The sequence below is a fragment of the Halalkaliarchaeum sp. AArc-GB genome (assembly GCF_031432225.1).
Taxonomy (GTDB): domain Archaea; phylum Halobacteriota; class Halobacteria; order Halobacteriales; family Haloferacaceae; genus Halalkaliarchaeum.
The window spans coordinates 502252-712213 of record NZ_JAVKGM010000001.1 but is presented as its reverse complement, the minus strand read 5'-3'; the positions used below and the strand labels follow the sequence as shown (position 1 = coordinate 712213).

Here is a 209962-nt window from a genome sequence, read left to right as displayed (position 1 = left end):
CAAGCCGACTCCAAAAATTGACGCGGTTTCCGTGGCACTCGGGTACTCTACAGACCTATTACCGCTGCGAGGGCACGGAACCAGCCTGTCGCACTGTGATTTAGATAAGTCTAATATTATTCTTTGATACAAAAAACTAAAATAGTGTGTCCTCCTAACGACGGATAATGAGAGAGCAACATTCTGAACCGAACAGTTCGCATCCTGTCTCGCGACGACAGTTTGCCGGCCTGGCAGCGGGGGGGCTCGCTTCCGGCATAGCGGGTTGTCTGGGGGCCGGATCGCCGGACGGTGGGAACCAGTCTGCCGACGCCGACGACGGGTCCGACGGAGACCAGTACGTGGCAGTCGCGTCGTTTTTCACGTTCTACGATTTCGGGCGGAAGATCGCGGACGGAACGCCGGTTCGGGTCGACAACCTCGTTCCGACGGGCCTCCACGGTCACGGCTGGGATCCGGATCCCTCGATAACGCGGGACATCATCGACGCAGACGTGTTCGTAAACGTCGGACCGGACTTCCAGCCGTGGGCGGATCGGGCGATACAGACCGTCCGGGACGACGGTGCGGACACGCAGATGATCAACGCCCGTGAGGGGATCGACCTGATCGATCTCGCGGATACGGTCGAGGACGACGAGCAGGTCGACAGCGGGAAGGATCCACACTTCTGGCTGGATCCCCTGCGGGCGAAAGAGTCCGTCGACAATATCGCCGCCGGCTTCGCCGAGATCGTCCCGGAGCACGAAGACGCGTTTCTCGAGAACGCAGCCGCAATCACCGACGAACTCGACACACTCCACGCCGAATGGGAGGAGATCTTCGAGCGAGCCGAACGCGACGTGGTTTTCCTCGCGGCTCACAACGCGTTCGAATACGTCGGACGGCGCTACGGGGCGACGATCCAGCCGCTCGTTTCGAACCTGGCGGCGGAAGACGACGTCCGACCGGCCGACATGCAGCGCGCAGAGGACACGATCGCCGAACACGACATTCGTCACATCGGTGCGGCGATCTTCGAGTCCCGGCGTCCCGCCCGACAGCTCCGCGAGGAAACCGGCGTCGAGGCGTACTACCCCGTCACGCCGTACGCCGGAACCACCGAGGAGTGGGTCGATCGCGGCTGGGGCTACTTCGAGATCGCCCGGGAGATCAACATGAAGACGTTCGAGATCGTCCTCGACGCTGGCGATCCGGCTCCCGAATTCGACAACGAGTGGCGGAACTTCGAGTAGCGCCCATACCAACTGACAGCTTCACCCCACTCATGTCACTCATCGACGTCGAAGACGTCTCCTTCGGGTACACTGCAAGCCCTGTTGTCGCGGATATCTCGTTTGCTGTCGATCCCGGCGAGTACGTCGGGATCATCGGTCCAAACGGGTCCGGAAAGAGCACGCTGCTTCAGTTGATTCTCGGACTACACAACCCCGACGAGGGGAGCGTTCGGCTGTTCGGTCACCCCGCCCGGGAGTTCGTCGAACGGGAGCGCGTCGGTTACGTCGCCCAGGACGTCACCGAAAACACGAAACAGATGCCGATCACCGTCGCCGAGGTGGTCCTCATGGGGCGGTTCCCTCACACTGGCTTCGGACGCGTAGGTGCAAAAGACAGGGAACTCACACGGAGGGCGCTTCGGACGGTCGGGATCGAGCACCTCGCCGACAGGCGCATCACGAAACTGTCGGGCGGCCAGCGCCAGCGTGCGTACATCGCCCGAGCGCTTGCCGGCGAGGCCGACCTCCTCGTGCTCGACGAGCCGACGGTCGGCGTCGACGCCGAGTCGGTCGACGCGTTCTTCGATCTCCTGAGCGACCTCAACGACGAGGGCATGACGATCCTGCTGGTCGAACACGACATCGGAGCCGTTCTCGAACACACCGAACGGGTCCTGTGTCTGAACCGCGAGCTGTACTTCGACGGACCGCCGGTCGAGTTCGCCGAAAGCGACGCGCTGGATAGAGCCTTCGGAACTAACGTTCGCCGAGATGACGGGGTGACCGTCGCGTGAATTCCGGTTCCCTCCTCGTGTCGAGGGCACTCGCGGCGCCGTACGACGCGATGCTGTGGGTGCTCGACCGGTGGAGCGACCTCATGCTGTTTCTCGCCGACCACTTCGGGATCGCGATGCTCGAGTACGGGTTCATGCACCGGGCGTTCCTGGTGGGGATCCTGATCGCGGTGATGGCCCCCCTGATCGGAACGTTTCTCGTCCACAGACAGCTCGCGCTCATCGGCGACGCGCTCGCACACACCGCGTTCGCGGGCGTGGCGGTCGGGCTGTTCGTCAACGCGGTCCTCGGAACCGGCGTCTCGCCGTATCTCACAGCCGTGGTCGTCGCCATGGTCGCCGCACTGGCGATCGAACTCATCTCGGAGGTGACCGACGCCTACAACGACGTGTCGATGGCGATCGTGCTTTCGACGGGGTTCGCCCTGGGGGCGGTCCTGATAAGTATCAACGCCGGCGGCCTCGCAGTCGGCGTCAACCAGTATCTGTTCGGGAACCTCTCGACGGTGACGAACCAGAACGCGATCCTCCTCGTCGGACTGTTCTCGATAATCGCTCTCGTGGTCGGTGTCACGTACAAGCAGTTGTTGTACGTCACGTTCGACGAGACGGCAGCCAGGGTCGCCGGGATCAACGTCCGCTGGTACAACCGGATCATGGTGATGCTCACCGCGATGGTCGTCGTCGGCGCGATGCAGATCATGGGGGTGATCCTCGTCGCGGCGATGCTCGTCGTCCCCGTTGCGGGTGCCGCCCAGCTCGCGCGGAGTTTCCAGGAGGCGCTGCTCGCGTCGGTGATCCTCGCCGAACTGGCCGTCCTCGTGGGAATCACGCTGTCGTTTCACTACGAGGCGACCGCTGGCGGGACGATCGTCCTCGTTGCCGTCGCCATCTACGTCGGCGCCGTCCTGTTCGGCAAGGTCCAGTCGAACTTCGCGGACGTCGAGGAATCTCACTCGATCGGGGACGAGCAAACGGCCGATTGAGATACGGCCCGTTGTTTCACCGATTCGCCCCACGTGGGCCGGATTCGTTGCGTCGTATCTCCCGGTAGCTCTCCGGTCCGAATTATTAACGAACTACTCAGATTAGCTATATTTATTAAGATAGACCGGTTCTATAGTAACACTTTTGAGTAACAATTTCCTTCACCTGGTATGGAGCGATCACGGAGAACGTTCGTAAAGTCCAGCCTCGGTGTCGTCGCCGCGGGTACGCTCGCCGGCTGTGCCGGGGAGGAGCCAGGAGAAGTCGAAGGAACACCCGAACCGGAAGAAACACCCGAACCGACGCCGGAAGCGGAGAGTCACTCGGTTACGCTTCTCGTCGAGGGGGTCGGAGGCGGTGGGCATGACGACGACCACGACGACCACGACGACCACGACGACGAAGGTCTCGACGAACACGCTATCGAACACGCGTGTGGCCACATGCAGTTCGACGATCCCGGAACGATCTCAGGCGGTACGTCAGGGGGCGACGCTCCAGTAATTCATACCACCCATCAGCCGTTCGAGGTCACGTTCGAAGACGACGGTGGATACGTCGTGTTCGAAGTTGATGACGATCACGACGACGATCACGACGACGATCACGACGACGACCACGACGACGATCACGACGACGATCACGACGACGACCACGAGGACGACCACGACGACGACCACGAGGACGACCACGACGACGATCACGACGACGATCACGACGACGACCACGAGGACGACCACGACGACAGCCATCGCTTCGGATTCTTCACCGAGGGCGGAACCGTCGAGATCGTGGACGGACAGTTCCATCACGAGGAACACGGCGTCGAGGGATGCGATGACATCGACGCGTACGTCGTCGCCGAACCGCACGATGGAAAAGTTGTGCTCCGCATCTCCGCTGACTAGGTCCCGAATTTCGACCCCGATTATTAAAATAGTTCTCTAAAGTAATAACACTTTTACCGATCCACACGTACCTACCGGTATGAACTACACGCGCCGCTCCGTCCTCAAATCGGGGCTCGGCGCCGCCGCGATCGGAACATCGGCGGGCTGTCTCGGCGACGCGACCACCGGGAACGCGAGGGGCTACGCGTCGTTTTTTGCGCTGTGGGACTGGGCCCAGCAGGTCGGCGGCGATCGGTTCCCCTTCGAGAACCCGGTCGACACCGGCCGGATGGGTCACGGCTGGAGTCCCGATGGGGATCTCGTGCGGGACATCGCCGGCACCGAGTGTTTCCTCTATCTCGATACGCCCGAGTTCAGTTGGGCGCAGGACGTCGCAGCCGAACTCGAGCGTGATTACGACGACGTCCGCGTGATCGACGCGATGGAAGGGCTGGAGCCGTATCTGATCCCCTTCGATGCGGATCCGATGCCGGAACCCGACTACGGTCCGGAGTACGCCCCGGAAGACCTGCTGTTCGAGGAGTTCGACATCTACGATCGCCGGTCGAACGAGCAGCTCGGCTACTGGCACGTCGAACATTGGCACGGCGGCGTGCCTGACGTGGCCGTCGATGCGGCCGTCCCGATCGGGATCGTCCTCGAAGACGAACAGGGGCGGGTCGTCCCGCTCGGCGACGACGAGCCGTATCGGGTCGACGCTCGACTGGCCGACGGCGCAGACGACGGCGTCGTCGAGATCGAATCCCGGGGCGACCGGGTCGTGTTTCACGGCCGATCCGTTGGACGCACTGAGGTCGTCTTCGAGATCTATCACGAGGGGGCGGTCGTCTACGACACCGACGAGGAACCCGCAGGCGTCGACGTGGTGGAGTCGACGGCCGGTGAATCCGATGGGGCCAGAGAGTTTCACGATCCGCACGTCTGGACCGATCCGGTGCTCGCGATCCGGACGGTCGAACGGATCGCCGCGGAACTCGGCGAGATCGATCCCGAGCACGCCGACGAGTACGCTGACAACGCCGCGGCGTACGTCGAGCGTTTGCGGGAGATCGACGGCCAGTTCGAGGCGCTGATGGACGACGCCACCCGGGAGGTCGCTGTCTTCGCCGGACACGACTCATTTCAGTATCTCGAACAGCGGTACGGCTTCGAACTCCAGACGCCGGTCGGCGTGACTGCCGACGCGGCGGAGTCGTTCGACGACGTCTCCCGGCTCATCGACACCATCGAGGAGCACAGCATCGACACTGTTCTGTACGACCCGTTCGAAGCGCACGATCCCGACGAGGATCTTCCACAGATGGTCGAGGTCATCTTCGAGCACACCGACGTCGAGGAGGCGCTGCCGCTCACTCCAGCCGAGGGGACGACGAGCGACTGGCAGGACAACGGCTGGGGGTGGGTCGAACAGATGGAGGAGATCAATTTGCCGTCACTCCGGGCGGCGCTGGGAGCGTAATCGACCGTGAGCACCGTAATCGACGTGGAGAACGTCACGTTCGCCTACGGCAACACCGTCGCCGTCGAGGACGTGTCGTTGTCGGTCGAGGAAGGCACGTTCCTCGGGTTGATCGGGCCGAACGGCTCCGGGAAGACGACACTGCTGCACCTCATGATCGGACTGAAGCGTCCCGACCGCGGCTCGGTCGAACTGTTCGGCGAACCGGCACACGCGTTCGAGGACGGCAAGCGCATCGGCTACGTCGCCCAGCGATCGGGCGATCGCGGCGAGGCGATGCCGGTAACGGTGCGCGAGACGGTCCTGATGGGCCGGTTCGCACACGCCGGACACGGCCGCCTGCAGGAGGGGGACTACGAGATCGCCGCACAGGCCCTCGAGACCGTCGGCATCGACCACCTCGCCGAGCGCCGGATCAGCCAGCTGTCGGGCGGGCAACGCCAGCGGGCGTTCATCGCCCGGGCGCTGGCGTCGGAGGCGGACCTGCTCGCGCTCGACGAGCCGACGGTCGGCGTCGACGCCGACTCCCAGGACCAGTTTTACGAGCTCCTTGACGACCTGAACCGCCAGGGGATGACGATCATCCTCATCGAACACGAGGTCGACGTGCTCACCCAGCACGTGGACACGGTCGCGTGCATCAACCGCCAGCTGCATCACCACGGCGACACCGTGTCGTTCCTCGAGAGCGACGCCATCGCCGAGACGTACGGCATGGGGGCCGGCATCCTCGAACACGACCATCCATGACGGGGGGAGACGACGAACGCGAGGGCGACGGATCGACGGTCGAGGGCGACGGATCGACGGTCGAGGGCGACGGATCGACGGTTGACGGCGGGGAGTCGGCGGTCGACGGCGGGACCGTTGCATCCCAGCAGCCGGTGGGCGCCTCCGACACCACAGTCGACACGGTGATCGGCGGCTGGACTACCCGGGAACTGATCGAACTCGTCGGGATCGGACTGACCGCCGTGCTCGCGACGGCGATGCTCGCGTTCATCGGCATCGACTGGCTCCGCGAGTTGCCGGGCGCACTGGGAGTGTTCGGCGCGCTCGCGTTCGACCGCTACCTCTCGGTCGGTGCCAGCCTCGACGGGCTACTCGGAACGAACGTCTTCCGGCACCCGTTCATGTGGCGGGCGATCGCGACGGGTGTGCTGGTTGCGATCGTCGGCCCGCTGGTCGGCACCTACCTGGTCCACCGCCAGATGGCGTTGATCGGGGAGACGCTCGCCCACACTGCATTTGCCGGCGTCGCGGTCGGCTTCCTGTTCATCGCGGTGACCGGCTGGACGGGATCGCTCCTGTTCGTCGCGCTGGTGGTGAGCGTGCTGGGGGCGCTCGGGCTCCAGTGGCTCGCGGAACACACCGACGCCTACGGCGACGTACCGGTAGCGATCGTGCTCACGGGCAGCTTCGCGGTCGGCACCCTGCTCATCAGCTGGGGGCGGGACTTCGTCGCGATCTCGATCGACATCGAGCATTTCCTTTTTGGAAGCCTCGCAATCGTCACCGCCGAGGGGGCCCAGCTGGTGGCCGCCATGACGGTCGGGGTCGTCGCGCTCGTGGCGTACAACTACAAGCAGTTTCTGTTCATCACGTTCGACGAACAGGCCGCACGGGTGGCCCGGCTGAACGTCCGATGGTACAACGCCTTGTTGATCGTAATGACCGCCGTCGTCGTCGTGGGCGCGATGCAGATCCTCGGCGTGATCCTCGTCGCCGGACTGCTGGTGATTCCGGTCGCAGCCGCCTCGCACGTAGCCCACAGCTTCCGGGAGACGCTGTTCCTCTCGGTTCTGTTCGGGCAGTTTTCGGTACTCGGTGGGCTGGCGTTCGCGATCGCGGCGAGCCTCCCGCCGGGCGGGTCGATCATCGTCGTCGCGATCGGGATCTACCTGCTCGCGATCGCCGTCTCGGACCGGTCGATGGCGTCGATCTCGATGCACTGATACTGATTATTGTAGCGATTTCCCGGTCGATCGGCCACCCGGCCCGCCGACCGTCCGGTTACAGCCGAGAATAATCAGTATGAGCGACCGGTATCCTGACTGGTCAGGCGCTCGGGATATGTTTTTCAAAACCCTCTATATGTTGTGGTAATATACCATGACACAAATTAACAGACGAAACGTACTGCGGACGGTGGCGGGACTGGGAATTGCACTGACCGGCGGCGTCGGGACGGCAGCAGCGAGGGGTCGATCCGGTGCGCGGGGGGATGATACGATCGTCGATGTCGCAGTCGCGGCCGACGACTTCAATATACTTGTAGCGGCGGTCCAGGAGGCCGGTCTCGTGGGCGCGTTGAGCGGGAACAGGCAGTTGACCGTCTTTGCGCCAACGGATGAGGCCTTCGAAGAACTGGCCGATGCACTGGAAGTCGAAGTGGAAGAGCTATTAGAACTCGAAAACCTCGCGGACATCCTCCTGTACCACGTCACTTCGGGCCGGCGGTACTCGGAGTCCGTCGTCAACGCACCACGCGTCGGAATGCTAAACGGTGAGGACGTAACCGTCGATGGCCTCGAACTGAACGACAGCCAGGCCGAGATCGTCGCCCCCGACATCGAGGCCTCCAACGGCGTCATCCACGTCATCGACGGCGTGCTGCTCCCCGAGTAGTAACCGGTCGAAAATAGTCAGTGAAATTTACTTTTTCCCGTCGAACAGATCAGTCGAGAGGTAGCGCTCGCCGGTGTCCGGCAGGACAACGACCGTCAGTTCCTCCGGATGCTCGCGGGCGTACTCCCGGGCGGCCGCAAGCGCCGCACCCGAGGAGATGCCGACCAGGACCCCTTCGCGTGCGCCGAGTTCGCGGGCGGCCTGTTTCGCTTCCTCGCCCTCGACGCCGCGGACCTCGTCGACCAGTTCAGTCCGGAGGATATCTGGAAGGAAGCCCGGTCCGATCCCCTGGATGTCGTGGCCGTCCGATCGCTGCTCGGACACCGTCGGCGACGATGCCGGTTCGACGGCGACTGCGGTGAACGACGCTTTGCCCTGCTCTTCCTTTATAAACTCGGCGACGCCGGTGATCGTCCCGCCGGTGCCCACTCCGGCGACGACGGCGTCGACTTCACCTGCAGTGTCCTCCCAGATTTCGGGACCGGTGGTCTTGCGGTGGGCGGTCGGGTTCGCCTCGTTCGCGAACTGACGGGCGACGATCGCGTTCTCTCGTTCCTCGGCAATCTCTTCTGCACGCTCGTTCGCCCCGCCCATGCCGTCCTCGGCGGGGGTGAGCTCCAGCGTCGCCCCGAGCGCAGAAAGCATGCTTCGTCGCTCCGCCGACATCGACTCGGGCATCGTTAACACGCACTCGTACCCACGGGCGGCACACACCGACGCCAGGCCGATCCCAGTGTTCCCGCTGGTACCTTCGACGACCGTCCCGCCCGGCTGCAGGGCGCCCTCCCGCTCTGCGGTGTCGATTATCTCGCGGGCGATCCGATCTTTCACCGAGTACGGATTCGCGGACTCGAGTTTGGCAAAGAGGTTGTCCGCAACCGAGTCGAGTCGCACCAGCGGCGTCTCGCCGATCAGTTCGTCGACCGATTCGACGGCGTTCAGATCCGGTTTGGAGGACTGGCTCGCTGTCATCGCCCACCGTAATCGCTCGGTGCGCCTCTACGTTTGGATGTATAATTTAGGCTTTTTACCTCGTCAAGACGGGCTTTGTGAAGTCGGTCGAGAGCGTTTCGCTTCCTCGTGCCGACGAGACCTCGAAACGTCTCGGACCAGTTGATTCCGACGCACGTTGCCTATATAGGCATCTGAAGAGTACGTAGCTCTCACCATCGATACCGATTTCTCTACGTATCTCCACCCCACTCTGCCTCCAGATATATCAATATTATAATAGTATTTGTATCCGCTACAGCTACGATTCGGTGATGGCACCACGCCAGGAACCTGTTGCGGGACGGATTACACGACGGAAAGCACTCGGAACGATCGCCGGGGCCGGAACGGTTGCGATCGCTGGTTGTGCCGGGGCAGACGGGGGGGAAGGTCTCTCCGGAACCATCGACGCTTCCGGAAGCAACACCGTCGCCCCGATCACTTCTTGGGCGGGCGAGAACTTCTCCAATGAGTTCCCCGACGTGCTCGTCGACGTCGACCCACAGGGGACGGGAGCCGGCTTCCAGGAGTTCTGTCGGCAAAACTCCGACGTTCAAAGCGCCAGTCGATTGATAACCGACGGGGAGATCGAACTGTGCGGGAACAACGACATCGACTACGACCACATTGAGGTCGGCCTCGACGGCCTCGCTGTGGTGAAGAACTCGGAGAACGACTGGGTCGAGGAGATCACCCTCGAGGAACTCCGCCGCGTCTGGGAGTTCGAATCCGATGTCGAGACATGGAGTGACATCCGCGACGAGTGGCCCGACCGAGAGATTGCACTCCACGCTCGGGACAGCGCTTCGGGGACGTTCGACTACTTCACCCGGGAAATCAACGGCGAGATGGGGGACATCCGGGACGACTACTCGGCGACGAGCCAGACCAACGAAATCATGGGAGCCGTCGCGAACAACGTCGACGGCTTCGGCTGGGGAGGCGTGGGCTACCTCCGGGCAATCGAGGAGGATGAACCGATCGAGGCGGTCCCTGTCGAGAGCGATACCCAGGATGGGTTTTACCTCCCACAGGAAGAGAACATCGAGTCCGGCGCGTACTCGCCACTGGCCCGTCCGCTGTTCGTGTACTTCAACTTGGCAAGCCTCGAAGAGCGGACCGATCTCCTCGGATCGTTTGCCCGTTTTTACGTGAACGGGCAACACGAGTTCGCGCGGGATGAAGGCTTTTTCGCCACTACCGACGAGGCGCAGTCTTCCAACCACGACAAGATCGACGGTTGGCTGGAAGTAGTCGGCGCAGCCACCGAGGATCTCTCAGTCCAACGCGAGTAACTGGTGATGAGTACTGGACAGGATCTCGGACCGGAGATACGAAAGGGCAGTGGCACACAGGCCGACCAGATCGAAAACCGTCGGATTCGTCGTCTGCTGTTCGGCTGTGCCGCGATCACCGTTCTTACGACGCTCGCCATTTTCTTCGTTCTGCTGGATAACGCCACCAGTTATTTCTGGAGTGCACGGTTCTCCGAGGCGCTTTTCCTGGGGGAACCGTTCGAACGGGAAGTCACGTTCACCGAGTTCTTCACCGGTACCCGGTGGGCACCCGACCACGCCACTCCATCACATGGTATCTTGCCGATCGTCTTCGGCACCGTGGCTATCACCGTCGGGGCAGCGTTCGTCTCCATTCCGATCGGCACTGCGACGGCTATCTACACCTCGGAATACGCCTCACCCCGCGTCCGACGAAAACTCAAACCGACCCTCGAAATCCTCGCGGGAATTCCGACGATCGTCTACGGCTACTTCGCGATCGCGTTCATCAATCCGGTGCTCCTCGCTCCCGTCGCCGAGTGGGGCTTCGGAATCAACATCGGCCGGTACAGTATGCTCGCAGGGATGCTGGTGGTCGGTATCATGACGATTCCGATGGTTTCATCGATCAGCGAGGACGCGATGCAGGCTGTTCCCGACGAGTTGCGCAACGGTGCGTACGCACTCGGGGCGACAAAGTACGACGTTTCGACGAACGTCGTTCTGCCGGCGTCGATTTCGGGTGTGTTCGCCTCCTATATCCTCGCCGTCTCCCGAGCGATCGGCGAGACGATGGCAGTGACGTTAGCTGCCGGTTTCAACGCCAACATCACTGCCAACCCGTTCGACGAAATCATGACGATGACCGCGTACATGGTCTCGATGGCGCGGGGAACCTCTGCAGTCGGTACTGTCGAGTACCAGTCGCTGTTTGCGGTCGGACTGTTGTTGTTCGTGATGACGCTGTCGATGAATCTGCTCAACGACCACCTCAAGCGACGGTTCCAGGAGGAGTATTGATGAGTACTGACGTCCGGTCGGAACTGTTCGACGATATAGACCTGCGGTGGGAACACCTGAAAAACCGGCTGTTTCTCGGGAGTATCTTCGTGGCATCGATGTTCGGGGTCGTGGCGCTCGCGCTGCTTTTGTTCGATGTCGCGACCGATTTCTACGTCGGAATCACCGAGTTCGACATCGGCCTCGTTGATTTCCTCACGCGGGACGGCTCTCGTCGGCCGGAATTGGCCGGATTCAAGGGTGCTATCGTCGCATCGGTGTTCCTCATGCTTCTGACGGCGTTCCTCTCGTTTTTCATCGGCGTCGGCTCGGCGATTTACCTCGAGGAGTACGCCCCAGACACTCGACTCACCAGGCTCATCGAAGCGAACCTGGCGAATCTGGCCGGCGTTCCGTCGATCGTGTACGGACTGCTGGCGCTTGCAGCCCTCCGGAACGGTGTCGGACTCGGCCCGATCCTGCTTGTCGGTGCGATCGCACTCGCGTTGCTTGTGATGCCGATCATCATCGTCTCCTCCCAGGAAGCGATCCGGGCGGTCCCCGATGGAGTCCGTGACGGCTCCTACGCGACGGGCGCGACGAAGTGGCAGACGATCCGGCGCGTCGTGTTGCCCGCGGCCCTCCCGGGAATCTTCACCGGGACGATCCTTGCGCTGGCGCGAGCGATCGGTGAAACTGCCCCGCTTTTGATGGTCGGCGCGCTGTTCGTCAATCGAACACCTGGAGCACCCGGACTCGGCGTCGTCGGCGCTCCGCTCTCGCGGTTCAGTGGTATGCCAACCCAGATCTATGCGTGGGCGGCCGAACCGAGCCAGCACTTCATCCACCTCGCAGCTGTCGGGATCGTGGTGTTGTTGGCGATCATGCTGTCGATGAACGCTGTTGCGGTGTCTCTGCGGAATCGGTACGAAACGGAGGTTTGACCATGGCAACACAGGACACAGTTTCCGACGACGCACTCATCACGACCGACGTACAGACACCGGTGACAGACCGAAACAACCGACCCGACGAGACGGTCATCGCCGCTCGGAACCTCGATGTTTACTACGGGAACGAGAGGGCCCTCGATGACGTCTCGATCGACATTCCGAAAAACAAGGTCACCGCGATCATCGGCCCGTCCGGCTGCGGGAAATCCACGTTCCTTCGGTGTATCAACCGCATGAACGATCGGATCGACAGCTGCCGTGTCGAGGGAGAACTCTCCTTTTGGGGGACGAACGTGTACGATGAAGAGGTCGATCCGGTAGCGCTCCGCCGGAAGATCGGCCAGGTGTTCCAGAAGCCGAATCCGTTCCCCAAGTCGATCTACGACAACGTGGCATACGGCCTCCGAATCCAGGGACTGGCTTCGGACGTCGATCTCGATGCCGAGGTGGAGCGCGCACTCTGCGGTGCAGCGCTGTGGGAGGAGATACACGGCCAACTCGATTCCTCGGGGCTCGATCTCTCCGGCGGACAGCAACAGCGGCTCTGTATCGCTCGAGCGATCGCCCCTGACCCCGAGGTGATCCTGATGGACGAGCCGACATCGGCGCTCGATCCGGTCGCCGCATCGAAGATCGAAGATCTCATCGACGATCTCGTCGACGACTACACAGTCGTCATCGTCACGCACAACATGCAACAAGCCGCCAGGGTTTCCGACAAGACGGCGGTGTTCCTCACGGGCGGTCGGCTCGTCGAGTTCGATGATACCGGGAAAATATTCTCGAACCCCGAGGACGACCGCGTCGAGGAGTACATCACTGGGAAGTTCGGATAACCATGCCACGACAGGAATACCAAAAACAGCTGGCTGAGCTTCGAACCGACGTTATCGGAATGGCCGATCTCGTCCTGGATCGATACGAACTGGCGCTCCAGGCCTACGAGAAGGAAGACCCAGTCCTCGCGGAGGCGGTGATTGACGGGGACGACGACGTCAACGACCTGTATCTCGATCTGGAGAGGGATTGCATCGAGTTGCTCGCCTTACAGCAGCCGGTAGCCGGCGACCTGCGGTTCGTCGCTGCGTCGTTCAAAATAATCACCGATCTCGAACGAGTGGCCGATCTGGCGACGAACCTCGCACGCTATTCTTGTACTGCGGAGGGACAGCTTCACCAGGAAGTAACGCTCCGGCAACTCGCAGATGACGCCGGCGAGATGGTCCATGACGCGGTCGAGGCCTACGAGGCCGAGGACGTAGCGGCCTGCCTCGAAATCGCTCGCCGGGACGACAGCCTCGACGCGGCCTGCGAGGCGGCGACCGAACGGGTACTCTCACGACTCGTCCAGTCCGACCAGGTCCGTGGTGACGACGACGGAGCGTTGAAAACGACGATCGAAGGAGTCTCGACAGCCCTGTTGACGATCCGGGATCTCGAACGCGTGGGCGATCACGCGGTCAACATCGCCGCACGGTCACTGTACATGATACAAAACGACGACGAACTCCTGTATTGAGATGAAAAACGGTGTCGACCCGATCGAACGGAAGATACAGCGTACCGGCGGTTCGACCTACACTGTCTCGCTGCCCAAAGAATGGGCGATGAGCCAGGAAATCGAGAGCGGTTCGATTGTACGCTGTTTCGCCTACGCGGACCGACTGGTTATCACCCGAAAGCAGGATCGCGGTGATCGAGGGACGGTCCGCCTCGATGCCGGGGAGGTCGAACAGTACGATCTCGAGTCGACAATCGCCGCCGCGTACGTCTCCGGCTGTGACGCGGTTCGGATCGACGGCGTGGTTTCTGCGGGAGTCCGACGGGAGATCCGCGATGCAGTCGACCGGCTGATCGGCTTCGAGATCGACGAGGAGGGGGACGGGACGGTCATCGCCAGGGCGATGCTTGCGTCGGGAAATCTCCCGCCCGAACGTGCACTCATGCGAATGGAGATGACTGCCCTGTCGATGCACGAGGACGCGATCGAGGCCGTCCTGAACTCTAACGGCGACACGGCTGTCGACGTCCGGGCGGCCGACCACGACGTCGACAGGCTGTTCGCCCTGCTCGCACGGCGGTTCCAGCGGTCTGAGGCCCGCGTGGCGGAACGTAGTCGCGACGGCGACAGTCGGTTGACTCCGTTCGACTACTACACCGCCGCCCGGCAGATCGAACGGATCGCGGACCACGCAGAGAAGATCGCCGGAACGATCGAACGCATCGACGGTCCCGTCGAGGGATCGACCGCAGACCGCATCCGGATTCTCGGAAAACGCTCCCGGGACGTCACCAGGACGGCGCTGTCCGGCCTCTTCGAGGGGGATCACGCCGAGCTTCGGTCGGCGGCTGCGGCGGCGGACGCAATCGCCGACGATGCCGAGCAGCTCGACCGGGAGCTGTACGAACTTGACCCCGAACAGGGATATCACCTCGGTATCGTTCTGGATAGCGTGATCCGCACGGCGAGGTACGGCGCAAACGTCGCCGAGGCCGGCTTGCAGGCGGCGATGCGACACAGACAGAAGTGACACGACAATCGGACTCCGAATACTCCTATGACACAGCCCGACGACACAACGAACGCTGCATCCAGCGAGCCTGCACCGACGACCGACTCGACACCGACGAGCCAGCCGGAATCGATCGCGACCGATCCGGTCACCCTCGCGTTCGTTTGCGTACAGAACGCGGGACGGAGCCAGATGGCGGCTGCCTTCGCCCGTCGGGAGCGGGACCGACGCGGGTTACGCGGACGCGTCCGGATCTGTACCGGCGGCACCCATCCCGCCGAGGACGTTCACGAGGTCGTCGTCGATGCGATGCTCGAACGCGGAGTCGATATCTCCGATCGGACACCCAGCGAAATCACGCCCGGCGAACTAGCATCGGTCGACGTCGTCATCACGATGGGCTGTTCCGCCTCGGGCATCTGTCCGGCGACCTGGAACGGGGAGAGCCGGGACTGGGATCTGGACGATCCCCACGGACGAGCGCTCGAGGACGTCGTGCGGATCCGCGACGAAATCGAACGACTCGTGGAGGAGCTGTTCGACGATATCGAAACGGGGACGGTCGGAGAAAGAGAGGACAGTACCGAATGACGGTTCTCTGTGCCCCTATTCGGTGATAACTTCTCGCTCTTCGGTGAACTCCTCCCCCTCGTCGTACGTCGCCAGCGCGACCCCGATCATCACCGGGATCACGACGGGCCACACGAGGATCGGGAAGTAATCGGGGAACAGATAGAGGTTCCCGATGGTTCCCAAGAGCCCGAACACGATCGTCGCGAACACGGCTTCGGCGGTCATCTTCTTCCACAGGACGAGCGCGGCAAGCGGCATGCCGAGCGAGACGCCGAGCCCGACGAACGCGAACTCGATGATGTCGAAGATCGTCCCCGGGCGGACGTACGCCAGCGCCACGCCGATCACGGCGGCGGTCACGACGACCCCGCGGCCGAACAGGATCAGCTCCCGCTCGGTCGCCGCCGGGTTGATCCGCTCCTCGTAGAAACGGGTGACGTCGGCGGATGTGACGATCATCATCGAGTCGGACGTCGAGAGGATCGCGCCGATGATCCCTGCGAGCAACAGCCCCGCGAGCCACGCCGGGAACAGGTCGACGATAGCGTGCATCGCGACGTTCTCGTGGTGGATGTCGGCACCCTCGTAGAGCACCCGTCCGGCGGCGCCCATGATGAGCGGCACCGTCAGGCGCAGCGACTGGAAGGCGACGGCGATCACCGACGCCGCGCTGATGATCCGCTCGGACCGGATCGCCTGGAACCGCATCAGCCCGTGTGGCTGGCCGATCGCCCCGAAGGCGAAGGTGATCCACGCCAGAATGGCGATCGTCAGGGCCATCCCGGAGCTTCCGGCAGTCATGCTGAGCAGGTTCGCGTCGACGGCGCCGGCTTCGGCGACGAACGCCGACCAGCCGCCGATCTCGAGCACCATGCCGATCGGCACCAGGATCGCGGCGACGATCACCAGCGAACCCATCAGCAGGTGTGCGGTCACGGAGGCGTTGAATCCGCCGAGCGTGGTGTAAAAGCCAACTGCGATCCCGCCGATCAGGATCGCCGTCGTGTACGGAATGCCGAGGCCGACGTCCATCGCCTCGCCGATGGCGATAATCTGGGCGCCGATGTACGACATCAAGAACACGACGATCGTGAACGTCGCGACCAGTCGGATCGCCGGCCCCAGGCGGTGTTCGGCGAACGTGGAGGCCAGGTGGTCGACGACCGTCTGGCTCCCGAGCTCTTCGGAGGTCCGGCGGAACGTCGGGGCGACGAACCGGTAGAGGAACAGCACGATGAGAACCATCGTGATCGAGAACCACAGGCCGCTGAGCCCGACCGTAAAGCCGACCCCGACCCACGCGAAGAACGTCCATCCGCTCGCGACGGCAGTCACTTCAGAGATCGCGATCGGTACGGTTCCGACGTCCCGATCCGCCAGCATGTACTCGGAGAGCCGCTTCATCTCCGTCGTAAAGAAGAAGTACAGCCCGATCGCGAGCAACGTGGCGATGAACAGCCCGAACGTCAGCTGAAACTGAAGTTCGCTCATCGGTCACCGTTTCCCGACGACGGTTACCCGTCCGTCTCCCCTGCTTTTGTCGATGCGGTACAGTAGGTACGTCGCGATCGGAACGACGATCATTATCGCCAGCGCGATCGTCGTCCCAATTGGGACTCCTGACATGTGTTGCAAACGTCGAAACGAGAGACATGCACAAATAATTATCCCTAACCTGTCATTCTAATAAACGTAATAATTGTACGCTTTGTACATTACGTCTACCGAATTTTTGTAAAGAATTACTTAAAAACCCGTAATCAGGTCATATATGTGACGTTACTTGATCTGATTTTCGAAACAGCAAAACATCATATTAATTATGATGAATCCTGCGTGGTCGAATTTGGGTCCGATTTTGCGAGGTCCGTACTTTTTATCGGTGACGTGGTTTCCGTTGTCGAGGCATTCGGTACTGAACCAATTTTCCGATCATGTTATACCGGAATCTCCCCGACTACAGATAATACAACGAACTTTTACATTCGCCATATTATAAAACTTTTTATGTATTGTTGCGATCGCAGACACGCGGTTTGGTCCGTGCTTGTAACTGCTGTAAATATTTATGTTCCTGTTTAATTCGGTAAATAGTCTTATTCTCGCAGATAATCTCTTTATTACTTTTATTATTTGTGAATTTTTAGTGTGGACCGAGACCAACAGCTACAACAAAAACACGAACAGTTTATATTAATTAATATTATAATATATTACTCTACTAGGAGAAGACAATACCATCCAACTATCGACAGGTTACTCGTACATGTCCGCCTGGTAGGGGATCGGGAGCTGTCCTCGCCTGTCGACGGCGCCGTCGGTCTGCAACGCGGTCCTGTCGACGATGTCGGTCTCTCCGTCGGCGACCAGGTCCGCGACGATCTGTCCGGTTGCGGGCGCGTGCATGAACGCCCGACCGGAATGGGCGATGTCGTTTACGAGGCCGGGGACGCTCTCCTCGATGATGGGGTGGTTGCTCGGAGAAATCGCGTACACGCCGGACCACCCCTCCGCGACGCGGGTTTCGGGACCGAAGTAGTCGGCCATCTCGACGAGGGCGTCCATCGCGTCGGTCGCCCACTCGAGATCGACGCTGTCGCTGAACGAGCTCGGCTCGTCGGGATCGACGTCCGGGTCGTCGGGGTGGAAATGACCGCCGCCGGTGACGAACTGCTCGTCCTCCGGTCGGAAGTACGCACCCGACTCCAGATCCATCACCAGAGGAAGGTCCTCGGGGACCGTCCGTTCCGGTTCGAAGAACGCGGCCCGGCGCTTCTTCGGCGAGATCGGGATCTCGACGCCGGCCATCGCGGCGATGCGGTGGCCCCACGAGCCGGCGGCGTTGATCACGTAGTCCGCCTCCAGTTCCGTCCCGCCCTCGTCTTTCCCGCCGTTTACTTCGACGCCCGTAACGCGGCCGTTCGCGCCCTGTAACAGGTCGGTTACCCGCGATTCGACCCGAATGTCGACCCCGTTCTCTCGGGCGAGGGTTCCGTACGCCTGCAGCGCCGAGTGGGCGTCCATCATCGCGTCCTTCGGACTCCAGGCGGCTGCCACGTAGGTGTCCGTCTCCAGTCCGGGGACGATCTCGGTCGCCTCTTCGGGAGTCAGGAACTCCGTGCCCGCTCCGAGCCTGTTTTGCATGATCACGTCCTTCCGGAGGGATTCGTACTGGGTCCGGCTCCTGACACCGAAGAGGTAGCCGTTCTCGCGGTAGTCGATCTCGAACCCGAGTTCGGATTCGAACTCCCGCCAGACCGGCCTCGATGCGAGCGACAGCTCCACGTGCACCGGGGTCGAGTACATCGATCGCACTCCGCCGACGGCCCGCGGCGTGCTCCCGTTTCCGAGGTTCTCGCCCTGTTCGAGCAGCGTTACGTCTCCGATTTCCTCCCGTTTTGAGAGGTAGTAGGCCGCTGCTGCGCCCGAAATCCCGCCACCGATCACGACGACGTCCGTACTCATGTGTATTGCTACCACCTGATCGCGTTATCATCCACGGGATCGCACTATAAAACCTTGGGATGGATGCGAACGAGGACCGAATCCGAACTGCGGGGACGAGATCGTCCTACTGGAGCGCTTTCTCGGATCCTTTCTCGACGTACCGTTCCAGTTCCGCCGCCAGGTCCTCGTCGAGGGGGGGCTGTTCGTACTCCTCGAGGCGAGCGTCGACTTTCTCCCGGGCGAGTTCGAACGACGTCTTTTCACCCTGGTTCTCCCAGTCGTCGGTCGACTGTCGGTCGTAGATCTCCGACATGTAGTGGTCGGTCTTGCAGTGGTTTAGCGTGTGCCGCTTGTCGAGGAAGTGTCCGCCGGGTTCGACTTCCCTGAGTAGGTCGAGCGCGAACGCGTCCTCGTCGAGGTCGTACCCCTCCTGGAATCGCTTCACGTACCGGATCCGTTCGGCGTCGAGGACGTATTTCTCCGGGGAAACAGTCGAATAGGAATCCAGGATCCCCGCCGCGTGCAGGACGAAGTCGATGCCGCTGTACATCGTCGTCATCAGCTGCATCATCGACTCCGCGCCGCTTTGATCGTCGACGGTCTTCGCGTCGGTCAGACACCCCCCTGCGCGCGAAGGAATGTCGTAGTATCGGCCGATCTGGGCGGCGTAGGAGACGAACAGCGCTCCCTCGGGACTCCCGATCGAGAACGTCCCGTGTCTGACGTCGACGTTCGAGGAGGGTAGACCGTACACGACCGGGGTTCCGGGGTTCGTGAGCTGGGCGATCGTGATCCCGGTGAGTATCTCGGCGTTCGCGAGCGCCATCGATCCCGCCAGCGGCGACGGTCCCGAGGCGTTGGCCATCACGGCGGCGGAAACGAGCGTCGGCTGGCCGTGTTTCGCATACTCGATCAGGCCGCCAGTCATCTTCTTGTCCCACCGGCGGGGGGAGATCGTGTTTATAACCCCCGCTGCGTACGGCTTCGACAGCTCCCGGTCGTCGTTCGCGATGCCGGCCATCTCGAGGCTCGCTTTCGCCCGGTCTGGGCCGTAAGTCGATCCCAGAATCGGCTTGTCGGTGAGCGTGAGCGACCGCTGGATCATCTCGTAGTGTTTCACCTCCTGGGGGACGTCGTTGGGCTCACAGAGGTTATAGCCCGTGACGTCGATCACGTCCTCTGACTGTGCCAGCTTGGCGAGGGTCTCGTAGTCGTCGATCGTCGACGAGCGCGTCCCGTCCTCGAACGTCCGCACGTTCGGCGCGCCGTACCCCGACGCCAGCGCCGGCCCGTCGCCGTCGCCGACGCCGACGGATCGATCGGGATTGCGCGCGTGCAAGGTAAACGACGACGGTGCCTCGGCGACCGCGTCCTCGATGAGGGATCGCGGGATCGTTACCAGTTCCGCGTCCTCGCTGTCGTCTTCTACGGACGCGCCGTGTTCCTCCAGGAGTTCGACTGCGCCCTCGTGGCTTATCCGAATCCCGATGTCTTCGAGGATCTCTATCGTCGTCTCGTGAATCGCCTCGACGCCCGCTTCGGACAGGGTTTCGAGGGTAGGGACGTCTATCGTCTCTAGATCGTACTCCATGTTTTGACCTTCCGACCGACTCATAAATTTGTTTTGGCGATCGGCGTCCGGGATCTCGAGTTCCGAGTGAACAATCACCAAACATTTATAACCCTCCATCGGAACGTCTTGTAGTAACCGTCACTGTCGTGGAGATGTGACGGAGTGCGATTCACCAGCCGGCGTCGTCCGGGCTAGCCCGATGTCCGTCGAGACGAACCGATCCTCGGGGCGGTCGACATCCTCGGGGCGGTCGACATCCTCGGACAGGCCGGACCAACCGGCTGTCGACGCACGAGAACGCGGTCAGAGGTGAGGTGACATCATGAGTCAAGAACGATCTCGAGGGATGGTCGAACAGTTTACGAACGAGGTCGACGGGCTGACGTTCGGCATCGGCGTCGTCGTCGCGTCGCTTGCGGTCGCGGCGTTTATCTTCCGTGAGGGGGCGGCGACGGAGATCATGTGGAGCATCAACGATCTCCTCTGGGAACAGCTCAGCTGGTTTTACCTGATGATCATGTTCGTGTTCGTGGTCTTCGTGATCTTCCTGATCTTGAGTCCGTGGGGGAAGATCAAACTCGGCAAGGACGGTCAGGAACCCGAGTTCACGTTCCTGTCGTACTTCGTGATGCTGTACTCGGCGGCGATCGCCGCGGGGATTGTCTTCTGGGGGCCCGCGGAGGCGATCTTCCACTACGAGACGCCGTCGCCGCTGGTCGGCGCCGACGGAATGACCTCCGAGGCCGCAGTCGGGGCGCTCCAGTACACCTTCTTCCATTGGGGGATCTCCGCATGGACGGTGTACATCATCATGGCGCTCCCGATCGCCTTCTACGCCTACCGTCACGACGCGCCGTTGCGCATCTCGACGGTGATCGCACCGTGGGTCGGACTGGACAACTTGGACGGCTTCTGGGCAAAGGTGATTGACGTCGTCGCCGTGCTCACGACGATCGGCGGGGTGGCGACGACGCTCGGACTCGTCGGCTCCCAGTTCCTCGTGGGGTTGAACTACGTCGCGGGCGTCCAGGTCGGCGACCTCGGCACCGTACTGGTCATCACCGGATTGACCGTTGGCTTTACCCTCTCGGTCGCCGCTGGGGTCCGCCGGGGGATCCGTCGGGTCTCTCACTTCAACATGGTGCTGTTCTTCGTGTTGATGATCGCGGCGTTTCTCCTGGGGCCGACGTCGTACATCATGACCGCCGGGACCGAGGCCCTCGGCGGCTACATCAACGAGTTCATCACGATGAGCCTGTACACGAACGCCGAGGGGGCCGAACCCGCGTGGTTCGTGGGTAGCTGGACGGTGTTCTACTGGGCGTGGTGGTTCTCGTGGGCACCGTTCGTCGGGCTGTTCATCGCCCGCATTTCGAAGGGTCGGACCGTCCGTCAGGTCGCGTTTACCGGCGTGTTCGCCTCGACGGGGATCACGATCCCGTGGTTCGCCACGATGGGCGGCACGTCGATCTTCATGCAGGAAACCGGACAGGCCGACGTTCTCGCTGTCATCGGCGAGTACGGCGGCGACGAGGCCGCAGCCGGCTACCCGATGTTCGAGGCGCTTCCGCTCGGAGAACTGCTCACGGTGATGTTCCTCGTGTTGATCACGACGTTCCTCATCACCTCGGCGGACTCCTCGACGCTGGCGCTGGGGATGCTCACCACCGGCGGCGCCGAGAGTCCCTCGACGATCAACCGGGTCATCTGGGCCGCCCTCATCGGGATGTTGGCGTCGATGTTGATGGTCGTCGGCGGCGTCGACGCGGTGCAGGCGGCGGCGATCATCCTCGGGACGCCGTTCGGGATCGTCCTGTTCCTCGGGATGTTGAACATGATCGTTACGTTCGGGGGCGAACGGCCAATATTCCTTCAGTCCGAAGAGGAGATCCCTGTCGTCTCCGCCCGGGACGAGTTTACGGCGGCGGACGACGACTGAGTGGCGGCCTCCGGCGGGAACTTCCCGATCTGATTTTGGCTGTCTTCTCCTGTTCCATACTGGCGGCGAGCGGTACTTACTTGAAACGAGGCGTCGACGTAGGGATATGCTCCACCTCGAGGGGCCACTGCTTTCAGTGGACGTGAGCGATTGCAGTACAGCCACCGTCGACATCGACGGGATCTTGAAACGGTTTATCGGGGGCCGAGGGGCCGCCGTTCGGCTGGCCCACGAACGGATCCCGTTCGACGCGGATCCGTTCGGGCCGGAGAACAGCCTGTTTTTCACCACCGGACCGCTCCAGGCGGCGCCGATGGCGTTCACCGGCCGGACGAACGCCACGGCGCTGTCGCCGCTCACCGACGGCCTCCACTCCTCGAACGCGGGCGGGTATCTCTCCAGGGCGCTGCACGCGACGGGATACGGCGCAATCGAGATAACGGGTGCGTCCGACGAACTGCTTGCGGTGCACGTTTCCGACGAGGGGGTCGAGTTCGAGCCGGTTCCCGAACTCGAGGCTGCTACGGTGAGTGAAACGACAGACGCGATGGACAACCGGGGTTACGGCGACGAGCAGGTCGCAGCGATCGGCCCGGCCGGGGAGAACCTGGTCCGGTTTGCGAGCGTGATGACGTCCGAACACCGGGCGTTCGGTCGGGGCGGGCTCGGTGCGGTGCTCGGATCGAAAAACGTCAAATGCCTCACCTTCGCGGGGGACACGGACCGGGAGATCGAACTCCCCGACGCAGCCGGCGAGATCACCCGCGAGGCGGCCACCGACGACCACATCATGAAAACCCAGGGCACCGCCTTCGAGACGGAGTGGGTCAACGACGAGTTCTCGCTTCCGACCAGATACTTCGAGCGCACCGAGTTCGACGAGGGCGTCGAGGGGATCTCGGGCGACCGCGTCGAGGAGAAGAAGTACGACACCGCTACCTGTTCGGCGTGTACGTTCGCCTGCAAACTGCCGACACGCGACGAGGACACTGGACTCGAGACGGAGGGCCCGGAGTTCGAGACGGTGTTTTCGTTCGGCTCCAATCTCCTGGTCGACGAGGTCGTCGACGTCATGCAGTCGAACGACCTGTGTGACGAACTCGGTCTCGACACAATCAGTGCGGGTGTCACGATCGGCGCGTATCTCGACGCCGAAGGCGGGTTTGGGGACGCCGATCTCGTCCACGAGTTGATCCGGAAGACCGCCTATCGCGAGGGAGACGGGGATCTCCTCGCACAAGGAGTCGACCGGTGTGCACCAGAGCTGGGGGTTGAAAACTGGACGGTCAAGGGACTCGAGTTCCCGGCCCACGACGGTCGGGTCTGTCACGGGCTCGCGTTGAGCTACGCCGTTTCCAACCACGGGGCCGACCACATGTACTCGGCGATGAACATCTACGACTACTTCCAGGCCGACGAACCCGAGACCGTCGAGGGGAAAGCCGAGATCCTCCCCGAGGTCGAAAACCAGAAGGCGGTAAACGACAGCGCGATCCTCTGTCGGTTCTCCCGGAACTACGTGCTCGAAACCTGGGACGGGGAGGACCACCGCGACCGGTACACGACGCTTCTGGAGGCCGACTACGAGGAACTCATGTCGGTCGGAACCCGGGTCGTCGAACTCGAGCGCCACTTCAACAACCAGCGCGGACGCGACCGAGCTGACGACGGGGTTCCCTACGAGATCCCGGGGATCGAGGGCGCGATCGAGGAGTACTACGAACGTCGCGGATGGAACACCGACGGTACCGTTCCGGACGAACGGATCCAGTCGAACGGCTGAGGGCACTCCGTGGTGGGAAAACGGAGGAACGATCGTCCAATCGATCCCCCGCTCAATCGTTCGCTGTCGGTTTCGTCTGCTCCTCGAACCGTTCCAGCGAGAACTCCTCGAGGTCCGCCAGCTCCGAGTCTCCCTCCGTCAGGAGATCTGCGAGTATCGACCCGACTGCCGGCGCGGTTTTGAACCCGTGTCCGGAGAACCCGCAGGCGAAGTAACAGCCGTCGGGGCCCGCCTGATCGATGACGAACCCGCGGTCGGGCGTATCCGAGTACACCCCGCAGTAGCCCCCGCGGAGCTTCGAGTCGGCGAGCCCCGGAGCGAACTCTTCGAGTTCCTCGATGAACTTCAGGATTGTCTCCTCGTCGGGGTCGCGCTTGTAGGTGTCCGGATCGACCGTTTCCCCGACGTGGTGAGTCGCGATCAACACGCCCTCCCCGAAGTCCGGCCGCAGGTACCAGTCCGCGTCCGGTTTTCCCGTCGTCGGCAGGTTCTCGAGTTTGGCTGCATCGAACTCCTCGGGAGGTTCCAGCAGCAGGATCTGCTCTCGGGTGAGCCGCATCGGGATGTCGACGCCGACCCAGCCGGCGATCCGACCGCTCCAGGGTCCGGCGGCGACGATCACGTCGTCGGTCTGGATCGGTCCGGCGTCCGTTTCGATGCCGACAATTCCGCCGTCTTCGGTCAGCAGGTCCTCTGCCTCGACGTCGGTAACGACGGTCGCCCCCTCCCGCTGGGCCGCCCGGGCGAACCCCCCCGCGACGTCGGAGGCGTCCGAGTACGCCGCGGTGTCGTCGCTCACCGCGAAGTCGACGTCCTCGACCGACAACATCGGGTATCGGCGTTCGAGTTCCTCCCGGCCGTATCGGCTCACGGGAATCCCGAGTTCCGAGAGCGTCTCGTACCCCGCCTGCGCGTACTCCCCGGACGGTTCGCCGTTCTTTCCGAGCCTGACAAGAGGGTTGTCCGTGTACGCGATCGGTTCGCCAGTCCGCTCTTCGAAGTTCCGGAAGAACTCGTGGCTCCAGTCGGCCAGTCGCGAGTAGGTTTCTCGGTCGCCGTAGTGGTGTCTGATGATCGCCGAGGAGTCACCGGTCGATCCGCTGGCGATCCCGTCGCGTTCGATCAACAGGGTCTTGCGGTCGGTTTCGGTGGCGAGAAAGTACGCCGCGCTGGTCCCGACGATGCCGCCGCCGACGATGATGACGTCGACTGCACTAGGGAGTCTCTCTGCTGTCTCCATATCTCGCTATGACTGTGGTGGCGTCTAAAAAAGTACCGCCGACGGCGTTACTGGTCGAAACCCGTCCCTGGTGGCGTGTGTCCCCCGCCGACGACTTGCGTCGCGACAGCGATCCGATCCCCATCGTCGACGGGGACCGAAAGCGCGTCGAGCGTCGTCCGGTTCTTTCGGACGATCACGCGGTTCCGAACCGTTCCGTCGTCGTCGAACAGCTGTTCGGCGACCCCCGGATACTCCTTCCCGAGGGACTCGAGGAGTGTCGAGACGGTCGTTCCCTCCGGGGGGGTTCTCGTGACGGACTTGACGCCGGCCGCGTCGCGCAGCCGGCCGTACAGGCGTATCTCGACTGGCACGCGATCACCTTGCCACCGTCCCTACAAGTCAGTTTCCCGTTCCCCTCGACTCGTCGAGTTTCGTTTGTCATATGTGAACGCTACTGTGCTTCCACCGTCGACACTTTGTCCACGATCCGGCCGACTACCCGTAGCGTCGAAGCGTACGGGTCGTTTCCGCCGGAATTCCCTCGCGAGTTCCGAAACGACGGGAAGAGAGTTATGCAGAACTCCACGTTGGTGTTTGTAGTATGAAAACGATTAAGGCGCATTCGAAGAACATCGGATCATGGACGACCACAACGGGCGGGAGGTACAGACCGTAAACAGGAGCTTCCAGATCGTACGGGCGCTCGCGGATCGGGAGGGGGCCGGGGTCACCGAACTCGCCGATGCGCTGGAACTCTCGAAAGGTGCGGTCCACACGCATCTGAACACGCTCGAGTCGAACGGCGTCGTCACACAGCAGGGCGACGAGTACCGACTCGGCCTGCGGTTCATCACGTTCGGAGAGTACGTAAAGCGGCAACGCCCGCTTTACGGGGCTGGCCGGGACGAAACCGACGCCCTCGCGGAGGCGACAGGCGAGTACGCCCACCTCATGGCGGAAGAGCGGGGGCGCGGCTTCCACATTTACAAGTCTCGCGGCGACAACGCGGTCGGTCAGCCGTACCACGACATGAACCTCCAGAAGGAGGACCACCTCCACTACTCCGCGGCGGGAAAATCGATCCTCTCGTGTCTTTCCGAGTCCCGGGTCGACGACATCGTCGACGCGTACGGTCTCCCCGAGCGGACCGGAAACACGATCACCTCCCGCGGAGAGCTGTTCGATCGCCTCGAACAGATTCGGGAGCGGGGGTACGCGCTGAACGACGAAGAGGAGATCGATGGGCTCCGTGCCGTCGGAGCCCCAATCGACACCGCCGGGGTAGTGGGCGCCATCAGCGTTTCCGGCCCGGTGAGCCGGCTGAAAGGGGACCGCTTCCGCGAGGAACTGCCCGAACGGGTGATGCAGGCCGCGAACGTGATCGAACTGAGCGTCCAGACGGCCTCGTTTTGAGTTATCGAGTTGTTCCAGGGACCCATCCACGCTCACGGTTGCTATTTGTCATATCCGAACAACCGATAAAAACGGGGTACACCGGGGAGACGTTGTTTCACTTTCGTTGGAATACTTTTGCAATGCACGAACGATCCGTATTCGCCGAGGTTTCCGTCTCCGGGCCGGTTCGGTTGTGACTGGAACGCCCGGCGGCGACGCGACGTGTCCCGTTACAGTCATATGTGTGTCCTCGTTACACCGTTACCTTTGTAACGTAGTGGTGAGAGGCGTACCGTATGGGAACGGAATCGACAGACCGGCCCGACAGCAAGGTTGCCCGCGTGATCGAGGAGCACGAACTCGATGGATGGGGCGACCGACTGGAGGCCGAGTGGCTCGGCGTCGACGGGGAGCGGACCAGTCTCCGGGATCTCGCGGACCAGTTCAACCGCGCCGTTCTGGAGGCGACGCTCCGGGACGCCGACGTGGTCGCGATCGAGTACGACGTAGAGAGCACCTATCGCGTCCTCACGGACGACGACGTCCCCCGTGCAGACGTCCTACGGAAGGAGCGAGAACTCGAACGGGAGGGAGTCGACGTCGAGGAGCTCCGGAGTAACTTCGTCACACATCAGGCCGTCCATTCGTATCTTCGAGACTATCGGGAAGCGGAGCTCGAGGACCGATCGGTCGATCCAGAACGGAAAGTAGAGACCCTCCAGCGCCTCGAGGGGCGTACCGCTGCAGTCGCCCAGTCGACTCTCGACGGGCTCGTCCGATCCGGGGAGGTGACCGACCGGGAGTACGAACTGTTCGTGGAGGTTCGGGCGGTTTGCGAGGAGTGTGGTCGCGACTATGCGCTCGTCGATCTGGTTCGGGACGGTGGCTGCGACTGCGGCGGAGAGTAAATATTTAAGTACGTGTTCCTGTAATTAGGTTGTACAACAACATGTCTTCACAAAAGTCAGTGGACGAGACACTGACGGTTACCGCGGAAAACGTCGGCGGGATCGACCGGACGGAGGTAACACTTCCGTCCGGAGTCGCCGTCCTGACCGGCCGGAACGCGACGAACCGAACTTCGTTTCTCCAGGCGTTGATGGCGGCGTTCGGCAGCGAGAAGCCCTCCCTGAAGGCCGACGCCGACGAGGGTCGAGTGGAACTGCAGCTGGAGGGGGAAACGTACAGCCGTACGCTGACCCGACGGAACGGAACCGTCGCGTTCGACGGCGATCCTTACCTCCAGGATCCCGAGCTCGCGGACCTGTTTGCGTTCCTGCTCGAGGACAACGAGGCCCGACGGGCGATCCAGCGGGGCGACGACCTCCGTGAGGTGATCATGCGGCCGGTCGACACCGCCGAGATCGAACGGGAGATCGACGAACTCGAGTCCGAGAAACGCGAGATCGACCAGGAGATCTCCCGGCTCGAACAGTTCGAGGAGGACCTGCCCGAACTGGAGTCGAAGAAACGGAGCCTGGAGACGGAACTGGAGGAAACGCGCGAGGAGCTGGCAGAGGTCGAGTCCGAACTCGACGGGCTCGACGCCGACATCGAGGAGAGCCGGACCCGAAAAGAGGAGCTCGAGGAGCTGTTCTCCGAACTGCGGGACGCCCAGTCCCGGCTCGAGGACGTCGAGTTCGAGCTCGAAACCGAACGGGCGACGATCCAGGAGCTCACTGCCGAACGCGAGGAGCTGCAGACCGACGAGGGGGACGAACTCGACGACGATCGGAGCGTCGATCAACTCGAGGGGCGGATCGAGGAGCTCCGCGACAGAAAGCGGGCGCTCGACGGGACGATCGGCAAACTGCAAAGCGTCATCAGCTTCAACGAGGAGCTGCTCGAAGAGGACGACGCGACAGTCGAACGCGTTTTCCAGGCTTCAGACGCCGACGGCCGGGCCGACGGCGACGGGGCGGTCACCGACGAACTGCTGTCGGCCGACACGACCGTCTGCTGGACCTGCGGTTCCGATGTCGAAGTCGACCGGATCGAGGGAACGCTCGATCGTCTCCGGGAGCTCAGGAAGGATCAGCTCTCACAGCGAAACGAACTCGAATCGCGGATCGACGACCTCACCGACGAGCGGCAACAGCTCCGGCAACGAAAGCGACAGCGGGAACGCAACGAACGGCGTCTCGAGCGGATCGAGACGGAACTGGACTCCTCCCGGGAACGGATCGAAACGCTCGAGGAAAAGCGTGAGGCGCTCGAATCCGAGATCGAGGGGCTCGAAGAGCAAACCGAATCCTTCGAGGAGACCAACTACAGCGAGGTGCTCGACCGCCACAGGGAGGCGAACCGGCTGGAACTTGAGGTCGGGCGACTCCAAAACGAACTCGAAAGCGTCGAAGACGATATCGAAGAGCGCGAAAACGCCACCGACGCCCGCGAGGAGCTTTCGACCCGCCGCGAGCAGATCACCGACGAGCTCGCCGACCTCCGGACTCGAGTCGATCGACTGGAGGCCGAAGCGGTCGAGTCGTTCAACGAGCACATCGACGCCATCCTGGAGATCCTGGAGTACGAAAACATCGACCGGATCTGGATCGAGCGCCGCGAGGAGACCGTCAGAGAGGGTCGCCGGTCCGTCGATCGGACGGCGTTCGACCTCCACGTCGTCCGGTCGGCCGACGGCACGGCCTACCGGGACACCGTCGATCACCTCTCGGAGAGCGAACGCGAGGTGACCGGGCTCGTGTTCGCGCTCGCGGGGTATCTCGTCCACGACGTTCACGAGATTCTCCCGGTGATGCTTCTGGACTCACTGGAGGCGATTGACTCCGAGCGCATCGCCGCCGTCGTCGACTACTTCGAGGAGTACGTCGATCACCTCGTCATCGCGCTGCTCCCCGAGGACGCCCAGGCGCTCTCCGAGGAGTACGCCTACGTGACCGAGATCTGAACCGTCCGGTGCCTGTGTAGTTTCTGTTCTCGAAATAATGTCGTCACAGTTTATTTCTTCGGATACGGCACGTGTTCTCTTCAACGTCCACCTTCTCTGGGTCATCGCACTGTGATCGCTACCGGGAATCGACGGAATCTATTTTCGCATACGTGAATAATTGGACCGATTTCGCTTACGTGAATCACGTGAATCTTTAATACCGAGCGCCCGCTCGTTCGGACAACGATGCTCGCTGATCCCCCGGGAAGCACGCTCGACACGACCGAACGGTCCCTCGCTTTGCTCGAGGCGATCAAACGACGGGAGGGCGCGACGATGACCGAACTCGCCGAGGAGCTCTCTCTCGCGGTGAGTACAGTGTTCAAACATCTCGCGACGCTGGAATCGAACGGCTACCTCATCAAGGAGGAAGACACGTATCACGTGGGATTTCGATTCCTGAACCTGGGGGAGCACGCCCGGTCGCGGCTCCCCGGGAACCAGGCGATCGACGAAGCGGTCCACCGGCTGGCCGAGGAGACGACCGAGGAGGTGGACTTCATCGTCGAGGATCACGGCCGGATCATCACGGTCTCGGAGTCGTACCACAAGTGGGTCAAGTACGCCGAGGGTGGATCCAACGGCTACCGCGCTCGGATGGGGACGTACTATCCCATCCATTCGACCGCCTCGGGCAAGGCGATCCTGGCGACGTATTCCCGGGAACGCGTGGACTCGATTGTCGATCGATGGGGGCTGGAGGCGGTAACAGAGAACACGATTACCGACAGGGAGCAGCTGTACGAGGAACTGAATCGCACGGAGGAACGGGGATTTGCGCTCGGCGACGAGGAGTACACCGAGGGGCTTCGAAGCGTCGGGATGGCCGTTCGGGACGGGGACGGAAACACCGTCGGATCGATGAGCGTTTCGGGGCCGAGCTACCGTCTCACTGGCGACGTATTCCGGGAGCGCATCCCGGCGTCACTCCGAACTGTCGTCGAGAAACTGGAAGCGGAGATCGCCGCGGCGACCGCAGGCGACTGACCTGGGTCATCCGGTCGTTGCCGTTTCAACCTACAGCGACGGTTCAGAGAGGTTGACGTAGACGGATTTCGTCTGCCGGTAGTGATCGAGCGCCTCCAGCCCGAGGTCCTTGCCGACGCCGGACTCCTTGAAGCCGCCGTAGGGCGCCTCCGGCAGGATCGGCCCGTACTCGTTGACGTAGATCAGGCCGGCCTCGATGTCGTTTGCGGCGTTGTGCACGAGCGATGTCGACTCCGTGCCGACGCCGGCGGCCAGCCCGTACCGGGTGTCGTTCGCGAGTTCGATCGCCTCCTCGTAGCTCGAAAACGGGATGATCGTCTGGACCGGCCCGAAGATCTCCTCGCGGGCGATCGTGTCGTCGTTTTTCACGTCTCCGAAAACTGTCGGCTCCACGTACCATCCGTCCGAAAGCGACGGATCCTCCGGACGGCCGCCGCCACACAGCAGGTCCGCCTCCCGTTTGCCGGTCTCGATGTAGTCCGTCACCGTCTCGAACTGACTTTCGGAGGTGAGCGGTCCCATCGTGGTTTCCTCGTCGAGCGGGTCACCCAGGGAGTACGACTCGGCTTTCTCTACGAACCGCTCGGTGAATTCCTCGATGACGTCCTCGTGAACCAGCGCCCGGGAGAACGCGTCGCAGATCTCGCCCGTGCTGTAGAAGATCCCGTCGGCGACCGCATCCACGACCCGATCGAGGTCGGCATCCGGGAAGACGACGAACGGGGACTTGCCGCCCAACTCGAGCGTGACCGGTGCAACGCGGTCTGCGGCCGCGTGCATCACGCCCGAGCCGACCGCCGTACTCCCCGTGAAGGAGACTTTCCGTATCTCGTCGTGTTCGGCGATCGCGCTTCCGGTCTCGCTTCCGTTTCCGGTCACGACGTTGAGCACGCCGTCCGGGAGAATTCCCTCCGAGAGCTGCGCGATCCGGATCGTCGTCAGCGGGCTGTCCGTCGAGGGTTTGAGCACTGTGGCGTTGCCGGCCGCGAGTGCGGGGCCGAGCTTCCAGGCTGCGGCCCACATCGGGAAGTTCCACGGGACGATCTGGCCGACGACGCCGTACGGCTCGTGTTTTGTGTACAGGTGGAGGTCGTCACCGGCTGGAACGTGATCGGCCCGCTGGGCGCGACACACCGACGCGTAGTACTCCAGGGTGTCGATCGCGCCCTCGACCTCGCCGCGCGCCTGCGTGATCGGTTTGCCGGTGTCGAGACACTCCAGCTTCGCGAGTTCGTCGACGTGCTCTGTGAGGACGTCGATCCACTCGAACAGCAGGTTCGACCGCTCTCGGGGCGTTGTGGACGCCCACTCGCGGTCGAAGGCGTCCCAGGCGGCCTCGACGGCGGCGTCGACGTCGCCGGATCCACATCGCGGAACCTCCAGGATCGGCTCGTCGATCGCCGGATCCCGGGTTTCCAGCCCCTCGTCGGTCCGGTAGTGGTCCCCGCCGATCCAGGCGTGAAACTCGGTTCCGTCGGTCGCTTCCTCGTGTGCCGATAGATGTCGCTCGACTATGGCTGTCTCTCCTTGTGGCTCTGCCATGGGTTGCGTATCGATGCAGGCGTTCTTAAATTTGTGCTCCTGTCACTCGGCGTACGGATACTTTTATGAACTGCGAGGGAAACCTCCAAACGAGATGCGAAGGCAAGCCCGACGTATTCGGAGAGGAGAGTCCGTCGACCGTCGATCGAACGCCCCGAGCGTGACGTTCGCTACGCCGGAGGGCCGAAAATGAGCTTCGGCGAGTACACGCTGTCGTTCCCGATCTGGGTGGAGTTCGGCAACGGCAAAAGCGAGCGGGTCGGCCCGCTCGTCGACTCTCAACAGTGGGAGTCGGTACTGGTCGTCACCGACGAGGGAATCCGGGAGGTCGGCCTCCTCGAGGGGATCGAACAGTCCCTCGATGATGCGGGTATCGAGTACATCGTCTACGACGGCGTCGAGCCGAATCCGACGACGTCGATGGTCGAGGAGGCGACAGGACTGCTCGATACGGAAGGCTGTGACGCGGTCGTGGCCGTCGGCGGCGGCAGCGTAATGGACGTCGGCAAGGGAGCGACGCTGATGGCGACGAACTCGGGAGAGGTCGCAGACTACGAGGTGAAGTCCGCCGAGGACGTGATGGAAGCACCGATCGAGACGGAACCGCTACCGCTGGTGACCGTTCCCACGACCGCCGGCACCGGCAGCGAGGTGGACTACTGGGCGGTCATCACCGACGAAGAGCGCGACTTCAAAATGGCGATGGGACAGCCGCCGCTGTACCCGGACGGCCCGTATCTGGGTGCCGAAATCGCGCTGGTGGACCCCGAACTCACCGCGTCGCTGCCGCCGCGCCAGACGGCCGCGACCGGTTTCGACGCGTTTTCACACGCGCTGGAGAACCACGTCTCCTCGGCGCGACCGCCGGTCGTCGAACCGCTGACGTACAACGTGATGGAACTGGTGTCGGCCAACCTGGTGGAGGCCTACGAGGAGGGGACGATGGCTTCCCGCGAGCGGATGATGTTCGCCTCCAACGTGGCGGGAATCTGTGAGAACTTCGCAGGCTTCGGGGCGATTCACTCGCTGGCGGAGGTGACCGGCGGAATGTATCCCGAGATCCCTCACGGCGAGGCGATCGCCGCCTTCACGCCCGCCGTGATGCGGTACAACCTCGAGGAAGTGCCCGACCGGTACGCCGAAGTCGCACAGGCGATGGGTGTCGACGTTTCCGGGCTCTCCGAGGAGGAGGCCGCCCGCGAGGCGGTCGCCGCCGTCGAAGAACTGATCGCGGCGGTCGACCTGCCCGAGAGCCTCGCCGATCTCGACGTCGACGAAGGGGACCTCCCGGAAATTGCCGAAAACGCGCTGTACACGATCGAGATCCACGACAACCCGCGGGACGCCGACGCCGAGGACCTGCTGGAAATCGCTCGTGACGCGTACTGAACGCGAACGCTGACTGAGCCGCAAAACGCCCGCACGCCCCAGATGCGGGAGGTGTACTCACGGTTGGTTTCGACAGGCAGGAGTTCCGAACCGCTAAAGTAATGTTTTACTAACATTATTCTATCGCCCGACTGCGAGGGATAATAAATAAAAGGTTTTATTATCCATCAGTTTAGATCGTGCCTGTGGCAGTGAAAACCACTCATGAGTTATTCGCAGAACCATGGACCAGCCTGACGATCGACCGATAGTCTTCCGAGTTCCGGTTCGGAAACGGCAAGGGCGGCGTAGCGTTCGAGAGTCACAACTCGAAACAACACTGGACGTTTGTACAGTACGTGAGACGCCGGTGATCGCTCGTGGGCGGTGCCCACTCGCGGACGCCGGCCGACACCGACACGCAGACGACGAACACCGCGTTACACGACGACAATTATGAACCTCTGGAAACTGTTCGGGTTAGAGAACGCAGAGAGAAACGAGAAACTCCTGTTTTTCCTCACGGGAGCAGGACTAATCGCGCTCGGGACAGTCGGTATCGCCAGTCCACAGTGGTTCAACGACGCGATGCTCGGCGCCTACGACTGGGTGTTGCACAACTTCGGGTGGTGGTTCATGGTCCTCGGGTTCGCGTTGCTCGCGTTCTCGGCGTTCATGGCGTTTTCCAGATACGGGCAGATCCGTATCGGCGGCGAGGACGCCACTCCGGAGTTCGGGCTGTTCGGCTGGATCGCGATGGTGTTTACCGTCGGCTACAGCGGCTCGATCATCATCTGGGGCGTAGGAGAACCCGCCTCGATCGTCGCGGCTCCCCCACCGGAGCCGTGGCCGGTGCAGGCGCCGATCGAATCGCTCTCGCTTTCGTTCATGTACATCCACGAGGTGTTCCCCGGCCTCGCGATGTGGTATCCACCGTTCGCGCTCGCGTTCGCGTTGACCATCTACAACAAGGACGTAAGCAGGTACAAGATCAGTTCGATGCTCCGGCCCCTTTTGGGCAAGGACGATTACGGCAAGCTCTACTGGTTCGTCGACCTCGCGTCGCTGATCGCCATCGTGGGTGGGATCGCCGCTACCATGGGGTTCTCTGCGCAGGTGTTTACTGCGCTACTGGATGACGTGTTCCATCTCCCCGGCTCCCAGCTCACGTACGTTCTCTTCGGCTTCATCGGGGTGGTGTTCCTTGCCGACGTCTGGTTGGGTCTCCACAAGGGACTGCAAAACGCCGCGAAGATCACGGTGATACTTGCGATGGTCTCTGCGGCGGCGCTGCTCGTCGTCGGTCCGACGCTGTCGATGATCAACATCGGGCTGGACGCGACCGGCGTCTGGCTGAACAACATGTTCCGACTCTCCTTTTACACTGACCCCACCGCAGCGGGCAACTGGGGCCACTACTGGACCAGTTTCTGGTGGGCGTGGTGGGCCGCCTGGGGCATATTCGTCGGCAGCTTCGTCGCCCGCGTCTCCAAGGGGCGGACGATCCGGGAGACGTTCGTGGTTCTCGTGGGGGTTCCGGGCGTTCTGCTGTGGATACAACACGGGATCATCGGCGGTTGGGTGCTCTCGCCCGGGTTCGTAGAGCCCGTCTCGGATGCTGTCGCCGCCGACGGCATCCCCGCAGGAATTGTAGAGGCGTTGACACTCACCCAGTTCGGGGTGCTCATCGCCGTCCTGTTCCTTTTGGTCATCACCGGATACGTCATCACCTCGCTCGACTCCACCGTGTTCATCCTCTCGTCGATCACTCTCGGAACCGAGAACCCGAACGCACGGAATCGGGCGTGGTGGGGCGTGCTGCTCGCCTTCGTCGGCGTCATGACGATCGAACTTCCGCTATTCGAGGCCATGCAGGCGTTCCCGGTGGTGCTTGCGTTCCCGTTTACGGTGTTTATCGTGGCGATCGCGGCAGCCAGCTACATCGCCGCCCGCGACTACTACCGCGAGACGCTGGACGGCTCCCGGGAAGATTCGCTCGTAACGCAGCGACGTTCGCAGGAGTCGTTCGAGGACGACTGAACCCCTTTCACCGCCGTTTCGGTTCGATCCGCGTTTTCAAAACACGTCCCACCGATCGGCGATGATCCCGTCGACGGCCCGCTCGCGCAGCCGACGGACGTCGGCTTCGGTTTCGGCAGTCCAGACGTTTACAGCAAGCCCGCGATCGTGACATCTTTCGACGATGTCCGTTTCGAGTGCCAGCTCCATCGACGGGTGAAAGGCGACGGCCTTGAGCTCCTCGGCGAGTGCGAGCCGGTCGTCGACGCCCTCGTGACACAGAACTCCGACCGGTGCCGCTTCGTCGGCGTCCCGGAGTTCGCGCAGCGCACGGACGAAAAACGACGAGTACAGCACTTCGACGTCGGCGTCGCCACAGATCTCGAGCACCTCCTTTTCGATCCCCGTCGCCTTCAGCTCGACGTTGACCGGAAGCCAGTCGGGCACCGCCGAAAGCAGCTCCCCGAGGGTCGGAACGGTCTCGCCGGAATCGAGCACCTCCAGTTCCCGGAGCTCTCCGAGCGTGGTCTCGTCGACGCGGCCGGTTCCGTCGGTCACCCGGTCGAGCGTCTCGTCGTGGAAGACGACGAGCTCGCCGGAGCCACACGGGCGTACGTCGATCTCGAAGCCGTCCACGTACGGCGCCGACTGCTCGATCGCTTCGACCGTGTTCTCCGGATGCTGATCCGCACAGCCGCGGTGGCCGATCCGCAACGCCGGCTCCCCGTCGTCACGACGCCGGCCGATCGGAGGTCGACTTCGTCCCATCGATCACTCGTCGACCGGCTGTTCGAGCTGCTCCTCGGATCCGGGGGCGCTTTCCGAGTGGTAGATGGCGTCGCCGGTTTCCGGATCGAACAGGTGGAGCCGTGCTGGATCGTAGGTCAACTCGACCTCGTCACCCGGCTGGAGCGTGCTCCGGGGTTCCGCCTGCACCTTGAACTCGGTGTCGGCGATCCGGCAGTACAAAAGGAGGCTGTCCCCGAGCGGTTCGGTGACCGTAACAGTCGCCGGGAACGTCGTTTCTCCCATGTCGGGATACTCGCTGGCCAGATAGAAGTCCTCGGGACGGATGCCGAGGATCGCCGACCGCTGCCCAGCGGTTACCTCCCCGCTCCCGACCGTGTTCTCTCCGGCGGGAAGCGGGATCGAGAACGCCTCGTGGACGGCGTTGCCGTCACGGACGGTGACGTCGATCATGTTCATCGCCGGGTCGCCGATGAACTCCGCGACAAACCGGTTTTCCGGGAAGTCGTACAGCCGCTGTGGGGAGTCGACCTGCTGGATCTGTCCGGCGTCGATGACTGCGACACGGTCACCAAGCGTCATCGCCTCCGTCTGGTCGTGGGTGACGTAGACGGTGGTCGTCTGCAGTTCGTCGTGGAGCTTCGCCAGTTCGGCACGCATCTGGACCCGTAGCTTCGCGTCGAGGTTCGACAGCGGCTCGTCCATCAAAAACACCTCGGGGTCCCGGGAAATCGCCCGCCCGAGCGCGACCCGCTGGCGCTCCCCGCCGGACAGTGCCCCCGGCTTTCGATCGAGCAGGTCCGTGATGTCGAGGATCTCCGCCGCCTCGGTCACGCGCTGTTCGATCTCCTCGTCGGTGAAGTCGCCGGCGGACTTCATGCCGAACGTCATGTTCCGCTTTGCGGTCATGTGCGGGTACAGCGCGTAGTTTTGAAACACCATGGAGATGTCCCGCTCGTTCGGTTCGAGTCCGGTGACGTCGCGGCCACCGATCTCGATGACGCCGCTTGTGACGTCTTCCAATCCCGAGATGAGTCGGAGCGTCGTGCTCTTTCCACAGCCCGACGGGCCGACGATGACGATGAACTCGCCGTCACGAACCGTCAGGTCGATGCCGTCTACCGCGACGACGTCGTCGAAGCGCTTCACCACGTCGTTGAGTTGAATCGTTGCCATCGTTCTATTTCTGCTGGAGACCGAACGTTTCGAGCAGCGGCTTGTGCAGCACGATCAGCACCACGAGCGGGGGCACGAGCGCGATCATTGCGCCCGCCATGATGAGCCCCCACTCGATCTGTCCCGCCGCTGCGGTTCCTTCGAGGCTCTTGAGCCCGACCTGTACGACCTGCTGATCCTGGCTGCTGATGACCGCCAGCGGCCAGAGGTACTGGTTCCACGCGTAGATGTAGGTGATCACCGAAATGCCCGCGATCATCCCTTTCGACATCGGGATCAACACGAAGATCAGGAACCTGAGCCCGCCAACGTCGTCGAGCTTTGCCGCCTCGACGATCGACGCCGGAATCGACATGAAGTGCTGCCGGAACAGGAAGACGGCGGTCGCGCTTGCCAGATACGGCATCGTGATCGCGAGCATCGTGTTCGTCCAGTCGAGGTTCACCATCAGCTCGAACAGCGGGACGATCCGGACCGGCACCGGGAGCATCAGCGTGAACAGCACGAACATGAACGTCGCGTTCTTGTACGGGAAGTCGTAGTAGACCAGCGCGAGCGCCGCCAGAAGCGACAGGCCCACCTTCCCGACGACGATGGCAAGCGCCATGATCGTCGAGTTGATGAGGTAGGTCCACATGTTGAAGTCGGTCATCACCCGGTAGTAGTTCCCGTAGGCGTCGCTCCCCGGTGCGAGATTCGTCACGTCGTAGATCTCGGCGACCGACTGGGTGCTCATGAGCGCCGCGAGTATCAGCGGGAGCGCCATGAGCGAAATGGAGACGATCAGTCCAACGTGCATCAACCACTGGTCGGGGAGGACGTCCCCCAGGGATTGTCGGTTCCGTCGGGTCCCTGTCGTGGTGTCTTCGCCCCGTGTCGTCGTTTCTGAGACTGTTGATTCTGCCATCGATGATCACCCGTAGTGTGCGTACCGGTCCGAGACTTTGAGCTGTCCGTACATCAACAATCCCACGATCAGGAACAACACCAGCGACTGTGCGGACGCATACCCGAGGTTGAAATTCTCGAAGGCGTCGATGTAGAGGTTGTAGATCAGAATGTTCGTCGCACCGCCCGGACCGCCGCTGGTCATCAGGTCGATCAGCGGGAACGTCGCGAAGAACGCGTAGATCGTGTTCATCACGATCAGGAACACGAGCGTCGGCGACATCAGCGGCACGTAGATGCGGAACAGTCGGTTGAGGCGACCGATCCCGTCGAGTTCGGCCGCTTCGTCGATCGTGTCCGGGATGTTGTTCAGTGCCGCGATCATGAAGATGATGTTGTAGCCGAGCTGTTTCCAGATCGCCGCGACCGAAACGACCGCGAACGCAAGCGGGCCGTCCTGTCGCCAGTTGAACGCGATGTCCATGCCGAAGACCGACCCGATCGCCCTGATGTAGTAGGTGAAGATTCCGAGATCGGGCTGGAACAGGAACAACAACACTAGCCCCGCCACGGCCGGCGGCAGCGCGTACGGCCAGATCGCGGTGATGAGATACACCGAGGTGAAGTGGTTCACCTCGTACATCATAAATGCGATAAATAGCGCAACCAGCATCGTACCGAACACGACGACACCCCCGAACGCGAACGTCACGAAAATGCTGTTTCGATACCGCTCGGAAGTGAACATCCGCTCGTAGTTGTAGAGGCCGGCGAACGTCTCGTCGACCAGCGTCGTCTGGAACAGGCTCAACCGGAACGTGTCGATAGCCGGATAGTACAGGAACGCCAGACAGACTGCGATCGTCGGAAGCAAAAGCAGCGCCGCGAGCTTCCGGTTTTTGAACACCGCTCTCTGCGATTCAGCCATCGATTCTGTACCCCCTGTTTCGCATGGTTTCTGGCATATTGAAAAATGCGGGCTATATATCTGTCGCACCTGTTCTCGTCCGACTCCGTCCGGTCAGTTGGCCGACTCGACGTCGATTCGATCGCCGCCCCGATCCGCCGAGCCGGGTGCCGGACACGGGGATTACGACTGTCGCTCGATGTAGTCTTCGAGCGCCTCTTCGATGTCCTCGGCGGCGTCGTCGAGCACTTCGCCGACCGGATCTCCGTCCATGACTGCGACTGCGGATTCGGCGATCGTCGTCCGGGTGTCGAGGAACGGCCCGATGAGCCCGCCCCGAGTCGCCGGCGTGTCCTGGCCTTCCTGGAGCTGGTCGAGCGCGACGCGGAAGTCCGGGTTCTCGTCGTAGAACCCTTCCGCCTCGAGGTTCTCGATCGACTCCTCGCGCACGGGGAAGTAGCCGGTGCCGCGGTGCCATCGCTCCTGCTGTTCGGGCTGGGTGAGCCACAGGAGGAACTCCGCGGCAGCCTGCTGTTCGGCCTGGTCCTGTCCGTCGGGGATCCACACCGAGCCGCCCCCAATCGTGACGCCGGCACGCTGTCCTTCCGGTGCGGGGATCCGCGCGGCGGCCGCCTCGAAGTCGTTGTCCTGGGCGCCCTGCAGCATCGGGTTGATGCTGGACGTTGAATACAGCACCATCGGTGCCTCCTGGGTGAAAAAGCCCTGCTGGGCCTCGCCCCACGCTTCGATCCCGGTCGAGAGGTACGCGCCCATCTCGTCGAGCTCCTGCCACCACTCGAAGACGTTCATCCCGGCGTCGCTGTTGATGTACGTTTCCGTCGGGTCTCCGGCGCGGCCGTTTTCGTTGTTGACTAGCTCCTGGTCCTGGAGCGCGAACCACTGCTCGACGAACCACGAGTGGTTCGGCCAGGTAATGCCGTAGTTGTAGCCGGCGTCCATCAGCTCCTCGGAGTAGTCGATGACCTCCTGGAAGGTCTCCGGCGGCGATTCGGGGTCGAGCCCGGCCTCCTCGAAGGCAGTCTTGTTGTACATCATCAGCGCGTTCGAGGAGTTGAACGGCATCGAGTTGAGCTGCCCGTCGATCCGATAGTAGTTGAGCACCGGATCCAGGAAGTTCTCGAGTTCGAGCTGCTCCTCCGGGATGACCTCCTCGATGGGGACGAACGCTCCGCTGTCGTACGCCTGCTTGGTTCCGACCTCGAAGATCTGTGCCAGGCCCGGCGGGTTACCCGCGCGAACGGCGTTGATCGTCTGGTTCATCGTTTCCCGATACGTCCCCTGCTCGATCGCAGTCACTGTGATGGTGTCGGACTGCTCGCTGAAGTCGTCCGCGAGGTCCGAAACCATCTGTCCGAGGTCGCCGCCGAGCCCGTGCCAGAACTCGATTTCGACCTCGTCGACGCCCTCGACTTCACCTTCGCCGCCGACATCGGCGGGCTCGTCGTCGCCGTCACCCGTACATCCGGCCACGGCCGCCAATCCACCGACGGACGCGGCTGCTCCGACGTTCTTGAGCACGCGACGTCGCGACGCCGCTTCGCTGATCAACCGCCTACCATTATCTGACATGGTCTATCACACCTATAAGGGTCTTCTCTATAAAGGTAATGGTTTTTATCTCTCTTCCGGCTGGTGGATGGTTCAATACCATCGCGTAACTGTATTCGGTCGCCGCTCAAATAATGTTGTAATACGTATATATTCGGGTCCGAAGGGGTACGAACGTGTACCGACAGCCTTCCGACGATCTGTATTGGTATATATTAGTATAGAACACTATATATTTTTTGGCCAGCGAACGCTATGACCGTCTGTTGACGGACGGCTCCGACCCTTCGAGCGCGGTAGTGCGGTAGTGCGGTAGAAAATATAATTAATCTGTTTATTCGGGTTTAATATATATTTTATGGTAATAACCGTCGGTCCTTCCTTATCTCGACACAACTGGTGGTAACTTTGGTTTATCTCGTATCGAATAGGACGAGAACGCCGGCTTTTCGATCCCTGTTGTCGAGGGATTTCGTCGTCGTTCGACAGGTTTGTTTACAGTTCGGCAGGTTTTGTTTGCACGTGTTTATTACACTATTACTCGCACTGTTATCTGCTCTAATTCGTCGGCTTCGACTTTTTCCTGTTCTCGGCAGTGTTTGACACGTTCGAATCGGATTGCTCGGATTCGACAATCATATAAAATATATTTATTATATTCTGATTCTATATGTTCGTCGACTCTCTCCGTCGTCCACAGTCATTCCGTCGCGACGACCGCCTGTCCGTACGCGATCCCGGCGTCGCCAGGCGGAACCTGCTCGTGGCCGAGGAACGCCAACCCCACAGATTCGGTGGTTTCCCGGATCCGTCGGGAAATGGCCTCGTTGTACGCCACGCCGCCGGTGAATCCGATCGCGTCGACGTCCCGATCGACGGCCACGTCGACTGCGATCTCGGCGAGCCCCCGCGCCAGCGCGTCCTGGGCTGTCGCGGCGACGACGGCTGCCGGTTCCCTCTCGAGTAGTGTTTCGAGAGTCTCTGTCAGGCGATTCACGTCGACCACTCGATCGCCGTCGCGCCGTCGGTACGGGATCTCGATGTCGACCGGATCGTGTCCGGAAGCGGCTGCCTCGAGCCTGATCGCAGGTTCGCCCTGGTACCGTCGCTCGGTCCCGACCCCGACGAGCGCGGCGATCGCGTCGAGGAACCGGCCGGCGCTCGTCGTTTCCGGCGCGTTCACTCCCGCCTCCAGGCTCTGTCGCACGGTCGATGCATCGGCGGGTGAAAGCGCTGCCCGCTCGATCAGCAATTCGTCGATCCGATCTGGATCCGAAAGCAGGCTCGCGAGAATCCGCGCCGGCCGTTCGATCGCCGCCTCTCCGCCCGGCAGGCGGAACGTTCCGAGCCCTCCGATCCGCTCGAAGGAGCCTCTCGTCGCGTCGAGCACCTCGCCCCCCCAGATCGTCCCGTTGGGGCCGTAGCCGGTGCCGTCGGCGGCGATTACGATCGCCCGGTCGCGGTCGTGCTCGCCCAGAAGCGAGGCCGCGTGGGCGTGATGATGTTGCACTCGGATCGGTTCCTCGGTGGCGTACTCCGCGGCCAGTTTGCTCGTGAGGAAGTTCGGATGAGCGTCGCAGGCGACGACGCTCGGATCGACCCCCAGCAGTTCGGCGAGGTGATCGACCGTTTCCCGGAGGAACCTCTCGGTTGCCGGATCGTCGACGTCGCCGAGATGTTGAGAGGGAAACACCTCGTCGTCGCGAGCCAGCGCAACGGTGCTGTCGAACTCCGCTCCGAGCGCCAGCGTCGGTGATCCCTCGGACTGGCGAGGCAACGGTTGAGGGATCCACCCCCTGGATCGCCGGAGAAACCGTCGGTCGCCGTCGACGACGCGCACGACACTGTCGTCACACCGGGCGACGATCTCTCGATCGTGAACCAGCGCGGCATCGATCACGCCGGACAGGCTCCCGAAGATCTCGTCGACTGACGTACACATTGGATCTCCGGGCATGTTTCCACTCGTCATTACGAGCGGACCCTCGATCCTGGAGGCCACGTGTTTCCCTTCGGTTACGGCTTCTTCGAACAGGAGGTGGTGAAGTCCCGCGTACGGGAGCATCACCCCGACAGTGTGGAGTCCGGGTGCGACGGCGCCGAGCAAGTCCTCGTCGTCCCGTTCGAGGACGACGATCGGTCGACGGACGTCCTCGAGTTGCTCCCGTTCTGTCTCCGAGACTCGGGCGAACGACCGGATCCGGTCGACCGACGGTGTCATCACCGCGAACGGCTTCCCCGGGCGGTTCGTTCGCTCGCGCAACCGCTGTACGACCGTGGGATCGGTTGCGTCACACGCCAGATGCGTGCCGCCGATACCCCTGATCGCGACGATCTCTCCGCGGGCGAGCCGTCGCGCCGTCTCGTCGATCGCCTCCGGACCGGTCGCGCGTTCCCGGCGCTGTGCGCCCGGACTGGCCCCCCCGTCGACCGGTTCCAGAAGCGACAGCGTTGGCCCGCAGTCGGGACAGGCGATCGTCTGGGCGTGATAGCGTCGATCGGCAGGGTTCTCGTACTCCGTTCGGCAGGCGTCACACATCGGAAACGCGTCCATCGAGGTGCGCGGTCGGTCGTACGGCAACTCTCGGATGACCGTGTATCGGGGGCCACAATCCACACAGGAGGTCGCCCAGTAGCGGTGGTATCGCGACTCCGGATCCCGGACGTCCTCGAGACACCGATCACAGATTCCGGTGTCGGGCGGGATCGTTCCCGAACCACCGTCGTCGTCGGTCGACTGGAGGATTCGGAACTCCTCGCTTCCTCCGATCGTGGAGTCCCCGCTTTCGTCTCTTCGATCGACCTCGACCGACTCGACCCGGGAGAGCGGCGGCGGTCGCTCTCGGAGATCCGCAAGGAACGCCTCCACGCTCCCGGCGTCCCCTTCAAGTTCGATTTCGACCCCGGCGTCACCAGTGTTTCGAACCGTGCCGGACAGGTCGTGGTCGGTTGCCCGCCGGTAGACGAACGGGCGGAACCCGACTCCCTGGACGACGCCTTGCACGGTGAGGTCGACACGGACTCGTGAGCCTGTCATTAGCTACTCGCCGGGATGGTGAACTCGGTCGTGTTCGTGATCGTGCCCGTGGTGACCGTGCTCTCCGCGTTTCGACTCCAGGAAATCTCCGAGTTCGTCGACGCCCGCCCCGGAGCTCGCGTCGGTTTCGAACACCGGAACGTCGGGGGCAACCCGCGCGAGGTCGGCCCGAACCCGATCCAGGTCGGTTCCCACCGCCTCGGCGAGGTCGACCTTGTTTACGACCGCCGCGTCGCACTTCTGCACCAGGAGGGGATGTTTGGCGACCACGTCGTCGCCCTCGGTGGTGCTGACCACGAGCACCCGGACGGTCGCGCCCAGCGGGAAGTCCGCCGGACACACCATGTTACCGACGTTCTCGACGTACAGCGTGTCCAGTTCCTCGAGATCGAACGCGGAGAGCGCCGTCTCGATCCCGCCCGGATCGAGGTGACACTCCTTGCCGGTGTTGACGTTCTCGACGGGGATCCCGTACTCGCGGAGCCGGGTCGCGTCGTCCTCGCCGGCGACGTCGCCCACGATCGCGCCGATCTGTTCGTCCGTCGGGGCGCGTTCGAGCAGTTCCTCGATGAGTTTCGTCTTTCCGCCGCCGGTGGAGCCCACGAACTCCACGGCGAACACGCCGTGGTCGTGGGCGAGCGTCTCGTGGATCTCGCCGGCGCGCTCCCGGATCGCCGCCAGCACGTCGGCCTCGGCGTCGGTTGCGCTCTCGCCGTGATCGTGGTCCCCGTGGCCGAACCGGTGGGCCCGGGCCGCCCCCAGGCGATCTGCGAGTTCCTCGAGCCACCGAACCGGCGGGAGAGTGGCTCGGTTCGTTCGGTACAGTCGGATCGGTCGGATCGTCCTCTCGTAGTGCATGTGTCCTCTCAACGCTCCTGGGTAGCTGTCTGCTCGGTCCTGTCACCAGCCTCCGGTACTTCGATGCTCGCGAGCCGGCACTCTCGTCCCCGGACGAGTTCAGTCCGCTCACCACACTCCGGACAGCGGACGTCCGGCGCGAACCCGCCGACCAGTCCCAGATCGTCGGGTTCGTCGCGCCAGCCGCAGTCGCATACCGCAACCGGATCCACGGTCTCGGTTCGGACGGTCGCGCCCTCGCCCGCCGTTCCATCCGCGATCGTCTCGAGGCAGAACACGAGCTGCTCGGGATTGACGTGGGTCGCCCGGCCGATCTCGATCGTGATCGCGTCGATCCGGTCGGCGCCGTGTTCCTCCGCCGCCGTGATCGCGCGGTCGAGGATGCCGGAGGCGACGCTTATCTCGTGCATCAGCAGATCCGGGGGAGGGTTTCCCCCTCTGGTTCGCTCATGTATCGACGGCCGAAGCCGGTGTCGACGACGACGCGCCCGGGATGTTCCTCGGTTGCGTGCCCGACGATCGCGGCCTCCTGGCCGCCGGGACGGTCTTTGATCGCTTCGAGGACTGCATCCGCGTCGCCGGGATCCACCCCGAACACGACCTTCCCCTCGTTGGCGACCGAGAAGGGGTCGATCCCCAGCACCTCGCCCGCGGAGGCGATCGCGCCCGAGACCGGGATCTCGCTTTCGACCACGTCGATGCCGACGTCCGCCTTGTCGGCCATCTCGTTGAGTGCGTTCGCCAGTCCGCCGCGAGTGGGATCCTTCATCGCCGTCACCTCGCCGGCCGCCATCGCCGCCCGGACGAGGTCGTTCACCGGGGCGACGTCGCTTTTCAAATCACCCGTGAAGTCGAACCCCTCGCGTTCGGCGAGCAGCGCGATCCCGTGATCGCCCATCGTCCCGCTGACGATGACTGTATCGCCCGGCCGGAGCCCGGCGTCGGTCACTGCGTCGCCGGCATCCACGTGCGCGATCCCGGCGGTGTTTATCACGATCCCGTCGACTTCGCCGTTGCCCATCACCTTCGTGTCGCCCGTCGAGATCGTCGCGCCGGCCTCCCGGGCGGTCTCCCGCATCGATTCGACGACGCGCTCGACGTCTGCGATCGGGGTCCCTTCCTCGAGCACGAACGAACAGGTGAGGGTGAGCGGTTCCGTCGCCCCCATCACAGCGAGGTCGTTTACGGTTCCCGCCACGGCCAGCCGGCCGATGTCGCCGCCCTGGAAGAACCTGGGCGTCACGACGTGGCTGTCGGTGGTCACGACGATCGCTTGTGAGCCGTCGCCGATCGGGTGGACCGCCCCGTCGTCCAGCGCCGCCAGTCCGACACCACCCTCGCCGACTCCGGCCGTCCGATCGCCGTCCGTGAACCGGGGCACGACGAGTTCGTCGACCAGCGACCGCATCGCCTCTCCGCCGGCTCCGTGGGCGAGGGTGACGACCTCGCCGGAGTCGTCACCGGAGCCGTCGGGGGAGCCGCCGCCCGATTCGTTACCCGAGCCGCCGCCCGATTCGTCCCTGTCCGTCTCCGGTGTGCTGTCACTGGCCATCGTTAGAGGTCCGGGTGTCCCCCGTACTCGTGCCAGATCTTGCAGGTTCCCTCGCTGCTCACCATGCAGGCGCCCACCGGATTGCCGGGCGTACACTCCTCGCCGAACAGGTCACACTCGTCGGGGTCGGCCTTGCCGGCCATGATGTCGCCGCAGACGCACTGTTCGGTCAGCGGGTCGGGGCCCCCGGTTTCCGGTTCGACGTCGAATCGTTCCCGGGCGTCGTAGTCGGCGTACTCCTCCCTGAGGGTGAGGTTCGCCCCCGGAATTTCGGCGATCCCGCGCCATTCGCCGGACGTCTTCTCGAAGACCGACCACATCGTCTCGAGTGCGGCCCGGTTCCCCTCCCGGGTCACACACCGGGGATAGGCGTTCTCCAGTCCGGCAGTGTCCTCGCGGATGTACTCGAGCAACCGCTCGATTCCGAGCATGACGTCGACCGGCTCGAAGCCCCCCACGACGACTGGTATCTCGTACTCCTCGACGAACGGCTCGAAGAGCCCGTAGCCGGTGATGGTCGCCGCGTGGCCTGCCGCCAGGAAGCCGTCGATGTCGGTGTCGGGCATCTCTGCGACGACCTCCATCGCCGGCGGGACGTACTTGTGGGCCGAAAGCACCCAGAAGTTCTCCGGGGGATCGTCGACCAGGATCGCCGCAGTGGGGGCGGCGGTCGTCTCGAACCCCGTCGCGAAGAAGACGACCTCCTCGTCGGGGTTCTCCTCTGCGAGGTCGACCGCCTCGCTTGCCGAGTAGACGATCTCGACGCGAGCGCCGTCCGCCCGGGCGTCAGCGAGGCTCTGTGTCGTCCCCGGGACCCGGAACATGTCGCCGTAGGTGGCGACGATCGCCCCCTGTTTCGCGACTGCGACGGCCTCGTCGACCTCCGGCATGTTCGTCACGCAGACGGGACACCCCGGCCCCATCCGGAGCGAGAGCCCGTCGGGGAGCATGCTCCGGAGCCCGAACTTCGCGATCGCCTGCTCGTGGGAGCCACAGACGTGCATCAGGTTCACCGATCCGTCGATCTCGGCCATCAGCGCCTCGAGCCGGTCGGCAAGCTGCTCGGCCTGCTCGGGGTCGCGAAACTGGAGTGTCTCCTCACTCATCCGCGTCACGCTCCGACTTCTCCGTCGAGTCCTCCGAGGCTGTCCGCGAACCGGCCTCGGGGCGCTGGGCGATCCCGTCGATCGTCGTCGTGGCCGCTGGCGAGTCGACGGCGGCGGGCCGGTCACCGAACTCGAGGGTGGCGTCGGTCGCGCCGATCTCCTCGAGCGCCTCGTCCTCGTCGCCCGCGAGCAGCGACTCGTACAGTTCGATCGTCTCCTCGACGTCGTCGTCGGGGATCTTCCGGATCGCGAACCCGGCGTGATTCAGGACGTAGTCGCCTACCTCGACCTCGTCGCCGACGATGTCGAGTCTGACCTCCTTTTCGACGTTCCAGAACTCCGCCCGCGCCGTGAGGCCGTCGATCTCGAGGATCTCCCCTGGGATACCGAGACACATCACTCATCACCCCCCTCGTCTCTGCGCACACTCGGGGCGGAGTCGATCTCCCCGTCGGCCTCGATCTGCATGTTCCAGGGATCGTTGCCGAGCAGTCTGTCGGGCCGAAGTGTCCCTTTCACGGTGTGGTCGTCGGCCTCGTGTTCCTCGATTTCCTCGGTGTCGATGTACGTTTCACAGTCCGTACAGTACCACTGTGAGCTCATGGTTCATCTCCTCCATCGATACGTGTAGATTTGGTCGCGAGTTCCTCGAGTACGAGATCCACCAGTTCGGGGACCCCGCGTTCGATTCGGTCGCTCAGCTCCAGGGTCGCCTCGATCCGGGCGGGCTCGATGCCGAACACCAGCAGTTCGTCCGGGATGTCGTACGCGTCTCGTCCCGCCCGCAGCGCCTCTGCAAACGAGAAGTCGTGCATCGTCATCTCCGGGACTTCGCCGGCGAAGGCGCCGTCGACGTACCTGTACCTGTGGACTGTCCCCGGTTCCGCTCCGGTCTCGATCGCGTCGACGACGATCGCCTTCCGGCAGCCACTCATCGCCTCCAGCGCGAAGAACGCGGTCGTTCCGGCGTGCGTGAGCACGACGCCGTTCGTCCGCTCGTCGGACGACGTCTCCAGCTCGTCGATCACGCGCTTCCCGACGCCGTCGTCGCCCATGATCGGATTCCCGACGCCGACCACCGCAATCTCGGCACAATCGATTTCGTCGCGTCGTTTTGCCGCCGCCGACCGGGCGTTCAGGGACGATCCCGTCATCGTCACTTCGAATCCGCCTCTTCGGCTTTTTCGTCGGCCTCGGAGCCGAGCTGTTCCTGGACGTCCGTGCTGGTGCCGAGACGCTTCGAGATCGCGTCGAACCGCTTTGTGAGCCTGTCTTTCGATCGCGTTTCTCCCCGACGTTCGGGTCGGCTCTCCTCGTCGACTCTCCATCCGTACAGTTTCCCGTGGATAATCGAGAACAGCAGGTCGTGGTTGCTCGGACACAGCGGGAAGTACGCGTGAACCCCTACCGAGACGAGGAAGAAGATCGTCGCCAGGAAGTGGATCCGGAGCATGGTCTCGTAGGCGACGGTCCCTGCCAGGAAGCCGATTCCGGCGATCCACCACGCCGGATCCGTCGCGAGTTCCGCCCAGAGTGCGAATCCCGAAAGCGTCAGGAGGATCGCGAAGAACCAGGTCGCATACCAGAACGCCGTCTGCATCGGGTGGTAGCCGGCCCACTCGCCGGTCGTCTCGTCGTACGTCCGTCGGGCCTTCTTGTATCCGGGGATGTAACTGGCCAGTCCGAGGAACGAAAGCGTGATGACGATCTGATCTTTGACCTGTTCGCGGCTGATCAGCGGCGACTCTCCGTCGACGACAAGATCGTAGTACGGGAACAGTAGCAAAGCAAACACTGCAAGCAGGACTCCCGCCCAGATGTGGATCACGAACGCGACGTGGTAGCCGTCCCAGATGCCGATGTTCAACGGCCCGTACCAGCCGGTCCAGATCGCGAGACCGGTCGCCGCCGCGAGCAGCGTGACGAGTACCATCGACCAGTGGGAGACGATAGATCCCCACCCGTGCCAGTCCAGTATCTCCTTGTCCTCCTCCTCGAGGTACTGGTACCGCTCGTAGCGCTCGGCGACGTCGAGCCAGAGCCTCGTGAGCCACCCGTCGGCGGAGTTGTCGGCCGTCTGGCGGTTCACCTCCCGGGGGTCGGCGCTTTTCTCAGACATCACATCCCCCCTCCGAGATGCCTGGCCGGGCCGGTTCGATCTCAGTCTCGAACTCTCCGTCCGGACTCTGGACGTGGACCGCACAGGCGAGACAGGGGTCCATCGATCGGATCGTCCGGAGGATGTTCAGCGGGTTGTCGACGTTGTCGACTTCGTCTCCGACGATCGCCTCCTCCAAGATGCTGGGCTGTCCCTCGCCGTCGCGTGGTCCGATGTTCCACAGCGTCGGCGTGATGATCTGGTAGCGCTCGATCTGTCCGTTCTCGACGTCCATGTAGTGGGAGAGTGCACCACGGGACGGTTCGAACAGACCGACGCCGGATCCGGTGAAGTCGTCGGTCCAGTCGTCGGCCATGAACGGCTCGGCGGGGTCGATCGCGTCGAGCCACTCGAGCACCTGGTCGCGGACCAGAAGCGCCTCCTGGGCGCGGGCGATCAGCCGATTGAGCGTGTTGCTCTCGTCGGCGCCCCCGCCCAGCGTCTCCCGGAGGTCGAACGGGTCCGCGTCCTTGATGACGAGACGGGCGAGCGGGCCGACCTCCATCGACTCCCCGTCGAACCGCGGGGCCTTGCCCCACGAATAGGCCTCGTCCTTGTCGAGGTCCGGCTCCGGCGGCTTTGCTTCGGTCGGAGCCCCTCCCGAGTCGTCCGTGTACCAGGAGTATTCGGTGTCCTCTGTGATGCCCTCGACGACCTCCTCTTTGGTCATCAGTTCGATCGAGCCGTCGCGATAGACCCCGCGCGGCAGGAAGAGCTCGCCGGTCTCGGGGTCCTCGAAGATGCCGTTGCTGTAGTACCGGTTCGGCCCCTCGCCGATGTCGGCGGCGCCCAACTCGGCTGCAGCCACGAGGATCGAGACGATGTCGTGTAACCCCTCGCCGAGTTCGGGATCCAGTTCACCAGCCTGGACGTTCTCGATCACGTCCGGGACGGCCTCGGTGGGTCCGAGCCAGTTGCTGACCTCCATTACGCGGGACTTCACCGACGCGATCGTCGAGGCGTCGGGATGGATCGCGAGACCGCCCGGGACGTAGCCGACCGGGTGGGGCGCGCGGCCGCCGAACTCTGCGAGCGCCTTCATGAGCTTGCGCTGGTTCTCGATTGCACCCATGTAGCCGTCGCCCTCGAGCGGATCCAGTCGGTCGAAACCGGTTCCCGCCACTGCATCGCTGTAGTCGGGTCCGACCAGGGCGAACAGGTGGACGGCGTGGTTCCACAGGTAGAAGATACCTTCCGCCGCGTCCCGAAGCAGCACCGCGTTCCGCGGCGGGCCATCGAAGACGCCGGCGTTCATTGCGGCGTCTTCGGCCGCCTTCGAGGAGCACAGTCGGTGACAGAGAAAACAGACGCCACACACCATCCCGGTGATCTGGGCGGCGTCCGTTGGCGGACGACCGAGCGTGATTATCTCTGCACCCCGGAACATCTTCATCTCGCTTTTCGCCTCCTGGACGACCCCGTCCTCTACCTGCAGGGTGGTTCCATGGTGGCCTTCGATTCGCGTCGTCGGATCGATCGTGATTTCTGGCATGTGTGTCGTGTGTTCGTGTGGTCAGTTTCAGTTCGATCCGTCAGTCGGCGTTCGACTCCGGTTTCTCGGGCGGGTCCTGGGTATCGGAGGGTCCCTGGTTTCCGGGCGGTCCCTCGTTCTCGGGCGGTTCTCCCCCGTCGTCGAACTTCCCGTAGCCCATCGCCTTCCGGGCGACGTGAGCGCCGATGCCGGCTGCGGCCGCGACGACGCCTGCCGCCCCCGCGTGGGTAGCGCTGACGTTCCCGAGAATGGCGGCGCTCTCGATGTCTTCGCGGAACGGCGAGAACCGATCCCAGAATCCGGGCTCCATGCAGCCGATACAGGGGGAGCCCACGTTCAGACAGACGCTCGTCCCGTCGTTCCACAGCCGGCTCATGTCGTCGCAGTGGGTGTACGGACCGGCACAGCCTTGCTTTATCAGACAGCCCTCCCCGCCAGGTTTGTCTGCGAACTCGCCACGGTCGAAGTACCCCCGCAGCGGACAGTTGTCGTGCACGAGCGGCTCGTAGAAGGGCTTCGGACGGTGGTATCGATCGAGTTCGGGAATGTGACCGTTGAGGACGGTCGCCAGCGTCAACAGCACGTAATCCGGGTTGGGCGGACAGCCGCCCAGGTTGACGACCGGGAGGTCGGCGCCGGAGGTGAAGTCGGGCCCCAACACGCCCCCTGCGCTGCGCTTCTCGAACTGGAGCCCTTTCGCGCCAGTGACGTTGTCGCCCAGACCGTAGAGTCTTTTCTTGTTCTGGGCAGCCGGCCAGCCCCCGAACGAGGCACAGTTACCGACCGCGACGACGAGTTCCGCCTCCGGAGCCAGTTCCATCACCCAGTCGACGACCGCCTTTGCCGAACCGTCGGGGTTTCGACCGACCGTCGCCGCCTCGGGAATGTCGACGGGGACAGATCCCTCGACGATGAGGATGTCCGGCTCGTCGCTCATCGCATCTATCGCCGCTGGACCGGCCTCCGGCATGATCGTCGGGTGGAAGGTCACGTCGAGTCGGAACTGCTGGAGCGCCTCCTCGAGCGTCGGATACTGGGCCTGTAGCGTCGAGATTGTACAGCCCGTACACGCCTGTCCCTGGAGCCAGACGACGTCCATGTTCCCCTCGGACGCCCGCTCGAAGGCGGAGGCGATCTCCGTCGAGTGGTTGGCGATGACGGATCCTGCGGCTGTCGCCCCCGCCAGCCGAAGGAAGTTCCGTCGAGACGTATTGGAAAGTGTTGACATGCAGTTCATTATTAACGTTTATATTAATTGAAATGGACAACAAATTCTCATCTATTGGGAATCCGCTCCTCGATTTCAGTTGATTATCGCTATGTTTTAATAGCCGAAGTAGGTTCGACGCCGTCGCTATTGTCGTTTAGCTGGAATAGCCGCTTCAGTTATGGGTTCGTCCGGCCTCATTTCGGGCGTGAGGGATTCCTCGTGACTAACGATACTATCAACTCTTCCGGCGGCGGCCTCTCGCCACTGCGGACGGTTCGAAAAGCGGGCAAAGCTGTTGCTGCACGCGCTTCACCGTTCCGTTCTACGCCCGATCTCGTCTTCTTTCACCCGCCCAGTGTCTACGACTTCCGGAACCGTACGGAGGTTTTCGGTCCGATCAGCGACGTCATCCCGTCGTCACCGGTGTTCGAAATGTATCCCGTCGGGCTAACGAGTATAGCGGATTACCTCGAGGAGAACGGCCACGACGTCCAGATTGTCAATCTCGCGAACCAGATGCTTTCGGACGCCGACTACGACGCAGAGGCCGAGATCGAGCGGTCGCAGGCGAAGTACTTCGGGATCGATCTTCACTGGCTGCCCCACTCCCACGGATCCATCGAAATTGCTCGTCTCGTCAAGAAGTATCACCCGGATTCCCCCGTGATTTTCGGGGGATTGAGTTCCTCGTACTACCACGAGGAGTTGATCGAGTACGACTGTGTCGATTACGTCGTCCGCGGCGATTCGACCGAGGAGCCGATGTTGCAGTTGGTCGACCGCCTGGAGAACGGCGGCAGCCTCCACGAGGTGGATAACCTCACCTGGAAGGAGGATGGCGAGACCGTGGTCAATCCACTCGAGTTCGTCCCATCTCACCTCGATTACGTCTCGATTCCTTCCTACGAATACGTTCTCAGGTCGGTCGTGAAGTACGGCAGCATCAAGAAGACGATCCCGTATCGCAACTGGCTCGACGATCCGGTGACGCTGCTTTTGACCTCCCGGGGATGTGCTCGGGACTGCACCTTCTGTGGCGGCGCGTGCAGCGCCTATCGGGAAGTGGTCAACCGCTCCTCACCGGCGTTTCGATCGCCGGAGCAGCTGGTCCGTGACATCAGAGACATCACTGCGTTCTCGAAAGGGCCGATCTTCGTCATCCACGACATCCGCATGGGGGGCCCTGACTTCGCGAGGGAGTTTCTCCGGCTCTTAGAGGGGGTCGACGTGGAAAACGAGTTCATTTTCGAACTGTTCGGCCCGGCAGACGAGGAACTGTTCGAACTGTTCGATCGCGCGACCGAGAACTACAGTCTCCAGCTCAGCATCGAGTCGCACGACGAAACCGTCAGACAGAACGTCGGGAAGTTCGCGACGTCGAACGAGGAGCTGGAACGAACCCTGGAGCTGGCGCTGGACCACGGCTGTAACAAGATCGACCTGTTTTTCATGGTCGGATTACCCCAGCAGACGTACGACGACGCGGTCGGCGACGTGACGTACGCCCGCCACCTCTTCGAGACGATCGACGACGAGCGGATCGCACCGTTCACCGCACCGCTCGCGCCGTTTCTCGATCCGGGAAGTCCGGGGTTCGAAAACCCCGAAGAGTACGGATATCGACGGTTCTGTGAGACGCTCGAGGACCACCGAGAACAGCTTCTCCAGCCCAGCTGGAAACACATGCTGAGTTACGAAACCGAGTGGATGACCCGCGACGAGATCGTCGAGGCGACCTACGACGCCGCGTTCGGGATGAACGAACTCAAACACGAGTTCGGCGTGATCGACGCGGAGACGTACCACGACGTCAAAACCCGGCTCGAGAAGTCTCAGGAGGTGATCGCTACCGTCGACGAGATCGTCCAGCTCCCCGAATCGGAACAGCAAGACCGGCTCGCTCAGCTCCACGACGAACTCGGCGAGTTCGGGGAGTACAGTATCTGTGGGAACGACGAACTTACGTGGACGAACGAAGGGCTCCGGAGCGTCCTTTCGCTCGGAACGCTCGGTGCGAGAATGTTGATCCGATCGATACGGGCTCCCTCGGACACCGTCGCTGCGAGCACCTCGAGAGATCCCGGCCGTCGGTGACGGGACGGCGACACTCGGACGGCACCGACGCGGTCGGACGTCACTCCAGCGATTCGGACGCGTCGAACAGCGTGTCTGCGACCGTTTCGATCGCTTCCAGCCCTTTTACCTCCCGGGGGAGTTGCGGCACGGTTGCCAGCCCGTACTCGTCGGCGTATCGATCCTGGAGGACGTCCATGTACTCCGCGTGCATTTCTGCGCGCTCGCGATGGTGTGTACAGTCTTCCTCGGTGACGTCCGAAAGCACCATGTTCGCAACGACCCGTCGGACCTCGAGATCGTGGTCCTCGAGGTCGTCGATGATTCGGTCGGTCTCGTTGACGCCGAGCCCTTCCGGGATCGTCACGACCACGAACGCCGTTCCGTCCCCCTGGACCATCTCCAGACAGTCGGCGGCGAGTTCGCGCCACTCGTCGAACAGCTCGCCGGGTCGCTTTTTTATTTCTCCCCGGGCGAGTGACCGGAGATCGGCGTATATCTTCGGTGCGGTTCCGAGGTGCTCGTAGAACTCCTCTTGCAGCTCCAGAAGCGAGATCGTGCTCCCGGCCGGTGCCGTGTCCCAGACGATCCGGTTGTAGACGTCACCCTCGAACCGATCGAGAATGTAGCTCATGACGAACTCCTCGACGACCCCCGGCGCCTTCGCGGCGTAATCGATGACCTCCCTGCCGACGCCAAGAAACGACGAGAAGACGTGATAGATGTCCTCGCCGTAGGTCTGCTTCCAGTCTTCTCGTAGCCGTTCGTAGTCCATCTCCACAGCGTCCAGACGGTCGACCCCGTCGACAGACGTTGTCTCGCCGAACACGTCTCTTTCGAGGATATCGGACAGCGACGGCGACCGGTCGGTCGACAGCAACAGCGTGCGCTGTCCGGCGCGGGCGAACTGCACCGCGGCCGCAGCCGAACACGTCGTCTTTCCGACCCCTCCTTTCCCCGTCACTGCGACCATCCGGGGGCCGTCTTCGAGATCACTCAGCGAGGTCATGTTCGGGCGTTCCCCCGGTCGGCATATGGGCGCTTCGACAGTTCCCATCGCGCGGGCTTGACTCGATTCGAACGGGTACTGACTTAAGAAACCGGGGGACTGCTACTGCTGTTCGTTTGCCCGTTCGATCCACGTACTCGCCCGTCCTTCGCCGACCTTCGCCCCCTCGGCGACTGCTCCGGGGTCGGCCGCAGCGAGCTGTGGGACCGTGTGGATGCCGATCTCTCCGAGACGGTCCGCGTACGCCGGGCCGATCCCCTTTATCTTCTGCACCGGCTCCCCGTCGTCGGATTCTTCGGCGAGTTCCTCGCCGGCGGTCTCGTCCGCGTCGCCGTCGTCTTCGTGGTCTTCCGTTCGATCCTCTTTTGCGTCTTCGTCGGCCTCACCGGTCGGTTCCTCGCCGTCGGCTTCTCCGGTCGGTTCTTCGCGTCCTTCGGGAGTCTCGTCGGTCGATTCGTCGTCAGCCCCCTCGCCTTCGTCTGCTTCTCCCGGTGGCCCGGATTCGGGCTCGGGCCCGGATTCGGGATCGGGATCCCGCTCTACGGTCACTTCGGTGTCGCCACGTTCCGTCCTGTCGTCGCCTCCGCCGATACCCAGAAGCTCTTTCAGTTTCTGCAGGAGCGCCATTACGAGATGCGTACGGCAGGGGACTATTTAAACGTCCGCCGACGTCGTCGCGTGCTGCCGGTTTCCAGTTTCGGCCGACGCGGTCCTCACAGGTGAGCTCGAAGCGCCTCGTTCATCCGGGAGACTGGGGCTCGTTCGCCGGTCCAGATCTCGAAGGCCTCGACGCCTTGATAAAGCAGCATCCACGCCCCGTCGATCGTCGTCGCCCCGACTGCCTCCGCGTCCCGGAGCAGCCGGGTTTCCAGCGGTGTGTACACTGCATCCAGCACTGCGAGCCCCCCGTGCAGGAGGGCCGCGTCGACGGGGGTCTCGTCGGACTCCATGCCGACGCTCGTGGCGTTGACGAGCACGTCGGCGTCGGGAACGGTTTCCGAAAGGCTGTCGAGCCCACCGGCGGTGACCGTCCGGTCTGTCGTTCCCTCGACGGCGTCCGCGAGCGTCTCCGCCCGTTCCGCGGTCCGGTTTGTAATGTGTACCGCCGCGCCGGCGTCCCCGAGCGCGAAGGCCGCCGCACGGCCGGCGCCGCCGGCGCCCACGACGACCGCCTCGGCCCCGCGGAGCCCGACGTCGTGGTGGGCGAACGCCCGTCTGACGCCGTCGGTGTCGGTGTTGTACCCCTTCGGTCCCGCTTCGGTGAAATCGATCGTGTTGACCGCGCCGACGCGGGCGGCGAGATCGTCGGCGTCGACTGCCGCGAGCGCGTCCTCCTTGAACGGGATCGTGACGTTGAGCCCATCGATGCCCAGTGTTTCGGCCCCGTCGATTGCCGCCGCGATCGCGTCGGCGTGGGGTTCGAACGTGACGTAGCGGGCGTCCAGCCCGCACGCGTCGTATGCGGCCTCGTGCATCGGGGGCGAGAGTGAATGCCCGACCGGATTTCCGACCAGTCCGTACACCTGCATGGCCGTGGCGTCGTCGCCCAGCCATATGAGTTGTCCGGGGCGAGCTTCCGGGGGCGGAGAACGTTCTCGGAAGGGGGAACGCTCACCTTTTACGGGACCGGTCGAACCGCTTCTTTTGATCGGACTCGTCGTAGCCCTGGGGAACGCTCACCTTTTACGGGACCGGTCCAAGACCCTGTATGAGCCAGCCGCGCGTTCCGGGGGAGTCGGACGATAGACTCGAACTTCCCTGTGGCGAAGCTATCGCTGTCACTGACCTCGATCTTGGGATGCGGGAGTTAGCCTGCGATTGTGGCGCCACACACGCCGTCGTGATGGATGTCCATCCCGCGACGCGGTTCCTGCCGGAGTTTCTGGTGGAGATCCTCCGGGAGGTGACGGAGACGACGAGCGAGGAGCTGTCCGAGTTCGACATGCCGCATGTAATGGGTATGGTAATCGAGGAGTTCCCGGGATCGGTCGTGTCACACGACGCGACCGACGAGCCCGACGTCGGCTGTGGCCTCCTCTGGGTCTCGGAGTTCGACTCCCGCCGGCTCCACGAGATCATCGTCGAACTGATCGTCGAACTGATGGAACATGCGGTCAGTCACGGGGACGAGGATGAGCTTTCGGAGTTCGAACGACAGATGCTGGAGTTCGACGTCGAAGAGTTCGTCGAGGAGTACCGCGCAGATCGCAACTTCGAGGCGGAGTCGCCGTACGACGACCGATAACGAGCCGGCTGTCGAGAGGGGACTGTGACCGTGGGTGGATGTCGATCCCGTATTCCGCCGAAACCGGTGTCTGACACGTGTATGACCCCTGTCTCACTGAATTATATGTGAATACGGAACGTGTGTAAGACATATGCACACCCGACAGCGAGAGTTCGAACGGATACGGGGTGTGCTGGCCGACGCCGAAGAGCCGCTGACAGCGCGGGAGATCCTCGCGCTGCTCGACGACGAGGAAATCGACAGCACACACCGTGTCGCAACCGTCCTCGGCCGCTGGGCTCGCCGCGGCGAGGTCGAGGTTATCACCGACAACCCGTATCGGTATCGCCTCAACACCTGAGGGCAGCGTCGCTGCCGGCTCGTCGAACGAACTGTTTTCCGGAGACTACCGAGGCACCGTCACAACCACGTCGTCCCGACGGGGGGAACAATCATGCCAATCGAGTTTGTAGGGGGGCGTATGGAAACCTCCGAAGAGGACGGTCGTCTCGTCCGGCTTTACCGCGAATACGTCGGTGACCCGGAGGAGGCGGTCGACATATATGCGGGGTTTGCACTGTTCTTCGGCGGGATCGCCATCGGGTTCGCGGGCGTCGTCCTCTTTCTCGTGAGCGACGGGATCACCGCCGACGAAATGGGGCTGTACGCCGTCAGACAGGTCGCGGCCGTCGCGGGGGCGGTGGGATTACCGGCGCTGCTCTCGGGTGTCGTCGTTCTGCTTCCAGTCGACAGGCGGGCGCTGTATCTCACCGGTGCCGGCAGCGTCGTCTGTCTGGCAGCGATCGGGCTGTTCGTCTGGGCGTATCCGTACCACTGGAACGTCTCGGGGGCTCCCGACTACAGCGCGACCGGCGCGGGAATCTACAGTCTCGGACTCGCAGGCGTCGTCGCTGCCACCGGCGCAGCGCTCGTCGCCCACAGCGTCCAGCGGGCTGCTCCCGATGTCGCGCCGGAAGCTGCAGCTGCTGGGAGTTCGGCGGCTGACGTCCCCGACGACGGCGAGGCGGTCACGGACGAACAGGTGCGTGCAGACATCGAGCGCGAACTCGGCGATGCAGAACTTTCCTGGGGCGGTATCGAACGGTCGGAGACGCGCCGGCTCGAGTTGAACACGGGGACAGAGGAGATCGACGGACGCGGGTTCGAGGTCGACTCGGCCAAGACGGCCCGGTCGAGCGGCGACGCAGTCGACGACGCGGTGTCCGGGCTGAGACGTCTGCAGGGCGGGGAGAAACAGACCGCGAGCGGTACCGGAACCGACGACCAGGCCTCAGCACTCCGGGAGCTCAAAAAGCAGCGTCAGCAACGCGAAGTCGAACGCGAACCTGACAGCTTGTTCGACCGGATCAAAGACCGGTTATAGTCCAGTTTCTGGCTCCCCCTAATCTCATTTAATGGGGGATTAGTTCTGGTCGGGTTCCTCCGCGCGAGAGCGGACTGCATGACTTTTGGGGAGAACCAATATTTATGACCCACGCCTCTGATTCTACGAGCATGGCAAAGGGACTCGACGTCGGTACGATGAACATTCTCTCGGCGCGGCAGGACGCTACCGAGACGGTGTTCGTACAGCAGCGCAACTCCTTCGTGGAGATCGAGTACAGTGACATGGCCGAGCAGATGCTTTCGCGCAGCGAAGTCCTTCACATCCGGAAGGACGACAAGGTGTACGTCGTCGGCGACGACGCCTTGAACTTCGCGAACATCTTCAACAAGGAGACCCGCCGTCCCATGCAGCACGGGATCCTCTCCAGTGAGGAGTCGTCAGCGATTCCCATGATCAAGCTCATCACGGAGCAGGTCGTCGGCGAACCCTCCTTCGAGGACGAGCGGCTGTTCTACTCCAGCCCGGCGGACCCAATCGACTCGGACCTCTCGACGCTGTACCACCAGAAGACGCTCGAGTCGATGCTGGGCGACATGGGCTACGATCCCGAGCCGATCAACGAGGGGATGGCCGTGATCTACTCGGAGCTCGCGGACAACAACTTCACCGGCCTGGGCGTCAGCTTCGGCGCGGGCATGACCAACGTCTGTCTCGCCTACTACGCGGTGCCGGTGATGAAGTTCTCGATCGCCCGCGGTGGCGACTGGATCGACGAACAGAGCGCCCAGGCGACCGGCACGCCGGTCGACAAGGTGACCACGATCAAGGAAGACGACTTCAAGCTCGACTTCCGGACGGACGTCGGCGGCGTCGAGGGGGCGCTGGCGATCTACTACGAGAACCTGCTGGATTACGTCATCGAGCACATCTCCCGGGAGGTCGACGAGGAGGACGTCGAGGAGGGGCTCGACGTTCCCGTCGTCGTCACTGGCGGTACCTCGAGCCCCGCCGGATTCGAGGAACTGTTCGCCGACCACCTCGAGGACGCCTCGATCCCCTTCTCGATCAGCGACGTCCGGCAAGCGGACGAACCGCTCTACAGCGTCGCCAGCGGGGCGCTGGTGGCGGCCCGCTCGGAGGAAGAGGAACAGCCCGCCCAGGAAGAGCCGACGGAAGTGGAAGCGGAGGACTGACGCGACGGCGGTGGACTGGCGCGACGGCGGTGGACTGGCGCGACGCGTTTCGGTTCCGGGCGCTACCCCACCGGTTCCTCGTAGATCATCTCGATTTTGTCCGAGAACCGATCGAGGATGTTCCGACGCTTCTTTTTCATCGTCGGCGTCAACAGATCGTTCTCCTCGGTGAACTCCTCGGGAACGAGTCGGAACTGCTTGATCCGCTCGTGCTCCTCGAATCGTTCGTTTACCTCGTCTACTTCCCGGTCGATTCGGTCGTGGATGCGTTCGTCCCGACACAGTTCCCCCCGATCGTCCGGGACGTCGTGTCCCTGATCGTCGGCCCACTCAATGACGCGCTCGAAGTTGGGGACAATCAACGCGGAGACGAACTTCTGACCGTCGCCGATCACGACGCACTGTTCGACGAACTCGTTTGCGGCGAAGGCGTCCTCGATCGGTCCCGGCGCGACGTTTTTTCCGGTCGAGAGCACGAGCAACTGCTTTGCACGCTCCCGGAAGACGATGTACTCGTCGTCCCGCTGTTCGACGATGTCTCCGGTCCGGAACCACTCCCGGCCCTCCTCGTCGGTGTCGAACGCCGCTTCGGTCTCGTCTGGTTTGTTCCAGTAGCCGCCACACACCTGCGGGCCCCGGACCAGCAGCTCGCCCACCTGTCCGTCTGCGTCTTTCGCGACGTCCTCCCCGACGAGGCTCTCGTCGAGTTTTACTTCGGTGTCGACGACCGGCGGTCCGATCGTTCCGACCTGTGGGTTCTCCGGTGGGTTCACCGCGATCACCGGCGAGGTCTCGGTGAGCCCGTATCCCTCGTAGATCGGGAGCCCCATCCCGTGATACAGCGCACACAGGTCCGCCGAGAGCGACCCACCGCCCGAGATGAAGAACTCGATGCGATCGCCCAGCGCCTCGTGCACCTTCGAGAAGACGAGCGTGTCTGCCAGCGAGCGTTTCAGGTTCAACACTGGTCCCGGGTTCTCCGAAGCGTGATACTCCCGGCCCACGTCGGTCGCCCACTCGAAGATCCGCTGTTTGACCGGTGACTCGCTGGCTTGCTCCCTGATAGCGGCGTACAGCTTCTCGTACACCCGAGGAACGCTCGTCATCACGTTCGGTCGAACGACACTCAGATCCTCCCTGAGCGTGTCGGGATTCTCAGCGTACGCGACGGTTGCGCCGGCGGCGAACATCAGATAATGACCCGCCAGCCGCTCGAAGACGTGCGCGAGCGGCAGGAACGAAAGTGCCGTGGCGTCGGCGTCGATGACCGGCACGTCGGGATCGCGGTCCGGACGCGGACCGAACCGCCGATAACACTGGTTTACGTTCTCCCGGAAGTTCCGGTGGGTGAGCTGGACGCCTTTCGGCTGACCCGTCGTTCCCGACGTGTAGATCAGACTCGCGGTGTCGTCGACGCTCCGTTCGTCCAGCCAGGAGTCGTAGTCGGCCTCCTCGAACGCCGATGCGCCCCGATCGTGTAACTTTCCGAGGGTGATCACCTCCTCGTGGTCGTCGTACCCGTCGACCTCGTCGATCACGACGACGTGCTCTACGTCGACGTGCTCCTCCTCCATCACCGCGAGGGTCCGTTCGAGCAAGCGCTCGTTCTCCGCGACGACGACCTCCGATCCTGCGTCCCCCAGCAGATACGCCAACTGGCTCCGCGACGAGGTTGGATAGACGGTGGTGACGATCCCGCCGGCGGCAAGCGCCCCGAAGTCCGTCTGTGCCCACTCCATGCGCGTGTGAGCGAAGATCGACACTCGGGTGCCCGCCTCGACGCCGAGCTCGCGGAATCCGGCGGCCAGCCGACGGACGATTTCGCGCATCTCTTCGTAGGTGAGGTCGCTGTACCCGCCTGACTCCGCCGCCGGAATCACCCCTGCCGCCACCAGTGATCGGTCGTACACCCCGCCCTTGTATCGTTGAGCGACCCGTTCGGCGTTCCGTGAAACGCTCTCCTCGAACGTTCGAGGGATCGTTTCCGTCCCGAGTACGGGACTCTCGTACGTCTCTTCGGCTCCTTTCCAGTCCATGCTCGGAAACTCTCGCTCATCTATAATAAACAATTGGGCTGTTTTCTGTTTATCTTCCGTCGCTACTCCTCCTCGGGAGCAGTCAGGCGTCCTCGCCGACGTACTCCAGATACGCGATTGCGCCCCGCGTGTTCAGCCTGACTTCCGCGCGGCTCTTCTCTTCACCCCAGGCGTCGACGATGCTGGCGTACTTTACGAAGTGGTCGATCACGGCATCGTCGTCGCCGAGTTCGCGGCGTTTCTGTTTGACTGCTTCGACCCACTCCACGAGCGATCGCTTGTACTCGTCGAGCAGCCCTTCGTCGTACTCTCGGGGTCCGAAGTGGCCGAAACAGAGCAGTTCGGGCTCGAGGGTCTGGATCAGCTTGACGTCGTCGATACACTGTTTGGCGTGGAACTGTGGGGGCGGGGAGGTAACCCTGATCTCGTCGGTGTCGCGAACGTAGATCCCGGCGGCGTCGCCGGTGAACACCGCGTCGGCCGTCCGGTCGTGAAAGACGACCTGGTGGGGGGCGTGGCCGGGCGCTTCGTGGACGTCGATCGTCCGATCGCCGAGATCGACGGCGTCGCCGTCTTCGAGTCCCTCGATCCGATCCTCCGGGACCGGGGCGGGTTCGACGTAGTAGTTCCACTGGTCGCCGACGGCGGCCTTCGTTCCCTCGACGAGGCGCTCGGGGTCGATCAGGTGTGGGACCGCCCGTTCGTGGGCGAGCACGGTCGCGTCCGGATATCGTCGGGCGAGATAGCCGGCACCGCCAGCGTGGTCCAGGTGGGCGTGTGTCGGCAGGACGTACGCCGGGTCGCGCCCGGAGAGCGCCTCCTCGATCGCGTCGAACAGTCCCTCGCGGTTCGTTCCGATGCCGGTGTCGATCACGGCCGGCTCCTCGGCGTCGACGACGTACACCGATCCGTACTCGTCGGCGTCGTACATGCCCGTATCGTAGTAAAATATTCCTTCCGTTTCGGGAACGGTTTCCAGCTCGCCTCGTGCCATGTATCGGATGCTCGCTGGGGCGAGCTTAAAACGTTCCCTCCGGATTCCGGCAGTACGACGCCACGACGCCGTCCGAACGGGGCGTTCGGCGTCACCTTTTTTACCTATCGCATTCATGTTTCGAGTTGTCACGTCGCGGTCCGATGAGCTGGTCGTTTCTGTCGCGGTTGGCAACGCTTAAATGAGTGGCCCTGTTAATCGACTGTAGTATCTCGTGACCGCTTCTCCCCACAGCGAGCCAGACCCATGGTAGACGTAAGCCAACACGAACTCGTCCCGGAGCACGTTCTCCTCGATGATCCCTCGACGGTCGAGGAAGTCCTCGAGGAGTACAACGTCCGGAAGACGAATTTGCCCAAGATCAAGCGTACAGATCCCGCGTTGCCCGAGGGTGCAGAGCCCGGCGACGTGGTGAAAGTGATTCGGGACTCCCGAACGACGGACCGAGCAGTCGTGTATCGACTGGTGGTTGAATGAACAGACAGGACAGACGCGTCATCTCGCGGGAGTATTTCTCGGAGGAACGGCTCGCCGAACACCACTTCCGGTCGTTCAACAACTTCCTCGACCGGGGGATGCAGCAGGTCGTCGACGAGAAAGAGACGATCGACACGGACATCGGCGACAAGGAGGGACAAGAGCCCGTTTACGTCGAACTCGGCGACGTCCGGGTTGCGACCCCCCGCGTGCGCGAGGCGGACGGCAGCGAGGAACTGCTGTACCCCCAGGAGGCACGTCTTCGGAACATCACCTACGCCGCGCCGGTGTTCATGGAGATGTCGATCGTCCGCGGCGGCGAGGAGGAGCCGGAGACCGTCGTCGACTCCACGGAGACGAAGGTCGGCCGGATGCCGATCATGGTCGGATCGAAGAAGTGCAACATGGCGGGCTTTTCCGAAACCGAACGGATCGACATCGGCGAGGACCCCGTCGATCCCGGCGGCTACTTCATCGTCAACGGCTCCGAGCGCGTGTTGATGACCAGCGAGGACCTCGCGCCGAACAAGATCCTCGCGGAGTACGACACCAAGTACGGCGACGAGATCCAGGTCGCGAAGACGTTCTCACAGCGCCGCGGGTACCGCGCGCTCGTGTTGTGTGAACGGACCCGAGACGGCATCCTCGAGGTGTCGTTCCCCTCCGTGTCCGGCTCGATCAACTTTGTGACGCTCGTTCGCGCCCTCGGGCTCGAGTCCGACGAGGAGATCGTTCACCGGGTCTCCGACGACCCGGAAATCGTGAAGTTCATGCTGGAGAACCTGGAGGAGGCGGAAGTCCAGACCGAGGAGGAGGCCATCGAAACGCTCGGCAAGCGCGTCGCATCCGGCCAGGGCAAAAACTACCAGCTCAAGCGGGCCAACTACGTAATCGACCGGTATCTGCTGCCGCATCTCCACGAGGAGGGCGTCGACGAGGAGGACGTCCGGATCAACAAGGCGTACTACCTCTGCCGGATGGCGGAGGCCTGCTTCGAGCTTGCGCTCGGCCGTCGGGAGGCCGACGACAAGGACCACTACGCGAACAAGCGGCTGAAGGTTTCCGGAGACCTGATGACCGACCTGTTCCGGACGGCGCTGAACAAGCTCGCTCGCGACGTGAAATACCAGCTCGAACGGGCGAACATGCGCAACCGGAACCTCACGGTCAGCACGGTCGTCCGTTCCGACGTCCTGACCGAGCGGCTCGAACACCCGATCGCGACGGGTAACTGGGTGGGGGGCCGGTCGGGCGTCTCCCAGCTCGTCGACCGGACCGATTACATGGGCGTTCTCTCGCATCTCCGTCGGCTTCGCTCCCCGCTGTCCCGTTCACAGCCCCACTTCGAGGCACGGGACCTGCACGCCACACAGTGGGGACGGATCTGTCCCTCCGAAACGCCCGAGGGCCCCAACTGTGGGCTGGTGAAGAACTTCGCGCAGGCGATGGAGCTGTCGGAGAACGTCGAGGACGAACAGCGGCTCAAACGGGAACTGGCGTCCATGGGGGTCCAGGAGATCCCGGGAATCGAGGGCGTCGAACGAACGACGGCGGACGACTAACTACAACAACATGGCTCAGGCACGCGACGCGAAAGTTTTCGTCAACGGCAGTCTGGTCGGAACACATCCCGACCCCGAACAGCTCGCAGAACGAATCAGGGAGGCGCGCCGCCGCGGCGACATCTCCCGGATGGTGAACGTCTCGGTCAATCCCCGAACCAAGGAGGTCATCGTCAACGCCGACGCCGGTCGGGCGAGACGGCCACTCATCGTCGTCGAGGACGGCGAACCCCTCCTCGAGGAGGAACACGTCGAGGCGCTCGAACGCGGCGACATCGACTTCGAGGACCTCGTCGAACGCGGCTACGTCGAGTTCATCGACGCCGAGGAGGAGGAGGACATCTACGTCGCCGTCGACGAGGACGAGCTAACGCCGAAACACACTCACCTCGAGGTCGACCCGCAGCTCATCTTCGGGATCGGCGCCGGAATGATCCCCTACCCAGAGCACAACGCATCGCCCCGTATTACGATGGGGGCAGGGATGATGAAACAGTCGCTGGGCCTGCCGGCGGCGAACTACCGGATCCGTCCGGACACCCGCCAGCACCTCCTGCATTACCCGCAGCTCGCGATGGTGAACACCCAGACGAGCGATCAGATCGGCTTCGACAAGCGGCCCGCAGCCCAGAACTTCGTTGTGGCCGTGATGTCCTACGAGGGGTTCAACATCGAGGACGCGCTGGTGATGAACAAGGGATCTGTCGACCGCGCGCTCGCCCGGTCGCACTTCTTCCGGACCTACGAGGGCGAGGAACGCCGCTACCCCGGCGGGCAGGAGGACCGCTTCGAGATCCCCAGTCAGGACGTCCGTGGCGCACGCGGAGAGGACGCATACACCCATCTCGACGAGGACGGCCTCGTCAACCCCGAGACGCCGGTCGACGAGAACTCGGTGTTGCTCGGGAAGACGTCGCCGCCGCGGTTCCTCGAGGAGCCCGACGACATGGGCGGGCTCTCCCCGCAGAAACGGCGCGAAACCAGTGTGACCATGCGATCGGGCGAGGACGGCGTGGTCGACACCGTCACCCTGATGGAGGGCGAGGACGGCTCGAAACTCTCGAAGGTGTCGGTACGCGACGAGCGGATCCCCGAACTCGGGGACAAGTTCGCCTCGCGACACGGACAGAAGGGAGTCGTGGGTCACCTCGCCCCACAGGAGGACATGCCGTTCACCGAGGAGGGCGTGGTGCCGGACCTCGTTTTGAACCCCCACGCGCTTCCGTCTCGGATGACGGTCGGCCACGTGCTGGAGATGCTCGGGGGCAAGGTCGGATCCCTCGAGGGCCGCCGCGTCGACGGGACGCCGTTCCAGGGCGAGGACGAAGAGGAACTCCGCGAGGCGCTCGAGGAGCACGGCTTCGACTCCAGCGGAAAGGAGGTCATGTACTCCGGAGTCACCGGAGAGAAGATCGAGGCGGAGATCTTTGTCGGGACCATCTTCTATCACAAGCTGTACCACATGGTCTCGAACAAGCTGCACGCCCGTTCCCGCGGGCCGGTGCAGGTGCTCACCCGCCAGCCGACGGAGGGGCGCGCCCGGGAGGGTGGCCTGCGCGTCGGCGAGATGGAACGTGAGGTGCTCATCGGGCACGGCGCCGCGATGGCGCTGAAGGAACGGCTGCTCGACTCCTCTGACAGAGAGGACGTGTACGTCTCCGCGGACACGGGGATGGTCGCCGTCGAGGACGTCGAGCAACGCCGCGTGTACGATCCGATCACCGGCAACGACGACAACATCCACGAGATCGAGGTGAGCTACGCGTTCAAGCTCCTGCTCGACGAGATGAAGGCGCTCGGCATCCGGCCGAAGCTCGAACTGGAGGACGCAGTCTAACATGGCAATGCAATCACCCAAAACGATCGGCGGAATCAGCTTCGGACTGATGGATCCGGAGACGTATCGGGACATGTCCGCGACGAAGGTCATCACGGCGGACACGTACGACGACGACGGCTACCCGATCGACATGGGGCTCATGGACCCCCGTCTCGGCGTCATCGATCCGGGTCTGGAGTGTCGCACCTGCGGCAAACACTCCGGCTCCTGTAACGGCCACTTCGGACACATCGAACTCGCCGCGCCGGTGATCCACGTCGGATTCGCGAAGCTGATCCGCCGGCTCCTGCGGTCGACCTGCAGGGAGTGTGGACGGCTCGCGTTGATGCCCGACGAGATGGAGGAGTTCCGCGAGAAACTCGAACGGACTCGGGAGCTGGGGAACGACCCCAACGACGTGTTGAAAGCGGCGGTGCGGCAGGCTCGCAAGGCAAGTCGCTGTCCCCACTGTGGGTCGCCGCAGGCGGACATCAAACACGAAAAGCCCACGACCTACTACGAGGTCCAGGACGTCCTGGCCGGGAACTACTCCGAGCGCATCGCCGACGCGATGCAGCCCGATCCCGACGACGAGGACGACCGCGGGATCTCGCCCCAGGAGCTCGCCGAAGAAACGGACATCGCCCTCGAACGGGTCAATCAGATCCTCTCTGGCGAGTTCCGCCCCCGGAAGGAGGACCGTCGGAGCCTGGAGAAAGAACTCGACGTGGACCTCACCGAGGAGGACATGAACAAGCTGATGCCCTCCGACATCCGCGACTGGTTCGAGGACATCCCGGACGAGGACCTCGAGGTGCTCGGGATCAACGCCGAGACCTCCCGGCCGGAGTGGATGATCCTCACCGTGTTGCCGGTACCGCCGGTGACCGCAAGGCCGTCGATCACGCTAGACAACGGCCAGCGCTCGGAGGACGATCTCACCCACAAGCTGGTCGACATCATCCGGATCAACCAGCGGTTCATGGAGAACCGCGAGGCCGGCGCGCCACAGCTCATCATCGAGGACCTCTGGGAACTGCTCCAGTACCACGTCACGACGTTCATCGACAACGAAATCTCCGGCACGCCGCCGGCACGTCACCGGTCGGGTCGCCCCCTCAAGACGCTCTCTCAGCGACTGAAGGGCAAGGAGGGGCGCTTCCGGGGCTCGCTGTCCGGCAAGCGCGTGAACTTCTCCGCCCGGACGGTCATCTCGCCGGACCCGACCCTCTCGCTGAACGAGGTCGGCGTTCCGGACCGGGTCGCAAAGGAGATGACCCAGACGATGAACGTGACCGAACGGAACCTCGACCGGGCCAGACAGTACGTCAGGAACGGTCCCGAAGACCACCCCGGTGCGAACTACGTCCGACGGCCGGACGGTCGTCGGCTGAAGGTCACCGAGAAGAACTGCGAGGAACTCGCCGATAAGGTCGAAGTCGACTGGGAGGTCAACCGTCACCTGGTCGACGGCGACATCGTGATCTTCAACCGGCAGCCGTCGCTGCACCGGATGTCGATCATGGCTCACGAGGTCGTGGTGATGCCGTACAAGACGTTCCGGCTCAACACGACTGTGTGCGTGGCCGGGGATACGCGGGTCGACTGTGGCGGTTACGAACGTCGGATCGAGAACCTCGAGAACGACTGGAACGAGGAGGTCGTCTCTACGTACGATCCCGGGGACGGCGAACTCAGGGGGACTGGCCTGCAGGACTTCTGGTCGCTTCGACCGAGCGATTACGGGGCTAGCGTCAATCGGATCGAGACGGCGTCGGGCGGCGAGATCGTCGCCACGTCGGACCATCCGCTCCAGACGCCCGACGGCCTCGTTCGAGTCGAAGAACTGTCGGAAGGCGACCGCCTGGTTCGGCGTCCGATCGACCTCCCCGAGTTCGAGCCCGACGCACGGGAACAGACCGCCATAACCGAGGGGGACATCCGGGCCGCTGCCCCCCCGGAAACGTATCTCGAGTACACTCTCGAGAACCTCGAGGGACTGCTCCCGTTCGACGTTCACTCACGGAATGGGGTCGCCGCCGCCCGTTTGATCGGCCATCTGTTCGGTGACGGGACGCTGGAACTCGACGGACACCGTGCCCGACTGATCTTCCGGGCCCCTCGAGAGGAGTTGGGGGAGATCCGGATGGATCTCGAACGCCTCGGCTTCGAACCCGAGGACCCCCGGTACAAGGAAAACGAAGCACAGATCGTCGCGGCCGACGGTTCGACGGTCGACGTGTCCGGGGGCGGCTACGCGATGGAACTTCGCAGCAAGCCCCTGGCCACGTTCATGGCCGCGCTGGGTGTGCCGGCCGGGGACAAGACGACCGCAGAGTTCACCGTTCCCGACTGGGTTATGACCGGCCCGAAAGCCGTCAAGCGGAACTTCCTCAGTGCGTACTTCGGCGCCGAACTCTCGACACCGGCACCGCGAGGATCGAAGCTGTTCAAACAGCCCGTCTTCAAAGTCGCCAAGACCGACGATGTGTTCGATTCCGGACGCCGGTTCATCGGGGACGTGAACGAACTCCTTGAGGAGTTCGGAACCCGCATCTCGAACGTCCGCGAGGACGACGGAAACCGGCGCGTTGACGGGTCCATCTCGACGACGCTATCGGCCGAACTCGACGCCGGACAGGAGGCGCTTCGGAACCTCTTTGGCCGCATCGGCTATACGTACAACCGGGCAGCCGACGCGGAGGCACGCTTCGCGTACGCGTATCTATCGGAGAAGATCGACGAACTCGACCGGCTCGCGAGGATCGCGACGGCTGCACGCACCGCGAACGGGGAATACGGGGAGCTAACCGAACTCGCCGAAGAGCACGACGTGGATCCGAAGCGAGTGAGGCGCTGGCGACAGCGTGACATCGTTCAGCCGCGAGCGAACGACTTCCCGGGGTATGACGTCTGGAAGAGCGACCGCGTCGTCGACGAGAGCGAAGGTCTAATCCGGGAACCGATCTCAGCGATCGAGGAGGTCCCCGAAGAACGCGTGTACGACGTCACCACGGTTGACGACGCGCACCGGTTTATTACGAACGAATTTGTCGGAAGCAATTGCCCACCCTATAACGCCGACTTCGACGGCGACGAGATGAACATGCACGCGCTGCAAAACGAGGAGGCCCGCGCGGAGGCGCGGGTACTGATGCGGGTTCAAGAGCAGATCCTCAGCCCCCGGTTCGGCGAGAACATTATCGGGGCGATCCAGGACCACATCTCCGGGATGTATCTGCTCACCCACGAGGATCCGGAGTTCACGGAGACGCAGGCGCTGGACCTGCTGCGTGCGACCCGGATCGACGACCTCCCCGAGCCGGACGGCGAAAACGAGCAGGGGTCCTACTGGACCGGCCGGAGCATCTTCTCGCTGCTGCTCCCCGACGACCTGACGATGGAGTTCACGAGCGAGGCCGGCGACACAGTCGTCATCGAGAACGGCGAGCTGCTCGAGGGGACGATCGACTCGGAGGGGGTCGGCGAGTTCGGCGGCGAGATCGTCGACACCATCACCAAGGTGTACGGGGAGACCCGCGCCCGCGTGTTCGTGAACGAGGTCGCCGCGTTGGCGATGCGGGCGATCATGCACTTCGGCTTCTCGATCGGGATCGACGACGAGTCGATCCCACAGCAGGCCGAAGAGCAGGTCAACGAGGCGATTCAAAGCGCTTACGACCGGGTCGAGGAGCTCATCGAAACGTACCAGGTCGGGGAACTCGAGAGCCTTCCCGGCCGGACGGTCGACGAGACGCTGGAGATGAAGATCATGCAGACGCTGGGCAAGGCACGCGACTCCGCCGGCGACATCGCCGAACAGCACTTTACGGAGGACAACCCGGCGGTCGTGATGGCCCAGTCCGGCGCCCGCGGTTCGATGCTCAACCTCACCCAGATGGCCGGCTGTGTCGGCCAGCAGGCAGTGCGCGGCGAGCGGATCAATCGCGGCTACGAGGACCGGACGCTGTCGCACTTCGAGCCGAACGACCTCTCGGCGGACGCTCACGGCTTCGTCGAGAACTCCTATCGGGGCGGGCTCACGCCCAAGGAGTTCTTCTTCCACGCGATGGGCGGCCGCGAGGGGCTGGTCGACACGGCGGTTCGGACCTCGAAGTCCGGCTACTTGCAGCGCCGGCTGATCAACGCACTCTCGGAACTGGAGGCGCAGTACGACGGCACCGTCCGGGACACCTCGGACACGATCGTCCAGTTCGAGTTCGGCGAGGACGGCACCTCCCCGGTGCGGGTCTCCTCCAGCGAGGACAACGACATCGACGTCGACCAGATCGCAGACAGGGTGCTCGAAGCGGAGTTCGACTCCGAGGAGGAGCGCGAGGAGTTCCTGGGTCGCCGGGAGCCGCCGACGAACCTCTCGGAGTACGCCGGTCCGGGCCTGGACAAAGCACAGGGCCTCGATACGGAGGTGGAATCCGATGACTGAAGCCGACTACCCCAACGTCACCGAGGACATGGAGGCGATCGTCGAGGACACCGAACTCCCGCGTCGCCTCAAAGACGAGGTGTACGCGACCATCGACCGGAAGGCCGGCGAGTACGGCTCGGTCAGCATCGAACAGGCGAGCGATATCGCGGAAGCGGTCGAGAACCGCTACCGCCAGACGCGGGTCGATCCGCTCGATCCAGTGGGAACCGTCAGCGCCCAGTCGATCGGGGAGCCGGGAACGCAGATGAGCGTCCCGGCCGATGAACGGATAATCGTCCGACAGGACGGTGAGACCGACATCGTCGATATCGGAACGCTCGTCGACGACGTCATGGAGTCCGGAGAGACGCGAACGTTTGACGGACACGAAGTTGCGCTGGCCCCCGATGGCATGGAAGCACTGAGCCTCGGTGAAGACGAACAGGTGCGGTGGAAAGCTGTCGAGGAAGTCAGTCGACACGAGACTCCCGACGAGTTGCTGGAGTTCGAACTCGAATCCGGCCGAACGATTCGGGCGACGAAGGCCCACTCGTTCGTGATTAAAGAGAACGATGAGATCGTGCCGGTAGCCGGCGACTCCCTTGAGGAAGGCGAGGAGCTCCCTGTCGTCGGCGAGTTCGATCCGGAAATCGCACGTGCCGATTTCACAGATTTCGAATCCGAACAGACGTTGACTGACGGCGGTGTGGCTGCGTCGCCGACCGCAAATGTCGACCAGTATGCCGAAACTGTCGCCTGGGATCGGATCGAGTCGATCGAGCCGGTCACCAGCGGGCACGAGTACGTGTACGACCTCTCCGTCGAGGGCCTGGAGACGTTCACCACCGCGGAAGGCGTCGTGACGCACAACACGATGAACACCTTCCACTACGCCGGCGTCGCCGAGATCGACGTCACCCAGGGCCTGCCACGCCTCATCGAGCTGGTGGACGCCCGGAAGACCCCCGACACGCCGATGATGACCGTCTATCTCGAGGGCGAGTACGCGGACAACCGCGACAAAGCCCACGAGGTGGTGTGGTCGATCGAAGCGACGAAGATCCTCGCGCTTGGGGACGTCTCGACGAACGTCGCCGACATGCTCGTCCAGATCGACCTCAACGAGGAGACGCTGCTGGAGCGCTGGCCGACCTACGACGACCCGAACGTCGTGGCAGAAGAGATCGCCGAGACGATCGAAGACGCGCTGGGAGTCGACACCCGCCAGCAGGGGACGCTGGTCGAGTTCGGCCCGCCGAGCCCCTCCTATCGACAGCTGCTCCAGCTGGTCGAACAGCTGCGCGACGTCGTCTTCAAGGGGATCGAGGAGGTCGACCGCGTCGTCATCCGGAAGGAGGAGACCGACGACGGCGAGGAGTTCGTCCTCTACACCGAGGGGTCGGCGTTCGGCGACGTCCTCGAAATCGAGGGCGTCGATCCGACCCGGACGACGTGTAACAACATCCACGAGATCTACCGGACGCTGGGCGTCGAGGCGGCCCGCGAGGCGATCATCAACGAGACGAACACCACCCTCGAAGAGCAGGGGCTGGGCGACGTCAACGTCAGGCACCTGATGCTGGTGGCAGACATCATGACGAACCGGGGTACGATCGAGTCGATCGGTCGCCACGGCATCTCCGGCTCGAAGGACTCCGTGCTCGCCCGGGCGGCGTTCGAGGTGACGGTGAACCACCTGCTCGACGCTGCGATCCACGGCGAGCGCGACGAACTCGACGGCGTCATCGAGAACGTCATCGTCGGCAAGCCGATCTCGCTTGGCACCGGCGACGTCGATCTCCGGATGGGGACGACTGGCGGCTCCGCCCCCAGGTCGGACGACTGATCGGCGATGCGGGTGACCCTCTCGGATGCGGCACGCAGGTACATCGGTCGCTTCGACGAGTTGACGGGGGTTGCGCCGCGCGACTGCCTGGTCGAGGAGGACCGTCTGGTGTTTGTCGTCCCGCCCGGTGAGATGCGCGAGGCGATCGGACCGGGCGGCCGGACAGTCGATCGCGTGCAAGCGGAGCTGGGGCGGCAGGTCCAGCTGGTCGAGTACGCCGAGACGCCGGAGGCGTTCGTGGCGAACGCGCTCGCACCGGCAGCGGTGAGGGGCGTGACGATCTCCGAGCAGAACGATCGGGTGGCGTACGTCGAAGTCGAGCCGGCCGACCGCGGGGTCGCGATCGGCACCGACGGGCGGAACATCGAGGCGGCACGCCGGCTCGCGGGGCGGCATCACGACGTCGACGACGTCCAGCTCACGTAGCTGGAGCCCGACCCGCCGTTTTTCCGGGGAGCGGTTTCTACAGAGATAACAGGGAGCGTGCCTCGGGGGGTGACCCCGGAGCAGTTGACTGGCAGCTGTGATCGCTGCGATTTTGTACCGGGGGCCCCGCAGACGAGCCATGCGACGAACGATTGCAATTCTCGCGGTCGCAGTTCTGCTGGTCACCGCGGGCTGTACCGCGCTCGCGCCGGGCGACGACCCGGACGCGACGCCGACTGAACCGACCGACACGCCGGCGACCGAGCCGGGCGAGACGGACGACGAGTCTGCGGCCGAAGAGCAGCCGTGGATCGAAGACGGCGAACTCGACGCCGACGCGCTCGAGGGGGCGCACATAGAGGCAGTGATGGACGCGGGAAGCTTCACCGTCGCCTCCGAGATCGCCACGTCCCACGACGGCGAGGATCACCCGATCCCGTGGTTCGAAAACCAGACGCTCGACACAGCCTGGAACCTCGAGCACGAACGGCAGCTCTTCGACAACGAGTTCCGCGACACGCCCGAGCAGCTGACTCTCTACACCGAGGGCGACACCATGTACGTGCGCGAAATCGCCGGCGATGATACCCAGTACTCCGTCGACTCGATCGACCGGTCGACCGACGAGTTCACAGCGGAGATGCGCTCCGACGCACGTACCGGAACGGGGGCGATTTCCGAGTGGAGCTTCACGTTCGAGGAGACACAGCAGTGCGGGGAGCTGACCTGTTATCAGTTCACCGGAACCGACTTCGAGGGCGACCGGGACGTTCCCGGGACGGTGACAGACGGCGAAGCGACGCTCGTCGTCGACGAACGAGGTATCATTCGTGAACTCACCCAGGAGTTCGATGGCGAAACGGACGGACAGGACGTACACGTCGTCGAAACTAGCGAGTACCTCGAAGTCGGCGAGACGACGCTGCCAGAACCGGCGTGGGTCGAAGACGCCCGCGAAGAAGACGGCGATAGCGACTGATCGGGAACCGTCTCAGCGGTCGGAGGAAACGCCACTCGTACTGAGTATTCTCGGCCGGTATATCACTACAATACCCATTATCAGGCGATGTCGCGACTGGTGTCGATTTCGACCTCGTCGGTGAGTTTGAGCTTGAGAGGATCGTCGAGAGCGCTGCCGCCGCGGAACTTCGACACCTCGAGGTAGTTGTCGATCCCGGTGTTCTGCATGGATTTGTGCAGCTCCCACACCAGATCTGACCGGCGCAGCGTGATCGTCCGACCCGGCGGGGACTGCTCGTCTTTGATCTGATAGAACAGGCCGATGCTCGCGGTGTCCCACAGCGCCTCCTTGACTGCGTTCAGGAACTCGGCGTACCTGTGTTCGGCCTCGTTTTCGAGCTCGTTTGCGGCGTTGACGATCAGAAGCGACCGGTTTTCGAGATCGTCGATGTACGTCCGCGCGGTCTCGATCCTCGCGTCCGTGGGAAGCTGTTTGATCCGGGCGTCCCGTGCGTCGCCCGAGTCGTGATTTCGCTGGATGTGATCCCTGAGCTCCTCTTCGATCTCCCAGCGCGGACGGATCGTCGACAGGTACAGCGTGTTTCGTTCGGTGGCCAACTCCTTTATCAGGAGCTCGCTTTGGGCGTCGGGTGGCGCGACGAACGTGACGAGTCGGCCGGGCGGAATCCCGCCGTCGAGCTGTCGGTCGAGCGGTTCGATACCCGTCGAGAGCCGGTTGCCAGCAGGCTGTTCCGGCGGCTGTTCTCTCTCGATTCGGGCGTCGTCCTCGAGTGTCGACAGGTCGCCATCGAACTCCTCTCCCGGGGAACTGGTCGGTCCGGATTCGGGTACGGGGCCGAGCGTTTCCTCGCCGAGTTCGACGTCCCCGTCCAGATCCAGCTCACCGTCGGCTCCACCATGGACCGGGGGGTCGGCGGTGGAACTCCGGTCGGCGGCGTCACCTTGCGTCTCGCTGGTGCTGTCGGTATCCTGTTTGGAACCCTCGTCCGCCTCGGAATCGTCGGCGTCGGCGTCGGCGTCGGGTTCCGGATCTTCGGGGTCCTCCTCGAACGGAAACAGTCGGCCGATCTCGTCTTCATCCTCGTGGTCCGTCTCCCCTCGCGCGTCGGTGTCTGTCATGCCGTCGTACCCCGGGACGTCGGTTGTCCCGTTTCGTCGGTATTTGCGGGAACATTTATAGATGATTGTCAAGTTACCGCGCCTGATAACGTCTCCCGAAGGGAAAGTAACGTCTCCCGAAGGGAAAGACGGCAACAGCCCCGATTCGGGAACGACAGCCTCTGTGGCGCGTTCGGAACCTCGGCGGCCGTTAGCTGGCGTCGTTTCTACCTTGTCGAGTCCGCGAAACCGACTCAGATCGCTTTATAGCCACCGCTACTAGCCGCTCGATCCGTTTCGTCGCCCCCGAATGACGGTGCTTAAGTAGTTCCACGGAGAATTCGGGTGTACAATGGCGAACGGCAAATACGCCGCCCGCAAGCTCAAGAAGGACCGGCAGAAGCGACGCTGGTCCGACTCCGAGTACGCTCGGCGCGAGCGCGGGCTCAAGAAGAAGTCCGATCCGCTCGAGGGCGCCCCGCAGGGACGCGGGATCGTCCTCGAGAAGGTCGGCATCGAGGCAAAGCAGCCGAACTCCGCGATCCGAAAGTGTGTTCGCGTCCAGCTGATCAAGAACGGCAAGCAGGTCACCGCCTTCTGTCCGGGCGACGGCGCGATCTCCTTTATCGACGAGCACGACGAGGTCACGATCGCCGGGATCGGCGGCGCGAAGGGTCGCGCGATGGGCGACCTCTCGGGCGTGAACTACAAGGTCGAGAAGGTCAACGGCGTATCGATGATCGAACTCGTTCGCGGTAACGCGGAGAAACCGGTGCGATAATGAGCGAGTCAGAGTCAGAACCCGAGGCGGAAGTCGACGCCGAAGAGGAGGAGACCGAGGAGTCGGGTGGATCGTCGAACGCGCTGCTGTTCGGCGTCTGGGACGTAAGCGACATCGAGTACTCGGATCCGAGCACGCAGCGGTACATCAACGTCACGCCGGTGGCGCACACGATGGGCCGTCACTCGTCGAAGCAGTTCGAGAAAAGCGAGATCTCGATCGTCGAGCGCCTCATCAACCGGTTGATGCAGACCGAGGAGAACACGGGCAAGAAACAGCAGACGCTCAACATCGTTCGCGACGCCCTCGAGATCGTCCACGAGCGCACCGAGGAGAACCCGGTACAGGTGCTCGTGCGCGCCGTCGAGAACGCCGCCCCTCGGGAGGAGACTGTCCGGCTGAAATACGGCGGGATCTCCGTTCCGAAGGCGGTCGACGTCGCGCCCCAGCGCCGGGTCGACCAGGCGCTGAAGTTCATCGCCGAAGGCGTCAAGAACGCCACGTTCAAGTCGCCGACACCGGCGGCGGAGGCGCTGGCGACGCAGCTCATCGGCGCAGCCGACTACGACGTCCAGGCGTACCCGATCTCCCAGAAGGAAGAACGGGAGCGGGTCGCCGCCGCAGCCAGGTAATTCCCCACTTCGAGTTCGGGCAGCGATCTCTTCTCTAATTTTCCATTTCCCTGTCGAGTTTTTTGATCCAATCGGTCGGTCTTCCTGTCTCCACAGAGTAACACGTTAGTGGCCGGGCGTCCGTGTGCTCCCATGGAACGATTGACGCGTCGTCGAGCCCTCTCGGCTCTGGGTGTCGGTTCGATGGTCGTTGGGGCGGGTTGTCTGGACGTAGACGATCCCGGCAGTGACGAGGATCCTGAAGCCAACGAACCACAGGAGGCAACCGACCCCGATCCGGTCGAGGCGGAGTACGACCTCTCGGTCGACCACGACATCGATTCCTGGGACGGCTACGATCCGGAGTGGGAGCCGCCGGCGGAGCCGCCCGAAAGCGAGTACGACGTCGAGACGCTCGTCGAGGGGCTCGAGATCCCGTGGGACCTCGCGTTCGCGCCCGACGGCGAGCTGTTCGTCTCGGAACGCCCCGGCCGGATCCTCCGGTACGACGCGGGGACGGTCGAGGCTATCGCCGAACCCGACGACGTCGTCGACGCGGAGGCGATCGACGTCGGGGACGAGGGCGGCTGGTGGGCCGGCGGCGGTGAGGGTGGCCTGATGGGAATCGCGGTTCACCCGAACTATCCCGACGTCCCGTTGTTGTACGTCTACTACACCTACGACGGCCACGGCGGCGAGCGCAACCGCCTGGCCTACTACGACGTGAGTGTCGACGATCCGGCCGAAACCCACACGACGGTGTTCGAGGGCGTTCCCGGTGATCGGATCCACAACGGCGGCCGGATCGCGTTCGGTCCCGAAAACTACCTGTGGATCGCGACCGGCGACGCCGGGTCGCCGGAACAACACTCACAAAACCCCGGCTCGCTCGCGGGGAAGATACTCCGGATCGAACCCGACGGCTCCGCCCCGGAGGACAACCCGGACCTCGGTGAGGGTGCCGACCCCCGGGTGTTCACCTACGGCCACCGGAACGCCCAGGGGATTTCATTCCTGCCGGACGGAACGCCGGTCATCTCCGAACACGGTCCGCACGCTCGCGATGAGATCATCGTGTTGTCGCCGGGGGAGAACCACGGGTTTCCCGAGGCTCGCGACGGCGACGAGTATCCGGACACTGACTTCGATCGTCCCGTCATCAACAGCGGTCCGTCCGACACCTGGGCGCCGGCGGGGGCAGTATTTTATACGGGGGAGGCAGTGTCGTCGCTGCGCAATCGACTGCTGGTCGGCGGGCTCGGCTCCGAACAGCTGTTCGTCGTGACGCTGTCGCCGGCCGACGGACCCGAACCGGACGCCGAAGGAGGTACCCGGTACGACGAGGACTGGCTCGACCCGGACTGGCAGGCGGTCGCCCACTCGGTGTTCGACGGTGAACTCGGACGCATCCGACACGTCGAACAGGGGCCCGACGGGACGCTGTATGCGGTCACGTCGAACCGGGACGGGCGGGCGAGCGACGCCTTCCCGCAGGAGGGCGACGATCGGCTGGTGAGGATCACACCGTCGTGAAGAGTCGTCGAACCGCCAGGATCAGGCGCCGCTTTCCGTGGCGTACGCCCGGGTCGCGTCCACGAGCGCCTTGCGGTAGCCGCTCTCGGTTGGATCCGGTCCCAGCGTTCGGAACCGCCGTTTGAACGCGGCCACGTCGATCGAGGGGGCGTCGCTTTCGGCGATGCGGGCGAGATCGTACAGCCGGTGCTCGCTGGAGGCGAGGTCGTGACGCTCGACGAGCGCCAGCGCGAACGCCGCGTTCACCGCGGTGATCTCCGGATCCGATCCCACCGTCGCGAGTCGAGATCCCGGTCGGGGCGACGGGGTCGGCCGATCCGCGACCGCAGCCGCCAGCCGTGACTCCAGAAACGACACCAGTTTGTCCGCCGGCGCGAGGCTGAGCGTGATGTCGTCGGCGTAGATGTCCTTCATGTGGTTTGCGATCTGGTAACAGTGGGAGAGCTTCCGGCGCTCGACGGATTCGCCAGCGAGCGCGAGAAACAGCGCCTCCTCGGTCGACTGCAGGTGTGAGGCGTGCCCCTGTTCGTACCGGGCCATGTGGGAGAACTCGTGGAGCGCGAGTTCGCGGGCCATCGCGCTCGTGGCCGCCGTCGCGGAGATGTTGAGTGTGTGATGGGTGGGATAATGTGCTGCCCAGGTCCGCTCGTCGGGGTCCCCGCGTACGTGAACCTCCACCGGCTTCTCGAGGTCGTACTCGGTCTCGAACACGTCGGCCGCGCTCAAGAACGGACTCGTGGGGGCATTCCCCTGCACGCGCACGTCCATGTGTACCGGTTTCAGGGGTCGTGGACGTATGACTCTTTCTCGGGGGGCGACTGCCCAGTTCCGGCCTCTTCCCCTCGCCGTGGCCTCTTCGGGAAGTTCCCTCACGAGACCATCTCACACACCCGAGCACGGGGATTCTCGCTGCGACGAAACACTACCCTTTTGACCCTGCTTTCGGTATAACGCTGTATAATGGGCCGACGGAAGAAAATCGTACAAGAGTGTGAGCGGCTGATGGACAAACCGGAGAACATCCGGAACATCGCCATCGCCGCACACATCGACCACGGCAAGACGACGCTTACAGACAACCTCCTCGCCGGCGCGGGGATGATCTCCGAGGATCTGGCCGGTCAGCAGCTCGCGATGGACACCGAGGAGGACGAACAGGAGCGTGGCATCACGATCGACGCGGCGAACGTGTCGATGACCCACGAGTACCAGGACACGAACCACCTCATCAACCTGATCGACACGCCAGGCCACGTCGACTTCGGCGGCGACGTCACGCGGGCGATGCGTGCCGTCGACGGTGCGCTCGTGGTGGTCGACGCCGTCGAGGGGACGATGCCCCAGACGGAGACCGTCCTCCGGCAGGCGCTGCGGGAGAACGTAAAGCCCGCGCTGTTCATCAACAAGGTCGACCGACTCATCAACGAGCTCCAGGAGGGGCCCGAGGAGATGCAACAGCGCCTCCAGGACGTCATCGCCGACGTCAACGAGCTCATCCGCGGGATGTCCGAGGAGAAGTACGAGGAGGAAGGCTGGAAGGTGTCCGTCGAGGACGGCACCGTCGCGTTCGGCTCCGCGCTGTACAACTGGGCAGTGTCGCTGCCGTCGATGCAGGAGACCGGCATCTCCTTCGGGGACATCATCGAGATGGAGCGCAACGACAAACGCGACGAGCTCCGCAAGCGGTCGCCGCTTTCGGACGTCGTGCTCGATATGGTCGCCGAGCACTTCCCGAACCCGCTGAAGGCACAGCCCGAACGGATCCCGACGATCTGGCGGGGCGACGACACCCTCGAGCTCGCAGAACAGATGCAGCTCGTCGACGACGAGGGGGAGGTCGTCTTCATGGTGACCGACATCTCGATGGACCCTCACGCCGGCGAGATCGCAACCGGGCGGCTGTTCTCCGGAACGATCGAGAAGGGTCAGGAGCTGTACGTCTCCGGCACTGCGGGTAAAAACCGGATCCAGTCGGTCGGGATCTTCATGGGCGGGGAGCGCGAGGAGGTCGACCGCGTCCCGGCGGGGAACATCGCATCCGTGACGGGTCTGCGCGACGCGATCGCCGGTTCGACCGTCTCCTCGGTGGAGATGACGCCGTTCGAGTCGATCGAACACATCTCCGAGCCGGTGATCACAAAATCCGTCGAGGCCGAGAAGATGGACGACCTGCCGAAGCTCATCGAGGTGCTCCAGCAAGTGTCGAAGGAGGACCCGACGATCAAGATCGAGATCAACGAGGACACCGGCGAGCACCTGATCTCCGGGCAGGGCGAGCTCCACCTCGAGGTGATCACCCAGAGAATCGAGCGGAACAACGACATCCCGGTGATCACCGGCGAACCGATCGTCGTCTACCGGGAGCAGCCCCAGCAGGCAAGCGACGAGGTCGAGGGGATCTCCCCGAACCGCCACAACAGGTTCTACATCACGGTCGAACCCCTGGCCGACGACATCGTCGAGGGGATCAAACTGGGGAACATCTCGATGGACATGCCCGAACTGGAGCGCCGCGAGCAGCTCCAGGAGTGTGGCATGGACAAGGACACCTCCCAGAACGTCGAGGACATCCACAACACGAACGTCTTCGTCGACGACACGAAGGGGATCCAGCACCTCAACGAGACGATGGAGCTGGTGATCGAGGGGATCGTCGAGGCGCTCGACGACGGTCCGCTGGCCGCAGAGCCCGTCCAGGGTGCACTGTTGCGCCTGCACGACGCCCGGCTGCACGAGGACGCGATCCATCGCGGCCCCGCACAGGTGATCCCGGCGGTCCGGCAGGCGGTCCACCGGTCGCTGATCGACGGCGAGATCCGCCTGCTCGAGCCGATCCAGCAGGTCCGGATCGACGTCCCCAACGAGCACATGGGCGCCGCCTCCGGCGAGATCCAGGGCCGTCGCGGCCGCGTCGACGACATGTACCAGGAGGGTGACCTCATGGTCGTAGAGGGGATCGCCCCGGTCGACGAGATGATCGGCTTCGCGAGCGACATCCGGTCGGCCACCGAGGGCCGCGCCTCCTGGAACACCGAAAACGCCGGCTTCCGGGTGATGGCGGACAACCTGCAGCGCGAGAAGATCATGGAGATCCGCGAGCGAAAGGGGATGAAGCTGGAACTCCCCTCCTCGATCGACTACTTCTAGCCGACTCGTCCGTTTTCTCTGCAGTTTCCGTTCGGGTACTCGCCGCCGGCCCGGAACCCTTTTGATCGATCACGGGCGAAAAAGGGGTAATGAGCGACCTCGACGACGAGTACCGTCTCGACTACTTCGAGGAGGAAGAGTTCCAGCGGACGGAGTGTTCCTCCTGCGGTGCTCACTTCTGGACGCGGGACCCCGACCGAGAACTGTGTGGCGAGCCGCCGTGTGAGGACTACTCGTTCATCGACAACCCCGGATTCGACCGGGAGTACACCCTCGAGGAGATGCGGGAGGCGTTCCTCTCGTTTTTCGAGGAGCACGGCCACGAACGAATCGATCCGTACCCCGTGGCGGCGAACCGGTGGCGGGACGACGTCCTGTTGACTCAGGCGTCGATCTACGACTTCCAGCCGCTGGTCACCTCGGGCACGACGCCGCCGCCGGCGAATCCGCTGTGCATCTCTCAGCCGTGCATCCGGATGCAGGACATCGACAACGTGGGCAAGACGGGCCGGCACACGATGGCATTCGAGATGATGGCCCACCACGCGTTCAACGCCCGGGAGGACATCGAGGATCCCGACGAGTACGCCTACGAAGGCGAGGTGTACTGGAAGGACGAGACCGTCCGGTACTGCGACCAGTTCTTCGAGTCGATGGGTGCGAACCTCGAGGAGATCACCTACATCGAGGACCCCTGGGTCGGCGGGGGGAACGCCGGCCCCGCGATCGAGGTGATCTACCGGGGCGCGGAGCTGGCGACGCTCGTGTTCATGTCGATGGAGCAGGACCCAGACGGGGAGTACGAGCTGAAGGACGGCAACCGGTACTCGAAGATGGACACCTACATCGTCGACACCGGCTACGGGCTCGAACGGTGGACCTGGATGAGCCAGGGGACGCCGACGGTGTACGAGGCGATCTACCCCGACGCGATCGCGTTCCTGAAGGACAACGCCGACGTCGAACACACGTCCGAGGAGGAGGAACTCGTCCACCGTGCGGCCAAACTCGCCGGCCGGATGGACATCGACGACGTCGACGACCTCGAGTCAGCCCGCGAAGACGTCGCCGAGAAACTCGACGTCGACGTGGGTCGACTCCGGGAGCTGATGGAACCGCTGGAGGACATCTACGCGATTGCTGACCACTGCCGGACGCTGGCGTACATGTTCGGCGACGAGATCGTCCCCTCGAACGTCGGGACGGGGTATCTCGCGCGGATGGTGCTGCGCCGGACGAAGCGGCTGGTCGACCGGGTCGGCGTCGACGCACCGCTCGACGAGCTGGTCGACATGCAGGCCGAGCGGCTCGGCTACCGGAACCGCGACACGATCCGCGAGATGGTCCGTACCGAAGAGCGGAAGTACCGCCGGACGCTCGAGCGGGGCACCCGGAAGGTCAAGCAACTCGCCGACGAGTACGCCGGCACCGGGGAGCCGATCCCGCTTTCGGAGCTGATCGAGCTGTACGACAGCCACGGCATACAGCCGGAGATGGTCGAGGAGATCGCGGCCGATCGGGGGGCGACAGTCGACGTCCCGGACGACTTCTACTCGCTGGTCGCCAAGCGCCACGACGAAGAGGAGGCGGGCGATCGGGACACCGCGACGGACGACCGGATCGAGGACCTCCCGGAGACCGAACGGCTCTACTACGAAGACCAGGAGCGGACGGAGTTCGAGGCCGTCGTGCTGGACGTGTTCGAGCGCGTCGACGGCGAGTTCGACGTCGTGCTCGACGGGACGATGTTCTACCCCGAAGGCGGGGGGCAACCTGCCGACCACGGGACGCTTTCGACCGCCGACGCCACCGTGGAGATCACGGACGTCCAGATTCACGACGGCGTGATCCTCCACAGGGCGGACGGCGATCCCGGGAAAGGCGAGATCGTCCGCGGACAGATCGACGTCGACCGCCGCCGCCGGCTGATGCGCCACCACACCGCCACTCACATCGTCGGGTTCGCCGCCAGGCAGGTGCTCGGCGAACACGTCCGGCAGGCCGGGGCCCAGAAGGGGATCGACTCCTCCCGTCTCGACGTCCGTCACTACGAGCGGATCTCCCGAGAGGAGAAAACGGAGATCGAACGGGTCGCAAACGAGATCGTGATGGACAACGTCGGGGTGAAAGTCGAGTGGCCCGACCGTCACGAGGCAGAAAAAGAGCACGGCTTCGACCTGTACCAGGGTGGGATCCCGCCGGGACGCAACGTCCGACTGATCCACATCGACGAGGACGTTCAGGCGTGTGGTGGCACCCACGTCGCCCGGACCGGCGAGGTCGGGACGATAAAGCTGCTCAAGACCGAACCCGTACAGGACGGGGTCGAGCGGCTGGTGTTTGCCGCCGGGACGGCCGCGATCGAGGCGACCCAGCGCACCGAGGACGCCCTGCTGGACGCAGCCGAGGTGCTCGACGTCGATCCGATGGACGTCCCCGAGACGGCCGAACGGTTCTTCGAGGAGTGGAAGCAGCGGGGCAAAACTATCGACGAACTCAAAAGCGAACTCGCGGAGCTGCGGGCAAGCGCCGACGCCGAGGAGGTCGACGTGGGCGGGACGCCGGCAGTCATCCAGCGGCTCGACGGCGACCCGGACGAGCTTCGCGCCACCGCGAACGCCCTGGTCGAGGAGGGAAAGATCGCCGTACTCGGCTCGGGCGCCGGCGGATCCGCACAGTTCGTCGTCGGCGTCCCCGAGGGGACCGGGGTGAACGCCGGCGAAGTCGTCTCCGAACTCGCCGGACGCGTCGGCGGTGGCGGCGGCGGACCGCCGGACTTCGCGCAGGGCGGTGGCCCGGAGGTCGACCGGCTCGACGAGGCCCTGGAGTCGGCTCCGGACGTGCTCAAAAACCTGCTCGCGGCCGACTGACCCCACCGTGCCGTACGCCACCTGCGAGGGACGGTCGCTGTACTACGAGGTGGACGGCAATCCGGACGCACCGACCGTCGTGTTCGTCGGAGAGATCGGTTTCGGCGCCTGGCAGTGGGGGTGGCAACACGCCGCGGTTGCCGGCCCGTACGAGAGTCTCGTGTACGACATGAGAGGAATCGGCAGCTCCGAGGCTCCGCCCGGGCCGTACCGGCTCGCGGAACTCGTTGCCGATCTCGAGGCAATTCTCTCCGACGCCGGCGTCAGGAAGGCCCACCTGGTCGGCTGCGGGCTCGGCGGGATGGTCTCGCTGTCGGCGGCAGAGCGCTCTACGCGCGTCGAAAGCGTCGTGGTCCTGGGAACGCCCCCGTCGGGAGAGGAGTTCGATCCGGAGCCGCTGTGGGCGCCGCCGGACGACCGGGAGGCGCTTCGTTCGTCGGTTCTGGCTGCGCTTTCGCCGGGGTTCCCCGAACGTCAGCCCGAGGTCGTCGACTCGATCGTGGAGTGGCGGGCCCGGGAGGACGCAGACAGACGGGTCTGGGAGGCCCAGCGTTCCGCAATCGATGAGTTCGACGCTGCTGATCGGCTCTACGAGCTGACGCAGTCGACCCTCGTGATCCACGGCGAACTCGACGACCAGTGTCCGCCCTCCAGTGGTCGTGCGCTCGCGGAGGGATTGCCACGGGGCGTCTACGAGCCAGTCCCCGAGGCAGGCCACCTCGCACACGTCGAGGCCTCGCGGCTGGTCAACGATCGGCTGGTCGAGTGGCTGGACGATCGACGGACGTGAGGGGGACACACCGCGACTCCGACATCGAGAAACGTACACTCCACCACTCCGGCGTCACGGGATTCGGCAAATCCCCGCCGCGGGCGCAACCTCTTTTTGGGTCGGTCGGCTACGGGCTGTCGATGACCGACACTCGCCTCGCACTGTTGAACGCCGCACACGACGGTGCGAGCACCCGACGCAACTTCCGACGGGAGCTCAACGCCGACCTCGTGGAGTACGACGCCGCCGGCGGGGAGCTTCCCGGCGGCTACCCCGACGGTGCCGTCTTCGACTTCGACGGGGTCGTCGTCACGGGATCGCGGTCGTCGGTGTACTGGGACGAATCCTGGATTCCGCCGCTGTTGGAGTACGTCGCCGACGCTTACGATCGGGGGCTCCCGATCCTCGGGGTCTGTTACGGCCATCAGGTGATCGCGGAGGCGCTGGGCGGTCGGGTCGCCGGGATGGACGGCTTCGAGATCGGCTACAACGAGATCCGGCGCTGCGTCGACGACGATCCGGTCCTCACGGGGATCGGCCGCCGGTTCACGGCGTTTACCACCCACGGTGACGTCGTCGTCGACCCGCCCCCGGGATCGCGCGTGCTCGCTGAGAACGAGTACGGGATCCACGCGTTCCGGAAGGGCCACGCCTGGGGCGTCCAGTTTCACCCCGAGTACGACATCGACACCGCACGGGAAGTGACCGAGGGGAAACGCGACCGACTCGGCGACGAGACGGTCGACGCCGTGCTCGCCGAAATCACGCCCGAAAACCACGCCGCCGCCTGCGAGGTGAAGCAACTGTTCGACAACTTCCATTCGTTCGTCGAACAGTCGCGCCGGGTCACAGCGTGACCGGATCGCCACAACCCCCCGCCGGGTCCGGGAGCTATTAGGGCGGTGGGCGTTTCGCTTCGGGTATGCCAACGGACGCCCAGCGGGCCTGCTTCGAGGCCGGCATCAAGTTCGGAACTCTCTATCACCAGTTCGCCGGCACACCCGTCAGTCCCGACAGCACCCGGTCGCTGGAGACGGCAATGGCGGAGGCGATCGAAAACCAGCCGTACTGCGAGTCGGTCACTGTTCGAATCGACGACGACCGGGTTCGCGAGGCGATCGATCACGAGAACGGCTACACGGAGCTTACGGGTTCGCTCATGGACGTCGAGATGCGAATCGAGTACGACGGAATCGTCGCCGAGACTCGCATGGAGCTTTCCGACGGCTATCCATTGATGAAACTCGAAAGCGTCGATCTCGGGGGATAGCCGCCACGTTTCCGCCCATTTCACTTTCGCTTTCGGGCACGGATTTACATTTGTCGGCGTCGAACCGCCGGCCATGAGCAGTCAGACCACGTTCGGCGACGACGAACTGTTCGGCGAAGCGGCCGACGAGATGCGCGAGGACGTCGAGTCACACCTCGAGACGGCCCGCGCGGAGCTGCCGTCCCCGGAAGACGTCTGGGAGACGGACGCGGACAACGTGCTCGGTGCGCTCAACGGACTGAAGTCGGCGCTCGACGTCGGCGACGCCGCCGAGGAGCTGCGGCAGGCGAAGAAGTGGTACACCATGGGCGAACGCGCCGACGCGTTCGAGGACGCAGACGACCTGGAGGCCGATCTCGAGGAGCTGTCGGCGCTGCTGGAGACGATCGAGGCCGCCCGTGAGGACGTCACCGCGCTCACGAGCACGGTGCCGGAGCTACGGGGTGCACTTCAGGAGGCGGCTGACGAGGACGACGACGCGACCGACGACTGATCGGTCACCGGAACAGCCGGTAGGAGCCCTGGCCGACCACAACCTCGCGGATGTCACCGTCGGGCGTCGAGCTCTCGACGCGGAGGTCGCTGACGCCGATCGTCCCGCCGTGACGGATCACCTCCCCGACGGCCCGGAGGTCGCCGGTCGCCCGCCGGAGGTAGTTCACGTTGAGGTTCACCGTTGCGGCGCTCGAGGAGAGCGGATCCTCGAGACAGGTCTGCTGGGCGATCCCGCCGGCGGTGTCGATCAGGGTCGCCGCGACGCCGCCGTGGACCGTCTCGCCGTCGGAGTTGGTGAGCTTTTCGTCGTACGGGACCGTGAGAACGATCTTTCCCCGTTCGACCGCCGTCACCTCGGTTCCGAGCCAGGAGAGGTAGCCGTGCTCCTTTTCGATTGCGTGCTCGAGGACCGCTGTGGCCTCCTCGGGCAACGGGGGACGCTCGTCGATTTCCTCGTCCATACCGGTCCGTCTCCCTGGGATCCCTTGTAGGTCGCGGAACCGCCGACAACCGGCCGTGGGTTGTTCTTTCGAGACGGAGCGGCGACTCGACAGCAGGGACGTTCAGCAGTCGGCGACGCCGACGGGCCCCTCGAGAGGCGGTTCGTCCTCGGTGTGGATCGGGTCGACCCCCGGTGCGTCGGCGAACATCGGTAGCCGGAGTTCGTAGCTGTACACCAGCGAGAACGCGTCGAAGGGGTTCCGAAGGAACCGGTCTGCGTCCTCCAGGCCGGAAAACTGCACGCCAGCGACCAGGTGAACCAGGTCGTACTGGCCTGTCGAACCCGCGAGTTCGACGCCAAAGGAGCCGGGCTCGCCGAGGTCCGTCAACACCGACAGATGGAGTCGCATCGCGATCCGTGGTCCCTGGGTTCCGATCGAGAACGCTCGCCCCTCACCCGCGAAACAGCCCGAGTCGAGGACTTCAGTGTCAGTGACCGACTCACTCGTTTCGACGGCACTCCCGTCGTCGACGTCGGGGGCTGGTTGGGAGGTGGTTTCTGTGGCCGCTGCGGTTCCGATGGCGACTCCCGCCACCAGAAGCAACGAAGCGACTACGAGTGTGGCTCCGACGAACAGGACCGCGCTCTTTTGACTCGTCAGGAGGCCTGGAACGAGGGCCGGCTCCCGCGTGGATGGGTCGGCCATCATCGGACCAACGACCGGCCTTCAAATAAGTGCTCTCAGTGACCGTTCCCGGCGATCGTCTCGAACAGCCGGGACTGGGCGGCAGCCAGGTGCTCGGCGAACGTCGAGCGGGATATCCCGAGCTTCTCAGCGACGTCACCGGCGCTGGAACGCCGCGGATACTCGAAGTATCCCTCGGCGTACGCCACTTCGAGGACTTCCCGTTGCCGGTCGGTGAGTTCGCCGCGGTCGACGATCACCGGGTCGCTCGTGTCCTCTTTTGCGTCGCGAACGAGGTACTGGACCTCGACGCTGTCGCTGACCTCCGACAGTGTGGCCACGACCTCCCGGAGGGCGTCCGCATCCGGGAGGTTGAGCGTGAGCGCGAGCCGCCCGTCCCGAACGTCGACTTTCGCGAGGGGATGTCCTGCGCCCTCGACGAGTTCACACGCACACGGGTCCGCGTCGCGCTCGATGTGGTACGTCTGTTTGTGGCCCTCTGAAAACACCGGAACCGAGTCCTCGTCGTCGAGTTCGATGTCGGTGGAGAACTCCTCGGTGACGGGGTCCCCGTTCGAGTGGGTCCAGTTTACGTTCTCGAGCGTTCCGGAGACGTCCCGCGACAGCGACGCGAGCGGGCAGTTCCCCGGGTCGGAGACGGCCAACTCCGCACGAAGTCCAGTCATACGCACAGTTATGCAAGGGACACTCAAAACGGCGCGGACGATTCTCATATTGTAAAAAAGCCCGCCATACAACGGTGTTTTCGAGGTGTCAGCCGTCGTTCAACAGGCCGTCGACCAGCAACTCTGCGGAGGCCAGGTTCGTCGAAAGTGGCACGTCGTGGACGTCACAGATCCGCAACAGCGCGGAGATGTCGGGCTCGTGTGGCTGCGCCGTGAGTGGGTCCCGGAGGAACACGACGCCGTCACACCGCCCGTCCGCGATGGCGGCACCGATCTGGAGGTCGCCGCCCAGCGGCCCGGAGGCCTTCCGTTCGACCGTCAGGTCGGCTTCCTCCCGCAGCCGTTTCCCCGTCGTTCCCGTGGCGAACAGTTCACAGTCGGACAGCGCGGCGTGGTTTTCGCGCGCGAACTGGATCATCTCGGGTTTTTTCTCGTCGTGTGCAATGAGTGCAAGCCGCATTGTTCGAGGTCTATGCCGGGCTCACAAGCGATTGTCGGTCGACGTCGCGTTCGCCTCGTCGTTGCGTGGGTCGGTCGACCGTCGAACATTTATGTGATTTCACAGCGGGATCGAATACCCTGCGGGTGCTTCACACGGGGGTTTCAGCCCGTGTGGCAAGCGTTTTCACGCACGAGGGCACCGAAGTATTTTTATGTGGGTGTACTGTAATGGGAACTACCAGAAGCCTCCGGCACTGGTGGCATCGCGCGAAAAATGATCGGGAGTTCTTACCCACGGTCGGATGCACGCCACGCAGCCGCTGGTGTGTCCGGAGCGGTGATGGTATCGAGGTCATACTACGCATGGTAACGAAACAGGACGTACTCGACGAGTACGACGTATCGCAGCTACAAGAATCGAACAACGTCGACGTTTCCGAAGAGGAACTGGAAAACGACTCGAAGGGGCAGCTCATCAAGAAGGCTGGCCAGCTTCGGGACCGACGAAACGAGCTCAACCAGATGGCGTCCGAACGGGCGTCGAAACGCGACGATCTCAACGCGAAAACGCGGGAGAAGGTCGACGAGGCTCAGGAGCACCGCGAGAAGCGCGACGAGCTCAACGAACAGGTCCAAGAGCACAAAGAAAAGCGCAACGAGCTCAACGCCGACGCCAACGAGCTGTTCGACGAGGTCGAACAGCGCAAACAGGACCTGGAGCTGTCGGACGGAAAGTCGATCGAGGAGCTCGAAGAGGAGATCGAGCAGCTCGAGTTCCGACAGCAGACGGAGGTGCTCTCGGCGGAGGACGAGCGCGAACTCATCGAGAAGATCGAGGAGAAGCGCGAGAAGCTCGCGGAGAAAAAAGAGAAGCTCGACGAAGGCGGTGACCTGGAAGGGCTCATCGAGGAGGCCGAGGAGGTCCGGTCGGAGGCCTCGAAACACCACCAGAAGGTGACCGAGCTCGCGGACAAGGCCCAGGAACACCACAACAAGATGATCGAGGCCTATCGCGAGGCCGACGACGTCCGCGACGAGGCCGACGCAATGCACGAGCTGTTCGTCGAGGCCCAGGAGGCCGCCGACAAACACCACGAAGACTTCGTTCGCGTCCAAAAGCGGCTCCGCGAACTCGACAAGGAAGAGGAAAAGGAGCGCAAGGACGAGCGCGAAAAGGAGATGGAAGAAGAGAAGAAGGAAGCCGAGGAGATCTACCAGAAGTTCAAGGAAGGCGAGACCCTCGATACCGAGGACCTGATGAAGCTCCAGAAGACGGGACTGCTGTAGGGAGACCGTCGTCGCCGGAGCGCTCGTCGCCGGAGCGCTCGTCGCCGGAGCGCTCGTCGCCGGAGCGCTCGTCGCCGGAGCGCCGTCCGTCCGTCGGACGAGCGCGCTTGCGGTTCCGCCCGGTCGATTCGCCCGTGGGTTTTCGATCGTCCCCAACGTGACTCTTTTAACTGAGCCGCCGGCCACTTGCGAGTATGGTTCGAACGACTCCCAGGACCCGGTCGATCGTCGGCCTCCTCGCGTTCGTGGTGGTCGCCGCCGCCGCAGTCGCGATCGGGTACACTGTCTTCGTCTGGTTCGTGGAATCGCTGGTCGATCTCGGCGGTGTCGTGCTCACGATCGTGCTCGCGTTGATCCTGCTCCGGATCGCGGCGATGGTCGTCCGGTCGACGATCGCCGATTACAACGTCGCGGAGGTGAGCGTCGACGGCCCGATCACCCGCGACGGCGGCAACCCGAACCCTGTCGCCCGGGGGATGGGGACGCCCGCCGACGACATCGTCGAACAGATCGAACTCGCCGACGCCGACGACGCCGTCGACGCGTTGATGCTGGAGCTGAACACTCCCGGAGGCGAGGTCCTGCCCAGCGACGACATCCGCCGGGCGGCGATGGAGTTCGAGGGGCCGACCGTCGCGTACGCTACCGACGTCTGCGCTTCGGGGGGTTACTGGATCGCGTCGGGCTGTGACGAACTGTGGGCCAGGGACGCCAGCCTCGTCGGCTCGATCGGGGTCATAAGCTCTCGGGTGAACGCGGCCGAACTGGCGGAGAAGGTCGGGCTCTCCTACGAGCGGTTCGCCGCCGGGAAGTTCAAGGACGCCGGCACGTTGCTCAAGGAAATGGACGACGACGAGCGGGAGTATCTCCAGGGACTCACCGACGACTTCTACGACAGCTTCGTAGAGCGAGTCGCCGAGGGACGTGATCTTGATCCGGAGTTCGTTCGGGAGACCGAAGCGCGGGTGTATCTGGGCGAGGAGGCCCACGAACTCGGACTCGTCGACGAACTGGGGACCCGCGAGGACGTCCGCGATCACGTCGAGGAACTGATCGACGTCCCGGAGGCGCGCGTCCAGCCGTTCGAACCGCAGCGGTCGCTCCCCGAACGGATCGGCATCGGCGCCCGAAGTGTCGCCTACGCGCTGGGTGCAGGTATCGCCGACCGGATCGTCGGGGAGGAGTCGCCGGAACTCCGACTATAACGGGGGTTCAGTCTCGGACGAACTCGACGCCCCTCATCTCGAACCGGGCGCCGGTGTCGCCCATATCGCTTTCCGCGATCGAGAGGCTCCATCCGTGCCCCTCGACGATTTCCTCGACGATCGCGAGCCCGAACCCGGTCCCGTCCGACGTCGTCGTGTACCCCGGTTCGGTGACACGATCGCGGACGGGTTCGGGGATCCCGGGACCGTCGTCTTCGAAAAACAGTCCAGTGTCGTCGATCCGCCCTACTCGGACGGTGACCCCGTCGCCACCGTGGTTGATTGCGTTCCGGATCAGGTTCTCGAACAGCTGTTTGAGCGACTCCGGATCCCCGCGGACGGAGCCGTCCACTTCTTGCCGTAAGGTGGCAGCTTCCGTGTCGACCATCTGCCAGCAGCGGTCGATCAGTGCCGGGAGCGCGACGGGTTCGGGATCAGCGGCAGTCCGGCCCTGACGAGCGAGCGCGAGTGTGTCGTCGATCAGGTGTTCCATTCGGTCGAGTGCTCGCTGGACGTGTTCGAGGTGTTCGCTGTCACACTCCTCCATCGCCAGCGCCAGTCGACCTTCGGCCACGTTCAGCGGATTGCGGAGGTCGTGGGACACGATCCCGGAGAACTTCTCGAGGCGCCGCTCCTTGCGCTTTCGTTCGGTGACGTCGCGAGTGCTTACAACGACGTGCGTTGACTCCGGCTCCGGACGGGGTGCGCCGATCGACTCGACCCACACCCAGGCACCGTCTGCGTGTCGCATCCGGAACTCGACGCGCTCGTGGTCGTCTTCCGGCCGTTCTTTGATTTCCTGGAACAGTTCGGCGACCAGGTCCCTGTCCTCGGGGTGGATGTACTCGAAGATGGTCTCGCCGACCAGCGTTTCGTGCTCGTAGCCGAGCAGGTGCGCTACCGACGGGGTCTCGTAGAGCACAGTTCCGTCCTCGTCGAGGACGGAGACGACGTCTAGCGTGTGATTCAGGAGCTCCCGGGCGTCGACCATCGTTTTGATGTCAACGCAGTCCAACTTAGCTCCCCCGGATCGAACAGGTGGGCTCGCTGTCGACCGATCGACCGACAGCTCGTCGGTCCGGCTCCCGAATTCACTCGAGCGTCGTTTCTCCAGTCGGATTGTCCTCGAGCCACTGGGTCAGTTCCTCGCGGTGGTCTCGCCACTCCTTGAGCAGTCGGTCGTACTCCGTCCTGGCGGCATCTGCCCCGCGGTAGGCGGCAATCGACTGCAACCGGTTTTTCAGGGCCATCTGACAGGCACGGGTTTCGTCGTACCAGTCGTGGCCACACTGGATCATCGCGTAATGGATCACCGCCCAGAGTCCGAATCCGACGGGGTTGTCCTCGTTTCGGTCGCCGACGACCGGCAAGGGTTCATCGAACGCCCGAAGATAGGAGAGTGAGAACTCCGACACGAGCGGTTTCAGTCGATAATCCCACTCCCCCCCGACGTCGCCCTTCGCGTCACGCTGCTGTTCGAGGAGACTGTCGTATCCCTCCTCGTCGTATCTCGTGAGTTCCCAGCCGACGAGCCCCTCGAACCCGGTCCACCGACCGGCCTCCGCGTCGACGAGCTCGTCGGGAGACCCTTCGAACACCAGTCGCACGAGACCGCCATCCGGGCCCGAGTCGTATGGAGCGAACTGTCCGTACGCCCAGTACCAGCCGGTCTCCCAGCTCTCGCTCGTCTGGAACCGCGGCCACGCCGGGGCGAGATACTCCCGGAGAAACAGCCGTTCGTCCGCAGGGGACTCGAACCGGAATTCGATCGTTGCACCGGACATCGACCGGGTGATTTGATTGTATATTGATATAACTTCCGGGTGTCTAGAGGAAGTGTTTTCGATAGTACAGTTCCCAACCCCCCAAGCGGTTTACCCCTCGAGTTCCGCCACTGCGTCGGTGAACAGCCCATCGAGGATTTCAGGTGTCGTCGGGTGGTACGCCCGGTCGGGGATTTCGTGGACGTCCAGTTGTAGCTCGATGATCACCTGCATCGTCTTCGCCATCACGTCAGCATCAGGATGCAGCCCCTGGTACCCGAGGACGGTGCCATCCTCGTCCACGACGAGTGTCGCCATTCCCTCGGTGTAGTTCCGGCTCCGGAAGACACCGAGCCCCGCGACGTCCTGACGGACCACGATCGGGTCGTGGCCGGCTTCGCGCGCGGAGTCGGCGGTGTGTCCGAGGCGGGCGTACGGCAGGTCGCCGAGGCCGGTGAAGATGACCTGATGGGTGACGTTCTCGTATGATTCGAGTGGTTCCCCATCGTGGTGACGCAGGACGTTTTCAGCGGCGACCAGCGCCTCCTCCTTGGCGACGTGCAGGATCGGCTCCCGACCGTTGGCGTCGCCGACCACGAACACGCGATCGTCGTCGCGGGCCTGCATCGTGTCGTCGATCCACCCCGGCTCGGGGGTGAGCGCCGTCGCCTCGAGGCCGAGGTTGTCCAGTGCCGGCTTCCGGCCGGTGAAGACGAACAGTTCGTCGGCTTCGAGAGCAGTCTCCTCCCCGTTGTCGATTACAGCCCGAACGCCGCCGCCGGTTTCCTCCAGTTGCTTCGTTTCGGTACCGAGGTGGATGTCAATGTCGAACTGCTCGCTGTACTGCTCGACGAGTTCCGCGCCGAACTCCGGATCCGCGTCAGGAAGGATCTGCGGGAGCTGTTCGACGACGGTCAGGTCCATGCCCGCCGCTTCCGAGAGGTACGGAACGAGCTCCAGGCCGATTACGCCCAATCCGATCACCAGTCCCGACTCGCCGAACTCGGTTGCATCGAGGACGTCGGCACTTGTCCGGAAGGGAATATCCTCGATCCCAGGGACCGGCGGGACGTTTGGTGCCGATCCGGTGGCGACCACGACGTAGTCGGGTTCGAGGACGTCGTCGCCGACGGCCAGCCGTCGTTCATCGAGAAACTTCGCCGTCTCCCGTCGGAGAGTGACGCCGTCCCGTTCGGCCAGTCCCTGGATGTGCGACCGTCGCCGGTTCGCGTACGCCGAGATGTTCTCGTTTTTCTTTCCGATCACCTGTTCGATATTCAGTTCGGGGGCGTCCCCCCGGAGACGATCGTCGGTTCGGGCGGCAAACCGGCGCTCGGTCGCCGAGAGTAGTTCTTTCGAGGGCATACACCCGGCAAGAATGCACAGTCCGCCACCGGGATCCCCGTCGTCGATCAAGGTGAGCCTGACGTTCGGTTCCGAAGCGAGCCTGTCTGCGACGGCAGCCCCGGCGCTCCCATACGCGCCGATGACTGCGACGTGTACTGCCATGACTGCCGGTATGGTGTGTCCCAAGATAATTGTTTTGTATTGGGTATACTATACACAACCAATTCTCGGTCGAAATGAGAGCCGCGAGTATGATATCTCGAAGTGGAGGTTGAATCATCTTTTCTCACGAGAGTCTCATGGATAGACTGTTGAGGACTGTCTCTTATCCATACCTCAGCGCTTCAAAGCAAACCAACTTCGCTGCGCTTCCGGGCTGCGACTCCCCGGATTCAAATCCGTCCAGAGAACCATTCACGGCGGCGCGGCTCCTCGCTCCGCTCACGGCTTCGCCGTTCGCGTTTTCGAGGCGTTCGCTCCGCTCACGCCTCGCTCCGCTCGTCGCGTTGCGCCGCCGAGAAATGGGTTGGGGCGGATTTGAACCGCCGGCCTCCTCCATGTCAAGGAGGTGTCATAACCAGACTAGACCACCAACCCGGTCTGTCTGCGTTTCTTCGGCGCATCTTCTGGTTACCCGGGTACGTAATTGAAGCTTTCGACTCGGGGCGCAGGAGCCGTCGGCCTCGCGGATCATCACGCTTCGGCCGGGCGATATTCGGATAGCTAAAACGCGCGTTTGTGTCTAAGGTAGTTATATACTGATTCCATCGCTACGTGAAACTGCGACACCCGCTTCGGCCCTCTCAGTCCCCGTTCGACGGGTGTCGTCATCCCCCCTGCCCCCCACGGCGTCACCCACAGACGCTGCCCCTCCACGAGTCCGTCACGCCCGCCCCCCGCTGTCACGGTTGTGGTTTCTGCCTGCGTGACGGACTTGCCTTTTCGACCGAGAGATCCCCCTCGATCGGCCTCAAAGCATCGACAGCGTCACGACGCCGTTCGCCGTTTCGGCGGTCAACTGGCGGCTTCCCTCCCCGAGTGAGCCGGTCGCCGTTCTCGGGACACGGCTCGCGTTCTCCAGCGGGACGCCGTCGGCATCGACGCGCCCGCTCGTCGCCTCCGCCCGTATTTCGGCGTCGAGTCCGGGGCCGAGTCTGACGTCGACGTCTCCGTTCGTCGTCTCGATCCGGCTGTCGCTCCGGATCGCTCTGACGTCGGCGTCGACGTCCCCGTTCGACACCGAGAGGTCGTCGATCCCGGTCGTCCGAGTGGCCGACAGATCACCGTTCTTCGCCTCGATCGTCACGTACCCACGAACGCCGTCGACGTCGACGTCGCCGTTGACGGTTCCCGTCCACAGGTCGCCCCTGGTTCCGTCGACGCTCACGTCGCCGTTTACCGTCCACACTCGCTCGACCGGATAGGTGCGTGGCACCGTGACGAGGAGTTCGACTGTCGGCGGCTCGGCTCCGGGACCGTCGACGTGTTCGGCCCGGACGGCGAACCCGTCGCCGTCGTGTTCGGCGCGAACGCGGCTCCGGTCGAGCGCGTCCCCGTCCGTCGATCGCTTCTCGACTGACAGCTCGATCGTTCCTCTGTCCGCTCCACGCACCGTGACCGGCCCGTCGATGTTCTCGACGGTCACCTGTCCCCCGCCAGGTGGATCGTACTGTTCGGTCCACGCGGTTGTCTGCTCTTCCCCCCACGGTCGCCCGACACAGCCCGATACCGCCAGGCTTCCCCAGGCTGTGGTCGCCGCTAGGAACGGTCGCCGCCCGACGGTCCTGCCGTCGGCAATGTCACCGCACTCTTGACCGTCCATACCGTCGAGGTGTTCCCCTACCACAAAACCGTTGTCGAACACTCTCGCGTTCTCTTCTCGACTCAGCCGTCACACGGCCGCGATTGCGAGTGCCAAAAGTACCGCAAGCGCGACGCCGACGGCCGCAACCAGCTTCGGGTTCTCGAGCGGTTTCCGATAGAACGGCATCGCCGCGTACTCCTCGCTGAACGCCTCCAGGTTCTCCTCGTCGTAGAAGTGTTTCGTTGCGAAGAAGAACGTCCCGGTCACCGAACAGCCCGTACACACCGGCTCGTCGACGAGCCGTTCCGTCCGGACGTGATCGTCGCAGTTGATGCTCCCGCAGTTCTCACAGTAGGTGAGCGCACCGTCCCCGAACGTCCGTTCGTCGTTCGCGTCCCCGCAGTGGACGCAGCGGTCGTACTCGTTTACGAGGACGACGGCGTCGTCGTCGGACGCAAACGTCGCGTGGTCGTAGGCGTACTCTCCGAGTTCTGCGGTCGCTTTCACGTGTGGCACGTACACGGGTTCGACGTCCGTGACGATCACGTCCGAGCGGTTCGGCGTGCACGTCCGTTCGTAGGTGACGTTGTTGTCGCCCGTGTACTGGACGGTCGTCTCGTAGCGATCGCACTGTCGTTCGACTGCCCAGTCTTTGTATTCCGTTTCGGTGAGCCAGAACCGGCCGACTGACTCCACCGGCGGTGCGTCCCCACCCCGGGCACGCTCCTGGAGCTCCTCGATCGGAACGGTACCGGCGAAACCGGCGATCACGAACTGTTCGACTCGATCGGTCAGAATCCCCGGCCCGTCCCGGTCGGCCCGCACGAGAAATCGGTCCCGGTCGTCGATGGCGTGAATGACTCCGACCGACGTCTCGAAGACTGCTGTTACTTCCGTATCGATCACCAGTGTCGGAAACAGCTCCATCCCTGTTTCCGGGCGGATCGTCGAGTCCGGCTCCAGATTCGACACGCGCCCGGCGGACTCCCTGACTCGACGGATCGCCTCGCCTTCCGCCGGCGGCGCGAGCGACTCCTCACACAGCACCTCGATCCGGCCGTTCTTCAGGTCCATCCCGATCTCCTCGCCGATCTCCCGCAGCTTTCGACCACCGAGCAGGTCGATGTCGACGTCGCCGGGCGCGTCGGACACGCGCTGGGCGTACTCCTGGGCCGGGCCGGTGAACCGTCCGGTCGTCGCCACCATCCCCCGTTTCGGCCCGTCGAAGTCGTACGTCTTCACCGCCGAATGGAGCTTCTGGACGACGGGGCGCCCGACGGTGTCGGTGTGCTTGCACTCGACGACGACGCCGGTCGGCGGACCGGCCTCGGACCGATCGATCATCGTGACGTCCCGGCCTTCGTCGGCCGTCCGCACCGCCTGCCGGACGTCGTCGTACCCCTGATGTCGGAAGACGTCGACCATCAGTTCCTCGAACTCGAACCCCGATAGCTCGTCGAGCAGCGTCATCGTCGCCGACGGCCTCGGGTGGTCCTCGCCCTAAATCCACTCGTTCGCGTCACGGCGGAGTCGTTCGATCCCCGGAGTATAAAACGTGGTGTCGCCACCCGAACGCGTTCGTCTCCACGGCAAGTTTCCGGTTCCGATGAACAACGCTTTTCGGTCGCAGTACCGAACGGGGAGCCATGGCAGACGATCCAGCCGACGACGCCGACGAGACGCGAGAAGACGTCGAGGAGACAGAGACTGCCGATCCGGCCGGGGCGGACGAGGGCGGAAACGGCGACGGCGACGAGGAGGAGAAGTCGTTCCGCGAACGGGTCGAGGAGATCCGCGAGCGCCGGCAACAGGAACGCGAAGAGGGCGGTGACCCCGAACGCCCGTCCCCCGAGGAGATGATGGGTGGGGGTCCCGGCGGCGGTATGGGCGGTGGCAACCCCTTCGCACAGATGATGAGTGGCATGATGGGCGGCGGCCCGGGTGGCGGCATGGGCGGCCCGCCGGGTGCCCCCGGAGAGCGTGGCGAGCGCGGGTCGGAGGGTGCCGGCAACGAGGAGGTCGTCCGTGAGATCCGGCAGCTCCGCGACGAGGTGCGCGACGTCACTCGACAGCTCCAGCGGATCGCGCAGGCGCTGGAAGACGACGACTGAACTGGGTCGCGCGGGCGTGCGACCGGCCGCCGTAGGAGTGCGACATACTCGTTCAAACCAGGCGTTCGTACACGTCACGCAGCGTGTCGAGGGACCGTTCGACGCAGATCTCATCCCGTCGGTCGAGGCACCGCCGGGACAGCGTCGCGTTCTCCGAGAGAGTCCGTTCGATCGCGTCCCCGAACTCTTCGGTGTCGCCCTCGGGGTACCGATAGCCGGTAACTCCTTCCTCGATCGTCTCGGTGAGCGCGCCGGCGTCGACGCCGACGACTGGCGTGCCGCAGGCGTTCGCCTCCAGCGCGACGAGCCCCTGGGTCTCGACGGGACTCGGGAACAGGAACGCCGACAGCGCGGAGTAGAACGTCGGTAGCTCTCCCCGATCGAGGAATCCAAGGAACCTGGCGTCGATGTCGTGGTGCCGGACGGCCCGTTCGAACTCCTCGCGGGCGGGCCCGTCGCCGGCGACCACGAGCGTGACGTCGAGGTCGGCGATCGCCGGCGGGATCTCCGTGAGTCGCTTCTCGTAGCCGTGCCGGCCGGTGTAGCCCACGAGCGGTCCGGAGTCCAGGTCGTGTCGTCGTCGGAACGCCCTGACATCGACGTCGTCGGCCGGCGCGAACCGGTCGGTGTCGACGCCGTTCGGGACGACGAACAGCTCCTCGATGCCCGTCCGCTCGCGCACCTCGGCCGCGGTGGGTTCACTCGGGACCACGACGGCGTCTGCCGCCCCGAGCACCCACCGTTCGTACGCCGCTGCGGTACGCCTGATCCAGGATTCGACCCGGGAGTCCCCGGAGAGATACGGGGCGTACTCCGGGGTCGGCGTGTGGTACGAGACAACCAGCGGAACCGACGCGCCGCCGGCGAGCCGGCGCGCGGCAAGCCCGAGCGCGAACGGGGTGTGTGCGTGCACCAGATCCGGCGTGGCGACGTCGGCGGGGATCGACGGCACGCCGACCCGGAACCCCTCATAAAAGGGGAACGGGAGGCTTTCGACGGGATACTCACCCACGTCGGGATCCCGATCCGGCGCGTCGGGGTACACCACGTCCATCCGGCCGCCACGCGCGCGCCAGTGGCGCGCCCACGTCCGAACCGTGTACGTTACCCCGTTGACCGTGGGGAGATACGTGTCCGTGAACGCGGCGACACGGTACATGGGTTCGGATCCGGCTTCACGAGCGGCAGGTTAATCGCTTGTGTTTCGCTCCAGCAGCCCCCGATAACTCCCGGTCAGTCGCTTCCCGAGCCGGTCGAGTCCGTGTTCGCGTGCGGTTTCGCGGGCGTTGGCGCCGAGCCGTTCCCGAAGCTCCGGATCGCCGGCGAGGCGCTCGATCGCCTCGCGCATTTCCGTTCGATCGGCACACAGCAAACAGTCGTGGCCGTGTTCGTAGTACTCTTCGAACACCGGCAGGTCCCGCATCACGACCGGCTTGCCACACGCCATCGCCTCGAGGGCGGCGATCCCCTGGTTCTCCTCGTGTGTCGGGAACAGGTAGACGTCGCCGGCGCCGAACGCGCCGCGTTTGTCGTCGATCCAGCCGGTGAACGTGACGTTCGACGGATGCGACCGGAGCCACCGCCGGACGGTCGAGGACGCCGTAAGGCCGGTATCGTACGGGCCGAACCAGGCGAACTCGTAGCCGTCCCCGTCGCCCGGTGCGACCGCGGGCGTCGGCTGGTCCCGAAGTTCCCCGGCGAGCCGACAGAAGTCGCCGATCCCCTTCCGGGCGAAGACGTTGCCGACCGTGAACACGACCGTTCCCGAGAGATCGAACCGGCGGCGGTACTCTCCTCGGAGCCGGTCGTGGCCTTCGAGCGACGCGAGATCTACACCGTTCGTTATCGGCTCGACGGGTGCGTCGATCGGATACTCCTCGAGCCGGCGTTTCGTGTACTCGCTCGGACACAACACCAGATCGGCCACAGAGTACGCCCGACGGAGATACCGCCGCAACGCGGGCGCGACAGCGGTCGATCCACGGAACGAGCCGGCGAAGTCCTCGCTCGTCACGTGGGCGTGAAACACCACCGGAACGCCACGCCGGCGGGCCAGCCGGGCGAGCGCGAGCGAAGCGGGACCCGGGAGGTGACAGTGGACGACGTCGACGTTCCGGATCGGGTTTCGTCCCCGCAGCGCGGCGGTCCCGGCCCCGCGGATGGAGCCGCCGGTCCAGAGGCTGGCGACCGGTTCCACGCCCGTAACGTGCTCTGAAAGGGCCCGACGCTGGTGGGACGCCGCCGTGCCGATGCCCGATCGGTCGAGCCGGTCGCCGAGTTCGAGGTGGACGAGCGGGCGCACGGCCGGCAGTACCCCCGACGCCCATTTTTCACTGTCGACTTCGAATCGCCAACAACTGTTAATAGCGTCCACCGGCTGTGTACGCCCGACCCATGTCAGACGACGACACGGTTCTGGAAGCGAGACTTCCCGACAGTGAGACGTTCGACCCTCCGGAGGCGTTCCTCGAGGGGGCGAACGTCACCGATCCCGGGATCTACGAGGAGTTCGAGGAGAACTGGCCGGAGTGCTGGGAGGCGGCCGCCGAACTGGTCGACTGGGAGCGGAAGTACGATCAGGTGCTCGACGCGAGCGATCCGCCGTTTTACGAGTGGTTCACGGGAGGTGGGCTGAACGCGTCGGCGAACTGTCTCGACCGACATCTCGACGAACGGGGGGAGGAACCCGCCATCGAGTGGATCGGCGAACCGACCGACGAGGAAAACCGGACCTACACGTACGAACAGCTCCACCGGGAGGTAAACGAGTTCGCCGCAGCGCTCCGGGAACTCGGCGTAGAGGAAGACGACGTCGTCACCGTCTACATGCCGATGGTTCCGGAGCTGCCGATCGCGATGTTGGCATGTGCCCGGATCGGTGCTCCCCACAGTGTCGTCTTCGCCGGCTTCTCCGCGGAGGCACTCGCGACCCGGATGAACGCTGCCGACTCCTCGTATCTGATCACCTGCGACGGCTACTACCGGCGGGGGGATCCACTCGATCACCTCGAGAAGGCAAACGAGGGGCTCGCCGGCGTCGATCACGACGCCGAGGCGACTGTCGTCGTCGACCGGCTCGGCGCAAACGGCGACGGGTTCGGACACGACCTCCATGACAACCAGCACGATTACGCGACCCTGATTGCCGACCACGAAGGCGACACGATCGACCCGGTTTCCCGCGACGCGGAGGACATGCTGTTTTTGATGTACACCTCCGGCACGACCGGGAAGCCGAAGGGGGTGAAACACACGACCGGCGGCTACCTCTCGTGGGCCACCTGGACATCGCAGGCGGTGCTGGACGTGAAATCCGAGGACACCTACTTCTGTGCGGCCGACATCGGCTGGATCACCGGCCACTCGTACATCGTCTACGGCCCACTTTCGCTCGGTACGACCACGATGATGTACGAAGGAACGTCGGATTACCCCGACTACGACCGGCTGTGGGAGATCATCGAAGAGTACGAGGCCACGCAGCTGTACACCGCTCCGACCGCCATTCGGGCGTTCATGAAGTGGGGCGAGGAGTATCCCGACCGGCACGACCTCTCGTCGCTTCGCCTGCTGGGAACCGTCGGCGAGCCGATCAACCCCCGGGCCTGGAAGTGGTACTACACCAATATCGGCAACGAGGAGTGTCCGGTCGTCGATACCTGGTGGCAAACCGAAACCGGCGGGATGATGGTGACGACGCTGCCGGGGATCTGTGAGATGAAACCCGGATCCGCGGGACCCCCGCTTCCCGGTGTCGACGCCCGCGTGGTCGACGCTGCCGGCGAGGAGGTCGAGGACGGCCGGGCAGGCTACCTGACGATTCAAAAACCCTGGCCAGGAATGTTGCGGACGCTGTATCGCAACGACGAGCGATTCATCCGGGAGTACTGGGCGGAGTACTCCGATCTCGACTCCGAGGACATGGACGACTGGGTGTATTCGCCCGAGGACGGCGCGAAGATCGACGCGGACGGCTACATCACGGTTCTGGGCCGCGTCGACGACGTGCTCAACGTCTCGGGGCACCGGCTCGGAACGATGGAACTGGAGTCGGCGATCGTCGGCGTCGAGGGCGTCGCGGAGGCGGCCGTCGTGGGCGGCGAGCACGAACTCAAAGGCGAGGCAGTGTACGCGTACGTCATCACCGAGGACGGCTACGAGGGCGACGAGACGCTCCGGCAGCGGATCGTCGACGGAGTCGAGTCGGCGATCGGGCCGATCGCCCGCCCCGAACGGGTAATCTTCACGCCCGACCTCCCGAAGACGCGATCCGGAAAGATCATGCGTCGCCTGCTCGAAAACATCGCCAACGGCGAGGAACTCGGCAACACCAGCACGCTCCAGAACCCCGGCATCGTCGAAGAGATCCAGGAGAAGGTCCGGGACGCCTGAGTCGTCGCCCCCGAGCGATCCGTAGACTATGTACGAGGCCATTCTCGTTCCCACCGACGGAAGCAAAGTCGCAGAGCACGCTGTCGACCACGCGCTGGACCTGGCGGAGACGTACGGCGCGACGATCCACACGCTGTACGTCGTCGACACCGACGCCATGGAGATGTCGCTGTCGCCCGAACAGGTCGACCGAATCGACGACGGCGAGTTCGGACAGCTGGACGAAATCGAGGAGTTCGCCGAACGGGCGACCCGGGTCGTCGCACAACGGGCGAACGAGCGAGGGATCGACGTGATCGAACGCGTCGTGAGCGGCAAGCCACACCAGTCGATCGCCGACTACGCCGACGAACACGGGATCGAAATGATCGTGATGGGGTCACACGGTCGATCGGGGATCCGCCGAGCGCTGCTCGGTAGCGTCACCGAGCGGGTACTGCGCACGACGTCGATCCCCGTGCTCGTCGTTGACGCCGGCGACGAGGACTGAACGACGACGTCTGCTCGGTGCGAATTAGCCGTCGTTGACGGCTGTTCCGACGTCCCCGGACGACCGCCGATCCTGCGTTTCGGTTCCGGGACTCGAACTCCCGTTCTTTCTGGTAGCCTGATCGCTCGGCTTCTCCTCGAACAGCGTTCGTGCGACCTCGCGGTACGCCCGCGCCGCCGCCGATTCTGGGGCGACGGTTACCACCGGCCGGCCGCTGTCCTGTGCGTCGGGGACTGCAGGATCCTCGGGAACGTGGCCCAAAAGCGGAAGTTCCAGATAGGAGGCGATCTGTTCTGGCGGGGGGGAGCGCCCGGTTCCTGACTTGCTAAACAGTACGCCGGCGACCTGGCCGCCGAGTCGTTCGGCGAGTTCGGCGGTCTTGTTCGCGTCACGAACGCTCGCAACCCGGGGCGAGGAGACGATGACGGTCCGATCTGCCAGCCCCAGCGGGAGCAGCGACTCGTGGCTCACGCCCGCACCAGTGTCGAAGATGATGACGTCGTATCGGTCTTCGACGGCCTCGAGAACCGCCGGAATCTCCGTGACGTCTGCGTCGACGAAGCCCTCGACGGTCGTTCCGCTCGGGAGCACCTCGAAGCCGCCGGGAACGGAGTAAATCGCCTCCTTGGGCGCGGCGTCGCCTGCCAGTACCTCGTGGAGTGTTTCCTCCGGCGAGAATCGCAGAAAGTCGACGACGTTCGCCATCGCGAGATCCGTCTCTACGACGAGGACGTCCAGTCCCGCATCTGCCAGCGCAGCGCTGAGGTTGATGCTCGTCGTCGTCTTTCCGACGCCCCCCTTCGCGCCGGCGACTGCGAGCGTTCGCGCGGGCATGACAGTCAATTGCTATCCTATCAGTTTAACTGTGTTGGGCGAGTTATCAATTCTGACTATCAGGTTTTAATCGGTGGTTTCGTTGGCGGGACGCTGCCGCAGTCCGTGACAGGGAGTGTCGCTGTCGCCGACCGTCACAGGTACGCCGCGTCCCATCGGGCCGGCTTGCGCCGGTTTCCACACTCGACACACTCGTACCGGTCCATGGTGTCGATCGCGACGTCGAACGAATCGCAGTTCCCGCACATCCATCCGTAAAGGTCGGTTCGTTCCCGATCTGCGTACACCGGATAGAACGCGCCCTGGGAGGCACGAACCGCCTCGTCGAAGGCGACGTACCGGAGGGTGCCGTCCGGACCCGACCGAGCCTCGGTGAGCACTTGCTCGCCGTCGCCGGTGACGAACTTCACGTAGAGTCGCTCCCGGAACGTCTCCCCGCCGATGTCGACGTCTCGATCGCCCGCCTCCGAGTAGCCTTCCCGCTCGTAAAACGCGGTTCCGGTCTCGTTTGCCAGCAGGACGCGGCCCTCGATCCGGGTGGCCCCCCGGTCGCGGAGTTCGGCTTCGACCCGTTCCAGCAGGCGAGATCCGATCCCCCTCCCCCGGTATTCCGGAGAGACGTGAATCCAGTCGATTTCTCCGACTGTTTCCCGGCGGCTGGCGAGATAGCTCTGTGCGAACGCAACGACGTCGCCGTCCGCGGTCGCGACGAAGAACGGTCGCGCGTCGTCCGGGAGTTCCCCTCGGAGCGTCTCCGTCGAGTACCACGACTCGATCCCGCGTTCGATCCGGTCCGCCCCGAGCGCCTCCTCGTAGGACGCTTCGAAGGACTCGCGGGCGACCCGGCGGATTCCCTCGATGTCATCTATCGTCGCTTCACGGACGTTCATATCCACCTATTCAGTCGGCGATCACAAAACCGTTTCCGGCGATTCGTTCCGGATCCGTTCGAAACCGTATTTCTCCGGCGCTCACACGTGGTTTTCGAGGAACTCCACGATCGCGGAGTACGCCTCGATCCGGTTTTCCAGTTTGGAGAAGCCGTGCCCCTCGTCCTCGAAGAGTAGCTTCCGGACGGGAACGCCCGCCTCCCTGGCCTTCTCTGCCACCTGTTCGGCTTCGCCGACCGGGACGCGGGGGTCGTTCTCGCCGTGCAGGACGAACAGCGGAGCCTCGATTCGATCGACGTTGTTGATCGGCGAGATCTCTTCGAGGAACTCCCGGTCTTCCTCGAGGCTCCCGTACTCGGCCTCCCGGAGCTCCCGCCGCCAGTCCCCGGTGTTCTCGAGGAACGTCACGAAGTTCGCGATCCCGACGATGTCGATGCCGGCGGCCCACAGCTCCGGATACTCCGAGAGCGACGACAGCACCATGAACCCGCCGTAGGAGCCGCCCAGGGCGACGATCCGCTCCCCGTCGACTTCGGGGTGGTCGTGGAGCCACTCGACGGCCGCCTCGATGTCGGCGACCGAGTCCATCCGCTTTTCGACGTCGTCCAGCGAGCTGTATTCGGTCCCGTAGCCCGAGGAGCCGCGAACGTTCGGCTCCATTACGGCGTACCCCTCCGCGAGGAAGAACTGCGTCACTGCGCTGAAGGAGGGACGCCGCTGTGATTCGGGACCGCCGTGGATGTCGACGATAACCGGGTAGCCGCCCTCGGGCGCCGGGGAGGCGGGCGTCGAGAAAAACGCCGGAATCTTCCGGCCGTCGAACGTTGGATACCGGAGAAGTTCGCGCTCGATGAACGTCTCCGGTGGGATCCCCGCCGTCGACGCCCGGGTCCACCGCGTCGCCTCGCCGGTCGTCGTCTCTACGACGTAGACGTTGGGGTTGTGGGTGCTACCGGTCACGGTGATCGCGTACCGATCACCGTCTGGAGCGAAGGCGACGCCGCCGGCCACCCCGTCGGGGAGATCGGGGGTGGGCAGCTCGTCAATTCGGTCGGGTGCGACGAGTTCCCCGGCCGTGACGTCGGTGTACCCGTCGACGTTTCGGGTGTAGACGACGCGGCGAGAGGGCTCGTGGACCGCAACGCCGTCGACGTTCCACTCGCCGCCTTCCTCGACGACGTCGAACGTCTGTGAGGCGATATCGAGCCGTTCCAGTTGCAGGCTGTCGGAGTTCCGGTCGGTGACGAGGTAGATCCCCTCGCCGTCGGGCCCCCACTCGGGACTGAGATGGCGGACGTCGCCCTCGTGAGGCGTCAGATGCGAAAACGAGCCGTCGTCGAGACCGAGCACGTAGAGATCCTGATCGAAGCTCGAGTGGGATTCGACGACCAAAAGGCGGCTGTCGTCCGGGCTCCATCCCGCGACGGTGAGCCAGCCGTCACCCTCCTGTACCAGTGTAGCCTCCTCCCCGACCTCCTCGCGTCCCTGCACGTACACGTCGAAGACAGCGTCCGCCCTGCGGTTCGACGCGAACGCGAACCGCTCGCCGTCGTTCGACCAGCCGCCCCAGCGGTGTTTCGCGGACGGCCGTCGAGTAAGCTCGGTGATCTCCCCGGCCGCCGGTTCGAGCCGGTACAGCTGCGCCCGCTCGTTTCCTCCCTCGTCCATCCCGAAGATCAGCTCGGGTCGCTCGGGGGAAACGGAGGCGAACGTCACCCGCTCGTCGAAGAACGTGTGCTGTTCGGGCCACCCTTCCGGCTCCTCGAGGGACCACACCTGGAACGTCCCGGTGGCGTCGAGCCGAAACGAGAGTCGGTCGCCGTCGGGACCGAAATCCGCCCCGGCCGCGCTTCGCACGTTGAGATATCGGCTAACGTCCGGCATGCCCGGACTCTCGTGACCGGGCGGCAAACCTCTTCGGGTGCCGGAACCGGTTGGCGTTTCTTCGTGCCGCGAGGCCGAGCCGACGGCGTCGGCCGTGTCCCGTCGCCGAAAGGCTATAGTCGACGGGCTTCGCGGGAGATGACATGGTCGCTGGTTCGGCGGTTGCGCTTCCGGCGCAGGTTGCAGCCGCCGTCGACACGGTCGCCGTCTCTGCCCCGCCGCGATCGGCGCTTGTCGTGTTCGGCATCATCTTCCTCGCACTGGTGCTTTTCGTCTCCGAACTGATTCCAAACGACGTCACCGCCATCGGCGTCATCGTCTCGCTGGTCGTACTGGAGCCGTACACCGGCGTGGACGCGATCGCCGGGATCCAGGGGTTCGCGAACCCGGCGACGGTGACGATCATCGCGATGTACATCCTCAGTGAGGGGGTCAACCGAACCGGGATCGTCGAACGCCTCGGCGCGGCGATCACCCGCATCACACGGGGCGAGGAACGACGACTCGCGGCCGCGACGGTCGGCACCACTGGCCTTTCGGCCGGCTTCGTCAACAACACGCCGATCGTCGCGGTGTTCATCCCGATGGTGGTCGGGCTGGCCGAGCGGTCCGGAATCTCCCCGTCGAAGCTGCTGTTGCCGCTGTCGTACGCCGCCATGCTCGGAGGGACGCTCACGCTGATCGGCACCTCGACGAACATCCTCGCCGGCGGGCTCTCGCGGGAACTGCTGGACCGGCCGATCGGGATGTTCGAGTTCACCTCCCTCGGGTTCGTCGTGTTGTTCGTCGGCGCGGCGTATCTCCTGACCGTCGGTCGGCGGCTTACCCCCGAACGGATCCCGGCGAAAGCCGACGCGGTCGATCGGTTCGACGTCCAGCCGTACCTTTCGCGCCTCGTCGTTCGCGACGATTCCCCGCTGGTTGGCGTTCCGATCCGGAAGGCGTTCGCCGCCGAGTTCGACGCGATCGAAGCCGGCAGTCCCGTCGATGACAACGGCGTCGCGCTGTTACTCGTGGAGCGCGCCGACGAGACGATCCACGGAGCGAGATCGGATCGGCCGATCGAGCCCGGCGACGAACTCGTCGTCCGCGCCCCCCGGGCGCGGCTCCGGGAACTCGCATCGGAGTACGGGCTCCGGCGAGCTCGACGCGCGACAGTCACCGACGACACGCTGCGGTCTGCAGCTGTCGAGAGCCGGCTCGTCGAGGCGCTTGTCTCCCCTGAGTCGTCCGCGATCGGGGACAGCCTCGGCGAACTCTCCCTCCGGGATCGGTTCGACGCCACCGTTCTCGCGGTCCGCCGGGACGAGAACCTGCACCACGAGAGACTCTCGGAGTTCGTTCTGGAACCGGGGGACACGCTGCTGCTCCAGACCACCGACGACGGGGGGCGACTCCTCGCAGCCGACGACGAGTTCCTGCTCACGGGCGGCTTCGCAGCCGAACTCCAGGCGCTCGACGAGGCGAAACCAGAGCCGCTCTCCGCGACCGCGCCGATCGCGCTACCGACGATGGCCGGTGTCATAGTCGTCGCCGGGCTCGGGCTCGTTCCGATCGTGATCGCGGCGCTGGGTGGCGCGTTCGTCATGCTCGCGACCGGCTGTTTGACGACGAGTGACGCCTACGAGGCGGTGAACTGGAACGTAATTTTCCTTCTGGCCGGCGTGATCCCGCTGGGGCTTGCCATGCAGGCGACGGGCGGCACGCTCTGGCTCGCCGGACTGCTGGAGGCGCTTTCGGGCGCGATCTCGCTCGTCGGGCTCCTGTTGATCTTTTATGTACTCACGGGGCTGTTGTCGAACGTGATCACGCCCGTCGCGAGCGTGATCCTCATGATTCCAGTGGCCGTCGACACCGCGATCGCCGCCGGCGGTGATCCCTTTTCGTTTCTCCTCGCGGTGATGTTCGCCAGCAGCGCCGCGTTCATGACGCCGGTCGGCTACCAGACCAACCTCATGGTGTACGGTCCCGGCGGCTACCGGTTCGTCGACTACCTCCGGGTCGGTGGCCCCCTGCAGTTCCTGATCGCGGTCGTGGTCACCGTCGGGATCTGGGCCATCTGGGGCGTCGCGGCGTGACGGACCGCGAGCCTTTTTAAATGCCCGCGTTCACCATCCGATGAAATGCGCGTCGCGTTCGTGTCGATGGAGACGACCCACCACGGCGAAACCCCGGCGAGGCGCCGGACGCGGCGCACGGCCCGCCTGCTCGCCGATCGTGGTCACGACGTCACGGTGCTGTCGGCGAAGTGGTGGGAGGGCGGCTTCCGCGAGTTCGACGACGAGGGGATCACCTACCGAGGGATCGTCGATCGACCGTCGCGGCGGGCCTTCGCCTCGAAGCTGCCGTTTGCGCTCCAGCGTCTCGACCCGGAGGTGGTGCAGGCCGTCGTGACGCCGCCGCTCGGAGCGGCCGCCGCGGCCGTCGCCTGTCGGGTGAAGCGTCGGCCGCTGTTGCTCGACTGGTGGGACGTCGATCCGGGCGCTGGAGGGCCCTACAAACGTGCGATTCGGGGGGCGAATCGGGTACTCACCCCGTCACGAACGGTCAAAACGCAGGTGAGGCAACGGGGGGCGAACGGCTCCGACGTTCGGGTCGTTCCCGAAAGTGTCGACTACTCGCTCGTCCGATCGGCGGGCGTCGACGACCGGTTCGACGTCGTGTACTCCCGTCCGCTGGACGCGGACGCCAACGTGGAGACGCTGCTTTTGGCGCTTGCGGAGCTTCGTCGACGCGACTGGCGGGTCGCGGTCGTCGGCGACGGTCCTGCTCGCGTCGACGCCGAGGAGGCCGCCGCCGACTTGCGGATCGACGATCGGGTCGAGTTCCTCGGCTCCCTTCCGATCGAAAAGCGGGTAGAGATATTCAAAGGGACCCACGTCTTCGCTCAGACCGCCCGCTACGAGCCGTTCGCCCACGACCTGTTGTGGGCGCTGGCGTGTGGCTGCGTCGGCCTCGTCGAGTACCAGGCCGACTCGAGTGCACACGAACTCGTCGAGGGGCGCGAGCGATCGACGCTCGTGACCAGTCCCCAGGAGCTGGCCGACGAGATCGTCGCGGCGGGCCGCCTGGAGCGACGGTCCGTCGACGACCGGTTCGAGGAGTACGACCGGCGGGCCGTGTTAGAGCAGTATCTCGACTGCTACCGGGACGAGATCGAGGCGTACGGGCTGTTTTGAGGGTTCGCAATCACTCGCAGTCCTCGATGAACTCCTCGGCGTACGGATGGTCCGGCGACAGCTCGAGCACCCGGCCCATGTGGTCTTCGACCCCCTCACAGTCGCTTCGCCAGTACGCCTCCAGGCCGTCGCGGAACGCCTCGTCCAGTTCGCCAGGCTCGGCTGCGACTCCGAGTTCGCCCAAAAAGCCCGTCGCGATTTCGATCGGGAGCCCGAACTGGATCTCCTGGAGCTCCACGTCTTCGGGACCGAACGTTGCGACGCCGACGACTTCCCCCTCGCCGTTGTATATCGGACCCCCGCTGTTGCCGCGGTTGATCCCGGCGTCGGTCTGGATCGTGTTGACCCCCGAGTTGAGTCGTCGACGCGCGCTGACGACGCCCGACGTGAGGGTCGGCTCCAGCGTCGTTGTTCGCTCCTCGAACAGTTCCTGGATGCCGATGTCGGGATAGCCGATGACGAACAGTTTGTCGCCGGTTCCCAGGTCTCCCGAACTGCCCAGCGGCACCGTCTGGAGCGGTTCTTCGTCCACCTTGATGATTGCGACGTCCCGCCCCCAGGACGGTTCCCCTTCGACTGTCTCCAATACGGTCCCGGACGTCCGGACCTCCGCTGGCCAGCTTTGCACCTCGAACTCCTGGTCGGGCGGCGTTCGGCCGTGGAGAACGCCGATGTCCGCCGACACGTTTCTCGTTTCGGAGTTGTCGGCGTAGTACGACATGAACATCTCGAACAGCTCGTTTTCGACCTCCAGTCGCTCGCTGTCCGACAGCTCGAAATCGTCCGTGAGTTCCTCCTGGATTGCCTGTCGCTGGCGCACTGCCAGCCGGCCGAACAGCTGTTCTTCGGGATCCCGATGCGTCCCGACCACGTGAGCGTTGGTGACGATGTGACCGTCCGAGCTGACGACGAATCCCGAGCCCGCGCTGCCGGTTTCCAGCTCCTCGCCCTCCTCCGTGGGGTCGTCCTCCTCGTAAAGTATCAAGTCGTCGAATATCTGGACGACGTCGCGAGTGTCTTCCCAGGGTTCGACCAGTTCGAAGCGGTCGGTCACGTTTCCGTCGACGAAAAACAGCAGTTCAGTCGGCGATTCGTCGGTCCGGAGCTCGTACCCGAACGTGTCGCTCGTGTCGTCCGGCCAGACGAACGTGATCTCCTCGCCAACGGTGTAGTAGCCCCCTTCCACAGTTCCGTCGGGGAACTCGAAGACGTAACTCCCGTCGGCTGCCATCCCCAGATACGCTTCCTCTCCCTCCCAGACCCCGAGGATCGCGGGATCGACGAGGTTGTCGACTTCGTAGGAGGGCCACACGATCTCGCCGCTCACCGTGCGACGGATGTGAACGATCCCAGCCCGATCTCGGAGGACGACCTGGCGTTCGATGCTCGGTCGATCGGGCGTGGGCGTCGGCGTGGGTGTTGGCGTCTCCGTCGGGGTCGCAGTGGGTTCGGGCGTCTCGGGCGGCTCCTCCTCGCCGGCACAGCCCGCTACCCCTACTCCGACTGCGATCGAGGCTGCCTGCAGAACGCTTCGACGTGTGAGCCGGGAATCGGTGTCTGTCATCTTCTATATATGACCCACCGAGAGTTTTCTGTAAGTAACTTTGGGCGAAATTCCGGCCGTTGATAACGGGCGCGTGACGACGCGATCGACCCCCGCAAACGAACGGCGCCCCGGTGCTTACTGCTCTTCGTAGTCGCCGCCGTATTTCAGGAAGAAGAATGCGAGCCCCAGCGTCGCGACCATCGCCATGAAGGTGGCAACCGCCAGTGCGCGTGCGGTGTCGGGCACCTGGGGAACCGTCGCTCCGTTCCCGTTGCCGGCGCCGACCGTCGGCACGTCGTCGCCCACGGCGACGGCGCCCCACATCCCGACGGCTCTGTGTGGTTCACAGACGTACCCGGTGCGACCGCCCTCCTCGAAGGTGTGTGTGAAGGTGTGTCCCTCATCAGCGACAGCGTCGCCGCTGTCGAACTGGTGGGCGTTGTCGAACTCGTCGTTTTCCTGATTCGTCACGACGTTGTGATCTCCACCCCTGCCAGTCCACTCCCAGGTGACAGTCGTCCCCTCGTCGATCCAGATGCCGGCCGGGGAGAACTCGAGCCCGCTGTCGCCCGTTCCGACCATCACAGTGACTTCCTCTTCTCCACGGAGGTCCTCGAACCCGCCGCCGATCCCGTCGAGATACCCTTCGAAGTCGGGTTGCTCCTGTGCGCTCGCGGTGCCGGCCCCCGCTGCGGTCGCGCCGGCAGCCGCCGTTGCACCGGCGGCCGTCCTGACGAACGCGCGTCGGGAGACGTCGTTTCCGGTCATGGACTCCCGTTAGGGATCCCCCGTAGTGAATACTGCGGTTCCGGAGGTGGAGCTACATGGGGTTCCCCGACCGTCACAGCGTGTAATCGTGATCGCCGGTCTCGGTTTCGAGGAACGCGACCAGCAGGTCGATCGCCCCGTCGACGTCGTCGGCGTGGGCGCTTTCGGTGACCGTATGGAGGTATCTCGTCGGGATCGAGATCGCTCCCACCGGCTTTGCGCCGTGGGTGTTCTGGAAGCCGGCAGTGTCAGTCCCCCCGGCGGGGAGCACTTCGAGCTGGTGATCGATTCCCCGGCGCTCGGCGACGTCCCGCAGCCGGTGGTTCACTTTCGGGTTCGTGATGACACTGGAGTCCTTCAGCTTGACGGCCGCCCCGTCGCCGACTTCGGTCACCTGCTTGGACTCGTCGCCGATCTGTGGGACGTCGTTCGCGACGGTGACGTCCAGCGCGATCGCCAGATCGGGATCGACGTCGACTCCCAGCGCCTGGGCCCCTCGGAGGCCGACCTCCTCCTGGACGGTCGCCGCGAAGTGGATCGTGACGTCGGGATCCTCGATTCGGTTGGCGGCCTCGAGCAGCTGAAACACGCAGACTCGATCGTCGAGCGCCTTCCCGGTGATCAGGTTCCCCATCTCGACGGTCGTCTGGTCCAGCGTCACCAGGTCGCCGACGGTCACCTGCTCGCTCGCCGCGTCGCCGTCGAGACCGACGTCGATGTAGACGTCTTCGACCTCGTCTTTCTTCTCGCGCTGTTCCTCGGTGAGCGTGTGTGGCGGCACCGAACCGATCACGCCAGTCAGGTCCCCGCCGTCGGTGTGGACCGTCACCCGCTGGGCGCGCAACACGCGAGGGTCGAACCCGCCCAGCGCGTCTACCTGGAGGAACCCCTCGTCGGTCACGTGTTTCACCATGAACCCGATCTCGTCCATGTGTGCTGCGACGGCGACGCTGTACCCCTCGTCCTCGCCGGTTCCTTCGATTGTCCCGACGACGTTCCCCATCGCGTCCGTCCGTACCCGGTCGACCGAGTCGTCGAATTCCCGTCGAACGATCTCCCGGATCCGGTCCTCGTATCCCGGGACGCCGCGTGCTTCGGTGAGCTCTCGGAGGAGTTCGAAGTCGTGCTCCATACCCCCATCTCACGAGCAGGACGCAAAAACACCGAGATACCGGCACGTGCGTCCGGTTGCGGACGCTCTCGGAAGTTAACAACTCCCGAGTTGTTGTTTCGGGTTTCGGAACGCTTTTGCGGGTCTTCCGAGCATGTTGACGCATGGCAGACGTAGAATCACAGCTACGCGAACAGTTCATCGAGGCGTTCGAGGGAGCCGACTACCCGGTCAACAACCAGATGGATCTCGTCCCGGCGCTGCCGGACGGTCCCGGCACGAAGTTCGAGGCCGGCGACGTCACGCTCTCGGCGATGGAGCTGGCCTCGAAGCTGGGCGACCACCAGGAGTTCCCGTACGACGACGTCGAGGGGCTCGTCGACGACATCATAGCAGGACTCAAATCCGAGGACGTGATCTAGGCTCGACAGCACGGTTTCGCTATCCGTCGGCGCCGGCGACCTCGTAGGAGACGCCGGCGTCCCGCAGCGCATCGGTCACCCGTCCCAGGGCGTCGGCGCTCGCGACGACGGCCACGTCTTGGCCGCGCATCGCGGCCTCGGCTGCGACCTCGCCGGCGGCGGCGGTCACCGCCGGCTCGGCGTCGATTCTTCCGAGTGCCACTACCCCCTCCACGCCAGCGGCCATCACCAGATCGGCCGCCGAGACGGCCGACGAAAGCGCCGCCTCGTCGACGGTGTCGCTTCCCCCGGATCGGGCCGGTGGAACGCGGAAAACGGTGACCGTTCCCGGTTCGATGTCGATGACGCCCTCGAACCCGGTGACGCTTACGTCCTGGCCGGGTTCGGCGTCGGTCGTCGCGATTCCGGTGGCGGGACCCTCCTCGCCGGGACGGGCGTACAGTAGACCGTCCGTCACGACGAGCGTGACAGTCTCCCCGCTTTCGATCGATTCGGCGGCGATCGCGGCGTCCTCCTGGACGCTGTCGAGGACGTCTTCGGTGACGTGATCGGCGACCCGTCTGAGCTCCCGGGCCTCCTGGAAGAGCCAGTCGACCCCCTCCTTGGTCACCCGGTAGCGCGACCGTCCGTCCTTGGTCACGAGCCCGTCCTCGACGAGCTCCCGGATGTACTCGCTCACTGCCTGACTGGTTACCCCTACTTCGGTCGCGATCTCCCCTTGACTGACCGCAGGCTGTCGGTCGGCGATCTCCGAGAGGATCCGAAATCGGGTCGCCGTGCGCTTGTCCCGCAGGGCGTCGCTCATACCGTCGAACACGTGGGGAATCGGTAAAAACCCCCCTCAACTGACCCGAAGTGACGACAGGGATCGCCCCGCCGTCTCGGTCGACGGCAGGGATATATATCGCATCGCCGTACTGACGGGTATGCGGGATCTGACGGTCCGGGACCGCGCCGCGTTCCTTTCGGCCCCCGACGCGCTCGTCGTCGCAGACGTTCATGTCGGCCGCGACGAATCCTCCAGCGTCCAGTTTCCCCTCGGTGAACGCGACGATCTCGTGGACCGTCTCGACGCGCTACTCGCCCATTACGATCCCGACACTGTCGTTTTCGCCGGTGACCTTTTCCACCGGTTTGACCGGGTGAGTGACCTCTCACGCCGCGGATTGTGCGAACTCGTGACGGCCTGTCGACGAAGGGACACCCGGCCGGTGCTCGTCGGCGGCAACCACGACACGAGGCTCGCGGCGGCGACTGACAACGACGTCCACGATGCGTACGCGCTTGCCGACGGGACTGTCGTCTGTCACGGCCACGAGGAGCCGTCAGTCGAGGGGCATCGGTACGTGATCGGTCATCTTCACCCGACGATCTCGATCGAGGGGAACACCTATCCCTGTTTCCTGTGGGGACGGGAGGCGTACGACGGCGCCGACGTGCTGGTGTTGCCGGCGTTCAACCGGCTCGCCCCGGGCGTCGACGTGAACGGGGTGGGAACCGCCGACGTTTCGACCCCGTTGGCTCCCGAAATAGACGCGTTCCGCCCGATCGTCTACGATCCGGACAGCCAGGAGACGCTCCGGTTTCCGCCGCTGTCGGAGTTCCATCGTCTACTGTGAACTACCGAGTCCGTCCGCGAGGACTGCCTTTGTCACAACCCGACCGCTCTCCATGGCGCCCTGGATCGACGACCAGTGGGTGTACTCGCCGGCCAGATACACCGACCCATCCGGATCGCGTACGTCCGGAAGGGTCTCGTGGATCCCCGGCGGCTGACGGAACTGCCCGAACTGGATCCGCTCGGTCCAGACGTGTTCGAGGCCGCCGAACGTCCGCTCGGGGTACCACGATTCGAGGGTTCGCTGGGCGCGTTCGAACAGTTCCTCGTCGCTGACCTCGACCGGTCGCTCGCCGAGGAACGTCGCACACAGCAGTTCCCGGTCCCCCGGGGCGTACTCCGGGGCGACCTCGGTGAGCGGGACCATCGCGTTCGGCGTGTCGACGCCCGGGATCTCCTCGCCCGAGGCGGTGTCGGCCTCGCTGGCGACGCCTCCTTTCGCGTTCAGCAGGATCCGTCGATCGGTCCCCGGCCCCGCACCGGCGGGAAGGCTGTAGTACTGGGTGACGCTTGCCCGCCCGTCGGTCGGGATCGAGTCGATTCCGGTCAACTCGGCGGCCGCCCGGGGATCGGTCGCGACGATCGCCGCCTCCGCGCGGCGGCGCCCCTCCGCCGTCCCGATGTCGACGGTTCCGTCGTCGGCCGGTTCTACCCCGGTGACCCGCGTGTCGGTCTCGATCGTCGCGCCGGCGGCGGCCGCCCGGTCGGCGAGCTGTGCGGTGATCGCGCCCATCCCGTCGGCGGGGACGGCAGTGTGTCCTTTCGAGAGCACGGCGAAGGTGTACTCGAACACTCGTTTGGAGGTCGACAGCGACCGATCGAGCGTGATCCCGCCATAAAAGGGCGCGACGAAGTTGTTCACGTACGCTTCTGAAAATCCCCATTCCCGGAGGTACGTCCGGATGTCCGTGTCGCGACCGTCGAAAATCGACGCGAGATCCCGGCTCCGGAGTTCGCGGCGCAACAGCAGCGTCCTGAGCTTGTCGCTCAGCGGGATCTCGTGGTTGAAAAACGATTCGACGGCCGCGGTCGGGTCGCGAAGGGGGTCCGAAAGCACCGACCGTTCGCTCGGGCGGGCGATGATCGCTCCCGGTTTGAACCGGCGCAGGTCCAGCGCGTCGAGATCGAGCTCGCGTTTCACCGCGGGGTAGCCGGTAAAAAGCACCTGGAACCCGCGATCCAGGGTGAACCCGTCCCGCGTTCTGCTTTGTACCCGTCCGCCGACGGTTTCGCGCCGTTCTAGAACCGTCACGTCGGCGCCACGCTCCGCCAGACGTCGGGCCGCCACGAGGCCGGCAAGTCCGCCGCCGACCACGATCACGTCGTCTGTCATACGTTCCGGTTGGTCCGCCGACTACAAAGGCACTGCGAGCACCGGAGTGCCGCGTGGCGTCCGTGCCTAGATCACGCCCGTAACCCGTCCGGCCTCCCGTGCAGCGGCCTCGCTGATGCCGTTTCCGAGGATCGTGTACCGGTCGCGGATCGTGTGGGCGGTCGTGAGCGCTTCGAGGAACTCCTCGTCGGTGACCTCCAACCCGTCGGCGGTCGTCGGGGCGTCGATGCTCGCGAGCGCGTCCCGGATCGCCCGCCACTGGCCGTCCTCGCCGGAGTGGAGGTACTCGGTAACGATCGACGCGACGCCGACCTGGTGGCCGTGCAGCGCCCGACCGGGCGCGATCCGGTCGAGCTGGTGGGAGACGAGATGCTCCGCACCGGAGGCGGGCCGGGAGGAGCCCGCGATCGACATTGCCACGCCCGAGGAGACGAGCGCTTTGACGACGATCCAGGCCGACTCCTCGAGGTCCTTCTTGATCGAGTCGGCGTTGTCCACGAGCATCTCGGCGGTCATCTCCGAGAGCGCGCCGGCGTACTCGCTGTACTCGACGTTTTTGAGGCGCTGGGCGAGCCGCCAGTCCTTGACGGCGGTGTAGTTGGAGATGATGTCCGCACAGCCGGCGGTCGTCAGTTCCCAGGGGGCCTCGGCGATCAGCTCCGTATCGGCGACGACCGCCAGCGGCGGATCGGCCGCCACCGAGTGGCGGGTGTCCCCCTCCGGAATCGACGACCGGCCGGAGACGATTCCGTCGTGGCTCGCGGCTGTCGGAACCGAAACGAACCCGACGCCGAGCCGGTCGCTTGCGGTCTTTGCGACGTCGATTGGCTTGCCGCCGCCGAGGCCGACCAGGAACCCGGCGTCGGTCGCGCGGGCCACCTCGACCACCTCCTCGATCGTGTCGAAGCGTGCCTCCTCGATCGAGACGGTCTCGGGGTCGTCGAACTGCGCACGGACCCTGTCGCCTGCAAGCCGATCGGGGGTCGGGCTGGTCACGATCAGTGCGGGTCCCGAAAGCGACAGTTCGCCGACCGCCTCGCCCAACTCGCCCAGGACGTCGTGTCCGACCACCACGTTCCGGGGGAGTTTGATCCACGTCCGCTTGTCGAACATGGCCGGTAGTTTCGACAGCAGCCTAAAAAAGCTGGAGTAAACCGGTCGGCGGCGACGAATCGCCCTGCAGCGGTGGACTGGTCTCCGCCGCCGGACCGTCACAGCCTCGACACCGTAGCCTATAATTCATCTACCGCTCCAACTGTGGGACATGAACGAGAACCGCCGTCGGTCGGTGATAACCGTGTTGCTCGCTGTCGGCGGGGCGGTGTTCGGCGTCGCCGGGGTCGGACACGCCTACCTCCGCGAGTGGAAACGTGCGCTGCTGTGGTTCCTTCTGGCGCTGTTCGGGGGTGCCGCGCTCGTCGTCTCGGCCGCCGGCGACACCGTCCCCTCGTCGGTGTTCGACCTCCCGCCGACGGTGGTCGCCGGCATCTTCTTCATCCTCTTTATAAGTGTCGTCGACGCCTATCTCGTCTCGATCCGGAAGGCGAACGCGACCCCCTCGGTTTCGGTTCCCGCCGACCTCGCGGACGGGGAGACGCCGGCTGCAGCGGCGGACGGCGAGCAATCGGCGACCGTCACCTGTCCGCACTGCGGCCGGGAGACGGATCCGGAGCTGGATTTCTGTACGTGGTGCACCGGGAAGTTCGCCGATGCGGAAGAAGAGCCAGAAACGTAGTGTCGATCCGAGGGGTAGTGTCGATCCGAGCTGTGGCGCCGCTCACTTCTCGATGATGCTCTCCTCGACGGACGCCCCGAAGTGGCGCGCGACGTCCTCGTAGTAGACGAGCAGTTCGTCGCCTTCTTCGAGATCGGTGACGGCGGTCCGCCCCTCGGCTGTCGCCACCTTGATCGTCTCGGCGTTTTGCAGCAGCGTCTCGATCCGATCCACGCCGTCTTCGGTTTCCACCTCGGCCTGGACCCTGAACATCGGGCGCTTTTCGATCTTCACCCGACCCACGATCCCCTCGCGTGTCCGGCCGTCCGTGTCGACGATCTGGACCTCGTCGCCGCTTTGCAGTTCCGCGAGGTACTTCGTTTCCCCCTCCGGAACGCGGACGTACGCGTGGACCGCGCCGGCGTTGACCCGGAACGGGCGGGAGGCGACGTACGGCGATTCGGCGGTCTCGGCGTGCACGAAGAACAGCCCCCGTGACATCGAGCCGACGAGCATCCCCTCGTCGTCTTCCATCAGGTTGCCGGTGTCGATGCAGACGCGGTCGGCCATCCCGGTGCGTTCGACGGCGGTGACCTCCGCGAGGGTGAGATCGAGCTGTTCGCGTTCGGTCGCGTCGCGCACCTCGACGGTCCGGCGGATCTCGTCGGGGTCGTCGGTGTCGAGCAACACGCCGTCCGCACCGATCTCGAGCGTCTCGAAGGCGGTTTCCGCCTCCGCGGCGGACGTCACGCCGGCCACCAGGTGGGTGTCCTCCCCCACCCTCGAGATGAGGTTCTCCAGGGGGATGATCGTCCAGTCGGAGCCGATCACCAGGGTGTACTCGCCGTCTCTGGCGGCCTCCTCGGCGAACGCCTCGTATCCTTCATCGAGAATGTGGACGTACGTTCCCTGCGCGCGGTTGTTCCCGCGAAGCGTGGTGAGGTCGGCGCTGCCGGAGAAGTCCGAGGGTAGGCCGATCGTCCCATCACCCTCGCCGTCCTTGCCGACGAGATACGCGTCGGCCTCGGTCTCTTCCGCCTCGTCGACGGCGTCGGCGTCGACGACATCGGCGTCCGGTAGGAACGCTGCGACGTTTACGTCGCCCAGCTCTCGCACCCGGGCGACGTCCGGTTCGTCGACCAGCACCCAGTCGACTCCAGCCTCGATTCCCGCCGTGATGCGTCGCTTTCGCGCCTGCCAGTCGCCGACGTCGTCGTCGGCTTTCACCCAGACCGTCCGTGTCATTACTGGGACCACGAAGGCGTGGGGCTTGAAAACTACGGATGGCGCGAGACGACGATCTCGCCGGCCTTCAGAACCGTTTCGACGACGCTGACCCCGAAGTTGTACGGGAGATGTCGGTGTGACGATCCGTCGATCACGACGAGATCGCCCGGTGCGCCGACGGTCAAAGTACCGGCGCCACCGGATGCTCGATCCCGGTCGATCGCGGCGGCGCCCCGTTCGGTGATCCCGACCACCGCCTCCGCTGGAGTCATTCCCATCCCAACACAGGCGAGCGTCGCCGCGAACCCGGGGCTCGGGGCGTGGCAGTTCGGGTTGAAGTCGGTCGCGATCGCGGGAACGGCCCCCCGCTTCCGGTACGGTTCGAGGTCCGGATAGCCCTCGCCCAGCCCGAACGCGGTCCCCGGGAGCAACACCGGCGTGACGTCTGCCGAAAGCAGTGCCCTGACGTCCCAGTCGGTCGACTGGAGCAGGTGGTCGGCGCTGGCGGCGCCGAGTTCGGCCGCCAGCCTGGTCCCGCCCAGCCGTTCGAACTCGTCTGCGTGGATCTTCGGCGTCAAGCCCTGCGTTGCGCCAGCCTCCAGTACCCGACGGGACTGCTCCAGGGTAAAAACCCCCTCCTCGCAGAAGACGTCACAGAACTCTGCAATCCCCTGATCGGCGACCGCCGGCAGCTGGTCTTCGACCACGCTGTCGACGTAGTCGTCCGCGTCGGCTCCCTCCGGTATCGCGTGTGCACCCATGAACGTCGGCACCACGTCGACGGGGTGTTCGTCGTCGGCCCCGTCGATTGCCGACAGCATCTTCAGCTCCGTTTCCGTGTTCAGTCCGTAGCCGGACTTCACTTCGACCGTTGTCGTCCCGTGGGCGAGCAGCACGTCGAGATGTTCGAGCAGCCGATCCCGGAGTTCCTGTTCGCTCGCCTCCCGGACGCGACGGACCGTCCGGAGGATCCCGCCCCCCTCGGCGAGGATCTCCTGGTAGGTCTGTCCGCGGAGCTTTGCCTCGAACTCGTCGGACCGGTCACCGACGAACAGCGCGTGGGTGTGGGCGTCGACGAACCCCGGGAGGACACACTGTCCCGTTGCGTCGACGGCTGCGGCTGCGTTCTCGATCGGGTACTGCCGGACGAGTTCGTCGCTCGAACCGATCTCGGTGACGATGCCGTCTTCGAGGACGACTGCCGCGTCGGATCGGGTGTCGAGAACGTCCCCTGCCTCGAGTGTGACGCTGTCGGTGTCGACTCCCCCGCTGAGGTCGTCCGCCGGTCCGACGACCAGTTCCGCCGCGTCGTGGACGATCGTGTAACTCATTGGTTGTGGTCGTTGTCGGTATCGTCTCCTCCGTTTCTCCGAACGAGCGCACCGTACAGTGCATGTGCGACAGTCCTCGCAGCTGCGTCGACTGTCCGGCCATCGACGTCCAGGGGCGGCGCACACTCGACGATCTCGAATCCCGCGAGCCTGTCGTCACAGACCAGATCTCCGACGGCCGCAAACAGCTCCCTGGCGGTGAGACCGCCGGGTGTCGGCGCGCTGACGCCGGGTGCGACAGCCGCATCGAGGACGTCGCAGTCGACGCTAATGTAGAGCAGTTCGACGTCGGCGACTGCCTCGCGGACCGCCTCGACGGCTGCGTCGACGCCGTCGTCGAACGCGTCCGCCGGGACGATCGTTCCGCCCCGGTCGCGGACGTACTCGACGTACGGCCCTGACGTCTCGAAGTGGCGGACTCCCACGGCGACGTAGGTGTCGAGGCCGTCCTCGATCAGCTGCCGGTAGGGAGTGCCACTCGTCGGACCGTCGTGGAGTGCCCTGCAGTCGAGGTGGGCGTCGAAGTTCACGACGCCGACCTGCCCCCGATCCAGGAGGGGCGCCACGTTGGCGTACGAAAGCGAGTTGTCACCGCCGAGAAAAACCGGAAGCGAATCGAGCGCGTGGACCTCCCCGGCGACCTCGCGAACCTGCGTCTGGACTGCGGCGACGTCGCCTCCCGTCGGGTCGTCCGCGACGTCACTCCCCGTCTGGTCGTCCGCGACGTCAGCCCCCGTCTGGTCGTCCGCGACGTCACCAGAACGCGCGACGTCGCCGATGTCGACGATCCGAGTCGCCGACAGGGGACTGGTTGCTCCTGCAGTACAGTGGGCGGTCTTCGTTCCCGCGAGCGAGCGGCGGATCGCGAGAGGGCCTTCCCGTGCGCCCCGGCGGCCGATCACCGCTCCGTCGTAGGGTTCGCCGAGGAGGACCGCATCCGGGTCGTCCGCGACGTCTCCTTTCTCTGCACCCTCGATCACGTCGCCGAACTGCCGATCGTTCGGATCGTCGGACGGACCCTCCCATCCCCGCCAGTCGGGGGCAACGATCCCGTCGATCATTGCTCGTCCATGGGGATCTCGACCCCCGACTCGCGGGCCTCGGCGATTGCTTCCTCGTAGCCGGCGTCGGCGTGGCGGATCACGCCGGTTCCCGGATCGGTCGTGAACACCGCCTCCGCCTTTTTGGCGGCGAGCTCCGTCCCGTCGAGCACGACGTGGTTGTTGGCGTGGATCGCGTTGCCGATCCCGACGCCGCCGCCGTCGTGGACGCTGACGATGTCTGCCCCCGCCGCGCAGTTGAGCAACGCGTTGAGGATCGGCCAGTCGGCGACGGCGTCGGTCCCGTCCTTCATCGCCTCCGTCTCCCGGTACGGGCTGGCGACGCTGCCGGCGTCGAGGTGGTCCCGGGTGACCACGATCGGGGCCGCGATCTCGCCGTCGGCCACGAGGTCGTTGATGCGGAGCGCGAAGCGGGCCCGCTCCGTGAGTCCCTCGGCTCCCTCGCCGTCGGTGTTGTATCCGAGCCAGCACACCCGGCTCGGCAGCCCCTGGAACTGGATCCGGTCTTGCGCCAGTTCGATCCATCGCCTGAGATGGTCCTTCTCGGGGAACAACTCGAGGATCGCCTCGTCCGTTCGATAGATGTCCTCGGGATTGCCCGACAGCGCGAGCCACCGGAACGGTCCCTTTCCCCGGCAGAACTGCGGACGGATGTACGCCGGGACGAATCCCGGGAACTCGAAGGCGTCATCGCGGCCGCGGTGTTCTGCGATCTGGCCCCTGATGTTGTTGCCGTACTCGAACGCGACTGCGCCCCGATCCTGGAGTTCGAGGATCGCGTCGACGTGTCGCTCCATCGTGTCGAGGCTCTCCCGCCGATACGCGTCGGGATCCTCCTCCCTGAGCCTATCGGCCGCCTCCACCGTGTATCCCGACGGGTAGTACCCCTCGAGAACGTCGTGGGCGCTCGTCTGATCCGTGATCACGTCGGGGACGAAGTCCCGCTCGACCAGCCCCTCGAGCATGTCCGCCGCGTTCACGTGAACCCCGACGCTGTACGGCTCTTCGGCTCGTGCCGCCTTCCTGGCGCGTTCGAGCGCCTCCTCGAGATCGTCGGTTTTCTCCATGCAGTAGCCCGTCTCGATCCGGCGGTCGATCCGTCGCTCGTCGACCTCGGCGGCGACGCAGACGCCCCTGTTCATCGTCACCGCCAGCGGCTGGGCGCCGCCCATGCCGCCGAGGCCTCCGGTGACGACGATCTTCCCCGCGAGATCGCCAGCGTAGTGCTGCCGGGCCAGTTCTGCAAGCGTTTCGTAGGTCCCCTGGATGATTCCCTGCGTCCCGATGTACGCCCACGAGCCGGCTGTCATCTGGCCGTACATGATTTTCCCCTCGGCCTCCAGTTCGTGGAAGTGCTCCCAGTTGTCCCACTTGCCGACGAGGTTGGAATTCGCAATCAACACCCGCGGGGCGCGTTCGTGGGTCTCGAACCGACCGACTGGTTCCCCCGACTGGATCAACAGCGTCTCGTCGTCGTCGAGCTCCCGGAGCTGTTGGAGGATCGCGTCGTAGGCGTCCCACGACCGGGCCGCCCGTCCGGTGCCGCCGTAGACGATCAGCTCCTCGGGCTTTTCGGCCACCTCCGGATCCAGGTTGTTGTTGAGCAGCCGCAGCGCCGCCTCCTGTCGCCACCCCTCACACTCCAGGTCGGTCCCGGTCGGCGCCCCCTGATACTCGCGCCACTGTTCGCTGGGTGGCGACCGCGAGTCGGCGGTGGATCGGTTGGTGTCCATGTCAACAGTGGACGTACGACCGGCCCTACTGAAAAGGCACCGCCGGGTTTCGAAACTGATCACCGTCGGTCAATAGAATCACCGTCGGTCAATAGAATCGCCGTCGGTCAATACGGGCCGCCGCCGTTTTCGTCGTCGTCACCGTCGTCGTCGGGATCAGCACACCCCGCAAGTAAAAGGAGCAGTCCCGTGACTCCGACCGCGAGCAGTCGTCTCCGAGTTCGACGCGTCTCCGCCGTGGATGGCGGTCGCGATTCGTTCATGACTGTCGTATGCAGCCCTCCACCAAGAATCCTGTTAATTGATACCTTATAACACAACTCGTGCGTCGACTGAGTGTTCGCGGCGGCACAAAGGATTACCCCCATCGGGGAGAAGAGCGAGCCATGCCGGATACATCGCTGGACGTCTTCACGGGACCCGATCGGCGCGACTGGGACACCACACCCGACGGGATCGTTCGGATGGCCGTCGTCGGGCTCGGGAATTACGCCCGAACGGTCTCGCTGCCGGCGATCGCCGAGAGCGAGTACTGCGTCCCGACGGTCGTCGTCAGCGGGACCGAGACCAGTCGGATCGAGACCGCCCGAGAGTACGACGCCGTCGGCCTCACCTACGAGCAGTACGCCGACGGGGAGGCCGAAGACGAGTACGACGCCGTTTACGTCGCCACGCCGAACCGGCTTCACCTGCCCCACGTCGAAACGGCGGCCGAACACGGAAAGAGCGTGATCTGTGAGAAGCCGCTGGAGGCAACCGCAAACAGGGCCCGCAAGGCGGTCGCGGTCTGTGAGGAGGCCGAGGTGACCCTGATGACGGCCTACCGGATGCAGGCTGATCCGGTCGTCCGTCGGCTGCGAGAGTTCGTCCGGCAGGGCGGGCTCGGCGATCCGGTCCGGTTGTTCGGCAACTTCAGCTTCGACGTGCTCGGCGGTTCGAACGGCCCAGACCAGTGGCGACTCGACGACCACCTCGCCGGCGGGGGCGCCTTGATGGACGTCGGCGTCTATCCGCTCAACACCTCGCGGTTCCTGCTCGAGGCGGATCCGGTCGCAGTGTGGGGAACGACCCGGACGAGCGGACCGTTCGGCGACGTCGACGAACACGTCGACTTCGGCGTCGAGTTCCCCGAGGCGATCGGGAACTTTTCGGCGAGTTTCAGCGGTCACTCGAACGCCGAACTCTCGATCCACGGAACCGAGGGTCGGGTGACGCTGCGGAACGCCTTCGGCGTGAACGCCGACCGACAACTGACGGTCGAGACCACCGAGGGCACGCTCGACCTGGAGGGATTCGGCCGTGACGAGACTGTCGAGGAGTTCGACTACTTCGCCCACTGTCTGTTGACGGGCGAAGAGCCGGAACCGGATGGTCACGACGGGCTCGTCGACGTCGAGACTGCGATGGCTGTCTATCGGGCAGCTACAGAGGGGCGCCGGGTGGAACTCGACTAGCGACACCGCGGCTCGCGCGTGGAGCGATCAGACCGCCGTATTGTATAAGCACCTTGATAGTAATCGAGGAAATACAGGGTGAGTATTAATGCGACGGGGCGAGGACTACCAGGTATGACGTCGTACCTGAACACTGATCCGGATCTGGACGAATACGAATCGATCCTGCGGGAGTATCCCGCAGACGTCTTCCTCGTCGAGCGGGACCACCCGGAAGAGGGGCGGTCGTTCCGGTTTCACGCGCCGGTTCGAGAGGCTGTCACCTTCGCTGACGAAGACCGGGCGCGGCTGTTTGCCGACCTCTACACTGCCGTGGACGGGTTCCGAATCGGCGGCGTCGGCGAGGGCGGCATCCCCGTGAACGTCGCGGTCGCGGGGACCGCCGAGATCGCCGCCTACATGTACGCGGCGTGGGGCCAGACCCCGACCCAGATCGCCCAGACGTTAGACAGCAACCGACAGAACGTTCTCGAGTACTTCGAGCGTGTCAACGACCGCGCCGAAAAAGTGATCGCAGAGGGGTGACGCGTCGGCGTCGGTTCGGGTCCCGCGGAGCTGCGAACCGTCACTTTTTATCTCCCTACCACAGTACCCACGACATGGATCGACTGGAACAGTCGTTGCTCGACGCCCCGATCATCGAGAAGGGCGATTACCAGTACTTCGTTCACCCGATCAGCGACGGCGTCCCGATGCTCGAGCCGGAACTGCTCCGGGAGATCGTGATCAAGATCATTCGGAAGGCCGAACTCGAGGACGTCGACAAGATCGTCACCCCCGCGGCGATGGGGATACACATCTCGACGGCTGTCTCCCTGATGACCGACATCCCGCTGGTAGTCATCCGAAAACGGGAGTACGGCCTCGACGGCGAGGTCTCGCTTGCAAAACGGACCGGCTACTCCGAGTCGGAGATGTTCATCAACGACGTCGAGGCGGGCGACCGCGTGCTCGTGCTCGACGACGTGCTCTCGACGGGCGGAACGATGAAGGGAATCCTCGATGCGCTGTCGGACATCGGCGCGGAGATAATCGACGTCGTCGCCGTCATCAAAAAGACCGGCCCGAACGAGCTGGACGACACTGACTACCGGGTCAAGACGCTCATCAACGTCACTGTCGAGGACGGCGAGGTCGTCATCGTCGATTCCCGCGGCGACGGATAGCTGCCGTCGGCTCCCCTCCGGTCCCCGCGAGTGTCGTTTACTCTCCGTGGATCGTGAAGACTGGCTCGGCTACGTCCTCGCTTCGACACTCGGGACACCGCGACGGCTGGTTCGCCCGGTCGTCGAACCCGTCGAATCCGCAGCGGCGGCACGTCGGCGGCGCGACGAGTAGCTCCTCGTCGGTCGCCGAAAGCGACTGCGCGACGTGGCTGACGTGATCGTAGACGACCGGAACCGGCACGTCGACCCGGGCGGCGAGTTCGCTCGCGGTCGCCTCGGACTCGCGGAGGGCGTCGGCGATCCGCTGTCGGGTGGTCCTGGACGTGGTTTCCTCCGTCGGTTCGTCACTCATCGGTTGGTAGATGATTGCCGAGGAAAAGAGACTTACCGACTGGCAGTAATCCTGTAGTCATGAAGGCGATCGTGCTCGCGGGCGGATACGCGACGCGGCTGTGGCCGATAACGAAAAACCGGCCGAAGATGTTTCTCCCCGTCGGCGAGAACACGGTGATCGACGAGACGTTCGCGGATCTGGAAGTCGACGATCGGATCGACGAAGTGTACGTGAGCACGAACGAGCGCTTCGAGGAGGACTTCCGGACGTATCTCGCGGACGCTCCCTACGAGAAGCCGATCCTCTCGGTCGAGGACACCGAAAACGAGTCCGAGAAGTTCGGCGTGATCGGCGCGCTCGCACAGCTCATCCGACGGGAGGGGATCGACGACGACCTGCTGGTTGTGGCGGGTGACAACCTCATCAGCTTCGACCTCGCGGAGTTCCTCGACTTCTACCAGCGCCGGGAGACGCCCGCTCTCGCCGCCTACGACGTCGGCTCCCGGGAGCGGGCGAAGTCGTACGGGCTGGTCGAACTCGACGGCGAGCGGGTCGTCGACTTCCAGGAGAAGCCCGACGACCCCCACTCGACGCTGGTGTCGATCGCCTGTTACGCGTTCCCCGCGACGTCGCTGTCGCTGTTCGAGACGTATCTCGAGGGCGGAAACAATCCGGACGAACCGGGGTGGTTCATCCAGTGGCTCCAGGAGCGAAAGCAGGTCCACGCGTTCACGTTCGACGGTGCCTGGTTCGACATCGGAACCCCCGAAAGCTATCTCGACGCCGTCCGGTGGAAACTCGACGGCGACTGCCTGGTTCATCCCGACGCGACTGTCGAACACTCCCAGTTAGACGAGAACGTCCACGTGATGGCTGACTCTTCGGTCGTCAACTCGTCGCTGTCGGAGGCGATCGTCTTTCCGGACGTGACGATTCGTGACGCGGAGATCAAGCGGTCGATCATCGACGAGGACACCCACATCGAGGGGCTCGACTTCGCCGGCGCACTCATCGGGGCCCACAGCCGGATCGGAAACGGGCAGTGACGTCGCGAGCCGGTTTCCCGAGACCACTGGCACTCATAATCAGTATCAGTCCAGTCCTTCGAGGCCCTCCTCGACGTGGCTGTGTTCCTCGGCCGGGAACGCGCCGGATTCGACCTCCCGTTTGAACTCCTCGACGGCCCGTTTCATCTCGCCTCTGAGGTCGGCGTACTGTTTGGAAAACGACGGCGACTCCGCCTCGATCCCCAGGACGTCGGTGATCACGAGCACCTGTCCGTCGCAGTCGCCACCAGCGCCGATCCCGATCGTCGGGATCGAAAGCTCCTCGGTCACCCTGGCGGCGACGTTCGCGGGGACGTGTTCCAGCACGATCGAGAACGCCCCCGCCTGCTGGTGGGCAATCGCGAGTTCGAGCAGATCCCTGGCGGCGTCCTCGGTGGTCCCTTGTCTGGCGTAGCCGCCGAGTTGATTGACCTGCTGTGGGGTGAGCCCGACGTGTGCCATCACCGGGATCCCGACTCGAGTGAGTCGTTCCGTCAGTTCGACCGTGTGTCGGCCGCTCTCGATTTTGACCGCGTCGGCGTTCGATTCCTTCAGGAGCCGGCCGGCGTTTTCCACGCTTTCGGCGTCGTCGATGCCGAACGAGAGAAACGGCATGTCGGCTACGACGAGCGCCTCCTCGGTCGCCCGGGCGACCGCCGCCGTCCGGCTGTGCATCTCCTCGAGGGTCACCGGCAGCGTCGTGTCGTATCCAAGAACCGCGTTTCCCATGCTGTCGCCCACCAGGATCACGTCTACGCCCACCTGATCGACGATCTCTGCGGTCGGCGCGTCGTACGCCGTCAGCATGGTGATCGGCTCCTCGCCGGCGCGCTCGCGGAGGTCGCGTGTCGTCACCATACGCCCACGTTCAGGCAGGCGGAGAATAAAGCGTCCGGTGACCGGCCGATCGGATGCGACGACGCGTCGAAAGCAGCAGGGGAACGAACAAACCGGTAGCTCTTACTCGCGTCCCACCGATCGCCCGGACGTGCCACGAGTCGTCGAGGAGACCGACCCGGAAGGGGTCGACTACGGCTGGGTGATGCAGGTGACGTTCGTCGTTACTATCCTCGTGGGTGCCCCCGCCGTCGCGCTGCTGGCTTCGGGAACCGGCGTCGAGCTCGCGACGTGGGGCGAACGCGCCGCGTTCGCGATACGGGTCGGCGCGCCGATCTGGTTCGTCACGGCGATCGCGGTGTTCGCCTACGCGAAGCGATACCGGGTGAATCGCGCCGACTGATCGGGTGAATCGCGCCGACTAGGGGGACGTTCCGTCGCGATCCGAGTCGAGATCCGAGACGTACGCGAAGCCGGTGCCGGCGCGGTCTGCAGTTCGTTCGTCCCTGGGTGAATCGCCGACGAACAGCGTCCGGCCGGGATCGACCGAAAGCGCCCGACACGTCGACAGCAACGGCTCCGGATCCGGCTTGCGCGTCGCGACGGTGTCACGCCCTACGATCGCTCCCTGTCGGACTGACTCGGCGAGTTCGTGTTCCGCGAGCGCGATCCGGACGGCGTCCTCGCAGTTGAGCGAGCAGACGCCGACCGGGACACCGGCGGCAGCACGATCCCGGAGTTCGTCGGCGAGAAACAGTCGGTCCGACCGACGTGCGCCTTCGCGTTCCCGCTCGCAGACGAGCGCCGCGATCTCTTCGCCGACACCGTGCTCTTCGGCGGCATCTAAAAGGGTCCAGAGGTCCCCGATCGGCGGATCGACTCCCGCCTCGCGGTACACCGTCGCCGCCTCCCGGGTGACTGCGTCCCAGTCGACGTCGAGCCTGACGAGGGTGCCGTCGAGATCGTACACCACGGCGTCGTATCCGTCCATGCTCCCTCCAGGACTCGGACAAACAAAGGAGCCACGAAAGGGCACACGAAAAAAGCGGAGGAAAACGGCGGAGGAAAACGGACCCCGAAACGCCGTGACGACGCGGCTTGAGCACCCTTAAGTCGCGCGGTCCCGAGGCTTCCGACATGCAACCACGGGACCTCTCTTCACATTCGCCGTACGTCCCCGGAAGCGGCATCGAGGAGGTCGCCCGGGAACTCGGCGTCGATCCCGACGAGCTCGTCGCACTCTCCTCGAACGAGAACCCACACGGGCCCAGCCCGGCCGCGGTCGAGGCGATCCGGGAAAACGCCGACCGCATTCACCAGTATCCGAAGGCCGCCCACGCCGACCTGACCGACCGGATCGCCGCGGAGTGGGGGGTCGACTCCCGGCAGGTGTGGCTCTCTCCGGGGGCCGACGGCGCGCTTGATTACCTCGCCCGGGCGATGCTGTCAGCGGGGGATCGAGTGCTCGTCCCCGACCCCGGGTTCGCGTACTACCCGATGAGCGCGCGGTACCACCACGGGACGGTGGCGACGTACGACCTCTCGTCCGGGAACGATTTCGCCGGGACCGCAGACGCCGTGCTGTCTGCCTACGACGGCGAGCGGATCGTCTACGTCACCACGCCCCACAACCCTGCTGGATCCGAGTTCCCGCGGCACGAGCTTCTGGAACTGCTCTCGTCGGTCGAGGACCGGACGCTCGTGATCGTCGACGAGGCGTACGGCGAGTACAGCGAGTCTCCCTCGAGTATCGAGCTGCTGGACTCCCACCGAAACCTTGCGGTGACCCGGACGTTCTCGAAGGCGTACGGACTCGCCGGCCTTCGGGTCGGCTACGCGGTCGTCCCCGGGGAATGGGGCGACGCGTACGCCCGGGTGAACACCCCGTTTGCGGTGAACGAACTCGCCTGCCGGGCGGCGATGGCGGCGCTGGGGGACGACGACCACCTCCGGACGTCCGTCGAGACCGCCAGGTGGAGCCGTGAGTATCTCCGCTCCGAACTCGACGCGCGCACCGTCGAGAGTGCGGCCAACTTCGTGCTCGTCCACGTCGGCGACGCGAAAACAGTCGCCGAACGCAGCAAACGGGCGGGCGTGGTGATCCGGGACTGCACGAGCTTCGGGCTCCCCGAGTACGTCCGCATCTCCTGTGGGACCCGCGAGGAGACGACACTCGCGGTCGAGACGCTCAACGAGGTGCTCACGGACGCCGACGTCGCCGGGGTGAGGACGCGTGACTGAGAGGGCCGAAGAGGCCGACGATCTGTCGTCCCCCGGGAGCCGTGCCCGCCGGGTCGTCGTGACCGGGACTCCCGGAACCGGAAAGACCTCCGCGACCGAGCAACTGGCCGACGCCACCGACCTCGAGGTCGACGTCGTTCACCTCAACGACCTCGTGAAATCCGACGGGCTGTGGACCGACCGCGACGCGGAGCGCGACACCCTCGTCGTCGATCTCGATGCGGTGCGCGACCGGCTGGGCGACTGGAGCGGGATCGTCGAGTCGCACGTCGCCCACCACCTCGAGGCGGACCGGGTGATCGTGTTGCGGTGCCGGCCGGACGTGCTGGAAGAACGGCTGTTGAACCGCGGGGAGTCACCCGCGAACGCCGTGGAGAACCGCGAGAGCGAGGCGCTCGACGTGATCCTCTCGGAGGCGGTCGAACGTCACGGCCGGGAGTCGGTGTTCGAGATCGACACGACCGACCGGCCGAGTTCGACGGTGGCCGAGGAGATCGCGGCAGTGGTTCGCGGGGAGCGGGCGCCCAGCGCCGGCCAGGTCGACTATCTCGAGTTTCTCCCGGGGGGGACAGACGGGTGACGCTGGATCGGCTCCGCCCGATCGCCGACAGGGCCTTGAGGCCGTTCGTCGACGCCGCCGACGCGGTCGGCCTCTCCCCCGACGGGGTGAGCGTGCTGGCGTTCGGCAGCGCGCTTGCGGCCGGCGGCGCGTTCGCGATCGCGGAGCCAGTCTGGTTCGTCGTCGGCGCGGTGCTGGTGTTCGCGAACGGTTGGCTCGATCTGGTCGACGGCGCGCTCGCTCGCCGTCAAAACCAGGCGTCGGCGGCGGGCGACCTGCTGGATCACGTGCTGGACCGCTACGCCGACATCGCGATCATCGCCGGACTCGCGGCGGGAACGGGTGCGTATCTGCTGGGCTTTCTGGCTGTCACCGGGGTGTTGATGACCTCGTATCTCGGCACCCAGATCCAGGCGGTCGGCCTCGGTCGGGAGTACGGCGGCGCCCTCGGACGGGCGGACCGCCTCGCGCTCGTGGGCGTCGTCGGCGTCGTTGCGGCGGTGGTCCCCGGCGAACTGGCCGCGGGCTTTACTGTCGTCGAACTGCTACTCGTCGCGTTCGCGGTGGTCGGCCACCTGACCGCGCTCCAGCGGTTCTACGGCGCGTGGTCCGATCTGTGACGCGCCGGGGTCCGTTCTCGGCGCTCGACACTGGGGCGTGTGGTTTTTACTCTCGGCGGCGGTACGGACGTGTATGCCCCAGTGTGAGATGTGTGGTGCGGAGAAGCCGTCCCTCACCACGACCAAGGTCGAAGGCGCCGAGCTGGAGCTTTGTGACTCCTGTTCGGAGTTCGGCACGGAGGTCCGCACCGAGTCTACCGGTTCCTCGGGGAGCAAGTACTCCACGACCTCGAGTTCGGGCACCGCATCGGGCGACTCCGGCGGCGGGGGCGCCGGAAGCACGGGGTCGGGCGGATCCTCCCGGTCGCGCCGGCGGGACATGTTCGACGAGATGGACGAGCTCGCGGCCGACTACGACGACCGGATCCGGAACGCCCGCGAGTCGACCGGCATGAGCCAGGAGGAGCTCGCGAAGAAGCTCAACGAGAAGGCGAGCCTGATTCGGAAGCTCGAACGCGGCGACATTCTCCCCAGCGACGACGTTCAAAAGAAACTCGAGCGGGAACTCGAGATCTCGCTCCTCGAGGGCGAGGACGTCGAAGACTCCGAGTGGTCCAGCGACTCGACGGGGACGATGACGCTTGGCGACGTAGTCAAGCGGAAAGACTAGCAACGACCTTTTTCTGCCTCGGGTTCGCTTTCGGAGGACCGCTCGGTGAAAACGCTCGAGGGACAAAGCCGATAACTCGGGCCTTCGGCCCTCGCTCCCGGTACAACGACGAGGAGGAGAGTTGGATGCTGTACGCACTGCATCTCGAGGGGTCTGTTCGAACGGTCCCCTGTTTCACTTACGTGTTCCTCGAGCACTGCCCAGGGTGTTTTTAAGTATTGGACTGCGAGAACCGGGAACGCAACCAGTTACCTACGGAGGAATCTTCGCCGCCGGGCCGAGCGGAAGTCACGGCGTCACGCCGTCGCGGTCGTCGGGTTCGGCGAAGCCGTACGTGGCGGTCAGGTGGTCGATCATGTAGTCGACCGTGGAGGGATCGTAGCTCCAGAACCCGTAGTAGTCGCCGTCCTCGCGCTCCTCGGCCAGCAGCGCGCACTTGTTGTCGTCGACGCCGGCACCGTCGTAGGCGACAAACCACGTCTTCCGTATCTCGGTGTTCCGTTCGACGTGGAGGGTGACGTGTTTCAGGTTCGGGGGTGTCCCCTCGGGCACGGCGTACGCGTGCACCGACAACCCCTGTTTGCTTCCGAGCCGTTCGTAGGTAGCAGCTTCCTTCGAAAACACCTCGAGGGTTTGAAATCCGGCGTGGAGCTTGCCCGCACCGATCCGCCAGGCGCGGTCCTCGATCTCGCGGGAGGCAGCGAGCATCTCCCTCGAAGAGTAGGAGGTGAACATCGTTTCGTCGAGGTGATCGAGGATCGGACGGTACGTGCCGGCAACGAACTCCGGATCCCGCTGTGTTTCCGGTTCTGCCAGTTCATCGAGATCGATCGCCGTCAGGAACGTCCCCGTCTGTCCCAGCACGCCGAACGACTCGGGACCTCCATCCATCGTCGCGGTCTCGATCCGGAGGTTCCGATCCGCAAAGCGCTCGCGGAGATCCGCGACGACGTCGTCGTCCGCGTTGATCACCGAAAGCGTCTTCTCGTAGGATTCGACGCCGGCGATAAGCTCGGTGAGGGACATCTCGGTTTCGTTCGGGGTTTCGAGAAGCAGGTATTTGACAATTACTCCCACTTGTTCGGTTCGCGTGCCGGCTCGACCGACCGAAGTGTGTCCGGATCGTGAAGCTATTTGGCCACGCGGGCCACCACTCACGGTATGTTCGTTCTGGTGAACCTGAAGGCGTACCCGTGTGAGGGACCTGCCGTCGCCGCGGCGGTCCGGGAAGTGAGCGAGGAGTCCGGCGTCCGCATGGCAGTCGCCCCGCAGGCGGCCGAACTGCGCGCGATCCACGACACCGGCGCGGAGACGTGGGCCCAGCACGTCTCCCCGGTCGAACACGGGAGCCACACCGGCTCGACGCTCGCGGAGGCGGTCGCCGACGCCGGTGCCGCAGGGACCCTCATAAACCACTCCGAGCGACGGCTCCGTCTGGCCGACGTCGACGGCGCGCTGTCGGCGGCCGAACGGGCGGGTCTCGAGACGGTCGTCTGTGCGAACAATCCCGCGCAGGTCGGTGCTGCTGCCGCGCTCAGTCCCGACGCCGTCGCGGTCGAACCGCCGGAGCTGATCGGCGGCGACGTCTCGGTGTCGACCGCGGATCCGGGAATCGTCGAGGACGCCGTCGACGCCGCCGCCGCCGTCGACGAGGACGTGGCGGTGTTCTGTGGTGCCGGCGTCTCGACGGGCTCTGACGTCGCCGCCGCACAGGAACTGGGTGCCGAGGGCGTGCTGCTCGCGTCGGGGGTCGCCAAGGCCGACGATCCCGAGGCGGTGCTGTGGGATCTGGTCAGCGAGATCTGAGAGGCGTCAGTTTTCGTCCTCGGGAGTCTCGTCGTCGAGCGCTTCCTCGATCGCCTCGACCATTTCTTCGACCTCGTCGTCGCCGAGGCGATCCGCGTACGCGTCCCGGACCAGTTCCGGAATCGCGTAGGTGTACTCCCCCTGGCCGGTGTGGCGGATCAGTCCGGCGGTCCTGACTGGTCGGTTGCGTCCGTACGCCAGCTGTCTGTCGCCGTCGCCGCCGGCGTCGATGTGGGCGGCGACCGGTTCGCTCGTCCCCTCCCGGCGGTAGTGATCGAGCATCCGCCTGGAAAGCTCCGGTAGCGACTCGATCCGGTCGCGAAGCTCGCGGATGACTGCCTCTCTCGTGCCGAGCCGGACGTCGGCCGCGAACTCCATTGCCGCCTCCGCGACGTCGGCGGCGTCGATCGGTGCAACCGGGCCGCCGTTCGCGGCACGGCTGTCCGGCACATCGGCTGCGCCCGAACCCTCTGTTTCGTTTGCAGAACGGGCTTCACCTGGAGACTCGGCTTCGCCTGGAGCCTCCGTTTCCCTTCGACCCGTCGTTTCACCTCGAGTATCGGGGTTCCGATCTTCGGGGCCATCGGCTCCGTCCGATTCGTACTCCGGAAGTACCGACTGGTCGGACACCTCCTCGCGGTGCAGGTTTCGGCCCTGCCCCCCCCGGTAAGGTGCCTCCGCTCGGCCCAGGAGCGCCTGGGCGAACTGGTCGGCCATCTGCGAGAGGTCCCGCGCCTCCTCGAGCTCTTGTTCGAGCTGCTGGATCCGCGCATGCTTGCGGTCGAGTTCCTGTTTGAGGTCGGCAATCTTCGATTCCTGGCGCTCCTTTTCGTCGCTGATCTCTTCGAGTTCGGAGACGAGGTTCCCGGAGACGCTTTTGAGTTCCGGGCGCTCGAAGTCCTCGAGCCCCGGCGTCGCACCGGCGTCGAACGTCTGCTTGCGGTGAAACTGCACCCGATCGATCGAGTCCGCCCAGTCGCGCATCAGGAAGGCCTCACCGTCGTCCAGATCTTCGATCGCGTCGGCGTAATCGGATCCGAGGATCCGACCGACGACTTTCGTGTCGTTGTCCCAGGTGAGTCGGTGCCAGACCAGCCAGTCACACTGGGTTATAAAGTCCTTCTTGACGTTGGCGGGGCGCTGGCTGATGCCGACGATGCCGAGCCCGTGTTTCCGCCCCCGTTTCCCGACCTTGATGAGCATCTTCCCGGTCTCGGTCATTCCGCCGCTTTCGGGGATGTACTCGTGACACTCCTCGACGACGAGCAAAAACGGCTTTTTGAGCTTCTTTTCCTTCGCAAAGAGGTGTTTCGTCGTCTCCAAAAGGAGTTCGTTCGCGACGTCCTCTTCCAGGTAGCCCGAGACGTCGAGGATGATCGGTACGTTCTGTTCGAGCGCGAGGTTCGCCAGTTTCTCGGCGTGTTCCGGCGAGACGACGATGTCACACTCCTCGTCGGCGCCGACGTGGAGGATCTCGTACTCCTCTTTGAGGCCGTAGTATTCGCCGTCGGTGTCGACGATCAGGACGTTGAGGTTCTCCGCCAGCAGGTTCTCGACGAAGACGGAGGCGGTGTTGGAGTTGTGGACGAACACGCCGTTCGCGAGGAACGTGTCCGTGCCGGCGACGTCGAGATCGTACACCTCGTATTCGCCGGGGTACGGTTCTATCGAGGCGACCTGCTGCCAGCGGACGTCGTCGCTCGAGGGGGAACACGCGGTCGCGGTCGGCGTCGCGGCAATCCCACCGTCGGCACGGGTTCGGGACGCCTGGGGCGACGAGGCGCGACCCTCCACGTGTGTCGGCGAGGTCGGCATCGGGTCACCCGCCTCGAGTTCGTCGCCGCGAACCGGAACGATCTCCCCCCGGTCGCCGTCCTCGCGAGTGAGGAAGCTGTGGTCGCCGGTGCCGACAATCTCGGTCCCGTCTTCGAGTTCGATCCGGAGGAGGTCGTCGTCGGTGTGCCGGATGCTCGCCCTGACGGGCCGGAAGGCGGGCTCGCCGGTGTCGGTGTCGATAGAGAGCACCCGTTCGCCCTCGGTGACGTGTTCGATGGGTTTCGGACCCTCGAGCGTCTCGACAGGGGTTCCCTCGAGGATGCTCTTTCCCGACCCCGACTTTCCGGTGACGAACCCCCGTCCGGTGAGCAGTTCGACCGCGGGGATCTCGATCGGCGACCCGGGTTCGACGTCCGGGGACGCGCCCGGTCCGGCGCTCGCTTCCGCGACGTGAATGGTTTCTTCGTCCTTCGCGTCGTCGCTCATTGGCGTAGGTTCCACGTGGCGATGGCAAAGGTGTTGCCCGTTGTCGGACGCACGTCAGACGCCTCGTTCACGTTCCGTCATGGATTATCGCCGCTCGTTACGGCCCTCACGTCTCGTCGATCGTCTCCACCAGCGAGGCGAGCGCCGGCGAATCGACCGCCGAGAGGGACGACGAGAGCGGCGAGACGCTCACGGCGCCGTCGATGAGCGCCCGTCGGTCGCTGGCTTCGGGATACCGATCCCGGTAGCGGGCCGCTCCCTCGAGCGGGTTCTCGTAGCCTTCGACGTGCGGCCACGTCTTGTCGATCAACTCGACGTCGGTTCCGTCCGGATCGCCCCGGCTCGCGTCCCGGTCGGGAATCGACTCGTGGTAGCCGTCCGTCACCGAGCCGTCGGCGGGGTCGTACTCGACGCGCTGGGAGTAATCGACGACGAGGCTGGTGAGCCGAAGCGGCGCCGCCGCGAGATCGACCGGGGCGTTCACGTTCAGCACGTCGATGTCCGTCGCCGCGTTCGTCGAGGAGAGCCGAGTCAGAAGCCGCCGCGCGACGACAGCCGGCCGATCGAACTCGTAGCGCTCGGCCGGGTAGCAGTGGTAGTCCCGGGAGTGGTAGGCGGACACGGCGATACCGGGCGTGTCGAGGAGGGAGGCCTCGATGCAGGCCCCGACCGTTCCCGACCGGCCGACGACGTAGTTTCCGACGTTCGGGCCGTCGTTGACGCCCGCCACGACGAAATCGAACTCGGCGCTCACGCCGCCGCCGAGGCCGAACGCCACGCAGTCGGCTGGGGTCCCCGTCACCCGGTAGCCGCGAGGGCTCTCGGAAACCGTCACGGTGCCGTTGCGGGTGCGTCCGACGCCGCTTTGATTCTCCGCGGGGGCGATCACGGTGACGTCGGCGATCGCCGTCAGCTCCTCGTACAGCGACGCGAGCCCCGGGGCGTCGATGCCGTCGTCGTTGGTGAGAAGGATCCTCGGCCGGGTCACTGGTTTCGGGAGATGGGTCGCTCTCGTACAAGAACGTACCGGACGTCGGTCCTTTCGTCCCGGGTTCCCCGTACGGCGTCGACGCCTCACCCGTCTTCCGTCCACTCGTCGAGCGCGGCCTGGCCGGAGCCCCGACGGAAGCGCGACGGCCTCGAGCTGGTGTGCCCGTCGTCCTCGTCTCCGTCGTCCTCGTCTCCGTCGTCTCGGATCCCGGCGTCCGCCCCCTCGAATCCGCCGAGCGTCGCCTGATCCCCCGCCTCGAACGAGAGGTTCGAGACGCGCACGCCGAGCTTGCGTACCCGCCGGTCGTGGAACTCCTCGAGTAGGTCCAGGGCAATTTCCTCGACCAGCGAGGGATCGTCGACGGGGCCCGAGAGCGACTCCGCGCGGGTGTTCACCTCGAACGGCGGTTCGACGACCTTGATCCCGATCGTCCGGTACAGCGCCTCCCGGCTCCGGGCGCGGTCGGCGACGTCCGCGGCGAGCGCCCGGACTGTCTCGCGTTTCGGCTCTCCCTCGCGTACCGGTTCGGCGAATGCCGACTCCCGCGAGAGGCTCTTCGGCCGACCGGTCGGCGTCACCTCGCGGTCGTCGTCGCCGCGGGCCCGGGCGTACAGCTCCCGACCGCGCTGGCCGAACAGCGCTTCGAGTTCCGTCGGGTCCGCCGCCGCTAGATCGCCGGCGGTTTCGATCCCCTGCTCCGAGAGTTCACGGGCTGTCACCGGACCGACGCCGTGGAGTTCGGCGGTCGAAAGCGGCGAAAGGAACTCCCTGACGTGGCCCGGTGGAACCACCGTCAGACCGTTAGGTTTGTCGAAGTCGGAGGCGATCTTCGCGGTCGACATGTTGGGTGCGACGCCGACGCTGGCGGGCACGCCGGCCTCGCGGTCGATCCGCTCGATCACGTGTCTGGCGTACCCCTCGGCCAGCCGGCGGGTCTCGGCCGGCCCCGCCGCCCCACTCGGATCGCCGCCGGGAACCGGATCCCACCCGGTGCGGTCGGTGACGTCCAGGTACGCCTCGTCGATGCTCACCTCCCGGACGACGTCGGCGCAGTCGTGTAACACCGACTTCACGTCCGCTGCGACGGTTCGATAGAACTCCAGGTCGACCGGCCGGTAGTGTCCCCGGTGATCGGTGTCCGTCCCGTCTGCCGTCTCGCCGTCGATCCGCGGCAGTTGCTCCAGCGCCCGGGAGATCGGCTGGGCGCTCTCGACGCCGTGCTCGCGCGCCTCGTAGCTCGCGGTCGCGACCGCACCGTTCGTCTCGCCGGCCTCGTACCCCATGCCGACGACCACCGGCTCCCCCTCGAGTTCGGGCTCGCGCAGCCGCTCGCAGGAGGCGTAAAAGCAGTCCATATCGACGTGCAGGACGATCCGCTGGTCGTCCTCGTCGGCGGTACCGGGCAGTCGGGCTGCCTCCATCGACGGGAAATGGGTGTCGGACGACCGTTAACCTTCGCTGTCCGTGGTGAAACTGGAAAATTCTCCGTCCGTGGTGAAACCGGAAAAGTGGGAGTAGCGGGAGGTAGATTTGAACTACCGATCTCCGGGTTATGAGCCCGGCGGAATCTCCTGGCTATCCCATCCCGCTACCAGAAAAAAATCGGGTATGACGGTTAAGGGTTGTGATTCGTTCGCCGTATGCCAGTTCTCCGCACCGCTCGTTCCGGCTGTCTGTAACGCTCTCGAGGAGCAGGTCGACCCACAGCGTTTTGGCCGTCCGGTCGAACTGGAGGCCGTGGACGCCAGACAGGACACGCCCTCGAACCCGTTCGGCATGGACGAGACCTGCGAGAACTGCCGTCGCTGTGAGACGCGATCGAACGTGGTTCACGGCTACGGCGACGTCGCGGCCGACTTCCTGTTCGTCGCCGAAGCACCGTCACCGGAAGCCGACGAAGCCGGAGATCCGATCCTCGAGGGCACCGACCTCGGTCGGATCCTGGAGGCGGTTGGGTTGGTCGACGAGGACCCCGACATCGCCGCCGATGAAGGCTCCGACGGAATTGGGGAACTGCCTCTCGACAACGCGTATGTGACCCATCTCACTCGGTGTCACGGTCCCGAGAACCCATCCGACGACGAGATCGGCGCCTGCGACCCGTTTTTGACCGCCGAAATCCGGATGATCAACCCACACGTCATCGTCCCGGTCGGCGGCCGGACCCTGGCGGCACTCGCCGTCGAGTACACCACCAGCCCGCCGGAGGCGTTCGACATCGAGGCGGCGCACGCGACGACGATCCGGGGCCGGGGGTTCGAACTGGTGCCGATGCTCGCGCCCGAACGCGCGACCGACGAGCAACAGGAGGCGTGGGTGAAACAGTTCATCGAGGGAGTGCTCGGCCGGGATTACCGGCAGACGAAGGGCCGCCAGGAACGGTGAGTTCAAGGAAACCCGGCACGAACCGCGGGTATGACGATCGTCGCCGTTCTCGCTGAGCCGCCCGAAGAAGGTCACGTACTCCAGGAACTGGTGGAGACGAGCCCGCTTTCGGCCGCCGACGCCGCCGAACTGTACGAGGCGCTGTTTCGTGACACGGTACGCGCCGTCGAGCGATCCGCCGGGTCACTGCTCGTGAACTACGCCCCGGCGGCGGATTTCCCGGACGGTGTCGGCGACGACATTCCCCCGGAGGCGCAGCTTCGAACACTCGTCGTCGACGAGGTCGACGATCCGGAGTTCCGGGATTCGGTTCGGTTCGAACCCCAGGTCGGTTCCTCGTTTTCCGCGCGGGCGGGCAACACCGCGACGCATCTGCTCCGCGAGGAGGAAGCCAGCTCCGTCGCGATCGTACGGCCGACCGTCCCGTTCCTCTTCCGGACGGTTCTGGATTCGGCGTCGATGAAACTCCGACAGTCAGGCGCGGTGCTCGGCCCGGCGCCCGGCGGACGGGTGTACTACGCCGGCTTCCGCGAACCGATCGACTTTACGGACGCCTGGGAGCCGCCGGCGCTGTCGACGCTCGCGGATCGGGCCGTGGACGCCGACCTCGAGGTGGACTTCGTCGAAATGCAGCCGACCATCGAAACCGGACGGGATCTGGCGGCGATGCTGGTCCAGTTGCGGGCACGGGTCGACTCCGAACGGATCGTTCCAGTCAACACGGCCACTGTCCTTTCGGATCTCGACGTCGACGTCGAAATCGAGAACGGCGAGCCGACGCTGGTGTCCGACTGACCGGCAGCGGGATCCGGTCGACACCGACACGCATTTGCGGGGTCGCACACAACTGCGAAACGTGGTGGGATGGCGGAGTGGACTATCGCGCCTGCCTTGAGAGCAGGTGGCCGTCAGGCCTCCTGGGTTCGAATCCCAGTCCCACCGCGTCTCGGTTTTCCGCCGTTTTCGACGAAACCGACGCCCGACGCTCGGAGCGCAAGTTCTATCGGGTGGGTGTGAGTACGGGCCCGTATGGACTGGCCACACGATCCCGACGGTGAGGAGGGTAGCGAAGGAATGCGGAAGTACGGCCACGCAGTGATCGCAAAGAAGGTCGACGAGGAGGAGGATTTTCCCCTCTCCAAGGAGGCGTTCCTCGAGGAGTACGGCGACGACCCGATCCGGATCAACCACGAGCGGGTGGTCGCGTTGCGGGACATCTTCGAACACGTCGAACAGGAGGAGTTTGCGGACTTCGTCGAACTCCACAGGGCAGTCGGGAAGGCGATGCGAGCGGGCGGCTTCTGGGACTACGAGGGCGCCGAAGCGTTCGTCGGCGGGGACGCCTGAAACCACTACTCAGCTCCGAGTGAGCGCTTTTTCGGCGGTTTGGCCTCCGGAACTTTGATATGGCGTGTCGTGAATCCTCCCGATACAGGAATGGCAGTAATTTGGCTGGACGACGTTCGAGCCGACGACGTGGAAACCGTTGGCGGCAAGGCCGCTTCGCTCGGCGAACTCACCGACGCGGGGCTGCCCGTGCCGCCGGGCTTCGTCGTCACCGCCGGAACGTATCGGCGCTTCATCGAGGGGGCCGGCATCGAGGAAGAACTGTTCTCCGCCGTGGATGTCGACCCCGAGGACTCCGCCGCGCTCAGAGAGGCCGCCGAGACCGCCGAGGAGCTGATCACGGGGACGGAGATCCCCGAAGACGTCGCTACGGAGATCCTCGAGGCGTACCGGAGCTTCGGCGGCGAGGAGGAGGAGGCGTTCGTCGCAGTCCGGTCGTCGGCAACGGCAGAAGACATGCCGGACGCCTCGTTTGCCGGCCAGCAGGAGACGTTTCTCAACGTCCGCGAGGACGCCCTCCTCGAACGGATCAGGGACTGCTGGGCGTCGCTTTTCACCCAGCGGGCGATCTACTACCGCAACCGCCAGGGGTACGACAACGAGTCAGTCGACATCGCGGTCGTCGTTCAGCGGATGGTCGACGCCGAGAAGTCCGGCGTCATGTTCACGAGTCACCCCTCCACCGGCGAGCCGGAGGCGGTCATCGAGTCCGCCTGGGGGCTCGGTGAGGCGGTCGTCTCGGGGTCGGTGTCGCCGGACAACTACGTGTACGACCGTCGGACAGACGAGATCCTTGATGTAACCGTCGCCGACAAGAAGACGAAGATGTGCAAGGATCCTGACACCGGGGAGACGGTCGAAGTCGAAGTCGAGGAGGACCGCCGGACCGAGCGCGTCCTCTCGGACGCGGAGATCGAACGGCTCGTCGAGATCGGAGAGCGGGTAGAATCTCACTACGGTGGACCCCAGGACGTCGAATGGGCGATCGTCGGCGACGATGTGTTCATGCTGCAGTCCCGACCGGTCACGACGATCGCGGAGTCGGAAGGCGGTTCACGAGCCGATTCACACCGCGACGTGGAGGATCGGGATCAGGGATCGCTCGATCCGATCGAGGGGAGGTCGAACGGTGGAAACGGGAGACACGACGAGGGCAACGAGGGCCCGAACGGCGACGGCGACGTCCTGTTGAGCGGTCTCGGTTCCTCGCCGGGGATCGTCAGCGGGACCGTCCGGATCGTCACGAAGCTCGATCATCTCGATTCCGTGGCGGAAGGTGACATCATCGTCACCGAAATGACAATGCCGGACATGGTGCCGGCGATGAAACGCGCCGCCGGGATCGTCACCGACGAGGGCGGCATGACCAGCCACGCCGCGATCGTCTCCCGCGAGCTCGGTGTCCCGGCGGTCGTGGGCACCGGCTCGGCCACCCGGACGCTCTCGAACGGCCAGCAGGTCACCATCGACGGCGACAAGGGGACTGTCCGGGAGGGTACAGACGAGGAGGCCCAGCTAGCAGCGGAGTTCGAGCCCACCGAGGAGGTCCGGCCACAGACCCCTGTCAAACCGATGACCGCCACCGAGGTGAAGGTGAACGTCTCGATCCCCGAGGCGGCCGAGCGCGCGGCAGCCACCGGGGCGGACGGCGTCGGACTCCTCAGGATCGAGCACATGGTGCTGTCGCTGGGGCAGACGCCCGAACGTTACATCCAGCGAAACGGACGACGCGCGTACGTCGACGAGATCGTCGACGGCATTCGCGAGGTCGCCGAGGAGTTCTATCCCCGGCCAGTTCGCGCGCGGACGCTCGATGCACCCACCGACGAGTTCAAGGAACTCGAGGGGGGCGAGGACGAGCCCAACGAGCACAACCCGATGCTCGGCTGGCGGGGGATCCGCCGGAGTCTGGACAAACCGGACGTGTTCCGGGCGGAGCTGGCGGCGTTCCGGCGCCTTTACGACATGGGCTATGACAACGTCGAGCTGATGTTGCCGCTCGTGAACGACGCCGCCGACGTCGAACGCGCGAAGCAACTCATGCGCGAAGAGGGGATCGACCCGAACGCACACACCTGGGGCGTGATGATCGAGACGCCCGCCAGCGCGCTCCGGATCGAGGAGCTGGTCGAGACTGGCATCGACTTTGCCTCCTTCGGGACGAACGACCTCACCCAGTATACGCTCGCAGTCGACCGCAACAACGAGAAGGTCGCCGACCGGTTCGACGAGCTCCACCCTGCAGTGCTGGATCTCATCGGATCCACCATCCGAACGTGTCGGGAACACGACGTCGCGACGAGCATCTGTGGACAGGCCGGCTCGAAACCGGAGATGGTTCGGTTCCTCGTCGAGGAAGGGGTCTCTTCGATCTCGGCGAACATCGACGCCGTGCGTGACGTTCAGCACGAGGCAAAGCGGGTCGAACAGCAGTTGCTCCTGGATTCGGTGCGGTAGGTCTCCACTTCCTGACTTTCTTTCGGTATCTTCGACAGCCTGACTGGGTAGGTGTCGAGACTATGTGTTTCGGTACCAAACCGGGTGTATGAGCAGTAGTCAATCCACCGACCGCAGCCGCGAACTCGCCGACCTGTTCGTCGCCGTCACTGGTGACGAACGCGTCACGGAGCCACAACAAGAGAACTACGACCGCGAAATTAGGGGCGAAAACCGGATCGACGAGGCCGTCCGGGACGGCCTCGAGGACGCCATCGCGGGTGCGGAACCGAATCCTGGTGACCCCGGTAATCCCGACGACGCAGGCGACTGAGTCCGCGGCCGATCCTTCCGTACCTGCATCGACCCGTGTCTCCGCGTCGAACGTGCACACAGCGACAGCCTTATGAACATAAACGTACATTGATGGACATAGATGGTAAAAACAGAGGAAGGGCTCGCATCCGAAGTCCGGTCGATTCTCGCGTCGGCCCGCACCCGGGAACCGTCCGACTCCGGGCCTTCCGGGGGCGACCGGATCGCGGTCGACGCGCGACCCGTGGCCGACGCGTTCGCCGCGGCAGCGGCCGACGGTCGGGTGCCGATCGTCGCGGAGGTAAAGCCGACGAGTCCGACGACGGAGGGGGAACGAACGGACGACCCCGTTGAACTCGCGCGGGCGATGGTCGAAGGTGGCGCCGCCGCGATCTCGGTGCTCACGGAACCCGACCACTTCGGCGGGAGTCCCGAGGCACTTGCGCGGGTCCGGGAGGCGGTCGACGTGCCGGTGCTCCGGAAGGACTTCCTTTTGTCGCCCGCACAGCTCGACGCCGTCGAGGCCGACCTCGCGCTGTTGATCGCGCGGTTCCTGGGCGATGATCTGCCCGAAATGATCGAGGCGACCCGCGACCGCGGGTTCCAACCGCTCGTGGAGGTCCACGACACAGACGAACTCGAGGACGCGCTCGAGGCGGGCGCGGAGATCGTCGGCGTGAACAACCGAGACCTCGGACGGCTCGAGGTGGACCTGGGGACGTTCGAGCGCGTGGCACCGGCGGTTCCCGACGACGTGACGCTGATCGCCGAATCCGGCGTGTCGACACCCGCGGACGTCAGGCGGATGCGGGCTGCGGGCGCGGACGCACTGTTGGTCGGCTCGGCGATCATGGACGGCGATCCCGCGGAGAACACCCGGCGGCTCGCTGCCGCCACCGAGGAGCAGACATGACCGACGCAACCCACAGCGACGACGAGAACGCAGCGGACGACGGCAGTTTCGGCCGGTACGGCGGCCAGTACGTTCCCGAGGCGCTGATGCCGGCGCTCGAGGAGCTCGAGGACGCCTACCGCCGGTACGTGCTCGAAAACGAGGACGACTTTCTGGAGGAGTTCCACCGCCGGCTCGACGACTTCGGCGGCCGGCCGACGCCGCTCCAGCGTGCGGACCGCCTCTCCGGGCGGTACGACACCGAGGTGTATCTCAAGCGCGAGGACCTGCTCCACGGCGGGGCACACAAGTTGAACAACGCCCTCGGACAGGTGCTTCTGGCGAAGTACATGGGTAAAGACCGGATCATCGCCGAAACCGGCGCCGGCCAGCACGGCACCGCGACCGCGATGGCTGCGGCGCATCTGGACATGCCCTGTACGATCTACATGGGCGAGACTGACATCAACCGCCAGCGCCCGAACGTCTTCCGGATGAAGATAAACGGGGCCGAGGTACAGCCCGTGACCACCGGCCGCGGGACACTCAAGGAGGCGATCTCCGAGACCATGCGCGACTGGGCGGCGACCGTCGAGGACACCCACTACGTGATCGGTTCCGTGGTGGGTCCCCACCCGTTCCCGTCGATGGTCCGGGAGTTCCAGGCGGTCATCAGCCGGGAGGCACGGTCGCAGGTACAGGAGAAAACGGGACGGCTCCCCGACGCCGTGCTCGCGTGTGCCGGCGGCGGGTCGAACACCATGGGCTCCTTCGAGGCGTTTCTCGGCGACGAGGACGTGGATCTGTACGCAGTCGAGGCGGGCGGCTCCTCGCTGTCAGTCGACGAGGAGGCGGGCGTCGCGCCCAACTCGGCGACGCTGTCGACCGGTGGAGAGGGTGTGCTTCACGGCGCGCGGACGAAACTCCTCCAGGATCGTCACGGTCAGATCATGGAGTCTCACTCCGTGTCGGCGGGACTCGATTACGCCGGCGTCGGCCCCGAACTGGCAGCGCTCGCAGACGAGGGGCGGGTGACCGCCACGAACGTCGACGACGACGCCGCCCTCGAGGCGTTTCACCGACTCTCGACCGACGAGGGGATCATCCCGGCGCTGGAGACTGCCCACGCGTTCGGTTACCTCGAACAACAGCGGGACGACCTCGGCGACCTCGTCGTCGTCACCGTCTCGGGGCGGGGTGACAAGGACCTCGAGACGGTGATCGAGGAAACCGAGAAACGCGACATCGGGAACGCCCCGGACATGTCGCTGTTCTCGGGAGGACTGCGATGAGTCGAGCGGATGGATCCGGGGCTATCGGGACGGTCGCCAACGACGCGGCGCTCGCGGCTGCCTTCGGGGGCGAACCGGCGTTCGTGCCGTACCTTGCGGTCGGTGATCCGGACTACGAGTCGTCGCTCGCGTACGTCGAGGCGCTGGCGCGCGGCGGTGCCGACGTGATCGAGCTCGGACTGCCCTTTTCGGAACCGATCGCCGAGGGACCGACGATCCAGGGGGCGATCGTCCGGGCACTCGAGGGGGGGATGACCCCCGAGCGCTTCTTCGCGTTCGTCGAGGAGCTCGACGTCGACGTCCCGCTGGTCTGTATGACCTACTACAACCTGATCTACCAGTTCGGCCGCCACCCGGCGTCGGAGCGCGAGGACGGGGGCGGTCCGAGGGCGTTCGTCGAGCGCGCCGCCGAGGCCGGGCTCTCGGGGTTCGTCGTCCCGGATCTCCCCGCCGAGGAGGCCGGCCCGTTGCGGGAGGCGTGCGACGAGTTCGGGCTGGACCTGATCTTCATCGTGGCCCCCACGACCCGGGGGGAGCGACTCGACCGGATGCGCGAGCTCGTGTCAGGCTACGTCTACGTCCAGGCCAGGCTGGGAACCACTGGCGCCCGGGCTGACGTCTCCGACCAGACCGAAGAAAGCCTCGCGCGGGTCGCCGACTGGGAGGTGCCCAAGGCGGTCGGCTTCGGGATCGCCGACGGCGAGCAGGCCGAACGGATCGTCGCAGCCGGCGCCGACGGGATCATCGTCGGCTCCGCGCTGGTGGACATCGTCGCCGAAGGGGTCGAGAACGGTGACGCCGCCGACGACGTCGCCGATCGCATCGAAGCGAAGGCCCGCGAACTGAAGGCCGGTGCAACGCGGGGGCAAAAATGACGCAACCCCCGCCGGGACCGCAACGGCCTTACGCGAGCGTGCTTCGCAAGCTACATACCGACGATTGATACACTCTAACATACGAACGATGAACCCGGGAATCGACGCGCGGCTCACACGGATTTCGACGGACGGACGGTACCTGATCGTCCCGATGGACCACGGCATCACCATGGGGGCGGTAAAAGGGCTGAAAGACATCGAATCGACGATCGACGCGGTGACGGCGGGTGGCGCAGACGCCGTGCTCACCCAGAAGGGGATCGCCCCTCGCGTCCATCCGAACAAAAACGACGCGGGCTACGTCGTCCACGTGAACGCCTCGACGACGATCGGCCCCGACGAAAACGACAAGCGAATGACCGGCACGGTCAGGGACGCCGTCCGTGCGGGAGCCGACGCGGTGTCGATGCATCTCAACGTCGGCTCGACGTACGAGCCGAAACAGATCGAGGATCTCGCGGAACTCACGACGGAGGCGGCAGACCTGGGGATTCCGGTGCTCGCCATGGCGTACGCCAGGGGTCCCGGCGTCGACGAGTCGGATCCCGAGGCGCTGGGACACGCGGTGCGGCTGGCGGAGGAATTGGGGGCCGACGTCGTGAAGACGGGCTACTCCGGCGACGGCGGCTCGTTTATCCACGTCACGGAGTCGACTCGACTGCCGGTCGTGATCGCCGGCGGCTCGAAGGGGACCGATCGGGAGACCGTCGAGATGGTGCGGGGAGCGATGGACGGCGGCGCCGCTGGCGTCTCGATGGGACGGTCGATCTTCCAGCACGACGACCCGGGGGCGATCGCACGGGCGGTCTCCGCGGTCGTCCACGACGACGTCGGGGTCGAGGAGGCCCTGCGGCAGGGTGGCTTCGCTGGCGGCGAGTGAGACGGAACTCGAGTCGTCCCGTCGCTACCGTTCGCTACTCCTCGCGGGTCTTGATGTCCGCCGAGAGACCCTGCGCCATCTCGATTTCCCTGGAGTTGTTCAGCGTCCAGGCGGTGCGTTCGGTGACGGCTTCGATCACCTCGCGGGCGCTGGGGTAGCCGTTCCCAGACTTCTTCACCCCGCCGAATGGGAGCTGGACCTCCGCGCCGATACACGGCAGGTTTCCGTACGCGAGACCGACCTCCGCGTGATCGCGGTAGTGGTTGATCTGGCGGTAGTCCTCGGAGATGACCGCGCCCGCCAGCCCGTAGTCGGTGTCGTTGTGGATCTCCATCGCGCGCTCGATGTCACCCTCGTATTCGAGCAGCGCCACGTGGGGACCGAATACCTCCTCGTGGGTGCACCGGAGGTTCTCGTCGGGGTCTGCTTCGTAGACGAACGGCCCGACCCAGTGACCGGCTTCGTGGCCCTCGGGAATCTCCTCGGGCTCCAGTTCGGTTCGGTCGACGAGCACGTTCACGCCCTCGTTCCTGGCGAGTTCGTTGTACTTGGTCACCTTCTCGACGTGGGCTTCCTCGATCAGCGGGCCCATGAACGTGTCCTCGTCCAGCGGATCACCGACGGCGACGTCCTCCGCGACGTCGACGAACCGCTCTTTGAACTCGTCGTACACGTCGGTGTGGACGATCAGGCGCTCGGAGGAGACACAGCGTTGGCCCGTGGTCTTGAACGAGCTCATCACTGCCGAGTGGACGGCGACGTCGAGATCGGCGTTTTCGGTGATCACGATCCCGTTTTTCCCGCCCATCTCGCAGGCGGCCTGCTTCTGGGGATCGGCGGCGACCTTCTGGGCGACCTCGTGGCCGACCTCCGCCGAGCCGGTGAAAAGCACCGTGTCGACGGCGTCGTGGTCGACGATCGCCGCGCCGGCGTCGCCGAAGCCCTGCACCATGTTGAACACGCCCTCGGGGATGCCGCTGTCCTCGAACATCTCGGCGATGACCTGGCCACACCACGGCGTCTGTTCGGCGGGCTTCCAGACGACGGTGTTGCCCTCGACCAGCGCGACGGCCATGTGCCAGAACGGGATCGCCACCGGGAAGTTCCACGGCGTGATGCAGCCGACCACGCCCCGCGGCTTGCGCCGCATGTAGGCGTCCTTTTCGGGGATCTCCGATGGCACGACGTCGCCTTTCGGGTGTCGGGCGTCCCCGGCGGCCCACTCGACCATGTGGGCGGCCTCGACGACATCGGCTCTCCCTTCGCTGATCTCTTTTCCGTTCTCCTTGGTGAGGATCTCGCCGAGTTCGTCGGTCCGTTCCCGGAGTTCGTGATAGATGTCCCAGAGATACTCCGCACGGTCGATGTGGGACATCTCTCGCCACTCCTCGAACGCCTCCCCGGCGGCCCGCGAGGCTTGGTCGACGTCGGCGGGCGTTCCGCGCCGGAACTTCCCGAGCGTCTCCCCTGTCGCGGGGTTTACGCTTTCGAACGTCTCCTCGCCGGCGCCGTCGGTCCACTCGCCGTCGATGTAATGTGTGTACGGGTCGGACATGTATCCGTACGGAACGGCCGCCGAGACAAAAAGGCATCTCCCCCTGGCCCAGTGTCCCCGTGCTGAAACCGAAAGCAGTTACCTCTTCCGGGGGTTCTTTCCAGTATGGAACCGGTCACGTACGAGCCGATCGGCGTCGTCGAATCGACGTTTTCGAAGCCGGAGGAGGTCCCGCGTCCGTCCGAGGAGTTCGTCGACGCCTCCGGAACGGTCCACATCGAGCCCCAGTACGAGCCCGGGCTGAAGGGGCTCGAAGAGTTTTCACACGTTGTGCTCGTCTCGCATTTGCACCGGGTCGAGGAGACGCGACTCCGGGTCACCCCGATCGCTTCACGCGGGGAGGTGGGGATCTTCGCCACCTCGGGTCCCGTCCGACCGAACCCGATCGGCACGTCGATCGTGGAACTGGGGGGAATCTCCGGGACGGAGCTTTCGGTTTCGAACCTCGATCTCGTCGACGGGACGCCGATCCTCGACATCAAGCCGTACGCCCCGAAGATGACGGATCTGGACGAACTGGAGATCGGGTGGATGGGTTAGTCGCGCCGTTCGGCACCGCCGTCGGTGCGAGGCGACGGGATGGCGCCGCTTTCCGATCCGGTGGTGTCGCTTCCCAGGTGCCGGTGAACCGACTCGACTCCGTCCCCGAGAACTTCCCCGATTCCGTCCATGTACGCGATCCGTTCCAGGAGTTCGAGAAGTGTGTTCCCGTCGCTCCAGTCGTATGCCTCGAGGGAGTCGATCGTGACGGTGACGGCAGCCTCCACCCGCCCGGCGTCGAGGCCGTACTGTCGACAACGACGGCGCATCTCGGCTGCCGTTTCGGGGGTGGCCTCCGGGAAGGACCACACGGTACCGTGGCCGGACTGGTTGTCGCTGACCGGGACGCCGCCGTCGACGACGATCGCTTTCAGGCGCTTTGCGCCCATAACTGCGCCGAGCCCGTCCCCTTCCGTGGGGCAGTCGCCGTCGTGAACGATCTCTGCGATCTTCACGAAGTTCTCTCCGGCCGGACCGACGCACGCACACACGCCACCGTCGGCGGTCAATACTCGTTCGCATTCGTCGACTTTGGCACCCCAGAGGTGAGTCGTTTTGGCGAGCCGGGCGGTTCCGTCCTCGACGACGAGCGTCGTCAACGCGTCTGCCCGTCCGCGGACGACGATCCCGGCGTAACCGGCTCGCGTTAACGACGTTCCGAACCGTCCCTCGACCCACGATCCTCCAGGATCACCGGTCCGGGGTGAGACGCCCCCGACCCAGTGACGGGCGTCGTCAGAACTGTTCGTTTCGGCAGACGTGTCCACGGCGAACACCAACACGCTGTTCTCGTCGAACGGGAAGCATTCGGACGGCTGTTCCTCCTGCAGAAGACGCAACCCGAGCTCCCGCCCACCCAGAACCTGTCCAGCCCTGGTTTTTGGAACCTCGTACGGCGACAATTCTTCGTTCGTGAGGTCGACCTCGAGAACGTGTCCGTCCGGGAAACGCGAGTCAGTCATGCGGTCACCCGCTTTTTCAGGCCAACATCCCGAACGAGCTCTTCGAACAGCTCTTCGAGTTCCGGAAACGAGAGGTTCCGGGTCGACATGATCAGGTGTTTGGCGTCGTACTCGTTCCAGTCGTCCGCGGCGACTTCGAGGTCGCTTTCGGCGGTCATCTCGGCGTACGCTGTCCCCGGATACGGGGTCGTAAATGCGATCGAGATGTCGGCGCCGAGTTCGCGGATCTCCTTCATGAACTCCGCCTGCTGTCGGATCGACGACTCGGTGTCATCGGGATGGGGGAACATAAAGGAGGCGAGCACGTCCATCCCGAACGCTGCGGCCCCACTGACCGCCTCCCTGGCCTGATCCAGCGTAATGTTCTTTCCCGTGGCGTCCAGAATCTCCTGAGAGCCCGCCTCGACGCCGAACTGGATACCCGAACAGCCGGCGTCAGCCAGCCGTTCGAGCAGTTCCCGATCGACAAGGTCGACCCGGGTCGAGCACGTCCAGTCCCACGGGAACGGCGCCTCGATTGCTTCCAGTCGGTCGGTCAGCTCCAGGACGGCGTCTCTCCGGAGTGTGAACGTGTCGTCGGCAAAGTTGATCTGTCGGAGCCCGTGATCGACCAGCAGATGCTCGACTTCCTGTGCGACTGCCTCCGGGTCGCGGAACCGCCGCGCCCGGTCCACCCAGATGCTGTTTACCGCACAGAAGTGGCAGCTGAACGGACAGCCCCCTCTCGAAAAGAGGACGTTTCCGGGTTTTTCGTACAGCTCCAGCGGGAAGAGGTCCCTGGCGGGCCACGGCAACTCGTCCGGGTTTTCGATCATCGGCCGCTCAGGGGTCGCCACGACGTTACCGTCTGCGGACACATACGCGAGTCCGGGAACCTCCTCGATCTCGGCGACCAGTTCGTCCTGGTCATTATCGTCGCGTCCGACCAGCACGCTTGCCAGATCGCGCATCGCGTACTCACCCTCCCCACGGACGACGTAGTCAACGGCCGGTTCTACCGCCGTTTGCTCGTAGGTAACCGACGCGTGGGGACCGCCCATGACGACGGCGGCCGTCGGCGCTTCCGCCTCCGTGAGATCCGCGATCTCTAGCCCGTTCGGGTACGTCTCGGTGTGAGCCGAGATTCCCACCATCGCCGGTGACTCTCGCGAGACGACGCGCCGGATCAGCTGCGGGTTCAACCCGGTCACGTTCAGATCTCGCGCCGACACGGAGTAGCCTGCGTCTCGAAGGACAGCTGCGATATAGCCGAGCCCCAGTGGCGGGTGCAGGCCGGCGTGGGCACTCCCGCGGGGTTGCTCCACCGGCGCGTTGAACAGCAGGACGTCGGTCATGTGTTTGTGGGTGGATCGGCGCTCACGGGTTCGGCGGTTCCTCGGATTCCGTCCCGCCGTCGGTTCGCCGCTGAACGTTCCAGCGCGGGAGCTTTTCGCGGACGTAGTCGGCTGGCATCCATCCTGTCACTTGCGAGCGCAACATCGCCCAGTGGGACGGCATCAGCGTGATCGCCACGTGTGCCAGCAAAAACAGGATGGTAAACAGCGCGAACAGTTCGTGCAGGAACGTCGAGGCTGCCCGTACGCTCCCCGAGACTGCGGCGACGTAATCCAGCGCCATCAGGACACCCGTAATCGCCATGATCCCCACGAGCGCGCCCCACGCGAGGTAACTCACCTTCTGAATCGGTTTGTACTTGTCAGCCTCGGGCGCGTCGGTCATCCCGAGATAGTGTCCGACGTCCCGAACCGCCTTGCGGAAGTCGCTGGCTTCCGGGACGATCTCTCGGTGCGCGCCCATAAACAGCGCCGAAACGTGATAGGAGACGGCAAACACGAGCAGTCCGGTGCCGACCCAGTGGACGTTGAGCGCGAGTCCGACGGTTTCGGTCGTACCCGCCAGCCGGGGGACGAACAGGAAGCCCAGCCAAATTCCCGACAACACCAGCAGGATCATTCCGACAGTCGCCACCCAGTGTTCCAGGAACGCCCCGAAAGCGGCGTGCCGCTGGATGAACCCGTCACGTTCGGGGGGATCCTCGGACAGTTGTTTGGACTTCTCCGAGGTGCCGTAGACGGCGCCGAAGATCAGTCCGAGCGCGATCGCCGCCGGTATCATCCACGCCTGGCTCTCGAAGAGAATCTCGTAGAAGTACGTCCCAGCCTGGTAGGGCTGCCAGAGGTACAGCTGGGCGGCTGCCTCCGCGAGCAGGAATCCGAGGACTGCCACCACGAGCAGCCCCCCGACGATTAGCGGACGTCTCCAGTTCATCATGTCACCTCCGTCGCCTGCTTGAGCCGTTTTTCTAGAAACGGCTGGACGGCTTGCGCCTTGTCTTTGAAGTTGTCGTGTTTTGCGATCTCGCGTCGAATTGCGTCGGCGAGTTCCTGATCGTCGTGGACTGATTCCAGCCACTCGGCGAGCTCTTCGAAGTCGACGTAGCGGATCGACGCACTCGAGCCGTGTATCTGGAGTGACTCTTTGTCGTCGACGCCGACGAACGTCGAAATCGACTCCAGGGAATAGAGTCGCTCTTTCGTGTTCCCCTTGTGTCCGTGCATGTCGATGCCGACGAACCGGTCTTCGAAGTCGACCTTCCGCATCAACCGCTCTGCGAGCTCCTCACCTGGTGGGGGTAGTTCGGACATTGCTGATCACCCGGGGAGCTTCCCTTCGGCTTCGAGCTCGTCGGCCACGTGGCCGAGATTCAGTTCTTCGAGGGTTTCTCGAGTAGGACGTCCGGTTTCAGTGTCCCAGCCCTCCTCCTGGTAGTATAACGTCTTGAACTCCTCGACCTTCCCGCGATCGAGCTTCCGCCCACCTGTGTCGATGTACTCCCACTCGCCGTCGACCTTCGCAGGGAGGTAGTAGGGACCAGGTGCCGGCTCCTCGTAGTTGTAAGCTGCGAACTCCTCGTCGTCGCGGTGGCGGCCCTGAAGCGTCCAGATCGACCGTTCGAGGTTCCAAATACGGCGGCCGATTTCCATCCCTTCCTCGAAGGTAATGTCCATACCAGTGACTGCGTTGAAGAACCGCTCTTCGCCTTCGGGTGTGATTCCGGACTTGTCGTCGGTGTATGGGCTAGTGAAGTCTGCAAACGCCCAGTCACAGAACAGTGCACTCTGCTTGTAGAACCGACTGTAGTGCCGGTGCCAGGAGTTGCGCTCTGCGGCCACCTCGGAGTAGATCGCCTCGTCGCCGTAGTCGGGAACGACATTGTGGGGAGGCGTGCTCTCTTCGATGATGTTCGCGAGTTCTTCCGCCGAGACTGGCGGTTCCTCGCCGGTCAGGATCGATATGTGGGGCTGCCAGTAGACGTGCCAGTTGAAGTCGTGTTCGTTGACGTCCCTGGCGCCGAGTATCGTCGCATACCCCCATTCGACTTCGGTTCGAGCGTCGTAGTGCTGTGGGTATCCCCATGCAAAGAGTGTGAGCAGTCCCGATTCGAGATCTTGCTCCAGCCGGCCCCACTCTTCGGCTGCCCTGGCGTTGCCTTCCGCGAGGGCTTCGCCGATCCCTTCACGGTCGATGATCTTCTGTACGAGTTCCTCGACGAAACTCGCCTCCCCGAGCGAGTCCCAGGGGAGGTCGGCCTCGATTTCTCCGTCTTCGCCGAGAACGCCCTGCTCGTGAAGCGCCTCGAGCCACGGGAGTCCCGCGTTCAGGGTGTACGCGTTGAACCCCATCTGCTGGACGACGTCCGCTGCTTTGGCCGTTTCAGCGGTCGTCTCTCCGTGTTTTGCGGAATCAAAGCCGGAGTAGTACACCGCCTCCACGCAGGAACTTTCGTTCCCGTGAGAGCTCGCGGTTCGTTTGCGACACGTGTTGTGACACCCGACACAGCCCTGGGGCCGTGCCTTCGTTTCGACGACCCCTCCGAGATCCCCTTCGCCAGGAGATCGACTGAACGAGTAGAAGTCCCGTACTTGTGGGATATCCTCGTCGTGATCGTACGAATACTCGCGTTGGGCCCACAGACGTGCTTCAAGCAGCTCTGCAGGGTCGGCGATTTCGATGCTGCCCGTTCCGAGAACACTGATCGCCTTGAAGTTCTTCGAGCCGAGGACGCCACCGAAACCGGCGTTACCAGCGCCGTTGCCGGCGTCGTGTTGGACGGTCGCCATTCGTATCTCGGCCTCGCCCGCAGGACCGATACAGGCGACGGCAGGCTTTTGGGTGGTCCGTCCGGAATCGCGGGTCTCGTCGACCTGGTTCCAGCCGCGCTGGCCGACTTCGCTCCAGATCTCGGTCTGTGCTTCCCAGGTACCGAGACCCCAGAGGTCGCTGGCGTCGCGAATTTCGAACTGATCGTCGACGACGTTCACCCAGACGGGTTCGTCGGCGGCGCCCTGGATGATGACGCCGTCGTAGCCGGCGTATTTCAGCATCGAGGCGAACCGCCCACCGAAGTTGCTCCGGTTGAACCACTCGGTGGGATACGGCTGCGGGCTGATTCCCTGAATCTCCGTCCTGGCGGACGCTGCGGGAACGCCGGTACCCGCAAGCGGGGAGGTCATCATCGTGATGACGTTGTCGGGATCGAAGGCGTCGATCGTCTTGTCCTCGACCCGATCGTAGAAGATGGCGGTTCCCATCCCGTGACCGCCGACCCACTCTTCGTACTCGCTGGTGTCGATAGTGCTTATCTCGCGGTTCGTTAGATCGATGTCGAGGATTTTTCCGGCGTGTCCTTTCATAGGGCATCACCTGCGTAGAGACCGAGTTCTGCCCACTGTTCGTCCCGGAGGTTGATCTCGTAGGCACCGGGTCCGACCTGTGCGGGAATCTGTTCGGTAAACTTGATGGCGTCGACGGGGCAGGTTTCCACACAGGCCTGCGAGCCGTCGGGGCCGCCCTCTTCGTTCCAGTGGGGGGTGTCAGCACAGAGATCGCACTTTTTGGCCGTCTGGCTGTTCACGTCCCAGGTGACACGGGAGGGGTCGTACGGACAGGCCTCGATACAGCGCTCACAGCCGATGCATTTGTCCTCGTCGACGAACCTCACGTTCCCTGTCTCTTCGTCGGCGTGGAGCGCGTCCGTCGGGCACGCTTCCGCACAGGCGGGATACGTGCACTGCCGACAGTGATTCACGTCGATGTCGTCCGGGAATCCTTTAAATGGACTTTCGACGATCTGAATCCGCGACTGTGAGAGGCTCGCTTCGCCGTCGTGACCGACCGAACACGACAGCATGCAGCTTTGACAGCCCGCGCATTTCTCCGGATCGATCAACAGGTATCCCTCGGAAGCCGGCATCGCCGCCGCGACGTCGCCGGTGTCTTCGTTTCGCAACGCGAGAAAGCCGGCGGACCCACCGGCCGCTGCCGCACCCACTCCGACGGCGGCTCCTTTCAGGAAACTTCTCCTGGACGTATCATCTCCTGGAACTGTTCCTTCGTCCGGTTCTGGGGGTTGATTTCCCATACCAAGTGGTAGGATATCGACGGGCGAAACGGTGACTCTTCTAGAGATAAGTACTTTATATGAAGAAGTATATAAACAATCTACTGTTTTAATACTGCTGTTTAAATTATCCAAAAGGATTGCACATCTACGTATCCGTCTTCGTTTGATGGTCTACACGAGGATCTGGCAAACACGTTCGCTATCTGCTGTACAGGACAGTTACGTTCCGATTTCTTCTTCCACTCGGTCTTCCCGTCCGTTGTCAGTTGCGAACAACTGCTGGAACAGTTTGTTCTCACCGGCCCGCAACCGCTGAGAGAGTGCCGACTGGGTGATATCGAGCTCCGAGGCCACCTCCGAGAGTGTGGTCTCGCGCGGCTGCTCGTAGTAACCTGCATCGGAGACGCGCTGGATCGCTTCCTTCTGTTTTTCGGTCAGCTCTGAGAGGTCGATGGTACGTGACTGGTAGTCGACGACATCGCTCGGGTTTTTGATCCCGTTGTCGCTGATGCGCCGTACGGCCAGGTTTTCGGTGTGGTCAGACAGCTCTTCGAGGAGATCTGTCGCCTGCTCTCGGGAGGAGAGAAACGTCGTCACCAGGCAGCTGTCCCTGTCGACTCCGGTCACCGTCGGCACGCAGCCGTGTTCCGCGAAGACATTTGCGGGACAGTTACAGCCCGCTTTTTTGAACGTGTGAAACGTCTTCTCGTCCCCTTCGTCGGTTCGATAGACGATTTCACAGTAGAATCCACCGTGCGTCGGATGTTGGTTGACACTCACGATCTCTCCGTCGAGTTTGTGTATCTCGCACGATTTTGGTGGGGTCACCCTCAACTCGAGCTTTAGGTCCCGTTCTGGGTGGAGTGCGGATGACATAATTTGAATGGGCGGGTTATTCTTTACGTGTATTTATTACCACCCCTGTACATACGCGTCTCCCTTAATCCGTTCCGGTTTTAAATAACATAACAAATAATGGGATATTCGGGTACAGTCTCTCCTCTCGGGACACTCGCCCTGTCGCACAAAACCGCACAGTGAACCGAACCTCGGCCGTCAAAACAGCTGTAACAGGAAGATCACCGTCAGCACGACCGCGATGAGGGCGAACCCGTACGACTCGATACCGTGTTCTTTCGGATGTTTCTCGTGGGTTTCGGGCTTTAGTCGCCTGTAGAAGCCGAACCAAAGGAAGAACACGCCGCCGCCCAGATACATCACGTCCGGGAACCCGAACTGGAGCGGGTAGAAGACGGCGTACTCGACGAGCCACAGTATCCCCAGGTAGACGAACACGTAACTCACGAACCGGCCCGGTTCCATACCGCCTGCTACTTGGTGGCCACTAATAAACGTACGCGAGTTGCGGCTGGCCATCCCGCCGGAGGTTTCCGGTTGCTACAGGCTTTTCCCTGAACCCACCAACGCTACACTGATGACACAGCCAATCGAGGAGATCGATCTCGACTTCGTCCCGCTCGGCCGAACCGGCATCCACACGAGCGAACTGCAGTTCGGTACCTGGCGATTCGGCAGGGAGACCGAAGAGGGGAACGTGGAGATCGGAAAAGAGCGCGCCACGGAACTGCTGGACGCCTACGAGGCCGCAGGCGGCCGGTATATCGACACCGCCGACGTCTATGGCGGCGGCGACAGCGAGCGGTGGATCGGCGAGTGGCTCGACGGGCGCGACCGCGAGCGGTTCACGATCGCCTCCAAGATCTACTGGCAGATCCGCGAGGGCGACCCCAACAGCCGTGGAACCAACCGGAAGAACGTCCGCCACCGGATCGACGCCCTGCTGGACCGGCTCGACACCGACTACGTCGACGTGCTGTACATCCACCGGTGGGACGACGCGACGACCACTCGCGAACTGATGAAGACCCTGAACGGCCTCGTGGAGTCGGGCAAGGTCCACTATCTGGGCGCCTCGACGATGCGGCCGAACGCCTGGAAGGTGGCCCGGGCGAACGCGATCGCCGACAGCGAGGGATGGGAGCCGTTCACCGTGCTCCAGCCCCGGTACAACCTCGTCGACCGGGAGATCGAAGGCGACTACCTGGAGATGGCCCGACAGCGCGGCCTCGCAGTCTGCCCGTGGAGCCCGCTCGGCCAGGGATTTTTGACCGGCAAGTACAGTCGCGAAGACGGTCTCGACGGCGAGTCCCGGGTGGCGGAGTCGAGCCGGTTCCGGGAGGCGTATCTCACCGAGGAGAACTTCGATCTCCACGAGGAACTCGACGCCGTCGCCGCGGAGATCGACGCGACGCCGGCCCAGACCGCCCTCGCGTGGCTGATCCACCGCGAGGGCGTCACCGCACCGATCGTGGGCGCCCGGACGGTCGATCAGCTGACCGAGAACCTCGCGGCGGCGACGATCGACCTCACCGCTCAGCAGATCGACCGACTCACCGAAGCCAAAGCCGGACCGTACGACGCCCTATAAAAGCGAGGGCCGCGCCAGATGAGGGCCTGTAGTCGCTCTCACCGTCCGTCAGGCTACCGTGGCGTCCCGTCCGCTCGTTTTTCGAGTTCCCCCTTCAGGGCCGTCGTGTCGAACTCGTGGTCCGGTCGGATGGCGACGAAGTCCAGGAACCGCCGCGCCGCGAGCAGCTCGTCCGTCGAGTAGGCCGACAGCGCGGCGTCGATCGTCGCCCGGGAGCCGACGACCGGCTCCAGCGCCGCGAGCGCGCTCGCGAGATCGTACGCCCGGGCGTCCTCTCGGGCGTCGTCGCTGACGCTCGTGGCGTCGATGAAGTACAGTTCTCCGTCGAGCACGAGCACGTTTTCGGCTCTGAGATCCCCGTGGGCCAGTCCTGCGTCGTGAAGCGTCCGCAGCGAGCCGAACAGCTGTACTGCGGCGTCCCGCGCCTCCTCGCCGTCGAGTCGATCCAGCGGCCGGAACTCCGGGAGGTACTCGAGCACCACCACGCCGAGCCCGTCGACCTCGACGGCCTCGATCGGCTCGGGTGCATTGATCCCCAGCTCGCGCATCCGCCGGGTCGCTTCGAGTTCGTGTTCCGCCATCTCGTAGGGGGTTTTGAACCGCTCGAAAAAGCCCTCCGTCCCGGCCGAGAAGGCCCCCAGGTTCCGTCCGGTCGTAAACAGGGTGTGAACGAGGGTGTTCTGTCGCGAGATCACCTTCACGAACAGGTCCTCGTCGAGCACCATCGGCGTCGAGAGCCAGTTGTCCGCCTCCAGGAACCTGACGTGCACGCAGTCGCGGTCGTACCGCTCTGCCAGCTCCACCGCGACCGCCTCCAGCCGTGGCCAGTCGAGGCGGCCACGAACCAGGCGGCGAAGTTCCATCACGTCGGTACGACGTGCTCGGAAGGTATAAATCGCACCGAACGCGGGAGGGCCGCGTCGATCGGCGGGCTATTACGATCGTTCGGCGTCGACCGGCGGTCTATCACGGTCGTTCGGGGTATTTATGCGCCCGGACGCGAACGTGAACGTATGGACTTCGAGCTGCCGGCGGAACACCGGATGATCCGCGACACCGTCAGGGAGTTTTGCGAAGCTGAGATCGAGCCGATCGCGGACGAAATCGAGGACGACCACCGGTTTCCAGCGGAGATCTTCGAGCAGCTGGGCGAACTCGACGTACTGGGGGTTCCAATCGGCGAGGAGTACGGCGGACTAGGCGGCGACCAGCTCATGTACGCGCTCGTGACCGAGGAACTGGGCCGGGTTTCGGGCGGGATCGGGCTGTCGTATGCGGCCCACGTCTCGCTCGGGAGCAAGCCGATCGAGCTGTTCGGCACCGACGAGCAGAAACGGGAGTGGCTCGAGCCACTCACGTCCGGCGAGAAGCTGGGGGCGTGGGCGCTCACCGAACCGGAATCCGGCTCCGACGCCTCCGACATGGACACGACCGCCCGGAAGGAGGGCGACGAGTGGGTGCTGAACGGGACAAAGCAGTTCATCACCAACGCCACCGTCGCAAACAGCGTGCTCGTGAAGGCGGTCACGGACCCCGAGGCGGGCTACGACGGGATCTCCACGTTCATCGTGTCGCCCGAGGACGACGGCTTCGAGGTAACGACTGTCTGGGAGAAGATGGGGCTCAACTCCTCGCCCACCTGCGAGATCTCCCTCGACGGCGTCCGACTGTCAGCAGATCGACTGCTCGGCGAGGAAGGCGAGGGCTGGAAACAGACGATGAAGACGCTGGACGGCGGTCGGATCTCGATCGCGGCGCTGTCGACCGGGCTCGCACAGGGTGCCTTCGAGGCGGCGAAAGAGTACGCCACACAGCGGGAGCAGTTCGGCCAGCCCATAAGCGAGTTCGACGCGATCCGCGACAAGCTGGTCGACATGCACCGGAAGACCGAACGTGCGCGACTGCTCACCCACCGGGCAGCCGCGAAATACGACAGCGGCGAGCGGGTCACCCGCGAGTCGGCGCTCGCGAAGCTCGACGCCAGCGAGGCCGCAAGGGAGGTCGCCGAGGACGCGGTGCAGGTGCTGGGCGGCTACGGCTACACCGAAGAGTTCGCCCCCCAGCGGTTCTACCGGGACGCGAAGCTAATGGAGATCGGCGAGGGGACAAGCGAGATCCAGCACCTCGTCATCGGCCGGGAACTCGGGCTATAGACGTCCGGGCGCGGTCGAGGCGAGGTCGGGGAAGCGACGTTACAGGAAGCCGCCGTCAGCGAGCCGGTCGACCGCCTCGCGCAGTCGCTGTTCGCTTGCGGCATACGAGATCCGCGCGTAGCCGGGCGCGTTGAACGCCCCGCCGGGCACCGTCGCCACGTGGGCGTCCTCGAGAGCGTCCATGCACCACGACTGATCGTCGTCGTCGACGGGTATCATCATATAAAAGGCCCCGTCCGGGACGGCGACGTCGACACCGTGATCGTCGAACAGGTCCACGAGCAGGTCGCGCCGCGCTCTGAAGGCGTCGCGCATCTCCGCGACCGCGTCGTCGGTGTCCTCGAGCGCCTCGATCCCGGCGTGCTGGACGAAGTTCACCGCACACGACACCGAGTGAGAGTGGAGCTTGCCCGCCTGCGAGATCAACTCTTCGGGGGCACACAGGTAGCCGAGACGCCACCCGGTCATCGAGTACGCCTTCGAGAAGCCGTTGATCGTCACCGTTCGGTCCGCCATCCCGTCGATCGTCGCAAGCGGCGTCGGATCCGCGTCGTAGGTGATCTGCTCGTAGATCTCGTCGGAGATCACCGTCACGTCGTGTTCGACCGCGAGGTCGCGAACCCCTTCGAGGGCGGCGTCGGAGTACACTGCGCCCGTCGGATTCGATGGGGAGTTGACCACGAGCAGCTCGGTGTCGTCCGAGACTGCAGCCCCGAGTTCCTCGAGTGCAGGTTCCAGCTGGAAGTCGTGCGGCGCGAGGTCGACCCGCTCGAGGTCGGCGCCGGCCATCTTCGCCATCGCCTCGTAGGAGACCCACGCCGGATCGAGCAGGACGACCTCGTCGCCGTCGTCGACGACCGTCTGGAACGTCTCGTACAGCGCCTGCTTCGCGCCGGGCGTGACGATGAGGTTCTCCGAGCCGCAGTCGATGCCCTGGCCGGTCAGCTTGTCGACGATCGCCGACTTCAGCCCGGGGATGCCACTCGATGGCGTGTAGCCGGTGTGGCCGGCGTCCATGGCGGCCTTGCCCGCCTCCACGATGTTTTCGGGGGTGTCGAAGTCCGGTTCGCCCACCGAGAGGTCGACGACGTCGGCGCCGTCGGCCTCCAGTTCCGACGCGAGATTCGACACGGCGAGTGTCGCGCTGGGTTCGACCCGCTCGACGCGGGCGGCGAACTCGTCGCTCATGCTTTCACCCCAGCCATGTCGACGGCGGCGTCGACGGCTTCTGCGCCCTTGTCGATCCGTTCTCTCGCTTCGGCACCCGACATCCCCGGGCCGCTGACGCCGAAGGTAACCGGCGTGTCCCGGTCGAGACTCACCTCCGTGAGTCCCTGGGCGGTCGCGTCGGCGATCACCCGGTCGTGGTCGGTGTCGCCGGTGACGATCGCACCGACGACAGCGACCGCGTCGACCGCGTCCCGGCGCGCGAGCCGGTCTGCAGCCAGCGGCGAGTCGTACACGCCGGGAACATACACCGTCTCCGCGACGGTCGCGCCGCGCTCCTGTGCGGCCGAATTCGCCGCCGTCTCCATCTGTTCGGTCACTTCTGCGTTGAACTGTGCCACCACGAGTCCGAGCGTTACCATGTCCGAACGACGCAGTGCAGCGATCATAGAACTACCGTTCCCGTCAGGTTCTCCCACTCGCTGGGAGCACCCTCCTCGTCACCGGTTGGTCCCCGTCCGTCGCCGCCGCGGAACACAAACGTTGTATTCCCCCGGGCGGATTTCCGGACATGCGCCCCGAGCGGCTACGCGACGTCGACCGGAGGCTCCTGTCGCTGTCACTCGTCGTCGTCGCAGCGCTGTTCGTCCGGTTCGTCGGCCTCGGGACCCGCGTGTTCCACTGGGACGAGGGTCGCGTGGGCTACTGGACCCTCCGGTACGCGGACTCGGGGATCTTCGAATACAACCCGATCATTCACGGGCCGTTCCTCCCGCTCGTAAACTCGACGGTGTTCGATCTACTGGCGCCGACGGACGCCGTCGCTCGGCTGGTCGTCGCCCTCGTCGGCGGCCTGCTTCCGCTTGCGGCGTGGCTGTTTCGGGATCATCTCGACGACCTCGAGGTTGTCGCGCTGGGACTCCTGCTCGCGTTCAATCCCGTTCTCGTCTACTACGGGCGGTTCATGCGCAACGACGTCCTCGTGGCGGCGTTTTCCGTGTTCGCACTCGGGTTCGCGATCCGTGCGATTTCGACCCGGGACGTGCGTCGGCTGTATCCGGCCGTCGCGCTCGTCGCGCTCGCGTTCACGACGAAGGGCAACGCGCTGCTGTATCTGCTGTGTTACGCCGGCGCGACGGCACTGGTGGTGGATCACCTGCTGGTTCGGGCCAGAAAGGAGGACCGATCGATCCGGGACACCGTCCGCGGGTGGCTCGCCGATATCTGGCGGACGCTCCGTCATTCAGCAGGTGGTGAGGACGGGTCCACGCAGCCACAACTGGCGACGCACCGTCGAACCGTCGCCTGGACCGCCGGTCACGCGGTCGGTCTCGCGATCACCTTCCTCGCGATCGTCGTCTGGTTTTTCGCCCCGCGGCCGGCACTGTGGGCGGCGCTTTCGGACCCGTCGCTTCTGCCGGGCGTGTTTCAGGAGGCGACGGCCGGGAGCGCCCGCGAGCTCGTCGACCTCTGGATGACCGGCGACATGCAGGAACACGACTACCTGGAGTACGCCTTCGGGCTGGCGTCGACGATGGCCAACGCCGCGGCTGTCGTCTCGGTGTTCGCCGTGGTGGGAATGGCTGTCGACACTCTCGGGGGTCGAAACCGGCTGTTCGTCGCCTTCTGTTTCTACTGGGGGATCGCGAGTTTCGTCGGCTACCCCGCGGCGACGGACATCGAGGCCGGCTGGACTGCGACCCACGTCGTCGTCCCGTTGACGGTGCCCGCCGCCGTCGGGCTCGCGTTCGTCGCCCGGGAGTTCCTCGCGGGGATCGACGTGGCGGCGCTCCGGGATCGGCTCCGGGGTGGATCCGGTCGGATCGTCTCAGAGGACACCGTGGCGGTTTCGCTCGCGGGGATTTTGCTTTTGGGCGCTCTCGCAGGGGTGCTCGTGCCGACGGCGACGTACTGGAACTCGACGAACCCGGACCACACCGAGCTCGTCCAGTACGCCCAGCCGCAAAACGATCTCCGGGAGTCCCTCGACGACGTCGAGGCGATCGTCGCCACTCACGAGGACGGCCCGGACGTGCTGTTCGTCGGTGCCGACCACTCCACACGCGGGTCGACGTTTTACGTCGCAAACGAGTCGGACAACGACCAGAAACCCGCCGGTTCCGGGTGGTACGACCGGCTCCCGCTCCCGTGGTATCTCGAACGCGCAGGCGCCGAGGTGGAAAGCAGCGCTCCCGACACCGATCCCGCCGAAGTCGCCGACGGCGCGCCTCCGGTCGTGATCGCTGTCGCCGAGGACCGCGAGGCGCTTTCCCCACATTTCGACGGCTACGTCGTCCGCGAACACGAGGCCCGGCTGTGGGGCTTCCGGATCGCGATCTTCCTCGATGAAGACGCGCTCGCGTCCGCGGCTCGACCCGTTCCGTCTTGACTCTCACAGCCCGACGAACATATCAGAAAGACATTTATTACTGATAGTACTATATCTATTTACACATAAATATCGACATCGACTTCTCGTGATGGCCGAGGTGGACAGACGATCTTCCGAACAATTTCTGCTCTTAGTTCATAACTTACGGGTAAAGTTATAACCGTAGATTCGATACTACCACAACCTGCGGGCTAGCTCGGCTGAATTACGGTAGTGGGTCACGTCCGATTTCCGGATTTGAATTAAATAGTAATAATAATATTATGATATGAAAAGTTACTATTCGTCCGTTTTCGTCGGATCCACGGCGAGAGCTCGCTCGTCCGTTCGATCGTCGTTCGCCGATTACCCACGGAGGAATCTTCGCCGCCGGGCGGAGAGGAAGTCAATCCGCGTCCGTCGAGACGTCGTCAGATCGATCGTCCGCCGGCGCGAGTTCGGTTACCACGGTACCGCCAGAGCGGTCGACCTCGATCTCGCCGGCCGCTTCCAGTTCCTCGATCAGGCCGGAGAACTCCTCGGAGTTGAGTATCCGGTACTCCTCTTCGAGACCCTGTTTCAGCGACACCGCCATGAACAGCAACACGAGGGCGAAGGGGAGTCCGGCCGTGATCGAGGCGGTCTGAAGCGCAGTCAGCCCCCCGCCCAGCAGCAGCACGGACGCGATCGCGCCTTCGGCGATCGCCCAGGAGACGCGCTGGTTCCGGGGAGAATCGTGTTTGCCGCCGGAGCTGAGGTGACCGAGCACCATCGATCCGGAGTCGGCGGAGGTGACGAAGAAGGTGGTCACCAGCACCACGGCGAGCCCGGACAACACGAGCGTGAGCGGCAGCATCGTGAACAGCTCGAACATGGCGACTTCCTCGCCCTCTGTGGTAACCGTCTCTACGATCGTCGATTCTGTGAACAGCTCGAAGTGAAGCGCCGTCCCCCCGAGCGTCGCCATCCAACTGAAGGAGAACAGCGCCGGAACGAACAGCACGCCGAAGACGAACTCCCGGACGGTCCGCCCCCGCGAGATGCGCGCGATGAACATCCCGACGAACGGGGACCACGCGATCCACCAGCCCCAGTAGAAGATGGTCCAGGAGCCCTGCCAGCCCTCGTAGGGAACGTTTCCAAAGGAGTTGGTAAACGTCGACAGCTCGAAGAACTGGCCCAGATACGACCCCAGCGCCTGCGGGAACAGTGAGAAGACGAACAACGCCGGCCCGATGAGCAGCACGAGCCCCATCATCACGAGGATTAATGCGATGTTCAGGTTGCTGAGCCGACGCATCCCCTTCTCTAGCCCGACCAGCACCGATATCACGGTGATCGTGGTGATGACGGTGATGATAATCAGCTGGATCGGTGTCGCTACCGGAATCTGGGTACCCAGCACCTCAGCGCCCAGGAATGACAGCCCGGCGTTGATCTGTTGGGCGCCCAGCCCGAGGGAGGTCGTGATGCCAAAAAGCGTCGCGAAGACGGTCAACACGTCGATGAGGTGGCCGGGCCAGCCGTAGATCCGCTCGCCCAACACCGGCCAGAACACCGACCGGAACGTAAGCGGCAACCCCTTGTTGTACATGAAAAACGCCAGACTGAGCCCGACCAGACCGTATATCGCCCACGGGTGAAAGCCCCAGTGGAAGTACGTGACGACCATCGCCATCTCGGCTGCCGCCTCCGACTGGCTCTCGACGCCGAACAGCGGATCGTCGAAGTGCCACAGCGGTTCCGCGACGCTGAAGAACATCAGGCCGATCCCCATGCCGGCACTGAACAGCATCGCCAGCCAGGAGACGTCGCTGAACTCTTTTTCGGCGTCGACGCCGCCGATCCGGATGTCGCCAAAGCGGCTCAACGCGAAGTACACCACCGCCGCGACGATGAGGTTCGCGGCGATCACGTAAAACCAGTTGAAGTACTGATTGATCGACTCGAACGCCCAGTCGTACGCCGCGCCCGCCTGCTCGGTGAACAGCACGGATAGCAGAACGAACGCCACGATAACGAACCCGGAGACGAAGAAGACGTACGGGTGGACGTCGAACCCGAGCGTTCTGACGTTGTTCTCCCCCGGCTCGTGGTCGGTGTCGGCGGTAAAGAGGTGTCTGATCCCCTCGATCTCCCCGTCGTCGTCGGTCATTTCCTTCCCTCCGCCGGGTGATCGATCTCTCGGTCGAACGTGTCGGTAGTACTCCGTTTCATGGACTGTTTCCTCCTGTCGATCGACGGACACACCGCTCTCGCGGCACTCTCGGCGTCGATGGACCGGGGCCAAGCAGCGAGTCTCCGCACTCGCGACCCGGCTCTCTCCGGATGTTTCCGCCCCCGATTTTTGAATCCTTCTATCCGCGCGCGGGGTGTTCACCGCCGGATATCACCGGAAAATACACACGACAGTGCAACTATCCCTTCATAAGTGAGAATCCTTATGCAGGATCGTCTACAACCACTGGCCGTGACAGTGACACTACCGGGACCGACGCTCGGGGTCGTCGGCGGCGGACAGCTCGGTCGGATGCTAGCGGAGGCGGCCGCCCCGCTCGGCGTCGAGGTGATCGTTCTGGATCCGACGCCGGACTGTCCCGCCGCGCCGGTGGCGCGCGACCAGATCGTCGCCGACTTCGACGATCCCGACGGGGTACGGCAGCTCGCGGATCGGGCGGACGTTTTGACCTTCGAAATCGAGCTCGCGGATCCGGATCTTCTCGACGCAGTCAGCGAGGAAACCGGTGTCCCGATTCAGCCGGACCCGTCGACCCTGCGGACGATACAGGACAAGCTGGTTCAAAAGGAGACACTCGCGACGGCCGGAATCCCCGTGCCCGAATTCGAGGCGGTCGAGGACGCCGGAGACGTGCGACGGACCGTCGAACGACACGACGGCGTCATGCTGAAAGCCCGGGAGGGCGGCTACGACGGCCGGGGGAACCTCCCGGTCGCGACGGTCGATGCTGCCGAACCGGCGCTCGACTCGGTCGGCGGCGACGCCATGGCCGAGGAGTTTCTCGATTTCGAGCGAGAACTCGCGGTGATCGGCGTGAAAGGCGACGGGGCGGTCCGAACGTATCCGACGACCGAGACGATCCACCGCGAGGAGATCCTCCGGGAGACGGTGACGCCGGCGCGGGCGAGCGAGGCTGTACGCGAGCGCGCACAGGCGGTTGCACGCGACGTTCTTGCGGAACTCGACGGACGAGGGGTCTACGGGATCGAGCTGTTCGAGACCCGCGAGGGGGAGGTGCTCGTAAACGAGATCGCCCCTCGCCCCCACAACTCCGGCCACTGGACGATCGAGGGAGCGACCTGCTCGCAGTTCGAAAACCACGTCAGGGCGACGCTGGGTTGGCCGCTCGGAGAGACGACCCGCCGATGTCCGACGGCGATCGCGAACCTGCTGGGGGACGTCGAGGAGTCGACGGTGGCGACGCTTTCGGGCGTCGATCCCGTCCTCTCGGCGCCGAACGCACACCTCCACTGGTACGGGAAACGCGAGGTTCGTCCGCTCCGGAAGATGGGCCATCTCACCGTGACGGGGCGTTCCCCCGACGAGGAGGGCGGTGCCGACGTCCTCGAACGCGCACGGCGGCTCCGCGACGGGCTCACTTTTAAGCAGGGGACGGTCGAGGATCGATCCGTGGAGGAACAATGAGCGAGCGCGTCCAGCAACTGATCGACCGGCTCGAATCGGAAGCCGACCAGCGTCGGGAGCCCGAGACCACCCCGGACGTCGGGATCATCATGGGATCGGACTCGGACCTGCCGACGATGGAGGGGGCCTACGAGGCGCTGTTCGAACTCGGATTCGCCGAACAGACCGACTTCGCCGACCCGCCGGAGGCCCGGTTCACCTTCGAGAGCTACGTCGTCTCGGCCCACCGGACTCCCGACTTCATGTACGCCTACGGGGAGACGGCCCGCGATCGCGGGATCGAGGTGATCGTCGCCGGCGCGGGCGGCAAGTCGGCGGATCTGCCGAACATGACTGCCTCGATCGCGTATCCGTTGCCGGTGATCGGCGTTCCCGTCCAGGAGAAATCCGTCGACTCGGTGATCGGGATGCCCACCGGCGCGCCGATCACCGCCGTCGACGCCGGCAAGTCGTTCAACGCGGCGCTGTCGGCGGCCCAGATCCTCGCCCGGAAACATCCCGAGATCGAAGGGCGGCTGGTCGAGTACCACGAGGAGCTCGTCGACGGCGTCGGCGAGGTCTCCACAGCGTTGCACGATCGTGGGATCGACGGGTTCCGGCAGTGGGGCGCCGACCGGTCGGAGTAGTTTAAGTACGACGCGCCGGACAGTACTTCCATGGACGACGACGGCGGGGGGAAAGGTCGGTTCCGGCGAGCCTCCCTCGTCAACGTTCTCGGTAACGCGGCGAAGATCATCGTCGAGGGGGCGGCGGGGCTGGCGTTCGGCTCCGCAGCGTTGGTCGCCGACGCCGCTCACTCCATCGCGGACCTGGTGGCGTCGATCGTCGTGTTCGTCTGGGGGAGCCGCCGGTTCGACGAGCCCGACACCACACACCCGCACGGCCACCAGCGTATCGAGCCCCTCACGGCGCTGTTCGTCGGTGCGGTGATCGTCCTTCTCGGGGGGACCTTGCTGTACGAATCGGCACGCGGGCTGGTGTTCGGGACTGACGTCCAGTTCAGCTGGCTGCTCGTCGGGGCGCTCGCGTTCGCGATCGTCGATATGTATCTGGTCTACCGGTACACCGATCTGGTGAACGCCGACCTCGGTTCGACTGCGCTGGCGGCCCTGGCGATCGACTGCCGGAACGACATCTACACCTCGATCGCGGCGCTCGTGGGCGTGTTGGGGGTGCTTTTGGAGGTCCCTCGGCTCGACCCGCTCGCGGGGGCGTTCGTCAGCGCGCTCGTCATCTACCAGGGGGTCGAGATCGGCCGCGAGAACGTTCGATACCTCGTCGGTGCGGCTCCGGATGTCGACCGGCGAGCCGAGATCGAGAAACAGCTCAGGTCCCATCCAGCGGTCAACGGCATCCACGACCTCGCGGTGTACTACGACGGGACCGCCCTCGAGGTGGAGGTTCACGTCGAGGTCGACGGCGACCTGACGCTGCGGGAGGCACACGACGTCGAAACCGCGCTGGTGGAGAGGGTCAGCGAGATCGCGGACGTCGGCGACGTCCACGTCCACCTCGACCCGGGCGGGATCGGAGAGTGGAAAGAGAGCCGGTGACCGGCCGGAAGACAGCCGGTTTTCGTCCGTATCAGCTCCGGGTGACGTCGGTGACGGGGTAGCCGGCGGATTCGATCGCCTCCACGATCGCGCTCGCGTGTTCGACGCCGCTGGTTTCGACCTCGAAGACGAGGTACGCTTCGCCGATCTCCAGATCCTGGACCGATCGGTCGTGGCGGACGTTGTGAATGTTTGCACCCTGTGTGGCGAGAATGTCGGACAGCTCCTCCATCACGCCGACCTGATCGTCGATCTTCACCCGGAGATCGAGCAACTGCCTGCGCTCGGTCATCGCGTGAACGAGCACCGTCCGGAGCATCGTCATGTCGAGATTGCCGCCGCACAGCAGTGGCATCACCGTTTCGCCCTCGACGTCGAGTTGATCGCCCAGAAGCGCTGCGACCGACGCCGCTCCGGCGCCCTCGACGACCTGTTTCGCCCGCTCCAACAGAAGCAGGATCGCCTTCGCGATCTCCCCGTCGGTCACGGTAACGATCTCGTCGACGTGCTCGCGAATGAGCCCCAGCGTGAGATCCGAGACGCCGCCGGTCGCGATCCCGTCGGCAATAGTGTTTACGTTCTCGAGGGTAACCGGCATCCCTTTGTCGAGACTCTCGTGGACCGTCTCCGCTCCGGTTGCCTGCACACCGACGACCCGAGTCTCCGGCGAGAGGTGATCGAACGCCACGGCGATCCCGCTTATCAGTCCGGCACCGCCGATCGGAACGACGACGGTGTCGACGGCCGGGAGGTCCCCGTACATCTCCACGCCGAGTGTTCCCTGACCGGCGACGATGTCCGGGTCGTCGTAGGCGTGGACGAACTCCGCGTCACCCTCCCGTGCGAGCGATTTCGCGTGGGCCATCGCCTCCTGGAAGTCCTGGCCGACCAGTTCGACTGTCGCACCGTACTCCCGGGTGGCGTCGATCTTCGCCTGTGGGGCGTTACGGGGCATTACGATCGTCGAGTTCGCCCCACACTTGGCCGCCGCGAGCGCGACGCCCTGTGCGTGATTGCCGGCGCTTGCGGCGACGAACTCCGTGGCACCCTCCTCGACGGCCCGGGAGATCTTGTTGTATGCGCCCCTGGTTTTGAACGATCCCGTCCACTGGAGATGTTCCATCTTGAGATGGACGGCAGCGCCGACCATCTTTCCGAGCGAGGTGCTCTGCTCTACCGGCGTTCGCTTTACCACTGATGGATCGTCCAGCCGTTCGTTCGCCCGTTCGATGTCCTCGTATCGTACTCGCGTGTTTCCTTCTGTCATCGTTCGCGTGATCGGTTGTCGTGTGTCGAGACGCCCACAGCCGTCGTCGTCACGGTGCGCGCTGTGACTACCGCTGTGTGACGACGCTGTGGGTAGCGCCCCTTCGAACGGACGCTACTCGTGGCGACCGTGGTATAAGTGCACCGGTGACGGCATCGGCGGGAGCTCACTCTTCGTGACGCACGAATTCTTCCGGGAGAAATCTGATATTCACCGAGTTTTCTCGGGAAGATGCCTAATAGGCTCAACTCTTCACACAAACAATTTTATAACCACCGTTAGTCATTACAGTTGTCACGGAGGCAACTGACACATGTACGATCAGATACTGATTCCGACGGACGGTAGCGACGAAGCCGAAGCGGCGGCACAACACGGTCTCGACCTCGCGGAGGACCTCGGTGCGGACGTCTGCGTCCTGTACGTCATCGAGTCCCAGGTGAGCGGGCTCCCCTCGAAGTCGCTCAAACAGGCCGAGACGATGGACGAGATGGAGGAGTACGGGGAGAAGCTCACCGGTCGGGTCGCCGAGATGGCCGAGGAGCGGGGCCTGACGTCGGAGACGGCGATCCGGAAGGGCAAGCCCTACGAGGAGATCATCGAATTCGCAGACGAGAACGACATCGACGCGATCGTGATGGGGACGCGTGGCCGCAGTGGGATCGAGGATTATCTCCTCGGCAACGTCACGGAGAAGGTCGTCCGCACCTCCAACGTGCCGGTCGTGACGATCCGTCGGCCGAAGCTCGAGTGACACAACGCGGGTAGTTTCGTTTTTCTTGTCGTCGTTGCGGGGGAGCCGCCGCTATCGCCGGATAAAAAAACGGAAAAACGGTTGCGTCGTCAGTCGTCGTCCTGTACGAAGTCGACCGACGTGCCGGGCAGCGACTCTTCCTCCTGCAGGAAGATCGCACGGCGCTTCCCGAACAGGACAGCCATCGACACCACGGCGAGCAACAGGATGAGCGCGAACGGACCGCCGGTGATGATCGCCGCGGCCTGTAGCGCGTCGACTCCGCCGACGACCATCAGGATCGAGGCCAACAGCCCGATGAGGGCTCCCCAGATGACGCGGTTGATCGTCGACGGGCTCTCCGCACCGCCGGTGGTGAGCATTCCAAGCGCCAGCGTCGACGAGTCGGCGGAGGTGATGAAGAACGTCGTGATCAACACGAGGAACAGGAACATGAACACCCCGCCGAGCGGCAGGGCCTCGAACATCGGGAAGCCGACGACGGCCTCGTCGAAGCCGAACTCCTCGTACACCTGCAGGATCGGTGCGACGTTGTTCGCCTCCATCCAGATCGCCGTACCGCCCATCGTGGCGAACCACGGGATCGTCACGCCGGTCGCGGCGAAGACGCCGGTGAAGGCGACCTGTCGGACAGTCCGCCCCCGGGAAATCCGGGCGATGAACAGGCCGACGAACGGCGCCCACGAGAACCACCACGCCCAGTAGAAGACGGTCCAGCCACCGACGAAGCCGGTCGGCTCGGCCATCGACGCCTCCGTGTAGAGGCTCATGTTGATGAAGTCGTTGATGTAGTTACCGACCGCTTCGGTCCCGGTCGTCATGATGAACCGGGTCGGGCCGATGAAGAAGATGACGACCATCAACAGCGCGAACAGCGCCATGTTGAAGTAGGAGATCCGACGGATCCCCTTGCGAATACCGGCCGCGACGGAAATCGTAAACGCGATCGTCAGTCCGGTGATCGTGATGACGGTCCCCATGTCGCCCAGTTCGATCCCGTAGGCGTATTCCAGTCCCACCAGGAACTGGGAGCCGACGAGTCCGAGCGTCGTCGCGACGCCGCCGATGGTGGCGAACACCGCGACGATGTCGATGATCTTCGCCCAGACGCTGTCGAGGTTATCCAGCCCGACCCACGGGGCGATCACCGTCGAGATGCGAAGCGGCGCGTCGTACCGGTACGCGAGGTAGGCGATCGGAAGCGCCATCACCACGTATCCGGTCCACGCCGAGATCCCCCAGTGGAAGAACGTGTACTGCATCGCGGCGACTGCGGCCTCACCCTCTCCCGGATAACCGAGGTATCCGATCCCCTGCTCGAAGGGATCGCCGAAGAAGACGACGCCTTCCGTGGGACCCCAGAACACGATCCCTGCGGCGATCGCCGCCGAGTACAGCATCACGAAGTACGACAGGAACGTGAATTCGGGTTCTTCGTCCTCGTCACCGAGCCTGATGTTCCCCCACGGCCCGAGTATGAGGAAGAAGACGAACACGACCAGGGTGAACATGATGAGCAGGTACGCCCACCCCAGGTTCGTCCACAGGAAGTCGTTTACGTCCCACATCGCCGCGGACGCCGCCTCTTCCCGGAGAATGAACGCCGCGACTGCGAGTGCTGCCACCACTACGCCGATGCCGAACACGACGTAGTCCAGTTCGCTCGTGAACTTGTCCAGTTTTCCTTGCGATTGTTGTTGGCTCATATTTAATCGTTATTTACGTTCTCGTAAACCCATATGTGGGTCGTTTCCAAACGACTCATTGATCTATTATAAAACTGCCGTCGGTCGACCTGGTTTCGTCTGTCCGGTTCGTCGATTCGCTTCAGCTGTCCGTGACATAGTCGATCTTGTCAAACGACCCGTAACATTTGCGTGGGTCATCCTGATCCAACTCGGGGATCTGTTATAAAACTGCCGTCGTTTGTTGAAGGTTGAGGTGGTTTATTTACGGAGAGACCTTCCGCATTTCGCACGGAGTGAAAGTTACGCCTTCGCGGCCCGCTGTTCTTCGACCAGTTGCTTTGCGACTTCGACGGCGGCGTCGGCGTTGTCGCCGTAGCCGTCGGCGCCGATCTCCTCACACCACTCCTGTGAGGTGGGGGCACCGCCGACCATGATCTTCAGATCGTCGCGGAGACCCTCCTCCTCGAGAAGTTCGATGACTTCCTGCTGGTGGTCCATCGTCATCGTCATCAGCGCGGACATGCCGAGAATGTCCGGGTCGTGTTCCTTGACGGCCTCGACGAACTCCTCGTTTTCGATCTCGACGCCGAGGTCGACGACCTCGAAGCCGTTGGCCTTCAACATCGTGATGAGGATGTTTTTCCCGATGTTGTGGATGTCCTCGTCGACGGTGCCGATGAGGAACTTCCCGCCGGTGTCGTCTTCGTCCAGTTCCAGGTCCGCAAGCAGCGGATCGACGTGTTGGACGCCGGCACGCATGCAGTCTGCCGACATCGCCAGCTCGGGCAGGAAAACCTCCCCGCGTCCGAACTTGTCACCGACAGTCTTGACGCCCTTCGTCAGGCCCTTCTGCAGGATGTCGAGCGGATCGTACCCCTCGTCTATCGCCTGTTTGGTCAGTTCCTCGGTCCGTTCCTCGTCGAGATTGATGATCGATTCCTGGATCTCGAGTAACAGTTCGTCTTCGACTTCTTCTTCGCCAGCGCTGTCGTCCCCATTGGTATCGGTCATGTGTCCAGTGGGTGGAGAATAACCATGATTATCCATAAAGCTTGTTTTTCTTATCAGACACGACGGCGGTTTTCACTTCTCTCCCGTTGTGGAAATCGGCAACGTGGCGGCTCTCCGGGCGGTTTGTAGGATGATTTATCTTTTTACGGATTGGTTCGATTGCAGTACAATTATAGATTCATAAGTCCTATTGTAGTTGCACATGGGTCGAAGGGGTCGCCGTTGTCGCCGGTAGCCGGCGGAGGTCGGGCCGCGCTTATAAATGCCCGAAACACCGAGCAATAACTTAATTAGCGCCTCGGGAAAACTGTCGAACGGAAGGCGACGAGTCGAGCGGCAGCTGATTCGACTCGTGCGCGCGAAGATCCATAACTATGACAGAGATAATCGACGGAAACGAGGTCGGCGATCGCATCAAATCCGAGCTGGAATCGAGCATCGACACTCTCGAGGAGGAGGGGGTTACTCCGGGGCTGGCGACCGTCTTGATGAGCGACGACGGCGCCAGCGAGACGTACGTCTCGATGAAGCAGAAAGCCTGCGAGCAGATCGGCATCGAAAGTTTCCACCACGAGATCGATCCCGACGAGCCCGCGGAAGTGCTGTTCGACAAGATCGACGAACTCAACGAGGACCCGGCCGTTCACGGTATCCTCGTTCAGATGCCCGTGCCGGATCACGTCGACGAGCGTGCGGTTCTCGAGTACATCGATCCGATGAAGGACGTCGACGGCTTCCACCCGGAAAACGTCGGCAAACTCGTCGCCGGCAACGCCCGATTCAAACCCTGTACGCCGTTCGGCGTCCAGAAGCTGCTGGAGGCGGCAGACGTCGACACGGAAGGCAAGGACGCGGTCATCGTCGGTCGGTCGAACATCGTCGGCAAGCCGATGGCGAACCTGCTGATCCAGAAGACGAAACTCGGCAACGCCACGGTCACCGTCTGTCACTCCCGGACGAAAAACACCGCAGAGAAGACGAGAAACGCCGACATCGTCATCGCCGCGGTCGGCGTCCCCGAGTTCGTCGACGGCTCGATGCTCAGCGAGGACACGGTCGTCATCGACGTGGGGGTCAACCGCGTCGGCGCCGACAACGAGAAAGGCTACGAGCTCGTCGGCGACGTCGAGTTCGAATCCGCAAAGGAGAAAGCCTCCGCGATCACGCCCGTGCCCGGCGGCGTCGGTCCCATGACGATCACGATGCTTCTGTACAACACGGTGAAGGCAGCGAGCCTCCAGAACGACGTCGACGTCGAGCTTCCCTGACCGCTGCCGATTCGAGACTGCCAGTCGTCTTTTCTCAGCTGTCGCGTCCACCAGGAAATGTTTATGGGGGAGTCACTGGTACTCACAACCAGCCGTGAAAGAATACGATACGGAAACGCAGCCGGTGCCATCCTTCGACCGACTCACGGAGGAAGGCGAGGAAGCGATCCACGAGGCAGCGATCCACATCATCGAGGAGATCGGGATCCAGCTGAACCACGAGGAGGCGATCGAGGTCTTCGAGGAACACGGCGCGGAGGTCCACGAGGACAACATTGTGACGATCCCCCGCGACGTGATCGAGGACGCCGTCGAGGAAGCTCCCTCGTCGTTCACCCTACACGCGCGCAATCCGGATAACAACGTCACGATCGGCGGCGAGTCCGGGGAGCCGCTGCGTGCGCCGGGCTACGGCGCGCCGAACTTCCGGACGTTCGACGAGGGGCGTCGGAAGTCGACGATCGAGGACTACGAGACGATGATGAAGCTCGTCCAGACCGAGGACGTGCTCAACTCCGCCGGGTACAACGTCTGTGAGCCCAACGACGTCGACCAGGAAGTGAAACACCTCGAGATGGTAAAGCGGTCGCTCACGCTCACCGACAAGGTGCCGATGGTGTCGGCCTACGGCGAGGACCGGACGGAGGCCGGTCTGGAGATGGTCGGTATCGCCAACGGGGATCCGGAGCTGTCGAAGCCGTACGCGGCGGCGCTGATAAACACGGTCCCGCCCCGGAGTCTCGACAAGAAAATGCTGGGTGGGCTGCTCACGATGGCGAAGAACGGCCAGCCCGCGGTGGTCTCCTCGTTCACGATGGCCGGCGCGTCGGGTCCGGCGACGCTTTCGGGCGCGATGGCGCAGGCGAACGCGGAGAACCTCACCGGGATCGCTCTGGCCCAGCTCGTCAACCCGGGAACGCCCGTCGTGTACGGCGTTCCCTCCTCGAACATCGACGTCCGGTACGGCTCGCTGTCGATCGGCAGCCCCGAATCGGCGCTGTTCATCTCGTTTGCCGGACAGATGGGGCGGTACTACGGAGTCCCCTCCCGGGGCGGCGGCGGCCTCTCGGACTCCAAGTCGGTCGACTACCAGGCCGGCTTCGAGTCGATGATGACGCTCACCGCCGCGGAGTTTTCGGGGATCAACTTCGTACTCCACTCGTGTGGCATCCTGGAGTCGTACTCGGCGATCTCCCCGGAGAAGTTCGTGCTGGACTGTGAGCTGATCCGGAACCTCGAGCGGATCGACGAGGGGTTCCAGATCGACGAGGAGAGCTTCGCGTTCGATCTCATGGAGGAGGTCGAACCCGCGGGCCACTTCCTCAGCAAGCGGCACACTCTCACCCACTCGCGGGACGAGCTGTTCCGCACCGAGGTGTTCGACAAACGCTCCCACGGCGACTGGGAGGAGGACGGCGAAAAGACCGGATTCGAGATGGGACACGACCGCGTGCAAAACCGGCTCGACGAGTACGAGCGCCCGCCGATCGACGAAGAGATCGAAGAGGACATCGAGGCGTACGTCGCGGAAGCCACCGAAACCGCCTACTGACTCCTCGAGCGACTGAGTTCTCCGTTTTCTTCTTCGGGCGTCTTCCCGTCGACCCGTTCGGACTCGACCGGATCCAATCTACCGTTTTCGAGTAAAACCCCATGCTTGTCAACCTTATTCACGGTTATTCACCAATCAAACGAACAATTTCTCGAGGGTACTTAAACGAGTGTAGGACTAAACAGCATCTTTCTTAATGGTGGACTTTGTTATCCCACGTAGCCATGTCTTCAGACGAGGATAGCGGATTCCCGACGGATTACGAGATCGCACAGGACGCGGACCTGGAACACATCACCGACGTGGTCGAGCCGTTCGGCCTTTCCGAGGACGACCTTGAGCTGTACGGCGACCACAAGGCGAAACTGTCGATGGACGCCGTCGAGCGGCTCAAAGACCAGCGCTCCGAGGACTCAAATCTCGTCCTGGTAACCGGGATGACCCCGACGCCGATGGGCGAGGGCAAGACGGTCACGACCGTCGGCCTCGGTCAGGCGTTCAACCACACGGGTCGTCAGGCCATGATCGCCATCCGCGAGCCCTCGCTGGGCCCGGTCTTCGGCATCAAGGGCGGCGCCGCCGGCGGCGGCTACTCGCAGGTGCTCCCCATGGAGGACATCAACCTCCACTTCACCGGCGACATTCACGCGCTGACGGCCGCGCACAACCTCATCTCGGCGATGCTGGACGCCCACCTCTCGAAGGGCAACGAACTCGACATCGACCCGAACAACATCTCCTGGAAGCGCGCCATCGACATGAACGACCGCGCGCTGCGCAACATGGTCGTCGGCCTGGGCGGCGAATCCGGCGGTCACACCCGCGAGGCCAGCTTCCTGCTTACGGCCGCCTCCGAGCTGATGGCCGTGCTGGCGCTTGCTGACTCGCTTGCGGACCTCAAGGAACGCGTCGGGCGCATCATCATCGCGTACGACACCGACGGCGAGCCGATCACCGTCGACGACATCGAGGCGACCGGCGCCGCGACGATCCTGCTGCGGGACGCGCTGAAGCCGAACGTGGTCCAGACGCTCGAGGGCACGCCGGCGCTGGTGCACGCGGGTCCGTTCGCGAACATCGCCCACGGCACCAACTCGCTGATCGCCGACCAGGCTGCCTTCGGGATGGCCGACTGGGTGCTCACCGAGGCCGGCTTCGGCTCGGACCTGGGCGCAGAGAAGTTCCTCAACGTCGTGAGCCGCTTCGGCGACGTCGAACCCTCGGCGATCGTGCTGGTTTCGTCCGTGCGGGCACTCAAATACCACGGCAAGGACATGTGGCCCGCCGACATGGACGAACTCGAAGAACCGGACGTCGAGGCGGTCGAGGCCGGCCTGGAGAACCTCGACAAGCACGCCGCGAACCTCCAGCAGTTCGGCGTGCCGGTCGTCGTCTCCATCAACCGGTTCCCCCAGGACACCGACGAGGAGATTCAGGCCGTCATCGACCACTGTGAATCCCAGGGGATCCGCGCGGGCGTCTCGAACGTCTTCTCGGAAGGCGGGGAAGGCGGCGTGGAACTGGTCGAGAAGATCACCGACGCCGTCGAGAACAACGAGGCCGACTTCGAGTTCCTCTACGACACCGAAGAGTCGATCAAATCGAAGATCGAGACGGTGGCGACGGAGATCTACGGCGCCGACGGCGTCAACTACGTCGACGGCGCGGAAGACGACATCGAGCGGATGGAGGAACTGGACCTCGACGACATGCCGATCGTGATGTCGAAGACGTTCCACTCCTTCAGCGACGACCCCAGCAAGAAGGGCGTCCCGGAGGGCTGGACGCTGGACGTGCGTGAAGTGTACCCGTCTGCGGGCGCCGGCTTCCTGGTGGTTCTGACCGGCGACGTGATGGACCTGCCCGGCCTGCCGGGCCGTCCCGCCGCCGCCGACATGGACATCGACGCCGACGGCACTATCTCCGGCCTCTTCTAGGCCGCCGATCGCCGCTCTCAGCTCCGATCACTTTCGAGTACTGTTTTTTGCCCCGGCGACGTGTCGTCCGAAAGGCGCCACAGCGCCCGGTACAGCGTCCACAGGTCACAGCCAACGCGATCGGTAACGCGGCGGCACGCTCCGAGATATCGTTCGTAGTCGGCAGCCGAGAGCTCGTCGGGGTACGGTTCATCCAGTTCGCCCGCCTCCCGGAGTGTGTGCCACTCGCGGGCCCCGACTGCGACGTAGCGGGACGGGTCTATGAAAAACAGAAACGCCGAGGCGACGCCGACGTCGACGGCGGGAAGTTCCGTGAGGGAGTCGACCGCCTCCGTCGACGATTCGGCGGTTCTCGCTTCCTCGATGCGTTCGGTTACTGTGTCGAACTCGTTGTCGCGGAACCGGGATTCCGACTCGCGCCGCTTTTCGTCGGGGAACGCGCCGAGATGCCGGCGGTAGTACCACCGGATCGGCCACTGGACGTCCCGGCGACCGTACTCCCCCGATTCGAACGTCTTCGGGAGGATCTCGAGGTGGTCGGACTCGACTGCGTACAGCGCCTCTTCGGTTCGATACGCCGTGGCAGTTTCTTCGATCAGCGAGGGCGTAAGTTCCATGCAGTCGGCTAGGGATCCACTCGGATCAACGTTTTCCCGATCGGGCGAGCGGTTCGACGCTCCTCCGAGAAAGATTCATGCAGCTGGAGCCGCAGTTTGAGACGTATGACTCTGATTACGACACCGACCGGGAATCCGTCGCCGATGGCGCGGAAGCACTCGAAAATAGCTACGTTCTCGGGTGATCGAAATGTCCAGTGACGACGAGCCAGTGAAGACGATCTGTCCGTACTGTGGCGTCGGCTGTGGTATCTCGGTTCGACCCGGAGAGGAACCCGGCGACATGCGGTTCATGCCGTGGGGCGAGGCACCGGTAAACGAGGGGCGCGTCTGTATCAAGGGCGGCGCCGCAACCGAGGTCGTCGACCACGAGGACCGACTCACCGAACCGCTGATTCGGGAGGACGGGGAGTTCCGCGAGGCCACCTGGGAAGAGGCGTACGACCTCGTCGTCTCGGAGATGGGGCGGATCCGCGAGGAACACGACCCCGACGCGATGGGCTTTTTCGGCTCCTCGAAGGTGATGAACGAGGAGAACTACCTCCTCCAGAAGCTCGCCAGGCGCTACGGCACCAACAACGTCGACAACTGCACCCGGATGTGCCACGCCTCGACCGTGTGGGCGCTGCGGACGAGTCTGGGTGCGGGCGCGATGACCAACAGCATGGCCGACCTCCGCGACGAGGCGGACGTGCTGTGGATCCAGGGGGCGAACCCGGGCGAACAGCACCCGATCGCCAACAGTCAGTACTTCCGGCAGGCGGTTCTCGAGGGAGCGACGGTGATCCAGGTCGATCCCCACGCCAACAAGACGACCCGGTCGTTCAAGATCGACGAGACCGACCGGCACATGCACCTCCAGCTGAAGCCGGGAACCGACATCCCTCTCCTGAACGTCGTGTTGAAAACGATCCTGGAGAACGGCTGGATCGACGAGGAGTTCATCGACCAGCGCACCGAGGGGTTCGAGCACCTGAAAGAGACACTCGAAAACTTCGACAAGGAAGCCGCCGCCGAGGAGTGTGGCGTCCCGCTTTCGGACATCGAGGCGGCCGCAGAGAAGTACGCCACCGCAGACAACGCCGCCATCTTCACCGGCATGGGGATGAGCCAGCACACCTGCGGCGTCGACAACGTCCAAAACGAGATCAACCTCGCGTTGATCACCGGCAACCTCGGCAGACCGGGCACGGGCGTCAACCCGCTTCGCGGCCAGAACAACGTCCAGGGGACCTGTGACGTCGGTGCGATGCCGAACGTCCTGCCGGGTTACCAGCTGGTCGACGACGACGAGGCCCGCCGGAGCGTCGAGGAGGTGTGGGGCTTCGAGGTGCCGCCCGAGCCCGGCCTGACGAACGTCGAGATCTCTCACGAGGCCGGCAATTCGGTCCACGGGCTGTACGTGATGGGTGAGAACCCGATCATGAGCGAGCCCGACGGCAACCGCGTCGAAGAGCGGCTCGAGGAGCTCGAGTTCATGGTCGTCCAGGACATCTTCATGACCGAGACGGCCAAGCTGGCCGACGTCATCCTGCCGGCGACGACCTGGGCGGAACGCGGGGGCACCGTCACCAACACCGATCGCCGGGTCCAGCGGATGCGCGGGGTCGAGAAAGTCCACGAGGACACGAAACACGACCTCGACATCCTGATGGAGGTCGGCTCCCGGCTGTTCGGCGAGAAGGAGTTCCGATTCGACGACGTCGAGGACGTCTTCGAGGAACTTCGTCAGGTGTGTCCGATCTACTACGGCATGGACTACGACCGGCTCGGCGAGGAGGGGGTCCAGTGGCCCTGCTACGAGCCCGGCGACGAGGGGGACATGTACCTTTACGAGGAGGAGTTCGATACCGAAAACGGCCTCGGGAAGATCGAGGGCGTCACTCACCAGCCACCCAAGGAGGTCCCTGACGACGAGTACCCGCTCGTGTTGACGACCGCCCGACTCGAAGAGCATTACAACACCGGGACGATGAGTCGGCGCTCGCCGACGCTCAATCGGCAGCACCCCGAGAACTTCGTCGACGTCCACCCGAACGACGCAGAGCGCTACGGGATCGAGGACGGCGACTACGTGAAGCTGAAGTCCCGCCGCGGCGAGATCACCCTGCTCGCACAAGTCACAGAGGACATCAAAGAGGGTGTCGTCTGGACGACGCCACACTTTGCGGCCGCCTCTGCGAACCGGCTGACCAACGACGTGCTCGACGAGCGCGCGAAGATCCCCGAGTACAAAGCCGCGGCCGCGGAGGTCGAGGTCGGGATCGAACCCGCGGAGGCCCCCGACGACGCGCCCGCGGACGACTGAAAAGGCGAAACTGCGTACCGAACCGTTTTCCCGATCGCGTGTTCCGAACTGTTCTTCGAAGCGTCAGTTCCCGCCCTTGCGGAAGATCTTGTACAGCGGGTGATCCTGGGCGGGGCGACGGCCGTAGGCCATCTGGGCGGCGTAGCCGACGTAGGCGTCCGCCTGCGAGACCACCGAGTACATCTCCGGGGCGCTGTGGATCGTCCCGTAGAGGTTGAAGTCTGCCCCGAGGTGGACGATGACGGAGTTGGCGACCGCCTGGCGGAGCTTCTTTGTGTCCTCGCTCAGCGGGTCGTCCATCTCCCACCGGATCACTTCGTTGTGCGGGGAGCAGCCGGCCGGGATGCCGTACCGGTCTTTGATCTCGTGGATCGCCTTCGCCGCGAACCCGGAGTCGGGGATGTCGATGACGGCCGGATCGACGATCGTCTTCGAGATGCCCGCCTCCTCGGCGACTTCGAGGTTCTCATCGAGGGCGTCGAACCGTCCCTGGAGGGTGAGGTTCTTGGTGTCGATGCTGAGCAGGACGGCGGCGTCGATGCCGGCGTTTTGAATCGCCTCGATCTCGATGTCGACCTCCTTGGTGCTGGACTCGATCGAGTTGTAGATGATCTGGTCCTGGATGCCGACCTCGCCGACGTGTTTGGCGGCCTCCGACCGGATCTTCGGGGTGGGGCCGTCCATGAAGATCGGGATGTCGGTCTCCTCGGCGACGAAGTCGACGTGTTTGATCAGCGCTTCCGGGGAGTCGCCGATCACGTCGAGCATCGCGGGGTTGCCGGTTTCCTCGGAGACTTCCTCGACCATCCGGATCGCCTCGCGGGCGCCTTCCTCGTCGAACTCGCCGGTCTTCGGGTCCTCGAGCAGTGAGTCGCCCTTGTAGAAGATACTGCCGACCATCACGGTGGGATGCTCGCCGGGTTGCCCACCGATCTTGACGCCGTTGATGTCGTACACCTCTTGCTCCGATTCGAACGTGAACATCGCGTACAATTACTGTGGGAGCACCCTTATTTCTTTGTAACTTATCGTCGGGTCTTTTTGAGCCGCTACAGCACTTTCTGCCGCCATTCCTCGGTGTCGGCGGCCTGGTTGAACGTGTACAGGTGAACGCCTTCGATCGGGGACTCCGGATCCGCCCCGTAGGGTGCGAGTTCCTCGACGAGCTTGTCCGGTGTGTAGTTCCCCCGCGATCCGACGAGTTGCTTGACGAAGCCGGTGATCCCGGTCGTCTTGCGCAGGAAACCGATCGAATCGCCGACGCCGACCTTTCGGGAGATCTGCAGCAACCGCTTGTACTTCACCACGCCGGGAATCCCGACGTGGACCGGGAGTTCGATCCCTCGATCGTGGACTCCCTCGCTCCACTCGATGATCGCGTCGGGATCGAAACACAGCTGGGTAACGACGTACGTCGCGTACGGGGATTTCTTTTCGAGCGCCTCCGCGAGGGTCGCGTCGTCGATCTTCTGATGTCCCTCGGGGTAGCCGCCGATCCCGACCTCCTCGAAGTCGTAGCCGTGTTCCGAAAGCGCTACAAGCGCGTCGTGGGCCGACTCGAACTCGCCGACCGGCTCCTCGTTGTCGCCGCCGACGACGAACAGGTCGGAGACGCCGGCCTCCTCGTACTGGTCGGCGATCTCCTGGAGGTGATCGACGTCTCTGACGCCCCGGGCGGCGATGTGAGGCGTCACCCTGAACCCGCGCTCGACGGCGTCCAGCGACACCTCGATGGTTCTGTCGATCCCGAGATCCGGTGACGCCGTAACGGCGATCTTCGATCTCTCCGGAAGCTGGTCGGCCTGATCGTAGAAGCTGTCGAACGGTAGCAACTCGAAGCGCGGATCCGTGAGCAGAGCCCTGATGTCGTCGGCTGTCATCTGTCGGTTTCTCCTACGTCTTGTATGGTCGAAGCCGGGATATATGTTTGGAAGAGTGAAATTATACTTTGCTCTCCCGAGAAGAAACACTGTGTTCTGGAAACAGCGTTTTGCATTCCGTCGTTGGGCGGTTCCGTCTGCGAGGACGCAGACCAGCGAGAGCTACAGGGGGGTTCCGGGTGGATGCCGTTCGAGGTGTTCGGTGTCTTCATCCGGATCGACGAGCGATTCCAGCACGGACGTGTCGCCGTCGACGATCGAGAGCGTCACGTCGTGTCCGTCGCCGTGTTCGGCGGACAGTTCTGCCACGAACGTCCGGAACGACTCGGCGTACTCCCGGTGAAACTCCAGACACGTGCCGGTGTCGGTCAGAACCACACGGTCGTAGAACCCGACGACGTCGTGAAAGAAGCGTCCGATCGCCTCCCGGGACATTCCCTGTCCGCGTTCGACGGCCCGTTCGAACCCGCCGGTGTCCGGCCAGCTGATCCGGAGCTCGTCGGGCTCGGCGTTCGCCCGATCGAACTGTTCGATCAGCTGCTCCCCCTCACCGAGGAATCCCCGGTACAGTTTGTGGGCGTCGAGGCCGCGGTCGATCCACCCGCGCGTGAGATAGTACGTCCCGCTTGCCTTCCGCTCGCCGAACTCGAGGGGCTCGATACCGTGGAGGAACACCGAGACGCAGTCGCCGGCCCGACTTCGGAACAGCGGTACCTGACGGGTCTGGATCCCGGACAGCGCCTCGTCGTCGGCGTCGTACAGGAGGAGGATCCGATCCACGCCGGCGTCTTCGAGTTCCCGCACGTACCGGTCGATCAACTCGGTGATCTCCGCGTTCCGTGGGACATTTACGGGAAATTCGTGATACTCCTGTGGGACGTACCGAACCGTCGCGTCGGGCGCGATCTGTTCGAGCTCCGCATACAGCGTCTCACAGGCGACGATTCCGAGCGAGTTCTGTTCGGTGTGCTCGCTCATCGTTCGGCCCGCTGTCCGTCCCGCACGACGACACCCCGCTCCTCGTCGAACTCGCCGATCCGTTCCAGGACGCTGGGGTACAGTTCGATCCGCTGGTGGGGGACGTACATCGACTCCATGAAGTTGTTCCGGAACACTTCGGTCCCGGCGATCTCGAAGTACTCGACATGATCGACGATCTCCATGGCCTGGGCCCGCTTCTCCCGGTTCAACAGCGCGAGCTGTGCGCCGATCCCGGCGGCGTTGCCGAGGGACTCGACTGCGTCGAAGTCGACGTCGGGATACAGGCCGACCGTCATCGCGGACTCCGGATCGATGTAGTTGCCGAACGCCCCCGCGAGGACGACCCTATCGACGGCGTCGATCTCGAGTTCGTCCATCAACACGCGGGTGCCAGCTTGGATCGCGGCCTTCGCCTGCTGGATCTCCCGGAGGTCGTTCTGGGTGACGACGACGTCGCCGTCGATCCCGGACTCCTCGTCGAAGACGAGCACGTACTCGATGACGTTGTCGGCGTTTCGCCTGAGCCGCGGATGATCCAGAAGCTCCTCCTGGAACTGCCCCCGCTGGTCGATCACGCCCGCCTCGAACAGTTCCGCGAGCACGTCGATGATCCCCGACCCACAGATCCCGATGGGCGGTTCCTCGCCGATGACCTCGAGGTCGGGTGAAAGCGTCTCCGCGTCGATGGTGACGAACTCGACGGCGCCGTCCTGGGCGCGTACGCCGTGTGTGATCTCTGCACCTTCGAGGGCGGGACCGGCCGGCGCGGAGGTCGACCACATCCGTTCGCTGTTTCCGACCGAGATCTCGCCGTTGGTCCCGATGTCGACACAGACGGTGAGCTCCTCGTTTTCGTGGTGTTGTGACACCAGGAGCACCGACACCTTGTCGGGTCCGACCCAGCCGCCGCTTATCGGGAGCCAGTAGAGGTAGCCGGCGGGGTTGATGTCGATGTCCAGTTCTCTGGCCTTGACAGTGACGGGGGCGTGGTTGGCCGCCACGTACGGGGAGCCGGCGACATAGTGGGGATCGATCCCCAAAAAGAGGTGATGCATCGCGGTGTTCCCGACGAACACCGCCTCGTAGACGTCCTCGGCGTCGATCCCTGCCTCCTCGATTACTTCCTCGACGAGCTCGTTTACCCCGCCGACGATCGCGTCCTGGAGCTCCTCGCGACCGTTCTCGCTTCGCCGGGTGTGTCGCATCCGGCTCATGATGTCGCCGCCGAACTTGCTCTGTGGATTCATCCGCGAACTCACCGCAGCGCGATCGCCGGTCTGGAGGTCGACGAGGTAGACGGCGATGGTCGTCGTGCCGATGTCGATCGCCAGCCCGTACATGGTCTCGTCCCATCCCGGCGTGACGTCGATGATCTCCTCGTCGTCGTACACCGTCACCGTTGCGTGGAGCTTTTCGTCGGCCTCCGCCCCGCGAATCAGGTTCGGAAGCTCCTGATGGACAGTTCGATCGATCTCCTCGATCGTGACCCCGTAGTTATCCTCGAGCGCCTCGCCCACGCGCTCGAGATCGGCCGTGTTGTCCGAAAGCGACGGCGGCGACAGCTCGAGGTGGTAGTTTGTGACCACTGGATCGAGGTCGACCTCCAGTTCGCGACCCTCGGTGAGGACGACGCCGCCAGTGTTCTGTGAGACGTTCGGAACCGTGACGTCTACCGGGCTGCATTCGACGTTCGCACGACAGGAGAGACGATAGCCCGCTTCGAGCTGCTCTTCGGACAACAGTAGTTCGTCGGCGTCCGTTACGGGGGACAGACAGTCTTCACCGTCGTCGACGATGACCTTGCAGGTTCCACAGAGACCCTCCCCACCGCAGAGACTCTCGATCGAAAGTCCCGCTCGGTCGGCTGCCTCGAGAAGGGTTGTTCCCTCCTCGACGTCGACGCTGGTTTCCCAGGGGGAGAATCGCACAGTCGAATCGTCACTCATGTAGGTTTCTGTTGGAAAACAGGAACCCCCAGTCAAAAGCGTGTCGCCGTTGTTTGGTACCTCGGCACGAACCGCGCATGATATAATTAGTTGACAAAAAGTATATTCACAACGACTCGGATTGTCCGAACGATGTCCCACGAGTACACCGTCGTCGATCCCGACGAGATCGAACCAGATCAGTTCCCCGAGTCCGGGCTCAACCACCGAAAGCTAACGGAGGCTCTCGGCGCAACGGAGATGCGGGTAAACTTCATCCGGCTGTCCCCGGGGGACGTCACCGGGTACCACAAACACGAGCGCCAGGAGGAGGTGTTCGTGCTGTTGTCCGGTCCCGGAAGAGCTCGGATCGGAGGCGATCTCGTCGACGTGCCGAAGTGGGGCGTCGTCCGCGTTCCCTCGGAGACACCGCGACAACTTTTGAACGACGCCGACGAAGGTGAGGCAGTGTGGCTCATGCTCGGAGCACCGACTGTCGGCACCGTCGAGGACTTCGGGGAGTACGTGGTGGTCGACGAGGAGTGAACGCCGGACCGTTCACTACGATAACATTCCTACTGTTGTAATGGAGCACTTAAAGGAGCGAACTATTTAACGGCAAGAGTTAGGGATATATAGTTAAATATAATTAAAGTCATTGCGAACAACGAGAGTTTGCAACGTTCGGTTTTCGCCGATCCTGTCGGGCGTGAGGCGTCGGATCCGGCGTTCCTCGTCGGGGATAATAAAGACATGAAATCTTGATGGGATAGTGTTTTTTAGGATTGGCTGATAATGTAGTTCACGTATGAGCAGTAAAGAGCTGCCGTCGAAGGCAGGCACCGTCATTATCGGCGCAGGGATCGTCGGAACGAGCCTCGCGTATCACCTCGCGGACCAGGGCCGCGAGGACATCGTTCTCATCGACAAGGGGCCGTTCCCGGACCCGGGTGGATCCACCGGCCACGCGTCCAACTTTATCTTCCCCATCGAGCACAACAAGGAGATGGCCTTGTTGACGAAGGACGCGATGGAACAGTACAAAGAGGAAGACCTCTTCACCAACAGCGGCGGTATCGAGGTCGCCCGAACCGAGGAGCGAATGGAGGAGTTCCGCCGCCAGATCGCCTCCTCGAAGTCGTGGGGTCAGGACGCGGAGATCATCTCCACCGAGGAAGTCAAAGAGATGGTCCCGTACATCAACGAGGACATCATCGAGGGTGGTTTCTGGGAGCCCAACGCCGGCGTCTGTGACCCCCTCCGGTTCGGCGAGATCAAGCGAAAGGAAGCCGAGGAGTGGGGTGTGCTGCAGTCGTTTGCAAACACCGAAGTAACCGACATTCACGTCGAAGACGGCGCGATCTCGGCTGTCGAGACCGACCGCGGAACGGTTTCCGCCGACGAGGTCGTCATCGCCGCCGGCCTCTGGGCCCCGAAGCTCGCGGAGATGGCCGGCACCGAGATCCCGCTCACACCGGCCGTCCACCAGATGATCAGCGTCGGTCCGATCGACGTACTCGAGGAGACCGGCGAGGAGGTCGGCTTCCCGATCGTCCGTGACGTCGACACCCAGATGTACGAGCGGCCGAGCGGTAACGACATGGAGGTCGGCTCCTACGAGCACCGGCCGATCCTGTGGGACGTCGAGGACGTCCCGTCCAACGAGGAGGCGCCGCTGTCGCCGACGCAGCCGCCGCTGACCCAGGACGCGTTCGATCCGTCGATGGAGCACGCCCTGGAGATCATGCCCGAAATCCTCGAGGACGCCGAGATCCGTCACGCGATCGACGGCCTGCTTTCGGTCACGCCGGACGGCATGCCGCTGGTCGGCCCGATGGACGACGTCGACGGCCTCTGGTCGTGTGCGGCGATCTGGATCAAGGAAGCGCCGGCGTTCGCGAAGTACACCGCCCAGTGGATGACCCAGGGCTATCCCGAGGTCGACCTCCACCAGTCCGACGTCAACCGCTTCGAGGGCTACGGAACCTCCAAGAAGTTCGTCAAAGAGCGTGCCCACGAAGGATTCCAGAAGATCTACGACATCGTCCACCCGCGCGAGCAGTGGCAGTCCTCGCGTCCCCTCCGCCAGAGCGCCTTCTACGGCCGGCAGGAGGAACTCGGCGCGGAGTTCTTCGAATCCGCCGGCTGGGAGCGCCCGCAGTGGTTCGAGTCCAACGAGGACCTCCTTGAGAAGTACGAGGACGAACTCGACGGCCTCCAGCGTCCCAACGAGTGGGACAGTCGCTGGTGGTCCGAGATCATCCTGGGCGAGCATCTCCACATGCGCGACAACGTCGGCATGATCGGCGACATGGGCTTCGGTATCCTCGATCTCGTCGGCGATGACGTCGAGGAGTTCACCCAGAAGGTCATGGTCGCGGATACGTCCATCGACGTCGGCGAATCGGTGTACACTCCCGTGCTCGCGAAGAACGGCGGCTTCGTCTCCGATCTGACGATGGCTCGCCTCGCGGAGGACCACTTCCGTGTGATGACCGGCGGCGGAGAGACCGGTCCCGACAAGCGGTGGTTCCGCAACAACATCGGCGATCTGGACGTCCGCATCGTCGACAAGACGTCGTCGCTTGCGACCCTGGGCGTCTGGGGCCCCAACGCCCGGGACGTCATCCAGGATCTCGCCGAGGAAGACGTTTCCCACGAGGAGTTCCCGCCGTACACCGCACAGGAACTCACGCTCGGCGAGGTCGACGTCTGGGCGTTCCGCATCTCCTACGTCGGCGAACTCGGCTGGGAGCTGTACGCCCCGATGGAGCAGGGCGGCCGCCTGTGGGACCTCATCTACGAGGCAGGTCAAGCGTACGACATCCGTCCGGTCGGCATGGGCGTCTACGGCACCACCGGTCGCATGGAGAAGGGTTACCGGCTGTACGGCCACGAGCTCGAACTGGAGTACAACCCCGCCGAGGCAGGCCTCACCTTCCACGGCGTCAAGGACGAGGACTTCATCGGCAAGGAGGCGTACGCAGAGGCGATCGAGGAGGAGAACGTCGCCACGCTGTGTACCCTCACCGTCGACGACCACGCCCCCGAAGGCGGCGAGCCGCGGTTCATGACGGGCAACGAGCCGGTCCTCGATCAGGACGGCAACGTGCTCGTCGACGAAGAGGGCCGTCGCTCGTACGTAACCAGTGCCGGCACCGGTCCGTCCCTGGGCAAGCACCTGCTGATGGCGTACATCCCACAGGAGTACGCAGAGGAAGGCGAGAGCCTGCAGGTCGAATACATGGGTGACCACTACCCGGTCACCGTCGAGCGAGTCGGCAGCAAGCCGCTGTTCGATCCGAGCAACGACCGCGTCCTGCAGTAAGCCCTGTAGGAACGCTGAAACCCCCGGTTTCTTTAGCGTTCCAGTAATCACTTCAACACACAACCATGGAAACCATAGCCTGTATCAAGCGCGTGCCCGACACGGGCGCAAAGATCGTACTGACCGACGACAAACAGGACGTCGACGCCAGCAGCATCGGCTACACAATCAGCCCGCACGAGGAGTGCGCCGTCGAGGAGGCAGTCAGCCTCGTCGAGGAGAACGGCGGCACCTCGACGGTGCTGACGCTCGGCGACGAGGACGCCACCGAACAGCTCCGCACGGGCGTCGCAATGGGCGCAGACGAGGCGAAGCTGCTCGAGGCCGGAGATCACGAGTGGGGTCCGATCACCACCGCCCGCGAGATCGCCGAGGCCGTGAGCGATGAGGACGGCGAGTCGAAGTACGACCTGCTGTTCTTCGGAAACGAGTCCGCCGACGCACAGAACTACCAGGTCGGTATCCGCGTGGCGAACCAGCTCGACCTGCCGGTCGTCACCGGAATCAAGGATGTCGAAGTCGACGGCGACACCGTGATCGCAAAGCGCGAAGTGGCCGGCGGCAACGACGTCTTCGAGGTTCCGATGCCCGCCGTCGTCACCGTGAAGGAGGGCGTAAACACCCCGCGGTACCCGTCGATGCGGAGCCGAATGCAGGCCCGCCAGACGGACGTCGACCGTAGCGGTGCCGAACCCGAGGACGTCACGGACGTCCGGAAGGTCGAACTCGAGGTGCCGGAACAGGACGACAGCCCCGCGGAAGTGCTCGGGGACAGCCCCGAGGCGGCCGTGGACGTCGTCGAAGTGCTCGAAGATCTGGAGGTGGTCTAAATGGTACTTACGCTCGTCGAACACGACGCCGGCGCGGTTGACGACGTCTCCCTGGAGACGGTCACCTTCGCGCGGGACGTCGCGACACAGGAGGACGAACAGCTCGTCGCCGCCGCGTTCGGTGACGGCGCAGGAGACGTCGCCGAGGATCTCTCGGCGTACGGCGTCGACCAGGTGTGTGCGATCGAGCACGACCTGCTGGACGCCTACGCACCGGAAGGGTACGCAAAGAGCCTGGCCCAGCTCGTCGAAGAGCTGTCGGCCGGGACGGTCGTCGCCCCCGGAAGCGACTGCGGTCACGAGGTGCTCGCGCACCTGGCGACGCAGCTCGACGTGCCGCTGGCCACGAGCTGTACCGAAGTCGAGGCCGGCGACGTGTACGGGGTCACCCGCCAGCGCTGGGGCGGCAGCCTCATCGAGCACGCCGAGCTCGAGGCGGACGTCAAGCTGCTTACGGTCGTCCCCCACGAGGTGTCCGCCGAGCCCGCCGACGCGGCGGCCGATACCGCCGTGGAGCCGTTCGCGCCCGACCTCGACGACGAGGACGTCGCCGTCCGCGTCGTCCGGCAGGAGGAGTCCGACATGGAGGGTATCCCCCTGTCGGAGGCCCGGGTCGTCATCGGTGGCGGCCGCGGCGTCGGCAGCGCGGAGGACTTCGATCAGCTCGAGGAGCTCGCGGATCTGCTCACCGGGACGGTCGGCGCCACCCGCGCGGCGGTCAACGAGGGGTGGCGACCCCACGACGACCAGATCGGCCAGACGGGTGCGAAGATCGCCCCCGAGGTGTACATCACCGCTGGCATCAGCGGGGCCGTCCAGCACTGGGTCGGCTGCAAGGGAAGCGAGAACGTGATCGCGATCAACACCGACCCCGAGGCCGCGATCATGCAGAAGGCCGACTACGCGGTCGTCGCCGACCTCCACGAGGTCGTCCCGCGGCTCATCGAAGAGCTCGAGGAGTAGACGACCGCCGCCGGTCGTGAATATTGTAGTACGATAATTTATATTATCGCACTCTAGTAGGGAATATGTCATAACCGCGTTTCGAGAGAAGTTCGGACAAGAGTGTGGAATACATCGTTATTTTCGTTTAGTACTTTGGAAAATGAGGTTTTGAGTATATTTCAATAAGTTGCATGTCCAATTTACCGGTGAGGAATCACTCGGGTTTACTATCTGCGGTTCAGTATATCTGTACAACAGTCACATTATGATTATGTGAATTTTTACTGATACATTCGCCGATCGTGCCGGTAAGCCAAACGATTATTCCGGTCGACCCTTACCACGGGACAATGACGCGCGAACGATTCCGTCCCCCAGACCACGAAACGGAGAGCTTCCTTTTGACGACAGTCGTCGGCAGTTATCCCCGGCCGGCGTGGCTTGCCGAGATCGAGGACGCGCACGCCGACGGCTCGGTCTCCGAAGAGACGGTCGAGGAAGCGCTGGACGACGCCAGCCGGGCCGTCGTGAACGTCTTCGACCGGATGGGACTGGACGTCGTTACCGACGGGGAGGTGCGGCGGGAGGGAATGATCGAATACTTCGCGCGGTTTATCGACAACATGGAGCAGGACGGCGGGGGGGACGGAACCGGCTGGAACACGGGGATGCCGACGATCGTCGACGAGGTCTCCTCGAGCCAGCCGTGGCTGGTCGACGACTACCGGTTCGCCACGACAGTCACCGACTGTCCGATCAAGGTCACGGTGACGGGGCCGTTCACGCTCGCGTCGTTCAGCCAGCCGCAGGCGTACGATGACGTCGGGGAGCTCACCGCGGATCTCGCGGAACTGGTCGCTGCGGAGGTCGCGCGGCTCGTCGACGCCGGCGTCGAGTGGATCCAGATCGACGAGCCAGGGCTCGGGATCTCCCCACATTCGGAGCTGGCCCACGAGAGCCTCTCGCGGATCGCCGAGGAGGTCCCCGACGACGTCCGTCTGGGCGTTCACGTCTGTTCTGGCAACTACGACAACCTCGCCCCGGAGATGTTCTCGTTCCCGGTCGACGAAGTGGATCTGGAGTTCGCCAGCGACGACGCCGACGACCCGGCCGACGTGCTCGCAGAGTACGACGGCACCGTCGACATCGGGTTCGGCGTCGTCGATCCGCAGGACCGGGACGTCGACTCGGTCGAGGAGATCCGGGCCCGGATCGAGGAGGCGGTGTCGATCGTCCCCCCCGAACAGCTGACGATCACGCCGGACTGTGGGCTCAAGCCGGTGGAGCGACCGATCGCCCGCGAGAAACTCGAGAACATGGTCGAAGCAGTCGAGGCCGTCGAGAAAGCCATGGACGCCGGCGACATCGACACCGCGTAGTCGGCCGGCGGTAACCGATAGACGGCAATCGCTTCGGGACGGACTGCAGCTTCTGGGGCGCCAGCCCAACACTGAACAATTATAGGTTCGCTCGCTCAAGGGACCTCCAATGAGCACCATCACGAAGATCCATTACTCTCATCCGGACATGGCTCTCGCCCACACTATCCGGTCGCTTCCCCGGGGCGACGTTCGGGTGCTTCCGGAGGTCGCCACCGATCCGCAGCACAACATGTACTACATCGTCTTCGAGGGGGAGTTCGACCAGCCGATCGACGACATTCTCGCTGAAGATCACACTGTCGAGGAGGCGAAGTTGATGTCCGATTACGGGGACCAGCTGGTGTACGGCATCATCTTCACCGACGAGACGAAACTGATTGCGCCGAAGGTGACCGAGGTCGGCGGGATGTCACTCGACGCCAGATCCTTCTCGAACGGGTGGATCGAACGTTGGCAGCTTCCCAGCCGCGAGGTACTGGCGGAGATCTGGGAGTACGCCCGGGACAATTCCTTTACGTTCGACGTACTGGAACTCCACCAGATCAGCGAACGGGAACACGACGACGGCTACGGTCTCACGGCAGAACAACACGAGGCGCTCGTGACGGCGTTCGAACGCGGTTATTTCGAGGAGCCGCGCGGGATCTCCCTGGTGGAGCTCGCTGACGAACTCGGCATCTCGCCCGCCGCCGCGAGCGGCCGGCTCCGACGCGGTCTCACCCGACTCATCGGCATGACGATCGTCGATCCCGACACGGAACGGGTGGAGTAAACGACACGCGGGATCCCTATTCTGTTCGCTCCAGACGACCGGCTGGAGTGTCATTCGATGTGGCTCCGCGAGATAACGTAATTCAGTCACAGTATCTCCGAGATAGCGGAGTATTTAGTTACATGCCCAAGCCTCATTATTGTGGGTCTTTTTATTATGGCCACGATGCGACCACCAAAACGACGCGACGTCGTGAAAGCGGCGGCAGGAGGCCTCGTTCTCGGAACGATTCCAGGATCGGCTGCCGGACGATCCGAGCGGTCGGACACCGCCCCCGGGAACGGTCCGGGATACGAGATCTGGGCGGCGGATCAGGGGACGAACACGCTGTACGTCTATCGTCCCCACAGGCGCGGGCGTGGCGAACCCGAGTTCCGTCTTCAGGACGTCGTCGATCTGGGTGCTCGGGGAATCGAAACGCCTCACATGATTTCCTACTCCTCCGACTATCAGTACGCCCTGACCGCAAACACCGGATCCGGTGACGTAGCCGTCATTCACACGCCGAGCAAGCGAGTCGTCGACGTGATCGACACGGGCCCGGGGAGCCACTTTGCGGGCTTTACACCGGACGACAGACACATCCAGGTCGACGTGATCGGCGAAGGGACGATCAAACGCGTCGATGCGGATCTCCGACACGAGGAGTTCGAAATCGTCGACGAAATCAACGTCGCAAGCGAAATCGAGGAGCTGGTCGGGGACCGATACGGTGAGTTCGATGAAGACGACGGGGAGCTGCGACCGATCTGCCACGACTACACCGCCGACGGCTACTCTTATCACACACTCGGGCCGAGCTACCACAACGCCGGGTTGGCGATCCTCGACGCCGAGACGTTCGAACTCGAGGCGGCGTTCCCGCCCACGGACGTTCCGACGAACTGCGGGACGATCGCCCATCCGGAACGGGATCGATTCTACCTCACTGCGGGGCTCCCGTCGGATCCGGACGACGACCTCGAGGGCGTCGGCGAGTGGTACGTCTTCGATACGGAGGTTCACCGACCGATCGACACCGAGGGGAATACTGTCGGCGAGAGCCAGACAATCGAGCCCGAAGCTATCGCCCGAGACTCGGGCGGGGTCGACGCGCACGGCTTCTGGTTCGCAGAAACCGACGAACTCGAACTGTGGCTCCTCAACAGGGAGACGAACGACGGAATAGTCGTCGATCCGTCCGACGACGATGCAACGGAGCCGGACGACGACACCGTCGAGAGGATCGAAAAGTTCGGGCCCAACACCGAGGTGCCGCCCGACGGCGACTCCCCCGACATCATGTGGAGTTCCCCCGACGACGAATACATGTTCGTCACGCTCCGGGGACCGAACCCACTTTCGGGCGATCCGCACGCCGCGACGGGTGTCAACCCCGGGTTCTCGGTGCTCGACATCGAAACGCGGGAGATCGTCGAGGTCGTTCGGCCGGCTCCGGGCGACGAAAACAGCGATTTCCACGGCATCGGCGTCCGCCCAGTCGACGGCGCGTCGAACCGCGGACGGTAGAAAAATCGAACCCCCGGCGAACCGGTCGCCTCATCGACTACTGGAACGTCCGGCCCAGTTCGGCGTCGTCGCGTTCGACGTCGCTCTTTTTGAACTGCCGTTCGATCTCCTCGTAGCGCTCCCGGGTTTCGGGGGTGACGCTCGGGTTCACCTCGTCGAGCGCCTGCTCGAAGTGGTCGGCGGTGATCCGAACGTTGCCGACCGACTCGCCGACCTCCTCGGGGGAGACGCTGTGGACGAACTCCCGGGAGGCGGCCATTGCGGCCTCGCGACACACCGCCTCGAGATCGGCGCCGACGTACCCCTCCGTCCGCCGGGCCAGCGAGTCGAGGTCGACGTCGTCCGCCAGTGGCTTCTCTCGGGTGTGAACCTCGATGATCGCCCGGCGGGCCTCCTCGTCGGGAACGGGCACGTGGACGTGACGGTCGAGCCGGCCGGGGCGCAACAGCGCCGAGTCGATCAGGTCAGGCCGGTTGGTCGTCGCGATCACCACGACGTCTTCCAGCGCCTCCAGCCCGTCCAGTTCCGTCAGCAACTGGGAGACGACGCGCTCGGAGACGCCCGAATCGCCGGTGTGGCTGCCGCGCTCGCTCGCGATCGAATCGATCTCGTCGAAGAAGACGATCGTCGGGGCGTTCTCGCGGGCCTTCGAGAACACCTCGCGGACGCCCTTCTCCGACTCGCCGACGAACTTGTTGAGCAGTTCCGGCCCCTTGATCGAGATGAAGTTCGACTCCGCCTCGTTGGCTACCGCCTTCGCGAGCAGCGTCTTGCCGGTTCCGGGCGGTCCGTACATCAGGACGCCCTTGGCCGACTGGATGTCCAGCTCGTCGAACACCTCGGGGTACTCGAGGGGCCACTGGATCGTCTCGCGGAGGCGTTCTTTGGTGTCTTCCAGGCCGCCGACGTCCTCCCAGGTGACGTCGGGCACCTCGACGAACACCTCCCGGAGCGCCGAGGGTTCGATCCCCTTCAGCGACTCCTTGAAGTCGCTTTTCCGGATCTGGATCGATTCGAGCACCTCGGCGTCGATCTCGTCGCTTTCGAGGTCCAGCTGCGGGCGGATCCGTCGCAGCGCGGTCATCGCCGCCTCCTTTGCGAGGCTCTCGAGGTCGGCCCCGACGAAGCCGTGGGTGTTCTCGGCGTACTCGTCGAGATCGACGTCATCGGTGAGGGGCATGTTCCGGGTGTGGACCTGGAGGATCTCCTTGCGGCCGTCCCGGTCGGGGACGCCGATCTCGATCTCGCGGTCGAACCGGCCGCCCCGGCGCAGGGCGGGGTCGATCGCGTCGACCCGGTTGGTCGCGCCGATGACGACGACCTGGCCACGCTCCTCGAGGCCGTCCATGAGCGAGAGTAGCTGGGCGACGACCCGGCGTTCGACGTCGCCGCTTGCTTCCTCGCGCTTTGCGGCGATCGAGTCGAGCTCGTCCATGAAGATGATCGCAGGCGCCTCCTCTGTGGCCTCCTCGAACACCTCCCGGAGCTGCTCTTCGCTCTCGCCGTAGTACTTCGACATGATCTCCGGACCGGAGACTGTGTGGAAGGAGGCGTCGATCTCGTTTGCGACCGCCTTCGCGATCAGCGTCTTTCCGGTCCCGGGCGGCCCGTGCAGGAGGACGCCCTTTGGCGGCTCGATGCCGAGCCGCTTGAACAGTTCCGGATGCCGCATCGGCAGCTCGATCATCTCGCGGACCTGCTCGAGCTCCTGGTCGAGCCCGCCGATGTCCTCGTAGGCGACGTCGGGGGATTCAGCGGGGTCTTCCGGTCCGGCGTCGCGGATCTCCTCTGCGGGCCGCTGGCTGATCTCGACTTCGGTCGAGTCGGTGACCACGACCGTCCCCGAGGGGGTCGTCGAGGCGATCTTCAGAGGGATCGCCTGCGACTGGCCACCCATAAAGCCGAACCCGAGCGGTAGCTGGACGCTCTGTCCCGTCGTCACCGGCCGGCCGCCGAGCTCGCGCCGAATGAGCGACTCGAGGTTCCCGCGGATACCGAGCCGCTGGGGAAGCGCGATCGTGACGCGTTCGGCCGGTTCGACGTCGGCCTTCTCGACGGTTACGCGGTCGTCGATGCCGACGCTGGCCTCCTGTCGGAGCTGGCCGTCGATCCGGACGATGCCGGTGCCGTCGTCCTCCGGGTAGCCGGGCCACACGCGCGCGACGGCGGTGCCGTCGCGGCTCTCGATGCGGATGAAATCTCCGCCCGAAAGATCCATCTCGTCGGCGGCGACCCGATCGATCGCCGCGAGTCGACGCCCGGCGTCTTTCTGTTTGAGTGGTTTGACTGTGAGCTTCATGCGTTCTCGTCCAGTTCGGCCGAATCGTCGCCTGAGCCGATAGCGTCTTCGGTCCGATCCGTTTCGATCTCGATCGTAAGCACGCCGTTGTTGACCGTGGCGCTGGTCTCGCCGTGCGGGAGATCGAGTTCGGACTCGCCGATCCGCCCGTCGTGTTCGATCACGACGATGGCGGTGTCGCCGACGACGTCGACGTCGACTGCCTCGTCTGCGACGGGCAGGTCGGCGGCGATGACGACCCGATCGCCGTAGTTGTACCGGCGCAGGAATCCGCCGTCACGATCGATCTGTAGCTGTTGGTTCATAAGTATCCTAACTACAGGTTAGGTGCAAGACTATTTAAATATATCGAATACTATAACCGCAGGACACAAGCCGGATATCCCGATGATTCGGCGATTTCGATGGCTCAACGGTAGAATTGCGGTTCACACCACTGACGTCCGTCGAACCGCAGGAAATGCGGTGGTGGCGACCGTTCGAGGCGGCGAATGGGGAGCAGGTGGGGTTTTTATCTTCGGGCGTCGGATTTCGAGGTATGCAACGAGTGCGCCACCACGGGCGGGAGATCGCCTATCGGGTGTCCGACCGGGGCGGGACGGGGCCGTCGCTTCTGTGTGTCCACGGCAGCGGGGGAAGCCACGGCGTCTGGAAGAGCCAGTCCCGGCTGGCGGATCGCTACCCAATCGTCTCGCTGGACCTTTCGGGACACGGCGAGAGCGACGACGTCGACGCCAACGCCGGGGTCGAGTCGCTTTCGGCGTACGCGGCGGACGTCGAGGCGGTCGCCGAGGAGACGGGCGCGGACGTGCTCGTCGGCAACTCGCTCGGGGGGGCGGTCGCCATGTGGGTCACACTCGAGCGCGAATTCGATCCTGCCGGGCTCGTACTGGTCGGGACGGGCGCGAAGCTCTCGGTGCTCGAGGACCTGCTCGTGTGGCTCTCGGAGGACTTCGATCGGGCCGTCGACTTCCTCCACGCCCGGAACCGACTGTTTCACGATCCCGACGAGCGGTTGCTCGAACTCTCGCGGGAGTCGATGGAAGCTGCCGGACGGGCAGTCACCGAACGGGACTTCCGGACCTGCCACGCGTTCGACGTTCGAGACCGCCTCGATGGAATCGACGTACCTTCGCTTGCAGTCGTCGGGGAACACGACAAGCTCACTCCGCCGTGGTATCACGAGTTCCTGGCCGAGGAGATCCCCGACTGCGGACTAGCCCACGTCGAGGACGCCGCCCACCTCGCGATGCTCGAACAGCCGACCGCGTTCAACGCCGCACTCGAGGAGTTCCTCTCGCGACTGTAGCCTCCCCTCGGTCGAACGGGACGGCCCCACCGAACGCTTTCTTCCCGCGGGGTGAGAACCACCCCCGAACTACTTGGAACTGGCAGACAAACGTCCATTCGGGAACGCAAAAACGCGGGATCCCGATTGTGAGCATCGGAACGGAGATATCCCGAGCGGACCTACCCACAGAACAATGGATATTGCCGACATCGTATCGACGGAGTACGTAGAGTTTACGCCCGACGCACGGGTCTCGAAGCTGGTCGGGACCTTCGAGGATCCGTCGGTCAAAGGGGTCGTCGTTCGCGAGGAAGGCGGGGACGTCGAGGGGGTGGTAACGAGACGGCAGCTCGCGAGCTCCTATCACCCTCCCGATGAGAAGCTCGGGTCGCTCGTGTGGCACGTTCCACAGCTCGCGCCCGACGAGGACGTCCGCAAGGTCGCTCGGCTGATGACTGGAAGCGATTCCCAGTTCCTCCCCGTAATCGACGGCGGTGAACTGGTCGGCGTCGTCACTGCCGACGGCGTTCTCGGTGCGGTCGAACCGTTCCTCGATTCGGCCACCGTCGCCGACGTCTACAGCGAGGATCTCGTTTCGGTGGCCCCCGACTCGACGTTCGGAGAGGCGTTGCACGTGCTCCGCGACAACCGGATCGCCCACCTTCCGGTGGTCGACGACGGGGACGCGGTCGGTATCCTCAGCCTGTACGACGTCATGGGGGTCGTCGTCAGATCCGAGGGGAAAAGCCAGGGCGGGGACGCCGCCGGCACCGATCCCTTCGGCGGGGAGATCGCCCACAGCGCCGGCCGAACCAGGCGCGGCGGCTACGGCGCACGGGAAGGGGAGCTCGCCCGGATGCTCGAACTCCCGGTCCGGGACGTCATGGTCTCGCCCGTGCGGACGATCGCGCCCGACCGGACGCTACAGGAGGCCGTCGGGGAGATGTTCGACGTCGGCGGCTCGGCGCTCGTCGTCGTCGACGACGGAGGGGCGAACGGGATCGTCACGAAGACCGACGTGTTGGAGGCGCTCACCTGGGAGGCCGAAGGGACGCGGGCGGTCCAGCTGTACGGCAGCGACCTGCTGGACGACATGAGCTACCCGGAGGTCGTGGAGATGGTCGATTCGTTCGACCAGCGGGACGGGAACATGACGGTGCTCGACGCGAGGATCCACCTCCACGAGCACGATGAGACGCTGCGAGGGACGCCGCTTTTGCTCGCGCGAATCCGTCTGCACACGGACCGCGGGCTGTACATGGCATCCGGGGAGGGGTACGGCGCGAGCCACGCCATCGGCGAGGCGCGCGAGGTGCTCCAGCGGCGGATCCAGGACCGGAAGACCTACGGCAAGAGCAAGAAGCCGCGGGACGAGGAGTTCTGGGAGAAACGGTTCGGCTGGTGGCTCGAAGGCTGATCGCTCCCCCCACACCCGTTCTCAGTTATTGGCAACGACCAGTCTACTCTTTGAGTTCGTAGGCTTGCTTTTACGTTATGAGCGGAATACGGGCGGCCTTCGTCGTTCGCAACGCGACGGGATGTCCCCTCGCTCGTGCTTCCAGTGAGATCGACGGGCCGATCGATGGCGTGACGCGGTCCTCTCGCGTCGAGTCGGGCGCCGTCATCGAGGAGTTCGAATTGACCACGCCGGAGGGTACCGAGTCGCTTTCCGATGAGGAGATCCGCAAGGTGTTCTCCGCCGACGGGATCGACGTCTATCGGTTCAGGCGAGAGACGGCCGACGACTGCGTCTGTGAGGTGGTCGAACGCTCGGGGACGCCCATCTCGGCGATCCGCGCGGAGAACGGCGCGCTTTTCCTGTGGCTGTACGCGTCCGACGTGGAAGCGGTCAGATCCGTGGTGTCAGACCTCCAGGCGGCCTTCGACGACGTTCGACTGCGCCACCTCGTGCGGGAGAACGACGGCGCAGGTGACGATTACGTGCTCGTCAACCGAAGCCGGCTCACCGAGCGCCAGCGCGAGGTGGTCCGGACCGCCTTCGCGATGGGCTATTTCGATTACGACAGTGGGACGAACGCGGGCGATGTCGCGGAGGCGCTGGGGATCAGCCACTCGACGTTCGCAGAACACCTCGCGGCCGCCCAGACGAAACTCCTCGAGCCGATCCTCTCAGACTGATCTCGAGCCGATCCTCTCAGACTGATCTCGAGCCGATCCTCTCAGACTGATTCGGCCGGCGCGATCTCGGCGGCTTTCGCCCGGGCCTTCGAGACGACTGCCGGTCTGGCCTCGAACTCCAGGGTGACGTACTCCTCGGAGTAGGTCTCCTCTTTTACGTGCGCGTTGTCGTGGATCCAGGAGACGACGCCCATCGTCGCCTCCGAGAGAGGCAACAACAGCCGTTCCCGGTGCCAGTCGGGTAGTTCCTCCTCGACGCGCTCGCGCAGGCGGTCGATCCCGGCGCCGGTTTTCGCCGACACGGCCACCGGGTTCGGGGCGATGTCCGACATCGCAGCGCGTTTCTCCGCGAGTTCCTCGTCGCTAATCCGATCGATCTTGTTGAACACGGTGACGATCGGTGCCTCGTTGCGTTCATAGAGGGTGTCGTGGGAGGTAACGAGCTTCTCGCGCATCGTCTGGGTCGGCTCCCCCGCGTCGACGACGAGCAACACCAGGTCGGCCCGGTAGACGGAGTCCAGCGTCGACTGGAACGACTCGACGAGCCAGTGTGGCAGATCCGAAATGAAGCCCACGGTGTCCGTCAGCAACACGTCCCGCCGCTGCATCTTCGCCCGGCGTGTCGTCGTCCCGAGCGTCGTAAACAGCCTGTCTTCGGATTCGGCCGTCGTCGCCAGGTCGGGGTGACGGTCCACGTTTTCGTCGACGTCCAACTCCGCTGCGAGCTGGCGCAACAGCGTCGACTTCCCCGCGTTGGTGTAGCCGGCCAGCGCGACCAGATCGAACCCGGAGTCGCGACGCTGCTCGCGACGGGACCGCTCTTTGTCCGCGATCGATTCGAGCTCCTCGCGGATCTCGGAAATCTGGCGCTTGATGTCCCGTTCCCGGGACTCGTCGTACTCCCCCAGCCCCATAAATCCGGGCCGCTCGTCGCGTTTTGCCAGGCTCGCTTTCGCCTCCGCACGCGGCAGTTCGTATCGCAGCTGTGCCAGCTCTACCTGTAACTGCGCCGTTCGGGTGTTGGCCCGCTGCCCGAAGATGTCGAGGATCAGCGTGAACCGGTCGACTACTTCGACGCCTTCCGGAAGCTTCTGTCCGAGGTTGAACGTCTGATACGGACCGACTTCGTTGTCGATGATGACGGCATCGGCGTCCGTCCGGTCGACCAGCTCGGCGAGTTCGTCGACCTTCCCCTCGCCGAAGTGGTACGCCGCGTCCTCCGTCCGGGTCTGGGTGAGTCGACCCACCACGTCGTATCCCGCGGAAACCGCGAGATCCTCGATCTCCGTCAGATCGGCCGTGCCGCTGTCGACGCGCTTTGCGAGCACTGCCTTCATGCGTCGGTGTCCTGGCGTGTCGGGACGCTCGGGTGTCTACGGGTGTACAGCACTGTTCGCCCCAAATTTGGTACCGGATCACCTTAAACCCGTCCGAGCGCGAGTGCGTCTCCGGGTCGGTCGAACGCTGTCTGGCCACGGGTGTTTTTAACCTTCGACGAATAACTCGGCCACCGTGGACGAAATTCGCGTCTCCGCAGTCGTGTACGTGCCCCGGGAGGAGGCGTTCGAGTTTTTGCTTGACTTCCCCGGATACGCGGAATATTCACAGTACCTCGAAACAGTCGAAACGTACGAGGGTGACGGCGGTCCGGGAACCCGCTACGGTCTCACGTTCTCGTGGTGGCAGCTGTCCTACACCGCCCACTCGAAGGTAACCGACGTCGATCCGCCGGACCGGATCGACTGGCGACTCACGAAGGACATCGACGCGTACGGCTACTGGCACGTCGATCCCCTTGAGCTGGATCCCGGGGAGACGTTGAAAACCGACGCGGCGGCCGTCTCCGGCAACCCGGAAGGGGAAGCCTGCGAGGTGACGTTCCAGGTGTTTTTCGACCCGGACTCCGCCCGTGCGGGCGTGTTCGACCTCCCGGAACTGGTCTCCTTCGACTGGGTGCTCTCGAAGGTGCTCCCCCGGATCCAACGGGAGGCCGAACGGATCGTCTCCCGTGCGGTCGCCGATCTCGAAGGAAAACCTCGCGCGGTCGAACTCGACGTACACGTCGACTCACAGCGGCTGTAGGCGACCTGGTGCGCCACCGACTTCGACGGGCTCAGTTCTCGATCTTCGCGTCGAACTTCTCGCGCACTTTCTCTACTTTGGGCTGCGCGTGGAACGTACAGTAGGCGTCGTTGGGGTTCTTCGCGAAGTAGTTTTGATGTTTCTCCTCTGCACGATAGAACGTCTCGAGCGGCTCGAGTTCGGTCACCACGTCGTCGTCGTACACCTGATCGAGCGCGTCGATGAACTCCTCGGCGATTCGGCGCTGGGTGTCGTCGTGATACAGCACGATCGACCGGTACTGAGTCCCGACGTCGGGGCCCTGGCGGTTCAACTGTGTCGGATCGTGGACGGTGAAGAACACCTCGATCAGTTTCTGGTAGTTGATCTCGTCGGGATCGTACTCCACCTGGACTACCTCGGCGTGGCCGGTTTCGCCCGTACAGACCCCCTCGTAGGTGGGCTCCTCGGTGTGTCCCCCGGCGTAGCCGGAGGTGACCTGCCTGACGCCCGCAAGCTCCTCGAATGCGGCCTCGATACACCAGAAACAGCCGCCGCCGAACGTCGCGGTTTCGAGTTGATTCCTCATCGGCTCCCCTTGGGACTCGAGGGACATGAATGGCGCGCGCCGCGAAGCGACACCAGACCGCAACGGCTTACCGCACGGACGGTGAGCCCCAGATATGGAACTGGGCGTCATCGGACTCGGACGCATGGGACGGATCGTCGTCGATCGGGTGCTGGATGCGGGACACGAAGTGATCGCGTACGACGTTTCGCCGGAGGCGACCGCCGCAGCCGCGGAGCTGGGTGCGACGCCGGCCGACTCGGTTGCGGACCTGTGTGACCGACTCCCGGAGCCGAAGCGGATCTGGCTGATGGTGCCCGCGGGCGACCCGGTCGACGAGACGCTCGCGGAGCTGGAGCCACACCTGACCGACAGGGACGTCGTCGTCGACGGCGGCAACTCCCACTTCGAGGCGTCGGTTCGTCGCGCGGAGTCGACGGATGCGGCGTATCTCGACTGTGGTACCTCCGGCGGCCCGGCCGGGGCCGAACTCGGGTTTTCACTGATGGTCGGCGGTCCCGAATCCGCTTACGAGGAGCTGTCTCCCGCGTTCGACGCGGTCGCGACCGGCCCGGAGGGTCACGACCGCATGGGCGAGTCGGGATCGGGCCACTACGTGAAGATGATTCACAACGGGGTGGAGTATGCACTGATGCAGGCGTACGGCGAGGGATTCGAACTACTCCACGAGGGGCGGTACGACCTCGATCTGGAGGCGGTCGCCCGAACCTGGAACAACGGTGCCGTCATCCGGTCGTGGCTGCTCGAGCTGTGCGAGGAGGCGTTCCGCGAGGAGGGATCCGATCTCGGAGACGTCGCTGACCACGTCGCCGGCGGCTCGACGGGCACCTGGACGGTCCAGGAGTCGCTGGAACAGGAGGTGCCGCTGCCGCTGATCTACACGGCGCTTTCCGAGCGGTTCGGTTCCCGGGCAGACGCCCGGTTCTCCCGCAGGCTTGCGAACCGGTTGCGGTACGGCTTCGGCCGGCACGAGGTCGCAAGGCGGGACAGCTAGCGGTCGCCGTCGGCCTCGTCCGCCGCCTCCAGCGTGTTCTGGGAGATGGTGTTCGGCAGCAGTTCACCCAGCGTGTACGTACTTCCCGGTTCCCTGTCGCCCTCGTCGCACAGCACCGGAAACGACTCGTCGCAAAACTCCGCGAGCGTCTGGCGACACATTCCACAGGGGGTGACGCCGTCCCGGGCGCCGGAGGTCACCGCGATCCTGTCGAAGTCGGTGTGGCCGTCGCTTACCGCCGCCGCGAGCGCGACCTCCTCGGCATGGAGGCTGTTGGAGTAGTTCGCGTTCTCGATGTTGCAGCCGGTGTACACCGTACCGTCTGCCGTTTCCAGCGCCGCGCCGACCCGGTACTCCGAGTAGGGGACGTGTGCGTTCGCGAGCGCCTCCCGGGCGCGTTCGATCAACGGTTCGGCGCCGGAGCCAGTTTCGTCCATGGCTCCCGTTCCGGCGAGGGGACTTATAAGTCTCCGCGTCCGTGTTCGGGGCATGCGTCCGATCCCACCGGGCTGGCTCGTTGCGCTTTTCCTCGTGGTGTTCGTTCTCGGCGGGGCCGGGGTCGCCGCAGGGATCGGATCGGTCGATATGGGGGTGGACACCCACGCGGTCGCCAACGGGGATACCCACGAAATCGTCGACGAGAACGGCTTCGACGCCGTCGTCGACACCGCCCCGGACGACGGTGCTGCTGTCCTCGAGGGGGAGGAGGGGATCAAAGCCCCAGTCCGATCAACGGGCGATGATCTCGAGATGTGGACCGAACTCCGGCGGGTCGAACCCGCCGGTGAGTACGGTGCAACCACCCGCATCACGGTCCCGGACCGCGTGACCCGCCTGGAGGTGACGCTTCCCGAGAAGGCGAAATCGGTGGAGACGACCGGCTTCGACGCCGCTGGGGACCGCACCTACGAGTGGGACGGCTCGACCGACGAGCCACACCTGCGATACCGGATGGACGCCAATCAGACGAGCGAGCCGGGACCGCTCGCCGGTGACGGGGATTACGTCTTCGTCGACACCGGCGACTGGGGGCTGGTTCGCGTGCCGAACATTCGCGTCGGATGGGGGTGGCGGGGCGAAGACGTCCGACTTCACCGGGAACACACTGTCGACGGGGAGGGCTCCACGGGCGACGTCGTGGCGTATCTGGGCCCGTACGACGAGCACGTCCGAGAGGCTCACGGCCAGCGGTTCCGGCTCGTCGTTCCCGACGCCGCACAGCTGGAGGAGCCTCCCGAGGAGATCCTCGAGGTGTTCGCCGACAGCTCCGACGCTCTTCGGGTGGGTAGCCGCGACCCGTCGGTGTTCGTCGTCGCCGCGCCGACCGACGACGTCGCGTGGGCGGTGCGGGGGCTCCAGACCGGCCCGGCCGACATGTGGGTCCGGGACTTCGAACGCCTCGACGATCCGCAGAACGTCTGGGTCCACGAGTACGTCCACTCCAGGCAGGGGTACCGGACCGACGGGAGCACACGGTGGTTCACCGAAGCCTCGGCCACCTACTACGCCGCCCTGCTCACGCTCCAACGGGGTGACGTCGACTTCGACGACTTCCGGCGGGTCCTGGCCCGCGGCGAGCGCTCCCCCCAGGCGGAGTCCGTACTTTCAGAGCCCGCCACCTGGCGGAACAACGCCGACTACACCAAGGGTGCGCTGGTCGCGGGAGAGATCGATCGACAGATTCGGCTGTCGACCGACGGGGAGGCGACACTCGCAACTGTGTTCCGCGAGTTGAACGCGCGAGACGAGCCCGTCGACGGGGGAACGTTTCTGAGCCTCGTAAACGACGCAGGCGGCAGCACTGTCGCCGAAGAGGCCGGCCGGTACACGACGACGGAGGCAGTGCCAGCCGCCTGGGACCGGGAAGCCCACGACGGGGCGTTCGGACAGCTGCCTGCCAGAATCAGCTACTCGATCGCGGGCGAGGAGGCCGTCCGCGTCGCGGGCCCCTACCGCGACCGGCCGGTGGCCGGAGAACCCGTGGAACTCGTGACCGACGAGACGCTCGAGATCGCCGTCGAGATCGAAAACACCGGCGGCACCGCCGGCGAGTACGATCTCACGATGGTCGTCGACGGCAGGGTGGTCGACAGCCGCGACGGCAGGATCGGCGCCGGCGAGACCACGATCGAGCGGTTCGAACGGGAGTTCGGTGGCCCTGGAGAACACCAGATCAACGTCGGCGGGGAGCGACTCTCCGTGGTCGTTGGGGAACCGGCCGAGCCGACGGTCGTCGACGTCGGCGTTTCGCCGGCGGAACTCACACTCGGCGAGACGACGACCGTCACCGCGACCGTCCGCAACGACGGCAGAGTGCCCGCCCGAGGGACGTTCCCGGTCGCCGTCGACGGCGACGAGCGCGACCCCATGGAGGTGATCCTCGACGTCGACGGGAAGGAGACCCTCGAATGGACGATCCAGCCCGAACGCGACGGCGAGGTGACGGTTCAGGTCGGCGATCGCTCGCAAACGATCGTGGTTTCACCGTCGGCAACCCCGACGCAGACGCCGACCGAGCCTGCGACCCCGACTGACGCCGACGAAACCTCTGTCCGGACGCCCGGGTTCGGTCCGGCGACCGCGGTGGTTGCTCTCGTCGTGGCGCTGGTCGCTCTCCTCGCGCGACGTCGATGATCCGGGCGCTCCAGATCGGAGCCGAACGCTGATCGACGACGTCCAGGAAGACAGCATAGCTAAGGTCTTTCGTCGAGACGTTCCAGTATGGTTACTGAACCGACACGAGGGGCGCGGTTCCCGTGGCGCATTGCGGCGATCGTGGTCGGATTCGTCTTCGCGGTACTCCTCGTGGCCTTCGCCGTCGGGGCGATCGGTGCCGGAGTTACTCCTGTCGATTCGGGGGCGATCGACGGGGCTGTGGCCCAGACGGACTCGTCTCCCGGTAGCGACTGGCCGTCCGTGCGCGCCGATCCCGCGCTGACAGGCGCGAATCCGGGAGCGCCCGGCCCGGCAGCCGACGTCGGGCCGGCCTGGATCGTTCGGACCGGGGCGACAGGCGGCGGCCCCGCCGTTTCCGACGGCACGCTCTACACCGGCAATCGGCACGGTGACCTGATCGCGCTGGACGCCGAGTCGGGGAGCGTCCAGTGGCAGACCGAACTGGAGGGTGGCGTCTGGACGACGCCCGCGGTGACCGAAACCCACGTGCTCGCAGTTCACGGCGGGTGGGAGATGAAAGACACGCTGGTGGCCGTCGACAGGGAGACGGGGGCGATCGAGTGGGAGTACGAACTCGGCTTCGACGTGACGGAGTCGCCGACCGTAGCCGACGACGGCACCGTCGCAATCGCCGGGACCGACAACGGGGAACGGGTGATACTCGGCGTCGATCCGACGCCGGCGGATGGCGACTGGCCAGACCTGTGGCGGGTCACCCACGAGGGGCAGGCCGGTCTCCCGGTGGTGACCGACGACGCAGTCTACTCGCTGGGCGGGGAACAGCGGACCCACGAGGATCCGACGGTTTTACACGCGTTCGATCGTGAGACGGAGGAACTCCGCTGGACGCAGTCGGTCGATCGGTACACGCGTCACCTCCTTTTGGCCGACGCTACCCTGTACACGCACACGAGCGAGCACCTCTATGCAATCGACCCCGACTCCGGGGAGATCCGCGCGGAGTACGACGTCGACGTCCACTACGACACGCCGATGGCGTACGCCGACGGAACCCTGTACTACCCGACGAGCACGGGCTACGAGGAGCCGGCCGGCGTGGCGGCATTCGACACCGACGCCGGCGAGGTCGTCTGGACCGAGTGGAGCGTCGACGATCCGCGATCCCCGCCGACGGTCGGCAGCGAGCACGTGTACATCTCCGACAGCGACGCGATCTACGCGATCGATCGCGAGTCGGGTACCCTCGCGTGGCAGCACCGCCCCGGCGATCCGTACGGTGGCACCGACAACGAACTCGCTGTC

The 209962-nt window shown here is 64.3% G+C and carries 186 protein-coding genes, 3 tRNA genes and 6 pseudogenes (1 of these 195 cut by a window edge); 103 read left to right on the top strand and 92 right to left on the bottom strand.

All coding sequences use genetic code 11. From position 1 onward, the window contains the following. Nucleotides 1–167: 167 nt before the first annotated feature. The 8 genes from RH858_RS03520 (at nucleotide 168) to RH858_RS03485 (ending at nucleotide 7996) form a co-directional block, all read left to right on the top strand. Nucleotides 168–1235: a metal ABC transporter substrate-binding protein gene (locus tag RH858_RS03520; RefSeq protein WP_310561126.1), complete on the top strand. Its 1068-nt coding sequence runs from the start codon at nucleotides 168–170 to the stop codon at nucleotides 1233–1235. 32 nt (nucleotides 1236–1267) lie between these two features. Continuing rightward, entirely contained in the window at nucleotides 1268–2011 is a 744-nt protein-coding gene (locus RH858_RS03515) for a metal ABC transporter ATP-binding protein (protein ID WP_310561125.1), read from the top strand. Between the two features lie 50 nt (nucleotides 2012–2061). Further along, on the top strand, nucleotides 2062–2997 hold the full coding sequence (locus RH858_RS03510; RefSeq protein ID WP_310561134.1) for a metal ABC transporter permease: 936 nt from the start codon (nucleotides 2062–2064) through the stop codon (nucleotides 2995–2997). A gap of 171 nt (nucleotides 2998–3168) precedes the next feature. Further along, nucleotides 3169–3906 carry a twin-arginine translocation signal domain-containing protein gene (locus RH858_RS03505; protein ID WP_310561124.1) on the top strand — a complete coding sequence of 246 codons (738 nt, stop codon included), beginning with the start codon at nucleotides 3169–3171 and terminating at the stop codon, nucleotides 3904–3906. Nucleotides 3907–3985: 79 nt separating this feature from the next. Further along, the gene (locus RH858_RS03500) at nucleotides 3986–5368 is read left to right on the top strand and encodes a metal ABC transporter substrate-binding protein (protein WP_310561123.1); all 1383 of its coding nucleotides are present in this window, start codon (nucleotides 3986–3988) and stop codon (nucleotides 5366–5368) included. A 6-nt stretch (nucleotides 5369–5374) separates the two neighbouring features. Beyond that, nucleotides 5375–6118 carry a metal ABC transporter ATP-binding protein gene (locus RH858_RS03495; RefSeq protein WP_259533882.1) on the top strand — a complete coding sequence of 248 codons (744 nt, stop codon included), beginning with the start codon at nucleotides 5375–5377 and terminating at the stop codon, nucleotides 6116–6118. Next, complete coding sequence (locus tag RH858_RS03490; RefSeq protein ID WP_310561122.1) at nucleotides 6115–7323, top strand: metal ABC transporter permease; 1209 nt, start codon at nucleotides 6115–6117, stop codon at nucleotides 7321–7323. The genes RH858_RS03495 and RH858_RS03490 overlap by 4 nt, the downstream gene beginning before the upstream one ends. A gap of 157 nt (nucleotides 7324–7480) precedes the next feature. Then, a complete protein-coding gene (locus RH858_RS03485) occupies nucleotides 7481–7996 on the top strand; it encodes a fasciclin domain-containing protein (protein WP_259533880.1) in 516 nt (171 codons plus the stop codon). Between the two features lie 27 nt (nucleotides 7997–8023). Here the strand turns inward: RH858_RS03485 and cysK are convergent, their stop codons facing one another. After that, complete coding sequence (gene cysK / locus RH858_RS03480) at nucleotides 8024–8968, bottom strand: cysteine synthase A (RefSeq protein ID WP_303650962.1); 945 nt, start codon at nucleotides 8966–8968, stop codon at nucleotides 8024–8026. 293 nt (nucleotides 8969–9261) lie between these two features. Between cysK and RH858_RS03475 the strand changes: the two genes are divergently transcribed. From RH858_RS03475 to RH858_RS03445, 7 genes are read left to right on the top strand one after another with little or no spacing between them, the layout of a single operon-like run. Next, on the top strand, nucleotides 9262–10284 hold the full coding sequence (locus RH858_RS03475) for a PstS family phosphate ABC transporter substrate-binding protein (protein WP_259533879.1): 1023 nt from the start codon (nucleotides 9262–9264) through the stop codon (nucleotides 10282–10284). A gap of 6 nt (nucleotides 10285–10290) precedes the next feature. Beyond that, nucleotides 10291–11286: a phosphate ABC transporter permease subunit PstC gene (gene pstC, locus RH858_RS03470; protein ID WP_259533878.1), complete on the top strand. Its 996-nt coding sequence runs from the start codon at nucleotides 10291–10293 to the stop codon at nucleotides 11284–11286. Then, on the top strand, nucleotides 11286–12209 hold the full coding sequence (gene pstA / locus RH858_RS03465) for a phosphate ABC transporter permease PstA (protein ID WP_259533877.1): 924 nt from the start codon (nucleotides 11286–11288) through the stop codon (nucleotides 12207–12209). Before pstC ends, pstA begins: the two co-directional genes overlap by 1 nt. Before the next feature lie 2 nt (nucleotides 12210–12211). Continuing rightward, nucleotides 12212–13054 carry a phosphate ABC transporter ATP-binding protein PstB gene (gene pstB, locus RH858_RS03460; RefSeq protein WP_259533876.1) on the top strand — a complete coding sequence of 281 codons (843 nt, stop codon included), beginning with the start codon at nucleotides 12212–12214 and terminating at the stop codon, nucleotides 13052–13054. 2 nt (nucleotides 13055–13056) lie between these two features. Next, complete coding sequence (phoU, locus tag RH858_RS03455; protein WP_310561121.1) at nucleotides 13057–13737, top strand: phosphate signaling complex protein PhoU; 681 nt, start codon at nucleotides 13057–13059, stop codon at nucleotides 13735–13737. Between the two features lies 1 nt (nucleotide 13738). Then, nucleotides 13739–14749: a phosphate uptake regulator PhoU gene (locus RH858_RS03450; RefSeq protein ID WP_259533874.1), complete on the top strand. Its 1011-nt coding sequence runs from the start codon at nucleotides 13739–13741 to the stop codon at nucleotides 14747–14749. Nucleotides 14750–14776: 27 nt separating this feature from the next. Beyond that, on the top strand, nucleotides 14777–15322 hold the full coding sequence (locus RH858_RS03445; RefSeq protein WP_310561120.1) for a low molecular weight phosphatase family protein: 546 nt from the start codon (nucleotides 14777–14779) through the stop codon (nucleotides 15320–15322). 15 nt (nucleotides 15323–15337) lie between these two features. Here RH858_RS03445 and RH858_RS03440 read toward each other — a convergent pair whose 3' ends face one another. From RH858_RS03440 to RH858_RS03425, 4 genes are all read right to left on the bottom strand, one after another. Further along, on the bottom strand, nucleotides 15338–16795 hold the full coding sequence (locus RH858_RS03440; protein ID WP_259533872.1) for a sodium/proline symporter: 1458 nt from the start codon (nucleotides 16793–16795) through the stop codon (nucleotides 15338–15340). Between the two features lie 3 nt (nucleotides 16796–16798). Beyond that, nucleotides 16799–16930, bottom strand: a complete 132-nt coding sequence (locus tag RH858_RS03435) for a hypothetical protein (protein ID WP_259533871.1) — start codon at nucleotides 16928–16930, stop codon at nucleotides 16799–16801. Nucleotides 16931–17560: 630 nt separating this feature from the next. Next, nucleotides 17561–18769 carry an FAD-dependent oxidoreductase gene (locus RH858_RS03430; protein ID WP_259533870.1) on the bottom strand — a complete coding sequence of 403 codons (1209 nt, stop codon included), beginning with the start codon at nucleotides 18767–18769 and terminating at the stop codon, nucleotides 17561–17563. Nucleotides 18770–18875: 106 nt separating this feature from the next. Continuing rightward, complete coding sequence (locus RH858_RS03425) at nucleotides 18876–20366, bottom strand: trimethylamine methyltransferase family protein (protein WP_259533869.1); 1491 nt, start codon at nucleotides 20364–20366, stop codon at nucleotides 18876–18878. Between the two features lie 280 nt (nucleotides 20367–20646). Here RH858_RS03425 and RH858_RS03420 point away from each other — a divergent pair, with 280 nt between their 5' ends. Together RH858_RS03420 and RH858_RS03415 are read left to right on the top strand one after the other, a co-directional pair. After that, on the top strand, nucleotides 20647–22263 hold the full coding sequence (locus RH858_RS03420) for a BCCT family transporter (RefSeq protein WP_259533868.1): 1617 nt from the start codon (nucleotides 20647–20649) through the stop codon (nucleotides 22261–22263). Between the two features lie 106 nt (nucleotides 22264–22369). Further along, the gene (locus RH858_RS03415) at nucleotides 22370–24046 is read left to right on the top strand and encodes an aldehyde ferredoxin oxidoreductase C-terminal domain-containing protein (protein WP_310561119.1); all 1677 of its coding nucleotides are present in this window, start codon (nucleotides 22370–22372) and stop codon (nucleotides 24044–24046) included. 52 nt (nucleotides 24047–24098) lie between these two features. Here the strand turns inward: RH858_RS03415 and RH858_RS03410 are convergent, their stop codons facing one another. Further along, nucleotides 24099–25286, bottom strand: a complete 1188-nt coding sequence (locus tag RH858_RS03410; RefSeq protein ID WP_310561118.1) for an FAD-binding oxidoreductase — start codon at nucleotides 25284–25286, stop codon at nucleotides 24099–24101. 47 nt (nucleotides 25287–25333) lie between these two features. Beyond that, a complete protein-coding gene (locus tag RH858_RS03405; RefSeq protein WP_310561117.1) occupies nucleotides 25334–25639 on the bottom strand; it encodes a MoaD family protein in 306 nt (101 codons plus the stop codon). A gap of 268 nt (nucleotides 25640–25907) precedes the next feature. Here RH858_RS03405 and RH858_RS03400 point away from each other — a divergent pair, with 268 nt between their 5' ends. The 4 genes from RH858_RS03400 (at nucleotide 25908) to RH858_RS03385 (ending at nucleotide 30600) form a co-directional block, all read left to right on the top strand. Further along, a complete protein-coding gene (locus RH858_RS03400) occupies nucleotides 25908–26681 on the top strand; it encodes an IclR family transcriptional regulator (protein WP_259533864.1) in 774 nt (257 codons plus the stop codon). Nucleotides 26682–26959: 278 nt separating this feature from the next. Continuing rightward, nucleotides 26960–27571 (top strand): rod-determining factor RdfA, encoded by a 612-nt coding sequence (rdfA, locus tag RH858_RS03395; RefSeq protein ID WP_259533863.1) that lies wholly within the window; start codon nucleotides 26960–26962, stop codon nucleotides 27569–27571. A 41-nt stretch (nucleotides 27572–27612) separates the two neighbouring features. Further along, on the top strand, nucleotides 27613–29571 hold the full coding sequence (locus tag RH858_RS03390; RefSeq protein WP_259533862.1) for an archaea-specific SMC-related protein: 1959 nt from the start codon (nucleotides 27613–27615) through the stop codon (nucleotides 29569–29571). 228 nt (nucleotides 29572–29799) lie between these two features. Further along, nucleotides 29800–30600 carry an IclR family transcriptional regulator gene (locus tag RH858_RS03385; protein WP_259533861.1) on the top strand — a complete coding sequence of 267 codons (801 nt, stop codon included), beginning with the start codon at nucleotides 29800–29802 and terminating at the stop codon, nucleotides 30598–30600. Nucleotides 30601–30630: 30 nt separating this feature from the next. Here the strand turns inward: RH858_RS03385 and RH858_RS03380 are convergent, their stop codons facing one another. After that, on the bottom strand, nucleotides 30631–32142 hold the full coding sequence (locus RH858_RS03380) for an aldehyde dehydrogenase family protein (RefSeq protein ID WP_310561116.1): 1512 nt from the start codon (nucleotides 32140–32142) through the stop codon (nucleotides 30631–30633). 189 nt (nucleotides 32143–32331) lie between these two features. On the opposite strand from RH858_RS03380, the gene RH858_RS03375 reads away from it, so the two are divergent. Further along, on the top strand, nucleotides 32332–33531 hold the full coding sequence (locus RH858_RS03375) for an iron-containing alcohol dehydrogenase (protein WP_259533859.1): 1200 nt from the start codon (nucleotides 32332–32334) through the stop codon (nucleotides 33529–33531). Nucleotides 33532–33966: 435 nt separating this feature from the next. Next, nucleotides 33967–35550 (top strand): BCCT family transporter, encoded by a 1584-nt coding sequence (locus tag RH858_RS03370; protein ID WP_259533858.1) that lies wholly within the window; start codon nucleotides 33967–33969, stop codon nucleotides 35548–35550. A 36-nt stretch (nucleotides 35551–35586) separates the two neighbouring features. On the opposite strand, the gene RH858_RS03365 is transcribed toward RH858_RS03370, so the two are convergent. The 16 genes from RH858_RS03365 to RH858_RS03290 all read right to left on the bottom strand — a co-directional run bounded on the left by RH858_RS03365 (nucleotide 35587) and on the right by RH858_RS03290 (nucleotide 52247). After that, on the bottom strand, nucleotides 35587–36297 hold the full coding sequence (locus RH858_RS03365; protein WP_259533857.1) for a glycerophosphodiester phosphodiesterase family protein: 711 nt from the start codon (nucleotides 36295–36297) through the stop codon (nucleotides 35587–35589). Between the two features lie 3 nt (nucleotides 36298–36300). Then, a complete protein-coding gene (locus RH858_RS03360) occupies nucleotides 36301–37452 on the bottom strand; it encodes an ABC transporter ATP-binding protein (RefSeq protein ID WP_310561115.1) in 1152 nt (383 codons plus the stop codon). 4 nt (nucleotides 37453–37456) lie between these two features. Continuing rightward, on the bottom strand, nucleotides 37457–38251 hold the full coding sequence (locus RH858_RS03355) for an ABC transporter permease subunit (RefSeq protein ID WP_310561133.1): 795 nt from the start codon (nucleotides 38249–38251) through the stop codon (nucleotides 37457–37459). 114 nt (nucleotides 38252–38365) lie between these two features. Beyond that, nucleotides 38366–39268 (bottom strand): sugar ABC transporter permease, encoded by a 903-nt coding sequence (locus RH858_RS03350; protein ID WP_310561114.1) that lies wholly within the window; start codon nucleotides 39266–39268, stop codon nucleotides 38366–38368. A gap of 162 nt (nucleotides 39269–39430) precedes the next feature. After that, entirely contained in the window at nucleotides 39431–40837 is a 1407-nt protein-coding gene (locus RH858_RS03345) for an ABC transporter substrate-binding protein (RefSeq protein WP_259533854.1), read from the bottom strand. A 679-nt stretch (nucleotides 40838–41516) separates the two neighbouring features. Further along, a complete protein-coding gene (gene hypF / locus RH858_RS03340; RefSeq protein ID WP_259533853.1) occupies nucleotides 41517–43853 on the bottom strand; it encodes a carbamoyltransferase HypF in 2337 nt (778 codons plus the stop codon). A 3-nt stretch (nucleotides 43854–43856) separates the two neighbouring features. Next, on the bottom strand, nucleotides 43857–44711 hold the full coding sequence (gene hypB / locus RH858_RS03335; RefSeq protein WP_259533852.1) for a hydrogenase nickel incorporation protein HypB: 855 nt from the start codon (nucleotides 44709–44711) through the stop codon (nucleotides 43857–43859). Between the two features lie 8 nt (nucleotides 44712–44719). After that, a complete protein-coding gene (locus RH858_RS03330) occupies nucleotides 44720–45121 on the bottom strand; it encodes a hydrogenase maturation nickel metallochaperone HypA (RefSeq protein WP_259533851.1) in 402 nt (133 codons plus the stop codon). After that, the gene (hypE, locus tag RH858_RS03325) at nucleotides 45121–46263 is read right to left on the bottom strand and encodes a hydrogenase expression/formation protein HypE (RefSeq protein ID WP_310561113.1); all 1143 of its coding nucleotides are present in this window, start codon (nucleotides 46261–46263) and stop codon (nucleotides 45121–45123) included. Before hypE ends, RH858_RS03330 begins: the two co-directional genes overlap by 1 nt. A gap of 2 nt (nucleotides 46264–46265) precedes the next feature. Continuing rightward, a complete protein-coding gene (gene hypD / locus RH858_RS03320; protein ID WP_259533849.1) occupies nucleotides 46266–47369 on the bottom strand; it encodes a hydrogenase formation protein HypD in 1104 nt (367 codons plus the stop codon). Then, on the bottom strand, nucleotides 47362–47766 hold the full coding sequence (locus tag RH858_RS03315; protein ID WP_259533848.1) for a HypC/HybG/HupF family hydrogenase formation chaperone: 405 nt from the start codon (nucleotides 47764–47766) through the stop codon (nucleotides 47362–47364). Before RH858_RS03315 ends, hypD begins: the two co-directional genes overlap by 8 nt. Then, nucleotides 47766–47972 (bottom strand): hypothetical protein, encoded by a 207-nt coding sequence (locus tag RH858_RS03310; protein WP_259533847.1) that lies wholly within the window; start codon nucleotides 47970–47972, stop codon nucleotides 47766–47768. The genes RH858_RS03315 and RH858_RS03310 overlap by 1 nt, the downstream gene beginning before the upstream one ends. Beyond that, the gene (locus RH858_RS03305) at nucleotides 47969–48523 is read right to left on the bottom strand and encodes a hydrogenase maturation protease (RefSeq protein ID WP_259533846.1); all 555 of its coding nucleotides are present in this window, start codon (nucleotides 48521–48523) and stop codon (nucleotides 47969–47971) included. The genes RH858_RS03310 and RH858_RS03305 overlap by 4 nt, the downstream gene beginning before the upstream one ends. A gap of 2 nt (nucleotides 48524–48525) precedes the next feature. Continuing rightward, nucleotides 48526–49488: a cytochrome b/b6 domain-containing protein gene (locus RH858_RS03300; RefSeq protein WP_259533845.1), complete on the bottom strand. Its 963-nt coding sequence runs from the start codon at nucleotides 49486–49488 to the stop codon at nucleotides 48526–48528. After that, nucleotides 49481–51019, bottom strand: a complete 1539-nt coding sequence (locus tag RH858_RS03295) for a nickel-dependent hydrogenase large subunit (RefSeq protein WP_259533844.1) — start codon at nucleotides 51017–51019, stop codon at nucleotides 49481–49483. Before RH858_RS03295 ends, RH858_RS03300 begins: the two co-directional genes overlap by 8 nt. A 40-nt stretch (nucleotides 51020–51059) precedes the next feature. Continuing rightward, complete coding sequence (locus RH858_RS03290; protein WP_259533843.1) at nucleotides 51060–52247, bottom strand: twin-arginine translocation signal domain-containing protein; 1188 nt, start codon at nucleotides 52245–52247, stop codon at nucleotides 51060–51062. Between the two features lie 201 nt (nucleotides 52248–52448). Here RH858_RS03290 and RH858_RS03285 point away from each other — a divergent pair, with 201 nt between their 5' ends. Continuing rightward, nucleotides 52449–54323, top strand: a complete 1875-nt coding sequence (locus RH858_RS03285) for a TIGR04190 family B12-binding domain/radical SAM domain protein (RefSeq protein WP_259533842.1) — start codon at nucleotides 52449–52451, stop codon at nucleotides 54321–54323. 40 nt (nucleotides 54324–54363) lie between these two features. On the opposite strand, the gene RH858_RS03280 is transcribed toward RH858_RS03285, so the two are convergent. The 3 genes from RH858_RS03280 to RH858_RS03270 all read right to left on the bottom strand — a co-directional run bounded on the left by RH858_RS03280 (nucleotide 54364) and on the right by RH858_RS03270 (nucleotide 56840). Beyond that, nucleotides 54364–55311: an ArsA family ATPase gene (locus RH858_RS03280; protein WP_259533841.1), complete on the bottom strand. Its 948-nt coding sequence runs from the start codon at nucleotides 55309–55311 to the stop codon at nucleotides 54364–54366. Between the two features lie 102 nt (nucleotides 55312–55413). Then, complete coding sequence (locus RH858_RS03275; protein ID WP_259533840.1) at nucleotides 55414–55938, bottom strand: helix-hairpin-helix domain-containing protein; 525 nt, start codon at nucleotides 55936–55938, stop codon at nucleotides 55414–55416. Between the two features lie 86 nt (nucleotides 55939–56024). Beyond that, the gene (locus RH858_RS03270) at nucleotides 56025–56840 is read right to left on the bottom strand and encodes a shikimate dehydrogenase (protein ID WP_259533839.1); all 816 of its coding nucleotides are present in this window, start codon (nucleotides 56838–56840) and stop codon (nucleotides 56025–56027) included. Nucleotides 56841–57019: 179 nt separating this feature from the next. Between RH858_RS03270 and RH858_RS03265 the strand changes: the two genes are divergently transcribed. The 4 genes from RH858_RS03265 (at nucleotide 57020) to RH858_RS03250 (ending at nucleotide 60079) form a co-directional block, all read left to right on the top strand. Continuing rightward, a complete protein-coding gene (locus RH858_RS03265; protein WP_259533838.1) occupies nucleotides 57020–57556 on the top strand; it encodes a DUF5815 family protein in 537 nt (178 codons plus the stop codon). 133 nt (nucleotides 57557–57689) lie between these two features. Further along, entirely contained in the window at nucleotides 57690–57899 is a 210-nt protein-coding gene (locus RH858_RS03260) for a hypothetical protein (RefSeq protein ID WP_259533837.1), read from the top strand. 120 nt (nucleotides 57900–58019) lie between these two features. After that, entirely contained in the window at nucleotides 58020–58922 is a 903-nt protein-coding gene (locus RH858_RS03255; RefSeq protein WP_310561112.1) for a permease, read from the top strand. 131 nt (nucleotides 58923–59053) lie between these two features. Next, a complete protein-coding gene (locus RH858_RS03250; RefSeq protein ID WP_259533835.1) occupies nucleotides 59054–60079 on the top strand; it encodes a hypothetical protein in 1026 nt (341 codons plus the stop codon). 62 nt (nucleotides 60080–60141) lie between these two features. Here RH858_RS03250 and RH858_RS03245 read toward each other — a convergent pair whose 3' ends face one another. Both RH858_RS03245 and RH858_RS03240 read right to left on the bottom strand, forming a co-directional pair. Further along, nucleotides 60142–62115: a long-chain fatty acid--CoA ligase gene (locus RH858_RS03245; protein ID WP_259533834.1), complete on the bottom strand. Its 1974-nt coding sequence runs from the start codon at nucleotides 62113–62115 to the stop codon at nucleotides 60142–60144. A gap of 82 nt (nucleotides 62116–62197) precedes the next feature. After that, a complete protein-coding gene (locus tag RH858_RS03240) occupies nucleotides 62198–63109 on the bottom strand; it encodes an MBL fold metallo-hydrolase (protein WP_259533833.1) in 912 nt (303 codons plus the stop codon). A 246-nt stretch (nucleotides 63110–63355) separates the two neighbouring features. Here RH858_RS03240 and RH858_RS03235 point away from each other — a divergent pair, with 246 nt between their 5' ends. The 10 genes and pseudogenes from RH858_RS03235 to RH858_RS03190 all read left to right on the top strand — a co-directional run bounded on the left by RH858_RS03235 (nucleotide 63356) and on the right by RH858_RS03190 (nucleotide 74644). Further along, nucleotides 63356–63586 (top strand): DNA-directed RNA polymerase subunit H, encoded by a 231-nt coding sequence (locus RH858_RS03235; protein WP_259533832.1) that lies wholly within the window; start codon nucleotides 63356–63358, stop codon nucleotides 63584–63586. Further along, nucleotides 63583–65148: a DNA-directed RNA polymerase subunit B'' gene (locus RH858_RS03230; protein WP_259533831.1), complete on the top strand. Its 1566-nt coding sequence runs from the start codon at nucleotides 63583–63585 to the stop codon at nucleotides 65146–65148. Before RH858_RS03235 ends, RH858_RS03230 begins: the two co-directional genes overlap by 4 nt. Nucleotides 65149–65158: 10 nt before the next feature. Then, nucleotides 65159–66985, top strand: a complete 1827-nt coding sequence (gene rpoB, locus RH858_RS03225) for a DNA-directed RNA polymerase subunit B (RefSeq protein ID WP_259533830.1) — start codon at nucleotides 65159–65161, stop codon at nucleotides 66983–66985. A 7-nt stretch (nucleotides 66986–66992) separates the two neighbouring features. After that, nucleotides 66993–68549, top strand: a pseudogene (locus RH858_RS03220) (DNA-directed RNA polymerase subunit A'); the annotation flags it as partial. Then, nucleotides 68544–68771, top strand: a pseudogene (locus tag RH858_RS03215) (hypothetical protein); the annotation flags it as partial. The pseudogenes RH858_RS03220 and RH858_RS03215, both read left to right, overlap by 6 nt. 1260 nt (nucleotides 68772–70031) lie before the next feature. After that, nucleotides 70032–71411: pseudogene (locus tag RH858_RS03210) on the top strand (DNA-directed RNA polymerase subunit A'); the annotation flags it as partial. Beyond that, a pseudogene (locus RH858_RS03205) lies at nucleotides 71404–71667 on the top strand (DNA-directed RNA polymerase subunit A''); the annotation flags it as partial. The pseudogenes RH858_RS03210 and RH858_RS03205, both read left to right, overlap by 8 nt. After that, nucleotides 71659–73239: a DNA-directed RNA polymerase subunit A'' gene (rpoA2, locus tag RH858_RS03200; RefSeq protein ID WP_310561132.1), complete on the top strand. Its 1581-nt coding sequence runs from the start codon at nucleotides 71659–71661 to the stop codon at nucleotides 73237–73239. The pseudogene RH858_RS03205 and the gene rpoA2, both read left to right, overlap by 9 nt. Nucleotides 73240–73245: 6 nt before the next feature. After that, complete coding sequence (locus RH858_RS03195) at nucleotides 73246–73665, top strand: NusA-like transcription termination signal-binding factor (RefSeq protein ID WP_259533828.1); 420 nt, start codon at nucleotides 73246–73248, stop codon at nucleotides 73663–73665. A gap of 139 nt (nucleotides 73666–73804) precedes the next feature. Then, nucleotides 73805–74644, top strand: coding sequence for a hypothetical protein (locus tag RH858_RS03190; protein ID WP_310561111.1), 840 nt, complete (start codon nucleotides 73805–73807; stop codon nucleotides 74642–74644). A gap of 80 nt (nucleotides 74645–74724) precedes the next feature. On the opposite strand, the gene RH858_RS03185 is transcribed toward RH858_RS03190, so the two are convergent. Next, entirely contained in the window at nucleotides 74725–75765 is a 1041-nt protein-coding gene (locus tag RH858_RS03185) for a hypothetical protein (protein ID WP_259533826.1), read from the bottom strand. A gap of 331 nt (nucleotides 75766–76096) precedes the next feature. On the opposite strand from RH858_RS03185, the gene RH858_RS03180 reads away from it, so the two are divergent. The 3 genes from RH858_RS03180 to RH858_RS03170 all read left to right on the top strand — a co-directional run bounded on the left by RH858_RS03180 (nucleotide 76097) and on the right by RH858_RS03170 (nucleotide 78669). After that, on the top strand, nucleotides 76097–76525 hold the full coding sequence (locus RH858_RS03180) for a 30S ribosomal protein S12 (protein ID WP_089672529.1): 429 nt from the start codon (nucleotides 76097–76099) through the stop codon (nucleotides 76523–76525). After that, the gene (locus tag RH858_RS03175; RefSeq protein WP_259533825.1) at nucleotides 76525–77157 is read left to right on the top strand and encodes a 30S ribosomal protein S7; all 633 of its coding nucleotides are present in this window, start codon (nucleotides 76525–76527) and stop codon (nucleotides 77155–77157) included. The genes RH858_RS03180 and RH858_RS03175 overlap by 1 nt, the downstream gene beginning before the upstream one ends. A 132-nt stretch (nucleotides 77158–77289) precedes the next feature. After that, nucleotides 77290–78669 (top strand): PQQ-dependent sugar dehydrogenase, encoded by a 1380-nt coding sequence (locus RH858_RS03170; RefSeq protein ID WP_259533824.1) that lies wholly within the window; start codon nucleotides 77290–77292, stop codon nucleotides 78667–78669. Nucleotides 78670–78690: 21 nt separating this feature from the next. On the opposite strand, the gene RH858_RS03165 is transcribed toward RH858_RS03170, so the two are convergent. Next, nucleotides 78691–79437: a DUF5781 family protein gene (locus RH858_RS03165; RefSeq protein WP_259533823.1), complete on the bottom strand. Its 747-nt coding sequence runs from the start codon at nucleotides 79435–79437 to the stop codon at nucleotides 78691–78693. A 192-nt stretch (nucleotides 79438–79629) separates the two neighbouring features. Between RH858_RS03165 and RH858_RS03160 the strand changes: the two genes are divergently transcribed. From RH858_RS03160 to RH858_RS03135, 6 genes are all read left to right on the top strand, one after another. Beyond that, nucleotides 79630–81816: an elongation factor EF-2 gene (locus tag RH858_RS03160; protein ID WP_259533822.1), complete on the top strand. Its 2187-nt coding sequence runs from the start codon at nucleotides 79630–79632 to the stop codon at nucleotides 81814–81816. Nucleotides 81817–81905: 89 nt separating this feature from the next. After that, nucleotides 81906–84686: an alanine--tRNA ligase gene (gene alaS, locus RH858_RS03155; protein ID WP_259533821.1), complete on the top strand. Its 2781-nt coding sequence runs from the start codon at nucleotides 81906–81908 to the stop codon at nucleotides 84684–84686. Nucleotides 84687–84693: 7 nt separating this feature from the next. Beyond that, a complete protein-coding gene (locus RH858_RS03150; protein WP_259533820.1) occupies nucleotides 84694–85476 on the top strand; it encodes an alpha/beta hydrolase in 783 nt (260 codons plus the stop codon). 122 nt (nucleotides 85477–85598) lie between these two features. Beyond that, a complete protein-coding gene (locus RH858_RS03145) occupies nucleotides 85599–86315 on the top strand; it encodes a type 1 glutamine amidotransferase (RefSeq protein ID WP_259536436.1) in 717 nt (238 codons plus the stop codon). 65 nt (nucleotides 86316–86380) lie between these two features. Beyond that, the gene (locus RH858_RS03140) at nucleotides 86381–86728 is read left to right on the top strand and encodes a dihydroneopterin aldolase family protein (protein WP_259533819.1); all 348 of its coding nucleotides are present in this window, start codon (nucleotides 86381–86383) and stop codon (nucleotides 86726–86728) included. Between the two features lie 73 nt (nucleotides 86729–86801). After that, a complete protein-coding gene (locus RH858_RS03135) occupies nucleotides 86802–87221 on the top strand; it encodes a DUF5790 family protein (protein ID WP_259533818.1) in 420 nt (139 codons plus the stop codon). A gap of 4 nt (nucleotides 87222–87225) precedes the next feature. Here the strand turns inward: RH858_RS03135 and RH858_RS03130 are convergent, their stop codons facing one another. The 4 genes from RH858_RS03130 to RH858_RS03115 form a co-directional block, all read right to left on the bottom strand. After that, a complete protein-coding gene (locus RH858_RS03130; RefSeq protein WP_259533817.1) occupies nucleotides 87226–87684 on the bottom strand; it encodes a PaaI family thioesterase in 459 nt (152 codons plus the stop codon). 102 nt (nucleotides 87685–87786) lie between these two features. Continuing rightward, nucleotides 87787–88371: a hypothetical protein gene (locus RH858_RS03125; protein WP_259533816.1), complete on the bottom strand. Its 585-nt coding sequence runs from the start codon at nucleotides 88369–88371 to the stop codon at nucleotides 87787–87789. A 35-nt stretch (nucleotides 88372–88406) separates the two neighbouring features. After that, nucleotides 88407–89036, bottom strand: coding sequence for a helix-turn-helix domain-containing protein (locus tag RH858_RS03120; protein WP_310561110.1), 630 nt, complete (start codon nucleotides 89034–89036; stop codon nucleotides 88407–88409). Nucleotides 89037–89124: 88 nt separating this feature from the next. After that, nucleotides 89125–89496, bottom strand: coding sequence for a methylglyoxal synthase (locus tag RH858_RS03115; protein ID WP_259533814.1), 372 nt, complete (start codon nucleotides 89494–89496; stop codon nucleotides 89125–89127). A 344-nt stretch (nucleotides 89497–89840) separates the two neighbouring features. On the opposite strand from RH858_RS03115, the gene RH858_RS03110 reads away from it, so the two are divergent. Further along, a complete protein-coding gene (locus RH858_RS03110) occupies nucleotides 89841–90764 on the top strand; it encodes a phosphoserine phosphatase (RefSeq protein WP_259533813.1) in 924 nt (307 codons plus the stop codon). A gap of 194 nt (nucleotides 90765–90958) precedes the next feature. After that, nucleotides 90959–91969 (top strand): signal peptide peptidase SppA, encoded by a 1011-nt coding sequence (sppA, locus tag RH858_RS03105; protein ID WP_259533812.1) that lies wholly within the window; start codon nucleotides 90959–90961, stop codon nucleotides 91967–91969. A gap of 7 nt (nucleotides 91970–91976) precedes the next feature. Here the strand turns inward: sppA and RH858_RS03100 are convergent, their stop codons facing one another. The 6 genes from RH858_RS03100 to RH858_RS03075 form a co-directional block, all read right to left on the bottom strand. Then, on the bottom strand, nucleotides 91977–92984 hold the full coding sequence (locus tag RH858_RS03100) for a PAS domain-containing sensor histidine kinase (RefSeq protein ID WP_310561109.1): 1008 nt from the start codon (nucleotides 92982–92984) through the stop codon (nucleotides 91977–91979). A 76-nt stretch (nucleotides 92985–93060) separates the two neighbouring features. Continuing rightward, a complete protein-coding gene (locus RH858_RS03095) occupies nucleotides 93061–93753 on the bottom strand; it encodes a hypothetical protein (RefSeq protein ID WP_259533810.1) in 693 nt (230 codons plus the stop codon). 90 nt (nucleotides 93754–93843) lie between these two features. Further along, the gene (locus RH858_RS03090; protein ID WP_259533809.1) at nucleotides 93844–95241 is read right to left on the bottom strand and encodes an NAD(P)/FAD-dependent oxidoreductase; all 1398 of its coding nucleotides are present in this window, start codon (nucleotides 95239–95241) and stop codon (nucleotides 93844–93846) included. Between the two features lie 360 nt (nucleotides 95242–95601). Next, nucleotides 95602–95676 (bottom strand) — tRNA-Val (locus RH858_RS03085). 373 nt (nucleotides 95677–96049) lie between these two features. Further along, nucleotides 96050–96901, bottom strand: a complete 852-nt coding sequence (locus RH858_RS03080; protein WP_259533808.1) for a DUF4097 domain-containing protein — start codon at nucleotides 96899–96901, stop codon at nucleotides 96050–96052. A gap of 69 nt (nucleotides 96902–96970) precedes the next feature. Continuing rightward, complete coding sequence (locus RH858_RS03075) at nucleotides 96971–98353, bottom strand: restriction endonuclease (protein WP_259533807.1); 1383 nt, start codon at nucleotides 98351–98353, stop codon at nucleotides 96971–96973. 176 nt (nucleotides 98354–98529) lie between these two features. On the opposite strand from RH858_RS03075, the gene RH858_RS03070 reads away from it, so the two are divergent. Next, nucleotides 98530–98994, top strand: coding sequence for a hypothetical protein (locus tag RH858_RS03070; RefSeq protein ID WP_259533806.1), 465 nt, complete (start codon nucleotides 98530–98532; stop codon nucleotides 98992–98994). A gap of 52 nt (nucleotides 98995–99046) precedes the next feature. On the opposite strand, the gene RH858_RS03065 is transcribed toward RH858_RS03070, so the two are convergent. Together RH858_RS03065 and RH858_RS03060 are read right to left on the bottom strand one after the other, a co-directional pair. After that, entirely contained in the window at nucleotides 99047–100153 is a 1107-nt protein-coding gene (locus RH858_RS03065) for a glycosyltransferase (RefSeq protein WP_259533805.1), read from the bottom strand. A gap of 30 nt (nucleotides 100154–100183) precedes the next feature. Next, on the bottom strand, nucleotides 100184–101296 hold the full coding sequence (locus tag RH858_RS03060) for a glycosyltransferase family 4 protein (RefSeq protein ID WP_259533804.1): 1113 nt from the start codon (nucleotides 101294–101296) through the stop codon (nucleotides 100184–100186). Between the two features lie 92 nt (nucleotides 101297–101388). Between RH858_RS03060 and acs the strand changes: the two genes are divergently transcribed. Both acs and RH858_RS03050 read left to right on the top strand, forming a co-directional pair. Beyond that, a complete protein-coding gene (acs, locus tag RH858_RS03055; RefSeq protein WP_259533803.1) occupies nucleotides 101389–103386 on the top strand; it encodes an acetate--CoA ligase in 1998 nt (665 codons plus the stop codon). 28 nt (nucleotides 103387–103414) lie between these two features. After that, nucleotides 103415–103876, top strand: coding sequence for a universal stress protein (locus tag RH858_RS03050; RefSeq protein ID WP_259533802.1), 462 nt, complete (start codon nucleotides 103415–103417; stop codon nucleotides 103874–103876). A gap of 24 nt (nucleotides 103877–103900) precedes the next feature. Here RH858_RS03050 and RH858_RS03045 read toward each other — a convergent pair whose 3' ends face one another. From RH858_RS03045 to RH858_RS03035, 3 genes are all read right to left on the bottom strand, one after another. Next, complete coding sequence (locus RH858_RS03045) at nucleotides 103901–104710, bottom strand: P-loop NTPase (RefSeq protein WP_259533801.1); 810 nt, start codon at nucleotides 104708–104710, stop codon at nucleotides 103901–103903. A 134-nt stretch (nucleotides 104711–104844) separates the two neighbouring features. Continuing rightward, on the bottom strand, nucleotides 104845–105600 hold the full coding sequence (locus tag RH858_RS03040; protein WP_310561108.1) for a GNAT family N-acetyltransferase: 756 nt from the start codon (nucleotides 105598–105600) through the stop codon (nucleotides 104845–104847). 81 nt (nucleotides 105601–105681) lie between these two features. After that, on the bottom strand, nucleotides 105682–107484 hold the full coding sequence (locus RH858_RS03035) for a S9 family peptidase (protein WP_259533799.1): 1803 nt from the start codon (nucleotides 107482–107484) through the stop codon (nucleotides 105682–105684). 143 nt (nucleotides 107485–107627) lie between these two features. Here RH858_RS03035 and RH858_RS03030 point away from each other — a divergent pair, with 143 nt between their 5' ends. Both RH858_RS03030 and RH858_RS03025 read left to right on the top strand, forming a co-directional pair. Then, complete coding sequence (locus RH858_RS03030; protein ID WP_259533798.1) at nucleotides 107628–109562, top strand: SLC13 family permease; 1935 nt, start codon at nucleotides 107628–107630, stop codon at nucleotides 109560–109562. 45 nt (nucleotides 109563–109607) lie between these two features. After that, entirely contained in the window at nucleotides 109608–110663 is a 1056-nt protein-coding gene (locus tag RH858_RS03025) for a glycosyltransferase (RefSeq protein ID WP_259533797.1), read from the top strand. A gap of 10 nt (nucleotides 110664–110673) precedes the next feature. Here RH858_RS03025 and RH858_RS03020 read toward each other — a convergent pair whose 3' ends face one another. The 3 genes from RH858_RS03020 to RH858_RS03010 form a co-directional block, all read right to left on the bottom strand. Next, nucleotides 110674–112227 carry a trypsin-like peptidase domain-containing protein gene (locus RH858_RS03020; RefSeq protein ID WP_259533796.1) on the bottom strand — a complete coding sequence of 518 codons (1554 nt, stop codon included), beginning with the start codon at nucleotides 112225–112227 and terminating at the stop codon, nucleotides 110674–110676. 117 nt (nucleotides 112228–112344) lie between these two features. Then, nucleotides 112345–112977: a halocyanin domain-containing protein gene (locus tag RH858_RS03015; protein WP_259533795.1), complete on the bottom strand. Its 633-nt coding sequence runs from the start codon at nucleotides 112975–112977 to the stop codon at nucleotides 112345–112347. Nucleotides 112978–113050: 73 nt separating this feature from the next. Then, on the bottom strand, nucleotides 113051–114109 hold the full coding sequence (locus RH858_RS03010) for a M42 family metallopeptidase (RefSeq protein WP_310561107.1): 1059 nt from the start codon (nucleotides 114107–114109) through the stop codon (nucleotides 113051–113053). A gap of 143 nt (nucleotides 114110–114252) precedes the next feature. Here RH858_RS03010 and RH858_RS03005 point away from each other — a divergent pair, with 143 nt between their 5' ends. Next, a complete protein-coding gene (locus RH858_RS03005) occupies nucleotides 114253–114510 on the top strand; it encodes an MTH865 family protein (RefSeq protein WP_310561106.1) in 258 nt (85 codons plus the stop codon). A gap of 19 nt (nucleotides 114511–114529) precedes the next feature. Here the strand turns inward: RH858_RS03005 and RH858_RS03000 are convergent, their stop codons facing one another. Then, a complete protein-coding gene (locus tag RH858_RS03000; RefSeq protein ID WP_259533792.1) occupies nucleotides 114530–115315 on the bottom strand; it encodes a winged helix-turn-helix transcriptional regulator in 786 nt (261 codons plus the stop codon). A 121-nt stretch (nucleotides 115316–115436) separates the two neighbouring features. Between RH858_RS03000 and RH858_RS02995 the strand changes: the two genes are divergently transcribed. Then, a complete protein-coding gene (locus RH858_RS02995; RefSeq protein WP_310561105.1) occupies nucleotides 115437–116129 on the top strand; it encodes a metallophosphoesterase in 693 nt (230 codons plus the stop codon). On the opposite strand, the gene RH858_RS02990 is transcribed toward RH858_RS02995, so the two are convergent. Both RH858_RS02990 and RH858_RS02985 read right to left on the bottom strand, forming a co-directional pair. Then, nucleotides 116121–117461 carry an NAD(P)/FAD-dependent oxidoreductase gene (locus RH858_RS02990; protein WP_310561104.1) on the bottom strand — a complete coding sequence of 447 codons (1341 nt, stop codon included), beginning with the start codon at nucleotides 117459–117461 and terminating at the stop codon, nucleotides 116121–116123. The genes RH858_RS02995 and RH858_RS02990 overlap by 9 nt on opposite strands. 66 nt (nucleotides 117462–117527) lie before the next feature. Further along, on the bottom strand, nucleotides 117528–118574 hold the full coding sequence (locus RH858_RS02985; protein WP_310561103.1) for an NAD(P)-dependent glycerol-1-phosphate dehydrogenase: 1047 nt from the start codon (nucleotides 118572–118574) through the stop codon (nucleotides 117528–117530). A 151-nt stretch (nucleotides 118575–118725) separates the two neighbouring features. On the opposite strand from RH858_RS02985, the gene RH858_RS02980 reads away from it, so the two are divergent. Beyond that, nucleotides 118726–119196, top strand: coding sequence for a zinc ribbon domain-containing protein (locus tag RH858_RS02980; protein ID WP_259533788.1), 471 nt, complete (start codon nucleotides 118726–118728; stop codon nucleotides 119194–119196). 42 nt (nucleotides 119197–119238) lie between these two features. Here the strand turns inward: RH858_RS02980 and RH858_RS02975 are convergent, their stop codons facing one another. The 5 genes from RH858_RS02975 to RH858_RS02955 form a co-directional block, all read right to left on the bottom strand. Next, nucleotides 119239–120420 carry a 3-dehydroquinate synthase II gene (locus RH858_RS02975; protein WP_259533787.1) on the bottom strand — a complete coding sequence of 394 codons (1182 nt, stop codon included), beginning with the start codon at nucleotides 120418–120420 and terminating at the stop codon, nucleotides 119239–119241. A gap of 32 nt (nucleotides 120421–120452) precedes the next feature. Further along, nucleotides 120453–121733, bottom strand: a complete 1281-nt coding sequence (hutI, locus tag RH858_RS02970) for an imidazolonepropionase (protein ID WP_310561102.1) — start codon at nucleotides 121731–121733, stop codon at nucleotides 120453–120455. Beyond that, a complete protein-coding gene (locus RH858_RS02965; protein ID WP_259533785.1) occupies nucleotides 121730–122794 on the bottom strand; it encodes an agmatinase family protein in 1065 nt (354 codons plus the stop codon). Before RH858_RS02965 ends, hutI begins: the two co-directional genes overlap by 4 nt. Then, the gene (hutU, locus tag RH858_RS02960; RefSeq protein ID WP_310561101.1) at nucleotides 122791–124527 is read right to left on the bottom strand and encodes a urocanate hydratase; all 1737 of its coding nucleotides are present in this window, start codon (nucleotides 124525–124527) and stop codon (nucleotides 122791–122793) included. The genes RH858_RS02965 and hutU overlap by 4 nt, the downstream gene beginning before the upstream one ends. Before the next feature lie 107 nt (nucleotides 124528–124634). After that, on the bottom strand, nucleotides 124635–124790 hold the full coding sequence (locus RH858_RS02955; RefSeq protein ID WP_310561100.1) for a hypothetical protein: 156 nt from the start codon (nucleotides 124788–124790) through the stop codon (nucleotides 124635–124637). Nucleotides 124791–124913: 123 nt separating this feature from the next. Here RH858_RS02955 and gfo6 point away from each other — a divergent pair, with 123 nt between their 5' ends. The 3 genes from gfo6 (at nucleotide 124914) to hpt (ending at nucleotide 127147) form a co-directional block, all read left to right on the top strand. Beyond that, nucleotides 124914–125981, top strand: coding sequence for a D-xylose 1-dehydrogenase Gfo6 (gene gfo6, locus RH858_RS02950; RefSeq protein ID WP_310561099.1), 1068 nt, complete (start codon nucleotides 124914–124916; stop codon nucleotides 125979–125981). Nucleotides 125982–126095: 114 nt separating this feature from the next. Continuing rightward, nucleotides 126096–126506 carry a hypothetical protein gene (locus tag RH858_RS02945; protein ID WP_310561098.1) on the top strand — a complete coding sequence of 137 codons (411 nt, stop codon included), beginning with the start codon at nucleotides 126096–126098 and terminating at the stop codon, nucleotides 126504–126506. Nucleotides 126507–126580: 74 nt separating this feature from the next. Then, nucleotides 126581–127147: a hypoxanthine/guanine phosphoribosyltransferase gene (hpt, locus tag RH858_RS02940; protein ID WP_310561097.1), complete on the top strand. Its 567-nt coding sequence runs from the start codon at nucleotides 126581–126583 to the stop codon at nucleotides 127145–127147. A gap of 37 nt (nucleotides 127148–127184) precedes the next feature. Here the strand turns inward: hpt and RH858_RS02935 are convergent, their stop codons facing one another. Beyond that, nucleotides 127185–127499 carry a transcriptional regulator gene (locus RH858_RS02935; RefSeq protein WP_310561096.1) on the bottom strand — a complete coding sequence of 105 codons (315 nt, stop codon included), beginning with the start codon at nucleotides 127497–127499 and terminating at the stop codon, nucleotides 127185–127187. Nucleotides 127500–127558: 59 nt separating this feature from the next. Between RH858_RS02935 and RH858_RS02930 the strand changes: the two genes are divergently transcribed. Next, nucleotides 127559–128527, top strand: coding sequence for an NDP-sugar synthase (locus RH858_RS02930; protein WP_310561095.1), 969 nt, complete (start codon nucleotides 127559–127561; stop codon nucleotides 128525–128527). A gap of 45 nt (nucleotides 128528–128572) precedes the next feature. On the opposite strand, the gene panB is transcribed toward RH858_RS02930, so the two are convergent. Further along, on the bottom strand, nucleotides 128573–129385 hold the full coding sequence (gene panB, locus RH858_RS02925; RefSeq protein ID WP_310561094.1) for a 3-methyl-2-oxobutanoate hydroxymethyltransferase: 813 nt from the start codon (nucleotides 129383–129385) through the stop codon (nucleotides 128573–128575). Nucleotides 129386–129515: 130 nt separating this feature from the next. On the opposite strand from panB, the gene RH858_RS02920 reads away from it, so the two are divergent. Continuing rightward, entirely contained in the window at nucleotides 129516–129767 is a 252-nt protein-coding gene (locus RH858_RS02920) for a DUF5822 domain-containing protein (protein WP_310561093.1), read from the top strand. Between the two features lie 18 nt (nucleotides 129768–129785). On the opposite strand, the gene RH858_RS02915 is transcribed toward RH858_RS02920, so the two are convergent. Beyond that, nucleotides 129786–130355 (bottom strand): HAD family hydrolase, encoded by a 570-nt coding sequence (locus tag RH858_RS02915; protein WP_310561092.1) that lies wholly within the window; start codon nucleotides 130353–130355, stop codon nucleotides 129786–129788. Between the two features lie 146 nt (nucleotides 130356–130501). On the opposite strand from RH858_RS02915, the gene hisC reads away from it, so the two are divergent. The 4 genes from hisC to RH858_RS02895 all read left to right on the top strand — a co-directional run bounded on the left by hisC (nucleotide 130502) and on the right by RH858_RS02895 (nucleotide 133394). Next, entirely contained in the window at nucleotides 130502–131605 is a 1104-nt protein-coding gene (gene hisC / locus RH858_RS02910) for a histidinol-phosphate transaminase (protein WP_310561091.1), read from the top strand. Beyond that, a complete protein-coding gene (locus RH858_RS02905; RefSeq protein ID WP_310561090.1) occupies nucleotides 131598–132185 on the top strand; it encodes an adenylate kinase family protein in 588 nt (195 codons plus the stop codon). Before hisC ends, RH858_RS02905 begins: the two co-directional genes overlap by 8 nt. Continuing rightward, a complete protein-coding gene (locus RH858_RS02900) occupies nucleotides 132182–132784 on the top strand; it encodes a CDP-alcohol phosphatidyltransferase family protein (RefSeq protein WP_259533768.1) in 603 nt (200 codons plus the stop codon). The genes RH858_RS02905 and RH858_RS02900 overlap by 4 nt, the downstream gene beginning before the upstream one ends. Nucleotides 132785–132857: 73 nt before the next feature. After that, the gene (locus tag RH858_RS02895) at nucleotides 132858–133394 is read left to right on the top strand and encodes a multiprotein bridging factor aMBF1 (protein ID WP_259533767.1); all 537 of its coding nucleotides are present in this window, start codon (nucleotides 132858–132860) and stop codon (nucleotides 133392–133394) included. Nucleotides 133395–133682: 288 nt separating this feature from the next. On the opposite strand, the gene RH858_RS02890 is transcribed toward RH858_RS02895, so the two are convergent. Continuing rightward, nucleotides 133683–134420, bottom strand: a complete 738-nt coding sequence (locus tag RH858_RS02890; RefSeq protein WP_259533766.1) for a DICT sensory domain-containing protein — start codon at nucleotides 134418–134420, stop codon at nucleotides 133683–133685. 135 nt (nucleotides 134421–134555) lie between these two features. On the opposite strand from RH858_RS02890, the gene tpiA reads away from it, so the two are divergent. Continuing rightward, entirely contained in the window at nucleotides 134556–135200 is a 645-nt protein-coding gene (gene tpiA, locus RH858_RS02885) for a triose-phosphate isomerase (protein WP_259533765.1), read from the top strand. A 45-nt stretch (nucleotides 135201–135245) separates the two neighbouring features. Here tpiA and RH858_RS02880 read toward each other — a convergent pair. The 5 genes and pseudogenes from RH858_RS02880 to RH858_RS02860 form a co-directional block, all read right to left on the bottom strand. Then, nucleotides 135246–136778 (bottom strand): annotated as a pseudogene (locus tag RH858_RS02880) (DUF87 domain-containing protein); the annotation flags it as partial. A gap of 4 nt (nucleotides 136779–136782) precedes the next feature. Then, nucleotides 136783–137462, bottom strand: a pseudogene (locus RH858_RS02875) (Hint domain-containing protein); the annotation flags it as partial. Nucleotides 137463–137568: 106 nt separating this feature from the next. Continuing rightward, complete coding sequence (locus RH858_RS02870; protein ID WP_259533763.1) at nucleotides 137569–138450, bottom strand: 5'/3'-nucleotidase SurE; 882 nt, start codon at nucleotides 138448–138450, stop codon at nucleotides 137569–137571. Between the two features lie 86 nt (nucleotides 138451–138536). Further along, nucleotides 138537–139874 carry a DNA polymerase IV gene (locus RH858_RS02865; RefSeq protein WP_310561089.1) on the bottom strand — a complete coding sequence of 446 codons (1338 nt, stop codon included), beginning with the start codon at nucleotides 139872–139874 and terminating at the stop codon, nucleotides 138537–138539. Nucleotides 139875–139968: 94 nt separating this feature from the next. Continuing rightward, nucleotides 139969–140043, bottom strand: a tRNA-Met gene (locus RH858_RS02860). A gap of 186 nt (nucleotides 140044–140229) precedes the next feature. Here RH858_RS02860 and RH858_RS02855 point away from each other — a divergent pair. From RH858_RS02855 to RH858_RS02810, 10 genes are all read left to right on the top strand, one after another. Then, on the top strand, nucleotides 140230–140838 hold the full coding sequence (locus RH858_RS02855; protein WP_259536433.1) for a uracil-DNA glycosylase family protein: 609 nt from the start codon (nucleotides 140230–140232) through the stop codon (nucleotides 140836–140838). 30 nt (nucleotides 140839–140868) lie between these two features. Then, entirely contained in the window at nucleotides 140869–141633 is a 765-nt protein-coding gene (locus tag RH858_RS02850; protein ID WP_259533761.1) for a hypothetical protein, read from the top strand. Between the two features lie 63 nt (nucleotides 141634–141696). Next, nucleotides 141697–141780 (top strand) — tRNA-Ser (locus tag RH858_RS02845). 87 nt (nucleotides 141781–141867) lie between these two features. Further along, on the top strand, nucleotides 141868–142185 hold the full coding sequence (locus tag RH858_RS02840) for a DUF5785 family protein (protein ID WP_259533760.1): 318 nt from the start codon (nucleotides 141868–141870) through the stop codon (nucleotides 142183–142185). Between the two features lie 90 nt (nucleotides 142186–142275). Further along, complete coding sequence (gene ppsA, locus RH858_RS02835) at nucleotides 142276–144642, top strand: phosphoenolpyruvate synthase (RefSeq protein ID WP_259533759.1); 2367 nt, start codon at nucleotides 142276–142278, stop codon at nucleotides 144640–144642. 88 nt (nucleotides 144643–144730) lie between these two features. After that, on the top strand, nucleotides 144731–144955 hold the full coding sequence (locus RH858_RS02830; RefSeq protein WP_259533758.1) for a hypothetical protein: 225 nt from the start codon (nucleotides 144731–144733) through the stop codon (nucleotides 144953–144955). 102 nt (nucleotides 144956–145057) lie between these two features. Then, nucleotides 145058–145849, top strand: coding sequence for an indole-3-glycerol phosphate synthase (gene trpC, locus RH858_RS02825; RefSeq protein WP_259533757.1), 792 nt, complete (start codon nucleotides 145058–145060; stop codon nucleotides 145847–145849). Continuing rightward, a complete protein-coding gene (gene trpB, locus RH858_RS02820; protein ID WP_259533756.1) occupies nucleotides 145846–147120 on the top strand; it encodes a tryptophan synthase subunit beta in 1275 nt (424 codons plus the stop codon). The genes trpC and trpB overlap by 4 nt, the downstream gene beginning before the upstream one ends. Continuing rightward, the gene (gene trpA, locus RH858_RS02815) at nucleotides 147117–147995 is read left to right on the top strand and encodes a tryptophan synthase subunit alpha (protein WP_259533755.1); all 879 of its coding nucleotides are present in this window, start codon (nucleotides 147117–147119) and stop codon (nucleotides 147993–147995) included. Before trpB ends, trpA begins: the two co-directional genes overlap by 4 nt. 88 nt (nucleotides 147996–148083) lie before the next feature. Further along, nucleotides 148084–148878 (top strand): 2-amino-3,7-dideoxy-D-threo-hept-6-ulosonate synthase, encoded by a 795-nt coding sequence (locus RH858_RS02810; RefSeq protein ID WP_259533754.1) that lies wholly within the window; start codon nucleotides 148084–148086, stop codon nucleotides 148876–148878. 34 nt (nucleotides 148879–148912) lie between these two features. Here the strand turns inward: RH858_RS02810 and RH858_RS02805 are convergent, their stop codons facing one another. Then, entirely contained in the window at nucleotides 148913–150433 is a 1521-nt protein-coding gene (locus RH858_RS02805; RefSeq protein ID WP_310561088.1) for an aldehyde dehydrogenase family protein, read from the bottom strand. A 105-nt stretch (nucleotides 150434–150538) separates the two neighbouring features. Here RH858_RS02805 and tsaA point away from each other — a divergent pair, with 105 nt between their 5' ends. Next, nucleotides 150539–150973: a tRNA (N6-threonylcarbamoyladenosine(37)-N6)-methyltransferase TrmO gene (gene tsaA, locus RH858_RS02800; RefSeq protein WP_259533752.1), complete on the top strand. Its 435-nt coding sequence runs from the start codon at nucleotides 150539–150541 to the stop codon at nucleotides 150971–150973. Here tsaA and RH858_RS02795 read toward each other — a convergent pair. The 8 genes from RH858_RS02795 to RH858_RS02760 all read right to left on the bottom strand — a co-directional run bounded on the left by RH858_RS02795 (nucleotide 150970) and on the right by RH858_RS02760 (nucleotide 158662). Next, nucleotides 150970–151935, bottom strand: a complete 966-nt coding sequence (locus RH858_RS02795; RefSeq protein WP_259533751.1) for an aldehyde ferredoxin oxidoreductase N-terminal domain-containing protein — start codon at nucleotides 151933–151935, stop codon at nucleotides 150970–150972. The genes tsaA and RH858_RS02795 overlap by 4 nt on opposite strands. Continuing rightward, nucleotides 151932–153269 (bottom strand): radical SAM protein, encoded by a 1338-nt coding sequence (locus RH858_RS02790; protein ID WP_310561087.1) that lies wholly within the window; start codon nucleotides 153267–153269, stop codon nucleotides 151932–151934. The genes RH858_RS02795 and RH858_RS02790 overlap by 4 nt, the downstream gene beginning before the upstream one ends. Before the next feature lie 22 nt (nucleotides 153270–153291). Beyond that, entirely contained in the window at nucleotides 153292–154203 is a 912-nt protein-coding gene (locus tag RH858_RS02785) for a cytochrome b/b6 domain-containing protein (protein WP_310561086.1), read from the bottom strand. After that, on the bottom strand, nucleotides 154203–154580 hold the full coding sequence (locus RH858_RS02780; protein ID WP_310561085.1) for a hypothetical protein: 378 nt from the start codon (nucleotides 154578–154580) through the stop codon (nucleotides 154203–154205). The genes RH858_RS02785 and RH858_RS02780 overlap by 1 nt, the downstream gene beginning before the upstream one ends. Before the next feature lie 6 nt (nucleotides 154581–154586). After that, the gene (locus RH858_RS02775) at nucleotides 154587–156629 is read right to left on the bottom strand and encodes an aldehyde ferredoxin oxidoreductase N-terminal domain-containing protein (RefSeq protein WP_310561084.1); all 2043 of its coding nucleotides are present in this window, start codon (nucleotides 156627–156629) and stop codon (nucleotides 154587–154589) included. After that, nucleotides 156626–157357: a 4Fe-4S dicluster domain-containing protein gene (locus RH858_RS02770; RefSeq protein ID WP_259533746.1), complete on the bottom strand. Its 732-nt coding sequence runs from the start codon at nucleotides 157355–157357 to the stop codon at nucleotides 156626–156628. The genes RH858_RS02775 and RH858_RS02770 overlap by 4 nt, the downstream gene beginning before the upstream one ends. A 201-nt stretch (nucleotides 157358–157558) precedes the next feature. Beyond that, nucleotides 157559–158119, bottom strand: a complete 561-nt coding sequence (locus RH858_RS02765; protein ID WP_259533745.1) for a helix-turn-helix domain-containing protein — start codon at nucleotides 158117–158119, stop codon at nucleotides 157559–157561. 276 nt (nucleotides 158120–158395) lie between these two features. Further along, nucleotides 158396–158662, bottom strand: a complete 267-nt coding sequence (locus RH858_RS02760; protein ID WP_259533744.1) for a hypothetical protein — start codon at nucleotides 158660–158662, stop codon at nucleotides 158396–158398. Nucleotides 158663–158774: 112 nt separating this feature from the next. Between RH858_RS02760 and RH858_RS02755 the strand changes: the two genes are divergently transcribed. Further along, nucleotides 158775–159788 carry an aldo/keto reductase gene (locus RH858_RS02755; RefSeq protein ID WP_259533743.1) on the top strand — a complete coding sequence of 338 codons (1014 nt, stop codon included), beginning with the start codon at nucleotides 158775–158777 and terminating at the stop codon, nucleotides 159786–159788. Between the two features lie 53 nt (nucleotides 159789–159841). Here the strand turns inward: RH858_RS02755 and RH858_RS02750 are convergent, their stop codons facing one another. Further along, a complete protein-coding gene (locus tag RH858_RS02750) occupies nucleotides 159842–160651 on the bottom strand; it encodes an RIO1 family regulatory kinase/ATPase (RefSeq protein ID WP_259533742.1) in 810 nt (269 codons plus the stop codon). A 150-nt stretch (nucleotides 160652–160801) separates the two neighbouring features. Between RH858_RS02750 and RH858_RS02745 the strand changes: the two genes are divergently transcribed. After that, nucleotides 160802–161941: an acyl-CoA dehydrogenase family protein gene (locus RH858_RS02745; RefSeq protein WP_259533741.1), complete on the top strand. Its 1140-nt coding sequence runs from the start codon at nucleotides 160802–160804 to the stop codon at nucleotides 161939–161941. Nucleotides 161942–161980: 39 nt separating this feature from the next. On the opposite strand, the gene RH858_RS02740 is transcribed toward RH858_RS02745, so the two are convergent. Together RH858_RS02740 and ribH are read right to left on the bottom strand one after the other, a co-directional pair. Further along, complete coding sequence (locus RH858_RS02740; RefSeq protein WP_259533740.1) at nucleotides 161981–163129, bottom strand: pyridoxal phosphate-dependent aminotransferase; 1149 nt, start codon at nucleotides 163127–163129, stop codon at nucleotides 161981–161983. Beyond that, the gene (gene ribH / locus RH858_RS02735; protein WP_259533739.1) at nucleotides 163126–163530 is read right to left on the bottom strand and encodes a 6,7-dimethyl-8-ribityllumazine synthase; all 405 of its coding nucleotides are present in this window, start codon (nucleotides 163528–163530) and stop codon (nucleotides 163126–163128) included. Before ribH ends, RH858_RS02740 begins: the two co-directional genes overlap by 4 nt. A 149-nt stretch (nucleotides 163531–163679) precedes the next feature. On the opposite strand from ribH, the gene RH858_RS02730 reads away from it, so the two are divergent. Continuing rightward, the gene (locus tag RH858_RS02730) at nucleotides 163680–165497 is read left to right on the top strand and encodes a flippase activity-associated protein Agl23 (protein ID WP_310561083.1); all 1818 of its coding nucleotides are present in this window, start codon (nucleotides 163680–163682) and stop codon (nucleotides 165495–165497) included. A 388-nt stretch (nucleotides 165498–165885) separates the two neighbouring features. Here the strand turns inward: RH858_RS02730 and RH858_RS02725 are convergent, their stop codons facing one another. After that, the gene (locus RH858_RS02725; RefSeq protein ID WP_259533737.1) at nucleotides 165886–167634 is read right to left on the bottom strand and encodes a BCCT family transporter; all 1749 of its coding nucleotides are present in this window, start codon (nucleotides 167632–167634) and stop codon (nucleotides 165886–165888) included. Between the two features lie 315 nt (nucleotides 167635–167949). On the opposite strand from RH858_RS02725, the gene RH858_RS02720 reads away from it, so the two are divergent. From RH858_RS02720 to RH858_RS02710, 3 genes are read left to right on the top strand one after another with little or no spacing between them, the layout of a single operon-like run. Next, a complete protein-coding gene (locus RH858_RS02720) occupies nucleotides 167950–169143 on the top strand; it encodes a 5-(carboxyamino)imidazole ribonucleotide synthase (protein WP_259533736.1) in 1194 nt (397 codons plus the stop codon). Next, entirely contained in the window at nucleotides 169140–169769 is a 630-nt protein-coding gene (gene purE, locus RH858_RS02715) for a 5-(carboxyamino)imidazole ribonucleotide mutase (RefSeq protein WP_259533735.1), read from the top strand. The genes RH858_RS02720 and purE overlap by 4 nt, the downstream gene beginning before the upstream one ends. A 30-nt stretch (nucleotides 169770–169799) precedes the next feature. Next, nucleotides 169800–170696 (top strand): cation diffusion facilitator family transporter, encoded by an 897-nt coding sequence (locus RH858_RS02710; protein ID WP_259533734.1) that lies wholly within the window; start codon nucleotides 169800–169802, stop codon nucleotides 170694–170696. A gap of 31 nt (nucleotides 170697–170727) precedes the next feature. On the opposite strand, the gene ilvA is transcribed toward RH858_RS02710, so the two are convergent. Beyond that, nucleotides 170728–171963: a threonine ammonia-lyase gene (ilvA, locus tag RH858_RS02705; protein WP_310561082.1), complete on the bottom strand. Its 1236-nt coding sequence runs from the start codon at nucleotides 171961–171963 to the stop codon at nucleotides 170728–170730. Between the two features lie 313 nt (nucleotides 171964–172276). On the opposite strand from ilvA, the gene RH858_RS02700 reads away from it, so the two are divergent. Beyond that, nucleotides 172277–172717: a universal stress protein gene (locus RH858_RS02700; RefSeq protein ID WP_259533732.1), complete on the top strand. Its 441-nt coding sequence runs from the start codon at nucleotides 172277–172279 to the stop codon at nucleotides 172715–172717. Nucleotides 172718–172806: 89 nt separating this feature from the next. On the opposite strand, the gene RH858_RS02695 is transcribed toward RH858_RS02700, so the two are convergent. Further along, nucleotides 172807–174423: a BCCT family transporter gene (locus tag RH858_RS02695; RefSeq protein ID WP_259533731.1), complete on the bottom strand. Its 1617-nt coding sequence runs from the start codon at nucleotides 174421–174423 to the stop codon at nucleotides 172807–172809. A gap of 282 nt (nucleotides 174424–174705) precedes the next feature. Beyond that, nucleotides 174706–175416 (bottom strand): corrinoid protein, encoded by a 711-nt coding sequence (locus RH858_RS02690; protein ID WP_259533730.1) that lies wholly within the window; start codon nucleotides 175414–175416, stop codon nucleotides 174706–174708. 374 nt (nucleotides 175417–175790) lie between these two features. Between RH858_RS02690 and RH858_RS02685 the strand changes: the two genes are divergently transcribed. The 3 genes from RH858_RS02685 (at nucleotide 175791) to RH858_RS02675 (ending at nucleotide 180173) form a co-directional block, all read left to right on the top strand. Further along, the gene (locus tag RH858_RS02685; protein WP_310561081.1) at nucleotides 175791–176684 is read left to right on the top strand and encodes a bifunctional methylenetetrahydrofolate dehydrogenase/methenyltetrahydrofolate cyclohydrolase; all 894 of its coding nucleotides are present in this window, start codon (nucleotides 175791–175793) and stop codon (nucleotides 176682–176684) included. A 94-nt stretch (nucleotides 176685–176778) separates the two neighbouring features. Then, nucleotides 176779–178236, top strand: coding sequence for a trimethylamine methyltransferase family protein (locus tag RH858_RS02680; RefSeq protein ID WP_259533728.1), 1458 nt, complete (start codon nucleotides 176779–176781; stop codon nucleotides 178234–178236). 224 nt (nucleotides 178237–178460) lie between these two features. Beyond that, nucleotides 178461–180173 carry a formate--tetrahydrofolate ligase gene (locus RH858_RS02675; RefSeq protein ID WP_259533727.1) on the top strand — a complete coding sequence of 571 codons (1713 nt, stop codon included), beginning with the start codon at nucleotides 178461–178463 and terminating at the stop codon, nucleotides 180171–180173. A 17-nt stretch (nucleotides 180174–180190) separates the two neighbouring features. On the opposite strand, the gene RH858_RS02670 is transcribed toward RH858_RS02675, so the two are convergent. Next, nucleotides 180191–180790: a hypothetical protein gene (locus RH858_RS02670; RefSeq protein WP_259533726.1), complete on the bottom strand. Its 600-nt coding sequence runs from the start codon at nucleotides 180788–180790 to the stop codon at nucleotides 180191–180193. 190 nt (nucleotides 180791–180980) lie between these two features. On the opposite strand from RH858_RS02670, the gene fdhF reads away from it, so the two are divergent. Continuing rightward, nucleotides 180981–183098, top strand: coding sequence for a formate dehydrogenase subunit alpha (fdhF, locus tag RH858_RS02665; RefSeq protein ID WP_259533725.1), 2118 nt, complete (start codon nucleotides 180981–180983; stop codon nucleotides 183096–183098). A gap of 63 nt (nucleotides 183099–183161) precedes the next feature. Here the strand turns inward: fdhF and RH858_RS02660 are convergent, their stop codons facing one another. The 4 genes from RH858_RS02660 to RH858_RS02645 all read right to left on the bottom strand — a co-directional run bounded on the left by RH858_RS02660 (nucleotide 183162) and on the right by RH858_RS02645 (nucleotide 187905). Then, entirely contained in the window at nucleotides 183162–184082 is a 921-nt protein-coding gene (locus RH858_RS02660) for a tetrahydromethanopterin S-methyltransferase subunit H (RefSeq protein ID WP_259533724.1), read from the bottom strand. A 65-nt stretch (nucleotides 184083–184147) separates the two neighbouring features. After that, on the bottom strand, nucleotides 184148–184978 hold the full coding sequence (locus tag RH858_RS02655) for a methylenetetrahydrofolate reductase (protein ID WP_259533723.1): 831 nt from the start codon (nucleotides 184976–184978) through the stop codon (nucleotides 184148–184150). Nucleotides 184979–185140: 162 nt separating this feature from the next. Continuing rightward, nucleotides 185141–185956, bottom strand: coding sequence for a DUF1638 domain-containing protein (locus tag RH858_RS02650; protein ID WP_259533721.1), 816 nt, complete (start codon nucleotides 185954–185956; stop codon nucleotides 185141–185143). Next, the gene (locus RH858_RS02645) at nucleotides 185953–187905 is read right to left on the bottom strand and encodes an ASKHA domain-containing protein (RefSeq protein ID WP_259533720.1); all 1953 of its coding nucleotides are present in this window, start codon (nucleotides 187903–187905) and stop codon (nucleotides 185953–185955) included. Before RH858_RS02645 ends, RH858_RS02650 begins: the two co-directional genes overlap by 4 nt. A 132-nt stretch (nucleotides 187906–188037) precedes the next feature. On the opposite strand from RH858_RS02645, the gene RH858_RS02640 reads away from it, so the two are divergent. The 7 genes from RH858_RS02640 (at nucleotide 188038) to RH858_RS02610 (ending at nucleotide 196650) form a co-directional block, all read left to right on the top strand. Then, complete coding sequence (locus RH858_RS02640; protein WP_259533719.1) at nucleotides 188038–188430, top strand: cupin domain-containing protein; 393 nt, start codon at nucleotides 188038–188040, stop codon at nucleotides 188428–188430. A 262-nt stretch (nucleotides 188431–188692) separates the two neighbouring features. Beyond that, nucleotides 188693–191212, top strand: coding sequence for an FAD-dependent oxidoreductase (locus tag RH858_RS02635; protein WP_259533718.1), 2520 nt, complete (start codon nucleotides 188693–188695; stop codon nucleotides 191210–191212). Nucleotides 191213–191277: 65 nt separating this feature from the next. Beyond that, nucleotides 191278–192042, top strand: coding sequence for an electron transfer flavoprotein subunit beta/FixA family protein (locus RH858_RS02630; protein WP_310561080.1), 765 nt, complete (start codon nucleotides 191278–191280; stop codon nucleotides 192040–192042). After that, nucleotides 192043–193005, top strand: a complete 963-nt coding sequence (locus RH858_RS02625; protein WP_310561079.1) for an electron transfer flavoprotein subunit alpha/FixB family protein — start codon at nucleotides 192043–192045, stop codon at nucleotides 193003–193005. Nucleotides 193006–193337: 332 nt separating this feature from the next. Beyond that, a complete protein-coding gene (locus RH858_RS02620; protein WP_259533715.1) occupies nucleotides 193338–194366 on the top strand; it encodes a methionine synthase in 1029 nt (342 codons plus the stop codon). A gap of 109 nt (nucleotides 194367–194475) precedes the next feature. Beyond that, nucleotides 194476–195141: a helix-turn-helix domain-containing protein gene (locus RH858_RS02615; protein ID WP_259533714.1), complete on the top strand. Its 666-nt coding sequence runs from the start codon at nucleotides 194476–194478 to the stop codon at nucleotides 195139–195141. Nucleotides 195142–195306: 165 nt separating this feature from the next. After that, entirely contained in the window at nucleotides 195307–196650 is a 1344-nt protein-coding gene (locus RH858_RS02610) for a lactonase family protein (RefSeq protein ID WP_259533712.1), read from the top strand. A gap of 37 nt (nucleotides 196651–196687) precedes the next feature. Here RH858_RS02610 and RH858_RS02605 read toward each other — a convergent pair whose 3' ends face one another. Both RH858_RS02605 and RH858_RS02600 read right to left on the bottom strand, forming a co-directional pair. Beyond that, nucleotides 196688–198949 (bottom strand): CDC48 family AAA ATPase, encoded by a 2262-nt coding sequence (locus tag RH858_RS02605; RefSeq protein ID WP_310561078.1) that lies wholly within the window; start codon nucleotides 198947–198949, stop codon nucleotides 196688–196690. Continuing rightward, nucleotides 198946–199254: an Hsp20/alpha crystallin family protein gene (locus tag RH858_RS02600; RefSeq protein ID WP_310561077.1), complete on the bottom strand. Its 309-nt coding sequence runs from the start codon at nucleotides 199252–199254 to the stop codon at nucleotides 198946–198948. Before RH858_RS02600 ends, RH858_RS02605 begins: the two co-directional genes overlap by 4 nt. A gap of 233 nt (nucleotides 199255–199487) precedes the next feature. On the opposite strand from RH858_RS02600, the gene RH858_RS02595 reads away from it, so the two are divergent. The 3 genes from RH858_RS02595 (at nucleotide 199488) to RH858_RS02585 (ending at nucleotide 202379) form a co-directional block, all read left to right on the top strand. Continuing rightward, a complete protein-coding gene (locus tag RH858_RS02595) occupies nucleotides 199488–200258 on the top strand; it encodes an alpha/beta hydrolase (protein ID WP_259533707.1) in 771 nt (256 codons plus the stop codon). A gap of 175 nt (nucleotides 200259–200433) precedes the next feature. Next, nucleotides 200434–201657, top strand: a complete 1224-nt coding sequence (locus RH858_RS02590) for a CBS domain-containing protein (protein WP_259533705.1) — start codon at nucleotides 200434–200436, stop codon at nucleotides 201655–201657. A 77-nt stretch (nucleotides 201658–201734) separates the two neighbouring features. Continuing rightward, the gene (locus RH858_RS02585; RefSeq protein ID WP_259533704.1) at nucleotides 201735–202379 is read left to right on the top strand and encodes a helix-turn-helix domain-containing protein; all 645 of its coding nucleotides are present in this window, start codon (nucleotides 201735–201737) and stop codon (nucleotides 202377–202379) included. Between the two features lie 41 nt (nucleotides 202380–202420). Here the strand turns inward: RH858_RS02585 and hflX are convergent, their stop codons facing one another. Then, nucleotides 202421–203716, bottom strand: coding sequence for a GTPase HflX (gene hflX, locus RH858_RS02580; protein WP_259533702.1), 1296 nt, complete (start codon nucleotides 203714–203716; stop codon nucleotides 202421–202423). Nucleotides 203717–203891: 175 nt separating this feature from the next. Between hflX and RH858_RS02575 the strand changes: the two genes are divergently transcribed. Continuing rightward, nucleotides 203892–204461 carry an SRPBCC family protein gene (locus RH858_RS02575; protein WP_259533700.1) on the top strand — a complete coding sequence of 190 codons (570 nt, stop codon included), beginning with the start codon at nucleotides 203892–203894 and terminating at the stop codon, nucleotides 204459–204461. A gap of 31 nt (nucleotides 204462–204492) precedes the next feature. Here the strand turns inward: RH858_RS02575 and msrA are convergent, their stop codons facing one another. Continuing rightward, nucleotides 204493–205029, bottom strand: coding sequence for a peptide-methionine (S)-S-oxide reductase MsrA (gene msrA / locus RH858_RS02570; RefSeq protein WP_310561076.1), 537 nt, complete (start codon nucleotides 205027–205029; stop codon nucleotides 204493–204495). A 94-nt stretch (nucleotides 205030–205123) separates the two neighbouring features. Between msrA and gnd the strand changes: the two genes are divergently transcribed. After that, entirely contained in the window at nucleotides 205124–206023 is a 900-nt protein-coding gene (gene gnd, locus RH858_RS02565) for a phosphogluconate dehydrogenase (NAD(+)-dependent, decarboxylating) (protein WP_310561075.1), read from the top strand. Here gnd and cdd read toward each other — a convergent pair. Then, on the bottom strand, nucleotides 206020–206460 hold the full coding sequence (gene cdd / locus RH858_RS02560; RefSeq protein ID WP_310561074.1) for a cytidine deaminase: 441 nt from the start codon (nucleotides 206458–206460) through the stop codon (nucleotides 206020–206022). The two genes, gnd and cdd, sit on opposite strands and share 4 nt — an antisense overlap. A gap of 52 nt (nucleotides 206461–206512) precedes the next feature. Here cdd and RH858_RS02555 point away from each other — a divergent pair, with 52 nt between their 5' ends. Together RH858_RS02555 and RH858_RS02550 are read left to right on the top strand one after the other, a co-directional pair. Continuing rightward, a complete protein-coding gene (locus RH858_RS02555) occupies nucleotides 206513–208657 on the top strand; it encodes a hypothetical protein (protein WP_310561073.1) in 2145 nt (714 codons plus the stop codon). Between the two features lie 87 nt (nucleotides 208658–208744). After that, nucleotides 208745–209962: the 5' portion of a PQQ-like beta-propeller repeat protein gene (locus tag RH858_RS02550; RefSeq protein WP_259533692.1), read on the top strand. 639 nt of this gene lie beyond the right edge of the window; 1218 of the gene's 1857 nt are visible here — the first part of the coding sequence; the start codon lies at nucleotides 208745–208747; its stop codon lies beyond the right edge, outside the window.

What these genes read in the sequence shown, in the direction of transcription:
- RH858_RS03250 (WP_259533835.1), top strand. Translation starts at nt 59,054, where the DNA reads ATGGCAAAGGGACTCGACGTCGGTACGATGAACATTCTCTCGGCGCGG.
- RH858_RS02625 (WP_310561079.1), top strand. Translation starts at nt 192,043, where the DNA reads ATGGTACTTACGCTCGTCGAACACGACGCCGGCGCGGTTGACGACGTC.
- hpt (WP_310561097.1), top strand. Translation starts at nt 126,581, where the DNA reads ATGGATCGACTGGAACAGTCGTTGCTCGACGCCCCGATCATCGAGAAG.
- RH858_RS03375 (WP_259533859.1), top strand. Translation starts at nt 32,332, where the DNA reads ATGAGCTTCGGCGAGTACACGCTGTCGTTCCCGATCTGGGTGGAGTTC.
- RH858_RS03445 (WP_310561120.1), top strand. Translation starts at nt 14,777, where the DNA reads ATGACACAGCCCGACGACACAACGAACGCTGCATCCAGCGAGCCTGCA.
- rpoA2 (WP_310561132.1), top strand. Translation starts at nt 71,659, where the DNA reads ATGAGCGTCCCGGCCGATGAACGGATAATCGTCCGACAGGACGGTGAG.
- RH858_RS03160 (WP_259533822.1), top strand. Translation starts at nt 79,630, where the DNA reads ATGGGCCGACGGAAGAAAATCGTACAAGAGTGTGAGCGGCTGATGGAC.
- RH858_RS03120 (WP_310561110.1), bottom strand. Translation starts at nt 89,036, where the DNA reads ATGACTGGACTTCGTGCGGAGTTGGCCGTCTCCGACCCGGGGAACTGC.
- RH858_RS02610 (WP_259533712.1), top strand. Translation starts at nt 195,307, where the DNA reads ATGCGACCACCAAAACGACGCGACGTCGTGAAAGCGGCGGCAGGAGGC.
- RH858_RS02785 (WP_310561086.1), bottom strand. Translation starts at nt 154,203, where the DNA reads ATGAACTGGAGACGTCCGCTAATCGTCGGGGGGCTGCTCGTGGTGGCA.
- RH858_RS03415 (WP_310561119.1), top strand. Translation starts at nt 22,370, where the DNA reads ATGCTCCACCTCGAGGGGCCACTGCTTTCAGTGGACGTGAGCGATTGC.
- RH858_RS03295 (WP_259533844.1), bottom strand. Translation starts at nt 51,019, where the DNA reads ATGCCAGAAATCACGATCGATCCGACGACGCGAATCGAAGGCCACCAT.
- RH858_RS03235 (WP_259533832.1), top strand. Translation starts at nt 63,356, where the DNA reads ATGGTAGACGTAAGCCAACACGAACTCGTCCCGGAGCACGTTCTCCTC.
- RH858_RS03425 (WP_259533869.1), bottom strand. Translation starts at nt 20,366, where the DNA reads ATGAGTCGGTCGGAAGGTCAAAACATGGAGTACGATCTAGAGACGATA.
- RH858_RS02890 (WP_259533766.1), bottom strand. Translation starts at nt 134,420, where the DNA reads ATGTCCCTCACCGAGCTTATCGCCGGCGTCGAATCCTACGAGAAGACG.
- RH858_RS03275 (WP_259533840.1), bottom strand. Translation starts at nt 55,938, where the DNA reads ATGGCGCTCCTGCAGAAACTGAAAGAGCTTCTGGGTATCGGCGGAGGC.
- RH858_RS03015 (WP_259533795.1), bottom strand. Translation starts at nt 112,977, where the DNA reads ATGACCGGAAACGACGTCTCCCGACGCGCGTTCGTCAGGACGGCCGCC.
- acs (WP_259533803.1), top strand. Translation starts at nt 101,389, where the DNA reads ATGTCAGACGACGACACGGTTCTGGAAGCGAGACTTCCCGACAGTGAG.
- RH858_RS03355 (WP_310561133.1), bottom strand. Translation starts at nt 38,251, where the DNA reads ATGCACGTTGGACTGATCGTCTCCATTTCGCTCATGGCGCTCCCGCTG.
- gnd (WP_310561075.1), top strand. Translation starts at nt 205,124, where the DNA reads ATGGAACTGGGCGTCATCGGACTCGGACGCATGGGACGGATCGTCGTC.
- RH858_RS03185 (WP_259533826.1), bottom strand. Translation starts at nt 75,765, where the DNA reads ATGACAGACACCGACGCGCGAGGGGAGACGGACCACGAGGATGAAGAC.
- RH858_RS03485 (WP_259533880.1), top strand. Translation starts at nt 7,481, where the DNA reads ATGACACAAATTAACAGACGAAACGTACTGCGGACGGTGGCGGGACTG.
- RH858_RS03475 (WP_259533879.1), top strand. Translation starts at nt 9,262, where the DNA reads ATGGCACCACGCCAGGAACCTGTTGCGGGACGGATTACACGACGGAAA.
- RH858_RS03190 (WP_310561111.1), top strand. Translation starts at nt 73,805, where the DNA reads ATGCGACGAACGATTGCAATTCTCGCGGTCGCAGTTCTGCTGGTCACC.
- RH858_RS03175 (WP_259533825.1), top strand. Translation starts at nt 76,525, where the DNA reads ATGAGCGAGTCAGAGTCAGAACCCGAGGCGGAAGTCGACGCCGAAGAG.
- tpiA (WP_259533765.1), top strand. Translation starts at nt 134,556, where the DNA reads ATGTTCGTTCTGGTGAACCTGAAGGCGTACCCGTGTGAGGGACCTGCC.
- RH858_RS03360 (WP_310561115.1), bottom strand. Translation starts at nt 37,452, where the DNA reads ATGGCAACGATTCAACTCAACGACGTGGTGAAGCGCTTCGACGACGTC.
- RH858_RS03410 (WP_310561118.1), bottom strand. Translation starts at nt 25,286, where the DNA reads ATGGAGACAGCAGAGAGACTCCCTAGTGCAGTCGACGTCATCATCGTC.
- hutI (WP_310561102.1), bottom strand. Translation starts at nt 121,733, where the DNA reads ATGAGTTACACGATCGTCCACGACGCGGCGGAACTGGTCGTCGGACCG.
- RH858_RS02965 (WP_259533785.1), bottom strand. Translation starts at nt 122,794, where the DNA reads ATGATCGACGGGATCGTTGCCCCCGACTGGCGGGGATGGGAGGGTCCG.
- ppsA (WP_259533759.1), top strand. Translation starts at nt 142,276, where the DNA reads ATGGCAGTAATTTGGCTGGACGACGTTCGAGCCGACGACGTGGAAACC.
- RH858_RS03435 (WP_259533871.1), bottom strand. Translation starts at nt 16,930, where the DNA reads ATGTCAGGAGTCCCAATTGGGACGACGATCGCGCTGGCGATAATGATC.
- hypF (WP_259533853.1), bottom strand. Translation starts at nt 43,853, where the DNA reads ATGACAGGCTCACGAGTCCGTGTCGACCTCACCGTGCAAGGCGTCGTC.
- RH858_RS02615 (WP_259533714.1), top strand. Translation starts at nt 194,476, where the DNA reads ATGAGCACCATCACGAAGATCCATTACTCTCATCCGGACATGGCTCTC.
- RH858_RS02780 (WP_310561085.1), bottom strand. Translation starts at nt 154,580, where the DNA reads ATGTCCGAACTACCCCCACCAGGTGAGGAGCTCGCAGAGCGGTTGATG.
- RH858_RS02980 (WP_259533788.1), top strand. Translation starts at nt 118,726, where the DNA reads ATGAACGAGAACCGCCGTCGGTCGGTGATAACCGTGTTGCTCGCTGTC.
- RH858_RS02675 (WP_259533727.1), top strand. Translation starts at nt 178,461, where the DNA reads ATGTCTTCAGACGAGGATAGCGGATTCCCGACGGATTACGAGATCGCA.
- RH858_RS02770 (WP_259533746.1), bottom strand. Translation starts at nt 157,357, where the DNA reads ATGGGAAATCAACCCCCAGAACCGGACGAAGGAACAGTTCCAGGAGAT.
- RH858_RS03390 (WP_259533862.1), top strand. Translation starts at nt 27,613, where the DNA reads ATGTCTTCACAAAAGTCAGTGGACGAGACACTGACGGTTACCGCGGAA.
- RH858_RS03290 (WP_259533843.1), bottom strand. Translation starts at nt 52,247, where the DNA reads ATGTCAACACTTTCCAATACGTCTCGACGGAACTTCCTTCGGCTGGCG.
- trpC (WP_259533757.1), top strand. Translation starts at nt 145,058, where the DNA reads ATGGTAAAAACAGAGGAAGGGCTCGCATCCGAAGTCCGGTCGATTCTC.
- RH858_RS03010 (WP_310561107.1), bottom strand. Translation starts at nt 114,109, where the DNA reads ATGGAGCACGACTTCGAACTCCTCCGAGAGCTCACCGAAGCACGCGGC.
- RH858_RS02595 (WP_259533707.1), top strand. Translation starts at nt 199,488, where the DNA reads ATGCAACGAGTGCGCCACCACGGGCGGGAGATCGCCTATCGGGTGTCC.
- RH858_RS03260 (WP_259533837.1), top strand. Translation starts at nt 57,690, where the DNA reads ATGCACACCCGACAGCGAGAGTTCGAACGGATACGGGGTGTGCTGGCC.
- RH858_RS03115 (WP_259533814.1), bottom strand. Translation starts at nt 89,496, where the DNA reads ATGCGGCTTGCACTCATTGCACACGACGAGAAAAAACCCGAGATGATC.
- RH858_RS02685 (WP_310561081.1), top strand. Translation starts at nt 175,791, where the DNA reads ATGACAGAGATAATCGACGGAAACGAGGTCGGCGATCGCATCAAATCC.
- RH858_RS03140 (WP_259533819.1), top strand. Translation starts at nt 86,381, where the DNA reads ATGCCAACGGACGCCCAGCGGGCCTGCTTCGAGGCCGGCATCAAGTTC.
- hypD (WP_259533849.1), bottom strand. Translation starts at nt 47,369, where the DNA reads ATGAGTGAGGAGACACTCCAGTTTCGCGACCCCGAGCAGGCCGAGCAG.
- RH858_RS02605 (WP_310561078.1), bottom strand. Translation starts at nt 198,949, where the DNA reads ATGAAGCTCACAGTCAAACCACTCAAACAGAAAGACGCCGGGCGTCGA.
- RH858_RS03520 (WP_310561126.1), top strand. Translation starts at nt 168, where the DNA reads ATGAGAGAGCAACATTCTGAACCGAACAGTTCGCATCCTGTCTCGCGA.
- RH858_RS02855 (WP_259536433.1), top strand. Translation starts at nt 140,230, where the DNA reads ATGGACGAGACCTGCGAGAACTGCCGTCGCTGTGAGACGCGATCGAAC.
- RH858_RS02805 (WP_310561088.1), bottom strand. Translation starts at nt 150,433, where the DNA reads ATGTCCGACCCGTACACACATTACATCGACGGCGAGTGGACCGACGGC.
- RH858_RS03020 (WP_259533796.1), bottom strand. Translation starts at nt 112,227, where the DNA reads ATGACAGACACCGATTCCCGGCTCACACGTCGAAGCGTTCTGCAGGCA.
- RH858_RS02830 (WP_259533758.1), top strand. Translation starts at nt 144,731, where the DNA reads ATGAGCAGTAGTCAATCCACCGACCGCAGCCGCGAACTCGCCGACCTG.
- RH858_RS03075 (WP_259533807.1), bottom strand. Translation starts at nt 98,353, where the DNA reads ATGACGCTGCTCGACGAGCTATCGGGGTTCGAGTTCGAGGAACTGATG.
- RH858_RS03440 (WP_259533872.1), bottom strand. Translation starts at nt 16,795, where the DNA reads ATGAGCGAACTTCAGTTTCAGCTGACGTTCGGGCTGTTCATCGCCACG.
- RH858_RS03350 (WP_310561114.1), bottom strand. Translation starts at nt 39,268, where the DNA reads ATGGCTGAATCGCAGAGAGCGGTGTTCAAAAACCGGAAGCTCGCGGCG.
- RH858_RS02590 (WP_259533705.1), top strand. Translation starts at nt 200,434, where the DNA reads ATGGATATTGCCGACATCGTATCGACGGAGTACGTAGAGTTTACGCCC.
- RH858_RS02655 (WP_259533723.1), bottom strand. Translation starts at nt 184,978, where the DNA reads ATGACAGCCGACGACATCAGGGCTCTGCTCACGGATCCGCGCTTCGAG.
- RH858_RS02930 (WP_310561095.1), top strand. Translation starts at nt 127,559, where the DNA reads ATGAAGGCGATCGTGCTCGCGGGCGGATACGCGACGCGGCTGTGGCCG.
- fdhF (WP_259533725.1), top strand. Translation starts at nt 180,981, where the DNA reads ATGTCCAGTGACGACGAGCCAGTGAAGACGATCTGTCCGTACTGTGGC.
- RH858_RS02690 (WP_259533730.1), bottom strand. Translation starts at nt 175,416, where the DNA reads ATGACCGATACCAATGGGGACGACAGCGCTGGCGAAGAAGAAGTCGAA.
- RH858_RS02935 (WP_310561096.1), bottom strand. Translation starts at nt 127,499, where the DNA reads ATGAGTGACGAACCGACGGAGGAAACCACGTCCAGGACCACCCGACAG.
- RH858_RS03345 (WP_259533854.1), bottom strand. Translation starts at nt 40,837, where the DNA reads ATGTCAGATAATGGTAGGCGGTTGATCAGCGAAGCGGCGTCGCGACGT.
- RH858_RS02730 (WP_310561083.1), top strand. Translation starts at nt 163,680, where the DNA reads ATGCGCCCCGAGCGGCTACGCGACGTCGACCGGAGGCTCCTGTCGCTG.
- hflX (WP_259533702.1), bottom strand. Translation starts at nt 203,716, where the DNA reads ATGAAGGCAGTGCTCGCAAAGCGCGTCGACAGCGGCACGGCCGATCTG.
- RH858_RS03505 (WP_310561124.1), top strand. Translation starts at nt 3,169, where the DNA reads ATGGAGCGATCACGGAGAACGTTCGTAAAGTCCAGCCTCGGTGTCGTC.
- RH858_RS03180 (WP_089672529.1), top strand. Translation starts at nt 76,097, where the DNA reads ATGGCGAACGGCAAATACGCCGCCCGCAAGCTCAAGAAGGACCGGCAG.
- RH858_RS02635 (WP_259533718.1), top strand. Translation starts at nt 188,693, where the DNA reads ATGAGCAGTAAAGAGCTGCCGTCGAAGGCAGGCACCGTCATTATCGGC.
- RH858_RS03240 (WP_259533833.1), bottom strand. Translation starts at nt 63,109, where the DNA reads ATGGCACGAGGCGAGCTGGAAACCGTTCCCGAAACGGAAGGAATATTT.
- RH858_RS03420 (WP_259533868.1), top strand. Translation starts at nt 20,647, where the DNA reads ATGAGTCAAGAACGATCTCGAGGGATGGTCGAACAGTTTACGAACGAG.
- RH858_RS03270 (WP_259533839.1), bottom strand. Translation starts at nt 56,840, where the DNA reads ATGCAGGTGTACGGACTGGTCGGAAATCCGGTCGGGCATTCACTCTCG.
- trpA (WP_259533755.1), top strand. Translation starts at nt 147,117, where the DNA reads ATGAGTCGAGCGGATGGATCCGGGGCTATCGGGACGGTCGCCAACGAC.
- RH858_RS03245 (WP_259533834.1), bottom strand. Translation starts at nt 62,115, where the DNA reads ATGGACTGGAAAGGAGCCGAAGAGACGTACGAGAGTCCCGTACTCGGG.
- RH858_RS03510 (WP_310561134.1), top strand. Translation starts at nt 2,062, where the DNA reads ATGCTGTGGGTGCTCGACCGGTGGAGCGACCTCATGCTGTTTCTCGCC.
- RH858_RS02975 (WP_259533787.1), bottom strand. Translation starts at nt 120,420, where the DNA reads ATGACACGGACGGTCTGGGTGAAAGCCGACGACGACGTCGGCGACTGG.
- RH858_RS03165 (WP_259533823.1), bottom strand. Translation starts at nt 79,437, where the DNA reads ATGGACGTGCGCGTGCAGGGGAATGCCCCCACGAGTCCGTTCTTGAGC.
- RH858_RS02745 (WP_259533741.1), top strand. Translation starts at nt 160,802, where the DNA reads ATGGACTTCGAGCTGCCGGCGGAACACCGGATGATCCGCGACACCGTC.
- RH858_RS02660 (WP_259533724.1), bottom strand. Translation starts at nt 184,082, where the DNA reads ATGTTCACGTTCGAATCGGAGCAAGAGGTGTACGACATCAACGGCGTC.
- RH858_RS03130 (WP_259533817.1), bottom strand. Translation starts at nt 87,684, where the DNA reads ATGGACGAGGAAATCGACGAGCGTCCCCCGTTGCCCGAGGAGGCCACA.
- RH858_RS03195 (WP_259533828.1), top strand. Translation starts at nt 73,246, where the DNA reads ATGCGGGTGACCCTCTCGGATGCGGCACGCAGGTACATCGGTCGCTTC.
- RH858_RS02740 (WP_259533740.1), bottom strand. Translation starts at nt 163,129, where the DNA reads ATGAGCGACGAGTTCGCCGCCCGCGTCGAGCGGGTCGAACCCAGCGCG.
- RH858_RS02895 (WP_259533767.1), top strand. Translation starts at nt 132,858, where the DNA reads ATGCCCCAGTGTGAGATGTGTGGTGCGGAGAAGCCGTCCCTCACCACG.
- RH858_RS02995 (WP_310561105.1), top strand. Translation starts at nt 115,437, where the DNA reads ATGCGGGATCTGACGGTCCGGGACCGCGCCGCGTTCCTTTCGGCCCCC.
- RH858_RS02865 (WP_310561089.1), bottom strand. Translation starts at nt 139,874, where the DNA reads ATGGAGGCAGCCCGACTGCCCGGTACCGCCGACGAGGACGACCAGCGG.
- RH858_RS03490 (WP_310561122.1), top strand. Translation starts at nt 6,115, where the DNA reads ATGACGGGGGGAGACGACGAACGCGAGGGCGACGGATCGACGGTCGAG.
- RH858_RS03065 (WP_259533805.1), bottom strand. Translation starts at nt 100,153, where the DNA reads ATGTACCGTGTCGCCGCGTTCACGGACACGTATCTCCCCACGGTCAAC.
- RH858_RS02710 (WP_259533734.1), top strand. Translation starts at nt 169,800, where the DNA reads ATGGACGACGACGGCGGGGGGAAAGGTCGGTTCCGGCGAGCCTCCCTC.
- hisC (WP_310561091.1), top strand. Translation starts at nt 130,502, where the DNA reads ATGCAACCACGGGACCTCTCTTCACATTCGCCGTACGTCCCCGGAAGC.
- RH858_RS03300 (WP_259533845.1), bottom strand. Translation starts at nt 49,488, where the DNA reads ATGTCTGAGAAAAGCGCCGACCCCCGGGAGGTGAACCGCCAGACGGCC.
- RH858_RS02585 (WP_259533704.1), top strand. Translation starts at nt 201,735, where the DNA reads ATGAGCGGAATACGGGCGGCCTTCGTCGTTCGCAACGCGACGGGATGT.
- RH858_RS03365 (WP_259533857.1), bottom strand. Translation starts at nt 36,297, where the DNA reads ATGGGACGAAGTCGACCTCCGATCGGCCGGCGTCGTGACGACGGGGAG.
- RH858_RS03315 (WP_259533848.1), bottom strand. Translation starts at nt 47,766, where the DNA reads ATGTGTCTCGGTATCCCAGGGGAGATCCTCGAGATCGACGGCCTCACG.
- RH858_RS03515 (WP_310561125.1), top strand. Translation starts at nt 1,268, where the DNA reads ATGTCACTCATCGACGTCGAAGACGTCTCCTTCGGGTACACTGCAAGC.
- gfo6 (WP_310561099.1), top strand. Translation starts at nt 124,914, where the DNA reads ATGCCGGATACATCGCTGGACGTCTTCACGGGACCCGATCGGCGCGAC.
- RH858_RS03430 (WP_259533870.1), bottom strand. Translation starts at nt 18,769, where the DNA reads ATGAGTACGGACGTCGTCGTGATCGGTGGCGGGATTTCGGGCGCAGCA.
- RH858_RS02640 (WP_259533719.1), top strand. Translation starts at nt 188,038, where the DNA reads ATGTCCCACGAGTACACCGTCGTCGATCCCGACGAGATCGAACCAGAT.
- RH858_RS03025 (WP_259533797.1), top strand. Translation starts at nt 109,608, where the DNA reads ATGCGCGTCGCGTTCGTGTCGATGGAGACGACCCACCACGGCGAAACC.
- RH858_RS03040 (WP_310561108.1), bottom strand. Translation starts at nt 105,600, where the DNA reads ATGAACGTCCGTGAAGCGACGATAGATGACATCGAGGGAATCCGCCGG.
- RH858_RS02760 (WP_259533744.1), bottom strand. Translation starts at nt 158,662, where the DNA reads ATGGAACCGGGCCGGTTCGTGAGTTACGTGTTCGTCTACCTGGGGATA.
- RH858_RS03050 (WP_259533802.1), top strand. Translation starts at nt 103,415, where the DNA reads ATGTACGAGGCCATTCTCGTTCCCACCGACGGAAGCAAAGTCGCAGAG.
- pstA (WP_259533877.1), top strand. Translation starts at nt 11,286, where the DNA reads ATGAGTACTGACGTCCGGTCGGAACTGTTCGACGATATAGACCTGCGG.
- ribH (WP_259533739.1), bottom strand. Translation starts at nt 163,530, where the DNA reads ATGGTAACGCTCGGACTCGTGGTGGCACAGTTCAACGCAGAAGTGACC.
- RH858_RS03400 (WP_259533864.1), top strand. Translation starts at nt 25,908, where the DNA reads ATGGACGACCACAACGGGCGGGAGGTACAGACCGTAAACAGGAGCTTC.
- RH858_RS02750 (WP_259533742.1), bottom strand. Translation starts at nt 160,651, where the DNA reads ATGGAACTTCGCCGCCTGGTTCGTGGCCGCCTCGACTGGCCACGGCTG.
- RH858_RS03370 (WP_259533858.1), top strand. Translation starts at nt 33,967, where the DNA reads ATGAACCTCTGGAAACTGTTCGGGTTAGAGAACGCAGAGAGAAACGAG.
- RH858_RS02850 (WP_259533761.1), top strand. Translation starts at nt 140,869, where the DNA reads ATGACGATCGTCGCCGTTCTCGCTGAGCCGCCCGAAGAAGGTCACGTA.
- RH858_RS03095 (WP_259533810.1), bottom strand. Translation starts at nt 93,753, where the DNA reads ATGTCCGGTGCAACGATCGAATTCCGGTTCGAGTCCCCTGCGGACGAA.
- rpoB (WP_259533830.1), top strand. Translation starts at nt 65,159, where the DNA reads ATGGCTCAGGCACGCGACGCGAAAGTTTTCGTCAACGGCAGTCTGGTC.
- RH858_RS03310 (WP_259533847.1), bottom strand. Translation starts at nt 47,972, where the DNA reads ATGAGCTCACAGTGGTACTGTACGGACTGTGAAACGTACATCGACACC.
- RH858_RS02810 (WP_259533754.1), top strand. Translation starts at nt 148,084, where the DNA reads ATGAACCCGGGAATCGACGCGCGGCTCACACGGATTTCGACGGACGGA.
- RH858_RS03385 (WP_259533861.1), top strand. Translation starts at nt 29,800, where the DNA reads ATGCTCGCTGATCCCCCGGGAAGCACGCTCGACACGACCGAACGGTCC.
- RH858_RS02790 (WP_310561087.1), bottom strand. Translation starts at nt 153,269, where the DNA reads ATGACCGACGTCCTGCTGTTCAACGCGCCGGTGGAGCAACCCCGCGGG.
- RH858_RS02695 (WP_259533731.1), bottom strand. Translation starts at nt 174,423, where the DNA reads ATGAGCCAACAACAATCGCAAGGAAAACTGGACAAGTTCACGAGCGAA.
- RH858_RS02840 (WP_259533760.1), top strand. Translation starts at nt 141,868, where the DNA reads ATGGACTGGCCACACGATCCCGACGGTGAGGAGGGTAGCGAAGGAATG.
- sppA (WP_259533812.1), top strand. Translation starts at nt 90,959, where the DNA reads ATGGTTCGAACGACTCCCAGGACCCGGTCGATCGTCGGCCTCCTCGCG.
- RH858_RS02725 (WP_259533737.1), bottom strand. Translation starts at nt 167,634, where the DNA reads ATGACCGACGACGACGGGGAGATCGAGGGGATCAGACACCTCTTTACC.
- RH858_RS02795 (WP_259533751.1), bottom strand. Translation starts at nt 151,935, where the DNA reads ATGACTGACTCGCGTTTCCCGGACGGACACGTTCTCGAGGTCGACCTC.
- RH858_RS03070 (WP_259533806.1), top strand. Translation starts at nt 98,530, where the DNA reads ATGGCAGACGATCCAGCCGACGACGCCGACGAGACGCGAGAAGACGTC.
- RH858_RS02600 (WP_310561077.1), bottom strand. Translation starts at nt 199,254, where the DNA reads ATGAACCAACAGCTACAGATCGATCGTGACGGCGGATTCCTGCGCCGG.
- RH858_RS02620 (WP_259533715.1), top strand. Translation starts at nt 193,338, where the DNA reads ATGACGCGCGAACGATTCCGTCCCCCAGACCACGAAACGGAGAGCTTC.
- RH858_RS03035 (WP_259533799.1), bottom strand. Translation starts at nt 107,484, where the DNA reads ATGCCGGACGTTAGCCGATATCTCAACGTGCGAAGCGCGGCCGGGGCG.
- RH858_RS03125 (WP_259533816.1), bottom strand. Translation starts at nt 88,371, where the DNA reads ATGGCCGACCCATCCACGCGGGAGCCGGCCCTCGTTCCAGGCCTCCTG.
- RH858_RS03145 (WP_259536436.1), top strand. Translation starts at nt 85,599, where the DNA reads ATGACCGACACTCGCCTCGCACTGTTGAACGCCGCACACGACGGTGCG.
- RH858_RS02985 (WP_310561103.1), bottom strand. Translation starts at nt 118,574, where the DNA reads ATGTTCGACAAGCGGACGTGGATCAAACTCCCCCGGAACGTGGTGGTC.
- RH858_RS03030 (WP_259533798.1), top strand. Translation starts at nt 107,628, where the DNA reads ATGGTCGCTGGTTCGGCGGTTGCGCTTCCGGCGCAGGTTGCAGCCGCC.
- RH858_RS03280 (WP_259533841.1), bottom strand. Translation starts at nt 55,311, where the DNA reads ATGACCTCGCTGAGTGATCTCGAAGACGGCCCCCGGATGGTCGCAGTG.
- RH858_RS03005 (WP_310561106.1), top strand. Translation starts at nt 114,253, where the DNA reads ATGGCAGACGTAGAATCACAGCTACGCGAACAGTTCATCGAGGCGTTC.
- RH858_RS03330 (WP_259533851.1), bottom strand. Translation starts at nt 45,121, where the DNA reads ATGCACGAGATAAGCGTCGCCTCCGGCATCCTCGACCGCGCGATCACG.
- RH858_RS03000 (WP_259533792.1), bottom strand. Translation starts at nt 115,315, where the DNA reads ATGAGCGACGCCCTGCGGGACAAGCGCACGGCGACCCGATTTCGGATC.
- trpB (WP_259533756.1), top strand. Translation starts at nt 145,846, where the DNA reads ATGACCGACGCAACCCACAGCGACGACGAGAACGCAGCGGACGACGGC.
- cdd (WP_310561074.1), bottom strand. Translation starts at nt 206,460, where the DNA reads ATGGACGAAACTGGCTCCGGCGCCGAACCGTTGATCGAACGCGCCCGG.
- RH858_RS02955 (WP_310561100.1), bottom strand. Translation starts at nt 124,790, where the DNA reads ATGAACGAATCGCGACCGCCATCCACGGCGGAGACGCGTCGAACTCGG.
- rdfA (WP_259533863.1), top strand. Translation starts at nt 26,960, where the DNA reads ATGGGAACGGAATCGACAGACCGGCCCGACAGCAAGGTTGCCCGCGTG.
- tsaA (WP_259533752.1), top strand. Translation starts at nt 150,539, where the DNA reads ATGGAACCGGTCACGTACGAGCCGATCGGCGTCGTCGAATCGACGTTT.
- RH858_RS02945 (WP_310561098.1), top strand. Translation starts at nt 126,096, where the DNA reads ATGACGTCGTACCTGAACACTGATCCGGATCTGGACGAATACGAATCG.
- RH858_RS03080 (WP_259533808.1), bottom strand. Translation starts at nt 96,901, where the DNA reads ATGGACGGTCAAGAGTGCGGTGACATTGCCGACGGCAGGACCGTCGGG.
- pstC (WP_259533878.1), top strand. Translation starts at nt 10,291, where the DNA reads ATGAGTACTGGACAGGATCTCGGACCGGAGATACGAAAGGGCAGTGGC.
- RH858_RS02755 (WP_259533743.1), top strand. Translation starts at nt 158,775, where the DNA reads ATGACACAGCCAATCGAGGAGATCGATCTCGACTTCGTCCCGCTCGGC.
- RH858_RS03230 (WP_259533831.1), top strand. Translation starts at nt 63,583, where the DNA reads ATGAACAGACAGGACAGACGCGTCATCTCGCGGGAGTATTTCTCGGAG.
- RH858_RS03045 (WP_259533801.1), bottom strand. Translation starts at nt 104,710, where the DNA reads ATGCCCGCGCGAACGCTCGCAGTCGCCGGCGCGAAGGGGGGCGTCGGA.
- msrA (WP_310561076.1), bottom strand. Translation starts at nt 205,029, where the DNA reads ATGAGGAATCAACTCGAAACCGCGACGTTCGGCGGCGGCTGTTTCTGG.
- hypB (WP_259533852.1), bottom strand. Translation starts at nt 44,711, where the DNA reads ATGCACTACGAGAGGACGATCCGACCGATCCGACTGTACCGAACGAAC.
- RH858_RS03170 (WP_259533824.1), top strand. Translation starts at nt 77,290, where the DNA reads ATGGAACGATTGACGCGTCGTCGAGCCCTCTCGGCTCTGGGTGTCGGT.
- pstB (WP_259533876.1), top strand. Translation starts at nt 12,212, where the DNA reads ATGGCAACACAGGACACAGTTTCCGACGACGCACTCATCACGACCGAC.
- RH858_RS03135 (WP_259533818.1), top strand. Translation starts at nt 86,802, where the DNA reads ATGAGCAGTCAGACCACGTTCGGCGACGACGAACTGTTCGGCGAAGCG.
- hypE (WP_310561113.1), bottom strand. Translation starts at nt 46,263, where the DNA reads ATGGCCAGTGACAGCACACCGGAGACGGACAGGGACGAATCGGGCGGC.
- RH858_RS03305 (WP_259533846.1), bottom strand. Translation starts at nt 48,523, where the DNA reads ATGACGGGATCGTCCCTGAACGCCCGGTCGGCGGCGGCAAAACGACGC.
- RH858_RS02670 (WP_259533726.1), bottom strand. Translation starts at nt 180,790, where the DNA reads ATGGAACTTACGCCCTCGCTGATCGAAGAAACTGCCACGGCGTATCGA.
- RH858_RS03380 (WP_310561116.1), bottom strand. Translation starts at nt 32,142, where the DNA reads ATGGCAGAGCCACAAGGAGAGACAGCCATAGTCGAGCGACATCTATCG.
- RH858_RS02775 (WP_310561084.1), bottom strand. Translation starts at nt 156,629, where the DNA reads ATGAAAGGACACGCCGGAAAAATCCTCGACATCGATCTAACGAACCGC.
- RH858_RS02915 (WP_310561092.1), bottom strand. Translation starts at nt 130,355, where the DNA reads ATGGACGGATACGACGCCGTGGTGTACGATCTCGACGGCACCCTCGTC.
- RH858_RS02645 (WP_259533720.1), bottom strand. Translation starts at nt 187,905, where the DNA reads ATGAGTGACGATTCGACTGTGCGATTCTCCCCCTGGGAAACCAGCGTC.
- phoU (WP_310561121.1), top strand. Translation starts at nt 13,057, where the DNA reads ATGCCACGACAGGAATACCAAAAACAGCTGGCTGAGCTTCGAACCGAC.
- RH858_RS03265 (WP_259533838.1), top strand. Translation starts at nt 57,020, where the DNA reads ATGAGCCAGCCGCGCGTTCCGGGGGAGTCGGACGATAGACTCGAACTT.
- ilvA (WP_310561082.1), bottom strand. Translation starts at nt 171,963, where the DNA reads ATGACAGAAGGAAACACGCGAGTACGATACGAGGACATCGAACGGGCG.
- cysK (WP_303650962.1), bottom strand. Translation starts at nt 8,968, where the DNA reads ATGACAGCGAGCCAGTCCTCCAAACCGGATCTGAACGCCGTCGAATCG.
- RH858_RS03255 (WP_310561112.1), top strand. Translation starts at nt 58,020, where the DNA reads ATGGAAACCTCCGAAGAGGACGGTCGTCTCGTCCGGCTTTACCGCGAA.
- RH858_RS03090 (WP_259533809.1), bottom strand. Translation starts at nt 95,241, where the DNA reads ATGGCAGTACACGTCGCAGTCATCGGCGCGTATGGGAGCGCCGGGGCT.
- purE (WP_259533735.1), top strand. Translation starts at nt 169,140, where the DNA reads ATGAGCGAGCGCGTCCAGCAACTGATCGACCGGCTCGAATCGGAAGCC.
- RH858_RS02700 (WP_259533732.1), top strand. Translation starts at nt 172,277, where the DNA reads ATGTACGATCAGATACTGATTCCGACGGACGGTAGCGACGAAGCCGAA.
- RH858_RS02630 (WP_310561080.1), top strand. Translation starts at nt 191,278, where the DNA reads ATGGAAACCATAGCCTGTATCAAGCGCGTGCCCGACACGGGCGCAAAG.
- RH858_RS02650 (WP_259533721.1), bottom strand. Translation starts at nt 185,956, where the DNA reads ATGAGCGAGCACACCGAACAGAACTCGCTCGGAATCGTCGCCTGTGAG.
- alaS (WP_259533821.1), top strand. Translation starts at nt 81,906, where the DNA reads ATGAGCGACCTCGACGACGAGTACCGTCTCGACTACTTCGAGGAGGAA.
- panB (WP_310561094.1), bottom strand. Translation starts at nt 129,385, where the DNA reads ATGGTGACGACACGCGACCTCCGCGAGCGCGCCGGCGAGGAGCCGATC.
- hutU (WP_310561101.1), bottom strand. Translation starts at nt 124,527, where the DNA reads ATGGACACCAACCGATCCACCGCCGACTCGCGGTCGCCACCCAGCGAA.
- RH858_RS02555 (WP_310561073.1), top strand. Translation starts at nt 206,513, where the DNA reads ATGCGTCCGATCCCACCGGGCTGGCTCGTTGCGCTTTTCCTCGTGGTG.
- RH858_RS03500 (WP_310561123.1), top strand. Translation starts at nt 3,986, where the DNA reads ATGAACTACACGCGCCGCTCCGTCCTCAAATCGGGGCTCGGCGCCGCC.
- RH858_RS02990 (WP_310561104.1), bottom strand. Translation starts at nt 117,461, where the DNA reads ATGACAGACGACGTGATCGTGGTCGGCGGCGGACTTGCCGGCCTCGTG.
- RH858_RS03110 (WP_259533813.1), top strand. Translation starts at nt 89,841, where the DNA reads ATGGTAACGAAACAGGACGTACTCGACGAGTACGACGTATCGCAGCTA.
- RH858_RS03450 (WP_259533874.1), top strand. Translation starts at nt 13,739, where the DNA reads ATGAAAAACGGTGTCGACCCGATCGAACGGAAGATACAGCGTACCGGC.